At 64.2% G+C, this 228370-nt stretch carries 219 protein-coding genes and 1 tRNA gene (1 of these 220 cut by a window edge); 112 read left to right on the top strand and 108 right to left on the bottom strand.

All coding sequences use genetic code 11. The features are described from left to right. The 4 genes from IQ35_RS03795 to IQ35_RS03780 form a co-directional block, all read right to left on the bottom strand. Window positions 1–92 carry the start of a hypothetical protein gene (locus IQ35_RS03795; protein WP_145072013.1) on the bottom strand. 397 nt of this gene lie to the left of the window's left edge, so 92 of the gene's 489 nt are visible here — the first part of the coding sequence; the start codon lies at window positions 90–92; the stop codon falls past the left edge of the window. 157 nt (window positions 93–249) lie between these two features. Beyond that, window positions 250–672 carry a nucleoside-diphosphate kinase gene (ndk, locus tag IQ35_RS03790; protein ID WP_031291571.1) on the bottom strand — a complete coding sequence of 141 codons (423 nt, stop codon included), beginning with the start codon at window positions 670–672 and terminating at the stop codon, window positions 250–252. Window positions 673–748: 76 nt separating this feature from the next. Continuing rightward, on the bottom strand, window positions 749–1186 hold the full coding sequence (locus tag IQ35_RS03785) for a DNA polymerase III subunit chi (RefSeq protein ID WP_021245766.1): 438 nt from the start codon (window positions 1184–1186) through the stop codon (window positions 749–751). After that, the gene (locus tag IQ35_RS03780; protein WP_021245767.1) at window positions 1186–2631 is read right to left on the bottom strand and encodes a leucyl aminopeptidase; all 1446 of its coding nucleotides are present in this window, start codon (window positions 2629–2631) and stop codon (window positions 1186–1188) included. The genes IQ35_RS03785 and IQ35_RS03780 overlap by 1 nt, the downstream gene beginning before the upstream one ends. 251 nt (window positions 2632–2882) lie before the next feature. Here IQ35_RS03780 and IQ35_RS03775 point away from each other — a divergent pair, with 251 nt between their 5' ends. The 4 genes from IQ35_RS03775 to rsmA all read left to right on the top strand — a co-directional run bounded on the left by IQ35_RS03775 (window position 2883) and on the right by rsmA (window position 8408). Further along, a complete protein-coding gene (locus IQ35_RS03775) occupies window positions 2883–5093 on the top strand; it encodes an LPS-assembly protein LptD (protein WP_145072071.1) in 2211 nt (736 codons plus the stop codon). Between the two features lie 85 nt (window positions 5094–5178). Then, the gene (locus IQ35_RS03770) at window positions 5179–6567 is read left to right on the top strand and encodes a peptidylprolyl isomerase (protein ID WP_145072012.1); all 1389 of its coding nucleotides are present in this window, start codon (window positions 5179–5181) and stop codon (window positions 6565–6567) included. Continuing rightward, window positions 6545–7570, top strand: coding sequence for a 4-hydroxythreonine-4-phosphate dehydrogenase PdxA (pdxA, locus tag IQ35_RS03765; RefSeq protein ID WP_031291662.1), 1026 nt, complete (start codon window positions 6545–6547; stop codon window positions 7568–7570). The genes IQ35_RS03770 and pdxA overlap by 23 nt, the downstream gene beginning before the upstream one ends. After that, window positions 7560–8408 carry a 16S rRNA (adenine(1518)-N(6)/adenine(1519)-N(6))-dimethyltransferase RsmA gene (rsmA, locus tag IQ35_RS03760; protein ID WP_145072011.1) on the top strand — a complete coding sequence of 283 codons (849 nt, stop codon included), beginning with the start codon at window positions 7560–7562 and terminating at the stop codon, window positions 8406–8408. The genes pdxA and rsmA overlap by 11 nt, the downstream gene beginning before the upstream one ends. Window positions 8409–8423: 15 nt before the next feature. Here the strand turns inward: rsmA and IQ35_RS03755 are convergent, their stop codons facing one another. Genes IQ35_RS03755 through IQ35_RS03745 form a run of 3 tightly spaced genes read right to left on the bottom strand, consistent with a single transcriptional unit; the run spans window position 8424 to window position 12641 of the window. Then, a complete protein-coding gene (locus tag IQ35_RS03755) occupies window positions 8424–9953 on the bottom strand; it encodes a DHA2 family efflux MFS transporter permease subunit (protein ID WP_021245772.1) in 1530 nt (509 codons plus the stop codon). Window positions 9954–9964: 11 nt separating this feature from the next. Further along, window positions 9965–11122, bottom strand: a complete 1158-nt coding sequence (locus IQ35_RS03750) for an EmrA/EmrK family multidrug efflux transporter periplasmic adaptor subunit (protein WP_145072010.1) — start codon at window positions 11120–11122, stop codon at window positions 9965–9967. Beyond that, window positions 11115–12641 (bottom strand): efflux transporter outer membrane subunit, encoded by a 1527-nt coding sequence (locus IQ35_RS03745; RefSeq protein ID WP_145072009.1) that lies wholly within the window; start codon window positions 12639–12641, stop codon window positions 11115–11117. The genes IQ35_RS03750 and IQ35_RS03745 overlap by 8 nt, the downstream gene beginning before the upstream one ends. A gap of 88 nt (window positions 12642–12729) precedes the next feature. Here IQ35_RS03745 and IQ35_RS03740 point away from each other — a divergent pair, with 88 nt between their 5' ends. Beyond that, complete coding sequence (locus IQ35_RS03740) at window positions 12730–13371, top strand: TetR/AcrR family transcriptional regulator (RefSeq protein ID WP_021245775.1); 642 nt, start codon at window positions 12730–12732, stop codon at window positions 13369–13371. Between the two features lie 72 nt (window positions 13372–13443). Beyond that, window positions 13444–14067, top strand: coding sequence for a response regulator transcription factor (locus tag IQ35_RS03735; RefSeq protein ID WP_021245776.1), 624 nt, complete (start codon window positions 13444–13446; stop codon window positions 14065–14067). Window positions 14068–14165: 98 nt separating this feature from the next. Here the strand turns inward: IQ35_RS03735 and IQ35_RS03730 are convergent, their stop codons facing one another. Genes IQ35_RS03730 through argH form a run of 4 tightly spaced genes read right to left on the bottom strand, consistent with a single transcriptional unit; the run spans window position 14166 to window position 17851 of the window. Then, window positions 14166–14933 carry a precorrin-2 dehydrogenase/sirohydrochlorin ferrochelatase family protein gene (locus IQ35_RS03730; protein WP_145072008.1) on the bottom strand — a complete coding sequence of 256 codons (768 nt, stop codon included), beginning with the start codon at window positions 14931–14933 and terminating at the stop codon, window positions 14166–14168. Continuing rightward, window positions 14933–16198, bottom strand: coding sequence for a diaminopimelate decarboxylase (lysA, locus tag IQ35_RS03725; protein WP_021245778.1), 1266 nt, complete (start codon window positions 16196–16198; stop codon window positions 14933–14935). The genes IQ35_RS03730 and lysA overlap by 1 nt, the downstream gene beginning before the upstream one ends. Before the next feature lie 22 nt (window positions 16199–16220). Then, window positions 16221–16484 carry a hypothetical protein gene (locus IQ35_RS03720; RefSeq protein WP_031291574.1) on the bottom strand — a complete coding sequence of 88 codons (264 nt, stop codon included), beginning with the start codon at window positions 16482–16484 and terminating at the stop codon, window positions 16221–16223. Beyond that, window positions 16481–17851 carry an argininosuccinate lyase gene (argH, locus tag IQ35_RS03715; RefSeq protein WP_145072007.1) on the bottom strand — a complete coding sequence of 457 codons (1371 nt, stop codon included), beginning with the start codon at window positions 17849–17851 and terminating at the stop codon, window positions 16481–16483. Before argH ends, IQ35_RS03720 begins: the two co-directional genes overlap by 4 nt. 43 nt (window positions 17852–17894) lie before the next feature. Between argH and IQ35_RS03710 the strand changes: the two genes are divergently transcribed. After that, window positions 17895–18491: a TlpA family protein disulfide reductase gene (locus IQ35_RS03710; protein ID WP_021245781.1), complete on the top strand. Its 597-nt coding sequence runs from the start codon at window positions 17895–17897 to the stop codon at window positions 18489–18491. A gap of 82 nt (window positions 18492–18573) precedes the next feature. Here the strand turns inward: IQ35_RS03710 and IQ35_RS03705 are convergent, their stop codons facing one another. The 5 genes from IQ35_RS03705 to IQ35_RS03685 all read right to left on the bottom strand — a co-directional run bounded on the left by IQ35_RS03705 (window position 18574) and on the right by IQ35_RS03685 (window position 22337). Next, complete coding sequence (locus IQ35_RS03705; RefSeq protein ID WP_021245782.1) at window positions 18574–18750, bottom strand: Trm112 family protein; 177 nt, start codon at window positions 18748–18750, stop codon at window positions 18574–18576. A 10-nt stretch (window positions 18751–18760) separates the two neighbouring features. After that, a complete protein-coding gene (locus IQ35_RS03700) occupies window positions 18761–19375 on the bottom strand; it encodes an LON peptidase substrate-binding domain-containing protein (protein WP_145072006.1) in 615 nt (204 codons plus the stop codon). A gap of 11 nt (window positions 19376–19386) precedes the next feature. Then, window positions 19387–20298, bottom strand: a complete 912-nt coding sequence (locus IQ35_RS03695; RefSeq protein ID WP_021245784.1) for a tetratricopeptide repeat protein — start codon at window positions 20296–20298, stop codon at window positions 19387–19389. A 93-nt stretch (window positions 20299–20391) separates the two neighbouring features. Continuing rightward, a complete protein-coding gene (locus IQ35_RS03690) occupies window positions 20392–21237 on the bottom strand; it encodes a MipA/OmpV family protein (RefSeq protein ID WP_021245785.1) in 846 nt (281 codons plus the stop codon). A gap of 209 nt (window positions 21238–21446) precedes the next feature. Next, window positions 21447–22337 carry a prephenate dehydratase gene (locus IQ35_RS03685; protein ID WP_145072005.1) on the bottom strand — a complete coding sequence of 297 codons (891 nt, stop codon included), beginning with the start codon at window positions 22335–22337 and terminating at the stop codon, window positions 21447–21449. Window positions 22338–22525: 188 nt separating this feature from the next. On the opposite strand from IQ35_RS03685, the gene IQ35_RS03680 reads away from it, so the two are divergent. The 4 genes from IQ35_RS03680 to IQ35_RS03665 all read left to right on the top strand — a co-directional run bounded on the left by IQ35_RS03680 (window position 22526) and on the right by IQ35_RS03665 (window position 25142). Beyond that, window positions 22526–23152 carry a c-type cytochrome gene (locus IQ35_RS03680; RefSeq protein ID WP_021245787.1) on the top strand — a complete coding sequence of 209 codons (627 nt, stop codon included), beginning with the start codon at window positions 22526–22528 and terminating at the stop codon, window positions 23150–23152. Between the two features lie 246 nt (window positions 23153–23398). After that, window positions 23399–23725, top strand: a complete 327-nt coding sequence (locus IQ35_RS03675) for a HesB/IscA family protein (RefSeq protein WP_145072070.1) — start codon at window positions 23399–23401, stop codon at window positions 23723–23725. Between the two features lie 50 nt (window positions 23726–23775). Then, on the top strand, window positions 23776–24549 hold the full coding sequence (gene xth, locus IQ35_RS03670; RefSeq protein ID WP_145072004.1) for an exodeoxyribonuclease III: 774 nt from the start codon (window positions 23776–23778) through the stop codon (window positions 24547–24549). Window positions 24550–24620: 71 nt separating this feature from the next. Beyond that, complete coding sequence (locus IQ35_RS03665; RefSeq protein WP_021245790.1) at window positions 24621–25142, top strand: DUF2239 family protein; 522 nt, start codon at window positions 24621–24623, stop codon at window positions 25140–25142. Window positions 25143–25152: 10 nt separating this feature from the next. Here the strand turns inward: IQ35_RS03665 and IQ35_RS03660 are convergent, their stop codons facing one another. From IQ35_RS03660 to IQ35_RS03645, 5 genes are all read right to left on the bottom strand, one after another. Continuing rightward, entirely contained in the window at window positions 25153–25875 is a 723-nt protein-coding gene (locus tag IQ35_RS03660; protein WP_145072003.1) for an anti-sigma factor family protein, read from the bottom strand. Next, complete coding sequence (locus IQ35_RS03655; RefSeq protein WP_021245792.1) at window positions 25868–26392, bottom strand: sigma-70 family RNA polymerase sigma factor; 525 nt, start codon at window positions 26390–26392, stop codon at window positions 25868–25870. The genes IQ35_RS03660 and IQ35_RS03655 overlap by 8 nt, the downstream gene beginning before the upstream one ends. Window positions 26393–26415: 23 nt before the next feature. Beyond that, window positions 26416–26874, bottom strand: a complete 459-nt coding sequence (locus IQ35_RS21385) for a glycosyltransferase (protein ID WP_242003278.1) — start codon at window positions 26872–26874, stop codon at window positions 26416–26418. Beyond that, the gene (locus tag IQ35_RS21380) at window positions 26862–27659 is read right to left on the bottom strand and encodes a glycosyltransferase (RefSeq protein WP_242003277.1); all 798 of its coding nucleotides are present in this window, start codon (window positions 27657–27659) and stop codon (window positions 26862–26864) included. Before IQ35_RS21380 ends, IQ35_RS21385 begins: the two co-directional genes overlap by 13 nt. Before the next feature lie 77 nt (window positions 27660–27736). Then, the gene (locus IQ35_RS03645) at window positions 27737–28894 is read right to left on the bottom strand and encodes an N-acetyltransferase (protein ID WP_145072002.1); all 1158 of its coding nucleotides are present in this window, start codon (window positions 28892–28894) and stop codon (window positions 27737–27739) included. Between the two features lie 151 nt (window positions 28895–29045). On the opposite strand from IQ35_RS03645, the gene IQ35_RS03640 reads away from it, so the two are divergent. Next, window positions 29046–30128 carry a fatty acid desaturase family protein gene (locus tag IQ35_RS03640; RefSeq protein WP_031291582.1) on the top strand — a complete coding sequence of 361 codons (1083 nt, stop codon included), beginning with the start codon at window positions 29046–29048 and terminating at the stop codon, window positions 30126–30128. 77 nt (window positions 30129–30205) lie between these two features. On the opposite strand, the gene IQ35_RS03635 is transcribed toward IQ35_RS03640, so the two are convergent. The 10 genes from IQ35_RS03635 to IQ35_RS03590 form a co-directional block, all read right to left on the bottom strand. Next, window positions 30206–30823: a MarC family protein gene (locus IQ35_RS03635; protein ID WP_145072001.1), complete on the bottom strand. Its 618-nt coding sequence runs from the start codon at window positions 30821–30823 to the stop codon at window positions 30206–30208. Further along, entirely contained in the window at window positions 30820–31494 is a 675-nt protein-coding gene (locus tag IQ35_RS03630; protein ID WP_145072000.1) for a Cif family virulence factor, read from the bottom strand. Before IQ35_RS03630 ends, IQ35_RS03635 begins: the two co-directional genes overlap by 4 nt. Further along, window positions 31491–32384, bottom strand: a complete 894-nt coding sequence (gene folD, locus IQ35_RS03625; RefSeq protein WP_145071999.1) for a bifunctional methylenetetrahydrofolate dehydrogenase/methenyltetrahydrofolate cyclohydrolase FolD — start codon at window positions 32382–32384, stop codon at window positions 31491–31493. Before folD ends, IQ35_RS03630 begins: the two co-directional genes overlap by 4 nt. Further along, entirely contained in the window at window positions 32381–32707 is a 327-nt protein-coding gene (locus IQ35_RS03620; protein ID WP_145071998.1) for a DUF167 domain-containing protein, read from the bottom strand. The genes folD and IQ35_RS03620 overlap by 4 nt, the downstream gene beginning before the upstream one ends. Next, window positions 32704–32994, bottom strand: coding sequence for a YggT family protein (locus IQ35_RS03615; RefSeq protein ID WP_021245800.1), 291 nt, complete (start codon window positions 32992–32994; stop codon window positions 32704–32706). Before IQ35_RS03615 ends, IQ35_RS03620 begins: the two co-directional genes overlap by 4 nt. Before the next feature lie 111 nt (window positions 32995–33105). After that, window positions 33106–34023, bottom strand: coding sequence for an acetylglutamate kinase (argB, locus tag IQ35_RS03610; RefSeq protein ID WP_021245801.1), 918 nt, complete (start codon window positions 34021–34023; stop codon window positions 33106–33108). Window positions 34024–34245: 222 nt separating this feature from the next. Continuing rightward, on the bottom strand, window positions 34246–35760 hold the full coding sequence (locus IQ35_RS03605; protein ID WP_145071997.1) for a Ppx/GppA family phosphatase: 1515 nt from the start codon (window positions 35758–35760) through the stop codon (window positions 34246–34248). A gap of 5 nt (window positions 35761–35765) precedes the next feature. Continuing rightward, window positions 35766–37907 carry an RNA degradosome polyphosphate kinase gene (locus tag IQ35_RS03600; protein ID WP_145071996.1) on the bottom strand — a complete coding sequence of 714 codons (2142 nt, stop codon included), beginning with the start codon at window positions 37905–37907 and terminating at the stop codon, window positions 35766–35768. A gap of 17 nt (window positions 37908–37924) precedes the next feature. Next, window positions 37925–38551, bottom strand: coding sequence for a P-loop NTPase family protein (locus IQ35_RS03595; RefSeq protein WP_021245804.1), 627 nt, complete (start codon window positions 38549–38551; stop codon window positions 37925–37927). Next, on the bottom strand, window positions 38548–39882 hold the full coding sequence (locus IQ35_RS03590; protein ID WP_021245805.1) for a hypothetical protein: 1335 nt from the start codon (window positions 39880–39882) through the stop codon (window positions 38548–38550). Before IQ35_RS03590 ends, IQ35_RS03595 begins: the two co-directional genes overlap by 4 nt. A 42-nt stretch (window positions 39883–39924) precedes the next feature. On the opposite strand from IQ35_RS03590, the gene purM reads away from it, so the two are divergent. The 4 genes from purM (at window position 39925) to nadB (ending at window position 44738) form a co-directional block, all read left to right on the top strand. Beyond that, window positions 39925–41019, top strand: a complete 1095-nt coding sequence (purM, locus tag IQ35_RS03585) for a phosphoribosylformylglycinamidine cyclo-ligase (protein WP_145071995.1) — start codon at window positions 39925–39927, stop codon at window positions 41017–41019. A gap of 40 nt (window positions 41020–41059) precedes the next feature. Then, window positions 41060–42013: a phosphoribosylglycinamide formyltransferase gene (gene purN, locus IQ35_RS03580; RefSeq protein WP_145071994.1), complete on the top strand. Its 954-nt coding sequence runs from the start codon at window positions 41060–41062 to the stop codon at window positions 42011–42013. Window positions 42014–42055: 42 nt separating this feature from the next. Then, window positions 42056–42985 carry an ABC transporter ATP-binding protein gene (locus IQ35_RS03575; RefSeq protein WP_021245808.1) on the top strand — a complete coding sequence of 310 codons (930 nt, stop codon included), beginning with the start codon at window positions 42056–42058 and terminating at the stop codon, window positions 42983–42985. A gap of 148 nt (window positions 42986–43133) precedes the next feature. Further along, window positions 43134–44738 (top strand): L-aspartate oxidase, encoded by a 1605-nt coding sequence (gene nadB / locus IQ35_RS03570; RefSeq protein ID WP_145071993.1) that lies wholly within the window; start codon window positions 43134–43136, stop codon window positions 44736–44738. Between the two features lie 136 nt (window positions 44739–44874). Here the strand turns inward: nadB and IQ35_RS03565 are convergent, their stop codons facing one another. Further along, window positions 44875–45711 (bottom strand): alpha/beta fold hydrolase, encoded by an 837-nt coding sequence (locus IQ35_RS03565; RefSeq protein ID WP_145071992.1) that lies wholly within the window; start codon window positions 45709–45711, stop codon window positions 44875–44877. 170 nt (window positions 45712–45881) lie between these two features. Between IQ35_RS03565 and IQ35_RS03560 the strand changes: the two genes are divergently transcribed. Next, window positions 45882–47030, top strand: coding sequence for a serine hydrolase (locus IQ35_RS03560; protein ID WP_145071991.1), 1149 nt, complete (start codon window positions 45882–45884; stop codon window positions 47028–47030). A 9-nt stretch (window positions 47031–47039) separates the two neighbouring features. Here IQ35_RS03560 and IQ35_RS03555 read toward each other — a convergent pair whose 3' ends face one another. After that, window positions 47040–47858, bottom strand: a complete 819-nt coding sequence (locus tag IQ35_RS03555; protein ID WP_145071990.1) for a transporter — start codon at window positions 47856–47858, stop codon at window positions 47040–47042. Window positions 47859–47972: 114 nt separating this feature from the next. On the opposite strand from IQ35_RS03555, the gene polA reads away from it, so the two are divergent. Beyond that, entirely contained in the window at window positions 47973–50771 is a 2799-nt protein-coding gene (gene polA, locus IQ35_RS03550; RefSeq protein ID WP_145071989.1) for a DNA polymerase I, read from the top strand. A gap of 86 nt (window positions 50772–50857) precedes the next feature. Here the strand turns inward: polA and IQ35_RS03545 are convergent, their stop codons facing one another. After that, a complete protein-coding gene (locus IQ35_RS03545) occupies window positions 50858–51142 on the bottom strand; it encodes a TFIIB-type zinc ribbon-containing protein (protein WP_021245814.1) in 285 nt (94 codons plus the stop codon). A gap of 4 nt (window positions 51143–51146) precedes the next feature. Further along, window positions 51147–51839 (bottom strand): Bax inhibitor-1/YccA family protein, encoded by a 693-nt coding sequence (locus tag IQ35_RS03540; protein WP_021245815.1) that lies wholly within the window; start codon window positions 51837–51839, stop codon window positions 51147–51149. A gap of 404 nt (window positions 51840–52243) precedes the next feature. On the opposite strand from IQ35_RS03540, the gene IQ35_RS03535 reads away from it, so the two are divergent. From IQ35_RS03535 to IQ35_RS03495, 9 genes are all read left to right on the top strand, one after another. Then, entirely contained in the window at window positions 52244–53752 is a 1509-nt protein-coding gene (locus tag IQ35_RS03535) for a cysteine--tRNA ligase (protein WP_021245817.1), read from the top strand. Window positions 53753–53874: 122 nt separating this feature from the next. Further along, entirely contained in the window at window positions 53875–54231 is a 357-nt protein-coding gene (locus IQ35_RS03530; protein ID WP_031291586.1) for a Rap1a/Tai family immunity protein, read from the top strand. A gap of 185 nt (window positions 54232–54416) precedes the next feature. Beyond that, a complete protein-coding gene (locus IQ35_RS03525) occupies window positions 54417–55310 on the top strand; it encodes a DMT family transporter (RefSeq protein ID WP_145071988.1) in 894 nt (297 codons plus the stop codon). Window positions 55311–55342: 32 nt separating this feature from the next. Next, the gene (locus IQ35_RS03520; protein ID WP_021245820.1) at window positions 55343–56002 is read left to right on the top strand and encodes a COQ9 family protein; all 660 of its coding nucleotides are present in this window, start codon (window positions 55343–55345) and stop codon (window positions 56000–56002) included. 67 nt (window positions 56003–56069) lie between these two features. Next, window positions 56070–56327, top strand: a complete 258-nt coding sequence (locus IQ35_RS03515; protein WP_021245821.1) for a FeoA family protein — start codon at window positions 56070–56072, stop codon at window positions 56325–56327. Beyond that, complete coding sequence (feoB, locus tag IQ35_RS03510) at window positions 56324–58186, top strand: ferrous iron transporter B (RefSeq protein ID WP_021245822.1); 1863 nt, start codon at window positions 56324–56326, stop codon at window positions 58184–58186. Before IQ35_RS03515 ends, feoB begins: the two co-directional genes overlap by 4 nt. Window positions 58187–58247: 61 nt before the next feature. Then, window positions 58248–58814 carry a single-stranded DNA-binding protein gene (gene ssb / locus IQ35_RS03505; RefSeq protein WP_021245823.1) on the top strand — a complete coding sequence of 189 codons (567 nt, stop codon included), beginning with the start codon at window positions 58248–58250 and terminating at the stop codon, window positions 58812–58814. A gap of 579 nt (window positions 58815–59393) precedes the next feature. Then, a tRNA-Ser gene (locus tag IQ35_RS03500) sits at window positions 59394–59484 on the top strand. Between the two features lie 316 nt (window positions 59485–59800). Beyond that, window positions 59801–60424, top strand: a complete 624-nt coding sequence (locus IQ35_RS03495) for a plasmid pRiA4b ORF-3 family protein (RefSeq protein WP_145071987.1) — start codon at window positions 59801–59803, stop codon at window positions 60422–60424. On the opposite strand, the gene recD2 is transcribed toward IQ35_RS03495, so the two are convergent. The 13 genes from recD2 to IQ35_RS03430 all read right to left on the bottom strand — a co-directional run bounded on the left by recD2 (window position 60425) and on the right by IQ35_RS03430 (window position 72808). After that, on the bottom strand, window positions 60425–62626 hold the full coding sequence (gene recD2 / locus IQ35_RS03490) for an SF1B family DNA helicase RecD2 (protein ID WP_145071986.1): 2202 nt from the start codon (window positions 62624–62626) through the stop codon (window positions 60425–60427). Next, complete coding sequence (locus IQ35_RS03485; RefSeq protein ID WP_053554362.1) at window positions 62623–63060, bottom strand: hypothetical protein; 438 nt, start codon at window positions 63058–63060, stop codon at window positions 62623–62625. Before IQ35_RS03485 ends, recD2 begins: the two co-directional genes overlap by 4 nt. An 8-nt stretch (window positions 63061–63068) precedes the next feature. After that, on the bottom strand, window positions 63069–63713 hold the full coding sequence (locus IQ35_RS03480) for a hypothetical protein (protein ID WP_053554363.1): 645 nt from the start codon (window positions 63711–63713) through the stop codon (window positions 63069–63071). A 50-nt stretch (window positions 63714–63763) separates the two neighbouring features. After that, entirely contained in the window at window positions 63764–64150 is a 387-nt protein-coding gene (locus IQ35_RS03475; protein ID WP_145071985.1) for a hypothetical protein, read from the bottom strand. After that, on the bottom strand, window positions 64147–65466 hold the full coding sequence (locus IQ35_RS03470) for a recombinase family protein (protein WP_145071984.1): 1320 nt from the start codon (window positions 65464–65466) through the stop codon (window positions 64147–64149). The genes IQ35_RS03475 and IQ35_RS03470 overlap by 4 nt, the downstream gene beginning before the upstream one ends. After that, window positions 65463–65924: a DUF2924 domain-containing protein gene (locus tag IQ35_RS03465; protein WP_021245833.1), complete on the bottom strand. Its 462-nt coding sequence runs from the start codon at window positions 65922–65924 to the stop codon at window positions 65463–65465. The genes IQ35_RS03470 and IQ35_RS03465 overlap by 4 nt, the downstream gene beginning before the upstream one ends. 202 nt (window positions 65925–66126) lie before the next feature. After that, window positions 66127–67809 (bottom strand): DEAD/DEAH box helicase, encoded by a 1683-nt coding sequence (locus tag IQ35_RS03460; RefSeq protein WP_145071983.1) that lies wholly within the window; start codon window positions 67807–67809, stop codon window positions 66127–66129. A gap of 14 nt (window positions 67810–67823) precedes the next feature. Next, window positions 67824–68426, bottom strand: coding sequence for a hypothetical protein (locus tag IQ35_RS03455; RefSeq protein ID WP_145071982.1), 603 nt, complete (start codon window positions 68424–68426; stop codon window positions 67824–67826). A 4-nt stretch (window positions 68427–68430) separates the two neighbouring features. Continuing rightward, window positions 68431–69318 carry an ATP-binding protein gene (locus tag IQ35_RS03450; protein ID WP_242003276.1) on the bottom strand — a complete coding sequence of 296 codons (888 nt, stop codon included), beginning with the start codon at window positions 69316–69318 and terminating at the stop codon, window positions 68431–68433. Next, complete coding sequence (locus IQ35_RS03445; protein WP_021245837.1) at window positions 69315–69605, bottom strand: hypothetical protein; 291 nt, start codon at window positions 69603–69605, stop codon at window positions 69315–69317. Before IQ35_RS03445 ends, IQ35_RS03450 begins: the two co-directional genes overlap by 4 nt. 180 nt (window positions 69606–69785) lie before the next feature. After that, window positions 69786–70355, bottom strand: coding sequence for a sigma factor (locus IQ35_RS03440; RefSeq protein ID WP_242003279.1), 570 nt, complete (start codon window positions 70353–70355; stop codon window positions 69786–69788). Window positions 70356–70556: 201 nt separating this feature from the next. Next, window positions 70557–71663 carry a hypothetical protein gene (locus IQ35_RS03435; protein WP_021245839.1) on the bottom strand — a complete coding sequence of 369 codons (1107 nt, stop codon included), beginning with the start codon at window positions 71661–71663 and terminating at the stop codon, window positions 70557–70559. Further along, window positions 71660–72808, bottom strand: a complete 1149-nt coding sequence (locus tag IQ35_RS03430; RefSeq protein WP_145071980.1) for a hypothetical protein — start codon at window positions 72806–72808, stop codon at window positions 71660–71662. The genes IQ35_RS03435 and IQ35_RS03430 overlap by 4 nt, the downstream gene beginning before the upstream one ends. A 324-nt stretch (window positions 72809–73132) precedes the next feature. Between IQ35_RS03430 and IQ35_RS03425 the strand changes: the two genes are divergently transcribed. The 8 genes from IQ35_RS03425 to IQ35_RS03390 all read left to right on the top strand — a co-directional run bounded on the left by IQ35_RS03425 (window position 73133) and on the right by IQ35_RS03390 (window position 79677). Beyond that, window positions 73133–73327 carry a DUF6511 domain-containing protein gene (locus IQ35_RS03425; RefSeq protein ID WP_145071979.1) on the top strand — a complete coding sequence of 65 codons (195 nt, stop codon included), beginning with the start codon at window positions 73133–73135 and terminating at the stop codon, window positions 73325–73327. Then, entirely contained in the window at window positions 73327–74070 is a 744-nt protein-coding gene (locus tag IQ35_RS03420) for a YqaJ viral recombinase family protein (RefSeq protein ID WP_145071978.1), read from the top strand. Before IQ35_RS03425 ends, IQ35_RS03420 begins: the two co-directional genes overlap by 1 nt. Further along, entirely contained in the window at window positions 74067–76436 is a 2370-nt protein-coding gene (locus IQ35_RS03415) for a phage/plasmid primase, P4 family (RefSeq protein ID WP_199739909.1), read from the top strand. Before IQ35_RS03420 ends, IQ35_RS03415 begins: the two co-directional genes overlap by 4 nt. 3 nt (window positions 76437–76439) lie before the next feature. Further along, entirely contained in the window at window positions 76440–77030 is a 591-nt protein-coding gene (locus tag IQ35_RS03410; RefSeq protein ID WP_221442131.1) for a crossover junction endodeoxyribonuclease RuvC, read from the top strand. Continuing rightward, complete coding sequence (locus IQ35_RS03405) at window positions 77027–77296, top strand: DUF6378 domain-containing protein (protein WP_145071977.1); 270 nt, start codon at window positions 77027–77029, stop codon at window positions 77294–77296. Before IQ35_RS03410 ends, IQ35_RS03405 begins: the two co-directional genes overlap by 4 nt. Further along, the gene (locus tag IQ35_RS03400) at window positions 77280–77861 is read left to right on the top strand and encodes a hypothetical protein (RefSeq protein ID WP_145071976.1); all 582 of its coding nucleotides are present in this window, start codon (window positions 77280–77282) and stop codon (window positions 77859–77861) included. The genes IQ35_RS03405 and IQ35_RS03400 overlap by 17 nt, the downstream gene beginning before the upstream one ends. 166 nt (window positions 77862–78027) lie before the next feature. Further along, window positions 78028–78294 (top strand): HNH endonuclease, encoded by a 267-nt coding sequence (locus tag IQ35_RS03395; RefSeq protein ID WP_145071975.1) that lies wholly within the window; start codon window positions 78028–78030, stop codon window positions 78292–78294. Window positions 78295–78390: 96 nt separating this feature from the next. Further along, window positions 78391–79677, top strand: coding sequence for a site-specific DNA-methyltransferase (locus IQ35_RS03390; RefSeq protein ID WP_199739908.1), 1287 nt, complete (start codon window positions 78391–78393; stop codon window positions 79675–79677). Here IQ35_RS03390 and IQ35_RS21375 read toward each other — a convergent pair. Next, window positions 79622–80101, bottom strand: coding sequence for a thermonuclease family protein (locus IQ35_RS21375; RefSeq protein WP_242003275.1), 480 nt, complete (start codon window positions 80099–80101; stop codon window positions 79622–79624). The two genes, IQ35_RS03390 and IQ35_RS21375, sit on opposite strands and share 56 nt — an antisense overlap. Before the next feature lie 18 nt (window positions 80102–80119). On the opposite strand from IQ35_RS21375, the gene IQ35_RS03380 reads away from it, so the two are divergent. The 10 genes from IQ35_RS03380 (at window position 80120) to IQ35_RS03335 (ending at window position 87277) form a co-directional block, all read left to right on the top strand. Next, the gene (locus tag IQ35_RS03380) at window positions 80120–80602 is read left to right on the top strand and encodes a phage terminase small subunit P27 family (protein ID WP_145071974.1); all 483 of its coding nucleotides are present in this window, start codon (window positions 80120–80122) and stop codon (window positions 80600–80602) included. Then, window positions 80532–82385: a terminase large subunit gene (locus IQ35_RS03375; protein ID WP_199739907.1), complete on the top strand. Its 1854-nt coding sequence runs from the start codon at window positions 80532–80534 to the stop codon at window positions 82383–82385. Before IQ35_RS03380 ends, IQ35_RS03375 begins: the two co-directional genes overlap by 71 nt. Beyond that, window positions 82385–83611 (top strand): phage portal protein, encoded by a 1227-nt coding sequence (locus tag IQ35_RS03370; protein WP_145072062.1) that lies wholly within the window; start codon window positions 82385–82387, stop codon window positions 83609–83611. The genes IQ35_RS03375 and IQ35_RS03370 overlap by 1 nt, the downstream gene beginning before the upstream one ends. Next, entirely contained in the window at window positions 83608–84204 is a 597-nt protein-coding gene (locus tag IQ35_RS03365) for an HK97 family phage prohead protease (protein ID WP_145071973.1), read from the top strand. Before IQ35_RS03370 ends, IQ35_RS03365 begins: the two co-directional genes overlap by 4 nt. Before the next feature lie 69 nt (window positions 84205–84273). Further along, window positions 84274–85539 (top strand): phage major capsid protein, encoded by a 1266-nt coding sequence (locus tag IQ35_RS03360; protein ID WP_145071972.1) that lies wholly within the window; start codon window positions 84274–84276, stop codon window positions 85537–85539. Between the two features lie 86 nt (window positions 85540–85625). Next, window positions 85626–85796: a hypothetical protein gene (locus IQ35_RS03355; RefSeq protein WP_199739906.1), complete on the top strand. Its 171-nt coding sequence runs from the start codon at window positions 85626–85628 to the stop codon at window positions 85794–85796. Then, complete coding sequence (locus tag IQ35_RS03350; RefSeq protein ID WP_145071970.1) at window positions 85793–86353, top strand: head-tail connector protein; 561 nt, start codon at window positions 85793–85795, stop codon at window positions 86351–86353. Before IQ35_RS03355 ends, IQ35_RS03350 begins: the two co-directional genes overlap by 4 nt. Further along, entirely contained in the window at window positions 86347–86697 is a 351-nt protein-coding gene (locus tag IQ35_RS03345; RefSeq protein WP_145071969.1) for a phage head closure protein, read from the top strand. The genes IQ35_RS03350 and IQ35_RS03345 overlap by 7 nt, the downstream gene beginning before the upstream one ends. A 47-nt stretch (window positions 86698–86744) precedes the next feature. Further along, window positions 86745–87053, top strand: coding sequence for a hypothetical protein (locus IQ35_RS03340; RefSeq protein ID WP_145071968.1), 309 nt, complete (start codon window positions 86745–86747; stop codon window positions 87051–87053). After that, window positions 87053–87277, top strand: a complete 225-nt coding sequence (locus tag IQ35_RS03335; RefSeq protein ID WP_145071967.1) for a DUF5320 domain-containing protein — start codon at window positions 87053–87055, stop codon at window positions 87275–87277. Before IQ35_RS03340 ends, IQ35_RS03335 begins: the two co-directional genes overlap by 1 nt. A 6-nt stretch (window positions 87278–87283) precedes the next feature. On the opposite strand, the gene IQ35_RS03330 is transcribed toward IQ35_RS03335, so the two are convergent. Then, window positions 87284–88288 (bottom strand): NAD-dependent epimerase/dehydratase family protein, encoded by a 1005-nt coding sequence (locus IQ35_RS03330; RefSeq protein ID WP_158636578.1) that lies wholly within the window; start codon window positions 88286–88288, stop codon window positions 87284–87286. Between the two features lie 185 nt (window positions 88289–88473). Between IQ35_RS03330 and IQ35_RS03325 the strand changes: the two genes are divergently transcribed. After that, the gene (locus IQ35_RS03325; protein WP_145071965.1) at window positions 88474–89010 is read left to right on the top strand and encodes a TIGR02594 family protein; all 537 of its coding nucleotides are present in this window, start codon (window positions 88474–88476) and stop codon (window positions 89008–89010) included. Between the two features lie 65 nt (window positions 89011–89075). Then, entirely contained in the window at window positions 89076–89270 is a 195-nt protein-coding gene (locus IQ35_RS03320; protein ID WP_145071964.1) for a hypothetical protein, read from the top strand. A 78-nt stretch (window positions 89271–89348) separates the two neighbouring features. Here the strand turns inward: IQ35_RS03320 and IQ35_RS03315 are convergent, their stop codons facing one another. The 7 genes from IQ35_RS03315 to IQ35_RS03285 all read right to left on the bottom strand — a co-directional run bounded on the left by IQ35_RS03315 (window position 89349) and on the right by IQ35_RS03285 (window position 98385). Then, window positions 89349–89900 (bottom strand): hypothetical protein, encoded by a 552-nt coding sequence (locus IQ35_RS03315; RefSeq protein ID WP_184205011.1) that lies wholly within the window; start codon window positions 89898–89900, stop codon window positions 89349–89351. Further along, a complete protein-coding gene (locus tag IQ35_RS03310) occupies window positions 89897–90616 on the bottom strand; it encodes a DUF3800 domain-containing protein (protein WP_145071963.1) in 720 nt (239 codons plus the stop codon). The genes IQ35_RS03315 and IQ35_RS03310 overlap by 4 nt, the downstream gene beginning before the upstream one ends. After that, complete coding sequence (locus tag IQ35_RS03305) at window positions 90613–91803, bottom strand: GIY-YIG nuclease family protein (protein WP_145071962.1); 1191 nt, start codon at window positions 91801–91803, stop codon at window positions 90613–90615. The genes IQ35_RS03310 and IQ35_RS03305 overlap by 4 nt, the downstream gene beginning before the upstream one ends. Further along, entirely contained in the window at window positions 91796–93868 is a 2073-nt protein-coding gene (locus IQ35_RS03300) for a DEAD/DEAH box helicase (protein ID WP_145071961.1), read from the bottom strand. The genes IQ35_RS03305 and IQ35_RS03300 overlap by 8 nt, the downstream gene beginning before the upstream one ends. Further along, window positions 93865–96621: a class I SAM-dependent DNA methyltransferase gene (locus IQ35_RS03295; protein WP_145071960.1), complete on the bottom strand. Its 2757-nt coding sequence runs from the start codon at window positions 96619–96621 to the stop codon at window positions 93865–93867. The genes IQ35_RS03300 and IQ35_RS03295 overlap by 4 nt, the downstream gene beginning before the upstream one ends. Further along, a complete protein-coding gene (locus tag IQ35_RS03290; protein WP_145071959.1) occupies window positions 96618–96791 on the bottom strand; it encodes a type II toxin-antitoxin system Phd/YefM family antitoxin in 174 nt (57 codons plus the stop codon). The genes IQ35_RS03295 and IQ35_RS03290 overlap by 4 nt, the downstream gene beginning before the upstream one ends. A gap of 709 nt (window positions 96792–97500) precedes the next feature. Then, on the bottom strand, window positions 97501–98385 hold the full coding sequence (locus tag IQ35_RS03285; RefSeq protein WP_021245887.1) for a LysR family transcriptional regulator: 885 nt from the start codon (window positions 98383–98385) through the stop codon (window positions 97501–97503). Between the two features lie 80 nt (window positions 98386–98465). On the opposite strand from IQ35_RS03285, the gene IQ35_RS03280 reads away from it, so the two are divergent. Both IQ35_RS03280 and IQ35_RS03275 read left to right on the top strand, forming a co-directional pair. Further along, on the top strand, window positions 98466–99329 hold the full coding sequence (locus IQ35_RS03280; RefSeq protein ID WP_158636577.1) for a sterol desaturase family protein: 864 nt from the start codon (window positions 98466–98468) through the stop codon (window positions 99327–99329). 180 nt (window positions 99330–99509) lie between these two features. Continuing rightward, window positions 99510–99917: a carboxymuconolactone decarboxylase family protein gene (locus IQ35_RS03275; protein ID WP_021245889.1), complete on the top strand. Its 408-nt coding sequence runs from the start codon at window positions 99510–99512 to the stop codon at window positions 99915–99917. 337 nt (window positions 99918–100254) lie between these two features. Here the strand turns inward: IQ35_RS03275 and IQ35_RS03270 are convergent, their stop codons facing one another. Genes IQ35_RS03270 through hutI form a run of 5 tightly spaced genes read right to left on the bottom strand, consistent with a single transcriptional unit; the run spans window position 100255 to window position 105992 of the window. After that, window positions 100255–100794, bottom strand: a complete 540-nt coding sequence (locus IQ35_RS03270) for a HutD/Ves family protein (protein ID WP_021245890.1) — start codon at window positions 100792–100794, stop codon at window positions 100255–100257. Then, window positions 100791–102458: a urocanate hydratase gene (gene hutU, locus IQ35_RS03265; protein WP_021245891.1), complete on the bottom strand. Its 1668-nt coding sequence runs from the start codon at window positions 102456–102458 to the stop codon at window positions 100791–100793. Before hutU ends, IQ35_RS03270 begins: the two co-directional genes overlap by 4 nt. Further along, entirely contained in the window at window positions 102455–103270 is an 816-nt protein-coding gene (gene hutG, locus IQ35_RS03260) for an N-formylglutamate deformylase (protein ID WP_145071957.1), read from the bottom strand. The genes hutU and hutG overlap by 4 nt, the downstream gene beginning before the upstream one ends. Then, on the bottom strand, window positions 103267–104796 hold the full coding sequence (gene hutH / locus IQ35_RS03255) for a histidine ammonia-lyase (RefSeq protein WP_145071956.1): 1530 nt from the start codon (window positions 104794–104796) through the stop codon (window positions 103267–103269). Before hutH ends, hutG begins: the two co-directional genes overlap by 4 nt. Continuing rightward, the gene (gene hutI / locus IQ35_RS03250) at window positions 104793–105992 is read right to left on the bottom strand and encodes an imidazolonepropionase (protein ID WP_021245894.1); all 1200 of its coding nucleotides are present in this window, start codon (window positions 105990–105992) and stop codon (window positions 104793–104795) included. Before hutI ends, hutH begins: the two co-directional genes overlap by 4 nt. Window positions 105993–106079: 87 nt before the next feature. Between hutI and IQ35_RS03245 the strand changes: the two genes are divergently transcribed. Together IQ35_RS03245 and hutC are read left to right on the top strand one after the other, a co-directional pair. After that, window positions 106080–107459 (top strand): formimidoylglutamate deiminase, encoded by a 1380-nt coding sequence (locus tag IQ35_RS03245; protein ID WP_145071955.1) that lies wholly within the window; start codon window positions 106080–106082, stop codon window positions 107457–107459. 2 nt (window positions 107460–107461) lie between these two features. After that, the gene (gene hutC / locus IQ35_RS03240; protein WP_145072061.1) at window positions 107462–108169 is read left to right on the top strand and encodes a histidine utilization repressor; all 708 of its coding nucleotides are present in this window, start codon (window positions 107462–107464) and stop codon (window positions 108167–108169) included. Between the two features lie 55 nt (window positions 108170–108224). Here hutC and IQ35_RS03235 read toward each other — a convergent pair whose 3' ends face one another. The 3 genes from IQ35_RS03235 to IQ35_RS03225 all read right to left on the bottom strand — a co-directional run bounded on the left by IQ35_RS03235 (window position 108225) and on the right by IQ35_RS03225 (window position 115049). Then, window positions 108225–110846 (bottom strand): M14 family metallopeptidase, encoded by a 2622-nt coding sequence (locus IQ35_RS03235; RefSeq protein ID WP_242003274.1) that lies wholly within the window; start codon window positions 110844–110846, stop codon window positions 108225–108227. 22 nt (window positions 110847–110868) lie between these two features. Then, complete coding sequence (locus IQ35_RS03230) at window positions 110869–113172, bottom strand: TonB-dependent receptor (RefSeq protein WP_021245898.1); 2304 nt, start codon at window positions 113170–113172, stop codon at window positions 110869–110871. Window positions 113173–113885: 713 nt separating this feature from the next. After that, window positions 113886–115049 carry an IS110 family RNA-guided transposase gene (locus IQ35_RS03225; RefSeq protein ID WP_145071953.1) on the bottom strand — a complete coding sequence of 388 codons (1164 nt, stop codon included), beginning with the start codon at window positions 115047–115049 and terminating at the stop codon, window positions 113886–113888. A gap of 209 nt (window positions 115050–115258) precedes the next feature. Between IQ35_RS03225 and IQ35_RS03215 the strand changes: the two genes are divergently transcribed. The 8 genes from IQ35_RS03215 (at window position 115259) to IQ35_RS03180 (ending at window position 122201) form a co-directional block, all read left to right on the top strand. After that, on the top strand, window positions 115259–116173 hold the full coding sequence (locus IQ35_RS03215; RefSeq protein WP_145071951.1) for a GGDEF domain-containing protein: 915 nt from the start codon (window positions 115259–115261) through the stop codon (window positions 116171–116173). Then, window positions 116170–116358, top strand: coding sequence for a hypothetical protein (locus IQ35_RS03210; protein ID WP_145071950.1), 189 nt, complete (start codon window positions 116170–116172; stop codon window positions 116356–116358). The genes IQ35_RS03215 and IQ35_RS03210 overlap by 4 nt, the downstream gene beginning before the upstream one ends. 516 nt (window positions 116359–116874) lie before the next feature. Next, window positions 116875–117399 (top strand): nucleoside/nucleotide kinase family protein, encoded by a 525-nt coding sequence (locus IQ35_RS03205; protein WP_199739905.1) that lies wholly within the window; start codon window positions 116875–116877, stop codon window positions 117397–117399. Between the two features lie 107 nt (window positions 117400–117506). Beyond that, the gene (locus IQ35_RS03200) at window positions 117507–118292 is read left to right on the top strand and encodes a nucleoside/nucleotide kinase family protein (protein ID WP_145071948.1); all 786 of its coding nucleotides are present in this window, start codon (window positions 117507–117509) and stop codon (window positions 118290–118292) included. 168 nt (window positions 118293–118460) lie between these two features. After that, the gene (locus IQ35_RS03195) at window positions 118461–119117 is read left to right on the top strand and encodes a nucleoside/nucleotide kinase family protein (protein WP_236614788.1); all 657 of its coding nucleotides are present in this window, start codon (window positions 118461–118463) and stop codon (window positions 119115–119117) included. Then, window positions 119114–120448 carry a lipopolysaccharide biosynthesis protein gene (locus IQ35_RS03190; RefSeq protein ID WP_145071947.1) on the top strand — a complete coding sequence of 445 codons (1335 nt, stop codon included), beginning with the start codon at window positions 119114–119116 and terminating at the stop codon, window positions 120446–120448. Before IQ35_RS03195 ends, IQ35_RS03190 begins: the two co-directional genes overlap by 4 nt. Then, window positions 120445–121326: a hypothetical protein gene (locus IQ35_RS03185; protein ID WP_145071946.1), complete on the top strand. Its 882-nt coding sequence runs from the start codon at window positions 120445–120447 to the stop codon at window positions 121324–121326. The genes IQ35_RS03190 and IQ35_RS03185 overlap by 4 nt, the downstream gene beginning before the upstream one ends. Then, entirely contained in the window at window positions 121323–122201 is an 879-nt protein-coding gene (locus IQ35_RS03180; RefSeq protein ID WP_199739904.1) for a glucosamine inositolphosphorylceramide transferase family protein, read from the top strand. The genes IQ35_RS03185 and IQ35_RS03180 overlap by 4 nt, the downstream gene beginning before the upstream one ends. Here IQ35_RS03180 and IQ35_RS03175 read toward each other — a convergent pair. From IQ35_RS03175 to IQ35_RS03160, 4 genes are all read right to left on the bottom strand, one after another. Next, on the bottom strand, window positions 122198–123283 hold the full coding sequence (locus tag IQ35_RS03175; protein ID WP_145071945.1) for a glycosyltransferase: 1086 nt from the start codon (window positions 123281–123283) through the stop codon (window positions 122198–122200). The genes IQ35_RS03180 and IQ35_RS03175 overlap by 4 nt on opposite strands. 31 nt (window positions 123284–123314) lie before the next feature. Next, entirely contained in the window at window positions 123315–123986 is a 672-nt protein-coding gene (locus IQ35_RS03170; RefSeq protein WP_145071944.1) for a DedA family protein, read from the bottom strand. Further along, window positions 123983–124699 (bottom strand): anti-sigma factor family protein, encoded by a 717-nt coding sequence (locus tag IQ35_RS03165; RefSeq protein ID WP_145071943.1) that lies wholly within the window; start codon window positions 124697–124699, stop codon window positions 123983–123985. The genes IQ35_RS03170 and IQ35_RS03165 overlap by 4 nt, the downstream gene beginning before the upstream one ends. Window positions 124700–125028: 329 nt before the next feature. Then, window positions 125029–125688: a GntR family transcriptional regulator gene (locus tag IQ35_RS03160; protein ID WP_021245911.1), complete on the bottom strand. Its 660-nt coding sequence runs from the start codon at window positions 125686–125688 to the stop codon at window positions 125029–125031. Between the two features lie 65 nt (window positions 125689–125753). Here IQ35_RS03160 and IQ35_RS03155 point away from each other — a divergent pair, with 65 nt between their 5' ends. Genes IQ35_RS03155 through IQ35_RS03135 form a run of 5 tightly spaced genes read left to right on the top strand, consistent with a single transcriptional unit; the run spans window position 125754 to window position 130128 of the window. Beyond that, window positions 125754–126512, top strand: coding sequence for an SDR family NAD(P)-dependent oxidoreductase (locus tag IQ35_RS03155; protein WP_145071942.1), 759 nt, complete (start codon window positions 125754–125756; stop codon window positions 126510–126512). An 11-nt stretch (window positions 126513–126523) separates the two neighbouring features. Beyond that, window positions 126524–127231, top strand: coding sequence for a CoA transferase subunit A (locus IQ35_RS03150; protein ID WP_021245913.1), 708 nt, complete (start codon window positions 126524–126526; stop codon window positions 127229–127231). 1 nt (window position 127232) lies between these two features. After that, window positions 127233–127877 (top strand): 3-oxoacid CoA-transferase subunit B, encoded by a 645-nt coding sequence (locus IQ35_RS03145; protein ID WP_145071941.1) that lies wholly within the window; start codon window positions 127233–127235, stop codon window positions 127875–127877. Beyond that, window positions 127874–129055: an acyl-CoA dehydrogenase family protein gene (locus IQ35_RS03140; protein WP_021245915.1), complete on the top strand. Its 1182-nt coding sequence runs from the start codon at window positions 127874–127876 to the stop codon at window positions 129053–129055. The genes IQ35_RS03145 and IQ35_RS03140 overlap by 4 nt, the downstream gene beginning before the upstream one ends. Further along, window positions 129052–130128, top strand: coding sequence for a phosphotransferase (locus IQ35_RS03135; RefSeq protein ID WP_145071940.1), 1077 nt, complete (start codon window positions 129052–129054; stop codon window positions 130126–130128). The genes IQ35_RS03140 and IQ35_RS03135 overlap by 4 nt, the downstream gene beginning before the upstream one ends. Window positions 130129–130341: 213 nt before the next feature. Here the strand turns inward: IQ35_RS03135 and IQ35_RS03130 are convergent, their stop codons facing one another. Both IQ35_RS03130 and IQ35_RS03125 read right to left on the bottom strand, forming a co-directional pair. Further along, window positions 130342–131019 carry a TetR/AcrR family transcriptional regulator gene (locus tag IQ35_RS03130; protein WP_021245917.1) on the bottom strand — a complete coding sequence of 226 codons (678 nt, stop codon included), beginning with the start codon at window positions 131017–131019 and terminating at the stop codon, window positions 130342–130344. Window positions 131020–131343: 324 nt separating this feature from the next. Further along, a complete protein-coding gene (locus IQ35_RS03125; RefSeq protein ID WP_021245919.1) occupies window positions 131344–133683 on the bottom strand; it encodes a TonB-dependent receptor in 2340 nt (779 codons plus the stop codon). A 512-nt stretch (window positions 133684–134195) separates the two neighbouring features. On the opposite strand from IQ35_RS03125, the gene IQ35_RS03120 reads away from it, so the two are divergent. The 6 genes from IQ35_RS03120 (at window position 134196) to IQ35_RS03095 (ending at window position 141359) form a co-directional block, all read left to right on the top strand. After that, on the top strand, window positions 134196–136295 hold the full coding sequence (locus IQ35_RS03120) for a 3-hydroxyacyl-CoA dehydrogenase NAD-binding domain-containing protein (RefSeq protein ID WP_242003273.1): 2100 nt from the start codon (window positions 134196–134198) through the stop codon (window positions 136293–136295). Between the two features lie 12 nt (window positions 136296–136307). After that, window positions 136308–137237 (top strand): DMT family transporter, encoded by a 930-nt coding sequence (locus IQ35_RS03115; protein WP_021245979.1) that lies wholly within the window; start codon window positions 136308–136310, stop codon window positions 137235–137237. A 186-nt stretch (window positions 137238–137423) separates the two neighbouring features. Further along, complete coding sequence (locus IQ35_RS03110; protein WP_031291691.1) at window positions 137424–137837, top strand: Zn-ribbon domain-containing OB-fold protein; 414 nt, start codon at window positions 137424–137426, stop codon at window positions 137835–137837. Further along, window positions 137837–138913: an acyl-CoA dehydrogenase family protein gene (locus IQ35_RS03105; protein WP_021245981.1), complete on the top strand. Its 1077-nt coding sequence runs from the start codon at window positions 137837–137839 to the stop codon at window positions 138911–138913. The genes IQ35_RS03110 and IQ35_RS03105 overlap by 1 nt, the downstream gene beginning before the upstream one ends. After that, on the top strand, window positions 138913–140136 hold the full coding sequence (locus tag IQ35_RS03100) for an acyl-CoA dehydrogenase family protein (protein WP_145071938.1): 1224 nt from the start codon (window positions 138913–138915) through the stop codon (window positions 140134–140136). Before IQ35_RS03105 ends, IQ35_RS03100 begins: the two co-directional genes overlap by 1 nt. Window positions 140137–140192: 56 nt before the next feature. After that, window positions 140193–141359: a thiolase family protein gene (locus tag IQ35_RS03095; RefSeq protein ID WP_021245983.1), complete on the top strand. Its 1167-nt coding sequence runs from the start codon at window positions 140193–140195 to the stop codon at window positions 141357–141359. A 49-nt stretch (window positions 141360–141408) separates the two neighbouring features. Here the strand turns inward: IQ35_RS03095 and IQ35_RS03090 are convergent, their stop codons facing one another. The 7 genes from IQ35_RS03090 to IQ35_RS03060 all read right to left on the bottom strand — a co-directional run bounded on the left by IQ35_RS03090 (window position 141409) and on the right by IQ35_RS03060 (window position 149454). Further along, complete coding sequence (locus IQ35_RS03090) at window positions 141409–142506, bottom strand: phosphotransferase family protein (protein WP_145071937.1); 1098 nt, start codon at window positions 142504–142506, stop codon at window positions 141409–141411. Window positions 142507–142686: 180 nt separating this feature from the next. Next, window positions 142687–143859 (bottom strand): thiolase family protein, encoded by a 1173-nt coding sequence (locus IQ35_RS03085; RefSeq protein ID WP_021245985.1) that lies wholly within the window; start codon window positions 143857–143859, stop codon window positions 142687–142689. A 117-nt stretch (window positions 143860–143976) separates the two neighbouring features. Next, window positions 143977–144900, bottom strand: a complete 924-nt coding sequence (locus IQ35_RS03080) for an SDR family oxidoreductase (RefSeq protein ID WP_021245986.1) — start codon at window positions 144898–144900, stop codon at window positions 143977–143979. 17 nt (window positions 144901–144917) lie between these two features. Further along, window positions 144918–145937: an aldo/keto reductase gene (locus tag IQ35_RS03075; protein WP_145071936.1), complete on the bottom strand. Its 1020-nt coding sequence runs from the start codon at window positions 145935–145937 to the stop codon at window positions 144918–144920. A gap of 115 nt (window positions 145938–146052) precedes the next feature. After that, complete coding sequence (locus IQ35_RS03070) at window positions 146053–147000, bottom strand: NAD-dependent epimerase/dehydratase family protein (protein WP_021245988.1); 948 nt, start codon at window positions 146998–147000, stop codon at window positions 146053–146055. A 31-nt stretch (window positions 147001–147031) separates the two neighbouring features. After that, the gene (locus IQ35_RS03065) at window positions 147032–148555 is read right to left on the bottom strand and encodes an acyl-CoA synthetase (RefSeq protein WP_021245989.1); all 1524 of its coding nucleotides are present in this window, start codon (window positions 148553–148555) and stop codon (window positions 147032–147034) included. Between the two features lie 2 nt (window positions 148556–148557). Beyond that, entirely contained in the window at window positions 148558–149454 is an 897-nt protein-coding gene (locus IQ35_RS03060) for an acyl-CoA thioesterase (protein ID WP_021245990.1), read from the bottom strand. 340 nt (window positions 149455–149794) lie between these two features. Here IQ35_RS03060 and IQ35_RS03055 point away from each other — a divergent pair, with 340 nt between their 5' ends. After that, on the top strand, window positions 149795–150094 hold the full coding sequence (locus IQ35_RS03055) for a hypothetical protein (protein WP_236614804.1): 300 nt from the start codon (window positions 149795–149797) through the stop codon (window positions 150092–150094). 40 nt (window positions 150095–150134) lie between these two features. Beyond that, window positions 150135–151631 (top strand): class I adenylate-forming enzyme family protein, encoded by a 1497-nt coding sequence (locus IQ35_RS03050; RefSeq protein ID WP_021245992.1) that lies wholly within the window; start codon window positions 150135–150137, stop codon window positions 151629–151631. A gap of 105 nt (window positions 151632–151736) precedes the next feature. Here IQ35_RS03050 and IQ35_RS03045 read toward each other — a convergent pair whose 3' ends face one another. Together IQ35_RS03045 and IQ35_RS03040 are read right to left on the bottom strand one after the other, a co-directional pair. After that, window positions 151737–152960 (bottom strand): cytochrome P450, encoded by a 1224-nt coding sequence (locus IQ35_RS03045; RefSeq protein WP_021245993.1) that lies wholly within the window; start codon window positions 152958–152960, stop codon window positions 151737–151739. A 144-nt stretch (window positions 152961–153104) separates the two neighbouring features. Beyond that, window positions 153105–154097: an enoyl-CoA hydratase/isomerase family protein gene (locus IQ35_RS03040; protein WP_158636575.1), complete on the bottom strand. Its 993-nt coding sequence runs from the start codon at window positions 154095–154097 to the stop codon at window positions 153105–153107. A gap of 148 nt (window positions 154098–154245) precedes the next feature. Between IQ35_RS03040 and IQ35_RS03035 the strand changes: the two genes are divergently transcribed. From IQ35_RS03035 to IQ35_RS03025, 3 genes are all read left to right on the top strand, one after another. Then, window positions 154246–154914, top strand: a complete 669-nt coding sequence (locus IQ35_RS03035) for an SDR family NAD(P)-dependent oxidoreductase (protein WP_145071935.1) — start codon at window positions 154246–154248, stop codon at window positions 154912–154914. A gap of 15 nt (window positions 154915–154929) precedes the next feature. After that, window positions 154930–156180: an acetyl-CoA hydrolase/transferase family protein gene (locus IQ35_RS03030; RefSeq protein WP_021245996.1), complete on the top strand. Its 1251-nt coding sequence runs from the start codon at window positions 154930–154932 to the stop codon at window positions 156178–156180. A gap of 96 nt (window positions 156181–156276) precedes the next feature. Further along, entirely contained in the window at window positions 156277–157473 is a 1197-nt protein-coding gene (locus IQ35_RS03025) for an acetyl-CoA C-acetyltransferase (RefSeq protein WP_031291703.1), read from the top strand. Between the two features lie 29 nt (window positions 157474–157502). Here IQ35_RS03025 and IQ35_RS03020 read toward each other — a convergent pair whose 3' ends face one another. Then, a complete protein-coding gene (locus IQ35_RS03020) occupies window positions 157503–158342 on the bottom strand; it encodes a hypothetical protein (RefSeq protein WP_021245998.1) in 840 nt (279 codons plus the stop codon). Window positions 158343–158537: 195 nt separating this feature from the next. On the opposite strand from IQ35_RS03020, the gene IQ35_RS03015 reads away from it, so the two are divergent. Further along, window positions 158538–159206, top strand: coding sequence for a TetR/AcrR family transcriptional regulator (locus tag IQ35_RS03015; RefSeq protein ID WP_145071934.1), 669 nt, complete (start codon window positions 158538–158540; stop codon window positions 159204–159206). Between the two features lie 93 nt (window positions 159207–159299). Here IQ35_RS03015 and IQ35_RS03010 read toward each other — a convergent pair whose 3' ends face one another. Further along, window positions 159300–159527, bottom strand: coding sequence for a ferredoxin (locus IQ35_RS03010; protein WP_145071933.1), 228 nt, complete (start codon window positions 159525–159527; stop codon window positions 159300–159302). A 218-nt stretch (window positions 159528–159745) separates the two neighbouring features. Between IQ35_RS03010 and IQ35_RS03005 the strand changes: the two genes are divergently transcribed. After that, the gene (locus tag IQ35_RS03005) at window positions 159746–160816 is read left to right on the top strand and encodes a phosphotransferase family protein (RefSeq protein ID WP_199739903.1); all 1071 of its coding nucleotides are present in this window, start codon (window positions 159746–159748) and stop codon (window positions 160814–160816) included. A gap of 22 nt (window positions 160817–160838) precedes the next feature. After that, a complete protein-coding gene (locus tag IQ35_RS03000) occupies window positions 160839–162218 on the top strand; it encodes an acyl-CoA dehydrogenase family protein (RefSeq protein WP_021246002.1) in 1380 nt (459 codons plus the stop codon). Window positions 162219–162249: 31 nt separating this feature from the next. On the opposite strand, the gene IQ35_RS02995 is transcribed toward IQ35_RS03000, so the two are convergent. Beyond that, window positions 162250–163080: an amidohydrolase family protein gene (locus IQ35_RS02995; protein ID WP_145071932.1), complete on the bottom strand. Its 831-nt coding sequence runs from the start codon at window positions 163078–163080 to the stop codon at window positions 162250–162252. Next, window positions 163077–163991 (bottom strand): LysR family transcriptional regulator, encoded by a 915-nt coding sequence (locus IQ35_RS02990; protein WP_145071931.1) that lies wholly within the window; start codon window positions 163989–163991, stop codon window positions 163077–163079. The genes IQ35_RS02995 and IQ35_RS02990 overlap by 4 nt, the downstream gene beginning before the upstream one ends. A gap of 170 nt (window positions 163992–164161) precedes the next feature. Between IQ35_RS02990 and IQ35_RS02985 the strand changes: the two genes are divergently transcribed. From IQ35_RS02985 to IQ35_RS02975, 3 genes are all read left to right on the top strand, one after another. After that, window positions 164162–164755 carry a UGSC family (seleno)protein gene (locus tag IQ35_RS02985; RefSeq protein WP_059140338.1) on the top strand — a complete coding sequence of 198 codons (594 nt, stop codon included), beginning with the start codon at window positions 164162–164164 and terminating at the stop codon, window positions 164753–164755. After that, window positions 164752–165819 carry a hypothetical protein gene (locus IQ35_RS02980; RefSeq protein WP_199739902.1) on the top strand — a complete coding sequence of 356 codons (1068 nt, stop codon included), beginning with the start codon at window positions 164752–164754 and terminating at the stop codon, window positions 165817–165819. Before IQ35_RS02985 ends, IQ35_RS02980 begins: the two co-directional genes overlap by 4 nt. A gap of 91 nt (window positions 165820–165910) precedes the next feature. Further along, window positions 165911–167089, top strand: coding sequence for an acetyl-CoA C-acyltransferase (locus IQ35_RS02975; protein WP_145071930.1), 1179 nt, complete (start codon window positions 165911–165913; stop codon window positions 167087–167089). A 43-nt stretch (window positions 167090–167132) separates the two neighbouring features. On the opposite strand, the gene IQ35_RS02970 is transcribed toward IQ35_RS02975, so the two are convergent. Genes IQ35_RS02970 through IQ35_RS02960 form a run of 3 tightly spaced genes read right to left on the bottom strand, consistent with a single transcriptional unit; the run spans window position 167133 to window position 169834 of the window. Further along, on the bottom strand, window positions 167133–168419 hold the full coding sequence (locus IQ35_RS02970; RefSeq protein ID WP_021246008.1) for an acyl-CoA dehydrogenase family protein: 1287 nt from the start codon (window positions 168417–168419) through the stop codon (window positions 167133–167135). Between the two features lie 3 nt (window positions 168420–168422). After that, a complete protein-coding gene (locus IQ35_RS02965) occupies window positions 168423–168809 on the bottom strand; it encodes a DUF6285 domain-containing protein (protein ID WP_021246009.1) in 387 nt (128 codons plus the stop codon). Window positions 168810–168814: 5 nt separating this feature from the next. Beyond that, on the bottom strand, window positions 168815–169834 hold the full coding sequence (locus IQ35_RS02960) for a phosphotransferase family protein (RefSeq protein ID WP_199739901.1): 1020 nt from the start codon (window positions 169832–169834) through the stop codon (window positions 168815–168817). 138 nt (window positions 169835–169972) lie between these two features. On the opposite strand from IQ35_RS02960, the gene IQ35_RS02955 reads away from it, so the two are divergent. The 5 genes from IQ35_RS02955 (at window position 169973) to IQ35_RS02935 (ending at window position 176632) form a co-directional block, all read left to right on the top strand. Further along, window positions 169973–171559: a long-chain-fatty-acid--CoA ligase gene (locus tag IQ35_RS02955; RefSeq protein WP_145071929.1), complete on the top strand. Its 1587-nt coding sequence runs from the start codon at window positions 169973–169975 to the stop codon at window positions 171557–171559. A gap of 24 nt (window positions 171560–171583) precedes the next feature. Beyond that, window positions 171584–172378, top strand: coding sequence for an enoyl-CoA hydratase-related protein (locus IQ35_RS02950; protein WP_021246012.1), 795 nt, complete (start codon window positions 171584–171586; stop codon window positions 172376–172378). A gap of 11 nt (window positions 172379–172389) precedes the next feature. Continuing rightward, on the top strand, window positions 172390–173550 hold the full coding sequence (locus IQ35_RS02945) for an acyl-CoA dehydrogenase family protein (RefSeq protein WP_021246013.1): 1161 nt from the start codon (window positions 172390–172392) through the stop codon (window positions 173548–173550). A gap of 28 nt (window positions 173551–173578) precedes the next feature. After that, window positions 173579–174217 (top strand): TetR family transcriptional regulator, encoded by a 639-nt coding sequence (locus IQ35_RS02940; protein WP_021246014.1) that lies wholly within the window; start codon window positions 173579–173581, stop codon window positions 174215–174217. A 204-nt stretch (window positions 174218–174421) separates the two neighbouring features. Beyond that, complete coding sequence (locus IQ35_RS02935; RefSeq protein WP_158636574.1) at window positions 174422–176632, top strand: CoA transferase; 2211 nt, start codon at window positions 174422–174424, stop codon at window positions 176630–176632. Between the two features lie 252 nt (window positions 176633–176884). On the opposite strand, the gene IQ35_RS02930 is transcribed toward IQ35_RS02935, so the two are convergent. The 9 genes from IQ35_RS02930 to IQ35_RS02890 all read right to left on the bottom strand — a co-directional run bounded on the left by IQ35_RS02930 (window position 176885) and on the right by IQ35_RS02890 (window position 185644). Then, window positions 176885–177868, bottom strand: a complete 984-nt coding sequence (locus IQ35_RS02930; protein ID WP_145071926.1) for an NAD(P)-dependent oxidoreductase — start codon at window positions 177866–177868, stop codon at window positions 176885–176887. A 26-nt stretch (window positions 177869–177894) separates the two neighbouring features. Then, entirely contained in the window at window positions 177895–178653 is a 759-nt protein-coding gene (locus IQ35_RS02925) for a class II aldolase/adducin family protein (RefSeq protein WP_021246018.1), read from the bottom strand. Next, window positions 178653–179699, bottom strand: a complete 1047-nt coding sequence (locus tag IQ35_RS02920) for a TauD/TfdA family dioxygenase (RefSeq protein WP_158636573.1) — start codon at window positions 179697–179699, stop codon at window positions 178653–178655. The genes IQ35_RS02925 and IQ35_RS02920 overlap by 1 nt, the downstream gene beginning before the upstream one ends. A 46-nt stretch (window positions 179700–179745) precedes the next feature. Beyond that, window positions 179746–180414: an SDR family NAD(P)-dependent oxidoreductase gene (locus IQ35_RS02915; RefSeq protein ID WP_158636572.1), complete on the bottom strand. Its 669-nt coding sequence runs from the start codon at window positions 180412–180414 to the stop codon at window positions 179746–179748. A 147-nt stretch (window positions 180415–180561) separates the two neighbouring features. After that, window positions 180562–181416 (bottom strand): metal-dependent hydrolase, encoded by an 855-nt coding sequence (locus IQ35_RS02910; protein WP_081659773.1) that lies wholly within the window; start codon window positions 181414–181416, stop codon window positions 180562–180564. A 273-nt stretch (window positions 181417–181689) separates the two neighbouring features. Then, the gene (locus IQ35_RS02905) at window positions 181690–182460 is read right to left on the bottom strand and encodes an SDR family NAD(P)-dependent oxidoreductase (protein ID WP_021246022.1); all 771 of its coding nucleotides are present in this window, start codon (window positions 182458–182460) and stop codon (window positions 181690–181692) included. A gap of 169 nt (window positions 182461–182629) precedes the next feature. Further along, entirely contained in the window at window positions 182630–184288 is a 1659-nt protein-coding gene (locus IQ35_RS02900) for an aromatic ring-hydroxylating oxygenase subunit alpha (protein WP_021246023.1), read from the bottom strand. A 148-nt stretch (window positions 184289–184436) separates the two neighbouring features. Next, window positions 184437–184850 carry a nuclear transport factor 2 family protein gene (locus IQ35_RS02895; protein WP_021246024.1) on the bottom strand — a complete coding sequence of 138 codons (414 nt, stop codon included), beginning with the start codon at window positions 184848–184850 and terminating at the stop codon, window positions 184437–184439. Next, the gene (locus tag IQ35_RS02890) at window positions 184847–185644 is read right to left on the bottom strand and encodes an SDR family NAD(P)-dependent oxidoreductase (protein ID WP_021246025.1); all 798 of its coding nucleotides are present in this window, start codon (window positions 185642–185644) and stop codon (window positions 184847–184849) included. Before IQ35_RS02890 ends, IQ35_RS02895 begins: the two co-directional genes overlap by 4 nt. A 432-nt stretch (window positions 185645–186076) precedes the next feature. On the opposite strand from IQ35_RS02890, the gene IQ35_RS02885 reads away from it, so the two are divergent. After that, the gene (locus IQ35_RS02885; RefSeq protein WP_158636571.1) at window positions 186077–187567 is read left to right on the top strand and encodes a class I adenylate-forming enzyme family protein; all 1491 of its coding nucleotides are present in this window, start codon (window positions 186077–186079) and stop codon (window positions 187565–187567) included. A 140-nt stretch (window positions 187568–187707) separates the two neighbouring features. After that, on the top strand, window positions 187708–188436 hold the full coding sequence (locus tag IQ35_RS02880) for a dienelactone hydrolase family protein (RefSeq protein WP_158636570.1): 729 nt from the start codon (window positions 187708–187710) through the stop codon (window positions 188434–188436). A 65-nt stretch (window positions 188437–188501) separates the two neighbouring features. Here IQ35_RS02880 and IQ35_RS02875 read toward each other — a convergent pair whose 3' ends face one another. The 4 genes from IQ35_RS02875 to IQ35_RS02860 form a co-directional block, all read right to left on the bottom strand. Further along, window positions 188502–189113 carry a cysteine hydrolase family protein gene (locus IQ35_RS02875; protein WP_021246029.1) on the bottom strand — a complete coding sequence of 204 codons (612 nt, stop codon included), beginning with the start codon at window positions 189111–189113 and terminating at the stop codon, window positions 188502–188504. Window positions 189114–189215: 102 nt separating this feature from the next. Further along, window positions 189216–189707, bottom strand: coding sequence for a cupin domain-containing protein (locus IQ35_RS02870; protein WP_145071921.1), 492 nt, complete (start codon window positions 189705–189707; stop codon window positions 189216–189218). Window positions 189708–189735: 28 nt separating this feature from the next. Further along, a complete protein-coding gene (locus IQ35_RS02865; protein WP_021246031.1) occupies window positions 189736–190536 on the bottom strand; it encodes an SDR family NAD(P)-dependent oxidoreductase in 801 nt (266 codons plus the stop codon). 97 nt (window positions 190537–190633) lie between these two features. Beyond that, window positions 190634–191644: a Rieske 2Fe-2S domain-containing protein gene (locus IQ35_RS02860; RefSeq protein ID WP_199739900.1), complete on the bottom strand. Its 1011-nt coding sequence runs from the start codon at window positions 191642–191644 to the stop codon at window positions 190634–190636. Window positions 191645–191765: 121 nt separating this feature from the next. Between IQ35_RS02860 and IQ35_RS02855 the strand changes: the two genes are divergently transcribed. The 3 genes from IQ35_RS02855 (at window position 191766) to IQ35_RS02845 (ending at window position 195543) form a co-directional block, all read left to right on the top strand. Next, a complete protein-coding gene (locus IQ35_RS02855) occupies window positions 191766–192287 on the top strand; it encodes a MarR family winged helix-turn-helix transcriptional regulator (RefSeq protein ID WP_145071920.1) in 522 nt (173 codons plus the stop codon). A gap of 116 nt (window positions 192288–192403) precedes the next feature. Next, window positions 192404–194596, top strand: a complete 2193-nt coding sequence (locus tag IQ35_RS02850; RefSeq protein WP_145071919.1) for an acyl-CoA dehydrogenase family protein — start codon at window positions 192404–192406, stop codon at window positions 194594–194596. A 113-nt stretch (window positions 194597–194709) separates the two neighbouring features. Then, complete coding sequence (locus tag IQ35_RS02845) at window positions 194710–195543, top strand: metal-dependent hydrolase (RefSeq protein WP_145071918.1); 834 nt, start codon at window positions 194710–194712, stop codon at window positions 195541–195543. Window positions 195544–195615: 72 nt separating this feature from the next. Here IQ35_RS02845 and IQ35_RS02840 read toward each other — a convergent pair whose 3' ends face one another. From IQ35_RS02840 to IQ35_RS02830, 3 genes are all read right to left on the bottom strand, one after another. Next, on the bottom strand, window positions 195616–197628 hold the full coding sequence (locus IQ35_RS02840) for an oxidoreductase (protein WP_021246036.1): 2013 nt from the start codon (window positions 197626–197628) through the stop codon (window positions 195616–195618). Window positions 197629–197659: 31 nt separating this feature from the next. Beyond that, complete coding sequence (locus IQ35_RS02835) at window positions 197660–198469, bottom strand: SDR family NAD(P)-dependent oxidoreductase (RefSeq protein ID WP_021246037.1); 810 nt, start codon at window positions 198467–198469, stop codon at window positions 197660–197662. Window positions 198470–198582: 113 nt separating this feature from the next. Further along, window positions 198583–200721, bottom strand: coding sequence for an acetate--CoA ligase family protein (locus IQ35_RS02830; protein ID WP_021246039.1), 2139 nt, complete (start codon window positions 200719–200721; stop codon window positions 198583–198585). 167 nt (window positions 200722–200888) lie between these two features. Between IQ35_RS02830 and IQ35_RS02825 the strand changes: the two genes are divergently transcribed. The 9 genes from IQ35_RS02825 (at window position 200889) to IQ35_RS02785 (ending at window position 210301) form a co-directional block, all read left to right on the top strand. Continuing rightward, complete coding sequence (locus tag IQ35_RS02825) at window positions 200889–201725, top strand: enoyl-CoA hydratase/isomerase family protein (RefSeq protein WP_145071917.1); 837 nt, start codon at window positions 200889–200891, stop codon at window positions 201723–201725. A gap of 39 nt (window positions 201726–201764) precedes the next feature. Beyond that, a complete protein-coding gene (locus tag IQ35_RS02820) occupies window positions 201765–202946 on the top strand; it encodes an acyl-CoA dehydrogenase family protein (protein ID WP_021246041.1) in 1182 nt (393 codons plus the stop codon). A gap of 14 nt (window positions 202947–202960) precedes the next feature. Next, on the top strand, window positions 202961–204103 hold the full coding sequence (locus IQ35_RS02815) for an acyl-CoA dehydrogenase family protein (protein WP_021246042.1): 1143 nt from the start codon (window positions 202961–202963) through the stop codon (window positions 204101–204103). A 22-nt stretch (window positions 204104–204125) separates the two neighbouring features. Next, a complete protein-coding gene (locus tag IQ35_RS02810; RefSeq protein ID WP_021246043.1) occupies window positions 204126–204929 on the top strand; it encodes an enoyl-CoA hydratase/isomerase family protein in 804 nt (267 codons plus the stop codon). Next, entirely contained in the window at window positions 204926–205765 is an 840-nt protein-coding gene (locus IQ35_RS02805; RefSeq protein WP_145071916.1) for an alpha/beta fold hydrolase, read from the top strand. Before IQ35_RS02810 ends, IQ35_RS02805 begins: the two co-directional genes overlap by 4 nt. Window positions 205766–205899: 134 nt before the next feature. Beyond that, the gene (locus tag IQ35_RS02800) at window positions 205900–208014 is read left to right on the top strand and encodes an acetate--CoA ligase family protein (protein WP_145071915.1); all 2115 of its coding nucleotides are present in this window, start codon (window positions 205900–205902) and stop codon (window positions 208012–208014) included. A gap of 10 nt (window positions 208015–208024) precedes the next feature. Beyond that, window positions 208025–208408 carry a Zn-ribbon domain-containing OB-fold protein gene (locus IQ35_RS02795; protein WP_021246046.1) on the top strand — a complete coding sequence of 128 codons (384 nt, stop codon included), beginning with the start codon at window positions 208025–208027 and terminating at the stop codon, window positions 208406–208408. Next, window positions 208405–209559: a thiolase gene (locus tag IQ35_RS02790; protein WP_145071914.1), complete on the top strand. Its 1155-nt coding sequence runs from the start codon at window positions 208405–208407 to the stop codon at window positions 209557–209559. Before IQ35_RS02795 ends, IQ35_RS02790 begins: the two co-directional genes overlap by 4 nt. A 100-nt stretch (window positions 209560–209659) precedes the next feature. Beyond that, the gene (locus IQ35_RS02785) at window positions 209660–210301 is read left to right on the top strand and encodes a TetR/AcrR family transcriptional regulator (RefSeq protein ID WP_158636569.1); all 642 of its coding nucleotides are present in this window, start codon (window positions 209660–209662) and stop codon (window positions 210299–210301) included. Here the strand turns inward: IQ35_RS02785 and IQ35_RS02780 are convergent. From IQ35_RS02780 to IQ35_RS02770, 3 genes are read right to left on the bottom strand one after another with little or no spacing between them, the layout of a single operon-like run. Then, a complete protein-coding gene (locus tag IQ35_RS02780; RefSeq protein WP_021246049.1) occupies window positions 210276–210833 on the bottom strand; it encodes a nuclear transport factor 2 family protein in 558 nt (185 codons plus the stop codon). The two genes, IQ35_RS02785 and IQ35_RS02780, sit on opposite strands and share 26 nt — an antisense overlap. A 1-nt stretch (window position 210834) precedes the next feature. Further along, on the bottom strand, window positions 210835–211878 hold the full coding sequence (locus tag IQ35_RS02775) for an acyl-CoA dehydrogenase family protein (RefSeq protein WP_145071913.1): 1044 nt from the start codon (window positions 211876–211878) through the stop codon (window positions 210835–210837). Then, a complete protein-coding gene (locus IQ35_RS02770; RefSeq protein WP_021246051.1) occupies window positions 211875–213035 on the bottom strand; it encodes an acyl-CoA dehydrogenase family protein in 1161 nt (386 codons plus the stop codon). The genes IQ35_RS02775 and IQ35_RS02770 overlap by 4 nt, the downstream gene beginning before the upstream one ends. Window positions 213036–213525: 490 nt before the next feature. Here IQ35_RS02770 and IQ35_RS02765 point away from each other — a divergent pair, with 490 nt between their 5' ends. From IQ35_RS02765 to IQ35_RS02735, 7 genes are all read left to right on the top strand, one after another. Next, window positions 213526–214857 carry an amidohydrolase family protein gene (locus tag IQ35_RS02765; protein WP_021246052.1) on the top strand — a complete coding sequence of 444 codons (1332 nt, stop codon included), beginning with the start codon at window positions 213526–213528 and terminating at the stop codon, window positions 214855–214857. A gap of 198 nt (window positions 214858–215055) precedes the next feature. After that, window positions 215056–216279 (top strand): amidohydrolase family protein, encoded by a 1224-nt coding sequence (locus tag IQ35_RS02760; RefSeq protein WP_236614798.1) that lies wholly within the window; start codon window positions 215056–215058, stop codon window positions 216277–216279. Window positions 216280–216385: 106 nt separating this feature from the next. Beyond that, window positions 216386–217675, top strand: a complete 1290-nt coding sequence (locus IQ35_RS02755) for a spinster family MFS transporter (RefSeq protein WP_021246054.1) — start codon at window positions 216386–216388, stop codon at window positions 217673–217675. Window positions 217676–217928: 253 nt separating this feature from the next. Then, window positions 217929–218663 (top strand): alpha/beta fold hydrolase, encoded by a 735-nt coding sequence (locus IQ35_RS02750; RefSeq protein WP_242003272.1) that lies wholly within the window; start codon window positions 217929–217931, stop codon window positions 218661–218663. A 1-nt stretch (window position 218664) separates the two neighbouring features. Further along, window positions 218665–220032 (top strand): MFS transporter, encoded by a 1368-nt coding sequence (locus IQ35_RS02745; protein WP_145071911.1) that lies wholly within the window; start codon window positions 218665–218667, stop codon window positions 220030–220032. A gap of 56 nt (window positions 220033–220088) precedes the next feature. Continuing rightward, window positions 220089–220856, top strand: a complete 768-nt coding sequence (locus IQ35_RS02740; RefSeq protein WP_021246058.1) for an SDR family NAD(P)-dependent oxidoreductase — start codon at window positions 220089–220091, stop codon at window positions 220854–220856. Window positions 220857–221005: 149 nt separating this feature from the next. Then, window positions 221006–221251 carry a hypothetical protein gene (locus IQ35_RS02735; protein WP_145071910.1) on the top strand — a complete coding sequence of 82 codons (246 nt, stop codon included), beginning with the start codon at window positions 221006–221008 and terminating at the stop codon, window positions 221249–221251. Between the two features lie 4 nt (window positions 221252–221255). Here IQ35_RS02735 and IQ35_RS02730 read toward each other — a convergent pair whose 3' ends face one another. Further along, window positions 221256–221993, bottom strand: a complete 738-nt coding sequence (locus IQ35_RS02730) for an SDR family NAD(P)-dependent oxidoreductase (protein WP_021246060.1) — start codon at window positions 221991–221993, stop codon at window positions 221256–221258. A gap of 162 nt (window positions 221994–222155) precedes the next feature. On the opposite strand from IQ35_RS02730, the gene IQ35_RS02725 reads away from it, so the two are divergent. Together IQ35_RS02725 and IQ35_RS02720 are read left to right on the top strand one after the other, a co-directional pair. Further along, the gene (locus IQ35_RS02725) at window positions 222156–222920 is read left to right on the top strand and encodes an SDR family NAD(P)-dependent oxidoreductase (RefSeq protein WP_021246061.1); all 765 of its coding nucleotides are present in this window, start codon (window positions 222156–222158) and stop codon (window positions 222918–222920) included. A gap of 3 nt (window positions 222921–222923) precedes the next feature. Continuing rightward, window positions 222924–223763 carry an NAD(P)-dependent oxidoreductase gene (locus IQ35_RS02720; RefSeq protein WP_145071909.1) on the top strand — a complete coding sequence of 280 codons (840 nt, stop codon included), beginning with the start codon at window positions 222924–222926 and terminating at the stop codon, window positions 223761–223763. Window positions 223764–223773: 10 nt separating this feature from the next. Here the strand turns inward: IQ35_RS02720 and IQ35_RS02715 are convergent, their stop codons facing one another. After that, the gene (locus IQ35_RS02715) at window positions 223774–225405 is read right to left on the bottom strand and encodes an MFS transporter (RefSeq protein WP_051187218.1); all 1632 of its coding nucleotides are present in this window, start codon (window positions 225403–225405) and stop codon (window positions 223774–223776) included. Window positions 225406–225602: 197 nt separating this feature from the next. On the opposite strand from IQ35_RS02715, the gene IQ35_RS02710 reads away from it, so the two are divergent. The 3 genes from IQ35_RS02710 to IQ35_RS02700 are packed head-to-tail and all read left to right on the top strand — an operon-like array spanning window position 225603 to window position 228313. After that, window positions 225603–226229, top strand: a complete 627-nt coding sequence (locus IQ35_RS02710) for a TetR/AcrR family transcriptional regulator (RefSeq protein ID WP_021246064.1) — start codon at window positions 225603–225605, stop codon at window positions 226227–226229. Between the two features lie 18 nt (window positions 226230–226247). After that, window positions 226248–227453, top strand: coding sequence for an aromatic ring-hydroxylating oxygenase subunit alpha (locus IQ35_RS02705; RefSeq protein WP_145071908.1), 1206 nt, complete (start codon window positions 226248–226250; stop codon window positions 227451–227453). Next, window positions 227450–228313, top strand: a complete 864-nt coding sequence (locus IQ35_RS02700; RefSeq protein ID WP_145071907.1) for an SDR family NAD(P)-dependent oxidoreductase — start codon at window positions 227450–227452, stop codon at window positions 228311–228313. Before IQ35_RS02705 ends, IQ35_RS02700 begins: the two co-directional genes overlap by 4 nt. The last annotated feature ends 57 nt before the right edge of the window (window positions 228314–228370 follow it).

Raw genomic sequence — 228370 nt, 5'->3', positions numbered from 1 at the left:
CGTAACGCAGGATGGGCGGAAAAAGTCAGCAGCGGGCGATAAGTCTGAGCAGCGGTTTGGAGAGCTATCGCCATCAGAATCGCCGCCATCATCCGCTTACTCCTCCCCTTTGCCTGCACAAATGTGGACGATTATGCGACTGCATGGCAATAGCGCATCATCGCCAAGCCCGCCAACATCGCACCCGACGAAAAAGGGGCCGGGAAACTTCGCCCCCGGCCCCTTTTGGTCATTCATGCCAGCGCCCGATCAGCCGACGATGTCTTCCGGCTTGAAGAAATAGGCGATCTCGATCGCGGCATTTTCCTCACTGTCCGAACCGTGGACCGAATTGGCTTCGATCGATTCGGCATATTCCTTGCGGATGGTGCCTTCATCGGCATTGGCCGGGTTGGTGGCGCCCATGATGTCGCGGTTGCGCTTCACGGCGTCTTCGCCTTCCAGCACCTGCACGACGACCGGGCCGGAAATCATGAAGGCGACCAGATCGGCGAAGAAGGGCCGTTCCTTGTGCACGGCGTAGAAGCCTTCGGCCTGCTCGCGGCTCATGCGGATGCGGCGGGAGGCGACGACGCGCAGGCCGGCCTCTTCCAGCTTTTTCGTGACGGCGCCCGTCAGGTTGCGACGGGTCGCATCGGGCTTGATGATCGAAAAGGTGCGCGTGACGGCCATAAGACCCGGAAACTCCGAATTGTTGGGATAAGATCGCGCGCCCTTTAGACCGGGCGGCATGGGACCGCAAGAGGGCCTACGGTCCCTGCACCCATTTGCGCCCCTCCTGCCGCCAGAAGCGGGGCGTCACCCCCTCCCGCTTCGCCAGCGCGCGCCAGCTTGCCCGCGCGCCTTCGATGGTGTCCGCGTCGAAGAAGTAGAAGGCCCGCTCGAACCCCAGCGCTTCCTCACGCCACAGCCCGTCGGCCAGCGCCACATGCCGCGCGCCATTGTCCGCCGCGACAGCCTGGGACAGCAGGATCGGCTGGATATCCTCCTGCCCCTCCCCGGCACGGCCGTGGGCGAGGAAGCTTTCCGGCGGCCCGCCCCACAGCCCGGCGGAAATCCGATCCAGCCGCTGCGAGTCGCCCGCCACCACCAGCAGCCGCTCCCCCAGGCCCAGCACCCGCGCCGCGATGGCGGGCAGCACCTGGTCCACGGGGTCGCGGCTGAGCTGGTAGAAATCGACCTGCATCAGCTTTCGAACGTGTCCGCCACGAAGCGGTCGATCAGGCGCACGCCATAGCCGGTCGCGCCCTTGTCCCACACCGCGCCGGGCTTGTCCGCCCATACCATGCCGGCAATGTCGAGATGCGCCCATTTGACGCCGTCATTGACGAAGCGCTTGATGAACTGCGCCGCCGTGATCGACCCGGCGAAGCGCGGCCCGATATTCTTGATGTCGGCGATGGGGCTTTCGAGCAGCTTGTCATAGGCGTCGCCCAGCGGGAAGCGCCACAGCGGATCGCCCGCCGCCTTGCCCGCCGCGATCAGATCGTCGGCAAGGCCGTCGTCATTGGAGAAGACGCCCGCATATTCGCTGCCCAGCGACACGATCATCGCCCCGGTCAGCGTGGCGAGATCGACCAGTATTTCGGGATCATAGCTCTTCTGCGCCCATGTCAGTGCGTCGCACAGCACCAGACGCCCTTCCGCATCGGTATTGAGCACTTCGATGGTCTGCCCGGACATGGACGTCACGATATCCCCCGGCCGCTGCGCGCCGCCGTCCGGCATGTTCTCGACCAGGCCGCAGATGCCGACGACATGCGCCTTCGCCTTGCGCCCGGCCAGCGCCTTCATCGCGCCCGCGACCGCGCCCGCGCCGCCCATGTCCCACTTCATGTCCTCCATGCCGGGACCGGGTTTCAGCGAGATGCCGCCGGTGTCGAAGGTCACGCCCTTGCCGACGAAGACGACCGGCTTCTTCTGCGCGCCATCGGTGCCGTCCCACTCCAGCGCCAGCAGGCGCGGTTCGCGCATGGAACCCTGCGCCACGCCCAGCAGCGCACCCATGCCCAGTTCGGCCATCGCCGCCTTGTCCAGCACGGTGATCCTGACGCCCATTTCCCTGAGCGGCTGACAGCGTTCGACGAAGCTTTCAGGGTAGAGGATGTTGGCAGGCTCGGCCACCAGTTCGCGGGTGAAGGCCACGCCCGCCGCGACCGCCGACAGCCGGTCCCATTCCGCGCCCGCATCGGCGGAAACGACCGTGACGGTCTTGAGCGTCGGCTTCGCCTTTTCCGGCTGGCGCGTGCGATAGGTTTCGATCCGCCAGCCGCGCAGCAGCGCGCCGAAGGCCAGCCGCGCCGCATCCTTGCCCGCGCCGCCGGCGGGAAACTCGACCGCGGCATGGACCGCGCCGCTGGTCGCCAGCCTGGCCGTCAGCGCGCCGCCCGCCCGCTCCAGATCGGCATCGCCGCCGCCGCCGATGCCCAACAGCACCACGCGCAGCACCTTGCCGCCTTCCTCCACGAAACTTTCGAAGCTCGTCCCCGCCTCGCCCGCGAAGCGCGCGGCGGATGCGCCCGCCGTCAATGTGGGGGACGCCGACAGCGGCAATGTTTCGACTGCGCCCTTCGCTACGGCGAACACCAGCGTATCGGCGTCGGGGCGGGAGGGGCTGAATGCGATATCCATTCGGGAAACCTTTTCTTCTCTTATGCGGCCTGCACGGCCCTATATCTGTCAGATAGTGCGGCTTTCTTCGTCTGGCAAAGGCCGTTCGACCGATTTTCGGGCAAAAGAGCAGCCGCGACCGATTGCGGCGGGCGAAAAGCAATGCGATAGGCGGTTGCAAAGAACACGCCCTTTAAAAAGGCATCATTTTGCAGACGAACCGTTTTTCCCCGCTCCTCCGCAACGCCCTGCTGGCCGGCAGCACCCTGCCGATGCTTGGCTGGTCCGCCCAGGCGATGGCGCAGCAGCTCAACGAGCCGCAGGCGACGATCAGCACGCCCGACGCGCCGGTGCCGGAAAATGAGGATGAGATCGGCTTTGCCGCCGACGCGCTTATCTATGACAGCAACACGGAAATCGTGACAGCCAGCGGCAATGTGCAGCTTCTGCGCGAAGGCAACCGGCTGCGCGCGGAAAAGGTGGTGTGGAACCGCAATACGGGTCAGGTCGTGGCGCAGGGCAATGTCTCCGTCACCGATCCCGAAGGCAATATCGCCTATGGCGACCGCTTCGACGTGACGGATACGCTCAAGGACGGCGCGGTCGACAACATGCTGCTGGTGCTCCAGTCGGGCGGGCGGCTCGCGGCCAGAAGCGGGGAGCGGGTCAACGGCGTCTACACGATGCACAAGGCGGCCTATACCGGCTGTTCGGTGGAGGACAGCGAAGGCTGCCCGAAGAATCCGACCTGGCAGATCAATGCCGTCAAGGTGACGTATGATCCCAACAAGCAGCGCGTGACCTACAACCGCGCGACGGTGGAGATTTTCGGCCTGCCCCTCATCCCGCTGCCGGGCCTATCGCATCCGGTGGGCGAAGGCGGCGGCACCGGGCTGCTGGTGCCCAATATCCGTTATGACCGCACCAACGGCCTCGAAGTCGCGTTGCCCTATTATTTCAAGCTCGCGCCCAATCGCGACCTGACCGTCACGCCCCATGTCTACAGCGACACGCTGCCGATGGTGGAATCGACCTTCCGCCACCTGTGGGACCGGGGCGCCTATCAGATCACGGGCTATGTCACCCATGGGCGGCGCGTGGGGATCGGCGAAACCCTGCCGGGCGGGACGACGAGCACGGCGAATTCGGAAAAGGATCTGCGCGGCTATCTCGACGCCAGCGGCGGCTTGCAGCTCACCCCGGAATGGAGCGTCAGCGGATCGATCCGCGTGGCGACCGACCGCACCTTCCTGCGCCGCTACGACATCAGCCGCGACGACCGGCTGCGTTCGACCGTGGGCGTGCAGCGGATCGGGACCGACAGCTATTTCTCGCTCGCGGGCTGGGCGGTGCAGACGCTGCGCGCCGGCGATCCGCAGGGGCAGACGCCGATCGCGCTGCCGGTGATGGACTATCGGCTGCGGATGACCGACCCGGTGCTGGGCGGCCGCGTGCAGCTTCAGGCGAACACCCTGGCCATCACGCGCACCCACGGGCAGGACACGCAGCGCGCCTTCGCCGCCTTCGAATGGAATCTCCGCAAACTGACCGGCATGGGGCAGGAAGTCAGCTTCACCACCTATCTGCGCGGCGACGTCTATCACAGCACCGGCAATCTGCTGACCAGCGTCGAAAGCTATCGGGGCGATCCGGGCTGGAAGGCGCGGGGCATCGCGGCGGCGGCCATCGACGTGCGCTGGCCCTTCATCGGCGAGGCGTTCGGCGGCGTGCAGCGGATCACCCCGCGCATCCAGATCGTCGCCGCCCCCCATCTCGCCAATCTGTCGGTCCCCAATGAGGACGCCCGCGCCGTCGATCTGGAGGACAGCAACCTCTTCGCGCTCAATCGTTTCGCGGGCTATGACCGTTTCGAGGATTCGACCCGCATCACCTATGGCCTCGAATATGGCCTGACGCTGCCCGATTTCTCGCTGGAGAGCATCATCGGCCAGAGCTACCGCCTCGACAACCGGGAAAGCATCCTGCCCGACGGCACCGGCCTTTCCGACCGCATGTCCGACATCGTCGGCCGCACCACCGTCCGCTTCAAGGACTTCGTCAGCCTCACCCACCGCTTCCGGCTGGACAAGGACAATCTGGCCGTCCGCCGCAACGAGGTCGACGCAACCATCGGCAGCAGGAAAACCTATGTCATGGTCGGCTATCTGCGGCTCAACCGCGATATCGACCCCAGCCTGGAGGATCTGCGCGACCGCGAGGAATTGCGTCTGGGCGCCCGTATCCAGTTCGCCAGATTCTGGTCCGTGTTCGGATCGACCGTCGTCGACCTTACCGACGAGAAGGAAGATCCGCTCAGTTCGGCCGATGGATATGAGCCTGTCCGCAACCGTCTGGGCATCGCCTATGAGGACGACTGCCTGACGCTGGGGCTGACCTGGCGGCGCGATTATCAGACCACCGGCGACGCGCGAAAGGGCAACAGCTTCCAACTGCGGCTGGCTTTTCGCAATATTGGCATATAAGGATCGGCGTTCCCGCCCTCGCTCAGCACGGGTTAAGGCGGACCAGCGCATGACGCGCCGGACCGTATGGAGAGTTTTGTCGACGATGCAGCCTGTCGTTTCCCTGTCGAACCGCCTGTCGCGAACCGTTGGTTTTGGTGCGCGCGCCCTTTTGCTGTCCACCGTTTCGCTGGGATTGTCGCTGTCCGGCGCGACGGCCCAGTCGGTCGGCGACGACGATGATGCAGTCGCGTCCCAGCAGCTCAACCTGCCCAGGGACGTCACCGTCTTCGGCAAGAGCGATCCCAATGTCCGCAAGGCGACGGCCATCGTCAACGGCCGCATCATCACCGGAACGGACGTGGACCAGCGCCTCGCCCTCATCATCACGGCCAATGGCGGCAAGGTGTCGGACGAGGAGAAGGAAAGGCTGCGCGTCCAGGTGCTCCGCAACCTGATCGACGAAACGCTCCAGATCCAGGAAGCCGCCGCCAACGACATCCGCGTGCCGAAGGAGGAAATCGACCAGAGCTATGAGCGGGTCGCGGCCAATTTCCGCCAGTCGCCCGCCCAGTTCGACCAGTATCTGCGCGCGCAGGGCAGCGCCGCCGCCAGCATCCGCCGCCAGATCGAAGGCGAAATGGCGTGGAGCCGCCTGCTCCGCCGCAACATCCAGCCCTTCGTCAATGTGAGCGAGGAAGAAGTGAAGGCGGTGGTCGACCGCCTGAACGCCGCCAAGGGCAGCGACGAATTTCGCATCAGCGAAATCTACCTGTCCTCGACGCCGGAAAACATGGCGCAGATTCAGGCCAACGCCCGCAACATCGTCGAACAGATCAAGCAGGGCGGTAGCTTCCAGGCTTATGCCCGCCAGTTTTCAGAAGCCTCCACGGCGGCGGTCGGCGGCGATCTGGGCTGGGTCCGCCCCGGACAGCTCCCCGATGCGCTGGCGCAGGCCGCCAGCGAAATGCAGGTGGGCCAGCTCGCCGGTCCGATCGAGGTGCCGGGCGGCGTGTCGATCCTTTATGTGATGGACAAGCGCAAGGTGCTGACCGCCGATCCGCGCGATTCGCTGCTGTCGCTGAAACAGCTTTCGGTGTCCTTCCCCGCCGGCACGACGAAGGAGCAGGCGAGCCAGAAGGCCGCGACCTTCGCCGCCGCGATCAAGGACATCAAGGGCTGCGGCCAGGCCAATGAACTGGGCGCGAAGATCGGCGCGGACGTCATCGACAATGACAATGTGAAGGTGCGCGACCTGCCGCCGCAGTTGCAGGAAATCCTGCTCGGCCTCCAGATCGGCGAGGCGACGCCGCCCTTCGGCTCCATCAATGACGGCGTGCGCGTGCTGATCCTGTGCGGCCGCGACGATGCCGCCGCGGGCGGCGCGCCCAGCGCCGATCAGATCATGGCGCAGATGGAAGAGGAACGGGTCAACAAGCGCGCGCGCATCTACCTGCGCGACCTGCGACGCGATGCCATTATCGAATATAACTGATCCCGCCGACCTTCCGCCCTTCGCCGTTTCGCTCGGCGATCCGGCGGGGATCGGGCCGGAAATCGTCGCCAAGAGCTGGGTCATGCGCGAAGCGCGCGGCCTGCCGCCCTTCTTCGCGGTGGGCGACGCGGCGTCCCTGCGCGCGGTGTGGCTCGGACCCATCGCGATGATCGGCACGCCGCAGGAGGCAGCCGAAGCCTTTGGGTCCGCCCTTCCCTGCCTCCAGATCGCCGAAGCGGGCGAAATCGTGCCCGGCACGCCCGGCATCGATGGCGCGCGGACCGCTCTTCAGGCGTTGGAGGCCGCGGTCGGCCTCGCCCGCAGCGGCTCGGCGGCGGGTATCGTCACCGCGCCGGTGGGCAAGGAACAGCTATACGGCGTCGGCTTCGCGCATCCGGGTCAGACGGAATTCGTCGCCGAACGCTGCGGCGTCGCGCCGCATAACGCCGTCATGATGCTGGCCGGACCTTCCTTGAAGGTCGTGCCCATCACTATCCACATTCCCCTGGCGGAGGTGCCCGCCGCCCTCACCGTCGACCTGATCCGCGCCCGCGCGCTGACTACGGCCAAGGGGCTGCAACGCAATTTCGGCATCGCGCGCCCGCGCCTCGTCGTCGCGGGTCTCAACCCCCATGCCGGCGAGGGCGGCGCGCTGGGCCGGGAGGAGATCGAGATCATCGCGCCCGCCGTCGAATCGCTGCGGCAGGAAGGGCTGGACATTCGCGGCCCCTTCGCCGCCGACGGCCTGTTCCACGCCCGCGCGCGTGAAAGCTATGACGCGGCGCTCTGCATGTATCACGATCAGGCGCTGATCCCGCTCAAGACGCTGCATTTCGACGATGGGGTCAACATGACGCTGGGTCTGCCCATCGTCCGCACCTCGCCCGACCATGGCACCGCCTTCGGCATCGCGGGCACCGACAGCGCCAACCCCGGCGCGATGATGGCCGCGCTCAAGATGGCCGCCGAAGCCGCCCGCGCCCGCCTTGCCCATGACGGCTGACCTGCGCCCGTCCCTGCCGCCGCTGCGCGACGTGATCGCCGCGCACGGGCTTCAGGCCAGCAAGGCGCTGGGACAGAATTTCCTGCTGGACGAGCAGCTTCTGGACCGCATCGCGGCCATCCCCGGCCCGCTGGAAGGCCGACCGGCGTTCGAGGTCGGCCCCGGTCCCGGCGGGCTTACCCGCGCGATCCTGCGCGCGGGCGCACATCTTGTCGCGGTGGAGCGCGACGCCCGCTGCCTCCCCGCCCTTGCCGAACTGGAAGCCGCCTTCCCCGGCCGGCTCCGCGTGATTTCCGGCGACGCCATGGAAGTGGACGCCCGCGCCGAAGCGGGCGAGAACGCCCATGTCATCGCCAACCTGCCCTATAATGTCGGCACCGCGCTGCTGATCGGCTGGCTGTCCGCGGACTGGAGCCCGCTGCCCTGGTGGTCGTCCCTGACGCTCATGTTCCAGATGGAGGTGGCGGAGCGGATCGCCGCGAAGGCCGGCGACGATCATTACGGCCGACTTGCCGTCCTGTCCCAATGGCGTTCCGACGCGCGCATCGCGATGAAGGTGCACCGCAGCGCCTTCACCCCGCCGCCCAAGGTCATGTCGGCGGTCGTCCACATCACCCCGAAGCCCGCGCCGGAGGGCGTGTCGCTCAAGCATCTCGAACGGCTGACCGCCGCCGCCTTCGGCCAGCGCCGCAAGATGCTGCGCCAGAGCCTGAAAGGGCTTCCCGGCGCGCTGGACGCGCTGGCGGCGGTCGGCATCGATCCCCAACGCCGCGCCGAAACGATCGGCGTCGAGGAATTTGTCGAGGTCGCCCGTCATCTGGGCAGGACGGCCGCCTGATCCTTCGCCCGCCGGTCAGTGCGCGGCAGACGTGTCCACCTTGCCCGTGGGCTTGGGCGCCAGCCAGATTACGGCGGCCGCCAGGAACATCAGGATCATGGAGAAGAAGAACACATAGTTCATCGAAATGACGGCCGCTTCCTGATCGACCATGTTGGAGATCACCTGCCGCGCCTGCTCCATGGAAAAGCCGCTGGCGGAAAGCTGGGCCTGCGCGTCGCCGGCCTGGAGCACGGAGGCCATCTCGTTCCGCGACACGCGCTGCCCGTCGCCCCATACCGTCAGCACGACGGACGTGGAGATGGCTATGGCCATGGTCCGCAGGAAATTCTGCATGCCCGCCGCCGACGCCGTTTCCGACGGCAGCACCGAACTCAGCGACAGCGTCGTCAGCGGGATCATGAAGAAGGGCATGGCGAAGCCCTGGAATATCTGCGGATAGGACAGCGCCCAGAAATCCGCGCCGCTCGTCCAGTGCGCGCGCCAGAAGGCCATGATGCCCATCCAGATCAACGCGCTGGAAATCGATATCCGCACGTCCACCCGCGCTATCATCCGTCCCGAGATCGGGGCGGCGATCAGCGCCGTCATCGCGGTGAAGGCCGTGACGAAACCGGCCCATGTCGCGGTGTAGCCCATGGAAAGCTGGAGCCATTGCGGCACGACGACGATGCTGGCGAAATAGGCGCCGAAACACAGCGCCAGCGTAAAGACCCCCGATGTGAAGCCGACATGGCGGAACACGCGCAGATCGACGATCGGATGCTCCTCCGTCAGTTCCCAAATGATGAAGACGAGGAAACCGACGCCCGCCATTATCGCCAGGATGACGATCAGCGGATCGCCGAACCAGTCGCGGTCCCGCCCGATGTCCAGCATGATCTGGAGGCATCCGATCCAGAAGACCAGCAGCGCCAGCCCTGCGAAGTCGATCGGCAGTTTCCGCGTTTCGGTTTCCACCGGCTTCAACAATGCCGCCGCCGCCATGATGCACAGCGCCGCGATCGGCAGGTTGATGAAGAAGATCCAGTGCCAGCTCCAGTTGTCGCTGATATAGCCGCCGATGATCGGCCCCATGGCCGGCCCCAGCAGCGTGGTCATGGCCCACAGGCCCATCATCTTGGCGCGCTGCTCGGGCGGGAATATCCGCATCAGCAGCGTCTGCGACATCGGCATGATCGGCCCGCCGCACAGGCCCTGCCCGATCCGGCAGACCACGATCATGCCCAGCGTCACCGACAGGCCGCACAGCAGGGAAAAGAGGCCGAAGCCGGCCATGCTCATCATGAAGACGCGCACCACGCCGAACCGCTGCGCCAGCCATCCGGTCAGCGGTACGCAGATCGCCTCCGCCACCGCATAGGACGTGATGATCCACGTCCCCTGATCGGGCGTGATGCCCATATTGCCCGCGATATGGGGCACCGACACATTGGCGATGGTCAGGTCGAGCACGACCATGAAATTGCTCAGCGCCAGCACCAGCCCCGCCAGAAGACGACGGCGCGGCGACAGGAGCGAGAAGCTGTCGTCGGAGGCTGCCACGCGCGTTCCCCTCAGCGGCCCGAAATATCGACGTCGACGTCCATGGACAGGCCCACCCGCAGGGGATGTTCGGCCAGTTCCCTGGGGTCGAGCGCGATGCGGAGCGGCAGGCGCTGGACCACCTTGATCCAGTTGCCGGTCGCATTCTGGGCCGGGATCAGCGACATGGACGATCCGGTGCCGCCCGCAAAGCCCACGACCCGGCCGTGATAGACGACGCCCCCGCCATACAGGTCGGACGTCACCCTGGCGGGCATCCCCACCTTCACATGGCGAAGCTGCCGTTCCTTGAAATTGGCGTCGACATAGACCTGCGTGACCGGAACGATGGTCATGATCGGACTGCCCTGCGTCACGCGCTGTCCTACCTGCACCTGCCGCTTGCTCACCACTCCGTCGACAGGCGCGCGGATGATCGTGCGGTCGAGATCCAGCTTCGCGTTGTCGAGCTTCGCCTTGGCGGCGAGCACGGCGGGATCGGTCTCCTCCGTCGATCCCTTCACCAGCGCGTCATTGGCCGCAAGCTGTCCGGCGGCCGCCACGCGGGTCGCCTCCGCCTGCGCCACGCCCGCGCGGGCGAGGTCGAGCGCAGCCTTCGCCGCCGCATAGCCTTTGCGCGCGCTGGTCAGTTCATCGCCCGACACCGCGCCGTCGGGGGCCAGCGCCTCGCGCCGTCGCAGGTCTATCCGCGCCTTTTCAAAATCCGCCTGCGCCGTGGCGATCTGCGCCCTGGCCTGCGTGATGTCCGCGCCCCGCGCCGTCACCTGCGCGGACAAGGCGCCGCTGGTGGCCGACGTCTGCCGGAAACGGCGGCGCGCTTCGGCCAGATCCGCCTGCGCCTGATCCACCGCGATGCGCGCATTGGTGGCGTCCAGCTTCACCAATATGTCGCCTTTCTTCACGGCCTGCGTATCGGTGACGTTCACCTCGACCACCTGCGCGGAGATCAGCGGCGTCACCTGCGCGACTTCGGCGTTCACATAGGCATTGTCGGTGCCGACATGATTGCGCCCGACCAGAAGATACCACACGCCATAGACCGCCCCCAGCACCAGCACGACGATCAACAGCCTCAGCAGCCATTTCCGGCGCGTGGCCATCCGGTCTTCCTTGGCGGCGTCGGGCGTCTGATCCGTCCCGGTTTCGAATTCTGCGGCGGCGTCAGCCATTGGGTCGATCCTTGGCGGTGATGTCGCTGGCGGCGAAACCGCCGCCCAGCGCGCGAATGAGGGCGATATCGAGCGAAAAAGCACTGGCTTCCAGTTCCACGACGGACTGGCGCGCCGAAAGAAGCTGGTCCTCGACGTTCAGCACGTCGATATAGGCGGAAAGCCCGCCCTTGTAGCGCTTCTGCGCGATGGCATAGGCTTCCTCAGAAGCGGTGAGCGCGGCGCGGGCTTCGGTCAGCCGCTGGTCCAGCGCCCGGCGGCTGGTGACGGCGTCGGCGACCTGCTGGTAAGCGCCCAGCACCGTTTTGTCATAGCTCGCGACCGCTTCGTCATAGACCGCGCGCGCACCGCGATACTGCCCTTGCAGCGCACCACCGCGGAACAGCGGCAGGCTGATCGCCGGACCCGCATTGCCGAAGATCGAGCCCTTGTCGAACAGCGTGTCGGTGAAGGGTTTGGAACCGCCCGCAGGCACCAGCGCGCCAGTGGACGATTGCCCGAGGATCGTTTCATACCCCAGCGACTGCACGCCGATCAGCGCGCTCAGCCGAATCGCGGGGAAGAAGTCCGCGCGCGCCACCTTGATCCGCTTGGCGGCGGCTTCCGTACGGGCGAGCGCGGCGGCGATATCGGGGCGGCGCGCCACCAGATCGGTCGTGACGTCGGCGGGCAGGCCCAGCGGCTCCAGCCGTTCCACTTGCGGCCGGGTGATATCGAGGCCGCGATCCGGCCCCGCGCCGATCAGCGCCGCGATCTGGTGCTGGCGCAGCTCGATCGCCATTTTCGCGGCAGCCAGCCGCGCCCTTGCGGAGGACACGGTCGCGTCCGCCTGCCGCGCGCTGCCACGCGTCTCCAGGCCGTTGCGCAGCCTGTCCGCCACCAGCTTCCGGCTCGCCAGCCGGATGTCCAGCGCCCGCTGCTGAATATCCGCGTCGTCGTAGAGCCGGGCGAGATCGGCATAGGCGTCCGCAATCCCCGTGGTCAGCGCCAGACGGGCCTGCCGTGCGTCGATCTCCGCCGCCCGCGCTTCCGATGTCGCTGCCGCCAGCGCCGCGCGATTCTTGCCCCAAAGGTCCAGATCCCAGCCGAGATTCAGCGCGACCTGCCCCGTTCCCAGCCAACCCTTCGGCACGAAGTCGGAGGGCATTCCCATATTGTAGCTCTGTTTGGTGACGCCCGCCTGGGCATCCAGATCAACCGTCGGCAGCAGCGGCGCGCCCGCCTGCTGCGCCATGGCCCGCGCCTGCCGGAAACGCGCGCCCGCCGCCGCCATGTCCGGGGCGTTGCGCAACCCTTCCTCGATCAGCGCGGTCAGTTGCGGATCGCCATAAGCAGCCCACCATCCCTCGCCCGGCCAATCGCGCCGAGCCGCCGCCAGGCTGCGTTCCGTCGCGATGCTCTGCGCCGCGCGGACTTCCGGTTTCCTGCCGAGATCAGGCACCGCCGCGCAGGCCGACAGCGCGATCGCGCTCGCCGCCAGCAGGCCACGAACCGGAAAAGAACGACGACTCATGGGCATAACAACCGTACCACCTAGTATGAAAAGCGCCCTTGCCCCTGCCGCACGACCTTGTCAACGAAAATATCATACTATATGGTACGGTTATATGCCGGATCGTCTTTCCTCTTCCGTTCTCAGCCGCCGGGAGGCTCGCCGCCGCGATCGGCGCGATGCCATCCTGAACGTCGCCGCGCACTATTTTCTGGAAAACGGCTATGCCGGCACGACCATGTCGGGGATCGCCGCCACGCTGGGCGGATCGAAGGGAACGCTCTGGAATCACTTTCCTTCCAAGGAAGAACTCTTCGCCTCCGTGCTCGAACAGGTGACGGCGACCTATCGCGCGCATCTGTACGAAATCCTCGATCCGTGCGGCGATCTCGTCACCACGCTGCATCGCGTATGCGTCAGCCTGCTGCAAAAGGTGACGTCGCCCGAGGCGATTTCCCTGCACAGGCTGGTCATGTCCGAAGCTGGACGCTTCCCCGAAATGGGCAGGATCTTCTATGAACGCGCGCCGCGCCTGACTCGCGGCCTGATTGCCGATTTCCTTGCCGGGGCGATGGAGCGGGGACAACTGCGCAAAGACGACCCGCAGGCCGCCTCACGCGTCCTGACCGCGCTTGTAACCTCGGGATGCCACCAGCAAATGCTGGTAGGGCGGATCAGCGCCGCGACCCTGGACATGATCGCGGCCGAAGCGGATTTCGCGGTCGGCATCTTCATGCGCGCCTACGGTCCCGACTGAACGCTCTGCGCGGCGTTAACCTTTTCTTTGCGCGCCGTTCCTATTCTTCCCGCAGGCAGGAGACGGCACGCCATGCAGATTTTCAAACGCAGCCAGCGCAGCGGCGCACGGAAGCCGGCGAATGAAAGCGCCGGCCGTATGGAGCGGCGGCCGCGCATCCTCGTCATCGATGAAAATCCCACGGCGCGCACGGTCATCGCCCGCCGCCTTTCCCATTTGGGCTATGACGTGGCGCTGGCGGAAAACGGGTTCGCGGCGCTCGGCCTGCTGGTCGCGCGGCCTGTCGACATCGTCCTGCTCGACATGGGCCTGACGCTGCTCTCCGCCGTCGCCACAATGGAGAAGATACGCGCGTCGGGCCTTTCTCCCCATGCCTGTTTCGTGACCATAGCGGGCCGCCTCGAACGCCCCCTCGCCGTGGAAGCGCTGGCGGCGGGCGCGGACGATCATATCGCCAAGCCGCTCGATTTCGACCTTCTCGACGCGCGCCTGCGCCATTTGTGCGTCAGGGCCGAACAGATGGGCGCGCTCACCCGCCACAATGCGGAACTCGACGCGCGCATCGCCCGCCGCGCGGTGGAACTGGGCGAAACGCGCGAGGCCCTGAACGAATTGCAGGCCGACCGCGCCCGTCTGGTGTCCTCGATCCAGGCGCTGCACGACGAGATCGCAAGGCTGAACGCCGCGCGCGGCTAGAGCATTTTCAAGTCGGGCGGGATCACCCAACGACTCGGAAAATGCGGAAAACAAAGACAATATAGAGCATGATCCGATTCAATCTAATCGATCATGCTCTAACCTCGCTCCGCCATCTCCAGCCAGAGCGATAGCCCCGCGCCCGGCCGGTCCGGCTTATGGTCGGCCACGACCCGCGCCGCATCGGCCCGCGCGCGATCCAGTATCGCGCGCGGCACATCCCCGCGATGATAGATCCGGTCCGCCTCGCCCAACAGCCGCGCCGCCCGCAGCGTCAATTCGTCCGGATCGGCGGATGCCAGGCGGATCGCCGCCAGCCTGCCTCCGTCCAGCCCTGCCTCCTCTCCGGCCAGCCAGGACGGCACGGCATCGGCCGCATCCTCCCGCAACGGGTCCAGCACGCCGCCCGCGCCAAGCCCCGCATCGATGGCCCGCCGCCGCGCGCCCGCGTCCGGCCAGCGCGCCCGGATGGCGTCCCGCGCCCGATATAAAGCCGCCGCCAGAGCGCCCAGCCGCGCGGGCAGCATCGTCTCGATCCGCTGCCGCAGCGCCTTGGCCAGCCCCGCCGAAGCGCCGCCCGTCCCGATGGCGATCAATACCGGATCGCGATCCACGATGGCGGGCAGCGTGAAATCGCACAAATCCGCCCGGTCGGTCGCGTTCACCAATATGCCCCGCGCCCTGAGCCGCGCGGCCACGGCCTCATCCCCGTCCGCGACGATGGCGAGCGCAGCCTCCGCTTCCTCGCCGACGATGCGCGCGCCCGCCCGCTCCAGCAGCCGCCGCTTGGCCGCCGCCGCCTCGCCTTCACCGGTCAGGATCACGGCCCGCCCTTGCAATCGCAGGAAGACGGGCAGGCTGTGCATCAGTCCCTCACCCAGTCGGGAATGCTGTCCCCGGCGATCAGCGTCTCGATGGGCGGACGCGCGCGCACCACGGCCCATTTGCCGCCCGACACCAGCACTTCGGGCGTCAGCGCGCGGCTGTTATAGGTGCTCGCCATGGTCGCGCCATAAGCGCCCGCCGTCATGAAGGCGACCAGATCGTCCGCCTGCACCACATCCATGTCGCGATGCATGGCGAAGGTATCGCCCGTCTCGCACACCGGCCCCACCACATTGGCGGCGGCGCGCCCGCCCGCAGGCCGCACGGCGCGGATATCATGCCATGCGTCATAGAGGCTGGGCCGCAGCAGGTCGTTCATCGCCGCGTCGACGATGACGAAGGGCGCCTGCGCGCCCTGCTTCACCCGCACCACGCGCGACAGCAGAGCGCCCGCATTGCCGACGATCACCCGCCCCGGCTCGAACATCAGGCGGACATTCCACCCCTGCGCCACCCGTGTCACCATCGCGCCATAGTCGGCGGGGCTGGGCGGCACGGGCTTGGACGGATCATAGGGCACGCCAAGCCCGCCGCCCAGATCGGCGGTGCGGATGTCATGCCCCGCCTCCCGCAGCTTGCCGATCAGCGCGCCGACCTTGACGAAGGCCGCCTCCAGCGGCGCGAGATCGGTCAGTTGGCTGCCGATGTGCACCGCCACGCCCTGCACGTCCAAACCGGGCAGGGCGCGCGCCGCCGCATAGGATTCGAGCGCCCGGTCATAGGGGATGCCGAACTTGTTTTCCGACTTGCCGGTCGAAATCTTGGCATGGGTGCCCGCGTCCACATCGGGATTGATGCGATAGGCGACCGGCGCGCGCTTCCCCATGGAAAGCGCTACGTCGGAGAGCATCTCCGCTTCCGGCTCGCTTTCCAGATTGAACTGGAAAATGCCATGCTCCAGCGCCAGCCGCATTTCCTCCGCTGTCTTGCCGACGCCCGAAAAGACGATACGGCCGGCCGCAATCCCCGCCGCGATGGCCCGAAGCAGCTCGCCGCCCGACACCACATCCGCGCCCAGTCCCAATTTCCCCAGCGTCGCCAGCACCGCCGCATTGGGATTGGCCTTCACCGCAAAGGCGATCAGCGGATCGTCAAGCCGCGACAGCGCCTCGCGGAACACGCCGACATGGCGCGTCAGCGTCGCGGTCGAATAGACATAGACCGGCGTGCCCACGGCATCGGCAATCGCGGCCATCGGCACCTGCTCCACATGCATGGCGCCGTCTAGATAATCGAAATGGTCCAAGGCTTCTGTGTCCTGTCGGGTCTTATTGCGGGGCGCTTTCGGGCGGCAGATCGAACGGATCGTCGCCGCGTTGCTTCGATTGGGTCAGCAACTCGACATTGCGTTCGGGCCGCGCCTGCGTCGATGGGGTCGTCAAGTCCTGCGCGGTGGGCGCGGTCGCGGCTCCCACCGGCACGGCGGGCATCTTCTGCCCCTCGATGGGCTTCAATGGCTGGCGACCGCCGCAGGACGCCAACGCCACAGCCAGCGCCACCACAGCCAGCCCCTTGCTCCATCGCATCATCATGCTTCCTTCTCCCGCCGCGCCTGCGCGATCCGCTCGCGCACCTGATCGGGCGCGGTGCCGCCGTGGCTTTTCCGGCTGGCGACCGATGCGTCGACCGTCAGCACCGCATAGATGCGCTCATCGATGCGCGGATCAATGGCTTTGAGCGTGTCGATCGGCAGGTCCGCCAATGGCGTCCCGGTTTCCTCCGCCGCCGCCACCGCGCGCCCGGTGATATGATGCGCTTCCCGGAAAGGCACATCGGCTTCCCGCACCAGCCAGTCGGCAAGGTCGGTCGCCGTGGCGAAACCGCTCTCGGCCAGCGCCCGCATCCGGTCCGTGCGGAACGTCACCGTCTCGATCATCCCCGTCATCGCCGCAATGGACAGGCCCAGCAGGTCGTGCGCCTCGAACACCGGCGGCTTGTCATCCTGCATGTCCTTGGAATAGGCGAGCGGCAGGCCCTTCATCGTGACGCAGAGCGCGTTCATGCACCCCATGATCCGCCCCGCATGGCCGCGCACCAGTTCGGCCGCGTCCGGATTGCGCTTCTGCGGCATGATCGAGCTGCCGGTCGAATAGGCGTCGGGCAGCTTCACGAAGCCGAAGGGCTGGCTTGCCCAGATGATGAACTCCTCGGCCAGCCGCGACAGGTGCAGCGCCACTTGCGTCGCCGCCATCAGATAATCGAGCGCAAAGTCCCGATCCGACACGCTGTCGAGGCTGTTGTCGGTCGGCTTGGCGAAACCCAAAGCCGCCGCCGTCGCATGGCGGTCGATGGGAAAGCCCGTCCCGGCCAGCGCCGCCGCGCCCAGCGGACATTCGTTCATGCGGACGCGCGCATCGGCAAAGCGGCTGCGGTCGCGCCGGATCATTTCATGATAGGCCATCAGATGATGCCCCAGCGTCACCGGCTGCGCGGATTGCAGATGGGTGAAGCCCGGCATCACCGCATCCGCATGTTCCTCCGCCCGCTTGAGGAGCGCGTCCTGAAGCGCCGCCAGCCCCGCGTCCACCTCGTCCATCGCGTCGCGCACCCATAGGCGGAAATCGGTCGCCACCTGATCGTTGCGCGAGCGCGCCGTATGCAGCCGCCCCGCCGCCGGACCGATCAGGTCGGCCAGCCGCGACTCTGTGACCATGTGAATGTCTTCCAGGTCGAGGTCGACCGGCACGCCGTCCGCTTCATATTCCGTCGCGATCCGGCTCAGCCCCTCGGTGATCGCCTGCGCGTCCTCGCCATCGACGATGCCCTGTTTGGCCAGCATCGCGACATGCGCCTTGGACCCGGCGATATCCTGTTTCCACAATCGCTTGTCGAACGGGATGGAGGCATTTATCTCCCGCATGATCGAAGCCGGACCCGCCGCGAAGCGTCCGCCCCACATGCTGTTGGAGCCTTCCCCCGTGCGAACTTCCTTACGCTGCGTAATGACACTGCTCCTGCTGGCCGGCCTTGCCGCGTGCGATAGGCAATCGCCGCCTTCGGGGCAAGCGGCACCGAACGCGACTGCGCCCGCGCCGATCACCAGCGGCGAAGCCACCGCGCCGACGGCAAGCGGCAAGGGCGAGTTCAGCTATACACTGGATCGGTCCAAGGCCGGAACCCCCGCGCCCGATCTTAGCTTCCAGACTCTGGACGGCGAAGACACGACGCTCAAGGATTTCGCCGGAAAGCCGCTTCTGGTCAATCTCTGGGCGACATGGTGCGCGCCCTGCATTGCGGAAATGCCGACGCTTGACGCCCTCGCCGCCGCTTACGGACCAAAGGGGCTGAGCGTCCTTGCCGTCTCGCAGGACAGCCAGGGCGCGAAACTGGTGCAGCCTTTTTTCGCGAAACAGGGCCTCCAGCATCTGAAAAGCTGGATCGACCCGGAAAACCAGCTCGGTTTCCACTATGCGACCGGCATGTTGCCCACCACCGTCCTCTACGATGCGCAGGGGAAGGAAATCGCCCGCGTCATCGGCGCAATGGACTGGAACGGCAAGGAAGCCCGCGCATTGATCGCGGAAGCGATGCAGTCCTGATGGTCGGGAGATGTGCGGCATTTCGGCCATGAGCGGACATTCAATGCCCGTCCCACCCATAACGGCCCTCCTATGGCCCCTCCTAAATCCGCCGCGCTTCCCGCGCCAACAGCACCGGCACCCCATCCCGCACCGGATAGGCCAGCCCCGCCGCCTCCGACACCAGTTCGCCCCGCTCCGCGTCCCAGCGCAACGGTCCGCGCGTCACCGGACACACCAGCTTGGCGAGCAGCCATGGATCGACCGGCGGCGCGTTCATTGCCCGCTCCTTACTGCATCGTCGTGCCGCCGTCCCGTTCGGCCCGGCCCACGATCTGCATCAACTGGATGATAAGGTCCGCCCGCGCATTGAGCGTATCCGCCTCCAGCAGCGTCTGCTTGGCGGCGGGGTCGAAGGGCGCGATCTGCGCGATGCCGTTGACCAGCGACTGATCGTCCAACCGCGACACCGCCGTCCAATCCACCACATAGCCCAGCATTTTCGCGAAACGCTGCGATTCCTGCTCCAGCGCGGCACGTTCCACGGCGGACAGCACCTCGTCGGGGTCGGGCGCCTGCTCCACCTCCGCCTCGATCTGACGGAAGGCCGTCCCCACCTCCAGCTCCCGCACCACCCGGAACCGCGCCAGCCCTTTCAGGATGATATTGAACCGCCCGTCCTCCAGCGCCTCGATATGGCTGATATGCCCCAGGCATCCCATGTCGAACAAAGCGGGCTTCAACCCTCTCCCGCGCGGCTGGATCATGCCGATCCGCCGATCCCGCGCCATGGCGTCATGGATCAGCGCCCGATATCGCGGCTCGAAGATATGCAGCGGCAACTCCATGCCCGGCAGCAACAGCGCCCCGGAAAGCGGAAATATCGAGACGCGGGCTTTTGGCATCGGCCGCGCCGTCAGGCGAACAGGATCTGCGACAAGCGCCTGCGCTGCGCCGCGACCCACGGGTCTTCCAGCCCCACCGCCTCGAACAAGGTAAGGAGCTGCGTCCGCGCCGCGCCGTCATTCCATTCCCGGTCGCGCCGCACGATTTCCAGCAGCGCGTCCGCCGCCCCGTCCCGGTCGCCATTGCCCATCAGGCCCGTCGCCAGTTCGAAGCGCGCTTCATGATCGTCGGGATCGGCCGCGACCCGCGCCTCCACGCCGGACAGGTCCGCCACGGGCCGCGCATTGCGCGCGAGGGCGATGGCCGCCCGCGCCCGCTCGACATGCCCGTCCTTCGCGGCTTCGGGGGACAGCGCGTCCAGCACCGCCTCGGCCTCGTCCACCCGCTCCAGCGCCGCGAGCGCCCGCGCGCGGCCCGAAGCGACCTCCGCATTGTCCGCCGCCATCTGCGCGATCTGCTCGAACACGGAAAGGGCGCGCTCATTCTCGCCGCCGGTCAGCAGGTCCTCGCCCATGGCGATCAGCGGCGCGACCTCCTCCGCCTGCGCCTTTTCGTCCGAATCGATGGGAAGCTGGCCCAATATCTGGTCCAGATACTGCTTGAACTGCCCTTCTGTCCGCGCCTGGCTCAGGTCGGCGACGGGCTGGCCCTGGAACACGGCATAGACGGTGGGGATCGACTGCACCCGGAACTGGGCGGCGATGAACTTGTCCTCATCGACGTTGATCTTGACCAGCTTCACGCCCTTGGACGCATAGTCCGCGCAGACCTTCTCGATCACCGGCGCAAGCTGCTTGCACGGCCCGCACCATTCCGCCCAGAAGTCCACGATCACCAGTTGCGTGTGCGACGGCTCCACCACGTCCCGGCGAAACGCCTCTACCGACGCCTTATCGGTGTCGCTCAATCCCAGGGTTGCCACGCTGTCGTCTCCTGCCTCATGCGGTTTTCGCCGCCTCCATACAGCGCAATATGGGAAGCGTCACCCTCTCGCCAAGGGCGCGACGGCAGGATTTCAGAAAGTATAGCCCACGCCCAGCGCGCCGATCCACTGGTTCTTCGACCCCGCGACCGACACGACCGGCGAATCGGCGTAGCGACCCAGCATCCGCGAATATCCGCCCGCCGCGAATATGGCCCACCCCTTGCGGATGTCGCCTGACAGCGATTTGCCCGCGCTCAGGTTGACGCCGATCTTCTTAAACCCGGCCTTGTCGCCCGCGCGACCGTCGATCGGCAGTCCCGACGCGAGGGCGTTCGCGCCATCCACATCGTAATAATAGCGGCCATATCTCTTGCTCACATATTCCGCCGACACGCCCAGGCCGACGAAGGTCGTCATCGACAGCGGCGTCACATATTCGACGGCGGGCGTTATGACATAGCCCTTGTGCGCGCCCGCCACGTCCTTGGCGACTGCGACGCGCGCCGAAAGATTGTCATAGGCGCTGGTGAAGATGCCCGTCTTGCCGATGCCGACGAAGCCGCCCGCTTCCACCGCCACATCCCGCTTGCCCAGCGCGCGGACGGCATCGTCCTTCATCCCCTTGCGGCTGGTGCGGTCCAGCCGCACATTGACCATCGGCCCCAGTTCGAAATCCACTCCGTCGCTGTCGCGATTGGGGATCGCGTCGACATAGAGCGCCGGGCCGCGCGTCCAGAAGGCGAAATCGTGCACCTTGCCCCGCGCCTGCGCGATGGGGATGACGCGATAGTCGTCCGATCCCTCATAGCTAGGGATATAGGCTCCTCCGACCCCGATGGTCAGGCTGCTGTGATCCTCTTCCTGCGCGAAAGCCGGCGGCGCAAGGACAAGCGCTGCGGCCACTGACCCGGCAAAATAAATGGAGCGGCGAATCATAAGTGTGGATTTCCTTCCCTGGCCCCCTCCGTAGAATGTTTGGGGGGAGCCGCAGTTCCAAAGGCGCAAAATCAAGGGAGATTATGTGATGTGCAAACCTGTGTGCCAAATGGCGGTTATGGGTGGATTCCCGCCACTCCTCCGTCATCCCAGCGAAAGGCTGGGATGACGGGCATTAAATGGCGGAAAATGGCCCATAACGGCCCTCCTCAGGTGCGGGGCCGCGCCTGCCGGTAGCTGCCCAGCATCCGCACCCATTTGCTGTGGAACTCCAGTTCGGCGAGCGCCCGGTCGACGGCCGGATCGCCCGGCATCCCTTCGATATCGCAAAAGAACTCGGTCGCGGAAAAGCTCGCGCCGCGCTGATAGCTTTCCAGCTTCGTCATGTTGACGCCGTTGGTCGCAAAGCCCCCCATCGCCTTGTAGAGCGCGGCGGGGACGTTCTTCACCTCGAACAGGAATGTCGTCATGACCGGCCCGACGCCCGCTTGCGGCATGCTGGGTTCATGCGCCAGCACCAGGAAGCGCGTCATATTGTCGTCGCTGTCCTCGATATTCTCCGCCACCAGCCGCAAGCCGTACAGCTCCGCCGCCAGATAGGGCGCGATGGCCCCTTCGCCCGGCGTGCGCGTCTCCGCCACCAGCGCCGCCGCGCCCGCCGTATCGGCATAGGCGACCGGCTGGATGCCCCGCTCGCGCAGATAATGACGGCACTGGCCCAGCGCCTGCGGATGGCTGATCGCGCTTTTGACGGGCGCGGTGTCGGGCGCCATCAGGCAATGGCGGATGCGCAGGAAATATTCGTCGACGATGTGCAGCCCCGATTCGGGCAGCAGGAAATGCATGTCGGCGACGCGGCCGTGCAGGCTGTTTTCGATGGGGATGATCGCGCGCGCGGCCTGGCCGCTGCGCACCGCGTCGATCGCATCCTCGAACGCGAAGCAGGGCAGCGGCACGCAATCGGGCGCGTAGCCGAGCGCGGCCAGGTGCGAATTGGCGCCCGGCGCGCCTTGATAGGCGACGGCCTTCGCCGGATCGGCGGCGGCCTTCTCGCTGAGTTGGGCGACAAGCGCGCGGGCGGGAGCGGGATAGTTTTCCATTGGCGACAGCGCGCTTAAGGAGTTGCGGTCACGCGCGCAAGCATTGAGCGAACCGCCCCAGGGGCTGGAAACGGTCGCTTTTGCCTTCAACCATGCTTGCACGTTCGCGATTGCGCCATTATGGCAGCGCGCTAGAGGGGGCGCGGGTAGCCAGCCGCCAGAACAGAAATTCAAGGGATAGCGAGCGAATGGGCGATCGTTTCAACACCGTTGCAGGGTGGGCGTTGTTTGCGGGGATCATCGCATTGGGCGGTGCTATCGTCAGTTCCCATTATTTCCACAGCGAACGGCCCGAAAAGATGGGCTACGCGATCGAAGGCGTCGAAGCGGAAGGCGAAGGCGGCGGCGACAGCGGCCCCGGCCTCAACACGCTGCTGGCGCAGGCGGACATCGCGGCCGGTGAAAAGGTCTTCGCCAAATGCGCGGCCTGCCACACCGTCAACCAGGGCGGCGCGAACGGCATCGGCCCCAATCTTTTCGGCACGGTGGGCGAGGAAATCGGCCACGGCAAGGCGGGCTTCGCCTTCTCCGACGCGCTTAAGAGCAAGGGCGGCACCTGGACCTTCGAGGCGATGGATCACTGGCTGAAAAGCCCCCGCGAATTCGCGCCGGGCACCAAGATGACCTTTGCGGGCCTGGGCAAGCCGGCTGACCGCGCGAACTTGATCGCGTGGCTCAACACGCAGGGATCGAACCTGCCGCTTCCGGCGGCGGACGCGGCCCCCGCGGCAGCGGAAGGCGACAACGCCACCGCCCCGGCAGAAGGCGCAAACGCCGCCGAAGCCCCGGCCGCGAACGCGACCGCCACGCACTGATCCACGGAGCGGTCCGCCCGCACCGACATCTTAACGAGCGCGGCCGCAAACCGCGCTCGTTTGCTTTTGGGAGCGAGCGCCGGAAAGTCCGTTCAGCCTGCGTTCGCCAAAATCCTGCGCTTGCGACGCGAAGGCATCCAGGCAAATGTCCGCTTCCCACCCAAACCCGCTTTTTCGGGCGTCCCATGAACGCCCATGTCTCTCCTGCCGCTTGCCGGGACCATGGCTCGCCCCTATCTAACCTCCATGGCCGATATCGATCTCACTCCTTCCGCCGCCGCCCGCGTGGCCGCGATTGCCGCCAAGCAGGGCAAGCCCGCCATATTGCGGCTCGCCGTGGACGGCGGCGGCTGTTCCGGCTTCCAGTATCGCTTCGGCCTTGCCGATGGGGTGGAGGCGAATGACGTGACGGCCGAACGGGACGGCGTGACGCTGGTGGTGGACGATGTGAGCATCGATCTGGTCCGCGGGTCGGCGGTCGATTTCGTGTCGGACCTGGGCGGCGCGGCGTTCAAGGTGACGAATCCCAACGCCACCGCCGGTTGCGGCTGCGGCACCAGCTTTTCGATCTGATAGCCAAGGGCGTTTCTTCCCTTTAGGGAGGCTGGCGAGGAGTCACCGCCATGCGTATCGCCACGTTCAACATCAACGGGATCAAGGCGCGCCTGCCGCGCCTGCTGGAGTGGCTGGACGAAACGCGGCCCGACGTCGCCTGCCTTCAGGAGATCAAGACGTCCGACGAAACCTTTCCGGTCAAGGATATCGAGGATGCGGGCTATGGCGCGATCTGGCACGGGCAGAAGGGGTTCAACGGCGTCGCTATCCTGGCGCGCGGCGAAACGCCGGCGGAGGTCCGCCGGGGCCTCGACGGCGAGCCGGAGGACGAGCACAGCCGCTATATCGAAGCCGATGTGAAGGGCGTGCGGGTCGCCAGCATCTACCTGCCCAACGGCAACCCGCAGCCCGGCCCGAAATTCGATTACAAGCTGCGCTGGATGCAGCGATTGCGGACCCGCGCGGCGGAGATATGGGCAGAGGAAGTGCCCGCCATCCTCGCGGGCGACTACAATGTCATCCCGCGCGACCGCGACGTCTATTCCGTGAAGGCCATGGCCGGCGACGCGCTGATGCAGCCGGAAAGCCGCGCCGCCTATCGCCGCCTGCTGGGCGACGGATGGACCGACGCGATTCTCAGCCGCCATCCGGCAGGGGGCGTGTGGACGTTCTGGGATTATCAGATGAACGCCTGGCCGCGCGACGCGGGTTTCCGCATCGATCATCTGCTGCTCAGCCCCGCCGCCGCCGACCGCCTGGTCGACGCACAGGTGGACAAGGATTTCCGGGGCCGGGAAAAGGCCAGCGACCATGCGCCGACCTGGGTGGAGCTGCGGGGCTGATATTTTTACCCGGATTATAATTGACGGAATTAAACCCGGATAATAAATGGCGTGCCGAAGGAGATTTCGGCATGACGCGCACATTGACGGCCTTTGCGGGCGAAACATGGATCGCGACGGGCGACGAGGATGAAGTTCGGGCGGCGCTCAACGCCATGGGCGAGGACGCGCAGAATATCCTGCTGTTCGACGATGCGACCGGGCGGCAGACGGATATCGACCTGCGCGGCTCCGCGCCGGAAGCGCCGCGAGGGCGGGGGCGGCCCAGGCTGGGCGTGCAGCCGCGCGAAGTGACGCTGCTCCCCCGGCATTGGGATTGGCTGGCGGCGCAGCCCGGCGGGGCTTCGGCCACCTTGCGGCGATTGGTCGAAACGGCGCGCAAGGAGGGCGCGGACAAACCCTCTCCCCGCGCTGCGATGGATGCGGCCTATCATTTCCTCACCGTGATGGCGGGCGACCGGCCCGGCTATGAGGACGCGATGCGGGCGCTCTATGCGAAGGACAAGGACGCGTTCGAAGTGGCCTGCGCCTCATGGCCCCGCGCGATCCGCGACCATGGCGCGGCGCTGGCGGAGGGCGCTTTCCCGGCCTGATCCGGTTCCATCAGGACCAATGCCGGGCAAGCGCCTCGGCGGTGGCGTCGATCGCGCCAGGCTCTTCCTCCCCGGTCAGGGCATAGGACATCTCGCCGCGCCGCCAATAGGCCACCGATTGTTCGCCTTCGCGGATGGCATCGGGGCGTTCGGGCGCGTCGGTCTTCTCCCGCACGGCAAAGATCGACAGCTTCTGCCCTTCCTGCGTCTTCACCGCGACGAGCAGCCCCGGCCCCTTGGCGGTGGGGAAAAGCTGCACGTCCGTCACGGCCCAGTCCCGGGGGAATTTCGGCATCGCTATGCGGGTCCGCAGCGCGATTTCCTGCGAATCGAAATGCGGGGTTTCCTCCTGCGAAGCCATATGCGCCCGCATCATCGCGATGCGATGCGACGCGACGGCATAGTTCACATAGCCCGGCGGCCCCTCGGTCACGACGAAAAAGGCAAGCGCGGCGGCCGCCAGCCCGGCGGTCGATGCCCCCAGAGGCAGGGCGCGCCGCCACAATGGCCTGCGCCCGCGCAGATGCGCGGCCAGCACCTTCAAGCCGTGCGCGGCGGGCGCGGTGTCCCGCGTCAACAAGCCGAGCGCGCTGCGGATGCTGAGGTCGCCCATGACCCGCGCGGCCAGCACCGGATGACGCGACAGATGCGTTTCCACGGCAAAGCATCGCCCAGTGTCGAGTTCTCCGTCGATATAGGCGTGGATTTCCAGATCCGTCGGCTCTTCAGTCATCGCGTCCTCCAACCAGCCGCAGACCGGGCCGTTTTCCCTGTTGCTCTTCCGCGCCTTCCCGTAACGCCGCGCGGGCACGCCACAGCCGCGACATCACGGTGCCCAACGGGATGCCCAGCGCCTCCGCCGTCTCCTGATAGCTCAGCCCCTCCACCGCGACCAGATGCAGCACCATGCGATAACGGTCCGGCAAAGCGGCGAAATCGCGCGCGATTTCGGCGAGGCGCGCGCGTTCCTCTTGCTCCGGGCCGATGCGGTCCATCATCGTTTCGGCGAAGCGATCGTTGCGCCGCGCCTCGGCTGCCTCGCGCCGCTTGGCGGAAACGAAGACATTGTAAACGATGGCGAGCAGCCAGGGACGGCGGCGGCGTTCGGGCCTGTAGGTCGCGCTCCGTTCGATGGCGCGGACAAGCGCGTCCTGCACCACATCGTCCGCATCCTGATCGTCGCGGGTGAGCGAACGCGCATAGCGGCGCATGGCCAGCAGATCAGCGGCGATGTCGGATCGATCGTCCATGCGCGGCATCCTTCATGCACCCATCATGCCGCCTGCTCCACGGCCGGGGCAAGGGGGATGTGCAGGACATGGCAATATGCGGCGGCGACGTCCTCCAGCACATCGCTCCAGCGATGCCGTATGGCCGCCGCCGCCGCAGCGGCGCGCACCGTCCGGCGCCGCTTCTCGTCGGTCATCAGGCCGACGACCGCATCCACATAAGCCTCAGCCTGGCCGGCGGGGACCAGCAGGCCGGTTTTCCCGTCCGCGATCAGCGCCGACGCGCTGGCGATATCCGCCGACACCACGGCAAGGCCGGACGCCATCGCCTCCAGATTCACATTGCCGAACGCCTCCGTGACACTGGGGTTGATGAGGATATCGGCGCTCGCTACCGCCCGGCCCAACGCCGCGCCCGACAGGTGGCCCATGAAGGTGGCATTGGGCATCCGCTCCGCCAGCCAGCCGCGCGCGGGGCCTTCCCCGACGATCAGAGGCCGCACCTGATGGCCCTGCGCGCGGATCCGGGCAATGGCCTCGCAAAGATGCCCAGCCCCTTTTCCAGCACCAGCCGCCCGAAGAAGAGCGGCACGACTTCCTCCGGCATATATCCGTGGGCAGAGCGGATTCCTTCGTCGCGCAGGTGCGGGCCGAACAGGGCGGGATCGACGCCCCTGCCCCAGATCGACACCTTGTCCTCTCCGTGGCGTCCGACCATTTCCCGCGCGATGGGCGCTGTGGGGGCCAATATATGATCGCTCTCGCCATAGAAGCGGTCGAGATAGGCTTCGACCATCGGCCGCAGCAGGCCCACGCGATAATAGTCGAGATAGGTTTCGAAGCGCGTGTGCAGGCTTGCCACGACCGGGATACCGTGGCGGCGGGCATGTTTCTGCGCCTGCCGCCCCAGCAGGTCCGGCGCGGAAAGATGGACCACGTCCGGCGCGAAATCGTCGAAGTCGCGCGCGGCGGCGCTGGTGAAGCCCAGCGCCAGCCGGTATTCCGGCCGGCCGGGGATGCTGAGCGACCGGACGGAGCGGATGTCGCCGACCGAATCGAACGCCTTGCGCGGCGCGGTGGGCGAATAGATGCGAACCTGCGCGCCCACCCGGTCCATCAAATAGGCGACCAGCCGGTTCAGCGCCTGATTGGCGCCGTCGCGCACGCAGTCGTAATTGCCGGAGAACAGCGCCACGCGCAGCGGCCGTCCCATCGTGCGGCGAAGCGCGATGGCGCAGCCGGATCGGTGCGATGCGGCGGCGCGGATGTCGGCGAAATGACTCGTCATGACCTGCTTATGGCTGGCGCGCGGAATTTATTCCCGCGCGCACGCGCATCCATTGTGAATAAAGCCCGGAAAGGGCGTCAAAGCGCCTTTTCGTAGATCTGGTAGACCTTGTTCACCTTGCTCCCGATGGCGTCGGCGATGGCGTTCATGCCTTGATTGTCGTCCAGCACCCAGCCGATCTCGCCCCGGCTCGCGCCATAGCGGGCGACCGCGTTGCGGCGGATATATTCGATCATCATGAAGGCGAGTTGGCTGGCGAGGCGCGACGCCTGCAACCGCTGGACCACGCCCATCAGCGGCACGCGCATGGTCCGGACCTGGGGATTGCGCAGCCACCAGAGCAGCTTCGCCCAGCCGAAGGGGAAAAGCGAGCCGTTCAGCGGCCGGATCGCTTCATTGAGATCGGGCAGCGTGATCATGAAGGCCACCGGCTCCCCTTCCAGTTCGGCGACCATGATAAGGTCTTCGCGCACGATCGGCTTCAACTGCTTGCCGAAATGTTCGACCTCATGGTCAGTGATCGGCACGAAGCCCCAATTATTGCCCCATGCATCGTTGAGGATGCGCAGGATGACGGCGGCTTCCTCGTCGAATTTCGACTTGTCTACGGGCCGGATGCGGATGCGGGCATTCTTCTCGCCCGATGCGATGATGCGCTGGATCAGCGGCGGGAATTCCTGCGTGATGTCGAGTTCATAGGTCTTGAGCTGCTTGACCGGCCGATAGCCCGCGCCCTCGATCATCGCCCGATAGGCGGGGCTGTTGTGGCCCATCATCACCGTGGGCGCATGGTCGAACCCCTCGATCAGCAGCCCCGGCTCTTCCCAGATGGAAAGGGAGATCGGGCCGACCACGCGGGTCATGCCCTTGGTCCGCAGCCAGCCTTCCGCCGCGCGGATCAGCGCCGCGCCGATTTCCGCATCCCCCGCCTCGAACAGGCCGAAATTGCCGGCGCCCGGCCCCATGCCCTGCTCCGCCGGCATGGAATGCGCCAGGCGGTCGAAATGCGCGGAGATGCGCCCCACCACCTTCTGCCCGCGCCGGGCGAGGAAATATTGCGCCTCGGCATGATCGAAAAAGGGATTCCTGGCGGGGCTGATGATACCGTGGACCTCGCTCTTGAGCGGCGGCACCCAATGCGGGTCCTCGACGTAAAGCCGCCACGGCAGATCGACGAACGCCTTCAGTTCGCTCTTGGAAGAGACGGGGGAAATCACCAGATCATGAGACGCCACGGCTGACCGCTTTCGCTGAGAGGAAGCGGAGCAGTTCGACGCTTGGGCGTCGATTGTCAATCGGTTGTCACCGTCCGCCATGGCCGCAACGGGGCGAATATGTCACGTTGCTGCCACGATCTCAGCGCATTTGATCTTTAGGAAGGCCAGCATGACTGTGCATGACCCCGTTCTTGCCACCGGGCACCGGATGCCCGAAGCGCAGGCCCGCAAGCCGATACCCGACGACGCGGCGATGCTGCGCGCCGCCGCTGAATTGACGCGCACGCTGTCGACCGCCAATCCCGCGATCTACTGGCCCGATTTCCTTGCGTCCGCGCTGCTGGGCTATGCCGCGCTGGCGGGGGCGATGCTGTTCGGAAGCACGGCGCTGGCCGTGGCTTCGGGACTGGTGGCGATGCTGGCGCTCTATCGCGCGGCGAGCTTCATCCATGAGCTGACGCATATCCGCGCGGGCGCGCTTCCGGGCTTCCGCTTCGCATGGAATCTGCTGGTCGGCATCCCGCTGATGATCCCCTCCTTCCTCTATGAGGAGGTGCATACCCAGCATCATGCCCGCACCCGCTACGGCACGGGGCAGGACCCGGAATATCTGCCGCTCGCGCTGATGAAGCCCTGGTCGCTGCCGCTGTTCATCATCGTGGCGGCGCTGGCGCCTGTCGGCCTTATCCTGCGCTTTGGTGTGCTGACGCCGCTGTCGGTCCTCGTCCCGCCGCTGCGCCGCGTGGTGCAGGAGCAATATTCGGCGCTGTCGATCAACCCCGCCTATCGCCGCCGTCCGCCCGAAGGCGCGTTCGCGCGGCAATGGGCGTGGCAGGAAGCGGGCGCCTGCATCTTCGCGCTGGCGCTGGTGGGCAGCGTGTTCGTCTTCGGGTGGAAGCCGCTGCTGGTCTATATGGCCGTGCATTCGGGCATGACCGTCATCAACCAGCTCCGCACGCTGGTCGCCCATCTCTGGGAGAATGAGGGCGACGCGATGACGGTGACGGCGCAATATCTCGATTCGGTCAATGTGCCGCCCCCTTCGCCTCTGGCCGCGATCTGGGCGCCGGTGGGGCTGCGCTACCATGCGCTGCATCACCTGCTGCCGAGCGTGCCTTATCATGCGCTGGGCGAGGCGCACCGCCGCCTGATCGGCACGCTGGAGACCGATTCGCCCTATCATCGGGGGAACTACCGGGGAATGCTGCCGCTGGTCGGCAAGATCGCGCGGAGCACGATGACACGGCGCTGAGCGGCGGGAGCCTGGAGAAGAAAGGCGGTCTTGGCCGGCCCTTCTTTCAAACGGGAATGGCTGCTCGAACCCGCATTTCAAAGGCTCGATTTCAGCCCGTCGATCACGAACTGCGCCGCCAAAGCCGCCAGCAGCACGCCCAGCAAACGGGTAATCACCGCCTCGATCTTCTGCCCCAGCAGCGCCATGATCGGCCCCGCCGCCAGCAGCGATCCCAGCATCATCACCAGCGTCAGCCCCACCGCGCCCAGCACCACCAGCCTTTCGGTCATGCCTTCGGCGCGCGACATCATCAGCATCACCGTCGCGATGGAACCCGGCCCCGCGATCATCGGCATCGCCATGGGAAAGACGGAGACGTCCTCCACCTGCGGCGTCTCGGCGACCTTCTGTGCGCGATTCTCCCGCCGCTCGGTTCGCTTTTCGAACACCATGTCCATGGCGATCATGAACAGCATGATCCCGCCCGCGATGCGGAAGCTGTCCAGCTCGATGCCCAGGATATGGAGCAACTGCTTACCCCACAGGGCGAAGATCAACAGGATCGCCGCCGCGATGCCCACCGCGCGAATCGCCATGCTCCACCGCTGCGCCGCGCTCGCGCCAGTGGTGAGGCTCGCATAGATCGGCGCGCAGCCCGGCGGGTCGATCACCACGAACAGCGTCACGAAAGCGGAAAGGAAAAGCTCGCTCATGATGCCGGCGCTCCCACCCTGTCGTCGATCACCGTTTCATAATCCGCCCCGGTCCATATCCGCACGGTGACATGGCGGCTGCCGTCGCCCGCCACATCGGCGGACCAGGTCAGGCTTTCGTCCACGGGCACGGACGGCGGCGCATTGCCCTTGCGCCTCGGCGGCGAGACGTCAGGCGCCGCCTGCCCTTCGCCCGGCCCGCGCCGCTTGCAGGTTGCGACCTTGCCGGTCAGATATTCCGGCGCTTCCCGCGGACTGGCCAGCGTGTCGCCATGGTCCATGATCCACTTCCACGCGCCTTTCTTGTCGCGTCGCCAGACGGTCGTAAAATAGCCGATCGATCCGTCCGGCCGCTTCCAGTTGCCCGTGCTCGCCGCCAGCCGCCCGTCGCACGACACATAGACGATGGACGGCGACCATTGCACCGATGCAGGCGGATCGGCCTGTTTCCTGAGCCACTCCTTCGCCAACACGCGCTGCGGCACGAACATCACCGCATCCTCCGCTGAGGTTTCGCGAAAGGCGGTCCATTGCCCTTTCGCCTGCGCCAGCCGGTTGAAGGCGATCTCCGCCGCAATCACGGAACTGGGATCGGGCTGGAACCGCATCGGCGGGCGCGCGCCGACCAGCGCGAACGCACTGGCCAGCAGGAGCGCCGCGCGTGCCTTCACAAGCCCTCCGGCCTGGGCAACCCCGCCCGCGCATGGGCCGCGACCAGCGTGTTCCGCAGTAGCACCGCGATGGTCATCGGCCCGACGCCCCCCGGCACCGGCGTGATGGCGCGCACATGGGCCAGCGCTTCGGCGGTCGCGACGTCGCCCACGATCCGGCTCTTGCCGTCCTCGGTATCGACCACGCGGTTGATGCCAACGTCGATCACGGTCGCGCCGGGCTTGATCCATTCGCCCTTCACCATCTCCGCGCGCCCGACCGCCGCGACCACGATGTCGGCGCGATGCACCACGCTGGCGATGTCGCGGGTGCGGCTGTGCGCGATGGTGACGGTGCAGTTTTCCGCGAGCAGCAACTGCGCCATCGGCTTGCCCACGATATTGGAGCGCCCGACCACCACGGCTTCCAGTCCGCCAAGTTCGCCCAGCTCGTCCTTCAGCAGCATGATGCAGCCCAGTGGCGTGCAGGGCACCAGCGCCTCCTGCCCCGTCGCGAGCCGCCCCGCATTGACGACATGGAACCCGTCCACATCCTTGTCCGGGCTGATCGCGGCGATCACGGAAGCCTCGTCGATATGCTTCGGCAGCGGCAACTGGCACAATATGCCGTCGATCCGCTCGTCCGCGTTCAGTTCCTCGATCAGGTCGAGCAGTTCTTCCTCGCCGATGGTCGCGGGCAGCTTGAACTCGAAGCTTTCCATGCCCGCCGCGAGCGTCATCTTGCCCTTGTTGCGGACATAGACCGAGCTTGCCGGGTCCTCGCCCACCAGCACCACGGCCAGCCCCGGCTTGCGCCCGGTCTTTTCCGCGAAGGCCGCCACGCCTTCGGCCACCTGCGCCCGCAGCGCGGCCGCGAAGCCCTTGCCGTCGATGATCTTGCCGATGGTCATGCCTGTCCCTGCTCCTCGATCATGGCGGAAAGACGCTGGAGCGCCGCCGCTTCGCCGGCGCCCTTCATCCGCAGCCGCTTTAGCCGGTTGGTGTCGCCCGATTCCACTAAAATCGCGCTTTTGGGCCAATCCAGCCGCTTGCCCAGCAAAGCGACCAGCGCGGCATTGGCCTTGCCCTTTTCCGCCACGGCCCGCACGCGGGCACTCAGCCAAAGCGCGCCCTTCTCATCCGTCCAGACGCCGCCAATCTCTTCCCGCGCCGCGCCCGGCGTCAGCCTGACGCGCAGCAGCAGGTCGTCACCGTCGCGACTCCAGACGGTCACACCAGCCCGAACAGCGGCGGCAATATCGCCTGCCGGATGATGAGGATCGCCAGCAGCACCACCATCGGCGACAGGTCGAGCGCGCCCAGATCCGGCATAACCTTACGGATCGGATTGTATATCGGCGCGGTGATCCGGTCGAGCGCGATCATGATGGTGCGGACCACGTCGCTATGGGTGTTGATGACGTTGAAGGCGATCAGCCAGCTCATGATGGCCTGGATGATGATGACCCACCACAACACGTCGAGCAGGATGACGATGATCTGATAGAGCGCGTAGGCCATGAAGTCTCCGATATGCTGGATGTTTGCTCTAGCCGAGGCAGACGCCACGCGACAAGCCGCCAGCACCGCTTATTCCGCCAACGGCCGCTTGCTGTCGCCGGAAAGCCTGTCTCAGCGGCGGACCAGCGTGCCCGCGCCCCGATCCGTGAAGATTTCGAGCAGCATCGCATGGGGCACCCGCCCGTCCAGGATGACGGCGGCGTCCACCCCGCCTTCCACCGCCTTCACGCAGGTTTCCAGCTTCGGGATCATGCCGCCGCTGATCGTGCCGTCCTCCTGCAATCCCCTGATCGCCTGCGGGTCGAGATCGGTGAGGAGCTGCCCTTCCTTGTCCAGCACCCCCGCCACGTCGGTCAGCAGGAAAAAGCGCGACGCGCCCAACTCCGCCGCGATCGCGCCCGCCATGGTGTCGGCGTTGACATTATAGGTATGGCCGTCCGCGCCGATGCCCACGGGCGCGACCACCGGGATGATGCCGTCCCCCGACAGCGTGTCGAGGATGCGGCGGTCGACCTTCACCGGATCGCCGACGAAGCCCAGGTCCACATGCCGCTCGATCCCGCTATTGGGATCGGGCGCGCGGGAACCGCCCACTTTCTCGCACAGCACCAGCCCGCCGTCCTTGCCGGAAATGCCGACCGCGCGGCCGCCCGCGCCGGAAATCCAGCCGACGATTTCCTTGTTGATGGAACCTGCCAGCACCATTTCGGCGATATGCGCGGTTTCCGCGTCGGTCACGCGTAGGCCGTTGACGAAACGCGATTCGACGCCCAGCTTCTTGAGCATCGCGCCGATCTGCGGCCCGCCGCCATGGACGACGACGACGTTGATGCCAACCGCCTTCATGAGGACCACATCCTCCGCGAAGTCGCGCGCGGCTTCGGGATCGCCCATGGCATGACCGCCATATTTGACCACAAAGGTCTTGCCCGCATAGCGCTGCATATAGGGCAGCGCCTCGACAAGGGTTTCGGCCTTCGCGAGGAGCGCGGGATCGGGAGCGTGCTTATTGTCCATGCGCGCGCGCATAAGGATAAAGGACCGCCACCGCAAGTTTACGCGGCCCCTCCCCCCGCTTCATCGGCGCTTATGCAGTGCGCGAACCCCGATCCCGCGACGGATTGCTTCCGGCCGGAAGCAGGCATTTCCCCCGTCAGCCCAGCTTTCGCTGGGGTGATGGAAGAAAGAGGGCCTACGCAACGTCCATCCCTCCACCCAACCCCTTGTCCGCATCACCGGTCCGCGCAGCGGTCAGGGTGTCAGGCGATGCCGGATGCCCATGGCGTGCGCCAACTGGCGGAGCCGTCTTTCGACCGCTTCGCCCAGCAGGTCCCGGTCCTCGCCCCGCAAGATCAGTTCCAGCACGTCGCCCTTCCGATCCAGCCGGGACACGGCCAGCGGTCCTTCCATGCCGCCTGAAAGCCTCTGGCCCAGACGGATCGCCAGCCCCCACAGCATGGCGCGTTGCAATGCCTCGGGCGAAGCCAGGCGGTCCAGTCCGCCCGGAACCTGCGTCCCACCACCGAAATTGCTGTAAAGCGCCTGCGCCAGCATGGCCCGCTCCGGCACGGTGATGCCGGCCCAATTGCTGTGCAGGGCAATCTCCACGCCCCGCTCCGCCCGGAAATCCGGATTGGCGCGCCAGCCGACGTCCGCCAGCAGGCAGGCAGCGCGGCGGATTCGGCGGTCGTCCGCATCATCGTCGTGGAACAGCGGCGCGATCCAGCGTTCGATCATGTCGCCATGGCCGCGAAAGCGCGCCTGCGCCTCCCCTTCCGCCTCCGCCGCGACCAGCAGCGGATCATGCCCGCGCAGGGAAGCGGGCATATCCTCGAACAGCAATCCCTCCCGCAGGCCATAGGCCGAAACGACCAGTCTGCCCGCCTTCAGCCGGCGCACGACGACAGACAGCAGCGCCGCCGCGTCCGGCAGGGTCGGCACGCGCGATCCGGTGATGGCCGGAATTTCCTTCAGCCGCGCCTTGCCGACATGGGACACGATCCGCGTCAGTTGCGCGGCCCGTTCGGCCGGCATCTCATATTGATGCACCACCGGCAGCGGAAAGTGCGTCGCCTGCATGTCGAACCGCGCCAGCGCGCGCCATGACCCGCCCACCATGTAAAAGGGCAGGCCCGGCTCGGGTGTCCAGCCTGCCTTGTCCAGCATCTTCGCCAGCAGCCGCTCCAGCGCCTTCGGCCCCCTGGCCCGGATCTGCGGCAGGCGCAGCACGCCCAGCGGCAGCGACACCGTCTGATGCACCGCCCCGTCCCGCACCCGCGCCAGCTCCAGGCTGCCGCCGCCCAGATCGCCCACGATGCCGTCCGCGCCGGGAATGCCCGACAGCACGCCATAGGCCGCGCCGATCGCCTCGCGCCCGCCGGACAACAACTCGACGTCCAGGCCCAGCGCCTGCGCCCGCGCGATGAACTCCGGGCCGTTGGTCGCGTCGCGCACCGCCGCCGTCGCGACACAGCGTATGGTGGCGACCTTCATTTCGCGGCACAGATGGGCAAAACGCCCCACGGCCCGCAGCCCGCGCTCCATCGCCTCCGGTTCGATCCGCCCGGTCTTCGCCAGCGACGCGCCCAGTCCCGCCATCACCTTTTCATTGAACAGGGTGAAGGGGATGCGGCGCGGCCCGTCATAGACGACCAGGCGCACGCTGTTGGACCCGATGTCGATGATCGCCGTCCGCGCGGTGGCAGGTTCTGGAGAAGTCACCATGGTTTGGGCAACCTCCCTGACGCGGCTCAGCATGGAATTCATGGGGATCAGCCTGCCCGCGCGCGCAGCCGCAGCGTCGGCACCGCCTCGCTGTCCAGCGCCGCGCCGCGCCCAGACAGCGACGGATTGGTCATGAAATAACGGTGCAGGTTGAAGGGCCGGTCGCCCGCCTCGACCCGCCTATAGTGGCCGTCGCTCGACAATTCCCAGCTTTGCTCGGTGTCGATCAGATTGGCGACCATCACCTGATCAAGGATCTGGTCATGCACCGTCGGATTTTCGATGGGTGCAAGGAACTCGACCCGCCGGTCGAAATTGCGCGGCATCCAGTCCGCCGAACTGATGAAGATTTTCGCGCCGTTGTTGGGCAGCGCCTTGCCGTTGCCGAACACGGTGATGCGGCTGTGCTCCAGGAAGCGCCCCACCACCGACTTGACCCGGATATTCTCCGACATGCCCGGAACGCCGGGCCGCAGGCAGCATATGCCCCGCACGATCAGGTCGATCTCGACCCCGGCATTGCTGGCGGCATAGAGTTTTTCGATGATCGCCGGATCGACCAGGGAGTTCATCTTGGCCCAGATCGTGCCGGGCCGCCCGGCGCGGACATGCTCGATCTCCGCGTCGATCAGGTCGCACAGGCGGTTCCGCAGGTCGCGCGGCGACATCACCAGCTTTTCAAGGCTCTGCGGCTCTACATAGCCGGTGATGTAGTTGAACAGCGCCGCGGCGTCCCGGCCAAAAGCGGGATCGGCGGTGAAAAAGCTCAGATCCGTGTAGATGCGCGCCGTCACCGGATGATAATTGCCCGTGCCGAAATGGCAATAGGTGCGGAACTGCTCGCTCTCGCGCCGGACGACCATGGACACCTTGGCATGGGTTTTCCAGTCGATGAAGCCATAGACCACCTGCACGCCCGCGCGTTCCAGCGCGTCGGCCCACATCAGGTTCTGCTCCTCGTCGAAACGGGCCTTCAATTCCACCACCGCCGTCACCGACTTGCCCGCCTCCGCCGCGTCGATCAGCGCGCGGATGATCGCGGACTGCTTGCCCGCGCGGTAGAGCGTCTGCTTGATCGCCACCACATCGGGGTCGGATGCCGCTTGTTTCAGGAACGAAACGACCACGTCGAACGCTTCATAGGGATGGTGGACAAGGATATCCTTCGCCCGGATCGCGGCAAAGCAATCCCCGCCATATTCGCGGATGCGTTCCGGGAAGCGCGGCGCATAGGGTTCGAACTTCAAATCCGGCCGGTCCTCGTCGACGATGCCCGACAGGTCGCCGATGCCCACGAACCCCTCGACCTCCGCGATGAACGCCTCATGCCCCTGGAGCATGTCCTGCAACATCTCCTCGACCGGCTCGGGGATGCGTTCCTCTATCTCCATGCGGATCACGCGCCCGCGCCGCCGCCGCTTGATCGCGCTGCGGAAATAGCGGACCAGATCCTCCGCCTCTTCCTCGATCTCGATATCGCTGTCGCGGATGATGCGGAACACGCCGCTGTTGCGGACGCGATATCCGGGGAACAGGTCGGCGGAATAGCGCCGGATCACCGCCTCCAGCGCCATGTAGCGCGCCGGATCGCCGGGCAGGCGGACGAAGCGGGCGAGCGAGGAGGGGATCATCACCAGTTCGCGGATCGGCTGCTTGTCCGACAGGCGCTCCAGATCGAAGACGATCGACAGCCCCTGATTGGGGATGAAGGGAAAAGGATGCGCCGGGTCCAGCGCCTGCGGCGTCAGGATCGGGAAGATCTGCGTCAGGAAATGATGGCGCAGCCAGCTTTCGCAATGGGGGTCCAGCGGACAGGATGGGCCGATCACCTCTATTCCCACCTGCGTCAGTTCGCCATGCAGCGCCCCCCATACCTTCTGCTGCGCCGCCATCAGCCGCGCCGTTTCATCGGTGATCGCGGCCAGTTGCTGCGCCGGGGTCAGCCCGTCGGCGGAACGCATGTCCACGTCCTGCAACTGCTGCCCCTTGAGGCCCGCGACGCGCACGCTGAAGAACTCGTCCAGATTCGCGCCCGAAATCGACAGGAAGCGCAGCCGTTCCAGCAGCGGATGCGCCCGGTTCATCGCTTCTTCCAGCACCCGCTGGTTGAAGCCCAGCCAGCTCAGCTCCCGGTTGAAATAGCGGTCGCCGGGCAGGGTAAGGCTGGCGGAGGGATCAGCTTCGGCCACAAAAGTCTCGCATGGGATCAGTGGGAAGGGTCGGGCGGAAGTATAGGCAGAAAACCGGCCCCTTGCAGAGCCTCTTTCGCCATTGCGACGGAAATCTTACGCCCGGATGACAATGCCGCCCGATCCAGCAGGCGCGTGACCGCCGCGATTCCCGCATAGCTGCGCTCGATCCGCCGCAGCAGCCAGTCGGGCAGGTCGGCGGCGTAGCTCGCCCCCGCGCTCGCCAGCGACCGCTCGATCAGCGCGCGGGCAAGCGCCTCGTCCGGCTCCGCGATGGCGACATGCGGCGCGGCGGCAAGGCGGGATCGCAGGTCCGGCAGCGCCACCGGCCATTGCACGGGCGCCTCATGGCCGATCATCAGCAGGGGCCGCCGCTGCGTCTGTGCCTCGTTCCAGGCATGGAACAGCCTGTGTTCGTCCTGTCCCTGCGCGTCGTCGATCACCGTGCCGCCGCTCATCGCCGCGAACTGCCGTCCCAGCGTGGACCGGCCCGACAAGGGCGGCCCCGTCAGCACGCTGACCGACAGCGGCCATTCGCGCCAGCTTTCCAGATGGCGGACGGCGATGCGATTGGCGTCGCTGACCAGGAAATCCTCGCCCTTCCCCCGGCCCGCCCAATCGAACGGCAGGCTGATCTGGCTCATGGGGCGCTGGCGGCTCCGGCGGCGGGCACGGCGGCGCGGCGGATGCGGATCGTGTTGCCCGACGCCGCCACGGTATAGCCCCGCGCCTGCAAGGCCGCGCGCAACGCATCGGCGCCGCCCACGAAATTCACCTGCATCACCGACGTTCCGCCCAGCGCCAGACTGCTGGTAGAGGCGGAGCGCACGCCCGGAATGGCGCGCATCAGCGATTCGCCCTGCGCCACCGATCCGACATCGGGCGTGTCGAACTGCACCGCGAACGTGGCCATGCCGCTCTCCACCGGGGCATCGAGTGTCTCGATCGGCAGGTCGACCGCATTCTCGATCGCCAGCGCATCGGGATCGACCGGCTCCTCGATGATGAGCGACGGGTCGGGCCGCAGCCGGCCATCGTTCAGCGCCGCGGTATAGAGCGCATCGATCCGCCGCGCCGCTTCGTCCAGCATCCTGGGGATCGCGCTGTCATTGGACGCGCGCAGCGAGAAGCTGCCGATCAGGCTGTCGTCCGGGCCATAGCGCGCCGCGAAGCTGCCCAGCACCGGCCCGCCCGGCCATTGCCGTTCCAGCCGCGCGATGGGGATCACCACGTCCGCCGCGCCATATTGGTCCAGCAGCACGCGCCACCACAGCCGCCCGCGCCGCCCGGTCTGCCCGGCGTTCAGCAGGATGGGGTCGGCCACCGATCCCGCGACGCGCACATAGTCGATGGCGCTTTCCCCGGTGCGGTAGCGCGCCCATGCTTCCTGCCACGCATTGATCCGTTCATAGGACACGGCCGATCCGCCGTCCCACAGCACGGGGATCACCAACAGGGGCGGCGACCGCATCACATGGCCGCTGACCCCCAGCAACTGCCCGGTCCGCGCGCGGTCGAACAGTACGCCCAGCGTCGCGACATAGCGCGTCGGGCCGATCTGCTCATATTCGATCTCGATGCCGGAGATCATGCCCTCAAGCTGCGAATCGGACAGTCCCGGCGCGCCAGCGCCGCCATGGGTGCGCGCCCAGAGCATCTTCCACGCCTGCCGCTGCGCCAGCCGCCACCCGGCCTTGCGGGCGCTGTCGGCATCCTTGGCGGCGACGTCCACCTTGACGTCGCGCACCTCGAAATCGCCGCCGCTGGCGATGGGCGGAACGCCGCGTTCCCCCTCCATCTGCGCGAAAAGCGCCGCCGCCGCGAGGCCGAGCGCGATGGCTCCCACGATCTGCGCGGGGCGCGACAGGAACGAAAGCAGGCGTTGGGGCGATACAGTCCAACGACGAAGGGCAAGGGTAAGGCTCACGCGCGCCCTTTTGGCGGGATTTGCCCGATATGCCAAGCGGCAACCCATTTCCCGTTCCGTTTTCCCGCGCTTTGCTCTAGTCGCGCGGATATGAGCGACAACGAATCCTACAGCTACGCCGGGGCGGGCGTCGACATCGCGGCGGGCAATGCGCTGGTCCGCGCCATCGCCCCCCTCGCCAAGTCCACCCGCCGCCCCGGCGCGAACGCGGAGCTTGGCGGCTTCGGCGGTTTCTTCGACCTGAAAGCGGCGGGCTATGACGATCCCCTGCTGGTCGCGGCCAATGACGGCGTGGGCACGAAGCTCAAGCTCGCCATCGACCATGACCGGCATGACGGCGTCGGCATCGACCTGGTCGCCATGTGCGCCAACGACCTGATCGTGCAGGGGGCGGAGCCGCTTTTCTTCCTCGACTATTACGCCACCGGCAAGCTGGAGAGCGGCGTCGCCGAGCGCGTGATCGCGGGCATCGCGGAGGGCTGCCGTCAGGCGGGCTGCGCGCTGATCGGCGGCGAGACGGCCGAAATGCCCGGCATGTATGCGGACGGCGACTATGACCTCGCCGGTTTCTGCGTAGGCGCGGTGGAGCGGTCGAAGGCGCTGACCGGCAACAGGGTGAAGGCGGGCGACGTGCTGCTGGGCCTCGCTTCCTCGGGCGTGCACAGCAACGGCTATTCGCTGGTCCGCCGCCTCTCCGCCGACAAGGGCTGGAAGCTGAACCGCCCCGCTTTGTTCGACAATGAAGTGCTGCTGATCGACGCGCTGATGGCGCCGACGCGCATCTATGTGAAGTCGCTTCTTCCCCTCGTTCGTGAAGGCAGGATCAACGCCCTCGCCCACATCACCGGCGGCGGCCTCTTGGAAAACATCCCCCGCGTCCTGCCCGAAGGCACTCACGCGCTCGTCGACGCCGACGCCTGGGAACAGCCGCGCCTGATGGCCTTCCTCCAGGCGCAGGGGAATATCGAGCCGGGCGAAATGGCGCGCACCTTCAACTGCGGCGTCGGCATGGTGCTGGCCGTCGATGGAGGCGAAGCCGCCGCCGTCACCGCCGCCCTCGAAGCGGCGGGCGAAACCGTCTTGCGCATCGGCGCGGTCGAAGCAGGCGAGAAGGGCTGCACGGTCAAAGGCTCCACCGAAACATGGAGCGCCAAGGCCGACTGGAAAGCAACGCATCTGGGTTGAGCCATCAAGTCCCCCTCCCGCAAGCGAGAGGAGAGTCCTCATGCACAAGGCCAAAGTCGCAGTCCTCATTTCCGGGCACGGCTCGAACATGGCGGCGCTGCTCTATGCGGCCAAGCATCCGGCCTGCCCCTATGAGGTCGTGCTGGTCGCCTCCAACAACCCGCAAGCGCCCGGCCTCGCCCTCGCGGCGGCGGAGGGCGTCCCCATCTTCGCCCACAGCCACAAGGGCTTGAACCGCGCCGACTTCGACGCCCTCATCGACGGCGAACTCCGCAAGGCCGGGGCGGAATATGTCGCGCTCGCGGGCTATATGCGCCTGCTCTCCCCGGAGTTCGTCGCGGGCTGGGAAGGCCGGATGCTCAATGTCCACCCCAGCCTGCTCCCCCAATATAAGGGCCTCGACACCCACCAGCGCGCCATCGACGCGGGCGACCGCCATGGCGGCTGCTCCATCCACATCGTCACCGCCGACCTCGACGACGGCCCGGTCCTGGGCCAAACGCAGGTCGCGATCCTCCCCGGCGACACGGCGGAGAGCCTCGCCGCCCGCACCCTTTTCGCGGAGCATCAGCTTTACCCCCGCGTCCTCGCCGACTTCGTGACGCGCGAACGCTCCCCCGACTGGCTGCTCGATCAGGTCCGCCGGCGCGCCCTCGCCCTTCCCCGGTCGGACGAAGGCATGTCCCACGGAATGTCCAGCTTCGGCATCGAGAAGGGCAAGAAATTCGCCTATTTCACGCAGGATCATCATGGCGACGGCAACGTCGCCTTGCTGGTCAAGACCAGCGCGCCAGAAGAACAGGCGATGCTGATCGACAGCGATCCCGATCTCTATTACCGCCCCGCCTATCTCGGCCCGGCGGGCTGGGTCGGCATCCGCCTCGACCTTGGCGAGGTGGACTGGGATCTGGTGGAGAACCGCCTCCAGCGAAGCTGGCGCACCGTCGCCCCGAAGAAGCTCACCGCCCTGCTGGACGCCGCCGACCAGTTCTGAACCCCTTTGCGCCGCGCCGCCCGATCCCCCATATGGAGCGCCATGACCGACCTTTCCTCCCAGCCCGCCATCGAGATCACCAACCTCACCAAGGTCTATGCGGGCGGCAAGCGCGCACTCGACAATATCTCCCTCGCCATCCCGCGCGGACAAATCTACGGCCTGCTGGGGCCGAACGGCGCGGGCAAGTCGACCACGATCAACATCCTCGCGGGGCTGGTCAACAAGACCAGCGGCACCGCACGCATCTGGGGCTTCGACATCGACCAGAATCCCCGCAACGCCAAGAACAGCATCGGCATCGTGCCCCAGGAAATCGTCTTCGATCCCTTCTTCACGCCCTTTGAGACGCTGGAAAATCAGGCCGGCTATTATGGCGTGCCCAGGGACCGCCGCCGCTCCATGGAACTGCTGCGCGCCGTTCATCTGGAGGACAAGGCGAACGCCTATGCCCGCACCCTGTCGGGCGGCATGAAGCGCCGCCTGCTGGTCGCCAAGGCGATGGTGCATTCCCCGCCCATCCTCGTCCTCGACGAACCGACCGCGGGCGTCGACGTCCAGCTTCGCCAGCAGCTTTGGGCCTATGTCCGCGAATTGAACGCGCAGGGCGTGACCATCGTGCTCACCACCCACTATCTGGAGGAAGCCGAGGAGCTGTGCGACCGCATCGGCATTATCAACCACGGCCGCCTCATCACCGACAAGCCGACCCGCGAACTCATCGCCATGGCGCAGGAAAAGGTGGTGCAGGTGACGGTGGACCGCGATCTGGACGCCGCCCCCGACGCCGCCTGTTTCGAAAAGGTCGAACTGTCGGACCCGCGCACGCTCACCATCACCTATATGAAGAACCGCGCCAATGCGGGACAGGTGCTCTCCGCCGTCCAGGCGAGCGGCCTTTCCATCGTCGATGTAGTGACGCGCGACCCGGATCTGGAAGATGTGTTCCTCCACCTGACGGCGGCGGCGTAATTCCGCCTGGAGGGGTTTTCATTCCCGTTCATCCTGAGTAGCCACTGAGCTTGTCGAAGCGGCGTATCGAAGGATAGCCGCTTCGATACGGGACTTCGGCGCGCCGATCCTGCCCGGCACGAACGACCGATAGAAAAGAACCGAGAAGATGCCCATAACCACCCATGACGTCGTCATCATCGGCTCCGGCGCGGCGGGCCTGACCGCCGCGATCGATCTTGCGCAGGACCGCAAGGTCGTGGTGCTGGCGAAGGGCGCGCTCGACGGCGGCTCGACCAACTGGGCGCAGGGCGGCATCGCGGCGGTGCTCGACGCGGGCGACAGTTTCGACGCCCATGTCGAGGATACGATGATCGCGGGCGCGGGCCTCAACAATCGCGGGACGGTGGAGTTCGTCGTCTCCGAAGCCCCCGCCGCCATCGAGCGTCTCGCCGCGCTCGGCGTCCCCTTCAACGCCGGCGAGGATTTCGGCGAACGCTGGCACCTGACGCGCGAGGGCGGCCACAGCCACCGCCGCATCGTCCATGTCGACGACGCCACCGGCCATGCGGTGCAGGCCGCGCTGCTCAAGGCCGCCCGCGCCAATCCCAACATCACTCTGGTCGAGGACCTGATCGCCATCGACCTCATCACCTCGCGCCATGGCGAGAAATATTCGGGCGACGGCCATGTCTGGGGCGTCTACGCCCTCAACAAGAAGACCGGCCATGTCGACGCCCTGCTGGGCAAGGCGACGATCCTCGCCACCGGCGGCGCGGGGCGCACCTATCTCTTCTCCACCGCCCCGCGCGGCGCGACCGGGGACGGCATCGCCATGGCGTGGCGCGCGGGCTGCCGCGTCTCCAACATGGAGATGAACCAGTTCCACCCGACCTGCCTCTACAATCTGGAGGTCAAGAATTTCCTCATCACCGAAGCCGTGCGCGGCGAGGGCGGGCATTTGAAGCTCCCCCCCGGCGTCCCCGGCGGCGGCGAGCGCTTCATGCCCCGCTTCGACCCCCGCGCCGAACTCGCCCCCCGCGACATCGTGGCGCGGGCCATCGACCATGAGATCAAGCGCCTCGGCCTCGACTATGTCCATCTCGACATCAGCCACAAGCCGCCGGAATTCGTGAAGCACCACTTCCCGACCATCCATGCGCGCCTGCTGGACCTCGACATCGACATCACGAAGGAGCCGATCCCCGTCGTCCCTGCCCAGCATTACACCTGCGGCGGCGTGGTCATCGACCTTGACGGGCGCACCGACCTGCCCGGTCTCTATGCGGCGGGCGAAGTCACCGAAAGCGGCCTGCACGGCGCGAACCGCCTCGCCTCAAACTCCCTGCTGGAATGTTTCGTCTTCGGCGAGGCGGCGGCCAAGCACATCCGCGCCCATTGGGACGAACTCCCCGCCCCGCCGCCGATCCGCCCATGGGACGAAAGCCGCGTCACCAACAGCGACGAGGAAGTCATCGTCCAGCACAACTGGAAGGAAATCCGCCGCTTCATGTGGGACTATGTCGGCATCGTCCGCACCACGAAACGGCTGGAACGCGCCCAGCACCGCGTCGCCCTGCTGGCGCAGGAGGTGGACGACTATTACGGCAATTTCCGCGTGACGCCGGACCTGATCGAGCTTCGCAACCTGCTGGAAGTCGCCCGCCTCGTCGTCCGCTCCGCGCTCCACCGCAAGGAAAGCCGGGGGCTGCACTATACGCTCGACTATCCCGACATGCTGCCGCAGGCGGTCGACACCGTGCTGGCGCCGTGACGCGAACGGTTATGGTGGACCGCGCGATATCTGTTATTGGCCATTTCCGTCATGCCAGCGAAAGCTGGCATCTCTTTTCTTAGGCGCCCCCGCCTAAGTGAGATCCCGGCTTCGCCGGGATGGCCGAAACCTGCCCTCACCGCATCAGAAAGGCCCGAAGCGTCGCCTGGAAGCGCGCGGGCTGGTCCGCCATCACCACATGGCCGCTCGGCCCCATGGGCACCAGCCGCGCGTCCTTGCTCGGCGCATAGGCGGCGCGGAATCGCGCGCCGATCTCCTTGGCCTGCGCCGCGTCGCTCCCCACCGCATAGATCACTTCCAGCGGCCCCGGCAGGCGGGCCAGTTGCGGGCCAAGGTCGACATTGGCCAGATCGCGCAGGGCGCCCGCGATCACGCCCGGATCGCTCCCCTTCGCGCCCGGCGCCTGCGCCACGATCTGCGCCAGATAGGCCCGCCCGGCCTTCGTCCCGGTGAAATATTGCCCAAGCTGATCGGCCAGATAGCCCATGCCCCCCGCCGTGCCGCCGACCATCGCCGCGCCCGCGGGCAGCATGTCCACCACCATCACCCGGCCGCCGATGCCTTTGAGCGCCAGCATCATCGCCAGCGTGCCGCCCATGCTGTGCCCCACCAGCGCTGGCCGCTCCAGCCCCTGCGCGCGGACATAGCGCGCGATCTCGTCCGCCACCGGCTGCACCACCGCGCCGCTCGCATTGTCCTCCGCCGCCAGCCCCGCAAAGCCGCGCACATGGATGAGGTGCCAGCGATAGCCCGCCACACCGCTCACCACGCCGTTCCAGATGCCGGGTCCGCTCGCAAGGCCGGGGATCAGCAGCACGTCCCGTCCGCTGCCGCGAACGGTGACGGCGATCCGCCGCGAAGCGAAAGCCACCGCCGCCGCCGCGCCGCCGCCCGCGCCCAAACCGGCCAGCAGCGCGCCCCCGCCCAGCAACAATGTCCGTCTGTCGATCATGTTCCCATGTATCGCGGCCCCGGCCTGAACCGCAACTGAGCAGCGGCGCGCGGCAAAGGGTTCCCCGTTCAGGCTCCTTACATCGCAATTGTGGAATCATTCGTCGCATGATTCTTGCGGCCGATGGGATGGAGGGTGCCTAGATAATGCCCTGGATTGCGGGGACGTTCATGAATTTGAAGGATAAAAGGCCAGGCAGGCGGCCTGAAGGCGGCATCATTTCCGCAAAGCTGGTTCTGTTGATCGCGGCGCTGTCCGCTTGCGTGAGCGCGCCCCAGCCGCCCCCCGCCCAGGCCCGCGCCACCAGGCCCCAGCCCACGACAGCGACTTTCCCGATCCGTCCGGTCGCCAATCCGCCGCGCCCCTATCAGGACGTCGACCAGCGCGAAGCGCCGCCGCCCGCCCTCGTCAGCGTGATCCGCGATCTGGGGCAGAGCTTCAACGGCCATGTCGGCATCGCCGTCCGCCGCGTTGGCGCGGGCTGGACCGTCGCTCATAACGGCAACCAGCTTTTCCCGCAGCAGAGCGTGTCGAAGCTCTGGGTGTCCATGGCCTTTCTCGACGCGGTGGACCGGGGCAAGCTGCGCCTGACCGACACGGCCACGATCACCCGGCAGGACCTCACCCTCTTCCACCAGCCGAGCGCCGCCATGGTGGGCGCCACCGGCTGGACGACGACCTACGGCAACCTCATGAACCGCGCGATGACGCAGAGCGACAACACCTGCAACGACGCGCTGCTCCGCGCGGTCGGCGGGCCTGACGCGGTGCGCGGTTTCCTGGCCCGGCGCTTCATCGGCAATATCCGCTTCGGTCCCGGCGAACGGCTGCTGCAATCGGCGACGGCGGGCCTCGATTGGCGGCAGGATTATTCGATCGGCCGCAATTTCTATGCCGCCCGCGCGAAGCTGCCCATGGCGGTCCGCAAGAAGGCGCTCGACAATTATCTCGCCAATCCGCCGGACGGCGCGGCCCCCGCCTCCATCGTGCAGGCGCTGGCGAAGCTCAAGGAAGGGGACATGCTCTCCGCTTCCTCCACCGCCACGCTCCTTTCCATCATGGGCGAGGCGAAGACAGGCCCGCAACGGATCAAGGGCGGCGTTCCGCCGGGCTGGCATTATCTGCACAAGACCGGGACGGGACAGGATCTGGCGCCGCGCTCGACCGGCTTCAACGATATCGGCATCATGACCGCGCCGGACGGCACCAGCTATGCCGTGGCGGTGATGATCGGCAGCACGACCGAGCCGATCCCGGTCCGCTGGCAATTGATGCAGGCCGTGGCGAAGGCAGTCGCTGCGAACCACCAGAAGCGATGATATCCGCCGTCAGAACCGCCGCGAGATCCCCAGATAGACCTCGCTGTCGGGGCTGTCCCGGTTCAGCCCGGCATTAAGGCCGATGTCGATCTGCATGGCGTCGGACGGCTGCCACGTCAGCGACAGGCCCGCCAGCGCCTCCGTCGCATGGCCCGCCGGGTCCTCGTCCCGCAGCACCGACGCCTCGACCATCGCCGACACCGCTTCGCCAACATCGAAGCCCAGCCCCAGCACGCCGCCATAGGCCGGATGCCGCCCGTCCCGATCCTCGTCGACCGCGGCATCCATCTCTCCCATGACTTCGAGAGACAGGCCGCTCCCCAGATCGAAGGACATGGGCAGCAGCAGCCCCGCGCCCCAATCGCCCGCGCCGATGGCCGTTCCTCCGCCGGGCAGCGTCACATAGGGCATGACCGCCACCGAAAAGCCCGATCCATCCGGATTGCGCAGATTCTGCCGGATCGCCAGCGTCACGTCCCCGACGCCGCTGTCCTTCGTCACGGCGCCCGTGATGCGATCCTTCTCCCGCACATGGCCGAACGCCGTCCAGCCGATCTGCGCCTCCATGCTGCCGGTCACGCCCACGCGCACCAGCGCCTCGCCCAGTTCCACGCTGTCGGTCCGGGCTGCCGCGTCCTTTTCCCGCGTCCAGTCGCCCAGCCCCAGTTCCACCTGCACCCGGCCCGGCGCCATGGTGCAGGCGGGCGTCCCGATGCCCGGCCGGTCGGCGCAGAATTCCCGCTCCTCCTGCGCCCGCGCGCCGCTTCCGATCGCAAGCGCCGCCAGCAGGACCACCGATGCCAGACACAATCCGCCTAAGCCCCTCATATATCCCCCTCTTCCGGCAGCCATATAGGAAACAAAACAGAAATAAACGGCGCTTCTTCCGGTTCCCGCCGCCCGGCACTGGAGGGCGGAGGCATAACCCGCTATCTCCGCTCCATGTCCCAGAATCAAAGCGCCAATCATCTCTATCTGGTCGACGGCAGCGGCTATATCTTCCGCGCCTATCACCAGCTTCCGCCGCTCACCAACCAGCACGGCCAGCCGGTCGGCGCGGTCTATGGCTACACCACCATGCTCTGGAAGCTGGCGACGGAGCTGGGCAATGCGGACGGCCCCACGCATCTGGCCGTGGTGCTCGACAAGGGCAGCCACACCTTCCGCAACGACATGTACGACCTGTACAAGGCCAACCGCCCGCCCGCGCCGGAGGATCTGGTCCCCCAGTTCCCGATGATCCGCGACGCGACGCGCGCCTTCTCCCTCCCCTGCATCGAGGAGGACGGGTTCGAGGCGGACGACATCATCGCCACCTACACGAAGGCGGCCGTCGCCCAGGGTTGGAAAGTCACCATCGTCAGTTCCGACAAGGACCTGATGCAGCTCATCCAGCCCGGCGTCGACATGTACGACACGATGAAGAACGAGCGGCGCGGCGCGGACTATGTGATGGGGAAGTTCGGCGTCCGGCCCGAACAACTGGGCGATGTCCTCGCGCTGATGGGCGACAGCGTGGACAATGTGCCCGGCGTCCCCGGCATCGGTCCCAAGACGGCGGCGAAGCTCATCACCGAATATGGCTCGCTCGAAGCCGCGCTCGACGCCGCGCCGTCGATGAAGAAGTCGAAGATGCAGGAAAACCTCATCGCCCATGCGGATATGGCCCGCCTGTCGCGCAAGCTGGTGACGCTGCATGACGGGATGGACCTGCCCGAACCGCTCGACCACCTGACATTGAAGGGCATTCCGCCCGAACCCTTGCAGGCGTTTCTGTCGCACCACGGCTTCAAGTCCCTGCTCGCCCGCCTCGGCGCGCCGGCCGCCGCCGTGGCGGTCGCCGCGGCCGCAGCCGCCATCAGCGAAAACACGCTGCCCCCCGCCCCCAGGGCGGAGGAAGACCCGCCCATCGACCGCAGCCTCTACGAAACGGTCGTGACGCAGGACGCGCTCGACCGCTGGATCGCGGCGGCGCGGGCGGAGGGCGTGGTCGCGGTCGACACGGAAACCGACATGCTCGACTGCGTGTCCTGCGCGCTGGTCGGCGTCAGCCTCGCCACCGGCCCCAGCCGCGCCTGCTACATTCCCGTCGGCCATCAGGGGCAGGACATGTTCGCCGAACGGCCGGAGCAGTTGCCCAGGGACCTCGTCCTCGCCAGGCTCAAGCCCCTGCTGGAGGACGACAGCGTCCTCAAGGTCGGCCAGAACCTCAAATATGACATCACCGTCCTGCGCCGCCACGGCATAGAGATCGCGCCCTATGACGACACCATCGTCATGAGCTTCGACCTCGACGCGGGCCAGAGCCTCGCCGGGCATGGCATGGACGAAGCGGCGAAGGTCCACCTGGGTCACACCTGCATCAGCTTCAAGGACGTAGCCGGCACGGGCAAGAAGCAGATCAGCTTCGCCGAAGTGCCGCTCGACAAGGCAACCGAATATTCCGCCGAGGACGCGGACGTCACCCTGCGCCTCTGGAAACTCTTCAAGACCCGCATCGCGAACGAGGGCGCGACCCGCATCTACGAACTGGTCGACCGCCCGCTCGTCGCCGTCATCGCGAAGATGGAGCATGAAGGCATCAAGGTGGACCGCGAGGCGCTCTCCCGCCTGTCCGCCGAATTCACCGCCGGGATCGCGGCGCTGGAGGCGGAAATCCACGCGCTCGCGGGCCAGCCCTTCGCCATCGGCTCGACGCAGCAGCTTGGCGCGATCCTGTTCGACAAGCTGGGTTACAAGGGCGGGCGCAAGGGCAAGTCCGGCGCCTATTCCACCGACGTCACTATCCTCGAACAGCTCAAGGCGCAGGGCGCGGAAATCGCGGGCAAGGTGCTCGACTGGCGGCAGCTTTCCAAGCTCAAATCCACCTATACCGACGCGCTCCAGGCGCAGATCAACAAGGATTCCATCCGCGTCCACACCAGCTATTCGCTGTCGGGCGCGCAGACCGGCCGCCTGTCCTCGACCGATCCCAACCTCCAGAACATCCCGATCCGCACCGAAGTCGGCCGCCAGATCCGTCATGCCTTCGTCGCGGAACCGGGCAATCTCATCCTCGCGGCGGACTATAGCCAGATCGAACTGCGCCTCGCCGCGCATATGGCGGACGTGCCCGCGCTCAAGCAGGCTTTCGCGAACGGCGAGGACATCCACGCCGCCACCGCGCAGCAATTGTTCGGAGAGGTCAACCGCGACACCCGCGCCCGCGCCAAGACGATCAACTTCGCGATCCTCTACGGCATTTCCCGCTGGGGCCTCGCTTCCCGTCTGGAGATCACGGCGGACGAGGCGCAGGACATGATCGTCCGCTATTATGAACGCTTCCCCGGCATCAGCATCTATATCAACGAGACGATCGAGAAGGCGCGGGAACGCGGCTACACCGAAACCCTTTTCGGCCGGAAGACATGGTTCCCCCGCATCCGGGCGCCCATCCAGCACGAACGGCAAGGCGCGGAAAGGGCGGCGATCAACGCCCCGATCCAGGGCACCAGCGCCGACATCATCAAGCGCGCCATGGCCCGCATCGGCCCCGCCCTCGCCGCCGAGGGTCTGGATCAGGTGAAGATGCTGCTGCAAGTCCACGACGAACTGGTCTTCGAACTCCCCGAAACCGATGTGGAGCGCGCCAGCCCCATCATTCGCCGCGTCATGGAAACCGCCGCCGAACCGTTGGTGAAGCTCTCCGTCCCGCTGGGCGTCGAAATCGGCACGGGACCAAGCTGGGGCGCGGCGCATTGACGATGCGCTGGAAGAAGCAACTGTAACGGAAAAATCCAGGGCGCAGCGCAAAAGAAAAGGCCGGTCGTCACAACCGGCCTTCCCCATCAATCGAACAGCTCTTCCAGAAAGCTCTTCTTCCGCTTCTTCTGATAATATCGCCCGTCGTCCCGATAATCCCGGTCCGGGCGATAGCTCGGCTGGCTCAGCGCGGCGGGCGCGCCCGTCTCCCGCCCCGACCGCTCGATGATCTTGTCCAGTTCGCCCCGGTCCAGCCACACGCCCCGGCATTGCGGGCAATAGTCGATTTCCACCCCCTGCCGGTCCGTCATCGCCAATCCGACATGGCAGACCGGGCAGAGCATGGCCGACACGGCCTGTGCGTCGCGCATTCGCTTATTCCCGCTCGCCGGTCAGGTGGAGCAGCATCTGGAACAGGTTGACGAAGTTCAGGTAGAGCGACAGCGCGCCCATGACCTGCATCTTCTCGGCGACCTCATGTCCCGCATAATGGAAATATTCCGACTTGATGCGCTGCGTGTCCCAGGCGGTCAGGCCCGTGAAGATCACCACGCCCAGGATCGAAATCACCATCGCCATCGCCGACGACCCGATGAACAGGTTGATGAGGCTCGCGACCAGGATGCCGATCAGGCCCATGATGAGGAACGAGCCGACCTTCGTCAGGTCGCGCTGCGTCGTATAGCCCCACAGCGCCATGGCGAGGAACATCACGGCGGCGGAGAAGAAGGCTTGCGCGATGCTGCCGCCCGTGAAGATCAGGAAGACGCTGGCCAGCGACACGCCCATGACGGCGGAAAAGGCCCAGAACGCCATGCGCGCGCCTGCGGTCGTCATCCTGTCGATGCGGAAGCTGAAAAAGAACACGAACGCCAGCGGCGCGAAGATCGCCACCCATTTGAGCGGCGTGCCGAAGATCGCGGCGGCCAGCGCGGGCGTGTTGCCGACAAAGGCGGCGACGAGGCCGGTGACGACCAGCCCGATACCCATATTGCGGAAAACGCCCAGCATGTGCGCGCGCAGCCCGGCGTCGGTCTGCGCCGTCTGGCTGGCGCCATAGCCCGGCATACGAACGGGATTGTTCACGGCGTTAAAACTCCATCCTTCAGGTCTCTACAGGATCGAGCGGCCCGGCGCGCGGTCTTCGGTGGATTGGAGGGGGATCGCAATCCCCGAACCTGCACCGAGCACACTCGATGCGGTCCGACATCACGGCTGGACATGTCCAACCGCCAGAGGGGCCCGGCCCGCACAGGCCATATCGGGAACCGAAGCGGGAAGCGCAAGGGGCGCTCCAGCAAGCAACACTTTGTTACAAAGGAGGATGCCTGCCCGCCCGCTTCCGGCCATTTTTCGCCATCCCATATCCGTCATGCCAGAGGGGCCTCTGCAACGTCCGCCAGCCGCCCGAACGGCCGGCCTTGCCGATCCCCCGTTGACGCCCGCCGCGCTTGGCCGCATGGCTCTTCGCCATGTCCCAAGACCAGCATATCGCCGCGCCGCTGCGCCTGTTCAACAGCGTCACCCGCACGGTCGAGCCGTTCGCGCCGATCGAGCCGGGTCATGCCCGCGTCTATAGCTGCGGTCCCACGGTCTATAACTATGCCCATCTCGGCAACCTGCGCGCGTATGTCTTCACCGACACGCTGCGCCGCACGCTGCTGTGGAAGGGCCTTGCCGTCACGCACATCATCAACATCACCGATGTCGGCCACCTGACCAGCGACGCGGACGCAGGCGACGACAAGATGGAGGCCGCCGCCCGCGCGCAGGCAAAGAGCATATGGGACATCGCGGCCCATTATACCGACGCCTTCAAATCCAATATCGCCGCGCTCAACATCATGGAGCCGACCGAATGGACGGTCGCGACCGATTACGTCCCGCAGATGATAGCCTTCGCGCAGAAAATCGCCCCGCATCACTGCTACGAACTGGAAACCGGCCTCTATTTCGACAGCAGCACCGTCCCCGATTATGGCGCGCTGGCCGGCGGCCGCGATGACGCCGCCCACGCCCGCATCGATCCCGTCGCGGGCAAGCGCAACCCGTCCGACTTCGCCATCTGGCGCAAGTCCCCGCCCGGCGAGCAGCGCCAGATGGAATGGGACTCCCCCTGGGGCAGGGGCGCGCCGGGCTGGCACCTGGAATGCTCGGTCATGAGCCAGGCGCGGCTCGGCCAGCCATTCGACATCCACACCGGCGGCATCGACCATCGCGAAATCCACCACCCCAATGAGATCGCCCAGAATCAGGCGTTCCGTTCGGCCTGCTGCGGCGACGCCGTGACAGCGGGCTTCACCGGCGCCCGCTGGTGGATGCACAACAACTTCCTCGTCGACCGCCAGGGCAAGATGAGCAAGTCGAAGGGCGGCTTCACCACGCTCTTTTCCCTGATCGACGCGGGCGTGCATCCGCTCGCCTATCGCCTGCTCTGCCTTGGCGCGCATTACCGCAGCGAGCTGGAATTCAGCGCGGAGGGCGTCGGCGCGGCCCTCACGCGCTTGAAGCGCCTCATCATGGGCGTGGAGAGCCTGAAATCGCGCGCGGAGGGCGTCACATGGCAGTCCCCGCGCCTCGATTTCCTGCGCGCGAACCTGCATCCTCGGCTAATCCCCCTGCTCGAACAGTTCGACGCCGCGCTCAGCGACGACCTGATGACGCCCCGCGCCCTTCCCCTGCTGGAGGAAGCCATAGCGATGAAGAAGGTGCCGGCCGACGAAAAGCTCTGCCTGATCGCGGCCTTCGACGCCGCGCTCGGCCTCGACCTGCTCGGCCTGACCCGCGCCGACCTGCGCCTCCAGCCCAAGGCCGCACAGATCGCGCCCGGCCAGATCGAAGCGGACCTCGACCGCCGCCAGAGCGCCCGCCAGGACAAGGACTTCGCCCTGTCCGACCGGATCCGCGACGCCCTGATCGCGCGCGGCGTGGAGGTGATGGACGGCGATCCGCTCCGCTGGGACTGGCGCCTTTCCCTATAATCATTGTTTATCAGTCATTTACCAAGAATATTCCTGCGACGAACCGTTGCCGTCCATCGCCGATCCGGCTGGACAGCAACGCGTAAAAGTATAATGTTCGCCACATGTTCCGACAGTGGATGATGATCCCGGCCGCCCTGTGCGGCGCGGCGGCGATGCCTGCCTTCGCGGCGCCCGATGCCGCGCCCGGACAGGCGTTCATGTTCGAAACCGGCGCCACCCTGCTCGCCAAGTGCCGGAACAAGGCCCCCGAATATGCGCTGGCCTGCACCGCCTACATCGTCGGCGCGGTGGACGGCATCAAGAAGGACGTGTTCCTCGGCCGCGCCCGCCCCAATTGCTGGCCCGCCCAGATGAAGGGCGAAGAGGTGCGCCGCCTCGTCGTCACCTATCTGGAACGCTATCCCGACCAGCGCAAGGCCCCCGCCTCCGTCCTTGTCAGCGTCGCGCTCAACGAACGCTATTCTTGCGAAAAATGACGCCGCCGCCCGATTCGACTGGCGGTCATGAAGTTTGCACACCCAAATCCTGAGGCAGGGTTTGGCGGATTGCGCCATGACCGGTCGTCATGCTGCACTTGTTTCAGGGTGACGGTGGACGCAAATGTCAGAAAATGGCCGTTTCGAAACGGGACATGGGTGTGCAGGACGGTTAGGGAGCCGTCATGGCAAGTTCCATCCCTCCTCTCCAAAAGCCTATGCCCGCCTTCGCCTTTCCCGCGCTGGTCCTTGCAAATGTCTTTCTGGCGATGGGGCCGGTGCTGGTCCGGCTGAGCGATGTGGGGCCGGTCGCGGCCGCCTTCTGGCGGCTGGCGCTGGCCGTGCCTTTCCTCTTTCTGCTGGCCCTTCCCCGCCTGCGCGGCGCGGCGCTCGACGGGAGGCAGTGGAGCCTGATGATCGTGGCGGGCCTGTTCTTCGCCGCCGATCTTGCCGTCTGGCATCTGGGCATCCATTTTACGAAGGTGGCCAACGCCACGCTGTTCGGCAATGTGAGCGCGCTGGCGCTGCCCTTGTGGGGCCTGCTGGTGCTGCGGCTGCCGCTGCATCGGCCGCAACTCTTCGCCCTGCTGCTGGCGATAGCGGGCGGCGGCGTCCTGATGGGCGGCAGCTACGAGCTTTCGCCCCGCTATCTGCGGGGAGACCTGCTCTGCCTTTTGGCGGGGCTGCTTTATACAGGCTATCTGGTGAGCGTGCAGGATGGGCGGAAGCGGCTGGATAGCTGGTCCATCCTCGCCGTCTCCAGTCTCACGGGCGCGGGGGCGCTCCTGATCGCGGCGCTGGCGATGGGGGAACGGTTCATGCCGACGGACTGGACGCCGTTGATCGCCCTTGCCCTGTCGAGCCAGCTGATCGGCCAGGGGCTGCTCACCTATGCGATCGGCTGGTTCTCCCCACTGGTTCTGGGGCTGAGCCTCATGATCCAGCCGGCCGTGTCCGCGATTTTCGGAAAGCTGCTCTTCAACGAGGGGATGAGCGCGGCCGACATGCTGGCCATGACGGCGGTCGCCGTGGCGCTGATCCTCGTGCGGTTGCCCTGGGGCGCGAAACGGGCCGCCTAGCGGAAGACCCGCCAATGCTCTAATATGGCGGCATGACCACGCAAGACATGACCCTGGACGAAGTGCGCTGCGCGCTCGCCCCGTTGCTGCCGCGCCATGCGGCCTTCGACGGCTGGAAACCCGAAGCGGTCGCCATGGCCGCCGCCGAAAAGGGCGTGGATGCGGACATCGCCGGATTGGCCTTCGCCGATGGACCGATGGACATGATCGACGCATGGTTCGCCAGCATCGACGCGCGGATGATGGAGGCGCTGCCGTCCTCCTCGCTCGCCGCCATGTCGATTCGCGCGCGGATCACGGCTCTGGTGGAAACGCGCCTTGCCCTGCTGGCTCCCGATCGCGAGGCGCTGCGCCGCGCGGTCGCGATCATGGCGATGCCGCGGAACAGCCCCCGCGCCGCGAAGCTGGGCTGGCGCGCCGCCGACATGATGTGGCGCGCGGCGGGCGACGAAGCTGCCGACTTGAGCCATTACAGCAAGCGCATGACGCTGGCGGGAGTCTATGCCGCGACCCTGCTGGTGTTCCTTGACGACGAAAGCGACGGCCATGCGGAAAGCCGCGCCTTCCTGGCCCGGCGCATAGAGGATGTGATGCGCTTCGAACGCACCAAGGCCCGGTTCAAGGGCGTGGGCGGCGGCGAAAGGTTGAGCCTTTCGCGCTTCATCGGGCGGCTGCGTTATCCCGCGATCTGATTCGCGCTGGCCTTTTTCAATCGTAATTGATAGTCACTCGCAAAACCTTGTGACGAGTAGCTTTCCCTTGCGCCTGACCGACCTGCCGCTGCGACAGCCTGCCTATGTGGATGTGATTGACTGGAATGCCCTTTCAGCGGCAGAGGGACAGCGCCTGCGCGAATTCGGACTGTGCGAAGGCGCGAGCGTGGAAGCGCTGCACCGCGGCGGTCTGTTCGGGCGAGGACCCATCGCCTGCAAGGTCGGGCGCATGACCATCGCGATGCGCCGCAACCATGCCGAAGCCGTCACGGTCCGCACCGGCGCCGAAGGAGAGACGGCATGAGCATGCTGCCGCTGGTGGCGCTGGTCGGCAATCCCAATGCCGGGAAAAGCGCTCTGTTCAACGCCCTGACCGGGGCGCGGCAGAAGCTGGGCAACTATCCGGGCGTCACCGTGGAGCGCAAGGCCGGGCGGCTGTCGCTGTCCGACGGGCGGCCGGTGGAACTGGTCGACCTGCCCGGCACCTACAGCCTTTCCCCCGCCAGTCCCGACGAGCAGGTGACGCGCGACGTGGTGCTGGGCAAGCAGCGGAGCGAAAAGCGACCCGACGCGCTGGTCGTGGTGGTCGACGCCTCCAATCTCGACAATCATCTGCGGTTCGCGCTGGAACTGATTGCGCTGGGCCTGCCGACCGTGGTGGCGCTCAACATGGTGGACCTGGCGACGCGCGATGGGCTGGAGTTGGATGCGGAGGTGCTGTCGCGGGAACTGGGCGTGCCGGTCATCCCCACGGTCGCGGTGCGCAAGCGCGGGCTGGAGCCTCTACGGACCGCGCTGGAAGGGCTGATCGACGACGCGGCGCCGAAGGCGCGTCCCTCTCCGGCAGGGCGCGATTTCGACACGCTACGGAGCGAAGCGCGCCGGATCGCGCAGGCGGCCATCGTGCGGGAAACGCCGTCGCGGCGGCTGACGGCGGCGGTGGACCGGGTGGCGCTGCATCCCGTATTCGGGCTGCTGCTGCTGCTGGGCCTGCTCTTCGTCATGTTCCAGGCGGTCTATGCCTGGTCGGAAGCGCCCATCGCCATGATCGAGGGATGGGCGGAAGCCGCGAGCAATGCCGCGACCGACGCCTTGCCGGGCGGCATAGTCCGATCCTTCCTGGTGGATGGCGTCATCAACGGCGTCGGGTCGGTGGTGGTGTTCCTGCCGCAGATTCTGATCCTTTTCTTCTTCATCCTGATGCTGGAGGCGACGGGCTATATGGTCCGCGCCGCGTTCCTGATGGACGGGCTGATGGCGAAGGTCGGGTTGTCGGGGCGGGCCTTCATCCCGCTCCTCTCCTCCTTTGCCTGCGCGGTGCCCGGGATCATGGCGACGCGGACCATCTCCGATCCCAAGGACCGGCTGACGACCATCCTCATCGCGCCGCTGATGACCTGTTCCGCGCGGCTGCCGGTCTATGCCGTCATCATCGGCGCTTTCATTCCGGCGCGGGATGTGGGTCTGGGCATCGGCTTGCAGGGGTTGGTGCTGTTCCTGCTCTATGTCGCGGGGATCGTGGGGGCGATGCTGGTGGCGCTGGTGCTGCGCCGCACCGTCACCAAGGGGCAGAGCGGCGGATTCCTGATGGAGATGCCGAAATATCAGTGGCCGCGTCCGCGGGACATAGTGCTGGGCCTGTGGCAGCGCGCCGTCATCTTCCTGAAGCGCGCGGGGACGATCATTTTCGCCTCCACCGTCATCCTGTGGGTGCTGCTCAGCTTCCCCCGCGTGCCGGAGGACAGCCCCGCCAGCCAGGTGGATCACAGCATCGCCGGACGGATCGCGGGAGGCCTCAACGTCGTGCTGGAACCGGTAGGCTTCAACCGCGACATCAGCCTGGCGTTGATCCCGGCAATGGCGGCGCGGGAGGTGGCGGTATCCGCGCTGGCCACGGTCTATTCCATCGACGCAGGCGACGATGAAGCGAAACTGGAGCAGAGCCTGGGCGACCGGCTGAAGGATAAGTGGCCGCTGCCGACCGCGCTCGCCTTCCTGGCGTGGTTCATTTTCGCGCCGCAATGCATTTCGACCATAGCGGTGACGCGGCGGGAAACCAATGGATGGAAATGGCCGTTGTTCATGGTCGGATATCTGTTCGTGCTGGCCTATCTGGCGGCGGGGGCCACATATTGGACGGCAACGGCCATCGGGCTGTCATAGAGCGCTTTACCCCGCCGCGCCGCGCTCTATAAGGACGGGCTTTGGACGCTTTGGAGGGATCATGGCGGGCTCGGTGAACAAGGTCATTCTGGTCGGCAATCTGGGCGCGGACCCGGAAGTCCGCAGCTTCCAGAATGGCGGCAAGGTGTGCAACATCCGCATCGCCACGTCCGAAAGCTGGAAGGACCGCAATTCGGGCGAGCGCAAGGAGCGCACCGAATGGCATAATGTGGCGATCTTTTCGGAAGGGCTGGCAGGCGTGGCCGAACGCTACCTCCGCAAGGGATCGAAGATCTATGTCGAGGGACAGCTTCGCACCCGCAAATGGCAGGACCAATCGGGCAATGACCGCTACACCACGGAAGTCGTGTTGCAAGGCCCGGGTGCGGTGCTGACCATGCTGGACGGCGCACCGGGCGGTGGCGGCCAGGGCGGTGGCGGTGGCCGCTCGCAGGCCGGCGGCGACTGGTCGGGCGGGTCGAGCGGCTTTGGCGGCGGCGACTATGACGATTTCGGCGGCGGCGGAAACTTCGGCGGCGGCGCGGGGCGCTCGTCGCAGGGCAGCGGGCGCGGCAGCGCGGGCGGGCCGAATTTCGACAATGATCTGGACGATGAAGTGCCGTTCTGACCAGGGATAGACAAGTGTAACTTCCGCAGGCCGACCGCGCTTGCCCTGCTCGGGCACGGCGGACCGCCTGACTGATGCCTCTTAAGCATCGCACACTGATTTTATTCTATTGGATTATCGCTCCCGGCCCAGCGCCGCGATGCGCAGATCGCCGGGAGCAGCGGATGGCCGTCGACTATGACATCTTCCATGGCGGCAAGGTCATCGGCGGCACGGGGCTGCCGCGCAGGCGGTTAGATGTCCGCATTTTGAAATGACCGGGTTGTCCGCATGGCGAAGCTCGACCAAGCTAGCGCCTGCCGGTCATTACAAAATCGATGCCCGCGCCGCGACCTAAAAAACGCCGCGGTACTTCCTGGACCAGGCGGCGGAAATGGGCGTGCCGTTTTACTCCCTGCTGCCGACCCGCGGTCAGCTGAATATGGCTGTCATTTTCCGGTGGTTTCCGGTCACACTCGCGGGCATGCGCCTATCGCGCCGCCGTCCCTTTTTTTACCCAACGTCAGATTGGAATAAAGTCAGGCCGATGCCCTTGCCTCTTTTGACGCTCCGCGATAGGGAGCGCCTTTCAGCGCATGCGGAGCGGTGGCCGAGTGGTCGAAGGCGCTCGCCTGGAAAGTGAGTATACGTCAAAAGCGTATCGAGGGTTCGAATCCCTCCCGCTCCGCCATAATCTCAATGCGAATCAATGAGATGGGCCTCATGGGGCCAGAAAATCCCCAGCTTCCGCGCGGTTTTGCCGATCGCGACCGAACCTCAGAGACTGCCGAAAACGTCGAAATCGGTCTCCGATCGGCTTTTGTCTCTTTTCACCCGAACCCCTGCTGAAAAGGTTCGGTCTCCAGAAACGACGTAAATCCAAGGTTTTCTGGCTTTCGTTCAACCGAACCTTTTGCGCCCAATCTCGGCAGGCGAACGGGAATGCAACTGGTGGTATTTACCCGCAGCATGAGCCAAAAGCCGCGCGGTCTGCTATGGTTCCCATCATGACGACCCGCAGCGCCATCGACAGCTTCACCGAAATCACCACCCTGCGCATCGAACTCAGGGGGTCCGATCCGCTGATCTGGCGGGTAGTCGAGGTGCCCACGTCCATCACCCTCAAGGTGCTGCATGACATTGTTCAGGTCTCGATGGGCTGGTGCGATTATCACCTCTGGGAGATGGTGATCGACGGGAAGACCTACGGCCTGCCGATGGACGAGGACTTTGGCACCGCGCCCCGGAAGGTGGCAGATCGGGTTCGCTTGCGTGATGTGCTGACAGGCGACACCACCCGGATCGACTACATCTACGATTTCGGCGACAGCTGGGAGCACAGCCTCGTTGTCAGCGATGTCCGCGCAGGCGCGCCCGGAACTGGCTATCCCCGCTTCATTGCCGGCGAGCGCGACTGCCCGCCAGAGGACTGTGGCGGCATCCCCGGTTTCTACGAGATGCTTGAAGCACGGGTCGACCCCAAGCACCCAGACCATGCGGACGTCGTTGAATGGCTCGATGGCTATGACCCCGAAGAACTGGACGTGTTCCCGATCGAGGTTGCGCTTGGCCGTATTGCTGCCCGTCGCAACGCGGCTGCCAAGCGCATCATCAAGCCTGCGAATGATTGATCACGCGGAGCGCAGTATGACGTCCTCGGCCGCCTGAAGCCACTCATCGAGTTTTGACCACCGCCGCCGCCCGGACTCATTCTTGACCGCGATGGCGATAGCCTTGGATTGGCCGACCAGCACCACGAGCTTCTTTCCGCGAGTCACTCCGGTGTAGAGGAGATTCCGCTGCAGCATGGCGTAATGCTGGGTCATGACCGGGATCACGACGGCGGGGTATTCCGAGCCCTGGCTCTTGTGGATCGTCGCTGCATAGGCGGGGACCAGCGTGTCGAGTTCGCCGAACTGATAGCTGACCTCGCGGCCATCGAAGTCGACCAGCAGTTCGCCGTCGTCGGTGTCGACGGACTGGATGTAGCCAATGTCGCCGTTGAAGACGTCTTTGTCGTAGTCGTTCTCGATCTGCATGACCTTGTCACCGGGGGCGAAGGTCCAACCAAAGCGTTCCACCTTGGCCGTCGGATTGGGGTTCAGCGCGGCCTGCAGCTCGATGTTCAGCGACCGCGCGCCAACCCCGCCGCGGTTCATGGGGCATAGCACCTGGACTTCGCGCACAGGATCAAACCCGAACTTGCGTGGGATGTGCTTGCCGACGAGATCGATGATCCGCGGTACGGCCTGCTCCGGATCAGCGGCCGGCATGAAGTAGAAGTCGGTATCACCTTCAACTTTGCCCAAATCAGGGATGCGGCCGCGGTTGATCTGGTGCGCGGTGGTGATGATCCGGCTTTGGGCAGCCTGGCGGAAAACCTCGGTCAGTCGGACCACCGGGACAGCATGCGACTGGATGATATCGGCCAAGACCTGCCCAGGCCCGACCGATGGCAACTGGTCGATGTCGCCGACGATCAACAGTGCGGCGGTATCCGGCACAGCCTTCAGCAGCGACTGCATCAGCATGACATCGACCATCGAGCTTTCGTCGACGACCAGCAGGTCGCATTCGAGAGGGTTGTCTTCGCCGCGCTTGAACCCGAACGCCTTGGGGTCGAATTCCAGAAGGCGATGTATCGTCTTGGCCTCCATGCCCGTCGCCTCGGTCATACGCTTGGCGGCGCGCCCTGTGGGTGCGCACAGAAGAAGATTGACGGACTTGGCCGCCAGGATGCGCAGGATGGAATTGACGATGGTGGTCTTGCCGACACCGGGCCCGCCGGTGATCACTGTTACCTTGGATCGCAAGGCAAGTGACACGGCTTCCCTTTGACTGGGCGCAAGGGTCAGGCCCGTGCGCCCCTCAATCCACGGCAGGGCCTTATCCGTGTCGATGGCAGCCCACGGCAGCTGTCCATTGAGCAGCGATCTTAACCGGTCTGCTATGGCCTTTTCGGCGTGATACAGCCCGCCAAGGAAGATGCAGTCGATGTCGCCGACCGTGTCGGCCACTACCGTCCGTTCATCCAGTTCCAGCGCCAGCGCCGTCTCGATCAGCGCGCCATCAACCTCGAGCAGCTTGGCAGCCAGCTGTTTTAATTCGGTCACGGGCAGTCCGCAGTGCCCTTCGCCCATGGCCTCGGTGAGGGCGAAGGAGATGCCAGCGCGAATCCGTACCATGGCCGTCTTCTCGACGCCCAGCTTCTCCGCGATCGTGTCGGCTGTGCGAAAGCCGATCCCGCGGATATCTTTGGCCAGGCGATAAGGGTTATCGCTCATCACCTGAACGGCATCGGCGCCGTAGGTCTTGAAGATGCGCACGGCGCGCGCTGTTCCGACCCCATGGCTGTGCAGGAACACCATGATCTCGCGAATGACTTTCTGATCCGCCCAGGCCGCAGTGATCTTGGCAGCGCGCATGGGGCCAATGCCCTGGACCTCACGCAGCCGTTCGGGGGTGGCTTCGATGACATCGAATACGTCTTTGCCGAACATCTTCACGAGCCGCTTGGCGTAAACAGGGCCGATTCCGCGGATCATGCCGGAGCCGAGATACTTCTCGATGCCCTCGATCGAGGAGGGTTCCGAGGTTTTCAGAAACCGGGCCCGGAACTGCAGGCCATGGTTCCGATCATTGGTCCATTCGCCCGAAGCGGTGATCCATTCCCCGGCGGAAATCATCGCTGCATGCCCTACGGTCGTGACCAAGTCGCGGTGCCCGCGTGCCTTGACCCGCAGGACGCAAAAGCCACTTTCATCGCTATGGAACGTCACCCGTTCCACATGGCCCACGAGCACTTCAGACGTTGGGGCAGCCGGGTGGTTCATCGCAAGCGCCGAGGCTCCGCGACCTCATCCGCGTCTTGGGTTGCCTCGTGCACCTCCTCACGGATGATCTTCTCGGTGATTTCCAGAAGATGCGAGGTCAGCGCATCGCTCAGCTCCTCAAACTCGGGCCACAGGACCTGCTGCACAAAACTCGCGGGAGCGCGGATCAGAACGGTTTGGCGGTGCATACGCGGATAGCGGAACGGTCGGACGCCGTAGCGGCGGCACAGGGCGATGAAGAGCTGGCGCGACCAAGGATCTGGGATCGAAAACTTGAACTCCTCGGAGCTTTCGTTCCGGCTGGCCGATTCAAATTGTTTGCGGATGCGTTCAGCCGCAGCGCCGGCAGCGGCCTTTTCGCCGGCCGTGGAGGCACCAGCGTAAAGCGCCTCGATCTTGCGGAGTTTTTGTCGCAGGCGGTCTTCGGATTGCATGGCGACGATCAGTGCAAGGAAGACCGGGGCAGTTCGATGCCCGCCAGCATCTGCCGCCGCGCTCGCGCGCAAGACATCACGGCCTCATGGATCTCGGCCTCCATGATCTTTGTCAGTTCGCTTACGTGCCTGAATGTCGTCTCCAGCTGAGTTCGGTTTTCTGCTTGGATATCGCGAGCCACGAGATCTTCGATCCCAGCCATCATGGCGCGAAGTTCCCCAAGGTGCCCGAGCGCCCTGTGAGCGCGTTCCGGCAGGTCTACCCGGTCTTGGCCATTAAACAGGCCTTCGACAAAGCCCTCGAGTTCCTGCCGGCGGACCTGGGAGAGTCTGGCAAGATTCTGGGCTGATGGCTCCAGCGCAAGGCGTTGCAAGCGGAACGGGACAGAGCGGCTATTGTGCCTGGTCAGGCTGTTCCACAAGCCATTGACCAGCACATCGATCAGTTCGTTCAGGTCCTCAATTGAGTCGAAGGGCGGAAATTCGCCGCCCCAAAGCCCTTCTACAATCGGCAGCGGGGACGACTCTATGATCGGAGAGGCAATCCCACCCAGAAACCGCGTACGAACTTCGTGATAGGGAACTGGGCATGCATATCTGTCGAGCAGGTCGCATACGGTTTTCTCAGTCGGGGATTTGAACTTGGGCGGCATGGCATTGCCCTATACCACCGGACCACAATCTCGCCAGATTGCGCCGAGAGCTATTCCGCCGAGAATACGATTCCCTTTTGCACCACCCAAGGCTGTTCCGCGATCGCCGACATATCCTTCAGAGACACCGACGGTGACCTTCGCGCAATCAGGATCTGCTCCAGCACAGCCGGGGCCAGATAGGCCAGCTTCATCGTGCGCCTGATGAACGCGGGCGTGACGCCTTCGGCCTCGGCGATATCCGACAATGTGGAAACTGCCCCGCTTTCCAGCTTCCGCCGCCAGCTCCACGCTCTCGCGACCGCCTTCAGCACGTGCGGGTCGATCCCGCCGCCGGTGTCGGGCACCAAGTCGGCTGGCGGCACGATCTTCGGCCGTCCGTTGCGCTTGCGAATGGTGAGCGGGATGAACACCCGCATGGTGGTGGATGCGCTCATGCTGCTTGTCTCCGTTCGGGGGTGACCATTTCCCGGATCACCGACCCGAGACCTTCGGTGCGCAGATCGACCGCAAGGCCGTCGGCGCTGACCGTGACCCGCTCAATCAGCAGCCGGGCGATCCGGGCCTGCTCGGCCGGGAACAGCGATTCCCAGAGACTATCAAAGCCCGACAAGGCGGTGACCACGTCCTGCTCGTCGATGTCCGGATCGTTCCGGCGTGCTGCCTCCATCGCCCGCGCCGCGATTTCCGGCGTGCGCAGCAGCGACCGGATGTGTTGGACTACGGCTGCTTCCACCATGCCGGCATTCAATCGGACAAAGCTGTCGCGGCCCTCACACGCCCGGTTCCGAATGGCATCCATCGAGGTGTAGTAGCGGTAATGCCGACTACCCTTTTTTGTCACCGTCGGTGTCATGGCGATGCCGCGATCCGTGAAAATCAGTCCCTTGAGCAGCGCCGGGGTCTGGGTGCGGGTGTTGGCCGCCCGCTGGCGCGGACTTTCCTGCAGGATGGCATGGACCTGATCCCACAGCTCAGGCGTGATGATGGCCTGATGCTCGCCGGGATAGCTGGTGCCCTTGTGCACGGCCTCGCCGAGATAGAGTCGATTTCGGAACAGCTTGTACAGGAACCCCTTGTCGATAAGTTTGCCCCGCTTGTTCAGGGTGCCGCCCGCCACCAGTTCCCGGGTCAGCAGGGTCGCCGATCCCAGTTCGACAAAGCGCTGGAACATGTGCCGGATCGTGGCGGCTTCGGCCTCGTTGATGACCAGCTTCCGATCAACGACATCGTAACCCATCGGCACGAACCCGCCCATCCACATGCCTTTTGCACGGCTGGCAGCGAACTTGTCGCGGATCCGTTCGCCGGTGACCTCGCGCTCGAACTGGGCAAATGACAGCAGGATGTTCAGCGTCAGCCGACCCATGCTGGTCGTGGTGTTGAACGCCTGCGTCACCGATACAAACGTCACGTTGTTGCGGTCGAACGCCTCGACCAGCTTGGCAAAATCCATCAGCGAGCGTGACAGGCGGTCGATCTTGTAGACGACAATGACGTCGACGAGACCGGCCTCGACGTCTTCCAGCAGGGCCTTGAGACCGGGGCGTTCGAGCGACCCGCCGGAATACCCGCCGTCATCGTAGCGTTCGCGCATGCACGCCCAGCCTTCGGCACGCTGGCTGGCAATGTAGGCCTCGCAGGACTCGCGCTGGGCGTCGAGGCTGTTGAACTCCATATCGAGCCCCTCTTCGGAGCTCTTGCGGGTGTAGACGGCGCAGCGCAGGCGCCGCCGGGGTGCCGTATCGGTCATGCTGCGTCCTTCCGTTCCCGCAGGCCAAAGAAGCGGTAGCCGTTCCACTGGGTGCCGGTGATGTCCCGGGCGATCGCCGACAGCGATTTGTAACGGCGACCCTGCCAGTCGAACCCGTCCTTCAGCACGGTGATGACGTGCTCAGTCCCGTCCCATTCCCGCACCAGTCGGGTGCCGATCACCGGGTTGCGCGGGTCGGCGATGACCGACTTCCGCACCTTCTTGCCCTCGACCTCGTCGGCCAAGGCATCGAGCAGCTGGCGCACCGGCTTCGACAGGCCGCCGAAGGTCAGCTCCTGGATCCGGTAGGCCAGCCGTTGCTCGAGGAACGAGCGGCTGTTGTTGGGCGCTTCTGTCTCGAACAGCTTTGCCCATTCGGCCTTCAGCTGTTTGACCGACATCTCCTTCAGCGCCGCCAGCCGGGCCAGCACCTGCGCTTTGTCATCCTGTTTTTGCATTATCGTCCTCCGTTCCGGGCCTTTGCCCGGGGACGACTGACGCTCTTGGCCGGCGAGATTGCGAGTGAACTATCTCCACCGTGGGCAGATATAGAACTGGACTGTTCGCGCAGGCGCAGGACGCCGGCGGCAACGATGCGCCCCAACTCGGCGATGCGAGCCTCGGCGGTCATCGTGGACGGACAGATGCCGTTTCCTCTGCTCATGCCGCGACCCTCGGCTGTGCTCCGGATACCAGCCGAATGATGGCATCACGGTTCCAGTGGAACTTCAGCTGGCAGTTGGCGTCGTATTTGGAATAGCCGAAGTCCATCGGCGACACCTCGATCCCGGCCCGGCGCAGGCAGCCGAGCTGCTTTGCGGATGCCGGCTCCTTCAGCCAACGCCGGCTCTTGGCCGCTGCCAGGCTGCTTTCGGCCGAGCGCAGAAAATCATCCGCTTCCGCCAGCGCCTGGACACGAGTGCCGATCGCGATCTTGCGCGGCGCACCGGCCTTCGGTCCGCCGAGTGCGTGCCACAAGGTGCCATCGTGGAAAACACCGGCCCAGGCATCGAAGCCGCTCGCGATCAGCGACTCCCCATCACCCCGGATATCGCACCACTGGAACGGAGACTGGTTGAGCAGATCGATTTCGAGCAGATCGAAGTCGGTCAGAAGGCGCTTTTCGCCAACTTCGCGGGCGAAGGTGTGCCCGCAGAAAGGACATTCTCCTGCGCCCAGCGGGATTTCCGCCTGACAGTCAGGACAGGACTTGTAGGGCGCTTCTCCGGGCTGTCCGTCATCATCGTCGAGCGAGATTTCCTGTTCGAGGCAGCCATGACGGATCGCCGCGCCGGCAAAGTCGAGAATGACGCAGTCGGTCTTGATGATGCCGGGATAGCGCTGGGGGTCGACCTTGCGCAGCCCGCGCCCGATGGCCTGAATGAAGGTGCCCTTGTGCAGCATTGGCCGCAGGATGCCGATGCACCCGACTGGCTGGCTGTCGAACCCTTCGGTCAGCACCATGCAGTTCGTCAGGACCTGTACTTCGCCGCGATCAAAGCGGGCAATGAGATCGGCGCGGTCGGCGCCGGCCATGTCGCCCGAGATGGTCTCGGCAGTGATTCCCGCAGAGCGGAAGGCGGCGGCCACGGCGTCAGCATGATCGACAGTGGAGCAGAAGAAGATGCTGCGCCGGTCACCGGCCTTCTCGCGCCAGTGCTGCACCACTGCGTCATTGAGCACTGACCGGTTCAGCACCTTGTCGGCTTGGCGCATGTCGAAGTCACCAGCCATGGAATTGATCCCGGCGAGCTCGTCGTTCACGCCCAGATCCATGGTGTAGGTCCTGGGCGGGACAAGAATGCCGCGTGCAATCAGCGTGCCGATTTTCAGCTGATAGCCGATGTTGTCGAAGGTCTGGCGGAGCGACCGGCCATCACCGCGACTGGGCGTTGCCGACAGTCCGAGGATCTTCACGTCGGGATTGATCCGACGAATGTCCCTGACGATGTCGAGGTAGCCGGAAGCTGCGGCGCGGTGGCATTCGTCGATAATCAGGTGAGAGACATGCCCAAGATCGGCGCGGCGGCCAGCCCGCGCGAGGGTCTGGACGCTGCCGAAAATGAGCTGCCCGGACCAGTCGTTCTGGGAGGCTTTGACGATCGACGACCGCAGGCCCGTAATGCCCGTGATGGCGGCAAGGTTCTGCTGGACCAGCTCATCCGTATGCTGGAGCACCAGCACCCGGGCATTGCGTTCGGCTTCGACCTCTTCGCCGATATAGAACCCGGCCACGGCCGTCTTGCCGGCGCCGGTGGGCAGCATCAGGATGGTATTGCCATGGGCAGCCGTCCGCGACCGGGCGGCATCAACTGCCGCCCGCTGGTAGTCCCTGGGGATCATGGTGATTGCTCCCGTTACTGGGCCCAGAACGGCGCGTTGCCGTTCGGGGAAGTGTTGGGCGACGTGGCAGGAGCCGTTGCAGGCGCTGCGGCATAGGCGGCGGGCGCGGTGCCCATGAGGGCCGCGTATTCGGGATGCTGGGGGCCGATGGCGGCAACGATTACGTTGCGGCCCTGATCATTCGGATCGTTCTTGTCGCGCTCGATGCCAATCTTGGCGATGAACGTCAGCCCGCTCATGTCACCGAAGCTGCGGATGCTGCGCTTGGCGCGGGCCTGTTCGGAGGTGTCGTCAGAGCGGACACCATGCGCGGATTCGAGGATGCCGCGCAGCAACGCGCGCCCCCGGTTGGCATAGGTGTCTTCGGCACCCGTACCGGCATTGCGGCCGCGAAACCCGATGCGGGTGTAAATGCGGCGACGCGCATTCGGGCCATCAGCGATGACCGCCTCGCTGTTGAGATAAAGGGCGGAACTGCTGCGGCTCTGGGTCAGCCAGCCTTCGGGGCCTGCACCGCCGGGGCGGATGGTCAGGCAGACCTTGGCGAGTGTGTTGGCCGGAATGAGGGCGAAGGCCGAGTCCTGGGTGTCGGCGGTGTTGAAATCCATATCGGTCATGGTGTCAGGCTCCGGGCTGCGTGGTGTCAGGATTGGTGGGGAGTTCGAAATCGAGCCGGGCTGCCGGCGGGCCAGCGAGCGGGCCACGGATCTTGTCCATCAGGCGACCCAGGTGGGCCGGCTCGATCGCGGTCAGGCGGCCGGACCGGTCCTTGGCTGGAAAGCCGAACTCGTTGAGGGTCGTGCAGACGAAAGCCCGGTACGGTGCACCTTCGGCCGGACGGATGTCCGCCAGGGTCACGATCTCGTCGACGATGCCAGGCAGTTCCAGGCCGGTCTTGCTGCCCTCGATCTGCAGCGAGAAATACGGCCGGTTGAAATCATCCAGCCGCTTGTCGAGCAGACCGACGAGCCAGACATTCTTGTCCGGCGTGTGCTGGAGGTGGGTCAACCACCCGATCATCTCCTGACCGAGCAAGCCGTAGGCCCCGCGCATATCGGCCTTGCCGCTGCGATCGGACATGGCCTGCGGCTGCCCCTTTGCCCATTGCATGCAAAGGCGCGAGGCGACCGTGATGCTGTCGACGAAGATCGTGTCGTACTTGTCGAGGATGTTCGGCGGACCGAAGGCATTACACACCCGGGCATAGTCGGCCCGGCTGTAGGTCTGATCGTCGCGCATCGCGGGATTGGGGCCGCCGATCCAGCAGGCCAGATCCCGCGCGCGATTCCAGTCGCGGATCCGGATCTCATCGCCGGGCCAGCCCTGCACGGCCAGTTCACCCGCCTCGAGGTTGATGAACAGCGTGGTGTCCGGGTTGAGAGTCCAGAGCTGGGAGGTCTTGCCGATCCCGGAGATGCCGGTCAGCACGCCCTTGATCCCGCGGCGCTCGCGCATCCGTTCGTCGGCGGTGATGATCTGCAGCGGGGCGCTGCTGAAGGCGGCGCTCACTTGCCGCTCTCCAGATCACGCAGGGCGGCCGCGACCGCATTGTCGTAGCCATGGGCGCCCTGGCGCCGGGCACGTTTGACGATTTCCGCCAGCCCGTAAGCGATGCTGTTGAGAGCGCTGGCCTGACGGGAGATCGCCACTTCCGCGAAAGCCACTTCGTCGAGCGTGGCTTCCTCGGTAGGAATGTAGGCTGCGGGGTCATCACCCATCGCGGGCACGGTCAGGATTTCAGGGACATCGCGCAGCCAGAGGGACTTGCGCAGGCGCTTGAGAGGCGGAGTAAACATGTTGGTCACCTTGTTTCGTCAAAGGGACCAGGGTTCGTCAGGTAGTCATCTGCCGGGCCCGACGCCGCCCTGGAGCACGCGGTCGGGTTATTCCCCCGAGGGGGTGTTCTATTCGCCCGAAGGCCCGGCATGATCTTGCGAGGTGGCGACCGGCGCTTGCCGTCGTCCTCTGCTGGTCACCTACCGGCGGGCGGAATGAACTGTCGGGATGCCGCCCAGATATTCCTGCAAACCCGCGACCGCGGCGTCCGCGCGCAACTGGTGCATCCGCTCGTAGATGGTGGAACGGTGCAGACCGGCGTCACGGGCGGCGGCGCTGACATTGTCGGCGGCGAAAATACCGGCGTAGCGACGCAGCACCGGAGACAGGCTGCCCAGAAACCGGCCGACATCGCGCGCCAGGCCGATGCGGATTTCAGCAGGCAGGTACGGCTCGGCGTACAGTCCGTCGGCTTCTGGGATGCTGGCGCCCATCGTTTCGGCATCTTCGTCGCCGTCGGCCGACAGATGCACGTCGATGGAAATCATGATCCGCTCGGCGCGCAACCGTGCGGTGGGGGCCATCAGCGATGCGACACGGTGGTTGATGATGCGGTCTGCGAAGGTTTCGAATGACGCGCGCGCCGGGTCAAAATGGACCTGCCGCTGCAGGAGATCGAGCATCAGCTCCTGCTCGATGTCGGCCTGATCCATGCCTGGCAAACGGCCACTGCGGGCCAGCCTGCGGGCATGATGCCGGATATTTCGCACTACTCGTGATGGGACTCCATCGTAACGGTTCTGATACTCCACGGGGTTTCGCCTTGATCCAGCGGACCAGCTCGAAGGCTGGAATGCTGGTGACGGCGAAATTTCGTTGAGGCCCCAATTTCGGCTGCTTCAGACAAAGAAAAACCGCCGGAAAATGGCGGTTTCCGGCGGTTGGGTTGGCAAGAAAAAACTCGAAAAAAGTCAGTCGTCGTCAACGAAATTTCGTTGGTGTGCGCCTTGACGTCCCTGCTTCAGGCCATCGGCGTTCGTGACGTAAAGCGCGACGTAGGAACCGTCTCTGACCTCAATCGGGTCATCCTTGATGCCGAATGCTGCGATCAGCTTTTTGGAGAGCGCCTGCTTTTGTTTCTGCAGTTTTGCCTCGGAGGGAAAAGGGATTGTCCCGCGCCCGATCGCGATGGCCTTTAGCATCACCCATTGATTGGTGGGCTTGCCGCTATTGGCTTTCGTCATGCCCAGCTGGGCGGGTTCAAATCGTTTCGTATCGCCACCGTAGGTTATGTTGATCACTTCGTCAGACTGAAAAACGATCTTCATCTTGGGCCATGTAGCATCGGGGGGCAGCTGCCAGAGCAATTCAGAGGCAGGGCTTTGCAAAGACTGGCTGATGGCGTTCTCCATCTTGGCCAGCAGATCCGTTACAACGGCAGCCGCACAAACATTGTGGGCATCGTCCGCCAAGAGAGCATCATCGAGGGCCCGATACTCGGTGCCGATGCGGGCCAGATGTCGTTTCTGGTCCTCGGACAGGGTGTGCGCTGTCGGCACCAGAAGCAGCTGTGGTTGAGCCACTTCCTGCAGCAGATCGAATACCGCCAGCCCCCTTTCTGGCTGACTACCACCTTGGAAAAGGCCGAACACGGTGACGCTGCGGCCCGCCACGACGCCGCGGCTGCCGATCGCAAACAGCCCCCCTGGAAGCGGCTTTTGCTGCGCAGGCGTGAGGTTCAGCGTATCGCAGATCATCGCGGCAAATTTCGCGCGATCGACACGCTGCATTTGGATGTCCGCGAGCGTAACCTCAAGGGTATCGCAGACCGCCGGGATATCCTGGCATTCCGCGATCATCCGGCCACCGGACAATTCGATGACCTTGCGGGGGCAAAATTCTCCGGCACCGGACGGACAATCAACCGAGGCTGCACGTCGGCCTGTGTTGACCAGTAGCGGCCTTACAACCTCCCATTCGCCGGGATGACCACCACGCCAGCTGATGGCGGGCATGCCCATATCCGTCAGCATGTCGAGCGTTTCCCAGAAGTTGGTTAGTTTCCGCACCGTGATCATTCATCTCCTGCCGAGCAGAATCCACGAGCAGCAAGCCACTGTTCGATCAGATCGCTATCATCGTCCCGGTCGTAACGGGCAATGTTGGGCAACCGGATCGTGACCGACCTGTCCTTCGACGAATTGGCAAACCGTACCTTGAAACCGACGCTCGTGATCTTTCCGCTCCGCAGCCGTTCAGGCCATTTGTCGGCGAAAGCGGCAAAAATGTCATCAGCCTTGCGAATTTCCCGTTCGGCAAACCCGCCCCAATATTTCTGCACTTCGACCAGAACAACGCGATCGATCCCCTCGATATCGTCACAGGCAAGAGCATCGGGACCATGATTGAGGAGCGGGTCGAAGTTGTATTTGGCGCCTTTCCCGAAATGGTCCGGGTCGTTGAAGAGGACAAACCCCAGAGTATGCAGGTAAAGATCCGTCTCACCCTTGGTCGAAGTGTGGACCCCGATCTCACCACTATTTTCATCGTAGACCAGAACGTCATGCTGCTGGGGGCGATAGAGTTCGGTCGCGGTTTCGCCGCTATCCTGATGTTTGCCTTCCCGCCGCATAGGAAGACCGTGGCGGACGAGCATCCAGACCCGATGATCGCGGCGAAAGGTCAGGAACCGCGTGCCTCGCCCTTTGCGCTTGCTGGAGAACCATTCGTCGAAAGTGGCCTGGATTTCGAGAGTCTGGCCCTCTGACACCTCGGGGAACGGCTGCGGTTCTGCCGTGCGTCCGCTGAAATATTCGAACTTCTTCTGATTGAAGACAACGGCACGGTTATGGGAATCACGAAGCAGATCCGGACGCAGGAGCCAGATTTGCACAGCCACGTCGGCCGGTGTCGCGTCGTCGCTGTGCGCCAGATCGAGCCCGTTTGTCCGCGCCATATTGAGCAGGTCCTCGATCCGCAGATCGCTAGCGGATTCGTGGATGAAATAGAGCGCATCGACCAGTTCGGTCGGGGTTTCGTCGGTCGGCGTCATCAACACGCTGCTCAGCCGGTCGAACGGAAACTCATCCTCGTCGTCGATCAGTTCGACACCGCGCCCGGCTAGATACTCGGACCACGGACTGAATAGAGCCACAAGGTTGGCGGCCGAGATGTTCTTCAGGCGATCGGCTTTGGTGAATAGACGAGGATTGAATGTCGGCATGTAGGCTCCGGGCTGTTTGGGGGATGGCGTCACCAACAAATTTATCGCCCGTGATGCACTTGCCAAGGGGGTAAGTTCCTTTTCTGTTCTCCCGACAGTCCAAAGGGCGCGCCGGTAAGTGACAGGACCATCTGGAGTCCTGTCAAATGCACCGTTTTCTGAGGATTTTTAGCGGACTACGTGTCCGATCCCGGGTCGCCAGCTATCAACTGGCTATCCACATAAATCGCTCCACAGACCCGACCATTCTGGTGGTCGGAGCCGTCGCAGCAGCGAATCATTTGCCCACCCTAACGCTGGTGGTCCTGACCGGGATGGCCGGCCATGGATAATCCCGGCGATCGCGAACGCGCGGCCCTCATCGCCGCGATGAAAAGCATGGGCAGCGCAATGGCTGGGATCGGCTGGCACCGGCGCTTCAACGAACTGACCGACCAACAGGCGGCCGCCCTTGCCGAAGCAGCCGTCGACGGCTTCCAGCGGTCGATGTGGGAGAGCGCACCGGAGGTGCCGTTCTGATGGACCCGCTCGATTTCAACCACCGGGAGAAACCTCCCCAGTTCGTCGATGTGGTGAACGCCCGGATCGACACCGCGCTCACCTTGGAAAACAGCACGCGCGAACCGCGGGCATACCTTGGCGGCAGCAGGCTTGGCGAAAGCTGCGCCCGTAAGCTGCAGTATGAATATCTGAAGGTCCCGCGCGATCCCGAACGGGAGTTCAATGGCAAGACCCTGCGGATTTTCGCGGTGGGCCACGTGTTCGAGGACCTTGCTGTCGACTGGCTGACTAAGGCCGGATACGACCTGCGCACGCGCAATTCATCGGGCGACCAGTTCGGATTTGCCGTCGCGGACGGCCGGGTTCGGGGGCACATCGATGGCGTCATCGTGGCAGGTCCGGACGACCTGGCCGTCCCGGCGTTGTGGGAGTGCAAGTCCGCCAACGCGAAGAACTGGCGAGACATCGTGAAGCGCGGAGTGGCTGTCTCGAAGCCCGTCTACGCTGCGCAAATCGCGCTCTACCAAGCCTATCTCGGCCTCACGGACCATCCGGCCGTATTCACCGCGATCAACAAGGACACCTGCGAGCTCTGGCATGAGCTGGTGCCGTTCAACGGCGCGTTGGCGCAGGCCTGCAGCGATAAGGCCGTGCGGATCCTGCAGGCATGCGACGCCGGTGAATGGCTCCCACGCGTCGCGGCTGATCCCGATCATTTCGAATGCACGTGGTGTGACTGGAAGCAGCGGTGCTGGTCATGATGGCGGCTGACAACGAAGCGGTACAGCCGCCCGTCAAACCAGACGCCGCAATGATCGCGACCTTCACCGACATGGTGTTGGGCTATTGCGAGCATTTCGTCCCCGTCCGCGCGCTTGCCGAAAAAGGCGGCGGCGATCACATGCCTCACACCCCTTTCATGGAAAACGATGCCGAATTGGCGGGGAAGCTGGCGGTCCAGGCCAGCTGGGCGGCCGACAATGGCATGGCCCTGTTCGTGGTCCCGGGGACTGTGCTGGCGGCTGGTGAAGCCAAGGCCGAGCATATTGCCCAGACCCAGGTGGTGCTGGTCGATCTCGATCATGGCGACATCGGCGCCAAACGAGATCACCTGGCGCGGTATTTGGGTGAACCCAGTCTCGAGGTTGCATCGGGCGGCATCACGCCAGAGGGCCAGCGCAAGCTGCACCTCTACTGGCGACTGTCCGAACCGGCCGAGGGCGATGATATAACCACCGTCTGCCGTGCCCGGCACATGATTGCCTGCAAGGTTGGCGGTGACCCATCGTTCCGCTCGCCGCACCAGCCGATCCGGGTGGCAGGTTCTGTACACGCAAAATCCGGCACGCAGCGGCTGGTTGAAATCCTCCACTGCCGGACGCGGGATCATGATCTCGGCGACCTGGTCGAAGCTGTGATGGCCATGCCTCCGCTAGAGGGGGAAGTTCCGTCAGATCTCGATTTCAACAACGCTGGCGTGACTTCCGGAGCGGTGACTGAGCTGTTCAGCCATGTTGTCCGCGAAGGCGGCGTTGACGGCACCACCCGCTTCGAGGCCCTGTCGCGGATCATTGGTTACTGGATCCGTCGGTGCCGCGAAGGCCATGTTACCGCGGCCCAAGCGTGGGCTGAAATTGTCGATTACAACAGCGCCCGCATCGATCCGCCCTGGGAGGAATCGCGCCTTCGGCACGAGGCCGAGAAGATATGGAAGCTCGACAGCGCCAACTACGGCGAGGACTATCTTGATGCAGATCCCGGTAGCGGACCACCCCAAGGTGGCGGCCACAGCGGCGGGAGTTCGGCTCCAGTCCAGTTGACCGAAGATGCCTTGGCTGAGGCGTTCACCGACCAGCATGCGGAGGATTGGCGATACGTCGCGGCCTGGGGTCAGTGGCTGAACTGGTCGGGCACGGTCTGGCGGAAGGAGGACACGCTGCAGGCCTATGACCTGTCGCGGCAGATCTGCCGGGCAGCAGCCCGCAAGGCGGCGAGCGCCAAGCTGAAAGCCAAGCTGTCGTCGGCATCCACTATTGCAGCCGTCGAACGTATCGCTCGGGCGGATCGCCGCCATGCCGAGACCACCGAGGTCTGGGATCGCAACCCCTGGGCGCTGAACACGCCGGCAGGGATCGTCGATCTCCAATCCGGGCTTCTCGGCTCGCATGACCGCCCGGCCTACATGACCAAGATCACCAGCGCGTCACCGCAGGGAGATTGTCCGGTCTGGCTGGAGTTCCTTGATACCGTCACCGGCGGCGATGTCGAACTGCAGCGCTACCTTCAGCGCATGGCGGGCTACTGCTTGACCGGTGTCACGACCGAGCATGCCCTGTTTTTCCTCTATGGCACGGGCGCCAACGGCAAGTCGGTGTTCGCCAACACCCTGACTGCGATAACGGGTGATTACGCAACGGTCGCAGCGATGGACATGTTCATGGCGAGCCACGGCGATCGCCACCCGACTGATATGGCGGGCCTGCGGGGCGCGCGGGTCGTCTCCGCCATCGAAACTGAACAGGGCAGCCGCTGGGCCGAGAGCAAGCTGAAGGCATTAACCGGCGGCGACAAGATCACCGCCCGGTTCATGCGGCAGGATTTCTTCGAGTTCATGCCCCAGTTCAAGCTGCTGGTGGTCGGCAACCACAAGCCATCGATCCGCAATGTCGACGAGGCAATGCGGCGGCGCCTGCACATGATCCCGTTCACGGTGACTATTCCGGCCCACAAACGCGACAAGCGTCTGCCGGATCGGCTCCTGGCGGAACGCGACGGCATTCTCGCATGGGCGCTGCAGGGCTGTCTGGAATGGCAGCGGACAGGTCTGAAACCGCCCGCATCGGTCCTTGCCGCCACCGAGGAATATTTTGAGGCCGAGGATGCTCTGGGGCGGTGGCTCGAGGAGCGCTGCGACCAAGCTGCGCATCTGCAGGACACCTCCCAGCGGCTCTACGCTGACTGGAAGAGCTGGGCGGATGCGAACGGCGAATTCCCCGGATCGAACAAGCGGTTCTCCGAGACCCTCGCCAATCGCGGATTTGCGCGCGCCAACACCAGCAAAGCCCGAGGTTTCCGGGGGCTCGCACTGCGTCAGGCCCAACCCCAGACCAGCCCGATGGAGTTTTGAAAAATGCCAGCAAAATCAACATCGGTGACGGATGTGACGGATCGTCCCCTTATAAGCGTTACACGCGCACACGCGCGCGCCTCTGGAGGTGATAATAGGGAACCCGTCACATCCGTCACTATCCGTCACGGGGCTGTCCTTGCCCTCGATCTCGGCACCAGTACCGGCTGGGCCTTCCGGTCGCCCGACGGCCACATCAGCACCGGGACGGTGTCGCTGAAGCACACCCGCTACGACGGTGGCGGCATGCGCTATCTGCGCTTCCGTCGCTGGCTCGAGCAGCTGGATCTCGATGCCGGCCCCATCAAGGCGATCTACTTCGAGGAAGTGCGTCGCCACGTCGGCACCGATGCAGCCCATGTCTATGGCGGGCTGTTGGCCGTGCTGACCGCATGGTGCGAGGAACATCTGGTTGCGTATCAGGGCGTTCCTGTCGGCACGATCAAGCGGTTCATCGCCGGCAAGGGCAATGCCGACAAGGCGGCTGTCATCGCGGCCGTCCAGACACAGGGCTTTGCGCCTGCCGACGACAACGAGGCTGATGCCATCGCCATCCTGCTCTGGGCTATCGAGACCCGTGGAGGTGTCCGGTGAGCGCGGCCGGTTTGCTGAAGCGCGTGGCGCAGGTACTGGAAGATCGCGGCGCTGCCTACGGCGATCCCAAAACCCAGATGGAGGCCATCGCCCGGCGCTGGTCGATCACCCTGGGCACGCCCGTGACGGCGCAGCAGGTTGCGCTGTGCATGATCGACCTGAAGCTGGCACGGCTCGCCCACGACCCCAACTATGCTGACGGTCCGATCGACGTGATCGGCTATGCGGCGCTCATTCCGGAGATTATCCGTGGCTCGCGGTCGTAAGCGCAAGGCGGGCCGCCGCCATCCATCCGGTAAACTGGTCCAGCCCGGGAAAGCCGAAACCCAGCGCGAGGCGACCGCGACCGTGCTTGAGGCTCGTCAGCGCCATTACGGTGTGACGGCCAGGCAGGCCAAAGATGAGCGGCTGGGTACGGCGCTGGGACGGCTGGCGTTTGCAGGGGCCATCACAGCAGAGCAGTTGGCCGCAGGTGAATTGTACGGGGATCTCATGGCGCGCAACCGCGGGGTCATGGGGCTACCGCGGATCCACCCGCATTCCGCTGCTGGGTTGATGCTGGATGAAGGCATTTTCGGCCAGAACACGAACGTGCACGAACCCGAGTTTGTGGAAAAGGTCCGCCGGCGGGCAGCAGCAGCAATTCTGATGGTCAGGACCTCAGACAGCGATGCACCGGCGTCGTCGGGGCGCAAGCCGAGCATCCTCGTGCATGCGATTGCGTGCTACGAGACCGACGCCACAATGTGGGGACAGGCTGACCTGCGGAACCTCTGTCACGGCCTTGACGCCTTGTGCCGGTTGTTCCGCATCGGCAGTGACAGTTCGTGATCAGATTAACCCGCCCATCAAGTGAAGTAACAAACTGAATCTATTATAGTATTGTTGGATTTTCATTGACCAATCTTGGTCGTTGCTGTAGCTTCCGAAATATAGAGATGCGAATTGCGCCCGGGGCCTGACGGTTTCCGGGCGCTTCTCGTTGCAGGCGTTGTGCATGGCTGAACGGCAACGGGGACGTCGCGCAGTTGCGCAGCGTCTGCGACGATTACGTGCCGAACCGCTCTGCCGGGACTGCGCTGCCAGGGGCATCGTCCGCGAGGCCACCGTCCCCGACCACATCGTTCCGCTCACCAAGGGTGGCAGCGACGATGACAGCAACATCCGCTGCCTCTGCGCCGAGTGCCACCGCACCCGCACGGCCGAGCAGTTCGGGCTGCGTCGCACGGTCGGCACTGGGCTCGATGGCTGGCCGATCGGCTGATCCCCCCGGGGGGAAGTCGAAACTCTGGGGCCTTGGGAGGGGAAACCGCGCCTGGCCCAAACTTTTCACGACCGCGAGTTAGCGACCGGGGGTCACATGATGGATTGGCCGGCAGACAAGGTCGAGCGCAAGAGCGTCTCGGCACTGGTGCCCTATGCCCGCAATGCTCGGACCCACAGCGAGGAACAGGTGGCCCAGATCGCCGCCAGCATCCGCGAATGGGGCTGGACGGTGCCGGTGCTCGTCGATGAAGATGGCGGCCTGATCGCAGGCCACGGACGAGTGCTGGCGGCGCGCAAGCTGGGCTTGACCGAGATCCCGGTCATGGTCGCGGCAGGTTGGACCGAAGCCCGGAAGCGGGCCTATGTGCTGGCCGACAACAAACTGGCGCTGAACGCTGGCTGGGACGCGGAATTGCTTCGTGTCGAACTGACCGATTTGCAGGCCTTCGACTTCGATTTGGGGCTCACCGGCTTTTCCGATGACGAGCTGGCTGCGCTGACTGCGGTAAAAACCGAGGGCCAGACCGATCCCGACGAGGCTCCCAACCCTCCGGAAATTCCGGTGAGTTGCCCGGGCGACGTCTGGCTGCTGGGCAAGCACCGGCTGATGTGCGGCGACAGCACCAGTGTCGATGACATGGAAAAGCTGACCGCCGGTCAGATGGTCGACATGTGGCTCACCGATCCGCCGTACAATGTTGCCTATGAGGGCGGCACCAAGGACAAGCTGACCATCCAGAACGACAACATGGCTGACGACGAGTTTCGTCAGTTCCTGCGCGATGCCTATGTCACGGCCAGCACGGTGATGAAACCGGGCGCGGTGTTTTACATCTGGCACGCCGACAGCGAGGGCTACAATTTCCGGGGCGCGGCGATCGATGCCGGTTGGAAGATCCGCCAATGCCTGATCTGGGAGAAATCATCTCTGGCACTGGGCCGGCAGGATTATCACTGGCAGCACGAACCCTGCCTTTATGGCTGGAAGGACGGCGCCGGGCACCTGTGGGCCAGCGACCGCAAGCAGACGACCATCCTCAAGTTCGACAAGCCCTCGCGCAATGGCGAGCACCCGACCATGAAACCGGTCGCGCTGTTCGAATACCAGATGCTCAACAACACCAAGGGCGGCGATATCGTGCTCGACAGCTTCGGCGGGTCCGGCACCACGCTGATCGCCGCCGAGATGAACGGCCGCATCGCGCGGCTGATGGAACTGGATCCGCGCTACTGCGACGTGATCATCAAGCGCTGGCAGGACTTCACCGGACAGGCCGCAACGCTCGAAGCCGACGAACGGACCTTCAATGAAATCGCCGGGATAGTCAGCAGCGATGATTGCGCCAGTACCGATCCCACCGCAGAGCCCAGCCGCCCCTGACCATTGCGCAGGACAGATCACCGGACCGAGGTGAAACGCACCAGGCCGCCGTCCGCGCGCCGCCGCCGCTGCCTTCGGAACGGCAGGTCATCGCCGGACCCTGGACCAGAATATGCCCCTCGCGGGCCATCCCGACCGGACGCCCGATGAGATTGACCAGCGCATCGCGGGCTTCTTCGGCTGTGGCGCGCGGACACGGGTGTCCCGGCCGGCAGCTGCCATCCATCTCGCGCGCAGCAATGCCGGACAGGCGGATGCGCGGTCCTTCGGCGCACCAGATCGGCCCGTCGCCGTCCCAGACCCGGGTCGGCGTGCAAGTGAAAGACTGGCCCGAGGGCGCGGCGGCGGCGGCGGCAAAGAGCAGAAAACTGAAAATCGTCGTGGCCCCTGGTGTCGAAAATGGAGGGAATGGATCGCGACGCATAGTTGAAGGACATGCGCCATGAAACCCGGCACCAAACCCAAGCCGACATCGCTCAAGCTGATCGAGGGCAACCGCGGCAAGCGGGCAATGAACCAGAAGGAGCCGAAAACTACTCCGGCGCTCCCATCAGCCCCGCCGCATCTCACCGCTGATGCGCTGGAGGAATGGAACAGGGTGGCAGTCTGGCTGCACCGGATCGGCCTGCTGTCCGAAGTCGATCGCGCGGCGCTCGCCGCCTACGCGCAGGCCTATGGTCGCTGGGTCCAGGCCGAACGAGCCATCGCGAAGATGGCCGAAAAGGACCAGCTCACCGGCGGGCTGATGATCAAGACCAGCAACGGCAACGCCATCCAGAACCCGCTCGTCGGCACCGCCAACAAGGCCGCGGCGGACATGATGCGCTACGCTGCAGAATTCGGGATGACGCCCAGTGCCAGAACCCGCATCGCCGCCGAAACGCCAGCGGAAAGCGAAGATCCCGCCGATCGTTTCTTCGGCTGATCGCACCACCGCTTACGCTCGTGCCGTTATTGCCGGTGAGATTGTTGCCGGTCCGCACGTCCGCAATGCTTGCCGCCGGCACCTGGATGACCTGAAGCGCACGGACGGTATCCGCTTCGATGCCGCGGCAGCAGCTCACGCCTTCGGCTTCTTCGAGGACGTGCTGAAACTTTCCGAAGGCCAGTTCGAGGGCCAGCCTTTCCGGCTGGAAGGATCCCAGGCCTTCATCATCGGCTCGGTCTTCGGCTGGAAGCGCAAGGATGGCCGCAGACGTTTCCGCCGGGCCTATATCGAACAGGGCAAGGGAAACGGCAAAAGCCCGGTGGCGGGCGGCATCGGTCTTTACGGGATGACCGCCTGCGGGGAAGCCGGCGCGCAGATCTATGCCGCGGCGGCAAAGCGCGAGCAGGCGGGCATCCTATTCGCCGATGCGGTCAAGATGGTGCGGCAGTCACCGGCACTGGCAAAGCGCCTCGAATTCTCGGGTGGTGCGGGACGCGAGTTCAACATCGCCCATCACGAGTCCGGATCTTTCTTTCGTCCCGTGTCGCGGGACACCGGCAGGACCGGTTCGGGGCCGCGGCCCTATTTCGTTCTGGCCGACGAGATCCACGAACTGCCGGACCGCTCGATCATCGAGATGCTGGAGCGCGGCTTTAAGTTCCGCCGCGACCCGCTGCTGTTCATGATCACGAACTCCGGTTCCGACCGGAACAGTGTCGCCTGGGAGGAGCACGAGCATGCGATCAAGGTCGCGGCCGGCAATATCGATGCGGTGACCGACCCGACATACGTCGGCGAGATCATCGACGACACAACCTTCTCCTATGTCTGTGCGCTCGACGAAGGCGATGACCCGCTCACCGATCCGTCCTGCTGGATCAAGGCGAACCCGCTGCTGGGTATTACGATCACCAAGGAATATCTCGCCGAGACAGTGGCGCAGGCGAAAGCGATCCCGGGGCAGCTCAACGGGATCCTGCGCCTGCACTTCTGCGTGTGGACCGATGCCGAAACGGCCTGGATGACCCGGGCGACCGTGGAACCGGCGCTCGCCGATTTCGAGATTACCGATCATGCCGGTGCCCGGATATCGCTGGGGATCGACCTCTCACAAAACCGCGACATCACCGCGCTTGCGGCGGTGGTGCAAACGGGCGTGGTGGAGTCTGGCGAGCACGCCGGCAAACCGCTGTTCGATGGCTGGGTGGAGGCCTGGACGCCGGGCAGCACGCTTGCCGCGCGCGAGCTGCGTGACAAGGCGCCCTATGCAACATGGGTGCGAGACGGGTTCCTGCATGCCCCCAGAGGCGAGAACATCAGCCTGCGGCAGGTGGCCCAGGCGCTCGCCGACTATAACCGAATGTTCGAGATCAGTGCCGCCGCCTACGACCGCTATGCCTTCCGCCGGCTGGAGGAGGAGGTCGCGGAGCTGGGGCTCGCGATTTCCTTTGTTGAACACCCGCAGGGCGGCACCAAGCGCGGCAAGCCGGCAGACGGAATGAGCGAAGGGCTGTGGATGCCGGGCTCGGTGCGGCTGGTCGAGGAAGCGCTTCTCGAGCGGCGGCTTCGGCTGAGGCGAAGCCCGGTGCTGGTTTCTGCAATCATGTCGGCGGTTACCGATGAGGACCGCTGGGGCAATCACTGGCTGACGAAGGAACGCGCCGTGAACAAGATCGACTGCGCTGTGGCGCTCTGCATGGCTATGGGGGCTGCAATGGGCAGCTTTGTGCCCGTTCCGGTGTCGCCCTGGGACGATCCCGACTTCAGGCTGATGGCGTGATGGGCTGGCGCGACTGGCTCGGGTTGGAGCAGCGATCCTCGATCGAGAATCCGACTGTTCCGGTCAGCTCGGAGAACTTCCTGGCGCTTTTCGGCGTCCAGTCCGGCAATCTGCCGCACGTGACCATCGACAGCGCGCTCACGGTACCAGCGGTCTCGGCGGCCGTGACCTTCCTTTCCTCGAGCATGGCGAACCTGCCGCTCCATGCCTTCCGGGTGAAAGGGGAAGGCTCGGAGCGCATCCGCGGCGGCATCCAGCGTCTGCTCAATGAAGCGCCGAATCCGGAATGGACCAGCTTCGGCTGGCGCAAGTACATGTGGCAGCAGGTCTTTACCGGCGGACGCGGCGTATCGTGGATCGAGCGCAGCGGCACCAGTATCGTCGCGATCTGGCCGATGGATCCGGTGGCGACCGCCGTAAAACGGATCGGTGGCCGCAAGTTCTACGCCTTCGAGGGCAAGGCGGCAGCCTATCCGGCCGCCGACGTCATCGACGTCCCTTATCTTCTGAAGCGCGATCAGCTCGGTTCCTACAGCCCGATTGCAAACGGCGCCAAGGCGATCGCGTTGGCGCTGGCGATGGGCGACTATGCCGGTGACTTCTTTGCCGGAGGCGGGGTGCCCCCGCTCGCCCTCTCGGGTCCCCTGCCGCAGGGGCCCGAGGCAATGAAGCGGGCGATGGGCGATATCCACCGCGCCATCGAGGCTGCCAAGGCAAGCCGCAAGCCGGTGTTCCCGATGCCTCCGGGCCATGACCTGAAACAGGTCGGGTTCGATCCCGCCAAGGGGCAAATGACAGAAGCCCGGCGCTTCCAGATCGAGGAGATTGCCCGGGTCTATAATTTGCCGCCGGTATTTCTGCAGGACCTGACCCACGGGACCTATTCAAACTCCGAGCAGCAGGACCTGCACCTGGTCAAACATCTGATCGCGCAGTGGGCGAAAGCCTTTGAAGAGGAACTCAACCTCAAGCTGTTCGGGCCGCGAGCGACCAATCGGTATGTCGAGCACAATCTCGATGGCCTCATGCGGGGCGACTTTGCCGCGCGTATGGCGGGGCTCGCTCAGGGTATCCAGAACGCGATCCTGACCCCCGATGAAGCCCGGGCGCTCGAGAACCGGCCGCCGCGGCCGCAAGGGGATCAACTCTATATCCAGGGCGCGACCGTGCCGCTCGGCAGCAATGTCGCGGCCGCCGATACGGCATCGAACGGAGATACAGCATGATCATGGAACGACGCGCGCTGGTTCGGCCGCTCGATGTGCGTGAGCAGGCCGAGCAGCGCACCGTTGTCGGTTACGCGGCGGTATTCGGCAATCCCGCGGATATTGGCGGCCAGTTCCGCGAGATCATTGCGCCCGGTGCGTTCCGGGAGACCATCGGCGGCGATGTACGCGCGCTGATCGATCATGACAGCGGCAGGGTCATCGGGCGCACCACGGCAGGCACGCTGCGTCTCGTCGAGGACGATCTGGGCCTTGCGGTCGAAATCGACCTGCCTGAGACGCAGGACGGCCGCGACCTCGCGACGCTGATCGCCCGGGGGGACATATCGGGCATGTCGTTCGGGTTCATCGTCACCCGCCAGCAGTGGGACGAAACCGGCGATATGCCGGTCCGCACCATTCAATCTGTTGATCTGCGCGAAGTCAGTGCCGTGGCGTTCCCGGCTTATGACGGCACCTCGATCGCCTTGCGCGCTCTTGAATCCGCCCGGCGGGAAAAGCGCCAGCACAACTTCCGGGCCGCCGCCAATCGCGTGCTCGCCCGCAAGGTTTCCATCGACCTGCGTGCCCGCAGGCTGGTGAGTAAAGCTTGAGGCGAAAGCCTCGAGCCCAATTGAACGGCCCGCCATTTGCGCGGGCTTTTTTGTTGGAAGGAAGATTTGATGTCCCAACTGAAAGAGCTTCGCGGTCGCCAGGAGCAGATCGTTGCCGAAGCACGCGAGCGTCTCGACCAGATCAATGCCGCCACCGATGAGTCCCGGGCCGCCGAACTGGAAACCCAGCACGATGCGGCGATGGCCGAATACGACCGGCTCGAGAAGCAGATCACGCGCGAGGAGCATCTCATCCGCCTCGAGCAGCGCGCGGAGGAGTCGCGCGCGCGATTGCGCCCGATCCCCGACGACGCCGAAGCACGCAGCCAGGACGACGGGGCAAAGGTCGAATACCGCATGGCATTCGCGAAAGCGATCTGCGGCCCGCTGGAAGACCTGACTGCGGAAGAGCGGGCCATCCTGCACAACGGACGCGCCGAGTTTCGCGCGCAGACGGCGGGCACGACCACTGCGGGCGGTTTTACGGTCCCCACCGAGCTGTCGGGCCAGATCGTCAAGTCGATGCTGGCGTGGGGGCCGATGTACGACCCTGGCGTCACTACCGAGATGGTCACCGCCAGCGGCAATCCCATCAAGATCCCGACCGTTGATGACACCGCGGTGCCGGCGGTGAAGCACACCGAAGCCAACGCCCTGACCGACGACGGCGGCTCGGACGTGACCTTTGGGCAAAAGTCGCTCGATGCCTATGCATACGACACCGAGTTCATTCGCTGGAGCTGGGAGCTCGATCAGGACTCCATCTTCAGCATGGAAGCGCTGCTCGGTGAACTGCTCGGCGAGCGCCTTGGCCGTATCGCCAACCAGGAACTGACGATTGGCGATGGAAGCGGCGATCCGAACGGCATCGTCACCGCCTCCAGCCTTGGCGTCACCACCGCCTCAGCGACCGCGATCGCCGCAGACGAACTGATCGACCTCGTTCATTCGGTCGATCCAGCCTACCGCACCGGTCCGAAGGTCGGGTTTATGTTCAATGACGCCACCTTGAAGGCCATTCGCAAGCTGAAGGATGGCGAGGGCAATTATCTCTGGCAGATGGGCAACGTCCAGCAGGGGGTGCCCGGCAGCCTGTTGGGATATAACTACCACGTCAATCAGGCGATGGGCTCGATCCCTGCGTCCGCGGCGGCAACCCGCGTCGCGATCTTTGGCGATCTCGGAAAATACTACGTCCGCAAGGTCGGTTCGCCGGTGATCGGCGTGCTTCGCGAGCGGTTCTGGCCCGACATGGGCATCGCTGGTCTGATCCGTTTCGATGGCGAGCTGGGCGACACCGCCGCCGTGAAACACCTGATCACGAAGGCTTCGTAAGCCAGGACGGGCCGGCCGTCGTGCCCGCCCGATTTGTCACCGTCACCGACCCATTCCGACGAAGGAAATTCCTTATGAAACTGAAGATGCTGGTCAGCCTTTCTGGGCCGGCCATCTGCCTGTCGCCCGGCGATGAGCATGATTTTTCCCAGGACGAGGCTGCGGCGCTGATCGAAGCCGGCTATGCCGTGCCTGTCGTTCCGGACAAAATCGAGCGCGCGATCGCCAGAAAGCCGGCGGAGCAGCGCAGCGCATGACCTGGTATCCGCCGGTGGTCATCGTTGCGGCGGCTGATGAGCCGGTTTCTCTGGCAGAGGCCAAGGCTCACACCCGCGTCGATGGGAATGATGACGACACATCGCTGAACAATACGATCGCTGCAGCCCGCGCATATGTCGAAGCCTATTGCGGCACACCGCTGGTGAGCCGCACCGTGGCGGTGAAGTGCGACTACTTTCAAGACTTCGCTGTTCTTCCGCTGGCGCCGGTCTCGACCATCTCGTCGATCACCTATCTCGAAACGGCTGCCGGGACGCAGACGCTGTCAGATGATTTATATGAGCTGCGCTCCGATGGTCTTACCGCTTCGATCGTGCTCCAATATGGCCGGTCCTGGCCAACGATCCAGCCTGGCTCCCGGATCACGGTGACGGCGACGGTCGGCTATGCGACGCTCCCCGACGACATCAGGCACGCCATGCTTTTGCTGATCGGTCACTGGCACAAGTACCGCGAGGCCGGCGCTCGCGAGGTAGCGGACATACCCCATGGCGTAGAATCGCTTCTGGCAAATCACCGGATGTTTCCATGCTGAGCGCGGGCGACCTCAACCGGCGCGTCACATTCACGCACCGCACCGTGACGGAGACCGATCCGATCTACGGCACGCCGATCTATGGCTGGGCCGACTTCGCGACGGTCTGGGCAAACGTGCAGGACAAGCTCCCGAGCCGCGGTGAGCAGATCGCGGACGGGATCAGCATCTCGAGCCGACCCTGCCGGGTTCGTATCCGCTACCGCAGTGATCTCGACAGCAGCATGCGCCTCAAAATCGGGGAGCGAACCTTGCGCATTATCGCCGGTCCTGCCGAGCTGGGCTTCCGGGAAGGCGTCGAGTTCATGGCCGAAGAGCTGAGCACCGAAGGGCAAGAGCCCTGACGCGGTCGGATCGTCAGACTTGTGCTGCGGCATATACGACAGGGCTCATGACCCAGCGCTGGACGCCCGGATTCCATAATGTCGAGAACGGGGGCGGTTACCTGCCGGCTGGCGAGTTCACCCGGCGTTTCCACGAAGATTTCACGCTGTGCTGCGTCGTGCAGAAGTTCCGGCGGACGCCGTGCGTGCAGTACCACTTCGAGGTCCTGACCGGGACGTCCGAGCTCGCTCGCGAGGCGCTGTTTGCCCATTATGCGACCGGTGTGCGGCAGAAGCAGACGGATTTCGATCTGACGGCCGGGCATACCCTCGATGCGGCCCCGGGCGACATTACCATCGTAGGGAGGCTGCGCTGATGGCCCCCAATCCCCAACTTGATCCCGCCGTGGAGATTGCCCTGATCCGAGCGGATCTCGAGGCCATGCAGGAGGACCTGAAGGCCGTCCGCAAGGAGCTGAAGGACCTGCTCCAGGCCTGGAACACGGCGACCGGCATGGTCCGGTTCGTCAAATGGCTGTCGACCTTCGCGACCGCGCTCGCCGTCCTTTACGCAACCGTTAAAGGCCTGTCCGGCCGCTGACGCAGATCAGTGCTTGCCTTCCCGTTCTGAAAACCATGCGATCGCATCGCGCACTGTTTCGCGCAGGGGGCGCGGGTTCCAGCCAAGTTCGCGTCGGGCCTTGGCACTGTCGAGCTCGCCGAACACGTCCGACAGAAACACGGCGTCAGTGCTGACGAGGTAGTCCTTGCGGCGCAGCAGCTTCATCACGCCTTCGATGGCCCAGGCCAGTGCATAGGACAGCCGGTAGGGCAGGAACAGCGGCGGCTTCTTGCCGCACATCTCGGTTGCCATCGTAAAGAAGTCGCGGTTGCGAACATACTCGTTGGCGATGATGTAGCGCTCGCCCACCCGGCCATGGCGTTCCGCAAGCAGGGCCGCTTGAGCGGCGTCGCGTATGTCTACGGTGGGTTGGCCAACATCAAAGTTGATCGGCATCTTGCCGCTGGCAACTTCCCAGAGCGCATGGTTGTGTGGAGTCGGGCCGTAATCGTCGGGTCCGTAGGTGTTGGCAATACACATCGCCACACCCGGCAGCCCCTTGTCCCGGCAATAGGCGAGGAAGCGGTTCTCTGCCTCCAGGCGCGCACGGATATAGGGAGGAGCGCGGTCGAGCCAGTTGAACGGGATATCCTCCGTCACGGGACCGTCGGGGTTGATCCCCAGCGTCCCCATGGTGCTGGTGAATATGAAGCGCTGGATGCCGCATTCCAGCGCCACGTCCATGGCGTTGACCAAACCGTCGACGTTGTTGCGATAGATCGGTGTCGTGTCGGTAAGCCAGAAACGAGGATCGACCACGCTGTAGAAGACCGTGCCGCACCCCTTCGTCGCAACACGCAATGAATCAGGATCGAGAACGTCCCCATAGACGATCTCGACCGGCAATCCGCTGATCGCCTCCTGGTTGCTGGTCTTGCGCATCAGTACTCGAACCTTGCGACCCTGAGCCGCCAATTGCCGGACGATGTGGCTCCCGACAAAGCCGCTACCGCCGGTGACGAGCGTGGGCAGGTGGCTGGTGTCGGTCATGGTAATCCCCCGCTTGCGGCGCATCTCTGTGTAATGCGAGCCGCCAGTCATGCTCAGTTCCTGTTCCGCTAGAGCAGGGCGCGCGCTCCGCCAAGACCCGGCCTGACAAACGCGATGACCGCGCTCGCAGTTCTCTACGCCACCGTCAAAGGCCTGTCCGGCCGCTAATTTCCCGGGAGACATCCATGAAACCGCTGCCACCGGCCTATGGCTGGATCGATGACCTGTGCCCGCTGCCGAGGATGCTGGATGAGGCCCGCAAGCTCTACGGCACCTTCGAGGTGGCCGGGCCCGCCGACAATCCCGTGATCCTCGGATGGGCCAAGGAGACTGGCCTCGCCAGAGTCTACAACGACGATGCCATCCCCTGGTGCGGCCTGTTCATGGCAGTCGTTGCCAAGCGTGCGGGCAGGCCAGTGGTGGAAGGCCCGCTCTGGGCGCGCAACTGGGCGAAGTTCGGGAAGGCCGCCGACCGGGCCCAGCTGGGCGACGTTCTGGTATTCCGCCGCGCGCAGGGATCCGGCCATGTCGGGCTCTATGTTGGCGAGGACTACGGCGCGTTCCACGTGCTGGGCGGCAATCAGTCCGACGGTGTGACCATCACCCGGATCGCGCGGGACCGCTGCATTGCTATCCGTCGGCCGGCCTACCGCAAGGCACCTGCGAGCGCGAAGCCGGTTCAGCTGGCGGCCAGCGGCGTCCTGTCCACCAACGAGGCCTGACCGGCCACTACCATCAACAACCCGTCCGCCCGCGACTTTCGCGGGCTCTTTTGTGGAGAAATGACATGGAAGAACTGAAGCCCTGGTGGGCATCCAAGGCCATCTGGACCGGTGTAATCGGCAGCCTGTGGGGCGTGGCCGCTGCGCTCGGCATTCTGCCCGAAGGGCTGACCCAGGCCGACGTCCTGACCGTCGTGCTGGCGCTGACCGGCATCGGCAGCGTGGTATTTCGGAAGACGGCAAAGGCGCGGATTGGGTGATCTCAAACTGACCCTGCAACGGAGCCGATTTCGGATTTTCTTGACATCGGAGCCGAAAAGTTCGATCTAGCGGTTGTCTCACCTGCCATGCGTAGGAGGAGCATTCGAGGCCGCCCGGGCTAGCTTGGGCGGCTTCAGCCGTTTTAGAGCATACGGCAGATTGACCCGACGAAAGGCATCGCGCTCCTTTCGAAGCTGCCTGATCCGGCCGCTCTTCTCAGTGCAGTAGGCCGTAAGCAATAGCCAGTGATCCTGGCGCTGCGCCAAAACCACCAGATATTCCTCACGATACCATAGTAGCGTGTTGACCACGGTACCGCGAGTATTTTGCCATTCGTCGATTTCGTCGTGGCTCGGCGCATTTTCAATCATCCAGCGCACCCAGCGGATACGTTCGCAACGCCGAAGGTCCGGTGTGCGATCGTCCTCCACGCGTCCTTCTTGCACCAGGTGCCAGAAAGCGGCCCATCGCCCCGCAGTTTCTGGCGATCGACGGCAAGTAACCCGAGCATCCCGAAACGTGAGACCGCCGCGCGCGATCTCATTGATAAAGACGTTGTAGAGTTCGTTCTCATAGCGTGCCCAATCGCCGCCAAAAGCGGTGAACGGGATCAAATCGGGTGGCGTCATCCAGCCGTCTCCCGCGGACGCCAGTGCAGGATGTTGAACTTGGTGGCAGCGAAGGTGGATGTGCGAGTCAGAGCATCCGGCCCAAGGGCCTCCTGGAGTCGGGCAATAATCGCAGTTTTCGCTGGACTACTCGCAAGGCCACGGTTGGCATAGGTGAGCGCCCCGATCAGTAGGTCGGCCAGCTGTAGCAGTTCGCTTTCATGGCTGCGCACCTGCTGCACGCGTTCAATGGACTCCCGGCTGAAGTCGTAGAGGCTGTTGGCCAGCACATCGTGCAACTTGCGGGTCTTTGGCCCACCGCGCGTATCCTTCACGTCGAGATAAATGCGATACCGATGCGGCGCACAAAAAATCTTGCTGAGCATGGTGAAATACATTTTGTAATACCAGTCATCATGGGACTGGTCGAAGCGCGCATGATCCAATAGCCCCTTGTCAGGGACCACCAGACCACGAAATCGGAGTCGATCATCGGCAAGGAAAAGGTCGATGAGCGCCAGATAGAAGTCTTTCTTGGCGGGTGAGACCTTCGTCCATTTTGCCTCGAAGGACGAGGCCATGCCATAGGCAGACTTTAGTGCTCGGATGTTGTCGGTGACTGCGCGGATCGCATCTGTGGGGCAATAGACTGCACCCCAGGCCATCACAGGCACGCCGTCGTGTTCGAGATGACAGCTCTCGTCGCAGTAGACGTTGTAAATCCGCGCTTCGGTCATTCTGCCTCTCCGTGGCGAACCAGCGAGGCGCTTTGTGGATCGTATCGATATTCAAGAATCGACCTGTCCCGGATCCTTTTCACGGCATCGTCGATAACGTTCAGGGGCACGAGGAACCACTCACGCGGTTTGACCATGTGCCCGAACCGATCGGGAATCGACAGGTTGATCTGGGCCGCAGAAAACACCTTGTGCAGCAGGTTCTCCAGCTTCTGGCAGTTCACGCCGTAGACTTTGTAGGTCGCGGCCACTTCAACCCCTGCCAGCAGGTAGGTCGAGCTCTTCTCCGCGGCAGCAATGCGGGTTTCAACTGCGCCGCTCGTTACGCCGATCTTGTGCATGACCGCGCGGTGTTCGGCGACGACTGGATGATCGGACTTGCTGCGCAGGACATAGATCGTCCCGGTCTCGGTCTCCCCGTCTTCCGCCTTGTCCGCAAACAAGGGCCCTGGTGACGGGTCTGTAACCCTGCGGCCCGCATCATCTTCGTTGAGCTGGCGCTGGAGGGACCGCATCAGCATCCCGCTTTCGGTGCCATTGTCGAAGATCACCCGCAAACGCGCATCGGTCCGGCCTTGAGGGTTGGTGAAAATCTCGCCCATTTCGGCAACATAGCAAATTTGGCCGAAGACAATGAAGTAAGCGCCAGGGCGGATTTCGGCCTTCAGTTCGAATGGACGGGTTACGCGAGTGCCGTTCGCGAGTTCGTCCTTCACTTGCTTGAACAGTGGCTCGAACTTCGCGAAATCGACGCACTTGTCGCGCCGGGCGATCTCCTCCGCTGCCCGCTTTTCTTCGGCCGACCTGACATGGCGGAGATGGGTGATGTCATCGCCTTCGCCAAGACCAGCCAGTTCAGCCATCAGGTCATCGGGATCGAGCTCTTCTGCCTCGGGGCCAGCCGCTTCAACCCGATCGAGCAAGCCATGCTTGTCGAACGACGTCAGCAAGGTCCGGCATTCTTCCAGTTCGCGCAGCCGGTCCAGCCGCACGGCATAAAGCCGTTCGAAAATATCCCGATCCTCGCCATGCACGGGCAGACGCCCATGCTCTTCATAGAAGCGTTCGATATCCTCGAACCCGGCGATGATCCGCTCTTCGCGCGGGGTATAGGTGGCCTGCTTTTTCTTCGCCGGCGCGAAGTCCGCGAGTTCGCCAGCCAATTCATCAAGGTCGAGGTCACTCATAGCGGCCTTCCTCCTTGTAGCGCATGAACGCGGCAGCGCCTTCGGCCAGCCGCTGCTCCCAGGCATCGGTGGAGGTTATTGAAGGCAGGCGTCCCCGTTCTTTCTTGAAGCGAACCGCGCGCCCGGCCAGTTCCTTGGCCTCCTCGGGCGTGATCTTGGTCCGCTTGGCAGCAATCGCAGCCTGCACCTGTTTGAGGGTGTTTTCGTCCATGGCCTTGGCCAAAACGGTATAGGCGGCCTGCCATGGGTTGATGCTATCGATGAGGTCGATGTCGAGCTCGCGTACATCCATTGCGAACTGGCGCACCCCATCCAGTAAGGCCGTGTTGGCGCGGATTTCGCCATCCTCATCGGCAGCCGCCGCCATCACGAGCCCCTTGGCTTTCTGGGTGAGGTTCAGCGCTGCTATCGCGTGTTGGCGCACCGATTCCTGATCCTCGGCGGAAAGCTCGGGATACCGATCGCGGACGATCTTACCCATGGCCACTTGGGTCAGTTCTTGCGGCGGGGTTTCTTCGTCGAACATGCCGCGCTCGGCAACGGCCTTGGTCTGGACAAAGGCGGCAATCACCTCATTCAGGTCTTCCTGCACGATCCGGCTGGCCTCGGGGCTCTTGGGCTCGACTAGGCCGCCGATCTCGAAGTGGAGTTGCCCGGTTCCTTCCCGGACGCCGACGTTGGTCTTGCCTTCCTGATAGCCTTCCGGGCCATAGTCGAAGTCCGGCAGCGGCCCCTTGTTTTTGGGGGTAAAGGTGAAACGTGGTGCCAGCACCTGTTCCATCAGCAAGCTGGCGGCGATCGCCTTCAGCGTATCGTTGATTGCATCCGCCACTGCGGCTTCCGACGCATCTGGCTCGGCGATCAGGTTGGTGAAGGTGGCGACCTCCTTGCCCGGTGCATCGCGGGTGGCGCGGCCGATGATCTGGATGATCTCGGTCAGGCTGGAACGATAACCAACCGTCAGCGCATGTTCGCACCAGATCCAGTCGAACCCTTCCTTGGCCATCCCCAGCGCAATGATGATGTCGACATGATCGCGGTCGTTCTTGTGCGCCGGATCTTTCAGCGCCGCCAGCACGCGGGCACGGCGGGCTGGATCGCTGTCATCTACCAGGTCTGCGATTTTCAGCACCCGGCCATCGGGCTGCGCGACCAGCTCGAAACCTGTTACCGGATCAGCCCCGGTCCACTTGCCGAGATAGTGGAGGATCTCGTTGACCTCGGTCACCTTGTCCTTCGTGCTCTCGCGCGCATTGACCGACGGAATGTGAACGATCGTCTTGCGGCTGGGATCGAGGCAGTGCTCGATCGCCTCGAGATAGCGGCCGGTATAAAAGAAATAGCCGATGTTGAGCGCCTTCAGGTGATCGTACCCGTTGAGCTGCTCGTAATAGGTGTAGGTGACAGTCTCGAACTTGCCCTCGTCCTCTGGCGTTAGAACCGGAGCGGCATCACCCCGGAAGTAGCTACCGGTCATTGCGACGATGTGGGCCCTGTCGCGCGCGATAAATGCGGCGAGCTGCGCGCCCAGGCGGTTGTCCGGGCTGGCGGAAACGTGGTGAAATTCATCGACCGCGATCAGCCGGTCGTCGAAGGCCTCAACGCCCAGCGCATCGACGGCAAAGCGGAAGGTGGCATGGGTGCAAACGAGCACCTTGTCATCGCTGCCTAGGAACTGGCCCACGGCTTTGACTTTGGACGGGTCGACCCTTTCCTCGTCCAGCCCCGGCGCATTGCACAGGTTCCATTGCGGCTTCACCACCCAGTCTGCCCAGAAGCCGTATTGGCTGAGCGGTTCATCGGCAAAGCTGCCGCCGATCGACTTTTCCGGGACGACGATGATGGCCTGTTTCAGGCTCTGATTGGCCAGCTTGTCGAGCGCGATGAACATGAGCGCGCGGGATTTGCCCGAGGCCGGGGGCGACTTGATCAGCAGATACTGCTCGCCACGCTTGTTATAGGCGCGTTCCTGCATCGGGCGCATGCCGAGAGCGTTGGCTTTGGCGGAAACGCCGGTACGCGCCGTCTGGAAGCTGACGGCAGGAATGGGCTTGCTAGTTGTCATGCGGCTTTCCCCCTGCCACTCTTGGCCGTCATCTTGGTGTAGAGTTCGAACAGCTTTTCCAGCCGCTCGGTGTCGTTGCGGAACCGCCGGCCGATGTAGATGCGCTCCAGCACCTCGTCGTTGCGGTCATGCGCTGCGCGCAGGTCCTCTGGCATCTTCTCCGGATCGTAGAGGTCGGCGATCGTCGCAGGGAAATGCGCCTCGCGAGCGAGAAGGATATCTTCAGCACAGCGGGTGAGGTCTGCCTTGTTTTGGTCGGTCAGTGTGGGAATCGGGAAGGTGTTCCAGCCGAGGGTGTTCGAGTAGGAGAACCGCATTTCTAGACGCACACACACCGTGCCGACCCAGACCCAGTGTAAGCGTGAAGCTATCAGGGCCATCGTCCAAAGGGGCGCATCATAAAGCGCATAATTCTTATTGTTGATGGTCGTCCGGTTGTCGATCACTCCGCACGGGAGAAAAGGACGGTTCTCCGAAGATATGGCAGCCGCAACAATGGTGTGGTTCGTGCCAATGTTCATTTCACGCATCTGATGCGCGCGCTTGGCCATTTCGTTGGCCCCCTTATCGGGACTAGCCAGCCGCATGGTTCTGACAGCCTCAACCCGCCCTTTAATGGCTGGGTTTGAGAGTGCTTCTTCCAAGTCCACATCGTCAAGCCAGAGGCAGTAGCGTTCAATTCCCCGTATGAACTCCGCGCCGCCGTAGTTCTTCCTGATGAACCTTGCGCGCTGATCGTCCGAAAGTGAAAGGCGTTCCACCTCATCCAAGGTCAGCAAAAGATGCCCGCCATCATAGGGCATGTTGCCTCGAACCATCGAGGGCAACCCATTCAGAGGTGCCCGCGCTTGTTGCACTTCCGTGCGGGGCGCTGCGCAGAGGTAAGCGTTGATGCAGTCGACTTCGCGAGCGACCGTAGAGCCGTCGTCGGCCTCTTGGAACAGCACTGGCGCGGACGATCGCCTGCGTTGCAAGCCAACAATCACAACTGTCACACCAGCTTTGTTGCTGGCGAGATTGGCCCACTTGAAGCTGGTGTGAGCGAAGCCGATCTCGTGATCTGCCGAGAAGACCAGAGGCCAAAGGATGGGAACCTGTTGCCCCTGACAGATGGAGTTGGTTGACACGAAGGCCGCTACGGTCCGAGTTTGCAGCCCGTAATCCGCCGCCTTCATGAACCAACCAGCCACATAATCGAGCGACTTCCAACTCTTGGTACGGTGACCGAAAATGCGCTCAAGATCAGATTTTTGCTCGGCATCCTGCCACGTAGAGCCAAGATAAGGCGGGTTGCCACAGATGTACGTCTCGCCACCTTCGTTCTCGAAATCGATCTCGGCCTGATCCAGTGGCGTCTCGAACAGGTCGTTGGCCTGCACCTTCACCCCAGTCCCGGTCGGCGGGCAGATGCTCAGCCAGTCCAGCCGCAGCGCATTGCCGCAGGTGATCCAGTTCTGGCTGTCGAGCGGCAGGAACTCCGCCAGCGCCTCTTGTTGGCCGCGATAGAGCACGTCGCATTGGTATTCGGCGATGATTAATGCCAGCCGTGCAATTTCGGCCGGAAAATCCCGCAGTTCGATGCCGCGAAAGTTGGTGAGCGGAATGTCGCTGCGCCGATCAGGCTCGCCACGCCGCTTGTTTATCTCTGCCTCAATCGCCCGCATTTCCTTGTAGGCGATGACCAGGAAGTTGCCTGATCCGCAGGCCGGATCGAACACCCGGATCTTCGCCATCCGATTGCGAAGGTTCAGCAGCTTGCGGCCATTGTCCCCCGCCTCTTCCAGCTTTTCGCGCAGATCGTCCAGGAACAGCGGGTTCAGCACCTTCAGGATGTTGGGTACGGAGGTGTAGTGCATGCCGAGCGCGCCGCGCTCTTCATCGTCCGCCACGGCCTGGATCATCGAACCGAAGATGTCTGGGTTGATCTTTTTCCAGTTGAGGCTGCTGATGTGCAGCAGGTAGGACCGGGCGATCTTAGTGAAGCGCGGGCACTCCGTGCTGCCTGAAAACAGCTGCCCGTTCACATAGGGAAACTTTCGGGCATACGGCTTGATGCTAGCCGCCTCGCGGGTCTCGGGCTTGGTGTCCATCGCCCGAAATATCTCGGCCATCACTATGTGCGTGTCGGACGAATCCCGCGCGCTCATCTGCTCGATCGTTTTGCTGAACAGCCCTTCACCCAGGAAGATGTCGGTATCCTCGGCAAAGAAGCAAAAGATCAGCCGCGCCATGAAGTGGTTCATGTCTGCCGAGCGGCGGGCCCAGTCCGGGTTGTCCTTCAGCAGCTCGACATAGAGCTTGTTGAGCCGCCCAGTGGCTTTGATGTCGAACGAGCTTTCCCGGATCTGCTCGACCGTGGTGATCCCGGCGAGCGGCAGGAAGAAGCCGAAGTGGTCGGGAAACTCGGAATAGGCGCAGGCCACGGTGCCGCCGCCGTTCATGTCCTCGGCCTGGAAGGCCTCGCCATCAGTGGCAAGGATGAACTTGGCCTTCTGCGATGTGGTCTTGGGGCTTTCGCGCAGAGCCTTCAGAGTTTCGTCCACCCTGCCGGGATCGCAGGCGGCGATATGGATGTTCCCACGCTGGAGAATTGCTCCCGGCACATCGGACTGGTTGGTGTTACCCGCCCGCAGCCTCGTCAGCGCGGTATCCTTTTGTCCGAAGGCCCGCAGGAACTGGAAAGGAAACTCGGCCTGGTCAAAGGGCTCGAGCGCAAGGTTGGATACGGCTTCTTCGATCTCTACGGGATTCATTTGGAGCTCCGGGGGGCACTGTCGAGAGCCTGCAACCGCTCGAATTCCTCGAACGCCATGACGACCAACACAGGCCGATCGTACTTGGTAATGGCGACCGGCGCGGATCGCGCCTGATCAACCATTTCACCGAATTTGTTCTTTGCCTCTGCAGCCGTAAAGGTGCGCATACGAATCTCCCGCCCTTCGGAGAGATTTAGCTAATTTAGCCATCGATGCAACGACTGGAAACGAAGGCTTGCTCAGGGCTTCGACGAGAGAGTTCGTCCGCAAGCTCTCTCCCACCGCCATTATCTTCTAAGTAATTGATATAAAAGGAAAATATCTCGGAAAGTGGCGCAGTTCCGCGCCGTTTGTGGAAATGGTCCGGTCTGCAGAGAGCGTATCTGGAGCAACATTTGGCCGCTCCGACGGCCTTTTCTCTGTCGCCCATTTTGACGGTAGGGAGTGACATGGCAGCACGGCCGCTTTTTATTGGCCCTGCAACGCAAAGCGACACCGAAGCGCCGCTGGTATCGTGACGGGCTGAGATCGATCACATCCCTAACACGGCGATTTGCTCGTTCCAGCGGTGCGTAAGACGCGGCGCTGATGGAGGCGGGCTGGGTGCCGCCAAGGACCGCCCCGGTGTCTCATCGCGATTAACGCCGTTGCGATATCCCGAGAAGTATAGGTTGCTCGGTTCAGCTTAACGCAATGGCGTCTGTTTGCATCAGCCGTTGGTGTCGATGTGCGGGGGCATCTTTCCGTCGACAATCCGCGCTGGCGATGGCGGGATCGAGAAAGACGAGCCGGACGACGCGAGTGACCTCACGAGGGCGTGCACGCGCCGGCCCCTTCACCGCTGCGGGATATGAACCGGAATGATCGGATACTGCTCTAGGATGCTTGATCGCGCAGAGCAACGATGCGAGACTGGAACATCGCTTTGAGTGTCGCGGCCATGCGTGAAAGGCTGCGCCGTTCCATGGAATAGAACATGATGCGCGAGCTGACGCCGCTCTGCCAATCGAGCCGCGTCAGAGTGCCGGATCGCAACTCCTTTGCGACTGTGTAGGCCGAGGTTTGCAGTATGGCATCGCTCTCCAAGGTCAGTTCGACAAGCACGTTGAAGTCGTCGATGACGTGGGGACGCCCGACATCCATTCGCGCCATCTCCGCGGCCAGCGCAAGACCCGTCCTGCTCGACATGAGCAATGGATAGGGACCCGGCTTTGCATCCGGTCGCGTCAATGGGTGGCCCGCCCGGACGATCAGGTCCACCGGAAACTCACCGAGGGGCCGGCTGGACAGATGTGGGGCCGACTCTATCTGTCCTTCGGCGGCGATGAAGAACTCGATCCGACCGCTCGTCAGAAGCTGCACCAGCCGGTCGACATTGCCGACCGCAACCTCGTTCCGCACCTCCGGATAGGCCCTCATCCGCTCGGCGAGCACGTCGGCAAGCAGGGCTCGCGCAGGCATCGGCGCGATCCCGAAACGGACGATCCCCGCTACACCTGAAGCGATGCTCGCCCATTGCTGCTCAAGATTTTCGGCGTGTGCGATCAGCCCGGCCGCTCCTTCGATCAGATTGCGCCCCTCGGCCGTCACCGATGCGCCATTACGGCCCCGGTCGAACAGGCGGACACCATAATGCCGCTCCAACTGCTGCACCGCCCGGGTCAGCGATGGCTGCGAAATCCGCAGTTCCTCAGCCGCCTCAGCATAGGTGTTGCAGCGGGCGAGCGTCACGACATAGCGGAGCACGGAAATATCTATCATAGTCATCTGCTATCAATAAACCGGTTACGATGTATTGGAAATATGATTCCAGCCGGCGGATAGCAGTCGGGGAGGTATATATGGGTAATCTGATCCACTGGGTATTCGCCGTGACCGGCGTCATCTTCATCGCAGAGCTTGTCGTGGGCCGCCATCGGGGGATTTACAGCCGTAACGACTGGTTCGTTAACACCATCTGCATCCTTTTCGGTCTGCTGTTGAGGCCGCTCAGCGCTGCAGCGATCGCGTCCGTGCTCGCGGCGTTGCTGCCGCAATGGAAAGGCGCGCTGGCCGGTGCGCCATTCCTGCCGTCGTTGATAGCGATCGTGCTGCTCGGCGAGTTCGCCAACTACTGGGTTCATCGCCTGTCCCACCAGTTCAAGGGCGCGCGCCATATGGATTGGCTTTGGCGGATGCACCGCACGCATCACACCGGCAAATATGTGAATGTGCTGCTGAACTTCCGCACCAGCTTGTTCTGGACTTTGGTCGGGGGGCTTTCGTGGGTCCTCGCGCTGTCGCTCTATCTGGGGCTGGCCCTGCCCGCCGGCTTCGCCGTGACCCTGTTCATGTTGTGGGGCATCATAACCCATGCCGACTTCCGCTGGGATGACGCCATTCGCGCGCATCCGCGTGTCGGAACGGCGTTTCGCGCGATGGAACATGTGCTGATATCGCCCGGCGTGCATCACAGCCATCATGGCTATGGGCGTGACGGTGGTAATTTCCGGAATTATGGCATCATGCTGGCCATCTACGACTGGATGTTCGGAACGCTCTATATCCCCAAGGGCCGACCGTTCCGCTACGGGATTCCCGGGGAATCGCCGCATTGGGCCGACGACGCCTTCGCGCCGATGAAGCCTGCCGAATGGACACATGGCCTGCGGAACGGGAGCCGCTCGCACATGCAAGCGGAAGGCGCCATCGACCGCCAGGATTGAGTATACCTCCCCCAGTCGGGTCATGTGTCGATGCTCCGATTTGTCAGGGCACATCCGTCGACGAATGCGGCACCGGCCGGGCAGTGACGCCCTTGTGTATTCAATGTTGAACCATTAACCGATCATCCCATAGGAACGGCGCTATGCACGACGTCGTTCGGCAACAAGCGGGGATGTCTGATGCATGAGCCGAATGCCAAAATCACCGATGAGCAGCGCGAAGCGGCACTTGCGCTGCTCAGGAGCTTTGATTCGCAGGTCATGCGCGAAGCGGCGGAAGGCGGCGCCAAAACCGGGTTCGCCCAGGAAATCGGCCCCATCGCCTTTGAGAATGTCTTCGCGCGTTTGTGGACCCGGCCCGGGCTGGACAAGCGGGCGCGGAGTCTCCTCACTCTCGGCATTCTGATCGGCCTTCGGTCCGAGGATGAACTGCAAATCCACATGATGATCGCGCTCGCCAATGGCCTGACGATGCAGGAACTGGAAGAAGTGATCTATCATGCCTCCGGCTATGCCGGCTTCCCCGCAGCCAACTCGGCACGGCGGGCTGCGGTCACGGCGTTTCGCAAGGAAGGCTTGATCGACTGAGGGAAGCGGGAGGCGCTACAGAGCCGCATTCAGAAAATCCGGCCTGATTGAGGCATCGCCGGACGCGCCTTGCAGGGGCTGTCATGAAGAATATGAATCTTCCCGGCGGATCGCAGATGCGAAATGGCCTCGGATTATAGGGCCATAACAGCCAATGTCGCGGGGGGACTGCGCTACACCCGCAGCGCCTTTGTCCGGCACATCAAGCGGCGCTGGATGATCTTGAATATGGGCTGCAACTGGAAGCCATGGCGGCCACAGCCGCCGTGCAAGGGGCGTCAAGCTGAAGTCGGATTACGCCGACGGTCCATGCGGCTCTCCAGCGAGGGCGGAGGCTTCAAACGCCCTGGACGAATTGGACCAGAATGGATGGCCCCATGACATGCAGGGGGCCATCCATGCGGGCGCAGTCCCATCGCTCAAGCATGGAATTTCCCAACTGTTGAGCTTCGAGCGCGACAAGGAAGCCTGCTCCCCGAGAGGGCGCAACGTCGCCGGCGCGGAGACGCTGCATCACGATGTGGCACGCGCCGCGCCGTCCCATGGCGTTAAGGTCCAGCACCGGGCCGTCCACCGGCTCTCCCGTCACGGCCGCAGATCCATCAAAGGCGTAGGGCGCGCTGGCGCCGCCCAGCCGAACGTCGAGTGCCGGACCGGACAGATGCAATACACCGTCCAGCACTGCCAGGACCCGATCGATGCCCGCAAAGGTGGAAAAGGCGCCCGCCCTTTCCACCCGCGCCATGCTGAGCCGCCAGAGGAAATCGTCCATGCTCGCGCCAGGCGGAAAGACGGCGATTTCCCGCGTCGTGCCCCCGCCATTCTTCCAGGCGACCTCCGGACAGTCGCCCGCCCGGATGATCTGCGTGACGCTCACCCCAATATGCCGGGCAGGTCGAGGCCCTTTTCGCGCGCGCAGTCCCGCGCGATGTCATAGCCCGCATCGGCATGACGCATGACGCCGGTGGCGGGATCATTCCACAGTACGCGTTCCAGCCGCCTGGCCGCTTGCGCCGTGCCGTCGGCGACGATCACCATGCCGCTATGCTGGGAAAAGCCCATACCCACGCCCCCGCCATGGTGGAGCGATACCCATGTCGCACCCGACGCCGTGTTGAGCAGCGCGTTGAGCAATGGCCAGTCGGAAACGGCGTCGCTGCCGTCCTTCATCGCTTCCGTCTCGCGATTGGGGGACGCGACCGATCCGCTGTCCAGATGGTCGCGGCCGATGACGACCGGGGCCTTCAATTCCCCCTTCGCCACCATCTCGTTAAAGGCAAGGCCCAGCCGGTGCCGGTCGCCCAGCCCCACCCAGCAGATGCGCGCGGGCAACCCCTGGAACTGGATCTTCTCCCGCGCCATGTCGAGCCAGTTGTGGAGATGCGCATTGTCGGGCAACAACTCCTTCACCTTGGCGTCGGTGCGATAGATGTCTTCCGGGTCGCCCGATAGCGCGACCCAGCGGAACGGCCCGATGCCCCGGCAGAACAGCGGGCGGATATAGGCGGGGACGAAGCCGGGGAAGTCGAAGGCATTCTCCACGCCCTCATCCTTCGCCACCTGGCGGATATTATTGCCATAGTCGGTGGTCGGCACGCCCGCCGCCTGGAAATCCAGCATCGCGCGGACATGGACGGCCATGGAGGCTTTCGCCGCCTTCGCCACGGCTTCGGGTTCCCGTTCGCGCCGCTCGATCCACTCCGCCACGGTCCAGCCGATGGGGAGATATCCGTTCACCGGATCATGCGCGCTGGTCTGGTCGGTGAGCAGGTCGGGCCGGATGCCGCGCCGATAAAGCTCCGGCAAAATCTCCGCCGCATTGCCCAGCAAGCCGACCGACACGGGCTTCCTGTCGGCGCAGCTTTTGTCGATGATCGCCATCGCCTCCTCGATGGTGGAGACGGCGACATCCAGATAGCCCGTCCGCAGCCGCATCTCGATCCGGCTCGGCTGACATTCGATGGCGAGGCAGGACGCGCCCGCCATCACGCTGGCCAGCGGCTGCGCCCCGCCCATGCCGCCAAGACCCGCTGTCAGCAGCCATTTGCCGCCAAGATCGCCGTCATAATGCTGGCGTCCCATTTCCACGAAGGTTTCATAGGTGCCCTGCACGATGCCCTGCGTGCCGATATAGATCCACGATCCGGCGGTCATCTGGCCATACATGGCGAGGCCGCGCCTATCGAGTTCGTTGAAATGCTCCCAATTCGCCCAATGCGGCACGAGGTTGGAGTTGGCGATGAGGACGCGGGGCGCATCTTCATGGGTGCGGAACACGCCCACGGGCTTGCCCGACTGGACCAGCAGCGTTTCATCCGCCTCCAGCCGTTTCAGCGTCTCGACCATCCGGTCATAGCTTTCCCAGTCGCGCGCCGCCCGGCCGATGCCGCCATAGACGACCAGTTCCTCCGGCCGTTCCGCCACGTCGGGATGGAGATTGTTCATCAGCATCCGCAGCGGCGCTTCGGTGAGCCAGCTTTTGGCGGACAGTTCCGGCCCTGTCGGGGCCTTGATGATGCGGCTGTTGTCGATACGGGTCATGGCTTGGCTTCCTGCTCGACGAAGGCGACGCAGGCCTTCAGGATTTGAATGAGGGTCGGCGTAACGGGGGCACGCGCCGGGTCGCAGGCGGTCGGCCAATTGGCTTCGTCGAGCACATCCGGCTCGTCCATATAGCCCCGCATGGCCAGTTCCATCTGGATCGCGTGCACGCCTTTTTCAGGGCGGCCATAATGGCGCGTCGTCCAGCCGCCCCGGAAACGTCCGTTCAGCACATGGCTCATTCCGCTATTCGCGCAGATGTCCGTCACCGCCCTCTCCAGCGCCGGATCGCAGGTGACGCCGCCATTGGTGCCGATGTTGAACTGCGGCAATTCGCCGTCGAACAGGCGCGGCACATGGCTGCGGATCGAATGAGCGTCATAGAGGACAATGCGCGGATGCCGTGCGCGCAGCCGGGCGATCTCTTCTTCCAGCGCTGCATGATAGGGCGCGAACCACGCCTCCCGCCGCCGTGTGATTTCCGCTTCGTCAGGCGTTGCGCCGACATAAAGCGGATCGCCGTCAAAGGTGGTGGTGGGACATAATTCCGTCGTCGCCTGCCCCGGATAGAGCGAAGCCCCCGAAGGATCGCGATTAAGGTCAATGACGCTGCGCGAAATGCGGCTGCGAACCATCGTCGCGCCCAATTCCCGCGCAAAGCCGTAAAGCCGGTCCATCCACCAGTCGGCATCCCGCCGCGCCAGCCAAGGGGAACGGAATGCGCTCTCCACATCGGCAAGCTCCGTGCCGCCATGGGGAAAGGAGACGATCAGCGGCGCGTCGCCCCGGATGATTTCCAGCCAATCCTTCATGCGACCTCCGGCAGCAGATCGCCCGCGCCCGCCACCAGCGCGCCCGATCGGACCAGCGCAGTGGCCCGCTCCATATCGGGGTGGAAATGGCGGTCGTCGGCCAACGTCGGCACCTTGCGGCGCAGGCAGGTGCGGGCGACCTCCAGCGGCTCGCTCGACGCCAGCGGCGCATGGAAATCGACGCCCTGCGCCGCGGCGAGCCATTCGATGCCGATCACCGCCGTCGCATTCTCCGCCATCTCCAGCAGGCGGCGTGCGCCATGGGCGGCCATGGACACATGATCCTCCTGATTGGCCGACGTCGGAATGGAATCGACGCTGGCGGGATAGGCGCGCTGCTTGTTCTCGCTCACCAGCGCGGCCGCCGTCACCTGCGGGATCATGAAGCCGGAGTTGAGGCCGGGCTTTGGCGTGAGGAAAGCAGGCAGGCCCGACAGCGCCGGATCGACCAGCATGGCGATGCGGCGCTCCGCGATGGAACCGATCTCGCAAATGGCAAGCGCGATCATGTCGGCGGCGAAGGCGACCGGCTCGGCATGGAAATTGCCGCCCGACAGTGCCTCGTCGGTGTCCGGAAAGATCAGAGGATTGTCCGAAACGCCGTTCGCCTCGATCTCCAGCGTCGCCGCCGCCTGCCGCAGCACGTCCAGCGCCGCGCCCATCACTTGCGGCTGGCAGCGCAGGCAATAGGGGTCCTGCACCCGCGCGTCGCCCTCCAGATGGCTGGCGCGGATCGGCGATCCGGTCATCAGCGCGCGCAGGGCGGCGGCGACCTCGATCTGCCCCTTGTGACGGCGCAGGGCATGGATGCGCGGATCGAAGGGCGTGTCGGAACCCTTGGCGGCTTCGGTCGAGAGCGCGCCCGTCACCAGCGCCGACTGGAACAGCAATTCCGCCTCGAACAATCCGGCCAACGCATTGGCGGCCGAGAATTGCGTGCCGTTGAGCAGCGCCAGCCCTTCCTTCGGCCCCAGTTCGACCGGCAACAGGTCCGCCTGCTTCAAAGCCTCCGCTGCGGGCAGCCGCGCGTCCCCGATGAAAATCTCGCCCACGCCGATCATCGTCGCGGCCATATGCGCCAGCGGGGCAAGGTCGCCGCTCGCCCCTACCGAACCCTGCGCGGGGATGACCGGCGTCAACCCCTTCGCCAGCATCGCCTCCAGCAGAGCGATCGTTTCGGGCCGCACGCCCGAAGCGCCCTGCGCCAGGCTGGCGAGCTTGAGCGCCATCATCAGCCGCACCACCGGCACCGGCGAAGGTGCGCCCACGCCCGCCGCATGGCTCAGCACGATATTGCGCTGGAGCCTCGCCAGATCGTCGTCGCCGATGCGGACGCTGGCGAGCTTTCCAAAGCCGGTGTTGATGCCGTAGACCGGCGCACCCTTCGCCAAAATGCGCGCGACCGCCGCCGCGCTTTCAGCCACGCGCTTCGCGCACTCCGGATTGAGGCGCACCGCCGCGCCGCGATACACCGCGCGCCATTGGGCGAGCGTCACGTCGCCGGGGCAAAGCATGACTTCGTTCATTGACCACTCCAGATACGGGCATGGAGCGGGTTGAACCCCATGCGATAGACAAGTTCGGCGGGACTTTCGATGTCCCAGATGGCAAGATCGCAGCTCTTGCCGGCCTCGATGGTTCCGATCCGTTCGCCAAGACCCAGCGCCCGCGCGGCGTTGCGCGTCACGCCCGCCAGGCATTCCGCAACGGTCAGCCGGAACAGCGTCGCCCCCATGTTCATCACCAGCAGCAGCGAGGTGAGCGGCGACGTGCCTGGATTGCAGTCGGTCGCCAGTGCGATCGGCACACCCGCGCGTCGTAGCCCCTCGATCGGCGGCAGCTTCGTCTCGCGCACGAAATAATAAGCGCCCGGCAGCAGCGTGGCGACCGTCCCGGCCCGCCCCATCGCTGCGATCCCGCTTTCATCCAGATATTCCAGATGATCGGCGGACAGTGCGCCAAATTCCGCCGCCAGCGCCGCGCCGTGCAGGTTGGACAATTGTTCGGCATGAAGTTTCACCGGCAGGCCATGACGCGCGGCCGCCTCGAACAGCCGCCGCGTCTGCTCCGATGTGAAGCCGATGCCCTCGCAAAAAGCATCCACCGCATCGGCCAGCCCGCTCGCGGCCACCTGCGGCATCAGTTCGTCGCAAAGCATGGCGATATAGCCGTCCGCATCGCCCGCAAATTCGGGCGGCAGGGCATGGGCGCCCAGGAAGCTCGTCTCGATCCGCACCGGCCGTTCCGCGCCCAGCCGCCGCGCCGCGCGCAGCATCCGCATCTCCGACGCTACATCGAGACCATAGCCCGACTTCACCTCCACCGTCGTCACGCCCTCGGCGATCAACGCGTCCAGCCGGGGAAGAGCGGATGCGATCAGTTCCGCCTCGCCCGCCGCGCGCGTCGCCTTCATGGTGGAGAGGATGCCGCCGCCCGCCCGCGCGATTGCCTCATAGGACGCGCCTTCCAGCCGCATCTCGAACTCGCGCGCGCGATTGCCGCCGTGGACCAGATGCGTGTGGCAGTCGATCAGCCCCGGCGTGATCCAGCGGCCCTCGCAGCGGACGGTCCGCGCCGCGTCGAAGGCGGGCGCGCCGGATTTGGGGCCAGCATAGAGGATGATGCCGTCGCGCGCGGCGATCAGACCATGATCGATAATCCCCAGATCGTCGCCCGCCATGGTGGCAAGGCGCGCATCTTTCCAGACTGTGTCGCATTGCATGGATATAAGACCCTTCACCTGTCGCTCATGGTGATTGCACCATTCGGATTTAATGTATAGACAAAAAACAACCCAAGGAGCAGATTTATGAGTAGCGGGTCCGGCAAAAACGCCAAATCGTTGTTTTTCGACCATCTGCTGCTGCCCGAAGGCTGGGCGCGCGATGTGCGCGTGACGATCCGCGACGGCCGGATCACGGCGCTGGAAATAGACGTCGAGGCGCGTCCCAAGGATGAGCGCCATGGCTGCGGCCTGCCCGGCATGCCCAACCTTCACAGCCATGCCTTTCAGCGCGGCATGGCGGGCCTGACGGAGCGGCGGGGGCCGAGCGACGACAGCTTCTGGACCTGGCGCGACATCATGTACCGTTTCGTCGACCGGATGACGCCGGACGATGTGCGCGCCATCGCCGCGCTTGCCTATGCGGAGATGCTGGAGAGCGGCTTCACCCGTGTGGGCGAGTTCCACTATCTCCATCATGACCGGAATGGCGCGCATTTCGCCGACCTCGCGGAAATGAGCGGGGCCATCGCCGCCGCCGCCGCCGAGAGCGGGATCGGCCTCACCCTGCTGCCCGTGCTCTATAGCCATTCCGGTTTCGGCGCGCAGCCGCCGCGCGATGGGCAGTCGCGCTTCATCCTCTCGGTCGAGGATTATGCCCGGCTGCTCGAAGGAGCGGGCCGTCATGTGGCGAGTTTGCCCGATGCGGTGGTCGGCGTGGCGCCGCACAGCCTGCGCGCCGTATCGCCGGACCAGTTGAGGCTGCTGGAACCGCTGGCGGCCGGACGACCCGTCCATATCCACATTGCCGAGCAGGTGAAGGAGGTCGAGGACTGCCTCGCCTGGAGCGGGCGGCGGCCGGTCGAATGGCTGCTGGATCATGCCGATGTCGACGGGCGCTGGTGCCTGGTCCATGCCACCCACATGACGGATGCCGAAACGGCCGCGATGGCGCGCAGCGGCGCGATCGCCGGGCTGTGCCCCATTACCGAGGCGAATCTGGGCGACGGCGTCTTTCCGGCGGAGGCTTTTCTGGCGGCGGGGGGGCGTTATGGCATCGGCAGCGATTCCAACATACTGATCGACTGCGCGGAGGAGTTGCGGCTGCTGGAATATGGCCAGCGGCTGACCCGCCGGGGGCGCAACATGCTGGCGCGGGGGGCGGGGCAGTCCACCGGCGCCGCGCTCCATGCTGCGGCGCTGGCGGGAGGAGCGGCGGCGCTGGGCGTCCGGAGCGGCCTTGCCGTTGGATTGCCCGCCGATATCGTCAGCCTCGATCCCGATCATCCCGCCCTCCTGCATCGGCAGGGCGATGCGATCACGGACAGCTTCCTTTTCGCCGCTGGACGGTCGGCCATTGACTGTGTCTGGCACTACGGGGAAAAGCTGGTGCATCAGGGACGGCACCGGGCGCGCAGCCGCATCCTTCGTGATTATCATGCTGCGCTGGAGACACTGATCGCGTGAAGATGCCGCTGCATGAACGGATTCGTTCCGATTTCGAGGGCCGGATCCTGGGCGGGGAACTGGCGCCGGGCGACCGCCTGCCGATCGAGCAAGAATTGATGCAGGAATATGGCTGTTCCCGCATGACGGTGAACAAGGCGCTGTCGGTGCTGGCGGCGGCGGGCCTGATCGTCCGGCGCAAGCGCGCGGGCACCTTCGTCGCGCGTCCCCGAGTGCATTCGATGGTGCTCGACGTGCCCGACATCGCCGCCCAGGTGCGCGAGCGGGGGCAGGATTATGCCTATCGCCCGATCCGCCGCGTGCTGCGCGGGGCGGGTGAGGATCAGGAGGAGGCACTGCTGGCCGGCTGCGGCGCGCTGATGCAGATCGACGGCGTGCATATGGTGGACGGCGCGCCATTGGGCGTTGAATTCCGCCTGGTGAGCGCGACGGCGGTGCCGGAGATCGTAAGGGCCGATCTGGACAGCGTGCCGCCTGGCAGCTGGCTGTTGCAGCATGTCCCCTGGACGGAGGCGGAGACGCGGATTTCCGCCGTGGCCGCATTGGGGGACGAGGCGCGCTGGCTGGGCGTGCCTGCCGGATCGCCTTGCCTCTGCGTCGAGCGCCGCACCTGGCGCGGGGCGGAGCGCGTCACCTATGTGCGGCAGCTTTTCCTGGGCGATGCCTATGACATGGTGGCGCGCTTCGGGCCGGGGGCTTCCGCGCGATAGAGTCTGTCCCGGTGTGTTTCGTCAAAAAGGGCGCCGCGAACGGCGCCCTTTTCGCTTACCTCTTCCCGCCTTCGGGATAGAGGGTGTTGAACAGCAGCTTATAGGCTCCATGCGACTGGCCGCGCCATTGCGGGCGGAAGCCGTAGAGGTAGATTTTCCCCTTGCCATATTCCACCTCCAGCGCGGCGGCCTTGCCCTGGATCGCTTCGGGATGGAGCAGCACGCCGCTGCGCAGCGGATTGCCGGTGGGGGCGTAGGATGCCAGCACCTCGCCCTTGAAGCCGGGCTTGGGCGCGAAGGCGGGACCGCGCTCGAACATCACGATCGGATCGGCGGGCATCCCCGCGCTGACGCGGGTGCCGGGCTTGAGGTCGATCTGCAACAGCGCGCCGGAGCAGAAGAACTGCTCGCTCTTTGCATCCTTGAGGATGTTGGTCACCGGCAGGCCGAACAGATCGATGATCGCGTCCGACGCATTGTTGAGCGCGACCAGCGTGCCGCCACTGCTGACGAAGCTCTTCAGCTTTTCCGCGCCGTCGGCGCCGATGCCGCCATAATAGGGCGCGGGCATCTGGCTCGGGCTGAACCCGTCCATCAGCGATGCGAGCGGGCCTTTATATTGGGACTCGAAATTGGCCGGCGGCGTGGTGTCGCTGGGACGCGATTTCGACGGCGCGGTCAGGTCGGGAATGACGATCGTGTCATATTTGCCCGAAAGCCCGGCCTTGACGTCCGCATTATAGAGGCTCTTGGGCGCGAAACTATATTGCTCCAGCAGCCAGCGGGTCCAGCCTTCGTCGATGTTCGACCCCCAGGGGCGATAGAGGCCAACGCGGCCCTTATGCACTGCTTCGCCCACTGGCTTGTCGGCCGATGCGGTGACCGCGACGCTGTGGTCCGACGCGATCTTGCCCATGGCGGCCGCCGACAGGCCGGTGATGGCGATGGCGTCCTGCGGCGCGGTGCCGGGATACAGCGCCGCGTTGGTCCACACCGCCTTGCCCCCGGCGGCGAGCGCCGCATTCAGCACGCGGTAGCTGTTGTTGACGCGGCGATCGACGAGATAGGTGCTGCCCGACCCGTTGATCCCGCCGGCGGGCGGGGTAGCGGCCGCGACCTTCTGCATGGCGGCGCGCGCCGCGCCGTCGATCGGCTGGTCGATCCGGTCCACATGCACGCCCATCTGCATCGGCAGCGTCCACCCGGTCACGTCATAGGGCAGGTCGGCGGGCTGGCCGTCGCCGTTCAGGACCGCGTCGGGATATTTCTGCTTCTCGAACAATTCCCGGGCGAGGCCCGCGAAGGGCTGGTCCATCGGGATCACCCAGCTTCCGGCCGCATAATTCCGGCCCCCGATGCTGGTCGGCTGGTCGATCCGCATCACGTCCAGCCCATGGGCGATCATGAGCTGCGCCAGCGATGCGGCTTCGGGCAGGTCGGCCTGGCTCGCGGGGATGACATAGGCGGCCGGGCCGTCCTTCGCCGCCGCGGCGATCATGTCGCGGCCCGCCTGATAGCGGTTGTAGAGCAATGTCTCGCGATATTTCTGCGCCGTCTCCAGCACCGACATGGACGCCGTCATCATATAGTCGACGGAATCCTTCAGGCGCCATTCCCCGCCCCGCCAGGGGTTGGGATACATGATCTGCGCCTTCAGGTCCTGCATCGGCTTGGGAAAGTCCTCGACCTTGTAGGTCTTGGGCGTCGCGCTGTCATGCGCGGTCTCGGTGAAGAAGGAGATCGTGTTGCGGAAGACATGGATATAGTCGAGGAAACCCGCATACCAATTGTCGAAGCGCGCCTGCGCGATGGCGCCCGGCTTCTGTTCGGTTTCCATCCGCGCCATGATGTTGGTGCCGATGGTGTTGGTCCATATCCGCATATAGGGGCTGATATTGGACGACACCGGATCGGCGAAAGGCGGCACCCAGATGCGCGCGGGGAAGGGCGCGACCTGATGCTGGCTATACCAGATGACCGGGGCATAATCCTGCTCGGTCGCGTTGACGACCTGGCTTTCCTTCATGTTCAGCATATAGCCGTCACGATTATTGTCGTGGCCGACATATTCCTGGTAGAGCCAGGGCGTGCGGCTGGTTTCCCACCGGGTGCCGCGCTGCTTGCGATACCAGTCGACGACCATGTCCTGCCCGTCGGGATTCAACGTCGGCCAGAGGACGAGGATGACGTTCTTGAGGATCGCGTCGACCTCGTCGTCATTCTTCGCCGACAGCAGCTTATGGGCAAGGGCCAGCGGCAGTTGATGGTCGGACACTTCGCTGGCGTGCATGCCGCCGTCGATATGGACGATGACCGGGCTGTCCTTGGCCAGCTTGCGCGCTTCCTCGTCGGTAAGGCCGCGGGCGTCGCCCAGCCGCTTCGAGATCGCCTTATATTTATCGAAATTGGCGATGTTCTGCGGCGTGGAGATCACCGCATAGACCATCGTCCGGCCATGGGTGGTCTTGCCCGTCTCGAACAGCTTGATCCGGTTCGACGCCTTGGCCAGAGCCTGGAAATAGCGGATCGAATCCTCATAATTGGCGAGATAATAATCCTCGCCCACATCATGGCCCAGCACCGCCTTGGGCGTGGGAACATCGGCCAGCGCCGGGGCGGCAAGGCCCATCGCCGACGCGGCCAGCAGGATGCTTGTCACTTTTCTCATGGTGGTCATGTCGCTGTTTCTCCGGAGGCGATCAGAAGTGGCGGCGCAGGTTGACGCCCACGGTCCGCGGCGCGGCCGACGTTGCCGAATAGCTGTTCGGGGTGGAAGACATCGACGCGCGGTTGATCGCGACGCTGTCGAAGATGTTGTTCACGAACAGATAGACGCCCGTGTCGCTTTCCGGCAACTCGAAACCGACGCGCACATTGGCGAGCGCATAATCTTCCATCTTCACGCGATAGATGTTGGTCGCCCGGAATTCGGAATAGGAGGCGCCGACATAGTTGACGTCCCCGCGCGCGAAGAAGTCGACCGAACTGCTGACCGGCATGCGATATTCCACGCCGAAGGACCCGCTGAAATGCGGGATAAAGGGAATGCGGTCTCCCGCGCGCCCGGCAGCCACGACGGAATCGTTGACCTGATCCTCGGTCAGCTTGGCATCCAGATAATTGCCCGCCAGGTTCAGCGTCAGCCCCTCGGCCGGACGGAGGAAGGCTTCGGCCTCCAGCCCCCGGATGCGCGCGGCGCCCGCGTTGGACAGGAAGGAGAAGGCGCCGTTGGTGGTGCGGCCGCTCACCTGCATATTGTCCCAATCGATCTGGAAGGCGGCGAGGTTCAGCGTCAGCTTGCGGCCCAGCAGGCTGAGCTTGGTGCCAACCTCATAATTCCACAGCTTGTCCGATTCATAAGGGGTCAGGTCCGCCGACAGGCCGATCACCTGGTTCGCGCCGCCCGGACGGAAACCTTGCGATGCCGTCGCATAGAACAGCATGTCGGCATTGGCCTGCCAGGATGCGTTGAACTTGAGCAGCGTGCCGTTCTCGGAGGAATCGACGGTGTTGAGCGGCCGCACCGGCGCGCCGATCAGCGTCCAGCCGATATCGGTGAAGCCCGACACGGTCTTGCTATAGTCGAAATAGCGGATGCCCGCGGTCAGGCTGAGCGCCGGGGTAACATGATAGGTGCCCTCACCGAAGACCGCGACCTGTTTCAGCTTGTCGAAGATTTCGCGGCGGTAGAAGATTTCGACCGGCATGATGATCTCGCCGCTTGCCTTGTCGGCACGGGCGTCCTCGGACGTCACGTCATTCTTGCGGTTCTGGTAGAAGCCGCCGATCGTCCAGTCGAAAGCCGACTCGCCGCTGGAACTCAGGCGCACTTCCTGCGTGAAGTCCTTGGTCGAACCGGGATAGTAGATCGCCGCCGGGCTGAGGCTGTCGATATAGCCATAATAGCCGGTCAGTTGGCCCGACGAACAGGGGCTGTTCGCATCGCCGTTCACATAGGCGGCGCAACGCGCCTCCGTCCGGTAGGTGCCGATATAATAGCTGTCGTCGGCGGCATAGGCGGACTTGCGGTGCTGATAGCTGGAGATGGAGGTCAGCGTGGCGCCGCCCATGTCCCAGGCGGCGGTCAGGCTGTAGAGTTGCGACTTGTCGGTATAGGGCAGGACGATCTGCGCGGCGGACTTGTAATCGCCCACGAGCGGGTTCCAGCTTGCCGACACCGCATCGGTGTTTTCAAAGGCGGCGGTCGCGTCGAGCGTGAAATTGGGGGCCGGGGTGAAGCGCAGCATCAGTCTGCCGCCGGTCGCGGTATAGTCGTTCACATTCTTGCGGCCAAGGAAGCTGTTGTCGACATAGCCGTTGCTGTCGCGGCGATAGAGTATGGCGCGGGCGGCCAGCAGGTCCGGCACCAGCGGGACATTGACCATGCCGTTGACGAAATAGCCGAAGCCGCCGCCCTTGGTGGTCTGCATCTGGCCTTCGACCTTGCCTTCATAATCCTGGCTCGGCTTGTTGAAGATGACGCGGATCGCGCCGCCCATGGAACTGGCGCCGTAAAGCGTGCCCTGCGGCCCGCGCAGCACCTCGATCCGGTTGACGTCGAATAGGGTGAAATCGGCCGTGCGGCCCGCCGCGTCGCTCGAAACGCCGACCGATCCGGTGACGGGCGTGTCGTCATAATAGACGCCCACGGTCGCTTCGCCCGACGCCTGCACGCCGCGCAGGCTGACGCGGCGCTGGCCTGGGCCGTTGTCCTGGATGCGCAGCGCGGGCACGAACTTGGCGTAGTCGGCGATGTTGGTGACGCCCGCATTGGTCAGTGTCTCGCCGGTCAGCGCCGTGATCGCCATCGGTGTCGTCTGGAGCGTGGTGTCCCGCCGCAATGCCGTGACGACAATGTCGGACCCGCCATCGGCAGGGGCAGCGGCAGGCGGCTGGGAAGTCTGGGCATGGGCCGGCATGGCGGCGCCGGCGGTAAGCAGGAAAAAGGTGGAGGCGATTTCGCAGCGCAAACGGGTGCGGCGAAGCAGTCGGCTGTTGTACATGAATTTCCCCTTTTTTGCTATTTGCAGAGGCGGCTTCTAGCGGCCGTTCCCAACAGTTGCGAATCGCATGATGCACCGCAATTAATGTCTATACAAGAAATTTTATTGCCCATTTATTGTGCATTGCGAAATTAGCAGTGCCTAATTTTTAGGCGGACCTTTGGACAACTGCTTGCAGGGGCGCAGCGGTCAATGGACGAGGCTGATCTCCCCTTTTGATCCTTCCGTTACGGCAGATTCGTGGCGCGCCGCTCCGGCCGGGGGGCGCTTCGAGTGAGTCTCCGTCATATTGCCGTCGCGAACGTCGCGTAAACGATCCAGGATTCCGCCGTCACTGAGACGGACTTTGCCGCCGCCAACTTTTGTTGGTTTTCTTAAAGGTTTCGCGCTAGCGTCATCCCTGCCTGCGGAGACGCGGGTGGAGGCGTCGAAACCTCCTGCAAAGAGAGCCGGTCGAGCTTATCGACCGGGTGGCGGACGCGCATGTCCAAGGCCACCCGGCCCAAAGTCTCTTCGCGGTCGGGCGTTTGTCGTGGCCGTTGGGCCGATCGCCTGCCGCAGTATGGGCATTCACTAGCAAAGGGTGGAGCTTCAACAAGCGTCACGAGGTTGTCACCACCTCACCTTTAGACCCGAAGTCTCCGATCCCTCCGCCTCCCGGGAGGACTGTTTCGCCGCCATTGTGCGAGCGAACCTGGTGTGAACCTGCGCGCTCAGGCCGGCAGCCGGCTCTGCATCAGCGCCCGGTGCGCCGGCACGTCGGCCGCCTTGGCCATGAAGTGGGTGCCGTCACGCCACAGACTGAACATGATGATCGCCAGCTTCCGTGCCAGCGCGACCTTCGCCTTGTTGAAGCCGATCCGCTTGCTGAGCTTGAGGCCCCAGTCCTTGAGCGTGCTGAACGACCGGGTGTTCGACAGCATGACGGTCGCGGCGCCGACCAGATGCGTGCGGGTGAGCTGGTTGCCCATCTTGCTGATGCCGCCATGCGTCAGGCTCTCGCCCGACTGGTAGACGCGCGGGGTCAGGCCCAGATAGGCGGCCACATCGTCGACATGCCGGAAGCGCGTCGGGTCCTCGATCGCGCTGTAGAACGATACGGCGGTGATCGTGCCGACGCCGGGGATCTCCATGAACCGCCTGCAGACCGGGTTCGACGCGGCCAGCAGTTCCAGCTCGCGCTCGATGCGGTTGGCCTCGACGTAGAAGCCTTCGCACAGATCGAGCAGCGGCAGGACCCGTGGTCGCAGATCGACGCCTTCAGTGTCGGCGATGAGGCACATCTGGTCGATGGCGCGGCTGCGATAGCTCGCCGCGGTTTCGGTCCCACCCTCGATCCGTCCGCCGTAGACCCGCACCAGGCCGCGGATCATCGCCTCGGTCTCGCGTCGCTGTTTTACGAGGCGGTCGCGCATGGTGAGATAGGCCCTGATCTCGAAGCACAGGTTCGATTTGACATAGACCTCGGTCAGATATTCCCGGCCCGTCCGCGTGATCTCGGCGATGCCGCGTGCGTCGTTCGTGTCGGTCTTGTTCCGCTTGACCGACAACACGCGATGCACCTGGCGCGCATCGAGCACTACAACCTGGACGCCCTGCGCACGCAGCTTGGTCGTCAGATGCGGCGTCAGCCCGCCGCTCTCAATGCCGATCAGCGTCACATGCGATTTGAAGTTCTTGCGCAGATAACGTCCGATCTCGGTGGCGCTGCTCTTCATCGAGACCTGGTGAACAATCGCGCCGTCACAATCGAGAACGCAGACCGCCGTATTCTTGTAGCCGACATCCAGGCCAACCCAAAAGCGCGCCGCCGAAGGATCGGCCTCCGCTCGATCCATCGCCGCCAAATAGGACGGCACCACGATCTTCTTCGACATGACCGACTCCTTTCTTGCCAACATCTGGTCAACAAAGGATACCCTCGCGTCGAAGGCCGGGCAGCAGCTAAGCCACAAGCGTTCGCGCCTGACGATCATCAGGTTTTCTACACCCGGTTCAGTGGCCGGTACGCCTCCTGAAATGGAGACGTGCCGCCGGCTGTCCGGCGCGTGCGGACTGGGGACGTACGGGATCGAGTAGGACGCGCGTGAATAGCCATCTGCCTGTCGGCCGGCTTGCCGGTCATCTGGAATCGCTGACAAGAGAACGGGCCTGGCTCGCGGTCCTCGTCGTGGCATCCGCACTGGCGATTGCGGACAATCATCTTCGCGAAATCGCACTCGCGCCGCTCTACATCCCGATCATATGCGCGGCTTGCTGGACGCTCGGCGAGCGTGCCGGCTATCTCGTGGCATTGCTCACCGCGATCCTCGCCGTTGCGCCGCATTGGGATGATAACATGCGGCATTCCCTGGCGGTGTTGGGCATGCGGACCGGCGTGCATGTCGCCACTTACCTGTTCGTGGCGGCGACCGTCGCCAGTTTCCGGCGGTCGTTCGACAGAGAGCGTTATCTGGCACTGCGCGACCGGACGACCGGGGCGCTCAACAAGGAAGTTTTCCACCATCGCGCCAGGGCCGCGCTCGACGCCGCCGCGCGCGGCGGGCGCACGCTGCTGATCGCGATGCTCGACCTCGACGATTTCAGGAGCATCAACAATGTCCACGGCCATGCCGCCGGCGACGCGGTGTTGTGCGCCTTCGCGCAAGGGGCGGCCGATATCATCCGTCGCGACGACGATTTCGGCCGTATCGGCGGCGATGAGTTCGCTTTCCTGATTTCGGTCCATTCGGCCGAAGACGGCCGCCTGCTCGCCGCAACGCTCCATGCCCGATTGTCGGCGGTGTTGGCCGAAACGCCGTATCCTGTGACGTGCAGCATGGGCGCGCTGGTGATCCCCCCCGACGTCCCGCGCGACGAGGCGATGATGATGCATGGCGCCGACCAGCTCATGTACGCCGTGAAACGCGCCGGCAAGGACGCGGTCGAGATCGGCGAGGCGGGTGCGCCGTCTTCCCTCGCCGCCATTTCATCCACGCCGCTCCGCGAGCGGACCGCATGATGGACGCCGGCTCCATGCGGGACCGCGCGGTCATGTTGATGCGCGAGGCGCTGGAACTGCTGGATGCGGCCGGCGAGAGCGATGCGGCGCTTCACCTTCAATGGGCGCACGATATCGCCGCGCGCGTGCCGGTGTTGCAGCCGGACGACGAAATCGACTTGAAACGATTTCTGGATGAACCCTGACGCTTTCCATCCTCTGTGCGAGCGGCTTCCCGATCACGTCCAGGTTCCAGAGGCGCGCTTCCAGCCATCTTTGCACGGCGACGCGCTTCCCGGCCCACAGTCGGCATTGCTCTGAACGCTCTAACAAGGCGGCTCGCCCACAAATCCCGGCCGGCCGCACGATCCGAAAGGCGAGGGAATAATCCAGAATCCTAAAGCGTATATTCGCTTATGGTTGAGAATTACCCCCATGCATCTCCTATCGTGAACGCCCGAGAGACGTTCCTTGGGAACCACGAAAACGCCCCCCCGGCTACTCAGGCGGTGCCCTGCAAGCGCGAGGCAATTCCACTTGACAGGGTTATCGCCGTCGTCGGTTGCGACGGCGCCGGCAAATCCACGCTGACCGCCGATTTACATGCCCATTTGCAAGATCAATGCCCGACGCAATTCCTGTATCTGGGCCAGGATTCCGGAAATATTCTGCGGAGTATCCTGGGCCTGCCGCTGATCGGCCCGGCAATCGGGCGCTCTCTGGTGCGCAGGAGTCAGCGTGCCCATGGCGATAAGGACAAATCGGCCGCACCCGATGCAATCACCGCCCTCGCCATCCACCTCCTGTCCCGATGGCGGCGCCATAAATTCCGACGAATGCTGGCCCTGAACCGCCGGGGCGTCGTCGTGATCGCCGACCGCTATCCCCAAGCCGAAGCGCCGGGCTTCTATTTCGACGGTCCCGGCCTTGCGGCGAGCGATGCCGGGACGGCGTTTGTCCGATGGCTCGCCGCGCGGGAGCGGCGTCTTTACGAGGATATGGCGCGCTATGTGCCGGCATTGCTCATCCGGCTCAATGTCGACGCCGGGACGGCCCACGCGCGCAAACCCGACCACAAATTTGCGATGTTGCGGGACAAGGTGAGAGTCATTCCCACGCTCGCCTTCAATGGCGCGCGGATTGTCGATCTGGATGGCAATGCGCCCTACGCCGAGGTTTTGCGGGCGGCATTGGCTGCGGTGCGCGAAATCCAAAGGCCGAGCGCCGACTTTGCCGCTCCCGGCTGACGCAAAGGTCCTCAACCCGTTCGAAGGCGACCGCATGGCAGTCAGGCTCCTCATGCGATCGCCGCATTCAACCCGATTTGGCGCACCTCAGCCGTGCGCGGAGACGTATGATGTGGATCAACCAACCGAATGCGACATTCGAGCGCATCGAGCCGAATCCTCCGGATGCCTTCACCCCGGCGCAGAGCGCGGCCGGCCAATCGATCCACCTTCCCGGCATAGTGGCCGTCGTGGGCTGCGATGGTTCCGGCAAGACGCGGCTCGTGAAGGATCTGGTCGCCGCCTTGCGACAGGAGCGGCCGGCCGAACGCCGTTATATGGGTTTGATCTCCGGTGAGACAGGCGACAAGATCAAGCGACTGCCGTTCATCGGAGTGGCCCTCGAACATTATCTCGCGGCCAAGGTCCGGCGGGCGCAGGATATGAAGAAGAAAATTCCCGGCCCCTTCACGGCAACCATAATGTATCTGTTTTCCCTATGGCGCGTCCGGCAGTTGCGCCGCCTGAGAAGGCGGGCCCAAAGCGGTGTGCTGATCATCGCCGAACGCTATCCCCAGGCGGAAATAGCCGGTTTCCATTATGACGGGCCGGGAATCGCCGTCGAGCGCAGCAACAACCGGCTCGTGCGCAAGCTCGCGCAGCGCGAGCAGAAGATATACGATCGCATGGCGGAGCACAGGCCCGCCCTGATCATCCGTTTGGCGATAGACGCGGACACGGCCTACAGCCGCAAATCGGATCATCCCATCGCCGAACTGCGTGACAAGACGGAGAATATGCCGCGGATAAAATATAACGGTTCCAGAATATTCGAGATAGACGCAACGCTTCCTTACGATGCGGTTCTGGCAACGGCATTGAACGCGGTCGGCAGGGTGGCCAGAGCGATTTGACCATTGGGTCGCACCGGCAACGTCCGTCGCTCTTTTCCTATCCCAGGAGGCGTTCATCAGGAGCGCCCCAAGGATTTTCGATCAACAATTTTAGGTCCATCAATGCATCCTTCCCCGTTTCCTCCCATGATCGCCATTGTCGGCTGCGACGGATCGGGGAAGTCCACCATGACGCAAGTGCTGCATGACTGGCTGGCGGAATTCCAGCCGACCGTCATTTGCCACCTTGGCAAGCAAAGCGGCAATATCGGCCGGGCGCTCGCCCGGATGCCGCTTTTCGGCGCCCGGCTGGAGCGCTCGATCTACAGGAAAGCGAAGGCTGCCCAGACCGAGCGGGGGCCGGGCCTTGCAACGGCCATCGGGATCTATGCCTTCACCGTGCGGCGGGAGCGCCGGTTTCGGCGCATGATGAAGCTGCGACGGGCGGGTAATCTGATCATCGCGGACCGCTTTCCCCAGATCGAGGTGCCAGGCCCGATGGATGGGGTGGGACTCGGCAATGCCCGGCCGACCGGGCTGATCGGCTGGCTGGCCCGCAGGGAAAGGCGCAAGTTCGACGTCATGGTGGCCCATCGGCCCGATCTGGTGATCCGCCTCAATGTCAGTCTGCCGGTGGCCCAGGCGCGCAAACCCGATCATCGTCCCACCTCGCTCGCCCGCAAGATCGACGATCTTTCCCGCCTGGCCTTTCAGGGCGCGCCGATCGTCGAACTCGACGCGGACGAACCGCTCCAGAAGGTTGAGGCCAAGGCAAAAGCGGTGATCGCGAAACTGCTGGAGAGCCAATATGGCAGGACAGTCCCTGTAGATTCCCCATCCCGATGAAACACTGGTTTTCCGACGGCGCCTTCCGCGCCATTCTCCGCAATGCCGCCTATCTGGGATCGGGCAAGCTTGGCGGCGCCCTGCTGAGCCTGGTCGCGCTGGCTTGCGCCGGGCACGCGCTTTCCCCGGCCCTGTTCGGAACATTGGCGGTGGTGCAGGCCTATGCCAGCGGCGTCAGCGCGCTGGTCAAGTTCCAGACGTGGCAGTTCATCGTCCGCTTCGGCGCGCCGGCCCTTGTCCGCAACGATGTCGATCGGTTCCGCGACGCCACGCGCTTTTCCTTCGGCCTCGATCTGGCGAGTGGCGCGGTCGGTCTGGTCGCCGGCATGGCGTTGCTACCGTTCCTCGCCCAATGGGTCGGGATAGACGACGGGGATCTCACTCTGGCGCTGCTCTATTGCACGCTCATTCCGATCATGACCGCGGCGACGCCGACAGGCATTTTGCGCACGCTCGACAGGTTCGACCATATTGCCGTTCAGCAGCTCGTCACCCCATTGCTGACTGCCATGGGAAGCATCATTTCCTATGTCGGCGGTCTGGGGTTCGCAGGCTTCGTGATCACCTGGTATGTCGCCGAACTCGTGGGCGACCTGCTGCTCTGGTTCTTCGCGGCCCGGGAACTGAAGCGCCGGGAGATACCACATGCGCTCCGCCCGGGCCTCCTTGCCCCCGCGCGGCGGATCAAGGGCGCATGGGACTTTGTCTGGACGACGAACATCGCCCATTCGATCTGGTCGGCCTGGGGTCCGCTCAGCAATGTCGTCGTCGGGGGGATGCTGGGGCCGGCCGCTGCCGGGCTGTTCAGGATCGCGTCGACCTTCTTCGAATCCGCCGGCAAGCCAGCGAATTTCCTCGAAAAGAGCTTCTATCCGGAGATCATGCGGCTCGATCCGGCCAGCAAACAACCCTGGCAGCTCGCCATTCGCTCCGGATTGCTCGCCGGCGGCATGGGTCTTTTGATGTGCCTGGTGGTGATGATCGGAGGCGAGCCGCTGATTTCGCTGGTCTTTGGCAAACGCTATCTGGGCGCCTTCGACCTGTTGCAGATCATGGCGGTATCGCTGGTGGTTTCCACGGCGAGCTTCCCGCTGGAATCCCTGCTCTATATGGCGGGCCGACAGCGCGCAGCGCTGGTCGCGGAAGGTCTTGCCGCGCTGGGCTATGGGATCATCCTTGTCGCCCTGATCCATGGACTGGGACTGGCGGGGGCGGGCATCGCCTATGTCGGCGGCATGTGCATGAAAGCCCTGTTCACGCTGATCCCGACGCTGACGGTCTATCGGAGGCGGGCGTCGCTCTCCCACCATGGCGAGGCGGCGGCGGCATGACGGCCCCGAGCAATCCCGCATGGGAGACATTCCCGCCCGAGACGCTCCATGCCCTTTTCGAAGCCGTGGAAATCGACGATGTGGTCGATCCCGATGTCGGCCTGCCCGATCCGATCGACCTGCATTGTTCGCGGGAGGAGATGGGGCGCTGCTTCGCGCTGTGCCTGGACTTCTGGAGCGAAGGCGTCCGCAGGAACGATCTGTTGCGATTGGTGAGCACGCTCCTGCGCAAAGGCGATCTCTCCCCTGCCGAGCGCCTGCAATACAAGCATATTCGCGCGAAATATAAACATCTCCGTTTCGCGCTGGTGCTTTACGACGCGCGCCATCGGGTGCCCCCGCTGTTCAGCCTTGCCGTTGCGATCATGGGCCACTTGCAGGATGCGTTCCGCAATGGCCGCCGCGGCGCGGTGACAGGCTATGCCCTGCTGTTGCGCGCGCTGCTCGCAAGGCCCTTCTGGGCCATGGTCAAACGCAGAGCGCGCGCCATCCGCCTCGACACCGCCGATGGCTTCCTGGCTTATCGCAAGACGGAAATTCGCCGCCTGGCAAAGGCGCTGGAGCAGGAAAGGCTGACGGGCCATGAATTTCACACGATGCGAAAGATCGTGAGCCGCCATGTATCCTTCTACGACACGCTTCGTTCGCTTCGGCCCAGCGAGCACCATTATAAAATGTCTCGCTATCTGAGCGCCATCAACGGCCTGATGGGAAGCCGGCATGACGACATGATCGAACAGGCGGTATCGGGACAGCGGGCCTATCGAACGGCGGCCCCGCTGGACGCGGACATATGGCGGAGAGTGGAAGGGCTGGTCGCCCGCTATCCGCTGGGAACGCCGCAATCCCTTCCATCATCGAAAAGCGACGGCCGGTGATCCGGACGGACCTATGGCGCGTGGGCGTCGTCAAGGCGCCGATGGCCGCCATCATCGCCGCCGGGTCGCTGGACGGTTTCGAGATGCTATGGCTGCCGGCGGAAGGGCCGCTCCGGTTCATGGCCGATCCCTTCGGTCTGTGGAAGGATGGCCTGCTCCATATATTTGTCGAAACCTACGATTACCGTACCCGCCACGGCGCGATCGATGTCCTGATCCTCGACGAAAAGCTGAATCTTCTCGCGCGGGAGCCTGCATTGCGGGAACCTTGGCACCTGTCCTATCCGTTCGTCTTCGAAGCGGACGGAGCCATATGGTTGCTCCCCGAAGCCTATAAATCGGGCCGCCTGACGCTTTATCGCGCCACCGAATTTCCCTGGCGCTGGGAAGCGGAGGAGCGGTTCGTCTTCCCGGAGGCGGCGATAGACGCAACGCCCGTCCGCACCGCGAGCGGTTGGCGGATATTCTACACGCCGCCCGGCCCCAAGCCGTGGCGGACAAGCGCGTTGAAACTCGCTCGGGCAGACTGTTTGTTCGGGCCTTGGAAAGTATCGGAAGAAGCCCCGATCCTGCTCGATCGAGGCGGCGCACGGATGGGAGGGACGCCGCTCTGGCAGGATGACAGGCTGCTTCTGCCGACACAGGATTGCCGCAAGACCTATGGCGGGGCGATCGCGATCCGCGAGATGCGCGACGCTGGCGATCCGGCGCCCCAGATCGCGGCTGGTCCCCATATCGCTGCGCCTTGCGCTTTCCATCCCTATGTCGACGGCTTGCACACAATGTCGGCGGCGGGTCCGGTCACGCTGGTGGACGCCAAGCGGACGGTTCGTTCCTTTCGCCATCTCGGGATCAAGATCGCCCGAGCTTTCTAACCGGCCGCGACGATTTCCTCGACCCGGCGAATGACCGCCAGACCCGCCTGCTCGAAAGCGGCCTTGCCATAGGTCCGCCCGATATAGCGTTTCCCCGCCTCGCCCATGCCGGCGAGCCGTTCGGGATCGCCCATCAGCGCTTCGATGGCGGCGGCGCAGGATGGCACCACATCGCCCTCCAGCAACAGGCCGCCCCCGCTGGCGCGAACGCTCTCCCGCAATTCTCCCACGGGCGTGACGAGTACCGGCAATCCGGCCGACATGGCCTCATGCGCGGCCAGGCACATGCCTTCATAGCGCGACGGCTGCACATATAGGTGCCAGGATTGGAGCCAGGGGCGCACGTCGGAAGCCGCGCCGGGCAGGTCCACCATCGGCCGAAGGTCATGGCGGGCGACCAGCCCTTCCAGCCTGGTGCGCTCCGGGCCCTCGCCCACGATCGTCAGGTGGACGCGGTTCGAGAGATCGGGGCGCGACTGCCGCAAGCGCGCCATCGCCTCGACAAGCAGGTCGTAATTCTTCACCGGATGGAGACGGCCGATGCTCCCGATCCGCAGGACTTCCCGTCCATCCCATGGTTCCGGCGGCTGTTCGAACGTCAGTTGCTCGAACAACGGCCATGTCATGACCTTATCGTCCGCCATGCCGAGCTTGCCGGTGAGGAAATCGGCCACGGACGGGGAGTCCGCCACCCATAAGCGGCTCAGGCGCCGCGTAAGGCGCGTATGCAGGCGGATGCTGGCGCTATGTTTCCAGCCGACCACCGGTATGCCCAGCATCGCGCCTGTGACCATTCCGACCAGCCCCGCCGCGCTCAGCGACGTCCAGATCACATCGGAACGCGCGTGTCGGATGAGACGAGTGAAAGCCCGGATCGTCGCCGTTTTGCTCCGGCGCCTGTCGAACAGCAAACGATACGGAATCCCTGCTTCATCCAGCAGCCGGGCGGCCGCCATGTCGCGCGGCTCACATGCCGTCACCTCAACCTCGTGACCGGCCTTGCGCATGACCGCGACGATGCGGGGAACCGCCGCCTCGGCGCCGCCGCTTTCAAGGCTGGTAATCAGATAATGAATCTTCATTCTGCGGGCCCGATGGGATTATCGAACATGATCAGCCCGAAGATTGGCTGCTGAATTTCGGCCTTCTGCCGCTTCCTTGTCGCGGCGACAGGATCAGGCGCGCGGCAACAGCGGCGATCAGAAACGGGACGACGAAAAGCGCGGCGCCCACTGCCAGCATCCGCCATCCGCTCAACATTTCGAGAGGAAGGCTGGCGCCTGCAAGATAGCCGGGCGCGAGCATCGCCGGAATCCACAGGACCGCCGAGAATATATTGGCCATCTGAAAGCAGCGCTGGTCCATCTGCATGACGCCGGCGACCAGCGGGATTGTCGCTCGCACGGGGCCGAAGAAACGGCCGAGGAACACCGAAATGAAGCCGTAGCGCCGAAAGAACAGGCGCGCGCGGGCAATCGAGTGACGATGATTGCGCAGCGGCCAACGCCGGTAGATCGAGGGACCGATCCAGCGGCCCACCAGATAGGAAACCCAATCGCCCAGCGCCGCACCGGCGATTGCCCAGAGCAGCACCGGCGCGGGATCGAGCACGCCCGTCGCGATCAGACCGCCGACTGCGATCATCAGCGCCACGGCAGGCACGAACATACCGATGACGATCAGCGACTCCATAAAGGCCAGCAGTCCGATGACAGGGGCCGCGATTCCGGCATTCGTCGTGATCAGCGCGAGAAGATGTGCCGTCATCGCATCGATGGAGGTCATGTTCTCCAGGAGTCCGCGAGCGCATCGGCCGTAGCGTCGATCTGCTCGGGCTCCCCCTCCCCTGTCAATGCATAGGAAAAGTCGCCCCTGCGCCAATAGGCGACCGATTGCTTGCCGGCGCGCACCGCATCGGGCGCGCGGGGCGCTGAAGAACGCTCACGGATGGCAAGAATGGAAAGGTGGAGGCCTTCCGTCGTCTGCACCGCAATCAACATCGCCGGTCCTGCCGCGGCATCGAGCAGCTCCACATCGGTCACCTGCCAATCCGACGGCAATCGCGGCACAGCGATGCGCGACGCCAGAAACAAGGCGTGGGCCCGGTCGGAAATGGGCTGGTTCGCTGCGATGTTGACACGATCGACAAGCGTTCGATGCGATTGGGCGGCCAGACTGACATAGGCCGGGGGCGCGCTATCGGGTCCAAGCATTGTCACGGTCGTCAGCGCCATGACGATCACCGCGGCAAGACCCAGAGCCGGGCGACGCCAGAAGGGGCGGCTTTCCTTCCGGATCTTCTCAAGGGCATCCGCGAGCGAGCGGGAAGGAGCGACATCTGATCCCATCAGCAACCGCAAGGCGCTGCGGTTACGGAAATCGGCCATCACTTTCGCGGCCAAGTCTGGATTGCGCGAAAGATGATCTTCCACGGCCAGACGACGCGCCAGATCAAGCTCGCCGTCGATATAGGCTTCCATCTCCATATCATCGACCATGTCAGCCGCCATCCTGCCCTCCCACGATTTTCAACCTGTCTGGATCGCGCGCGTCCGAGCGCGTATAACGCCGCATGGACGCCATTTCTTCCACTATATCGGTCGGCTGGAGGTAAGGCATATTTCGTACTTACGCCTCGGAGGGGATTGTTATTCCCTTATCGAACCGGACACACCTCTTTTGAGGCATTTGTCATGGGCTTCCCGATCGACCCGGAAGGTGTAGGTATCATCGGTCATCGCCCCGCCTCATCTGCGGCTGTTCCGTTATCGGCTGTAACGCATCGACTCACATTGGCCACAAGTGCGGGCTTCGATCACCAAGCGCGTTAGAAGCTTTCCATGATGATCGACCGGACATTGGCCACATGGTCGCGGGCAGCGGCCTCCGCCGCTTCCGCATATCCTGCGTTCACCGCTTCAAAAATGGCGCGATAATCGGAAAGGCGGACTTCGCGCAATTTGCGAGTTTGGTGCTGAGAATAGATGATGTGCATCCCGATAGCTGGAAAGAGGCGCTGAAGCTCACGATTCTGCGCGATCGCGAGCAGAGCACGATAGAAATGGCGGCGCGCACGGCTGAAAGCGATCACGTCATGGCTGTTGTGCGCATCTTCCAGTCCGGTCATTGCGATTGCCAGTTCAGGGGCTTGCACGGCGCCCGGCATATGTCGGGCGGCGTATCGAGCAAGAAGGCCCGTCATGACGTCAGCCACATCCAGCACCTCCAGGGTTTCGGCAAGATCAAGCTTCCGCACCATGCTAGACCGGTTGGGCGTAAGCTCTACCACCCCCCTTCCCGCCAGCTGCTGCATGGCTTCGCGCACCGCATTGCGCCCAACACCGAACTGGATCGCCAGATCGGTTTCAACAAGGCGCTGTCCGGGGACGATCCGGCCCTGTTCAAGATCTGCCATCAAACCGAGATAGACTTTCCGCCTGGCGCCGAGCGCGCCCTCAGAAAACTGCTTTTCCACTTCGCCGGTCATTTCAGCTGCCTTGATTGTTCTACAATAATGTACCATGCTATTACTCTACTGTCAGGAGAGCAAACATGGCAACAGACGCTTGGAGGCTGGAAGGGAAACGCGCCCTAGTTACCGGCGCGTCTGGCGGGCTAGGCGCGCATTTCGCGGCCATCCTGGGTTATGCGGGCGCGAGCGTTCTCATTGCAGCCCGTCGCGAGGAGGCTCTGGAGACGCTCGCAAACGACCTTCGCACCGACGGGGTGAAGGTCCAGACGCTCCCCCTGGACATTACCGATAGCGCCCGGGTGATCGAAGCGATAGGCGCGGTCGACCCGATCGACATACTTGTCAACAATGCGGGCATCGTTCGCTCCAACCCTGCGCTGTCGCAGACGGAGGAAGATTGGGACGCCGTCATCGACACCAATTTGAAGGGGATGTTCATCACCGCGCAGGCAGCCGCCAACCGCATGAAAACCAGCGGCAAGGGCGGCTCCATCATCAATGTCGCGTCGATCCTGGGGCTGAGGCAGGCAGGTGGTGTCCTGCCCTACGCCGTGTCGAAGGCAGGCGTGATCCAGATGACCAAGTCCCTTGCGCTGGAAGTCGCGCGTCATGGCATCCGGGTCAACGCTCTCGCGCCGGGTTATCTGGCGACCGATCTCAACCGGGAATTTTTCGAATCGCCCCCCGGGCAGGCAATGATCGGTCGAATCCCCATGCGTCGACTTGGCAATCTGGAGGATCTCGACGGCCCATTGCTGCTGCTCGCCTCCGAAGCATCACGCTATATGAATGGCTCAACCATCGTCGTGGATGGCGGCCATCTCGTCAGCACACTTTAGGAGCCAATCCGATGGTCCAGAAAATCTATGACAATGCACCGCTGGCGCTCGATGGCCTGCTCTTTGACGGCATGGTTATCGCTGCGGGCGGCTTTGGTCTGTGCGGTATTCCGGAAACGCTGATCGACGCCATCGTCGAGAGCGGCGTGACAGGGATCACCGCTATTTCCAACAATGCTGGCGTGGACGATTTTGGCCTGGGCAAGCTACTGAAAACCAGGCAAATTCGTAAGATGATCTCTAGCTATGTCGGCGAGAACAAGGAATTTGAGCGGCAATATCTGTCGGGAGAACTGGAGATCGAATTCTGCCCGCAGGGGACGCTAGCCGAACGGATGCGCGCCGGCGGAGCAGGCATAGCAGGCTTCTACACCCGCACTGGGGTCGGCACGATGATCGCGGAAGGTAAGGAGACCAAATTATTTAATGGCGAAACCTACGTGCTGGAGACTGGTCTGGTCGCTGACCTCGCCATCGTCAAGGCCTGGAAAGGCGACCCCTATGGCAACCTCATCTTCCGCAAATCGGCACGCAACTTCAACCCAATGGCGGCGACATGCGGCAAGGTCACGGTTGCAGAGGTGGAGACGATCGTCGAGCCTGGGGCTTTCGATCCTGACCATGTGCATAGTCCGGGCGTGTTCGTCCAACGGCTGCTCCTCGCCACCCATAATGAAAAGCGCATCGAGCAGCGCACAATAAGGCAGGAGGCCGCCTGAAATGCCCTGGACTCGTGACGATATGGCGGCGCTTGCCGCACAGGAATTGCTGGACGGCTTCTACGTCAATCTGGGTATCGGCATTCCGACATTGGTCGCCAACCATATCGCGCCCGGTGTGGACGTGACACTCCAGTCGGAAAACGGAATGCTGGGCCTTGGTCCCTTCCCCACCGAAGCAGACATCGACGCAGACATCATCAACGCGGGCAAGCAAACGATCACCGAACTCGATCGCACTAGCTACGTATCGTCGGCGGACAGTTTCGGTATGATCCGGGGCGGGCATATTCAGCTATCGGTGCTGGGTGCCATGGAAGTCGCCGAAAACGGTGATCTGGCCAACTGGATGGTGCCCGGCAAGATGGTGAAAGGTCCGGGCGGCGCGATGGACCTCGTCGCCGGGGTGGGTCGGATCATCGTGCTGATGGATCATGTCGACAAAGCGGGGACCGCGAAGTTTCGAAAAAGCTGCACTCTGCCCCTCACTGGCGCCAATGTGGTCGATATGATCATCACGAATCTTGCCATATTCCAGCGGCCTGATCGCCGTTCGCCATTCTTCCTGAAGGCAATTGCGCCAAATGTGCTCCCCGACGAGGTCCGGGCAAAAACCGAAGCTCATTATCTGGAAATGCCGGCATGAGCGGCATTGGCAGCGAACCTGCGGCGGAAATCGCAGCCAAGGTCGAGGCGTTCGTGCGCGACGTCGTGATCCCTTATGAGAAGGATCCCCGGATCCAAATCCATGGCCACGGCCCGCCCGAGGATCTGGTTGTCGAACTCAGAGCCAAGGCACGCGCGGCCGGCGTCCTGACTCCGCATATCCTGCCCGATGGCAGTCACCTTACACAGCGCGAAACCGCAATGGTGCTCAAGCCGTCCGGACTCTCGCCGCTTGGGCCGGTGGCGGTCAATACAATGGCCCCCGACGAGGGCAATATGTATCTGATCGGCAAGGTCGGTTCGCGGGAATTGAAGGAAAGATTCCTCCGGCCTCTGGTGGCGGGCGAGGCGCGCTCCGCTTTCTTCATGACCGAGCCGGCCGCCGACGGCGGCGCGGGTTCTGACCCATCCATGATGCAGACGAGTTGCGTACCTGACGGCGATCACTGGGTCATCAACGGACGCAAGGCATTCATCACCGGAGCGCAAGGCGCCAAGGTTGGCATCGTCATGGCGAAATCCGATGCGGGAGCGTGCATGTTCCTGGTCGATCTGCCCGATCCTGCTATCCGCATCGAACGCGTGCTCGACACGATCGACAGTTCCATGCCTGGCGGCCATTCGATAATCGCGATCGACAATCTGCGCGTGCCCCGCCACCAGATGCTTGGAGCATCCGGCGAAGGTTTCAAATATGCGCAGATCCGCCTTAGCCCCGCGAGGCTCTCGCATTGCATGCGCTGGCATGGTTCGGCAACGCGGGCGCATGAGATTGCTACCGCCTATGCCTGCAAGCGAACGGCTTTCGGCAAATTGCTCATCGATCATGAAGGGGTCGGCTTCATGCTGTCGGAGAATATGATCGAACTCAAACAGGCCGAATTGATGATCGACTGGTGCGCCGACATACTGGACAATGGGTCGCTGGGCACGGTGGAAAGCTCCATGGCCAAAGTCGCGGTCAGCGAGGCGCTGATGCGGGTCGCCGATCGCTGCGTGCAAATAATGGGCGGCACCGGCGTGTCAGGCGACACAATCGTCGAGCAGGTGTTCCGCGAGATCCGCGCATTCCGCATCTACGACGGCCCGACCGAGGTTCATAAATGGAGCCTCGCCAAGAAGATCAAGCGGGACTTTCTGAAAGCGCAGCCGTCATGAGCGCAACGCCGGACGAGAATCTCGGCACCACATCAGTGCGCGAAGGCTATGCGTTTGACGAGGCGGCGCTTGCGGATTGGATGCGGGTCAATGTTCCAGGCTACGCAGACCCATTGACGGTCGAGCAGTTCAAGGGCGGCCAATCTAACCCGACGTACAAGCTGGTGACGCCCACTAAGGCCTATGTCCTTCGCCGCAAGCCACCGGGTCGATTGCTCAAGGGCGCTCATGCGGTCGAGCGCGAGGCGAAGGTCCTGATCGCTTTGGAGAAGGCGGGCTTCCCCGTAGCGCATGTCCATGGCCTGTGTGTCGACGAAAGCGTCATCGGCACCTGGTTCTACGTAATGGATATGGTGGAAGGCCGCATCTTTTGGGATGCGACCGTGCCGGGCGTTTCCAAGACGGAACGCGCCGCCATATTCGATGCGATGAACGCGTCCATAGCGCAACTCCATTTAGTCGATTACGAAGCAGTCGGCCTTGGCGATTATGGCCGGCCCGGCAATTATTTCGAAAGGCAGATCAGGCGCTGGTCGCAACAATATCTGGAGGATGCCGACGCTGGGCGCGATCCCAATATGGATCGGCTGATCGAATGGCTGCCGGGCAACATACCGGCGGATGACGATGACACGAGCATTATCCATGGCGATTTTCGCATCGATAATATGATCTTCCACCCGACCGAACCCAAGGTGCTGGCGGTGCTGGACTGGGAGCTGTCGACATTGGGGCATCCGGGCGCGGACTTTGCTTATAATGCGATGATGTATCGGATGCCGCCCCATATCGTGGCGGGCCTGGGCGATGCTGATATTGCCAATCTCGGCATTTGTAGCGAAGAAGACTATGTCGCTGCCTATTGCGCCCGCACCGGTCGCGCATCACTGCCCGGATACGAATTCTACCTTGCATTCAACTTCTTTCGCCTTGCTGCCATTTTCCATGGCATCAAAGGCCGCGTCAACCGCGGCACCGCCTCTTCTGCCCAAGCGCGGGAGCGGGTAAGGGCATTGCCGGAACTTATGGCATTGGCTTGGCGGCAAGCACAAAAGGCCGACAAATCAAAGTGACTCGGAACGTAACGCCAAACCTTCATCTCATCGCCCAAGAACATGCCGACTTCAGACCCGGTGCGCAAAAACCACGGACGTGGTGACGGCGAGCGCTGCGTTCGCGAGAATGATCGATCTGCACCGGATCGTGGAAACATAGTGTACGGCTGCTCGGCCGGCCGTATCGGGATCAACCCGATTTGAAATGATCCCGATAAGATGGATGCGGTCTTAGCGCCTTTGCCGCTTTGGCGATGGTTTTATCGGCTCATCCACTGTTGGATCTGGCGAACTTTCCAAGAACGACTGTCGCATGACATGTTCAAAAGTGATCGCGAACCGCCGTCCGAGTTGTCGGCGCGACCGTTGGGAATCGCCAGCGAAAACGGCAAGAGCCGCGGCAAACCACATGCCGATGATGACATGGGACACGTGATCAACCTCGATTCCCTTAAACAGCTTTCCCGATTCAGCAAGATCGGCCTGATACTTCAGCCCCGCCCGTAATAGCGGATCGTCGTCATGCTGCCGGTCAAGCAGGCTTCTCAGATAGAAGCGGACCAGTTCCGGGCTGTCTGCAGCAAAGCGTGCGAACGCTTCATAGGGATTCCCGCTATAGAGTTCGCCATTGGCGAAGAGTTCTGCGAAGGCGTCGTCCAGATGATCGCGTACCGCATCGAGAAGCGCATCCCGGTTGGCGAAATGATGGTACATCGTGCCGCGGGTGCGCCCTGCCCGTGACGCAACAGCGTTCATGGAGACAGCATTGACTCCGCTTTCGCTCCAGATCGCGACGGCGGCGTTGATCAAATCACGAAATGTTGCATCGCCCCTCTTGCGACGCTGACGCACGGCAGGTTTCTGCTGCACTTTCCTGTATTCCGAATCCTGATGGTCCTTCAAAACCATTCACACCTAACCATCGCCTCAATGCTGGCAAACATGCTGCACATGCAGCGCAAGCCAGTCATAAGCTGCAAGCATTTCGCTAGCAGTGCGCGACTTGCCTTCCGTTGCCGTCATGGCATACAATCTGTATAATATCAAAGGTCTGCGGAATAATGAGCGCGCGCCTGCGTCCATAGAACATGATGAAGCCGCATACGGAATCGACACCGCACCGGAAGAGTTGAGGCAACGCTGAGAGCAGGTGCTCCCTCCCGCTATGCTCTGGAAGAAGCACAACAAAAAGGGGTAGCTCTTGCCACCCCTTCTTTTCGAACCTTTCGGTGCTCAGAAATGATAGCCTATCTGAATGCCATAGGTTCGCGGATCGCCATAGTGACCGGCAAACCAGTCGAGCGAGCGTCCGGTCAGGTTACCGCCCTGCACATATTTTTCGTTGCCCAGATTTCGCCCGTAAACGGCGATATCGAACCCGGTCTGGGCAATATTCTTCAGATCGATCCGCGCATTGACGATACCATAAGGTCTGGCGACCAGTTGCTGAAAACTTACCGCGCTGGAATGGTAATAATCGACGTTAAGCACCAGTTGCCCCACATTCCCCAGATCCGACGCATAACGGGCATTTCCCGTCCAGGTCCATTTGGGTGTGTTCTGGAAGGTTGCTTCATTGCCGCCGACGCTGGGATCGTCGAACAAAGGAGGCAAGGACGTGTCCGTATATTTCGGATCGGTATAAGCCATTCCGCCCGTAAATTGCAGCCCGCGCGCCGGGGAAATCATCAAAGTCGCATCGATACCCTGGATTCGTGCCGCGCCGCGATTGATCGTGAGCGCGGTATTGGTGGGATCGTTGGCCGAATTGCCGTCGCCGTCGAAGCCGACAGGCACAACGATGATCGCCTGGATGTTCTTGAAGATACCGCGGTAGGCCGATAGGTTGAACCGTCCGGAAACCGATCCAACGTCCCAGCTAGTTTTCAAACCGATCTCCCAGTCATTAATGAATTCGGGATCATAGGTCTGATGAGCAGTCAGCGTTCCGCCGAGCAACGGCGAATTGATACCGCCACCGCGATAGCCACGACGCTTGGTCAGGTAGAGGAACACATCCTTGTTCACACGCCAGTCGAGCCCAAACGTATAGGTCGGTTCTTTAGACTCAACCGAACTGCTAAAGCTGGTTGCATCTGATTGACACGCGCTTTTGCTTACCGGGACCAGCGCATCATTGGCGGTCGTCGGCGAAGTGGAGGAACATAGTTCCTGCTTATCGACCGTGTACCGCGCACCCATGTTGAACTTCAGCCCTTGAACCCATTGGGCCAGATCGATGGACAATGTGCCGAATACGGCCTTGCTGGTATCCGAATAATAATTATGCTGATCGAAATATCCCGGCGAAAACCCCGTGAAGGGGTTTTCATAGGCTGTCTGAATGACACCGAAATTACCGTCCGGATCCGATTTCAGATAGAAACCGCCGATGCGCCAGTCCAGCCGATCCTCGAACAGCGTGCCATAGACCTGGAGTTCTTCCGTGATCTGTCGCTTGGGTGCGAATTGGCGGACGGTGATCAGGCCCATTTCAGTGCCGTCGACATCCAAATAAACGTCAATCTTGCTATGGCGATAGCCGAAGATATTTTTAATCGTAGCCCCGCCAAGTTCGAGCGTGGTCGTGTTCGAGATACCCCAGTTCGTGACGCGTTCGAACGGGTCTTTAAGATCGGTATACTGGCGCCGCGGCCCAAGCTGCTTAGCGCGCTCCACAGCCAGATCGGCATCGCAACTCGGCGAGGTGCCGCAATTATAATAGGTGGCCAAGAACGGCGTGGTGGTGCCTGGCGCCGGTGACACCCGGTCGGTGGGCGTGGAGCTTGCACCGACATTGTCGGTCTTCACATAATCATACACTGTCAGGTTGGTCAGCCATTCGGTCGGCTCAAGCAGCAGGCTGGCGCGGAACGCGTCACTATGCTGATTGTCGAAGTCGGGACCGCCGCTCATATTCTTGGTATAGCCATCATGCCGCAACAATTGGCCGGCAAGGCGCAGAGCGACCTTGTCCTGAACGATAGGGACGTTCACCGCACCCTCCAGACGCCTGTCATCGTAGTTGCCGTAGGAGGCCGTAACATAGCCGCCAAATTCGTAGGTAGGCGACTGCGAATAGGTCAGGACGAGGCCACCCGTCGTGTTCCGTCCGAAAAAGGTTCCTTGGGGCCCTTTGAGAACCTGGGCGGAGCTCAGATCGAACGTAGGAATGTTGCTGCCGTCATTAGGCAGCGGCACCTCGTTGAAATAGGTAAGCACGGCCGGCAGGCCTGCGCCCGTCACTGCACGGGTCTGGCCGCGAATGGTCAAGTTGACGTTATAGGACGCACCGGACGACGTAAAGGTGACGCCGGGCGTCGCAAATGTGAGGTCGCGCGTATTAAGAATCGTCTTTTCGGCGATCGCCGCGCCCGAGAAAGCGGTAACGGACACTGGAACCGACTGAATATTTTCTTCGGAGCGTCGGGCGGTGACAACGATGTCCTGAAGTCCATCCGAATCCGACGCCCTCTCTCCCCTCGCACCGGCTGACGTCGGATTTGCCGCCTGTGCGTAAAGCGGCATGGGCACCAGCGCGATCGCGGTTGCGCAAAAAAGATGAAGCCTCATTGTACGTTGCATTTCGCCCTCTCCTCCCATGGCTGAGTTGAAATACCGCAGCCTTAGCCAGCCTTTCTCGACCGCAATTCTTATACAGCCATGTATACATTAATCTTAGCAACCCAAAAGTGAGCTGTTAAGAAATCATGCTTATGATCGAAGCCGGCTTGCGGACCGTCATGCGTCGATATTGCAACCCTGCAATGCTCAGAGCCACAACCCTTCATGCGTCCGATGTCGCAAAATCACGCTGCTCCTGTCCGGCACCCGGTATGATTGCGCTCCGGAAGTGAGCCCTTGGTCCGGGACATGGCACCTGCGTTCACTAAGTCAGTTGTCAGAAAAAAATAGAAACTCGGGCCATCCTGTTATTGAACAATATCGTATAATATTTTCCTTGGATTCGCCATATATCGCGACCATGATTTTCTCGCCCGCTCCCTTCGCTTTAGGGCGGAGAAGGTGCAGGTCTTTTCGACACGCGGGTGCGATCAACGCCCTACAAGATTTGGAGACCAGACGTGACGATCAAGCCGGAGGATGCGGTCCGTTATGAAGTGCGCGACGGTGTCGCGGTTCTCACCATCGACTTTCCGCCGGTGAACGCGCTGGGCGCGCCGATGCGGGAGGGCATGATGGCGCGTCTGGATCAGGCGCTGGCCGATCCGACTGCCGAAGCCATCGTCGTGGTGGGTGCGAACGACAAGTTCATCGCGGGCGCGGATATCCGCGAATTCGGCAAGCCCAAGGTCGGCCCTGAACTATTCACCATTCAGGAAAAGATGGAGCAGTCCCCAAAGCCCATCGTCGCGGCGATTGACGGCCATGCGCTGGGCGGCGGCCTGGAATTCGCGCTCGCGGCCCCGTTCCGCGTGGCCGCGAGCCGGGCCAAGGTCGGTCTCGTGGAAGTCAATCTGGGCCTGCTGCCGGGCGGCGGCGGCACGCAGCGCCTCACGCGCCTTGTCGGACCGGAAGTGGCGCTCGACATGATCCTCAACGCCAGGCATGTGCCCGCGCCCAAGGCGAAGGAACTGGGCATTGTCGATGCCGTGACGGACGGCGACGTGACCGAGGCGGCGATCGCCTTCGCCAGGCAGAAGGCGAAGGAAGGCGGGCCGTGGCCGGTGGCGATCGAACGCACCGACAAGGTGCAGAATGTCGATCCCAAGATCTTCGAGGATATCCGCACCAAGAATGCGGGCAAGTGGAAGGGCACGGTCGCGCCGTTCCAGATCGTCAACTGCGTCGAGGCGGCGACGAAACTGGCGCCGCGTGAGGGGCTGGCCTTCGAGCGCGAAGCCTTCAAGATCTGCAACGATGCGCCCAGCCGCCCCGCGCAGATCCACCTCTTCTTCGCGGAGCGTCAGGCCGCCAAGGTCGACGGCACCGAAGGCATCAAGCCCAAGGCGATCAGGAGCGTGGGCATCATCGGCGCCGGAACGATGGGCGGCGGCATCGCGATGAGCATCGTCAATGCCGGCCTCTCCGTGAAGCTTCTCGACACCACGCAGGAAGCGCTCGACGCGGGCATGGCGCGCGTGACCAAGAATTATCAGACGTCCGTTTCGCGCGGGTCGACCACGCAGGAAAAGGTCGACGCGGCGCTCGCGCGGATCGAAACCGTGCTCGATTATTCGGCCTTCTCGGACGTCGATATGGTGATCGAGGCGGTGTTCGAGAATCTGGAGGTCAAGCATCAGGTCTTCCGCAAGCTCGACAAGGTGTGCAAGCCCGGCGCGATCCTCGCCTCCAACACATCGGCGCTCAACATCGATCGCATCGCAGAGGCCGTATCGCGTCCGGGCGACGTCATCGGCCTGCACTTCTTCTCGCCCGCCAACGTCATGAAGCTGATCGAAGTGGTGCGCGGCGACCTGGCTTCCAAGGAAACCATCGTCACGGCGATGAACTTCGCCAAGACCATCGGCAAGGTGCCGGTGCTGGCCGGAAGCTGCGTGGGCTTCATCGGCAACCGCATCCTGCATCGCTATGGCGCGGAAGGTGATCTGATGCAGCTCGAAGGGGCGACGCCATGGCAGATCGACAACGCGCTCAAGGACTTCGGCTTTCCCATGGGCATCTATCTGATGCGCGACATGGCGGGTCTGGACGTGGGTTGGCTGGTCCGCAAAAACCGGATGAAGGATGGAACGATCGATCCCAATGCAGCGGACTATAACCCGCTGATGGACCGCTTGTGCGAGAAGGGGCGATACGGCCAGAAGACAGGTGCGGGCCTTTACAAATATGACGGCCGCAACGCTGCTCCCGATGCCGAAGTGGAGGCGATGCTCATACAAATTTCCGCAGAAAAGGGTATTACGCGCCGCGCAATCAGTGATGAGGAAATTGTCTGGCGCGTCCTCGCCGCGATGGTGAATGAAGGCGCGAAGATCGTGGAAGAAGGCTATGCCCAGCGCGCGTCCGACATCGATGTCACCTATGCCTTCGGCTACGGCTTTCCCAAATATCGCGGCGGCCCCATGTTCTGGGCCGAGCAGCAGGGCCTCGACAAGGTCTATGCCAAGATCAAGGAATATGAAGTCCAATATCCCCAGCGCTGGAAGCCCGCAAACCTGCTCAAGGATCGGGCCGAAGCCGGCAAAGGGTGGAAGGACTGATTATTGCCGGTGATGGACGGCAGTAAGAGCGCCCGCGCACAGACGTTGCCCCAAAGCAATTTGCGCGGCGCCCTGTGGGTATTGCTGTCCGCGCTCGCCTTTTCAGTGTCGATGGCGCTGGTGAAGTTCATGGGCGAAGGCTATCCACCGCCGATGCAGGTCTTCATCCGCCAGTTGATCGGCCTGCTGGTGCTCGTGCCCTTCATCCTGCGCGATCCGGTGCAGGCCTTCGCCACCAACAGACTGGGACTGTTCGTGGTGCGCGCCATTGCGACCAGCCTGTCGATGATGCTGGCCTTCGCGTCTTATCAGCAGCTTCCTCTGGCGGAGGCGAATGCCCTGTCCTTTACCCGCACGCTCTGGATGGTGCCGTTGGCGATCCTCATGCTGGGCGAACGGGTCGGAATGCTCCGCTTCCTCGCGACGCTGGCGGGGTTCGGCGGCGTCCTGCTCGTCATACAACCGAAGGGGAGCGAGGGCGTGGCGCTGCTTCCTGCGTTGTACGGGCTGGCCGCGGCGATGCTGCTCGCCTTCTCCGTCACCGGCATCAAGGCGCTGAGCCGGTCGCACGGGCAGTTGCAGCTGCTGTCGTGGGCCGGCGTGTTCGGCGTGTTGTTCGCCCTGCCCGCCGCGATACCCGTCTGGCGGCTGCCATCGGTCCATGACGGCCTGCTGCTGCTCGCCATGGGCGTAACGGGCGCGATCGCGCAATTCTGCTATATCAGGGGGCTGTCGATGGGCGATGCCACGGTGCTGGCGCCGGTGGACTACAGCCGCATCATCATGACCTCGCTGCTTGGCCTCGTCATCTTCCATGAACTGCCGCCATCCACGACATGGCTTGGCGTGGCGATCATCGTCGGCGGGGCGGTGTTGATCACCTGGCATTCGCAGCGCTATAGGGAGCGCGTGGCTGACGCGGCGCTCGATCGGGAAATCTGATGACGGCTGGTTTCCGGCCGCATATGGCCATCATAGGCATCCCGCTATATCCGGCCCTCGTGCCGCGGTGTCTCCGACATCATCGCGCTCATGATATATGGCGTGCGGCGGACGCTTTGATGCTGGCATTGGAGCGCCAGTCATGATGAGGACAACTGACAACATGACATTGATGATGGCTTTTCCATGGCAACACGCCCGCGTCCCCGTTTGACCCCTTTGAACCGCTTCTACTGGGAAGCGGGCAGAGAGGGTGTGCTCAAGATCATGCAGTGCCGGGAGTGCGGCACCTGGATTCATCCGGCGGCGCCGATCTGCCCATCGTGCCTGAGCGAGAATGTCGCTCCACAGCCGGTCGAGGGGACAGGCGGCATATACAGTATCACCGTCAATTATCAGGCCTGGGCGCCCGGTCTGGACGTGCCCTACGCCATCGCGCGGGTAGCGTTGGACGGCGTGGACGGCGTATTGCTGACAACCAATATCGTGGGCGACGGAGCCGTGGAGGCGGCGATCGGCGACCGGGTGCAAGTATGTTTCGAGGAGCAGGACGGGATCTGGTTCCCGCTGTTCACCCGCGCGCAAGAGGATAAGCGGTGATGGAAAATGAAATTCTCACGATGCTCCTCGATCAGGCGGTGCGCCTGCTCGATGCCGAAGCGTCTCAGACTCGCCTCAAAGCGTTGCTGGAGGAACCCGGCTCCTTCGATGCCGCCCTGTGGGGGAAGGCCGTCGAACTGGGCTGGCCCGCCATCGCCATTGCCGAAGAAAGCGGCGGCCTTGGGCTGGGTATCGGCTCGCTGGCGCCGTTGTTGCAGGAACTGGGGCAGCGCACTGTCTCGCTTCCGCTGGCATCCGGCTATGTGACCGCAGCGGCCCTGCTGGAGGGCGGGGTCGCCGCCGACGTGGCGGCGCAGCTCGCATCCGGCCAGGCCATCGCGACGCTCGCGCTGGGCGAAGCAGGCGAGTGCGGCCTGTCGCCCGCTGTCGTCTTTTCCGGTGGAACGCTGAAGGGCGCCAAGGCTCCGGCGAGTTTTGCCGCGGTTGCGACCCATGCGTTGGTCAGTGCCCGGGACGGCGATACGCCGGGTCTTTATCTCGTCGATCTGACCGCCGCCGGCGTTACGCGGGACGTCGTGCCCACCATCGACAATGCGCGCGCCGCAGCCGCCCTGCGGTTCGACGATACGCCAGCCACGCTGGTCGTTGCCGGTTGGAACGCGCTCCTTCGTCATGCAGGCGTCGCCGCCACGCTGGTGGCGTTCGAACAGATCGGCGGGGCCGAGCGCTGTCTGCGCATTTCGGTCGACTATGCCAAGGAGCGCAAGGTCTTCGGTCAAGCCATCGGCGCGTTCCAGGCGATCAAGCACAAGCTGGCCGACATGTATCAGGAACTGGAGATCGGCCGGGGCTGTGCCATCGATGCGCTGGAGTCGCTGGAGGAAGGACGCGGCGATTTCCTCATGCTGGCCTGCACCGCGCGGCTGGGCGCCGGCATGGCCTATGACTTCGCCGCGCGCGAATGCATCCAGACGCATGGCGGCATCGGCGTGACCTGGGAGGCCGAGCCGCATCACCACTATCGGCGCGCGCGATCCCTGGCGCTTGAAATCGGCGGGGCGCCCTTCTGGCGCGACCTGCTTGTCGACGGCCAGCAGATACTGGAGACGGTGTGATGAACGACATGTCCACGCAAGCTAATGAGAGCCTTGGCGACTATGTCGCGCGTGCCCGTGCCTGGCTCGACGCCATGGAGCCGCGCTTCGGCCATGAAGCGCGCAAGGGCTTGACCGTTGATCAGGATCTGGCGTTGGCCCGCGAATATCAACGCCTGAAATCGGAGGCCGGCTATGCCTGCATCACGCTGCCGCGCGCGCTGGGCGGCGGCGGAGGCTCCGAGATCCAGAAGATCCTGTTCGGCCAGGAAGAGTTCAAGCACGATTTTCCGACCACCTATTTCACCGTCAGCCAGGGCATGCCAATACCCATGCTCCTGCGTTATGCCGACAAGGAAATCGGCCAGCGCCTGGCGCCGCCCGCCATCCGGGGCGAAACAATCTGGTGCCAGCTCTTTTCCGAGCCTTCCGCCGGCTCCGATCTTGCCGCGGTGCGGACGCGGGCCACGCGCGATGGCGATGGCTGGCGGATAGACGGACAGAAGCTCTGGACCACCTGGGCGCAATATGCGGACTATGCCATCGCGGTCGTGCGCACCGATCCGACCGTGCCCAAGCATGCCGGCCTCACCTTCTTCTGGCTCGACATGAAATCGCCAGGGATCACCGTGAAGCCCGTGCGCAAGCTGGCGGGCGAGAGCGAGATCAACGAAGTCTTCTTCGACAATGTCTATGTGCCGGACAGCCAGCGCATGGGCGATGTCGGGGCAGGCTTCCGTGTCGCCATCGAAACGCTGATGATCGAACGCTATTCGGTCGCGGACGACGCCTGCGGCGGACCGACGCTGAACGAATTCGCCAAGTTGGCCGCGAATAGCCGGATCAACGGTCGTGCCGCCATCGATGACGGCCAGGTGCGCCGGGCGCTGGCGGAAGCTATCGTCGAGCGGCAGGGCCTGCGTTCGATCCACCGCCGCGCGCTGTCGGCCATTGCCGAGGGCAAGGAACCCGGCCCGGAAGGGTCGATCCGCAAGCTGCGACTGGCCCGCCGTCGTCAGGCGATGGGCGAACTGGCGATGGACCTTATGGGTGCGGAGGGCATGCTCCTGGAGCCCGAGGGCACCTCCACGCTCGATCATGTCTGGTCGTGGATGGACGTGCCCGGCGCCCGCATCGCGGGCGGTACGGACGAAATATTGCGGAACACCATCGCCGAAAAGGTGCTGGGCCTGCCGCAGGACTATCGCCCGGACAAGAAGGTGCCGTTCAACCAGATCGGTTGAACCGCGAGGATTGCAGGACAAGCGCGGCGGGTTTCTGCGGCGGACGAGGATAGGGAATGTCGAATAAATCGGATCCGGTCATATCCGGTGTGGGCCAGTCGGCCGTCGGCAAGTTCGTCGACCGGTCGCCGCTGCTGCTGACCATCGATGCGATCAAGGAAGCGTTGGACGATGCGGGCCTGACGCTGGCGGACATCGACGGCGTGTCCACCTGGCCCGGCCGGGTCGAAACCATGCTGGAGATGGCGCCGGTTGGCTGCGACGACGTGATCGAGGCCCTTCGGCTCAATGTCACCTGGTATAACGGCGCCTACGAAACCGCGGCGCAATATAGCGCGATCGGCGATGCGGTGGCGGCGGTGCGGGCAGGCTGGGCGCGCCACGTCATCGCCTTCCGCACCATTTCCCAAGGGTCGGCGCGCAAGAAGCCCGAAGAATTTCCGTCGGTCCACCCGAAGGGTATTGCCGGCGTCATGGCAAATACGCTGCCTTATCATGCCTATTCCGCCGCGAACTGGGTCGCGCAATATGCGTCGCGCCACTTTCACGATTACGGCACGACCCGTGAGCAGCTCGGCCAGATCGCGATCAACGCCCGGCGCAACGGGGCGCTCAATCCAAAGGCGATCTTTCGCGAACCGATCACCATGGACGATTATCTGGCGGCCCGGATGATCTCGTCGCCGCTCTGCCTGTATGATTGCGACACGCTGTCGGACGCATCCACCGTCGTCATCGTCTCGGCGGCCGACACTGCCAGGGACCTCAGGAACATTCCGATCCGGATCGATGCCGTAGCGCAGGCCCTGCCGGGCCGCTACACGTGGGACCAGCCGGTCGAACCGGCCTGCTATCCCACGGCGCGGCGACTCTGGGAACTGAGCGACTACAGCATAAAGGACGTCGATATCGGCCAGCTTTATGACGGATTCAGTTTTCTGACGTTGCAGTGGATCGAGGCGCTCGGCCTTTGTCCCATCGGCGAAGGGGGACGTTATCTGGAGGGCGGGCATCGCATTGCGCGGGACGGCGAATTCCCGATCAACACCAATGGCGGGCAGATCGCGGCGGGTCGCACCCATGCCTTCGGTTATGTGCGCGAAGCGGTGCGTCAGCTGCGCGGGCAGGCGGGCGAAACCCAGGTGGACCGGGACATGAAGGTTTGCGTTACCGGCGCCGGCGGCGGTCCCCTCTCCATGGCCATGCTGCTGGCCCGCGATTAGAGCCGGTTCGGGATCGACCGACCGTCCAGTCAGTAGTGGGCGCAAGCGCCTACATGCTCGCGAGGAGCTTTGCCGTTTCCAGATCCTCGAAGGCGGTCATTACGCGCAGATGCGCCATCACGCCGATTTCCCAGCCATAATTGACTACCGGCGTGGTCAGCCAGCCGATATAGACATTCCATACCGCCGCGCGCCGATATTCCGTCCAGATATCCTCGCGCGAAGGTGCATCGGCCACACCGTGCGCCTTCAGCCGGTCGAGATAATGATCGAGCAGTTCGCGTTCGTGACGACGGCGATCCTCGATCGACAGGCCCGTGGCGATCAGATAGCCGACGTCATGCATGCAATATCCACGCACGAACAGTTGCCAGTCGAGCAGCCCGCCGCGCCCGTCCGGCAGCAAATAGGTGTTGCCGATATGGGTGTCGCCGTGAAGGATCGTCTGCGGCAGGCGCGCCTGATGAGCCTGCACGGCGCGGAAACCATCGTAGAGCAGTTCTACGGTCAGCCCAAGCCTTTGCACCATTTCGCGCTTGAACTGTTCGGTGCGGACCTGTTCGGCGATCATGGCGGGAACCATGTCGGGCTTGTGGAACATGTCGTGCAGCGGCCCCGCCATATGGCTCTGCACCCAGCTCAGATCGCCCGACAGGCGGGCGCTTTGCCAATAGCGCGCATGAAGGCGCGCCAGCGTATCGATAAGGTCGCCTATGCTGTCCAGCGCAACCGGCACGGTGACGTTGGGGAAACGGATGCCGCGAACCCGCAAATCCTCCATGACGAGCGCCAGAGTGCCGCTTTCCGAATCGAACGCGCTCGCGAACACCTGGGGCGCTTCTATATCCAGCTCGGGTCGCAGGCGCTCATAAAAAGCCACCTCATTGTCATAGAGGGGCTGGGCGGCGAGCACCGTCTGCGCAATCTTGACAACGACGCGCCGTGGAAGATCGGAAGGAGCGGCATAGCCGAGATCGAAGGTGATCCGTCCGGCTGTCGAGACCATGCCCTCGCCATAATAATTGCCTTCGACGACCGTGACCGTTTCCACTTGCGCGCCCGGCCGCTGCTTCTGAAGCAGCTCGGTCAGCAAGCGCGGTGTCCACCCTTCCGCGGTCAGCGGATATTTGACTGCATCCGTCGTCATTCGGCTCCCTCCCGGTAATTATGTCAATGTGCGCCTGTCTGACGTCTTGTACGCCGTTTCTTCAAAGAAGCCATGGTGCTTGCGAAACGCTTTGGCAGAGCCTCCAGGGGACAGGGCCTCAAACGGAAAACGGGGCGGTGTTCCACCCGCCCCGCCTTGCCGGTCGCGCTGTCGCCGCGATCAGACTTCGATGAGAACCGCGCCGCCCTGGCCGCCGCCCGCGCACATCGCGGCGACGCCAAGGCCGCCGCCCCGACGCTTGAGGTCGTTGATGAGCGTGGCCAGCATACGCCCGCCGGAAGCGGAAATCGGGTGGCCGATCGAGCAGCCGCTGCCCGAGATGTTGACGGCATCCTCGCTGATGCCCAGCATACGGCAGGCCGCGAGCGGGACCGAGGCGAAGGCTTCGTTGATTTCCCACAGCGCAATGTCGTCGGCGGAGCGGCCGGTACGCTCCAGCAGCTTGCGGATCGTGTCGATAGCGGCGATGCCCGTATTCTTCGGATTCGCGCCCTTGGCGGTGAAGCCAAGAATCTTCGCGACCGGCGTGATGCCCTCGCCCCTGGCGAAGTCGCCGCTGGTGACCATCAGGGCGGAGGCGGCGTCGTTCACGCCGCTCGAATTGCCCGCCGTGATCGAGAAGCCTTCAATCTCCGGATGCAGAACCTTGAGGCTGGCGAGCTTCTCGGCCGAACTGTCGCGGCGCGGATGCTCGTCGACATCGAAGGTAATGGTGGAGCCGTCCATCTGCAATGCTTCGACGGGCACGATTTCGTCCTTGAAATTGCCCGCATCGATGGCGGCGATGGCGCGCTGGTGCGAACGGAGCGCCCAGGCGTCCATCTCCTCGCGAGTCAGGTTCGCCGCCTGCGCGGTGTTCCAGCCGACCGTGATCGACATGTCCATATTGGGCGCTTCCGGGGTGTCCGGATGCGTCGGCGGCATCCAGAAGTCCTGGATCTCTTCCGTGCCCGGAATGCGCCGGCGCATCATCGGGCCGGTCGAAACGGACATGACGCCGCCCGCGACGATCGCGCGCTCCATGCCAGAGAGGATCGCGCCGGCCGCAACGCCGACCGCGCTCAAGCTGCCCGCGCAATGGCGGTTCACGGCCATGCCGCCCGCCTGGAAGATGCCAAGCTCCACCGCCGCATGGCGCGCCAGAACCCCGCCGCCGTAACCGGACTCCGCGAAGATCACATCGTCGATCAGTTCGGGCGCGACGCCGGAGCGCGCGATGGCCGCCTGGAGGATGGTGGCGGCAAGTTTCTCACCGCTGGTATTGGCCAGGGTTCCCTTGCGCGCGGTAGCGACCGCGGTACGGACGGCGCTGACGATGACAGCTGATGACATAAAACCTCTCTATGTGATGAGATTACAACATGAATGTTCGTCAATTTTCGATATGGCGCTTGCACGCGCCGAAGCAAGCTGTCCAGCGCAATATCGCATATGCTTTGGCACGCGATGTCAACCTCGTTTCCGCGCGCCTGCATCCACCGACCGCGCGGCCTTGTCGGCGGCGTCGGTGCGCCTGATCCGGTCCCGCGCGGCTTGCCAGTCCTCATCCGTCCAGCGGGTGAGGCTGGCGAAGTTCGCGCCATTTTCCTGCCATCCCGCGGCATCCACCGCGATGGTTTGACCGTTCACGAAACTGGAACCTGGCGAGAGGAGGAAGGCGGCGACGTTGGCCAGTTCGTCCGGCCGACCGTTGCGGCGCATGGGATTGGCGACGTCGTTGGAATAGCCCTGTTCCCTGGTGAGAAGGCGAGCGGCCATGCCCTCCGTCGGGAAGGCGCCGGGGCACAGCGCGTTGAGGCGGATGCCGCGTCCGCCCCATTCGACCGCCAACGACTGGGTCATGGCGTTCACGCCGGCCTTCGCCATGGCCGCGGGAACCGCGAAGGGGCCGCCGCTCCAGACCCATGTCGTCAGGATGGAGACGATCGCGCCTTCATCGCCGGCGGCCAGCCAGCGGCGGCCGACCTCCTGCGTCATCAGCCAGCTTCCCCGGAATACCGTATCCGCGATGGCGTCGAACCCGCGCGGGGAAATGTCCTCCGAACGCGAGACGAAATTGGCGGCGGCATTGTTGATGAGGCCGGTCAGCGCTCCGCCGTCGGCCCATATGGTGTCGGCTAACGCGGTGAGGGATTCGGCCGAGCGGATATCGCATATGATGCCGCGCACGCTTTCCCGTCCGACAAGCGCGTTGATCGCGTCCGCCGTTTCCTCCAGCAGCGTGCCGCGTCGGCCGCAGATATAGACGCGCGCGCCCAGATGGGCGCAACCCTCCGCCATGATGCGGCCCAGCCCGCTGCCGCCCCCGGTGATGAGGATGCGCGCTTCTTTCAGCGCATCGGGGCGCAGCACCAACTTGCTCGCGTCTATCATAAGGCCGTTCCTCCGCCTTATCGGACCGCGACGACCGCGGGATCCTTTGCGAACCGCGAGAGGAAGGATTGGGGATAGGGCAGTTCGACCGACGCTGCGGCATCGAGCCGGGCGCGCTCATCTTCGGTCAGTATGAGGTCGGATGCCTCAAGATTCTGCCGCATCTGGGTTTCGTCGGCGAAACCGATGATGACAGTCGACACCGAAGGGCGATCGGCGAGCCAGGACAGGGCGATCGCCGCGACCGACGTTCCGCGTCCCCCGGCTATTTCGCGCAGGACATCGACGATGTCGAACCCGCGTTCCCGATCGAAGGGCACGATGTCGAGTGTGGCGATGCGCCCGCCGCCGCCGGTGGGATTGTCGCGCGTATATTTGCCCGACAGGAAACCGCCCGCCAGCGGACTCCACACCATCGTGCCCACGCCCGCGTCGAGGGCGAAAGGCACATAGTCATGTTCGATGTCGCGGCCGACGAGCGAATAATACATCTGCCCGGTCACGAAAGGCGCCCAGTCATTGGCCTTTTGCAGCGCGACGGCCTTTGCCGCCTCCCATGCGGGCCAGTTGGAAAAGCCGAGATAGCGCACCTTGCCTTCCTGGACCACGCGATCCAGCGCGGCCAGCGTTTCCTCCAGCGGCGTGGTGGGATCGTTGCGGTGGCACAGCAGCACGTCGACATGATCCGTGCCCAGCCGTTCCAGGCTGGCATTAAGCGACTGGTTGATGTTCCGCGCGGACAGGCCGCTGTCGTCCAGCCGATTGCTCATGCGCATGCCGACCTTGGTTGCGATCACGGCATCGTTGCGGCGCGCGCCCAGCGCCGCGCCCAATATCCGCTCCGACTCGCCGGCATGATAGACATTGGCCGTGTCGAAGAAGTTCACGCCTGCGTCCAACGCCTGACCGATCAGGCGATCGGACTCGCTCGATCCCAGCCGGGCCAGCGCCGGGCTCATGCCCGAACCCATGGTCATGGTCCCGAAGGCCATGCGCGATACTACAAGGCCGCTATTTCCCAGACGTGCGTAGCGCATAGAACCCTCCTCGACATCATCAAATATCTTCGCTCTTCCTGCCACGAGCGGAAAGGCCGCGTCCATCAAGGACGGCGATCCATCCTTAGTGCGATGAATGGCCGGACGGCCGGAATCAAGCCCCCGGCCTGGCGGAGGCCGATGGCGCCGACCGGCCGGCGCTCATCCGCTCCTTGAAGACGGGGTTGACCACTTCCTGCAATATGTCGAGCTTATCGGGATGCGGCGCCCAGCCCAGTTCCCGCCGGGCGCGCGGGGAACGCGAGCGGCTGCATACGCTGAACGTAATCAGGGCGGTGAACTTGTCCCAGATTTCGGCGGCTTCGGCGAAAGAGACGCTACGCGCCGGCACGCCCAGATGCCGGGCGATCGTCTCGGCCATGGTGCGGTAATTCTGCTCGCCGGAAACGCAATGATAGAGCGCGCCGCTCACGCCCTTTTCGAGCGCCAGCATGAAGGCGTGCGCCATGTCCTCGACATGGACGTTGGAATAGAGGTTAAGCCCCGCGCCGAGATAGCAGACCGCGCCCGTCTTTGCGGCGGAGGCATAGAAATCCTCGATCACCTTGTTCTGGCCGTTGCCCCACATCAGCGGCGGGCGCATGACCATGGCGCGCAGGCCGCGGTCCTTGAAAGCGCGCACCATATTCTCCGTGTCGAGCCGCGCGCCGATATATTTGGAGGGCACGAAGGGATCGTCCTCGGCAAAGCTGTCCTCGCTCCAGTTGCCGTCGGTCTTCTGGGAAATGAGGCCGGTGCCCGACGTGAAGATGAAGGTTTTGCCGCTGCCTTCCAGATGCTCGAGCATCGCCTTGGCGGCGGCATATTCCTCGTCCAGCATCAACTGCGCGATGGAGATCACGGCCTCTACCCGGTCGAGATGCGGCAGGACGGACGCGATGTCCTTGAGATCGCCCCTCACCGGTTCGATGCCGGCGCCCCGCAGCTTGTCCGCGCTCGCCTCGCTCCGCGCCAGCCCCAGCACCTGATGCCCGCAGGCCAGCGCCTCCTTCGCGATATGCGTGCCGAGATAGCCTGTCGCGCCGCAAATAAGCAGTTTCATGGGCCTGGTCCTCTCCATTGCCGTTCGTCGTTCAACCGTCGTAGCGGGCCTTGAGTTCGCGCTTGAGCAGCTTGCCATTTTCATGCCGGGGCAGCCTGTCCACGAAATCGACGCTGCGCGGGCATTTGAAACCGGCCAGCCTGTCGCGGCAGAAAGCGATCAAATCCCGCGCCATCGCATCATCCGGCGATCCGGCGGCTTCCGGACGAAGCTCCACAACCGCCTTCACTTCCTCGCCATATTCGGGATTGGGAACGCCGATCACGGCCACGTCGGCGACGGCAGGATGGTTGATCAACTGGTTTTCCACTTCCTGCGGATAAATATTGACCCCGCCGGAAATGATCATGTTGCTCTTGCGGTCGGCCAGGAACAGATAGCCGTCCTCATCCACCCAGCCGATATCGCCGTTGCAGCCCCAGCCGTCCGCGTCGAAGAAGCCTTCGGTCTTTTCCGCGTCATTATGGTAGACGAAACGGGGGGTCGCCTCGAAATAGAGAAGGCCCGGCTCACCCGGAGGAAGCAGGCGGCCATCCTCGCCTGCCACGCGGACGCGGCCGCTGAGGGGGCGGCCGACGGTGCCCGGTTTGCGCAGCCATTCTTCCGACGTGACGGTGCAGAAGCCGGCGGCCTCGCTCGCGGAATAGAATTCTTCGACGACCGGTCCCAGCCATTCGATCATGGCGCGCTTGACGTCGGGCGGGCAGGGGGCGGCCGCATGGACCACATGCCTCAGGCTCGACAGGTCGTAGCGGTTGCGCACCTCCTCGGGCAGCCGAAGCAGGCGGATAAGGTGGATGGGCACGCAATTGATATGCGTGACGCGGTATTTTTCCACCGCCGCGAGCAGAGCTTCGGGATCGAATCGCTCCATGACGACGACCGTGCCGTCCAGTCCCTGCGCCGCCTGCGACCAGCCCATGGGCGCCGCGTGGTAAAGCGGGGCGGGAATGAGCAGCACGGTATCCGCATCGATGGAGAAGATAGTGCCGAGCAGCTCTTCCCCCGCCGTGGACGAGGCGAAGGGGGCATTGCCCAGCGCGCGCAATATCCCCTTCGGCCGGCCGGTCGTTCCCGACGAATAGAACATGGGATTGCCGTCCGGGCCATCGGGCAGGGGTGTGGCAGGGGCCGATGCGATTGCCTCCTCCACGGCCACGAACCCGTCGATCGCGCCCCCGATGGACAGCCGGAGAACGAGCGCGTCATCGTCCGCGGCAATCGCCTTCGCCACATCGCCCAACGATGCCGATGCAACAAGCGCCCGTGCGTCGCTGTTGCGGACGATATAGCCTGCTTCGTCCAGGGTAAGATGCCAGTTGACCGGCACGAAGTGAAGGCCGGCCCGGCGTGCCGCCCATGCGGCGACCAGATAGCCGGGTTCGTTCGCGCAGATCATGGCGATACGATCGCCCGCGCGCAATTCGGTCAGCAGGACGCGCGCCAGTTGTTCGGCCTGTGCGAGCAACTGCGCATAGGTAGTGACGTCGCCCGAACCGGCCATGATCGTTGCCGGTTTGTCGGGATGGTCCCGGGCTGTGGTGATGATCGACATTTTCAGACGGCTCCTCGGGCTTTTCGGATCAGCGCTTCCTGCATCACGGTCGCGACCAGAACGCCCGACCTGTCGTACAGCGAACCCCTCGAAAGACCTCTCCCGCTGGACGCCGAAGGGCTTTCCGTATCGTAAAGAAGCCATTCGTCAGCCTTGGCGGGGCGGTGAAACCACAAGGCGTGGTCCAGGCTCGATATATAGAAGCGCCCGGGCACCGCGACCGCATGGATATTCATCGCCACCCCGCTCAGCCAGAAATCGGAAAGATAGGTCAGTATCTGCTGATGAACGGCGGGATCGTCGCTGCCCGCGGCGGCGGGCGCACGAAGCCATATGCGCCGCACGGGCTCGTCGAGCCGTTCGACTAGCTGGCGCCAGTCAACCAGCTTGAAATCGATGGGGCCGGACTTTTCGGAACAGTAACGCGCATAGGCCCCCAGCCGTTCGGGTTCGGCCGCGATCAGTTCGTTCATGGTCGGAAGATCTTCGGGCTGCGGAACCGCGGGGGCCGTGAGTTGGTGCTCGAACCCCTCTTCGCCCGTATGGAAGGAACATTCCATGTGCAGTATCGGCACGCCGTTCTGCAACGCCGTCACGCGGCGGGTCGAAAAGCTTCTCCCGTCGCGCGTCTTATCCACCTGATAGATGACCGGGCGGTCGCAGTCGCCGCCCCGCAGGAAATAGCCGTGCAGCGAATGGCAGCGCAGCTCCGGCCCGACGGTCGCGCCGGCCGCCGCCTGCGCCTGTGCAATGACCTGTCCCCCATAGAGGACGCCGTTGGTGTTTCTCTGATTGACGAGATTGCGGAACAGCAGCGTATCCAACTGCTCCAGAGTTACAAGAGCCAGTACGTCGATGTCGTTCCACGGGTCGACATCGGGCAAATGTTGCGCTGACATGTCTGGATCATTATCCTTGAAGGCGGCAATCATATGGGGCGGAGCGGTGCGGCGTGGCATACCGGCCGCGATGGAATCCCGGTTCCATGATAATGGCAGGAGAGGTCGGTCATGCTCGTCCTTCTTCGGATGTCTCGCCCATCATGTCACAGCGCCCCCCCCGCCTGCCACCCCATTGCCATGCGTATCACATAGATGATTATGCCATGACGATAGCGCGGCGCTGTAACCTCTTTTGCGGCACGGCACAGGCCGTGAGCCTCTTGCCACGCTGGCATCAGGCGATATGAGAGGATGACGAATCAACCAGGCGGCAAGGCCGCAAGGGAAAGTGAGCAAGATGCAATTGAAGGCGGGCACCAAGCTGCACAGCAGCGTGTGTGATACCGATGTGATGGTCATCAAGGGCAGCGGCGATGTGGCGCTGACCTGCGGCGGTGCGGAAATGGTCACCGCCCGTACCGGCGCGCCCGGTCAGATCGACCCTGGCTTCGCGAGCGGCACCGCGATGGGCAAGCGTTACCAGACGGATGACGGATCGGTCGAGCTGTTGTGCATAAAGCCCGGAAAGGGCACGCTCGCGGTTAACGGGGTCGCGCTGGAAATCAAGGCCGCCAAGGCCCTTCCATCTTCGGACTGATCAGGACTTTTCCTCCGACCTTAGGAGCGCGCGACGCAGCATGAATATCTCTCTCGTCCTGCAAATGGCGGCCGACACCTTCCCGGATCGGATCGCGCTGACGCATAATGGCGTGCATTACAGCTATGGCCGCCTCTATGCGTCGGCGCAGGCGGCGGCCGCCCGCATTGTCGAGAGCGGCGCGGCCTATGTATCCTATCTGGGCGAGAGCAGCCCCGCGACCGTCGTCGCGCTGTTCGGCGCGGCCATGGCGGGCAAGCCGTTCGCGCCGCTCAACTACCGTCTGACGGTGCCGGAAACGAACCGGCTGATCGAGCGGCTGTTTCCCGTTTTCCTCATCACCGATCTCGACAAGGCCGCAAGCGTTCCCGATGGCGCGGCGCGGGTGCTGATGACGGGGCCGGAATTCCTGGCGGCGACCGCATCGGAGGAGCCGGGCGAATGGGATGCGCCGCAAGACGAGGAGGGCGTTGCCGTTCAGCTCTTTACGAGCGGCACCACCGGCGAGCCGAAAGCGGCATTGCTGCGGCATCAGAATCTGCTCGGCTATGTGCTGGGCACGATCGATTTCGCTTCCGCCGAAGAGGATGAGGCGACGCTGGTTTCCGTGCCGCCCTATCACATCGCGGGCATTTCGGCGATTCTCAGCTCCATCTACGCGATGCGCCGGATCGTCCAGCTGCCGCAGTTCACGCCCGCCGAGTGGCTGAAGCAATGCTGTGATCAATCCGTGACGAACGCCTTCGTCGTGCCCACCATGTTGACGCGCATCATTGCGCACATCGACGAGACGAATGAGCAACCCAATCTCCAGGCGTTGCGCGCCCTGGCATTCGGTGGGGGCAAGATGCCGCTTCCGGTGGTGGAGCGGGCGTTGACGCTGTTTCCTGAGGTCGCCTTCGCCAATGCCTATGGCCTTACCGAAACAAGCTCGACCATCGCGCTGCTGGGACCGGAGGATCATCGTGAAGCGCATAATCATCCCGATCCGCTCGTTGCCCGCCGTCTGGATTCGGTCGGCAAGCCGCTCCCGACCGTCGAGGTCGAGATTCGCGGTGAGGATGGCAGCGTCCTTGGCCCCAATGAACTGGGCGAGGTATTCGTTCGCGGACCGCAGGTGTCGGGCGAATATCAGGGCCGCAAGCTCACCGACGATGATGGCTGGTTTCCAACCCGCGATTCCGGCTTTATCGACGATCACGGGTTCCTGTTCCTGGCCGGCCGCATTGACGATGTCATCGTGCGGGGCGGCGAAAATATCTCGCCCGGTGAAGTCGAGAAGGTGTTGCGAAGCCATGATGGCGTCGAGGACGTCGCCGTAGTGGGCGTGCCGTCGGTCGAATGGGGCGAAACGCTGGCGGCGGCTGTCGTTCTGAAGCCGGCTGTTACCGTCACGGAGCAAGAGTTGCAGGATCTGGTACGCAAGCAGCTCCGCTCCTCGCGCGTGCCGGAGCATATCCGCTTCGTCGATGCGTTGCCCTATAATGAGATGGGCAAGCTGCTGCGTCGCAACGTCAAGGCTATCTTCGCCGATTGATCCGGCCGATGCCGGGATCGCCCGCCGCCCTTTTGGGGCGGCGGACAAAATATCGATGGAAGAGGCACGGCCCGTCCTTTTTCGGATCGTGACGATCCCGGCGGTTCAGGCCGGGTCCCACGCCAGCGGCAGACGCGCGACGCCCCAAACGCCTTCTGTATGCCATTCGGCGGTCTCACCCTCGGGAATGTGGATGTTCCTGAAGCGCGACAGCCACTCCTCCATAACGATCTTCAACTCGCGCTTGGCGAGGTGGATGCCCAGGCAATTGTGAACGCCTGTGGCAAGCGTGACGTGGCGCGCCTTGCGGCTGGGATCGATGCGGTGCGGATCGGCATATTCCCGCGGATCGCGGCTGGCGAGATAGGTGGGCAGGACGACGATCTCGCCCGTCTTGAACCCGACTCCGTGAAATTCGAAATCCTCCGTCACATGGCGGATCGTGTATGTCACGCCGAACGCCCGAAGAAATTCATCCACTGCGCCGGGAATATCCTCTGGATGGTCGCGGAGGCGGGTTTGCAGGGCCTGGTCCTGGGCAAGGTGGCGGAAATGCCAGCCAAGGCTGCTCGCCACCGTATCCAGCCCGCCGAGGTAGAGCACCATCAGCATGCCCATCGCCTCGCCATGGTCAAGCTGACGGCCCTGGATTTCGGCATTCGCGATCAAACTGCCCAGATCGCCTGCCGGCATATGCCGGCGTTTTTCGAGGAAATCCTCCATATATGCCCGGATCGAGCGGATGCCCACAACCCGCGTGGGGATGTCGCCGCCACGGAAAAAGGCGTGCTCCCATTCCAGGAATTGGTCGAGATTCTCGTGGGGCAAACCCATCAGCGACAGGAAAACCAGGGACGGGAACTGGGTGGCGAATTCCTCGACGAATTCGCAGGACTGCCTGCCTTCAAATCGGTCCAGAATCGACCGGCAGGTGTCTCGTACCATCGCGTCCATCTTGTTGACGGCGCTGGGCTGGAACCAGGGCTGCAGAACCTGCCGATATTTGGTGTGCGCGGGCGGGTCGATCTCCAGCGGGTTGAGGCACCAATCCACGCCCAGCAGATCGGCGGCGCCGCTGTTGCTGGCGCTGGAAAGATGGCCGTGATCCATGAACGCGTCCCGGACAAGCGCATAACGGGTCAGGATCCAACCCGGACTGCCGCGATACGCATGGGGCGACCAGATGATATCCGGTCCGTCATGAAGCCGTGCGGCCGCAAGATAAGGATCGTTCATGTCCCGCACGAAGCGATCCATGTCACCGTTCCACACCAGATCCGGCGGCACATGGTCGGGAATTCGCACCGTATCGATGGAAATATCTGTCATAATCCTCCCCAGTTCTGCTTTTGCGGCCAATATATCAGCGGCCGGCGACCGATGTAATGGGATAAATCGGCCTTTGAGAAGTTGTCATATATGTGCGCCGGTCGAGAGCCTGGCGCGCGCGCATCGTCGGCATGGCGCGCGCCGCTAATTCTCGATCGCGTCGATCAGCCCCCATTTTAGCGCCGTCCGCGCGCTGATGCGCTGGCCGGTCATCATCAGCCACGCGGCGCCCTGCCGCCCGATCCTCTTGGTCACGCTCACACATCCGCCCGCGCCGGGAATGAGGCCCATGGAGACTTCGGGCAGGCGCAGGAAAGCGGTCGGCGTGGCCGTCACATGGCCGCCGAAAGCCGCGATTTCCACGCCCGCGCCGACGCAGGCGCCATGCAGGTGGAAATGATATTTGTGGCCGTGATCGGCGAGCATACGCGCGGGCAGGCGCTCGGAACGGATGAAATGGCCGGCCGCTCCGCTGCCGACCCGTCCGAAATCGCTCAACGCCCCGCCGATGCTGAAACTGTCGCCGGCCCCCCGTACATGGACGCGTTTCACATCGTCGTCCATCGCCGCCAGCGAAAATGCCTCGAACAGGGCGTCGCGCATCTCGACGTTGATCTCGTTGCGTCCTTCCGGGCGATTGAGGAGGATATCGAGCATGTCATCCCGCCGCTCCAGGATCAGCGGCGGACTGTCGGCGGGCTTCGATAGAGGCGTTTGCGCCTGTTCCGGCAGCGCGGCCAGCCAGCAGCGAAATTCCTCACCCTGCTGAAGCGTGGCGAAGGCGAGGGACTCGACCACAAGCCCGGCCTGCATCGGCAGTTGTTCGATCAGGCGCAATGTTTGAACCAGCACCGTCGAAGCGACGGGGTTGGCCGCAACCACGGCCTCGAGCCGCTCCACCTCGCCAGGGGTCGGAAGGGAAAGATCGAACCCCTTGAGCCGGACCCGTTCCGTCGTCAGCGCGATCGATGGGCAAGGCAGGCGGTTGAGCCAGGCTTCGGCATGGGCCGCGACCCCCGCGGGATCGCCGTCGAACGCCGTGAAATCCACGATGACGCAGCCGCCCGGCGCGATACCGAGCGACAGCGGATCATAATGTGTGAGACCGGTTGCCAATCCTTCCGCTTCGACTCGCACGCATCCTCCCGCACCGCTGTTGCAAGGGCCGTCATAGCATTTCCGGCGCAAACCATCGCCATCTTGATGCCGGATGCCTCTTTGCGGCGTCTGCTTGGCGCTTTGGTGAAGCGCTGCTATTTCGCGCATTGGACATGCAGGCGAAGGAATGGCAATGGCGAATGTGATCGTGGCGGGTGGTCTGGGTATCCTGGGCCGAGGCGTTGTCGCGGAGCTTGCCGCGCGCGGGCACAAAGTGGCCGTGGTCGACTTCGCCAACGGCGCGATTGAAGGCGCCGAGGTGATCGGCGGCTGCGACCTGGCCGACGAAGCCGCGGTGTCGGCCGCCTATGCGAAGGCGGACAAAGCGCTCGGCGGCATCGATGGCCTGGTCAATGTAGCGGGCGGTTTCGTCTGGGAACTGGTCGACGGCGGCTCGCTGGACAGCTGGGACCGGATGTATCGGATGAACGTGCGCACCGCGATAGCCTCCTCGCGCGCCGTGCTTCCCTATCTTAAGGCCGGCAGCGCCATCGTGAATGTCGGCGCGGCTGCGGTTGCCGCCCCGGGCGCGGGCATGGCGCCCTATACCGCATCCAAGGCAGGCGTGGCCGCCCTGACCGAGAGCCTTGCCGAGGAGCTGAGGGAAAAGGGCATCCGCGTCAATGCGGTGCTGCCCACGATCATCGACACGCCCGTCAACCGGGCCGACATGCCGGACGCCGACACGTCCAGTTGGGTGAAGCCGTCGTCCGCGGCGAAGGTTATCGCCTTCCTGCTCTCCCAAGAGGCGGCCAGCATCACGGGCGTCGGTATCAAGCTGTCGCTGGCCGGCTGACCCGCGCGGATAGCCATGGCAAACGCACTCGATACGATATGGCGGGAGTTTCAGCCCGGCAGGACCATTTATCTCCCGGGCGCGACCGGAGAATCGCTTGCCCTTGCATCGGCGCTGGGGGGCGATCCCGAACGCGCAGCCGGCGTGCACCTGCTCAGCTGCCTCGTTCCGGGCATGAACGAGGCGCTGGATTATGGCGGTCTCGCGGCTGACGGCACCGCCACGACCTTCCTCCTGCCCGGCTGCATGCGGGAAAGTTTCAAGCGCGGGCAGGTGTCGCTGATCCCGCGTACCTATTGGGGCATCGCGCAGCAGTTCCAGGCGACGCGCTGCGATGTTGCCATCGCCCATGTGGCCCCCCCCGACGCCAACGGCCTCTGTTCGCTTGGTATTGCCAGCGACTTCGCGCCCTTGATCTGGCCGCAGGCAGCGGTGAAGATATTGCTCGTCAATCCTTCCATGCCGCGCCTGCCCCGCGCCCTGTCGCTCCCGCTGGCGGACGCGGACGTCGTCGTCACGCTGGACGGCCCGTTGGTGGAGGCGGCGCCGGCGGCATCCAATGAGGAAGTGGAGGCAATCGCCGCCAAGGTCGCGGCGCTTGTCCCCGATGGTGCGCATATCCAGACGGGTATCGGTGGCGCGCCCGGTGCGATCTGGAAATATTTGCGCGGTCATCGCGGTCTGGTGCTGCGATCGGGAATGGTGAATGATTGGCTGCTCGATCTGCGTGACGCCGGCGCACTTGCGGAGGATGCCCGCCATCTCGCCGGAATCGCCTATGGCACGCGGGCCTTGTACGACGATCTGGCCGGGTCGGATCTTGTCGGCTTTGCCACCACCTTCGAGACGCACGGGCTTCCCGCGCTGGTCGCGTTGCCGCGCCTCACCAGCGTCAATGGAGCGCTGGAAGTCGACCTGTTCGGACAGATCAATGTCGAGTGGCAGGGCGCCGCCTTGTCGAGCGGTGTAGGCGGCGGGCCGGATTTCATGCGCGCGGCCACCTTCTCGCCCGGGGGCCGTTCCATCATCGCGCTGCCCGCCACCGCGAAACGCGGGACATTGTCGCGTATCGTCGCGCGGCTGGACAAACCCAGCGTGGGCATCGCCCGGTCGGACATCGATACCGTCGTGACGGAGCATGGGGTAGCGGAATTGCGCGACAAGGGCATGGATCAGCGTGCCGAGGCCCTGATCGCCATCGCCGCTCCCGAATTTCAGGCGGAATTGGCGGAGGGATGGCGTAACTTGCGAGCGACCTTTCGATAATCATCTCATCTTTGCTGGATGAGCGGCGGTTTCGGCTGTAGCTGCTCCCTATATCGGCTTTCGTGACGCAGCCCGACCCAACAGGAGACAAGACCCGTGAGACGTGCAGCAATCGTATCCCCCCTCAGGACCGCCGTGGGCGCCTTCGGTGGCGCGCTGAGGCCGCTGAAGATGGAAGACCTGGGCACCATCGTCATCAAGGCGCTGGTGGAGCGGACGGGCATCGATCCGGAGCGGATCGAGGATGTCGTCTTCGGCCATGCCTATGGCAGCGGGGAAGCGCCCGCGCTGGGCCGCTGGTGCGCGCTGAACGCGGGGCTGCCGATCAGCGTGGCGGGCATGGAGATGGAGCGCCGCTGCGGCAGCGGCCTGATGGCGATCTCCACCGCCGCGATGATGGTGCAGACGGGCGCGGCCGATGTGGTGATAGCGGGCGGCGCCGAATCGATGAGCAATTGCGAATTCTATTCGACCACGCAGCGCTGGGGCTCGCGGGCCGGCAGCGTGACGCTCTATGATCGACTGGAACGCGGCCGCGTCCGCTCGCAGCCCGAATGGCGCTTCGGGGTTATCCGGAGCATGATGGAAACCGCCGACAATCTGGCAAAGGATTATGGCATCACCCGCGAGGAGGCGGACGAATATGCCGTGCGCAGCCAGCAGCGGGCCGCCGCCGCCTGGGCCGAGGGCAAGTTCGCCAACGAACTGGTCCCGGTTCCCGTGCCGCAGCGCAAGGGCGATCCCATCATCTTCGACCGGGACGAGGGCATTCGCGGCGACAGCAGCATGGAGGCGCTCGCCAAGCTGCGTGTGGTCCATGAAGGCGGCGTCACCACCGCGGGCAACAGCAGCCAGCAGAATGACGCAGCTTCGGCCTGCCTCGTCGTGGCGGAGGATCTGCTGGACGAGCTGAAACTCGAACCCATGGCTTTTTTCGTGAACTGGGCGCTCGCCGGCTGCGAGCCGTCGCGCATGGGCATCGGTCCCGTGCCCGCGACGGAAAAGCTGCTCAGGAAAACCGGGCTGTCGCTTGACCAGATGGACCTGGTCGAACTGAACGAAGCGTTCGCGGCGCAGGTGCTGGCGGTGCTCAAGGGATGGAACTGGCACGATCCCGACAAGTTCAACGTCAACGGCTCCGGTATTTCGCTGGGGCACCCCATCGGCGCCACCGGCGGCCGTATCCTTGCGACGATGCTCAACGAACTGGAGCGGCGCAAGGGACGCTACGCGCTGGAAACGATGTGCATCGGCGGCGGACAAGGCATTGCGGCGATCTTCGAGCGCGCCTGACGAAATCGGGAAAGGACGAAGGGCGCGGCCTATATAATCGGCCCGAACGCCGCCGATCCGGATGCGACCAGCCGTCCGTCGCGCCCTTCGTCGATCAGCGACAATTCCGCCGCGCCGACCCGGCCCGAGGAGGAAAACGGAGTCACGTCGACGCGGAATGGACCTGTCGTCCCCGCGGACACGAACATCACCTCCCAATCGACGACCCGCTGGCCTGATTCGCGGGCGAGGTCGTCAGCCGCCGCGTCGAACAGGACATGGATGGGGCCAAGGTGCAGCGACCCGCTGGTCGAACGGCTGCCGGCGGTCAGGGCGGGCAGGCGCCACGAGCCTCTATCGTCCTGCCAGCCGCCGAACACCTTTACCAGCGGCGGAAGATCGCGATCCTCCATGTCATCGGGCAGAGGGAAGGGCTTGCCGCCCTCCGCCGGCGCTTCGCCCAGCTTGATGCCGATGCCGCGCGTCAGCGCAATGATCCGGTGGGGATTGTCCTGGTCGGCGACGACGGTGCGGCTGAAGCCCAGGTTCCGGCCAAGGCGCAGCGTCCGCTGCTGCATTGTCACCGTCTTCACGTCGATGCCTGGATCGACGATGCTGAGGCCCGCCGAAACCGGAGCGGGGACCGCGTTGAAGTCGCTGAACCCCGTCTCCGCCGTGGCAATGGCGAGCGCGGCGGGACGGATGCCGCCGTGCCAGTCGCGCATGTCGGACCGTATCTTCATGGTGCCGATGGGCAGGTCGTGCATGTCCTGCGACTTGCGGCCCAGATAGCGGTAGGTGAGGAGTCCGTCCTCCCCCATCGCCTCATTGAGGCGGTCCCAGAAATCGTCGTTGGTCGCCTCGCGAAGATCACCGCTGCCGCCGTTCATCCGGCCTCTCCTTTGTCACCATTTGGATATCGCGGCGAATAGGCCCTCTCACCCGTGCCGGAGTCAAGGGTGCGCCGGAACCATGATATCCTATTCCGCCCAGATTCGCTTGCGGATCGTGTCGGAAGACCGATCGGGTTTGTCCCGGCATTTCATCCTTGATCGACGACATGTTTGGCCGATAGGCGGAATGGCATGTCCATCGGATTCAAGCAGCGGCGGAGCGGGCGCGGTGAAGCGACTCGTATCGCGATCATCGAGGCGGCGGAAATATTGTTCGCCGAACATGGCGTCAACGGTGCTTCGCTCCGCCAGATCGGCACCGCCTCCGGCTCGGCCAACACCAATGCGGTCGGCTATCATTTCGGCAATAAGGAGGCGCTGGTCGCGGCGGTCATAAGCCACCGCCTGCCCGACATAGAAGCCGTCCGGACGCGCATGTTGCGGGGATGGGAAGAGAGCGGCGAACCCGCTTCCCTGCGCGACCTGCTGTTCATCATGTTCCATCCCGTCGTCCAGCAGCGCAACTCTGACGGACAGCGCAGCTATGCGGCATTCATAGGCGGTATTTTCCGGTCCGGTTCGGCCTGGCAGAGATACAGTCTGGGCGACGAATATCCGACAACCAGACGGATCATTCGCATGATCCGCGATTGCCTGGCCATCGACCCGCAGCTGTTTAAGGCGCGCATGAAAATCTGCACGAACATGATCGTTTCGTCACTGGACCTGCTGGAAAAGGAGGGCATTGTCAGTGAGGAGAGCGAGGGGCAGCAGTTTCTGGATGCGATCGTCATGGCGGAGGCGGCGCTTCGTGCGCCGAACATTCCGGAAACCGGTTTCGCGCATATGGCGGATTGGTGATGTCAGCAGTCGCGCTGCGCCGATCGGTCGCTCGCCATGCTGTTCTGCCCCCGTATATGCCGCGCGCATCGGCGGAGCGGCGGGCGGGCCGGGCTACGCCTTTTCCGGCGGCCACACCTTGCCGCTGGGATCGTCGATCGTGCGGATGATTCGTTCCGGGCAGGCCTTGGCGCCGTTGCGCGCCGGACCTTCCATGCCCACGGGCACATCGAACCCGTCGGTGTCGATATAGCCCACCTCGTCAAGGGCATAGAGTTCCGGCGCTACAGCCTGGCAGCGGGCATGGCCAACGCAGCCCTGGCGGTCGATCACTATCTTCATGGCCCTGTTCTCCTCTCCGCCATTACTGAACGATTGAGTTTAGTTATGCCACAAGAGGCATGCCGTCAATTTCAGCCTGGGTTGCGCACGGCGATTGGGTGAGCGGGAGCGCCGACCGGCACGCCCGGACGTCCTGCGTGATCGCTCACATGATGGATTGCATATTTGGATAGACATATGTCCAGCGTAATGCTCCTTGTCTTCCCGAGGAGACAAGCATGAGCGCACCATTTCAACCCGAAGAGCGTGAGCGCCTGGATGCCTGGTTGCAGGCCAATATTCCTGCGCTGGGCGAAGGCGTGCTGAAAACCGAATCGGTCAGCGGCGGCACGAGCAATATCGTGGTCCGGCTGGCCCGCGAAAACGGCCTGCGCCCGCTCATCCTGCGTAAGGCGCCCGACCGCGCGCCGCCGGCGAGCGAGAAGGCGATCCAGCGCGAGGCGACGGTGCTGAAGGCATTGACGGGATCGCGCGTGCCGCATCCCGGTTTCCATGGGTTCTGCGATGACAACGCCATACTTGGCGGTCCCTTCTACGTCATGGATCAGGTGGACGGCTGGGCCGCGGACCTCAGTCCGATCACGGATCAGATGAGCTACAAGCCGGACTTCACCGGGCCGGACCTTCACTATCTCGGCTATGCGATGATCGACGGCATCGTTGAGATGGCGAACCTGGACTATCTGGCCGCGGGACTGGAAACCTTCGGCAAGCCGGACCGATTCCTTGAGCGCCAGGTCGAACGATGGCGCGGCCAGCTCGACAGCTATCCCCAGCGTTATCCGGGTTACGAGAAGCGCGACCTGCCGGGGCTGGCATATGTGTCCGATTGGCTGAACGCCAACATACCCGGCACGGGCCGCCCCGGCCTGATGCATGGCGACTATGCGATGAACAACGTCATGTTCGCCAATCGCCCGCCGGCGCGCCTTGCCGCTATCATCGACTGGGAGACGGCAACGATCGGCGACCCGATGCTTGATCTTGCCGCCTATGCCGGCCAGTTGCGCCGCCGCGACGGCGTGCAGCCCGCGCGGCCGTATCTGGACACCGCGTTATTCCCTTATTTCGAGGATGCGGTGGATTATTTCGGGGAAAAGACCGGGCGCGACGTGTCGGCGATCGACTATTATCTCGTGCTTCAGAAATTCCGCATGGCCTGCATCATAGAATATAAGGTTGCCGAGGCGGCGGTGGGCATCGCCCCGCCCGAAAAGGGCAAGCGGTTCGATAACTTCGTTCGCGTCCTGCTCGGCGAGGCGGAAGCGCTCGCTCGCGCAGCCGCTTGAAATCTGCATTGGGAGAAGCAGGATGGATTTCACCGTAGAACCGGAATTTCAGAAGAAGCTCGACTGGATGAAGGACTTTGTCGAGAACAAGGTTCGTCCCCTCGAATTCATCTACGATTATGACAAGGACGCGGCCTATGACATCAAGAACAAGCCGCTGCGCAAGATCATCAAGCGCCTCCAGCAGGAGGTGAAGGAGCAGGGCCTGTGGGCCGCGCATCTGCCCCCGCATCTGGGCGGCAAAGGCTTCGGCGCGGTCAAGCTCACCTATATCAACGAGATGTTCGGCACATCGGCTTTCGGGCCGGTGATATTCGGCTGCCAGGGACCGGACACCGGCAATATGGAAATCCTCGCCATGTTCGGGACCGAGGAGCAGAAGGCCAGATATCTCCAGCCCGTGCTCGACGGCGATATGTTCTCCACCTTCGCGATGACCGAGCCGCAGGGCGGATCGGACCCGACCAACTTGCGCTGCGTCGCGCGCCGCGATGGTGACGACTGGGTGATCACCGGCGACAAATGGTTCGCGTCCAACGCCAACCACGCCGAATTCATGATCGTGATGACCGCGACCGATCCCGACGCGCCGCCGCACAGCCGCGCCACGATGTTCATCGTCCCGACCGACGCGCCGGGCTTCGAGATCGTGCGCAATATCGGCTTCTGGACGGACAGCCCCAATTCGGGCGGGCATCCCTGGATCCGCTTCAATGATGTCCGCGTGCCCGACAGCGCGCGGCTCGGCCCGGTGGGAGAGGGGTTCAAGGTCGCGCAGTCGCGTCTGGGCGGCGGGCGGCTGCATCATGCCCAACGCACCATCGGCCTCGTCAAGCATCTTATCGACATGATGGCGGAGCGCGCGGTCAGCCGCTTCTCGGGCGGGAAACCCATCGCGGAGAAGCAGGCGGTCCAGACGATGATCGCGGAAAGCTATATCGAATATATGCAGTTCCGGCTGCTCGTCCTCTACACCGCCTGGATGTTCGACCAGCAGGAGGAGCATGGCGCGCAGGGCCGCAAGATGATCAGCGCGATCAAGGCGGCGATGGCCAAGATCGCGCAGGACGTGACGGTGCGCGCGGTGCATCTGCACGGGTCGCACGGCCTGTCGAACATCATGCATTTCGGCGAGCTTATGGCCGTGGCGCTGCATGAGGGCGCGGCCGATGGCGTGACCGAATTGCATCTCGCCAATGTGTCCAAGCTGCTGCTGCGGGAATATACGCCGCGTCTCGACAGCAATCTTCCGAGCGAAACCACTTTCATCAAGAAGGTCTGGGCTGAAAAACAGCTCAAACCCATTCTCGACGAGCTTGGCCTCACATTCGAGGAAGGCCATGCCGATACCGAGAAGAACCCGCCCGTCGAGAAATATAATCTGAAGCCCGTGTCGCTCTGATGTCGGTGGGCCTGCCGTTGGACAGGTAGGGTTATCGCCAGTCCAGCCAGGCCCGTATGCCGCCGCCCATCACAAGATCCCTGTCCCGTCCCCTGAGCCAGGAGAATCCGCTGCGAAAGGTTTCGACCAGGAGCGGGTAGGGGCAGGGCAGGCGGCTGAGGTCCGATCCCCAGAACAGCCGCTCCGCTCCGAAGCGCTGGAACAGGCGCTCGACATAGGGCGCAACATCGGCCCATGGGTGTTGCAGGGCACTGTAATCCGGCAGGCAGGTCGCCTTCACCGCGACATTGGCAAGGTTGCCGAGCGCCAGAACATCTTCGATCTGCGCGAAGGCTTCCCCGCCCTTCCTGTGCACCCGTGCGCCCATATGGTCGACGATGATCGGCAGGGCCGGGTGGTTCCGCGCGATTGCCGTCAGCAGCGGCATCTTGCCTGACGGCGCCAGCATGAGGGGGAGGCGGACCGCCGCCGCCGCATGCCAGAAAGGGTGATCCGGTCCTTCGGCCACGCGGGGATCGCCATCGCTCAGGATCAGCCGCGCACCCAACATTCCGGGTTGCTGCCGCCATGTCGGCAACTTGTCGAGCAACGCCGGTCCGGGTGCGATCCGGCCCATCACCGCGAAGCGTTCAGGGTAATCCGCCGCTGCCTGGAGCGCGACATCGTTGCGGTCGCCTTCCCACGAGGGCGGAACGATGATCGCCCGCTCCACGCCCGCCGCGTCCATCTCGCCCAGCGCTTCGGCGGCGGACAGGGGGATTGCGCGCTGGGGAACGGCGGTACGGCCCTCGGCGCCCGCTGCCGGCCAGCGCCGGTCCGGGCGATCGGCCTCCCAGATGTGGATTTGCGCATCGACAATCATCGTTCCAGCCCGCCCGGCGCCATCTTTGCCGCCCTGTCGACCAGGGCGAGGAATTTGTCGCGTGGAGCGGAGCGTTTCGCGGCATCCCAGGCAAGGACGAACTGCTTGGCCATCGCCAGACCCTCGATCGGGCGCAGCGCCAGCCCCTCCCAGCCGCCGCGCCGCTGCGCTCCCATGACGATAGCTAGGCCAAGGCCCGCCGAAACCAGGCTCAGCATGGCCGCGTCGCTGGACGCCTCCACCAATATCCGTGGGCGTATGCGGTGCGTCGCGAACGCCTGCACGATGCCGTCATGCGTATCGGCATTGATCTCGCGCCGCAGCCTGACCATGGGCTGATTCGCCAGATCCTCCAGGGATATGGCCGCCTTACGCGCAAGAGCGTGCCCTTCGGGCATGACCAGCATGAAGGCAGCCTCGTCGAGTATGCGATATGCAAGCCCCGTCGCTGGACCGGGCACGCGATAATGGAAGCCGATGTCGACCGCTCCGCTCAGCAGAGCATCCTCCTGAGCGGCCATACCCATTTCCGACAGTTGGACGGCGACATTGGGAAAGGCGGCGCGGAACAGGCCAAGGCACTGGCCGACGAGCGGCTGCTGGCCCGCTATCTCGTTAAAGGCGATGGTCAAATCGCCGCTCTCCCCACGGTCGGCAAGCCTGGCGCTGGACAGCGCCAGTTCGACTTCGCGCAATATCTTGCGCGCGCCGCGCTGGAACACCTCGCCCGCGGGGGTCAGCGCGACACCCCGGCTCGACCGCTCGAACAAGGGGGCGCCGATATCGTCCTCCAGCGCCTTTATCCGCTGTGACAGAGCCGGTTGGGAAACGGCGATGCGCTCGGCGGCGCGTCGGAAGTTCAACGTGTCCGCCACCGCCAGGAAGTAACGTATCTGCCGCAGGTCCATCATGATCTCAACTGACGCGATAAGGTAACGTTATCACAAGATCAAAACACGCTATTGGTCAAGACGGATTCCGTCTGTCATCTTGCAGAGAGTTCAAAGCCCATGGCTGCGGGCGATAGTCAGCCCCGGGAGAGATGCCTGTGCCACACGACCAGAGCGACGGCGGCTTTTTGATGAGTCCCCTTGGTGTCCGCTTGGCGGAGCGCGCGCCGATCGCGCTCCGCCTGAAGACATTGCGGGGCGCGCGGATCGGCCTGCTCGACAACACGAAGAAGAATGCCGATCGCCTGCTTGCCGCCGTGGGCGCGATATTGATCCGCGATCATGGAGTGGCGGAACTGATCTCCCGCCGGAAGATCAGCTCCTCTCCTGCGGCGCCTGACGAGATGATCGACGACCTTGCCAGATGCGATGCCGTCATTAACGCTTATGGCGATTGCGGCTCGTGCACATCCTGGTGCGTCCATGACGGCGTGACGCTGGAAAAGCGCGGCGTGCCGACCGCAACGGTCAATAGCGACGCCTTCGTCGTGCTGGGGCAGCAGGAAGCGGTCGCGCTGGGCGTGCCGGGGCTTCCCATCGTCACGGTTCCCCATCCCATGGGCGACGTTTCGGCGGAAGAGGTTGAAAGGCGCGCGGCAGCGATGGCGGCTCAGGTGGTCCATGTGCTTACCGGCGATGCCGACACCCTCGAAACGGAGTATACCGACCGCTTCATCGATGAAAGCGACAAGTTCACCCGTTCGGAAATGATGTGCGCCATATGACGACGATGACTCCCGACAGCGCGGAGCGCTTTCTCACCATTCCCGCAACGCTCGATTTCGAGGAAGCGAACGAAGAACTCTATCGGCTGGGCGTGACGGACGGGCTTCCCGTCGTCCCGCCGACTCCGGATCGCGTGGCTCGAATGCTGGACGGCCTGCGCCGCGACCCGGCCGAATCCCTGGGCGCGCTCGGCCCGGCTTATGGGCAGGCGACAATCGAGAAGATCGCCGTCAACGCGGTGATGGCGGGTTGCCGGCCCGAATATCTGCCCGTTCTGGCCGCCGCCGTGGAAGCGATGGTGGAATATGAGTTCAATCTCTACGGCATCAATGCCACGACCCATCCGGTCACGCCCATGCTGGTGATAAACGGCCCGGCGGCGGAGCGGCTGCGCGTCAATTCAGGCTATAACTGCATGGGACAGGGCTGGCGCGCCAACGCCACCATCGGCCGCGCCATCCGGCTGATCCTCGTCAACATCGCCGGAGGCACGCCGGGCAAGGGCGACCGCGCCACACATGGCACGCCCGCCAAATTCAGCTTCTGCCTTGCCGAGAATGAACTGGCCTCGCCCTGGCTGCCGCTGCATGTCCGCCGCGGCTTCGCGCCCGACATGTCGACCGTGACGGTTCATGGCAGCGAATCCCCGCATGAGATCAACAATCACACCAGCGAAGACGGCGAGGGCATCCTGCGCACCTTCGCCGACACCATTTCGACGATTGGCCATAACAACAGCTATCTGGGACGTGGCGAGGTTGCGATCTGCATTGGCCCCGAACATGCGCAGACCATTGCCCGCGACGGTCCGGGCATCCAGGACATCCAGGACTATCTGTTCCGCAACGCAGGCAACCGCCGTTCGGAACTGCTGGCCATCGCGCGCGATAATTTCGACGCCATGGCGCCATTCGACAGATCGGAAGAAGATCCTTTCGTGCCCCTGGTCGAGAAGCCCGAGGATTATCTGTTGTTCGTGGCCGGCGGCGTCGGCAAGCACAGCATGGCCATGCCGAGCTTCGGGCTTACCCGTTCGGTGACCAAGGCGATCGATCTGGGATAGTCCTCAGCCAAAGCGCCCTTCCATTATACCGTTTGGTATGTAAGAAAGGCAGACAGGCACAAGCAGTAGCCGCTGAAATCAGGAACCTGTCATGACCGCAGCGCTCATCGTCTCGGCCGCCCGGACGCCTATCGGGCGGGCTTTTCGGGGTGCGTTCAATGCCACCACGCCGCAAGCGCTGTCGGGCCATGCGATCGCCCACGCCGTTGCTCGCGCGGGCCTTGCGCCCGGAGAGGTGGAGGACTGCATCTGGGGCGCCGCGCTCCAGCAGGGAATGCAGGCGCGCAACATTGCGCGGCAGGCGGCGCTGCGAGCGGGGCTGCCGGTCGGTGTTGCGGGCATGTCGATCGACCGGCAATGCGCGTCCGGTCTGATGGCAATAGGCGTGGCGGCCAATCAGGTGGCAAATGACGGCATGGGCATCTGCGTTGCGGGCGGGGTCGAGTCGGTATCGCTGGTCCAGACCGGTGAAATGCGCGTCGGTTCCGATGACGATCTGGTGGCGATGCAGCCTGACATCTACATGCCCATGCTGCAAACCGCCGAGGTGGTGGCTGCGCGCTATGGCATCGGCCGGGACGCACAGGACGCCTATGCGCTGCGTTCCCAGCAGCGCACGGCCGCCGCGCAGGCGGCAGGGCGCTTCGATGCGGAAATCGTACCCTTCACGGCGGGCATGGCCGTCACGGATAAGGCGACGGGCGAGATCAGCCGGCGCGAGATCACGCTTGCCGCCGATGAGGGCAACCGGCCCGACACAACGGCGGAGGGCCTCGCAAGCCTGAAGCCGGTCGTATCGGCGGACGGTTGCATCACCGCGGGCAATGCCAGCCAGATGTCGGACGGCGCGGCGGCGGTGGTGGTGATGGACGAGGCGCTGGTGGCGAAGAAGGGGCTGACGCCGCTCGGCCGCTATGTCGGTATCGCCGTGGCAGGCACGCGGCCCGACGAGATGGGGATCGGCCCGGTCTTCGCGGTGCCCAAACTGCTGGAACGCAACGGCCTGACCATGGCGGACATCGGCTTGTGGGAACTGAACGAGGCGTTCGCGGTGCAAGTGCTCTACTGCCGCGACAGGCTGGGCATTCCGGACGAGCTGCTCAATGTGGACGGCGGCGCCATTTCCATCGGCCATCCCTATGGGATGAGCGGCGCGCGCATGACGATGCACGCGCTGATCGAAGGCAAGCGCCGGAGCGCCCGCTATGTCGTAGTGACGATGTGCGTCGGCGGCGGCATGGGCGCGGCGGGGTTGTTCGAGGTGATGTAGGGCCGTCTCCGAACCGGCCGGAACATTGTCCCAACGGTCCGTCCTAGACGAACATGGCTTTCCGCGGCCCCCGATAGCCGAACATGAATGCCGCGATCTTGCGCATCTGGATTTCCTCCGACCCTTCGGTGATGCGATAACGGCGGTGATGGCGGAAGATATGCTCGAACGGCTTGTGCCGCGAATAGCCGATCGCGCCATGGACCTGCATCGCCCGGTCGGCGGCCTCCGTGCACAGGCGGTTGCCCCAGTAATTGCACATCGACACCTTGTCGGAGATGGTCCGTTCCACCTCGTCCAGGGTCATCTTGTCCATCTCCGCCCCGGTCTTGTAGATGAGGAGGCGCAGCATCTCCGCCTGCGTCGCCAGTTCGACCAGCGGAAACTGGATCGCCTGGTTGTCGGACAGCGGTTTGCCGAAGGGCTTGCGCCGCCGCGCGTGCTTGACGCTTTCCTCGATGCAATAGGACGCCGCGCCCAGGGAGGCGGCCGCCTGCCGCAGCCGGTTCTGATTGACGAAGGATTGCGCGACCATCAGGCCGTTGTCGACCTCTCCCAGCACGGCGCTCTCGGGCACCCAGCAGTCCTTGAAATAGACATAGGGATGGTCGGTCGGCATGTTGAAGGTCCAGAGATATTCGCCGATCTCCAGGCCGGGATTGGGGAGGGGCACCAGGAAGCAGGTGATGCCCCTCGCCGTGCCGTCCGTGCCGCCGGTGCGCGCGAAGGTCGCGCAGTGGCTGCCGACATGGATGCCGGTCGTCCACATCTTCGTGCCGTTGATGACCCAACCGGGCACGCCGTCGCGGGTCTCGCGCGTTGCCGTGCTCTCCATGAAGGTGGCGTCGGAACCGTGATCCGGTTCGCTCAGGCCGAAGCAGATGCGGCGGCTGCCGTCGATCATGCCGGGGATCAGATCCTCCTGCTGTTCGGGCGTACCGTATTGCATCAGCATCGCGACATAGGGAAAGTTGCCGACGATCGAATGTTCGTTCTGGATATCGTTGTGAAGGCCAAGACCCATGGCGGCGAAGCGGTCGCGGATCACCGCCATCCAGAGCTGCGACCCTTCCTTGCCGCCATATTGCCGGGGCAAGGTGAAGCGCAGGTGCCCGGCGGCATCGGCGCGCCGCTTCGCCTCGCGCAGCAATTCCTCCCACTCATGGCGCGGCAGGCCGCCCCGGTCGAAATCGGTGCGCGCCCATTCGCGGCGATGGTCGAAGAAGCGGATATTGTCGTCGGCCTCCTCCAGCGGCTTGATCTCCGCCGCGATAAAACGGTCCAGATCGTCGAGATAGGCCAGAAGGTCCGGCGGCAGATTGAAATCCATGACTTACTCCTGAAGTCCCGCAGCGCCGGTTTCGGCGCGGTAAGAGGCATAATTGGGCTGGTCGACGGCCAGTTTCGCGAGCGTTGTCGTCCAAAGATGATCGATGAGGGCCGGGTCGGTGAGCGCGATGGCACCCTCTTCGATCCGGCGCGCCAGATCGGCGGCGAGTTCCTCCTCGCTGCCCTCCCGGCCGAGCAGACCGGCCAGCCGAGCATGGGTGCCGTCCGCCGCCGCGCCGTCCGCAGCCGTCTGCCGCGCCACCAGGTCGAGCGCATTGGCGAGAATGCGGGTCTTGAAGGACAGTTCGGGCGGCAGGGCAGGGATCAGCTCGCGGCGCAGGAAAGCGGCTGCGGCCGTGAGGATTTCGCATGGATCGGGCCTGTCGTGCATGGGTGTCATCTCCTCGGCGCGATGAGGCGCAGCAGGTCGAGTTCGGTTTCCGACGCGCGGCGCGCGATCATCGCGCGCTCGACCGACGGATCGGCGCCGCCGCGAAACTCATCGACGCTGCGCGCGCACACGACGCCCCAGTAAAGCGAGCCATAGGCTTCCCAGAAACGCAGGCGGTCGGGGGAGGGGATGCAGCCGCCTGCCGCGCCATAGCCCGCGAGCAGGTCCTCCCGCGTTCCGAAGCCGCCTGCGGGCTTGTCGAGATTGCCGAAGCGCCAGGAGGGCACGCAGAACCAGCCGAGATCCTCCGCCGGGTCGCCCAGATGCGCATTCTCCCAATCGAGCACGGCGCTGATCCCGTCCGGCGCGATCATCAGATTGCCGTTGCGGAAATCGCCATGAACCAGCGCGGGCTTTTCCGGCGCATCCGGCGCATGGGCGCGCAGCCAGGCGAAGGCATAGGCGAAGACCGGGCTGACCTGCTCCGTCGCACGATAATGAGCGTGCAGCCATTCGACCCGGCTCAGCGGGGTAAAGCGTTCAAGGCGGTCGAGGCCGTCCGTCGGCACCGCATGGATCGCCGCGAGCGCTTTTCCGCAGTCGCCCGCCAGGCGCGGCCGGATCGCGCTGAAGGCGTCCCCTTGCAGGATCTTGCGCGGGATCGTCTCGCCCGCCATCCGGCGCATGACGAAGCCCTTGCCCAGTCCATCGCCGGCGGAAAGAACGTGAAGGACTTCCGGGGCCGGCACGCCATTGCCATATGCGGTCCGAATCACCAGCGCCTCCGCATCGAGGCCGATGCCGGTCGAGCGTTGCAGCGTTCCGCCGCGCGCGCGCCGCAATATCAACGGCACGGCGCCCGCCTCCGTCTCCGCGTCCAGCGCCCATGTCTCCTGATTGGCGCCGCCCGTCAGCCGCCGCGCGTTATGCACGGCGGTGCAGCCGGGGACCGCCGCACGCGCGAGTGGCAGCAGCAGGAGCCGCGGATCGCCTTTCGCCAGCAGGTCGGTTGGTTCGTCGTTCACCGAAGCGCCGTCCTCTCTTCACTTGTGCCGTCTGGCGTTCGAACGGCCATTGCCAGATAGAGCAGTAGTTCGCTATGGCAAGAAAAATACCAATCGGTATGTTGAAGTCCAGTGATCGCGAAGCCGCAAGGAGCGTCGATGCCATCAATGCCGGAGAAGAGAGAGGATGGCGCACTGCCCCCGGCGGTCGCCGGCAGCTTGGGCGAAACGCTGCGGCTGAACGCGCGGCATTTCGGCCGGTCGCTCGGCGTATCGGCCCCCGAACGGACGTTGAGCCATGCCGATCTCTACCGGCGCGGGCACCGTATCGCCGCGGGACTCGCCGCGCTGGGGGTGGACCGGGGGCAGCGGATCGCCATGCTGGCCATGAACTGCGTCGAGATGCTGGAGATCTACGCGGCGGCGGAGATTTCGGGCATCGCCATCGTTCCGCTCAATTTCCGCCTGTCGCCCGCTGAACATGCGGTTATCCTGCGCGATTGCCGCCCGGTCCTCTTGTTCTTCGAGGATCAATATGCCGAAATGATCGCGGGTTTGCGCGGCGCCATCGACACGCTAGCCCATTGCATCGCCATCGGATCGGCGCCGCATTGGGCAATCCCGTTCGAGGATTTCGTGGCGGGCGCGGCGGAAGCGGTGGACTGGCCGCCTTTCGGCGATGATGCGCTGGCCTGCATCCTCTATACCAGCGGGACGACGGGGGCGCCCAAGGGCTGCATGCATAGCCATCGCGGCTTTCGCGCGCTGGGGGCGCTGATGACCGCAAAGATGGGCCTGACCGCCAGCGACCGGGGTCTGGTGACGATGCCGCTGTTTCATATGGGCGGCAAGGCGGTACAGCTCGGCCTGCACTGGTCGGGCGGGGAGATGTTCATCCAGCGCGGCTTCGATCCGCTGGCCGTGCTGGAGACGATCGCGCGCGAACGGATTACCGTCGCGCACATGGCCCCGACGATGATCCAGACTTTGCTGGAGCATCCCGATTTCGACGCCTTCGATCTTTCCAGCCTGCGCGTCATCTTCTATTCGGCCGCGCCCATGCCCGAGCCTGTGTTGCGCCGGGGGCTGGAAAAGCTGGGGCCGGTGTTCATCCAGAGCTATGGCCAGACCGAGATCACAGGCACGGTGCTGCCCGCGCGCTGCCACCGGCTGGACGGCGCGGAAGCGGACCGGCGGCACCTGACATCGGTTGGCGTCCCCCCGCGCGGCGTCGAGGTCAGGATCGATGGCGCGGAGCGCGCGGGCGCGCCGGGCGAGGTGCTGATGCGCAGCCCGGCGGCGATGACCGGCTACTGGAACAATCCGGCCGCTACGCGCGACACGATGCGGGACGGCTGGGTCCGCACCGGCGATATCGGCCTGCTGGACGAGGAGGGCTTTCTCTTCCTGGTGGACCGCAAGAAGGACGTCATCATCTCGGGCGGCGAAAATATCTATTCGCGCGAGGTGGAGAACGCCCTTTACGCGCACCCGGAGGTCAGCGAGGCCGCGGTCATCGGCGTGGCCGACGCGCAGTGGGGCGAAGCGGTATGCGCGATCATCGTGCGTGAGCCGGGAAGCAGCCTGGACGCCGCCGCCGTCATCGACCACTGCCGCACGCTGATCGCCGGCTACAAACGCCCCCGCCGCGTCGAGTTCGCGGACGCGCTTCCCAAGCTTCCCAGCGGCAAGATCGACAAGAAGGCGCTGCGCCGGATGCGCGCCGCCGCCGGACCATCACACTAAAATTCCACGCCGAAAGGATCGCTCGTGCTCAACTCCACCTATGACTATTTCTCTTTCCGCAGGGATGCCAACATCCTCTACGTCACCATCGACAATGCGGATCGGCACAACCGCGTAGACGCGGCCATGCACAAGGAATTGTCGCGCCTCTTCTACGAAATCGGCGAAGACCCCGAAAGCGACGTCGTGGTGCTGTCGGCGGCCGGCCGCTTCTTCGGCGTCGGCGGCGACCTCGACTATATGCGCGATCAGATCGAGGACCCGAACCTGTTCCACCGTTCCGTGCGGGAAGCCAAGCGGATCATCTATGGCATACTCGAATGCGACAAGCCCATCGTCGCGCGCGTCCATGGCGACGCCATCGGCCTGGCGGCGACCATGGCGCTGGCCTGCGACATCGTAATCGCGGACGAGGAGGCGACGATCGTCGACCCGCATGTGCGCGTCGGACTGGTGGCGGGCGATGGCGGGGCGCTGCTATGGCCGCAGATGATCGGCTATGCCCGCGCCAAATATCATCTCCTCACCGGCCGTCCGCTGAAAGGACGCGAGGCGGCCGGGATCGGGCTGATCGCCAGGGCCGTGCCGACCGCCGAGCTGGACGGCGCGGTCGAGGAGATCGCCCGCGAGCTGGCGAGCGGCGCGACCAAGGCGATCCGCTGGACCAAATCCACCGTCAATTCCGAACTCCAGCGCATGGCCCACAGCATCATGGATATCGGCATGGCCTATGAGGCGGTGTCGGGCCGCACGCATGATCATGACGAGGCGATCAAGGCATTTCGCGAGAAGCGCTCGCCCGAGTTCAAGCAGGTCTGATCGATACGGTCATGGGCATCAGCGCCGAAGAATTCGCCATGATCCAGGACAGCGTGGATCGGCTGCTGGACGACATCGCGCCAGTCGGCGAAGTGGAGCGATGGGACCGGGAGGACAGCCTGCCGCGCGCGCTCGTCGAACGCATGGCGGGCGTCGGATTGTGCGGCATCGCGATCCCCGCCGAATTTGGCGGCCTGGGACTTGGCGATCGCGAAACGCTGGCGGTGATCCGCCGGATTGCGCGCCGCTCCACCGCGCTCGCCAGCCTCTACATCGCAAGCGTCAGCTATGCGGGCGCCAATATTCTGCATCTGGGCAGCGCGGCGCAGAAGGCCGCCTTGCTGCCGCTGGTGGCGGAGGGCAAGCTGCTGTTCGCGCTGGGCTTGTCGGAACCCAATGTCGGCGCCGATCTCGCCAGCGTGGAGACGCGCGCGGAGCTGGACGGCGAGGAGATCGTCATCAACGGCGCCAAGCGCTGGTGCACGGGCGCCGACTATTCCGACTATATCTATGCGCTCGTGCGCTCCGGCGGCGTCGAAAACCGCCGCCGCAACCTGTCCTTCGTGCTGGTGCCGACCGACAGTCCCGGCATTTCCATGACGAAGGTGGAGACGATGGGGATGCGCGGTCCCTCCACCAACGACGTGCGGTTCGACGATGTGCGTGTGCCGCGCGACAATGTGATGGGCGGCTTCGCAATGTGGAACCGCGCCTGGGAGCAGCTGGCGGGGCCGACACTGGAGATCGAGAAGCTCCAGCCCGTTGCTATGGCGATCGGGATAGGCGAGGCCGCGGTCGAGGAAGCATGGGCTTATAGCCAGGAGCGCGTCCAGTTCGGCACCCGCATTTGCGGCCATCAGTCGGTGCGGCACATGCTGGCTGAAGTGCAGACCGGTCTGCAGGCATGCAAGCTGATGCTCGACCACTCGCTCGATCTGATAGACCGGGGCGAAGCGAGCAGCGTACAGACCTCCATGACCAAGCTGTTCGTGGCCGACGGCGTGGTGGAGATCGTGCTGAAATGCCAGCGCATCCTGGGGGCCTATGGCTATGCCCAGGGCTTTGCCATGGAACGGCTGGTGCGCGACGCGCTGGTGCTGCCGATCTTCGGCGGATCGTCGGCGATTCAGAAAGGCAATATCGCCAATCTGCTCAAACTGCCCAAAGGATGATGGTGGACCAGAGAAAGGAGCGCGCACCGTGAAGGCCGGGACGCAGGACACACCCTCCATGCGCCGCGACGATGTGCTGCGCGCGGCCGCCGAAGTCTTCATGGACAAGGGCTATGGTGCGACATCGATCAACCAGATCGCCGAGCATATGGGCTCGACCAAGGGGAAGCTCTATTATTACTATTCAAGCAAATACGAGCTTTATCTCGATATTCATGTGACGGCGTTGCGCCTCGCGACGGACCGCTGCCTTGCGGCACGGGCGCGGGAAACGGCGCCGGACAGGCAACTCTGGTCGATCGTGCACGAACAGGCGCTGATAAATCTGGAAGGTTCACCGATAAACCGTGTCGCGATCCAGGGGCTGGAGCGCTATATGCTGCGGCTTGACGAAAATCCGATGGGCAAGCTCACGCGCCGTCTTCTCGGGTTACGGACCGATTTCGAGCGTATCTATATCGATGTCATCGAACGCGGCGTGCGCGAGGGAGTGTTCCCCGCCGATACCGACGCCGGCCTCAGCGCCAAATGGGTGCTGGGCGTCGTCAACTGGATAGTCATCTGGGCGTCGCCCAGGAAGAAGCCGAAGCGCGCGCGCGCGGAGGTCGCCCGTGACGCCGCTGACTTCGCCCTCGCGGGCGTGGCGCGTTCGCGCGTCCCGCTCTGAACGGGGCCAGGCCAACGAGGATGCTTGCTTACAGTATGGATAGGCTGCCATCCTGTATCCAGAAGCATCGCGGATCAATGCAGTCCGACTCGCTGGCAATTTGCGTTTCCAGCCAGGCGTGCGGCAGCATTCCTATTCGCCGGCATCTCAAAACCGCTTCGCAAAACAAGCAGCTCCGACCGAGCGAATCAGGGAGAGATAAAATTGGCGTCCAACCTACCACTTGCAGGCTATCATGTTCTCGACCTTGGCAGAACGCGCGCGGTGGCGCAGGGCACGCACTTTCTGGCGTTGCTGGGCGCGCGCGTAACCCGGATCGATATTGAAGGATCGTGCCTGTCGGACGTGCACGATGTCTTGTGGAACCGCGACAAGGAGCGCTTGGCGGCGGCGCACGACCCCGCGGACCGCGCCCGGCAGCTTGTGAGCCATCTTTCGGCCGTCGACATCGTCATGCATGATTTCCTGCCTTCGGAAGCCCGGGCGCTGGGCCTTGATCCGGACAGCCTGTCCGCCGCCTATCCGGCGCTTGTGCATGTGGCGGTCGGCGCCTGGCCGGCTGGACATCCCCATCAGGACATGCCTGTCGATGATGCGCTTGCGCTCGGCAGCGCCGGCCTGTTCGACGAACAGCAGCCGGTCGCGCGCGACGGGCCGTTGTGGCTTCGCTTCCCCTTCAGCAGCGCGCTGGCCGCCTATGTGGCCGCAAGCGGCGCGCTCGCCCGCCTCTATGCGCGCAACCGGTCAGGCAAGGGCGGGCCGGTGTCCACCAGCCTGGTGCAAGCCGGGCTGCTGCCCATGATGATGCACTGGACCCGCGCGGAAAACCCCACGCCATCCGTCCAGTTCGGCATGCCCAAGGATTCCGGCGCAACGCTGTTCGAATGCGCTGACGGGCAATGGATCCACATCATGGGCGCGGCGGAAAAATCACCCGCGATCGCCAAGGCCCTGGCGGAGATGCCCCGTGAAGTGCGGGATCGCCACAATGAAAAATATGCGGGGGCCGTCATCCCCTATCTGGACGGCGAGCGCGGGGCGGTCGAGGCCATCCTCATGACGCGCCCGTCCCGCGAATGGCTCACCGAATTCTGGGCGTCCGACGTACCCGCGCAGCCGGTGCAGCCGATGGGCGCGCTGTTCAAGGACGAGCAGGCGCTGGCGGCAGGCTATGTCGTCCAGCGGGAACTGCCCGGTGTCGGTAAGATACGCGTGGCGGGCGCGCCGTTTCACCTGTTGACGGATACGATCGGCCCGGACGGCGCTGTGCCGCCTGTGGCCGATGTCGCTCAGGGCGCGCCGAAACTGCCGTTGGAAGGCGTCAAGGTTCTGGATCTCGGCGCCTTTCTCGCCGGCCCGTTGGTGCCGATGCTGCTGGGCGATCTTGGCGCCGACGTCATCAAGCTGGAACCGCTGGCGGGCGATCCGATGCGGCCGGGGGAGTGGGCGTTCAACGGATGCCAGCGCAGCAAGCGCTCGATCAGCGTCCAGCTCAAGGACCCGCGCGGGCGCGAAGTGATGGAAAGGCTGGTCGGCTGGGCAGACATCGTCCATCACAATCAGCGGATGCCTGCCGCCGACAAGCTCGGTTTCGGGTGGGACCGGGTGCGCGCGATCAATCCTTCCGCCATTTATTCCCATGTCAGCTCCTACGGCCCCGCAGGCCCGCGCAAGGACTGGCCGGGCTATGACCAGTTGTTCCAGGCATCGGCCGGATGGGAACAGGAGGGCGGGGGCGAAGGCAATCCGCCGATGTGGCACCGCTTTGGCGTGGTCGACCATCTGGCTGCGTTGGCGTCCCTGCTGGTCACGCTCGCGGCCCTGGTGCGCCGCGACCTTACGGGCAAGGGGGAATGGGTCGCGGCGTCGCTGCTGGGCGCCAGCATGGCCGCATGGGACAGCTATATGGACGAGCAGGATCGCCTTGCGCCCGCGCCCCGGCTCGATTCGATGCAGATGGGCGAGGGTCCGGCCAAGCGGATCGCAAGGACGTCGGACGGATGGATCGTGATGAGTTCCGACGATCCCGAAGCCCCGCACAGGCTCGCGCGTCTGGCGGGGGATCGGCCGGTCGATGACTGGATGGCCGGACAACCCGCCGATGCCCTGCTGGCGATGCTGAAGGCCGGCGGCATTCCCGCGACCCGGCTCACGCTGGACAATCGCGACGCCTTTCTTTCGGACCCCGCCAATCGCGCGCTTTCGCTCTCGATCAGCGCGCAGCATCCCGTCTACGGTGCGTTCGAGACCATCGGCGGCGCATGGAATTTCGGACCCGATCTGCGCCTGTCGCTCGACCTGCCCCCTCCGCTGCTGGGCCAGCACACGCGGATGATCCTGTCCGAACTGGGCCTAGCGGAGCACGCCCAGCAATTGCTGTTCGACGAACAGATCATCCGGGAGACTCGCGCATAGGAGACGATTCCCGGCCGCGCATCGGTCACGACGCCGTTCTCCACCGCCAGCCGGCCGTTCACGATCACATGATCGGTGATTCCCATCGTCTCGGCGGGAACCTGCGTCAGTTGGCGCACGACCTGCTCGATGGGCATGAAGCCATATTCGCGCGCCTTTTTTCACGCGGAAACGCGGAGTGTCCGCAAGCCGCCGATGCGGACATGGATTGATTCACGCCAAGCGCCGGGGTCGGCGGTCGTCATGGCATGGTCAGACGCGTTCCGGGGGAGTTGCGTGAACGGCCGGTTCCCGCTCCGCCAGTCCAATCAGGCCGTCGCCTCGCAATAGGCGTGCAATATTGTCCGCCGCGCGCTGATAGACCGTATCGAGAAAGCTCTGCCCGGCGGCGGCGACGTGCGGGCTGAGGAAAACCCGTGGATGGCTATATAGCGGATGTCCTGCCGGCAGCGGCTCGGGTTCGGTCACGTCCAGCGTGACGCGGGAGAGCGTGCCGGCGTCCAAAGCGGGGATCAGCGCCGCATGGTCGACCAGGCTGCCACGCGCGACATTGACAAGGTGAAGCCCCGGCTTGGCGGCGGCCAAAGCAGTCGCATCGATGACATGCCGGGTCGCGTCCGTGCCCGGAGCAGCCAGCACCAGATGATCGCAGTTTCCAATCAGGGCCGGCATGTCGGCCGCCTGCTCCACCCCATCCATGCCGAGGGGCGCGTCCGAACCCCGGACGGCGGTCACGCGCATGCCGAGCGCCAGTGCCTGCTCCGCCAGCGTGCGGCCGATGCTGCCGAAGCCATATATGCCAAGTCGACTGCCTCTGATCGAGGGCGCCATGCGGCGATGCCATTGATCGGGTCCTTTCATCCACATGGCCGGCATGTCCCGCGTCGCCGCGAATATCGCCGCCAGGCAATATTCGCTGATCGGCGGCCCTGAGAGACCGATGGCGGAGGTGACGGGCGGGCCGGCAAACAGCCAGTCCGGATAAAAGTCCGTCCCCGTGGAAATGAGCTGGATCAGCCGCAGGCGGCCCGGCCAGCCGGGCGGCGGCCGATCCTGCCATCGCGCGCCCGAGCGCGTGTCGGGATAGTGAAGAAAGACATCCGCCTCCATTATGGCGCTATGATCATAGCCGGGCGGCACTTTGCGGACGTCCGCTCCCCCCAGCATCGCCGCGACGATATTGTCGGCCCTGTCGCCGAATTGACTGGCGATCATGAATGTGCGGTCCGCCGTCATTCGCGAAGCTTTCCCGTGTCGCAGGCTCAGGTGTCGAAACCGGGGCTGAGCCGCTGCGCCCTGCGCAAGGCGGCGGGCCAGGCAATCGCGGCATAGCGCGCGGCATCGCGTCCCATTTCGCCCGTGCGCGCGATCACCTCCGGATCGGCATCGTGCAGCGGCCGGTTCATGCCCAGCGTCCGCACCTGCGCGGTGCAGGCGCGCTCCAGCGTATATATCCGGATAAAGGCTTCGGCGACGCTCGCCCCCAGCGCGAGCGTGCCGTGATTGCGCAGCACCATCATGTTATGGCTGCCGAGATCGCGCTGTAGCCGCCCGCGCTCGTCGAGGTCGAGCGCTACGCCTTCATAATCGTGGAAGCTTATGTCGGCTCCCGCCAGCATCGCGGTCTGGTTGAGCGGCAGCAGCCCTTCTTCCAGCGCGGAAACCGCCATCCCGTCCAGCGTGTGCAGGTGAATGACGCAGCCGGCGTCCTCCCGCGCCTGATGCACGGCGCTGTGGATGGTGAAGCCGGCCGGATTCACCGGTGCATCCGATCCATCGGTCACGCGCCCGTCGGCATCGATGCGCACGAGATTGGACGCCGTGATCTCCTCGAAGGTCAGGCCGAGCCGGTTGATGAGGAACGTGTCATGCGTGCCGGGCACGCGCGCGGAGATGTGGGTCGCGATAAAATCGTCCCAGCCGTTGAGCGCGACCAGCCGGTAGCAGGCGGCCAGGTCGACACGGACCTGCCATTCGGCGTCGGTCATCTCGCGGCCCCGGGCCAGCGATGCGGTTGCCATCATTGTTCTCCTTCCTCGAGCAGGGCGACCTGGACATTGCGCTCGCCCTCAAAGGGATTGCGGCCATGGAAGGTCACGATGTTGTCGATGAGCAGCAGGTCGCCCGCCGCCCAGCGAAAGCCGCCCGCCATCTTGTCGAGCAGGCCGAAGATATGGCGCACATCGTCGAGCGGTATTTCGCCGCCGTCGCCAAATCGCACTTCATATCCCTTGGGCCGTCCATCGGCATACCATGCGTCATAGGCTTCCCAGCGCGCAGGCTCGCTTTCGGGCATCATGGTCTGGCTGTGGATATGGTTGAACCATAGCGTCTCCCCCGTCAGCGGATGGGTGACGAGGCCGGGCGCCGAATATTCGGCGCTGAGACTGCCGTCGTCGAGCCATCTCCAGGAAAGGCCCATGCGCGTGCAGGCGGCCTCCGCCTCGGCTGGATCGTCCGTGTAGAAGGCTTCCTGCCAACTGCGGTGGGCGGAGGCGAGGACGGCGGGAATTTCGCCCGGCCCCCGGAAGTTACGGATATAGCGCACACCCCGATCGCGCACCGCGTCGCGCAGGCGGGCGGGCACCAGCCGGTCGAAGCTGCGGACGTCCGCCGTGATCGTCTCGCCGCCGGTGCGGGAGGGCCGGGCGCAATAGAACAGGATCTTGCGAGGCCAGCGCGGCAGATAGGCCATCTCCTGATGGACGATCAGCCGGTGCTCGGGCGGCGAGCGCGTCGCCTCGAACACGCGCTCGGCCAACTGGCTGCGGGGGGTCGCGCCGCCGACATAGCCTTCGCGCGGCGCGTCATAGAGGCAGGCGAGGGCGCTGAAATCCTGAGTGCAGGTCACGGCAAACCCATGCATGCGGACGGGGCCTTCGCGGGCGATCAATTGTTCGAGCGCAGGCCGATGGGCGTCGAACCAGCCGAGAAAGGCGGCGGGATCCCGCGCGAGTTCGGGCGCGCGGGGTTCCAGCGTGACCACAGCGCCGGCAGCGGCGGACTTACGGATGCTGACGTCATCCAAAGGGAGCGCGCCGCGGTCGAGGGTCAGGCTGTCCATCATGTCTTTCCTCCGCGTCCCTTGGGCCGCTGATTGTAAGCAGACCGGCTTAGTCCGGCCGCTTGAAATGCATCTCGCGCTCAAATGCCGATGCCGGCTGCTGGCGATGCAGCGTCCAAAAGGCATCCGCAATCCGATCCGGCGCGTAGAAGGGATCGGTCTGGATGCCGCCGTGAATCGCCACGCTGGCGACATGGATGCCGTCGCCGCGCAATTCCTGGTCAAGCACCAGCGCCATGTTCCGCAGCGCGGCCTTGCCGATGGCGGTGACGCCCCAGCCGAGGATGGGTTCAAACGCCAGCACGCCTCCCGAAAAGAGGATGGACCCGCGCCGATTGCGGCGCATCGCCGGGATCACCTGCTGCGCGCACAACAGTGCGCCGCCCGCATTCGCGCCGAAACAGCGCATGACATAGTCGAAATCGGCGTCGCTCAGGGTCGCGGGTTCAACGATCGCCGCATTATAAAGAAGGATTTCAGGATCGCCCAAGCGGCCGCGAATGGCGGCGAAGCAGGCGGCCACGCTTTCAGGATCGGCGGCGTCGGCCGGAAAGGCGGTTGCCTCCAGGCCGGCGGCCCGCAGCTCGGCTTCCAGTGCGGCGAGCGCATCGCGGTCGCGCGAGACCAGCGCCATGCGGCAACCCTCCCGCGCGAATTTCCAGGCAAGGCCGGCGCCCAGGGACGGTCCTGCTCCCACCAGCACGCAGACTTCCGCCAAGGCTTGTCCTTTCCTCTTCCCGGTCGGCCGCGTTGGCCCTCGGGATTGTGTCGGTGCGGGGATCTTCCCTCGCGCGCTTATTTATCCACTAAAGCATCAATAACGCAACATCATGCGCTCGCCGCCATGCGGGCCGGCCCGAAGCGCTCAACCTTCGGCGAGAGCGGGGGCCTGTTGCGGCTTCATCCAGTTCGCCTCGATATCGCTGCGCGTCGCATCCCAACCCTTGGGCTCCGGGATGGCGCGCGGCGTATAGCGGGGGTGCAATATCTTCGCCATGCCGCCGATTATCGGCGTGAAGAAGCCGATCACCGACCGGCGCGCGCCCGTCTTCGAGCGCTTGATCTCTTCCGATGTCATCGTCTGCCGATCGACGCTGAGCAGATAGCGATACACGCGGCCCACCATTCGTTCCATGGAGACGAACTGGTAGAAGAAGCCGTAAAACCGCAGCCAATAGCCCCCGTGGATCGCCTCGAACGCATCGTGGCAGACCGTGCGGTGCTCAAATTCCTCCATGATATGCCAGCGCCACATATTGGCCGGATTGGGGTCCGCATTTTTCATGATCGGGTCCATCGATCCATCGAACCAGCCGGACGCGACCGGCGGCGTCAGCGACTCGAATCCTTCGCAATAGGCGATCAGGAAAGGCAGCGATTTGGTGGCCAGCAGTCGGTCGTAATGGGCCACGATGTCCTTTTCCAACTCGGGCAGCCGGTCGTATCCGTTGCGCAGCATCATCTCGTTGAAGGCGCCGTGCACCGTATAATGGCAGGATTCCTGCTTGATGAAGGTCGAAATGTCGGCACGAATGCGCGCCTTCTCCGGATCGTCGCCCTTCAACTCCGCCCGAGCGCGCGCCATCACGCGGTTAAGGAAGCGTTCCAGATGCGGTATCACGATGGAATTGGCATTCAGCAACTGCGCCATTTCCGGCGCACGAGGCATCCAGCGACCGATGGAGTCGGAAAAATCGAAGCTGGGCATGCGTACACGCATAGCGAATTCCTCTCATTCGTCTCCACGGAATATCAGGCTTGAGAAGACGGAAATGGGTATCGGCAGCATATCATCGCGTTCGTCGCGCATCCATGCCATTCTACAAAAATGCCGCCAGCGTCGGGGAATTTCGGTCGAGGCGCGTTCCCGCCGCAACCGGCGCGAACCGCTTATCGCACGGCAGCGAGCCATGCCTGGGTCGATCCCGGTGAGCGGCGAATGGACCCGGCTGCCCCGACTGTTCGCCGGCGCCTGCCCATTCGCCAGATCGCCTTACTTCAAGCCGAAACGCTGCGCCCCGTCGATGCGGATCGTCTCGCCGTTCAGGAAGTCGTTGTCCACGATATGCGCGGCAAGCCGGGCATATTCGTCGGGGTCGCCCATGCGCTTCGGATTGGGAACATTCGGGCCCCAGATTTTCTGCGCCTCTTCCGCCGGCATGCCATAGGCGGGTGTCAGGAATGTGCCGGGCGCGATGCAAATGACGCGGATGCCGAGCGGCGCGAGGTCGCGCGCGGCAGTGAGTGTCAGGCCGATCACGCCGCCCTTCGCCGCGGAATAATCAGTCTGGCCGACCTGGCCCTCAAAGCCCGCGATCGAGGCGGTTGTGATGATGACGCCGCGCTGGTTGTCGGCCAGCGGCTCATTGGCGGCCATGGCTTCTGCCGCCTGTGACATCACATGGAAGGTGCCGTTCAGGAAGATGTCGACGGTGCGCTGGAACGTCGCAAGCGGATAACGCTTGCCCTCGCGGTTGATGAGGCGCGCCCCGGCGGCCGGACCGCCATGCACCACGACCGCCGCGCGCAGCGGCCCCTTGGCCGTCGCCGCCGCGATTGCCGCGGCAACCGAATCCTCGTTCAATACGTCGGTCTTGAGGAACTGTGCCGAACCGCCCAGTTCCTGCGCCAGCGCTGCACCCTTTTCCTCGGCCATGTCGGCGATCACGACATGCGCGCCGGCCTCTGCCAGTCGGCGGGTCGTCGCCGCTCCGAAACCACCGGCGCCGCCAACGATCAGCGCCGAGCCACCTTTGATGTCCATAAATGATCCTTTACCTTGCGTTCCAACCTGACCGGCTGTTGCCGCACCAGGCGGGAAAGGTCCAGCCTTTGAGCGTCTGCCATGGAGAATATCCGCAGCATGTTGCTTGAGATGCCGATCACCGCCGCGTTGCGGCGCCAATGACCAGGACGGCTGCGCCCTAACGAGATCAGCCGTCCTCTTCGCTCTCGATCCCCATATGGCGGTCATAAATGCTGTGGAAGTGACGGATCTTGCCTTCCTGATATGCCGAATTCCAGACATAGGGCGGCTGCTTCGCCTTCAGCCCCTGCTGCACGAACGGCAGGTTCATGCAGTCCTGATCGATGATCTTGGCAAGGGAGCCGAGCTCCGGCGCGTTGGTCCAGGCTTCGTCGGCGGCCAGGAGCTTCATCTTTGCCGCCGGTGGCTTGGGCTGGCCTTCCGCCCAGGGCGCGAGGAGCATGACGTCCATCAGGCATTCGTCCGGATTGCTGCCGTTAGGGAGAAAGCGGAAAACGATGCGGGCCCAGCCGCCCCAGGGATGGCAGTTGGGAAACAGGTTGTTGAACGTGCCGTCATTCAGTTCGGCATCGGAATATTGGTCCACCTCGTCCCCGATGATGCCGCGCAGAAATTCGGCGTTCATGTCCGCGATCATGCGGTGTTCGGCAAGCTGCTCCTCCTTGGTTCTCCAGATGTCGCGCTGCGGGCTGATCGATGAGCTCGAAAGGTGTCCGGCGCGGCCCCAATTGCCGAACACGTCATAGCGCGTATTGGCGCTGTCGCCGCCCGCAAGCATGAGCTGGGGATGGGTGGCGATCACATGATAGGCCTCCATGAAGGCCTCCATCGTGACCTTCCAGTTGGCCTTGATCACGCGCCGGACATGCGCCTGCTTGTAGCGGTTCTGCAGCTTGAACTTGCGATAGTGCTCCATCATCACCGGGCCGAGAAAGTCCTCGAGCGGCTCGGCTTCCGGATCGGGGTTGATGAAGATGAAGCCGGCCCAGGTGCCGACCTTGGCGCCGGGAAGCTGGGACGTGTCCTTGCGCACGCCCGGGAAATCCCATTCGCACGTGATTTCTTTCAGCGAACCGTCAAGTTTCCAGCTCCACCCATGATAGGGGCAGCGGAATTCGATTGCGGCCTTGCCATCATTGTCCCGCAACGGCCGTCCGCGATGCAGGCAGACATTCTGGTGCGCCTGGAAGCTATCCTCCGCGGTGCGGACGACGATGTAGGACAAATGAGCGATGCGATAGACGATATAGTCGCCGACATTGGGGATATCGTCTTCACGGCAGGCCATTTGCCAGGTGCGCTTCCAGATCCGCTCGACCTCCCGATCGTGGTAGCTCTGTTCGAAATACCGGGCGGTTCCGACCTTCTGCGGGCCGCCGGACATCGGCGATTCCAGTCGATAAACCTCCGGCACGAGTTCAGGCTTGCGGTCGTTGTCCAGAAGGAAATCGATGTCGACATGTCCCGCCGAGCGTCGGCCATGTTCGGTTTCCAGGCCCGGATCGCCTTTGTACATTGCGATGATGCGCGGAATCTCCTGCCCCGCGGCGAGCATCGAGCCGGCTGCGGCGACATCGGCCAGCGCCTCGCCTTCCGGTTCGTAGGGCGGCGTCATTGCCCAATAGCGGTCCTTGCCGGCGGGCAGATCCTGGCCCCCGATATAGACGAGCATGTGCGGATCAGCGTAGGTTACGTCACCTTCCACCCAGGTGCCGTCCCAGGTGAAGATGCCGTGTCCTCCGGTCTTCGGGTTCTCGACCCGGACGAGACCGTTGCCCAGATCCTCGTAGATTCCGCCGGTGATCGGGTGAGGCTCCCGCCGCATGTTACTCTCCTTGCCTTGTCGGTGCGTGGCACCTGTCGAACGCAATATTCTCCCGCTCGAACCGTTTGGCAAGTCTTAGGTAAGCACTTGTGTGATACTAAGTGAAATAAATAGGGTCTTCGGGACCCCCGTTCTTCCCTGGCGCCCGTCAGCGCGCGATGTCGTAGAGCATCTTGACCCGGCGATGGGCGATCAGCCAGCGGCCGTCGATCCTGCGGTAGCGGTCGATATAGGTGCCTTCCTGAATCACCGCGCCCTGCCGCATGACGAAGAAATAGGTCCAGCCCTGCGCGGCGTCGTCACCGTCGAACTCGATGCGGGAGGTGGTGAGGTGATGGCGGGAGCCGGCAAGCTTCGCCGTCGTCGCCCCGGCCGCCACATTGTTGATGAACGCCTTGATCGCCTCCGGCCCCGTGAAGGCTTCGCTCTCGATATCGAGCACGCCGTCGGGGGCGAAGGCAGTGATCATGTCGTCCACCTTGCCCCGGTCGCCGGCGCTGTTGTAGATGGACTGGGTGTGGCGGATGGCCGCGCGGGCGATGTTTTCTTCGTCGTAGGTCATGATGCGATCTGCCACTGACGGCTGGTGTCGAGGTGCCAGCCTGCTGCTGCCGTTATCCCGCCGTCAACCGGGATGGTGACGCCCGTCACCCAGGAGGATGCGGGCGAAGCGAGGAAGGCCACGACGCTGCCCGCCTCCGCGATGGAGGCCATGCGGCCGAGCGGCACGTTCCGGTTGCGCCGGTCTATGCCCGCAGGATCGGTCGCCATGTGAGGGGCCAGGCCGGGCGTGTCGATCAGGTCCGGCGCGATGCAGTTCACGCGGATGCCGCGCGGGGCCAGCTCCAGCGCCATCGTCTTGGTGAATTGCGCCATCGCGGCCTTGCACGCGGAATAGATGCTGAAGCCGGGCGCGGCGCGCAGCGCTTCCGTGCTGGCCACGTTCACGATCGCGCCATGGTCGCGCATGACCTGGGCCGCCTCATGCGTGGCGCCCAACATGCTCATCAGATTGAGGTCGATGACCCGCTTCCAATTGCCTTCATTCTGATCCTTGAACGGGCGGGGGCGCACGCCGCCCGCATTGTTGACCAGTATGTCGATGCCGCCCAGCTTTTCGACCGCCGCGCGAACGAGGGTGCGGGCATCCTCCACCTTCATCATGTCGGCGGGCACATATTCGGCGCGCCGGCCGAGCGCGCGGATACGCTCGCGGACCCGCTCGCCATTAACGGCATCGATATCGCCGATGACGATGTCGGCGCCCAGTTCGGCCAGCGCGAAGGCGCTGCCTTCGCCAATGCCGTTAGCCCCTGCGGTGACGACTGCCACCTTGCCTTCCAGCCTGTGGTTCATGCACCACTCTCCTTTGCGTCTCGCGTCCACGCGCTTCTCCGCGCCGCTATCCCGACATTGTGCCTCAGGGGTAATGGCGGCGCCCCAGGATGCGCAATGGCGCAGCGCGAAGAACGGGCACTGAGCGCGCCTGTGATGGATTGTAGGGATGGGTTGAGGCGGAAAGAAGGAATGGCGAGGAGAGGGGGACGTGCCTCGTCGATTCATCCGCCGGCTCTTGCACGGAAGGCGTGGCTCACTTCTTATCAGATAGAGGATGGATCGACGAAAGGTCTGCAAAGGTAGCCATATGTGCTAACATAAACAGACATGCATCTTGTTGCGAATGATAATTCGAATTATCGAACATGTCCTAACGACGGAAGATATGTGCGCCTCGCTCGGTGGAAGAGATGCGATCAGGCGCGCCGAGAATCAATCAGAGAGGACCCGATGACCTTCAGCCAGCAGCTTTCCGCCATCCTTCACCGCGATCCAGCTATGCCGATCGTCGAGTATAAGGGCCGGGTGTTCACCAAGGGGGAATATGCCGCGCTTGCCGACCGGACCATAGCGCTTCTGGACGAGGCGGGCGTGGGCCAGCGGATGTCGGTCGGGATCATTGTGCGCAACCGGCCGCTTCATGCGACGGCGATGCTGGGCCTGATCGCCCAGGAGCGCTGGCTCACCTCCATCTATGCGATCCAGTCGCCTGACGCGATCGCCCAGGAGATGCTGGAAAGCCGGTTTGCGGCGGTCATCGCCGATGTGGAGGATTGGTCGGAGCCGGTGCTGGAAGCGGCGCGGGCCAGCGGCACGCTGGCCATCAAGCTCGACCATGGCCTCCTTGACCAGCCCGGTGCGGAGCCTCTCGACCTCATCCCGGGACTCGAACGGAAGGGCGAAGGCCCATTCCGCGAAGTGGAAGGCGAACCGGGCCTTGAGATTCTGTCGAGCGGCACGACCGGCAAGCCCAAGCGGATCGTCTTTCCCACCCGGATGCTGGTGCGCGCGGTGGACAGCGTGCTGGCGGGCCGTGACGGGCCGGTCGAGCCGGATATCCTGTGCTGGCCCTATGGCGGGATCGGCGGCATGTGCGGGCTGGTCGCGAGCGCGATGCTCGACCGGTACACCTGCGTGCTGGAAAAGTTCAATGTGGCCGAATGGGCCGATGCGGTCGAACGGCTGAAGCCGAAGCTGGTCAGCGGCGTGCCGGCCATGGCGCGCATGATTCTGGACGCCAAGGTGCCCAAGGAGAAGATCGCCTCCATCCAGTATTTCTACGGCGGTAGCGCGCCGATGACGCCGGAGTTGCAGGCCGAGTTCGAGGCGACATACGGCATCGACGTGATCTGGGCCTATGGCGCGACCGAATTTTGCGGCACGGTGATCAGCTGGTCGCCGGCGCTCTACAAGGAATATCGCCAGAGCAAGCTGGGATCGATGGGCAAGGCGCTGCCGGGCATCACCCTGCGTGTTGCCGACATGGAGACGGGCGCCGAACTGCCGGTGGGCGCCGAGGGTTTTCTCGAAGTGCTCGTGCCTCAGATCAGCGACCAGTGGATCAGGACGACGGACATCGTCACGATCGACGAGGACGGCTTCGTCTTCCACAAGGGCCGCGGTGACGGCGCCATCCTGCGCGGCGGGTACAAGGTGCTGCCGGAAAAGGTGGTGGAAGCGCTCCGTTCTCATCCCGCGGTGCTCGACGCGGCGGTCATAGGCTTGCCGGATGACAGGCTGGGCGCCGTCCCCGTTGCTGCCGTCGAGTTGAAATCGGGCATCGAAGCCCCCTCGCCAGAGGATCTGCGCGACCACGCCCGGCTCAGCCTGACGACGCCGCAGGTGCCCGCGAAGGTCCTGGTCCTGCCGACGCTTCCGCGCACGACATCCATGAAGGTGGACCTCAAGGCAGTAACCCAGATGTTTCTGCAGGACGCCTGAACTGCGAGCGGGGAGGGGAGAAAGATGGCGATATTGTCGGGCGTTCAATCCGCCGCCGCTATCCGCGCCGTCGCGATGCCCCACTTCTGCGTCGAGCATGGATGGGACGATGCCGGAAAAGGCGCAGAGGAGATGGATGGATGAGCCTGGAGCCCTATGAATATCGACATGGCGGCGTTCGCCTGATCGGTCAGCTTGCCGTCCCCGAAGGAACGGGCCCGCATCCCGGCGTGCTGGTGATGAACGATGCGCGCGGGCAGGGCGCGCTGGTGCGTGAACGGGCGCAGCGGCTGGCGCGGCAGGGTTATATGGCGTTGGCGACCGATATGTATGGCGATGGCGCGCTGTATGAAAATGCGCTGGAGGGCGGCGCCGTGATGCAGGCGCTCCATGCCGAACCTGACAGGCTGCGCGAGCGCGTGCTTGTCAATTTCGAGGCGCTGCGCTCGCTGGAGGACGTGGATGGTGCGCGCATCGGGGCGATCGGCTTCTGCTTCGGCGGCGAATGCGTGCTCGATCTCGCGCGGGCCGGCGCGGACGTGCGCGCGGTGGTGAGCTATCATGGCCTCCTGACCACCGAGCGGCCGGCGCGCAAGGATGGCGTCAAGGCGCACGTCGCCATCTATGCCGGCGGCAACGATCCCTATGCCCCGCCGGAGCATATCGAGGGATTTCGCGAGGAGATGGAGGCGGCAGCTGCGGTCTGCGACGTCACTGTCTTCGGGGAAGCCTTCCATTCCTTCACCGATCCCAGCGCGGGCACGATGACGAACATCCCCGGCGTCAAATATGATCCGGTGGCCGACCGGGTGTCCTGGCTGGGCACGGTCGGCCTGCTTGAGGAGAAGTTGAAGATCGCCGTATCTTGAAGCCTGGGTCTGATGATCGGCGCGCTGGCGCTCTCCCTGCCGGGAGCACGCCAGCGCACGGCCCGTCAGGCGGCGCTGCCCTGGGATAGCGCGGTAAGCACATCGTCCGAGGACACGATCCGCGCCACCATGCGCAACTGGTTGTTCACGATGGTTTGATGCGTGTCCGGGTCCGAACCGGCTATGCAGTCCTCCGCGATGACGACATGATAGCCCAGTTCGCTTGCGACGATGCTGTTGCCCGCCATGGCGACATTGGTGGACACGCCGGTCAGCACGATGGTCGATATGTCCATGCGACGCAAAATGGCGTCGAGCTGCGTTGCGCACATGGCGATGAGGCCTGAGGTCCGCACGACCTCGAAATCGCCCTCGACCGGCTGGAGCGCATCGACATAGCCGACTTCGACACTTCCCTCCGCCATGGACCGCTTCTTGAGGCTGAGCGCGTTGATGAGCGAATTTGCCTTGAGATCCTGCATATCGGGGCGGTGGATGACGGGTGTGTGAAAGACCGGCAGGCCCGCCCGGCGGAAAGCGTCGGCCAGATGCGCGATCTTTGGAACGATGCCGCGCTCCTGCACTTGATTGGCGAGATCGCGGAAGTTGCTGTAAGCAGGGTCGATCACGCCCAGCTGCATTTCATTGACGATCAGTGCGGTCTTACCGGTCAGCATTGTCTTCTCCTCTTTATTTCATAGCATGGGTTTGGCGGCAAACGGGCCGCATCTTAAAGCCATTCTCGTCCAAGCGGGTCCGCTTCCAGGCGAGCTTTTCGATTAATTGTCCAGCACGCGGCTCGGCAGAGGATTGCCTTTGGCGCGGAAGGGGGGACGCTCCGCGAGCGGCGGGACAGCCGCCATGCGCGCGCCGGCCTCCGTCAGCATCGTCTGATAGTCGGCCATGTCCTGATCCGACCAGAAGGCGGAGCCGTCGCCGGCTATGATGCCCAGCAACTCGCATCCTTCCGGTCCGGCGATCCATGGACCGAAGCGGTCGCCATGCATCAGGAATATATGACTGCCCTTGCGGCACTGTACGCCGCCGACCATCACCTCTCCGTCCAGCACGAAGACGATATGGTCGCCCTGATGCCCATGCTTGAGCGAGATCATGCCGGGATCCCAGCGATTCCAGAAGGAGAACATCCGCGGCGTATCGAGCAGGAAACGCTCGTGGATCGAAGTGTGGCGGCCATCGTCATATTCGACCCGCACCACTTCCTGCTCGTGAACATCGTCGACATGGACGATAATCGGTCCGCCCATCATTGGCATCCTCCGTTGAAATGCGTGTCGTTCAGAATTGGGTGCCGCCGTCGCAATTGATCAGGGCGCCGGTCAGATAGCCTGCGCGTGAGGATAGCAGGAAACCGATAAGCTCGCCCAGTTCCTCGCTGCGTCCGACGCGATCGAGTGCGACCGTCATCTTGAATTCTTCGCGCATCGCCTTGTTAAGCGCCTCTATCGGCGGAAGGCCGTATTTTTGCGACAATTGCCGCGCCATTTCGTCGGCGGCGTCGGTCGCGACGAAACCGGGGCATACCGTGTTCGCGCGGATGCCCGCCCCGCCATAGGTCGTCGCGATATTCTTGGTGAGGCTCGCGATCGCCGCCTTCATGGCGGTGTAAGCCACGAACGCGGGTTTTTGCGAATGGATCGAATAGGCCGAGATATTGACGATTGTGCCGCCGCCCGCCGCCTCCAGCATCGGAATGGCGGCGCGGCAGGCGCGCACGGTCGTCATCACCTGCACATCGAAATAAGCCCGCCATGCCTCATCGCTCAAATCGGCAATCGGCTGCAACTCCAGCATCGGGCCGGCGGTCACGGCGAGACCGTTGAGCTGCCCCTTCCAGCCCGCCGCCGCATTCAGTGCCTGCTCGACGCTGCCGGGCTGGCTGCCGTCGCCCGCGAACATCCGGACGTCGGCTCCCGTTTCGGCAGCGAGCGTTTCAGCCCTCTTTTCCCCCGCTTCCCGATTCCGCCCGATGAGGGCGATGGACGCGCCGTCCGCCGCCAGCACGCGGGCCGTGGCATAGCCCATGCCCGATGTTCCGCCGACGATTGCGAAAATTTTGCCTTTGACGCCCAGATCCACTGCGATCCTCCCTTGTTGCTCAGCGACGAATTACGGTTTGCGGACCGATTGGAGCGGCGTGGAAGTCCTGCGGCCTCCCCGCGTTCCGGATTTCGGTTCAGAGTGCTTCGACAGCGCGCATCGGCGTTGGACCCTCGGCCGCCTCGTAGAAGCGTTCGCTCCACTTGCGCATGGCGGTGTAGCCCGCAATATCCTGCTTGGCGAAAACCGGACGCTGCACGAAGATCTGGTGTCGCCACATGCGGGCATCCTCCTCGAACAACTCGACCGTCTGCCGTGCGAAGGCGCGCAGGCTTTCCGGCATGACGTCCGGCGACGCCGGATCGCGCGGGAAGAAATAATTGACGCGGAAGTCCGATGTCTCCTCATCGACGGGCGTGGCCGTCAGGATCAGGCGATATTTGACCGACTGGCCGTTGAAGATGGTGAAGGACAGGCTGATGCAGGGCGCCAACGTGTAGAGGCTGAGCGCGACCTCCTTGGTCTTGGGCGATTTGAAGCCCATTTCCGACCGCCACGACCCGTCGCTGGTGTCGAACCAGAGCAGTTCAGGACATTCCGGCGTGCCGTGGGTGAAATGGAAGTGCGTCGTGTCGGGCGCGTTTTCTACCACCATCTGCGGATGTATCCGTTCGCCTGGCTTATCGACGACGGCATGGGGGTAGCAGGGATAAAAATCCTCCTCGCGCGCCGGCACCTGAGGAACGCCCGTGAAGAGGTCGGGCAGTTCCCAGCCCTCGCGCGGCGCGCCGCCGGCCGGATCGTGCCACATGAAGATGATGCCGTGCCGTTCGATGATGTGCCGGGTGCGCAGTTTCGCGCCGGTCGGCTTGTCCTGGTAGGGCACATGAATATTGGCGCCCTGGCTGTTCCATTCCCAGCCATGATAGGGGCAGGCAATGCAATCCCCCTTCACCTTGCCGCCATAGGCAAGATGGGCGCCCAGATGCTTGCAATGGGCGTCCATCACCACGAGCTTGCCGTCCTCGGTGCGGAAGGCGACCATATCCTCGCCGAAATATTTCATCGCTTTGGTCGCGCCAGGCGCGATTTCCGCGCTCCAGCCGATCTGGAACCAGCCCGTGGGCTTCATGCTGAGCTTGAGCACTGCGCGTTTCTCCAGGAATTTGTTTCGAATTTCGAAATATCTTGCGCCGGGCGCCTTTGCAAGACTATCGATCTATCACCATCCATGTGATGGCTGCGCGTGACGCAGGAAAGGAAAGGCCATGATCGGCAAGGAAAGCCAGGACGTGATTCACGCGCTGAATGGGCGCCACGCGCGCCTGCCGTCCGGCCCGGTCGGCAGGCTGCTTGCCTCGGTCGGCAATCTTTCCGGCGCCTTCAATGTCATCCACAGCCGCTATGCCCAGAGCCATGGGCTTGGAATACGCGGCATCTGGACGCTGAGCGCCATATCCGAGGGACATGCCAGCCCCGGAGAGATCGCGCGGCTGATGATGCTCCCGCCAAGTGTCGTGTCCGGCGACCTCAATCGTCTGATCGACGCCGGGCTGATCGAGCGGCGGCGCGACGACAGCGACGGACGGCGACTCGTCTATACCTTGACTGAGGCAGGCCGCGTCCTGCTGTCGGACGCGCACGCGGTTTATGTCGATGTCCTGGGCGAAAAGATCGGCAGCTACCCGCCGGGCGAGATCGAGCGGCTGCTGCGTATGCTGTATGAAATCAGCCTGCATGTGCGCGCCTGTATCGGGGAACCGGTCAGCAAAGCCGTCGCGGCGGATTGATCGCATGTCTGGGCTTTGGCTTGCCGGACTTGCTGCCGGAGGGGTTTCGGCCATAGCGGAAAAACAATGCGGCTCCGGCTGTTCGAACGCAGCGGCGCGTATGCAAGGAGGATTGAATGCAGCTGAAATTTTCTGAGAGCCAGACGATGTTGCAGGACACCGTCGCGCGCCTGTTCGCCGACGAGGTGACGTCCGCCCGCCTGCGGGAGGCGGAGGCATCGGGCCTCGACAAGGCGCTGTGGGACCAGCTCGTCGCGCTCGGGATTGTCGGCATGCGGGCGCTTGCGCCGGAAGACGGCGGCATGTCGCTGATGGATGCAGCCATCGTGGCGGAGCAGATGGGACGCCATGTCGCCCCGGTTCCGCTGGTGGAGGCGATCGTCGCGACCGCGCTGCTGCACCGGGCGAAGGCGCCGCGGGCGCTGCTCGACGCGGTGGAGGGAGGGGCGGTCGCGACGATCGCGCTCAGTCCGGCGACGACGGGGCGGCCCTTGCCCGTTCTGGGCGGATCGGTGGCGCATGTCATCGTGGCGCTGGTCGGCGGCGATCTGGTTGCGCTGGTGGGCGCGGCGGGCGAGCGGGCGCGCAACATTGCCGATGCGACGGTCGCGATGATCGATGTCGCCGTGGCAGAAGAACACCATGTCCTGGCGAGCGGTTCGGAAGCCGAAGCGCTCTACAATGCCGCTCTGGAGGAATGGCGCGTCCTGACGGCGGCGGCGCTGGCGGGTCTGGGACGCCGCGCGCTGGAGCTGGCGGCGGCCTATTCGGGCGAACGGATCGCCTATGGCGTCCCCATCGGCAGCTTTCAGGGCATCGCGCATCCCATGGCGGATGCGGCGATCAACATGGATGGCGCGAAGCTGCTGACATGGCGTGCCATTTCCTCGATCGCGGCGGGGCAGGAGCGAGCGGGCGCACGTGCCGCAATGGCCTATTGGTGGGCCGCCCATTCGGTGGACCAGGCGGTCAAGCACGCCGTGCGCACCTTTGGCGGCTATGGCGTCAGCCTTGAATATGACGTGCAGATCTATTTCCGCCGCGCCAAGCTCCATGCACTGATCGCGGGCGATCCCAACGAACAGCTGGATCGGATCGCGGCGCGTCTGTGGGACGGGGAAGCGGCAGCGCTGCCGTCCGCCGGGGATGTCGGCATCGACTTCGAATGGGGCGAGCGGGCGGAAGCCTATGCCGCCGAGGTGCGCGCCTTCGTCGAGGCGAACATCACCGACGATGTGCGCGCGAAAATGCATCATTCGACATCCGGCTTCCATGCCGGTTTCCACAAGAAGATGGCGGAGGCGGGGTTCGCCTATCCCGACATGGCGCTGGACGGCAAGCCCAGGCTCAGCCGTTATGAGGTGATGGCGGCCGCGCCCATGTGGGAGGATATGGGCTGGACCCGCACGCCGTCGTCCGTGACGGAATTCGTCGCAGGCATGGCGCAGCTCTGGGCGCAGCCTGACGTGAAGCAGGAAATAGTCGGCGCCGTTCTGGCGGGCGACGCGCTGGGCGCTCTCGGCTTTTCCGAGCCGCAGTCGGGATCGGACATCTTCGGCGCGAAATTCAGTGCCGTGCGCGATGGCGACGAGTGGGTGCTGAACGGTCAGAAAATGTTCACCACCAATGGCCATCAGGCCCATTATATCCTGATGCTGACCCGTACCGACAACAGCGGCAAGAAGCACCAGGGACTGACCATGTTCATCGTGCCGATGAACCTGCCGGGCATTGAGCTGCACCCCGTTTACACGTTGCAGGACGAAAAGACGAACATCACCTATTTCACCGATGTGCGCGTGCCCGACCGCTATCGCATCGGCGAGGTGAATGACGGCGCGCGCGTGATGACATCGGGCCTCAGCTTCGAACATGGCGGATCGGGCTATCATGCCGCGCAAAAGGCGATGGTCCGACGCGCGGTCGACTGGGCGCGCAAGATGGGCCCCGATGGATCGCGACCGATCGAGGACGCGAATATGCGGCGCATACTTGCCCGCGCGGCGGTGCGCGACGAAGTGGCGGATGTGCTGTGCCGGCGTCAGGAATGGGCGGGCGTGGAGGGCGTACACGAGATCGCCTGGGGTCCGATGGCGAAGCTCTTCACGACCGAGATGCTCTATGTCGATGGCTCCGCCATCATAGAGGCTGCCGCGCCTTACTCGTTGGTGCGGGGACTCGACCGGGATCTCGATATCGTCGAGGTTTCCATGCGGCGCGGCATTGCGATGACGATTTATGGCGGGACCAGCGAGGTTCATCGCAGTCTGATCGCGGAAAAATCGCTTGGAATGCCCAAGTCGCGCTGATCGTTCGCGGACAAGGGTAGGAGCGGGCCGACCGGTTTTGACAGGGCAACCATCTGTCCTGTATAAATAGATATAGATTTGTAGACTTTCGGTCCCAAGGTATGGAGGATACCGTGAAAGCCCGCTTCCCCAAATTCGATTTCTCACAGATCAAGGCGCATTGGGCCCCCAATGCGGAGTTCGCTCAGGGATTCAACGCCGCGTCGCTGATTCCTGCCTATGTGGAGCCGTACCTGCTGAAGGTGATGAAGATCGCCCAGGGCAAGATCGACCCCGGGAAAACCAAGCTGCTCGAAGATCTCGACATCTTCTGCAAGCAGGAGATGCAGCATTGCAAGAACCACCTCGTTTTCAACAAGGTGCTGCGTGATCAGGGCTATGAAGGGCTCAAGCCATTCGAGGACAAGATACGGGGCGATTATGACCGGTTCCTCAAGACCAGGTCGCTGCGCTTCAACCTCGCCTATTGCGAGGGGTTCGAATCGATGAGCGCGAGCGCATGCGAAGCGTGGTTCGAGGATTATGACGATATGCTGGAGGGCGCCGATCCGGCTGCCGCCGACCTGTGGCGCTGGCACCTGGCCGAGGAGTTCGAGCATCGCACCGTCTGTTCGGACGTCTATCACGAACTGAGCGGCCTTAACCCTGTGTCCGAATATTTCTACCGCATCTACGGCTATTTCTATGCCCTCATCCATCTCGGCAAGTTCACCAAGGCGGCGACCGCCTATCTGATGGAGAAGGATCGCGAAGGTATGTCGGCCGCGGAGCTTCAGGCATCGATCGATCGGCAGAAAATGATCAAGAAGCGGATCCTCAAGCGCATGTTGCCGATGATGAGGCAGATATTGTCGCCCTTTTACGATCCCGCCAAGCGTCGGGAGCCGAAGGGATATCGTGAATATCTCACGGCCTTCGAAGAGCGCAGGCAGGCTCTGGCCGCCTGATACACGGATATTTGAAGGGCGGATAAGGGCCGGTGCAGTCTGTGGTGCAGCGGCCCTTTCGCTTGCAGTCCTTCAGCAGCCGGCGGGTTGGACCGGCGCGAACTGGGCCTTGAGGGCGAGCACCGATCGATAGGCCATGTGGACGGCGTCGCCGATGCGGCCGACCTTCTTGCTGTCGCCCGCCATCGATACGGCTATGCCCGCCTTCTCCAGTTCGTCGACCAGCGCATTGGACGGCTGGCGTCCCTGGGCCAGCAGGAGGCGGTCGGCGGCCAATAGCTGCGTTTCCGATCCGTCGGAGCCATTGATCTCGATCAGCACGCCCTCGTCCGAGACGGAACGGACATGGCTGTTGTCGAGAATGGTGACGAGCGGATTGGCATGGAGCCGCCGCAGCAGGCCGCCGCGATAGACGAAGTCCGCCGAGCGCGCCAGCTTGTCGGCGGGCGACCGGCTGACCAGCGTTACCCTTATGCCATGTTCGGCGCAGAATTCGGCCGTCTCGCAGCCGGTCTCGCCGCCGCCATAAACGACGACATGGCCGCCCTCCCCCACGCCGACTTCGCGCTCGCCCATGAGAAGGTCATAGGCGTCCATCACCTTGGGATGGTCCACACCTTCGATGGGCAGGTCGATGCGGCGCGTGCCCGCCGCGATGATCGCGACATCGGGCGAGAGGGCGAGGATGTCGGACAGTTCGGCCCGCTTGCCCATATGGATGGCGACGTCGCTCTCCTTCAGGCGGCTTGCCAGATAGTCCGAATACCAGAACAGCTTGTCCTTGCCCGGAGGCGTGGCCGAAGCGATGATCCCGCCGCCGGTGAAGCCCCGCTCCTCGAACAGATGCGTCTCGAAACCGCTTTGGCCGAGCAGCAGCGCGGCGGCGGCGCCCCCCGGCCCCGCGCCGACCACGACCGCGCGGCGTCCGGCGCCGATGTCGGGCGACAGGGGCGAATCCAACTCCGTGCCCGTGCGCGGGTTTTCGGCGCAGCCGACCTGATGGCGGCCCTCATGCGGGCTGATGCACCAGTTGCAGGATGTGCAGGGGCGGATCAGGTCGCGGCGTCCGGCCTTCGCCTTGTTGGCCCAGAAGGGATCGGCGAGCATGGGGCGGCCGAGCGCCACCAGATCCGCCTGATCGTTGGCGATCGCGGCTTCGGCGGTTTCGGGCCAGCGGATCTGCCCGACCGTGATGACCGGCACGCCCGTCGCCTTGCGGATGCGCGCGGCATAGGGGATGCGCCAGCCTTCGGGCGTCGACATCGGTTCGATCACCTTTTCGAACGCATCGCCCACGCCCCGGCCGGCCGAACAATGCAGCGCATCGGCGCCCGCCTCGACCAGGCGGGGCGAGATGATCTCCATATCCTCTATGGTGAGACCGCCGGCGGAGAACTCGTCGACGGAGATGCGATAGACCAGCGGGCGGTCGCCCAGCCCCTCCCGCACCGCGCGGATCACCGCGAGCGGGAAGGCCATGCGGCGCTCGAAATCGCCGCCCCATTCGTCGTCGCGCTTGTTGGTGAGCGGCGAGAGGAATTGCGTGAGCAGATAGCCGTGCGCGCCGTGCAGCTCCACGCCGTCATAGCCGGCCTCGACCGCCAGCCGCGCCGTCTCGCCGAACGACGCCGCCAGCCGCGCCACTTCTGCCGATGTCAGGCCGCGGCAGGTCAGGCGTGTCGGGTCCTTCTTGGAAAAGATGTCGCTCGGCCCCACCGGCATGCCGCCCGGCAGCACGGCGCGGTTGGCATATTGGCCGCTGTGCTGGATCTGCATGAAAACCTTGGTTCCGGCCTCGTGCACGGCACGGACCAGGCGGCGGTGCCCGTCGAGATTGCGCCGCGATTCCAGCGTGAGCTGATATTCATGCGCACGGCCGGTATCAGGATCGACGCAGGTATATTCAACGATGATGAGCCCCATGCCGCCAAGCGCCCGTTCCCGATAAAAGGCGATCATGTCCGGCGTGACTTCCCCGTCCCGTCCGCCAAGCTCGGTCGACATGGGCGCCATCACCGCCCGGTTGGGAAGCGTGACGCCCCGCAACGTAAAAGGGGAAAAGAGATACGGATAAGACGCCGTCATGGGCTGGGCTCTCCTGAAGGTTATATCTGTTCTAATGCATGGACGGCGAGGTGCCGCCATCCACATGAAGATTGGTGCCGTTCATGAAATCGGCGCGCGGGCTGGCCAGGAAGGCGACGGCATAGGCTATGTCCTCGACTTCGCCGACTCTTTTGGAAGTCTGGCCGTTGGCATTCACGATATACTCCTCCGCGCGGGCGATGTCGTCACCCCAGCCGCGCTTTTCCGCGAAGCTGGCGAGGAAGCGGGTCAGTCCTTCGGTACGCACCATGCCCGGCGATACGGCGTTGCAGGTGACGCCGCTCTGCTTCAGCGCCTTGGACAGGCCGAGCGTCATGTTGAGCATCGCTGCCTTGGCGGTGCCATATTCGGCCTGGGCGGAGGTGGGCGTATGCGCCGCTGCCGTGCTGATGTTGATGATGCGGCCCCAGCCGCGTTCCTTCATGGCCGGCACGACCGCGTGAATCAGGCGGACGGCGGCCAGGAGATTACGGTCATAGCTTTGCCGAAAATCGTCCAGCGTCGCCTTGAACCAGCTCCTGTCCTTGCCTTCGACCGCGCCGCCGGCATTGTTGACGAGAATGTCGATGCCGCCAAAGGCCGACGCCGCGGCCTGTGCCACTGCCGCGGCGCCGTCGTCGGTGGACAGGTCGCCGCAGACGGCAACCGTTTTCCCGCCTCGCTGCGCTATCTGCCGGGCGACGGCTTCGGTGCGTTCGACATTGCGTCCGTGCACGATGACGCTGGCCCCTTCAGCGGCGAGCATATCTGCTATTGCGACGCCGATGCCCGAACTGCTGCCCGTCACCAGCACGCGCTTGTCTTCAAGACCAAGATCCATGACGCCCTGCCTCCTGTTATCGGTTCATGAGCCGCAGGCGGTGACGCCTTGCGGCCGCAATCATTCTGCCGACCCTGACAATGCCGCCGGTCATGGCCGATCCCAGGGTCATGTCATTCAACCGGCCGGGTTTCGATGACCGCGTCGAGCGCGACAACGCCGCCGGCGCCCGGCCGGACGACCAGCGGATTGACCTCTATGGTCGTGATGGTGCCGGCATGCTGAGCGGCGAGCACCGAAATGCCCGAGATGGCCCGAGCCAGCGCCTCGATATCATGGCGCGGGCCGCCCCGATAACCGGTGAGAAGCGGCGCGGTGCGGACCTTGCCGATCATCTCCAGCGCCCGCGCCTCGCTGACGGGGGCCAGTGCGCAGACCGTGTCCTTGAGGAGTTCGACCAGCGTACCGCCAAGGCCGAAGGTCACGACGGGACCGAAAGCCTCGTCTTGGCTGATGCCCAGAATGCATTCGACGCCGCCCTTGACCATTTCCGAGACGAGATAGCCGTCGATACGCGCATCGGGCAAGTGGGCCGGGATGGTTTCCGCCATGCGCGCGACGGCCGCCTCGACAGCCTCCGCGCTGGCGAGGCCGAGCGCGACCCCGCCCACTTCGGTTTTATGCAGGATGTCGGGAGATACGACCTTGACCGCGACCGGGAATCCGATGTCGACTGCCATGCGCGCGGCCTCGGCGGCATCGCGGGCCAGGTTTTCGCGCGGCGAGGGGATGCCGTGAGCGGCGAGCAGCGCCTTGGCGGTCGCCTCGTTGAGCTTGCCGTCCTCGGGCAGGGGCAGCGCCTCCGCCGGCGGCAGCGCGACGGGCGCGGGCATGTCGGCCGAGAAGGTTTCCCGAAACTGCCAGAGCGCCGACAGGGCGTTGACGGCCCGCGAGGGGTCCTCGAACGCCAGCAAGCCCTTGGCGTCATATTCGCGCATCATTTCCGGCGGGCAGGTGACGGACACGAACACGAGCTGGTCGGGCGCGCGGGCATGGGCATTCGCGATCGCCTGTTGCAGCGGCCGGGCCATGGACGGCGCGGCGCCGGTGATGCCGAGGAAGATCAAGGTCGCGTCGAACGCGTTCGCCTCGAACACGGCGTCCAGCGTCTTTTCCATGATGTCATGGTTGGTCGTGACCAGCCCGGTCATGTCGATGGGATTGCGCGGGCTGCAATGCGGAACGAGGGCGCGCAGCTTGTCCTGCGTTTCCAGCGGCACGCTGCCCATGGTGAGACCCGCGTCGCTCACGAAGTCGGCGATCTGCACGCCGACACCGCCCGAGATGCTGATAACGCCGACGCGCGGTCCCTTGGGCAAGGTGCGCCTGGACAGCGCATAGCTGATGTCGAGCAGTTCGTCGGTGGTGCGGGCGCGATGGACGCCATATTCCTCGAACAGGGCGTCATAGACATTGTCCTGCCCGGTAAGGGAGGCGGTATGGGATGCGGCTGCGGCGCTGCCTTCGGCGGTGCGGCCGACCTTCATCACGACGACAGGCTTGCGATTCTCCCGTGCCCGCTTCAGCGCGGCGATGAGGCTGTCCCTGGACCGCAGGCCTTCGATATACGCGATCAGGACGTCATTATCCTCCTGACCCGCCATCCAGTGCAGCGCCTCGCCGACATCGATGTCCGCCTCATTGCCTGTCGTGACCCATTGGGAGACGCCCAGGCCGCGCAGGAAGAGATGGCGCAGCAGATAGCCGCCATAGCCGCCCGACTGGCTGGCGATCGCAATGCGGCCCGCGGGCGGCACGCCATCCTCCAGCGCCGAGGCGAAGGTGCCGTAGAATTTGGTCTGCGCATTGAGGGCGCCCATGCAATTGGGACCGAGCAGGCGAAGACCGCCGGCGCGGGCGGTCTCCAGCAGCTTCGCCTGCCGCGCTTCGCCTTCGCCGCCGACCTCGGCAAAGCCCGCGCCATAGCAGATCGCCGCCTTGACTCCACGTGCGATGCAATCTTCCACCGTCTGCTGCGTGACATCCGCTCCTACGGCGAGGAGCGCGCAGTCCACGGGGCCGGGAACCTCCAGGATCGATGGATAGGCTTTCAGCCCCTGTATCTCGGCGCGTGCCGGGTTGACCGGATAGATGGGGCCGTCGAAACCCGCCTCAAGCAGATACTGGATGGGCCGCCCGCCAAAACGTCGCTGGTCGGAAGAGGCGCCGATGATCGCAACCGAGCGCGGGGCAAAAAGCGCATCGAGGCCGGGCCGGCCTTCGGTCTGGAGCGAGGTGGTCGGGGCGTTCATGGGCGTCGGCGGTCCTGTTTTGGAATCTGGAGGATCGCGGCAGCACTGGCCTCAAGCGCTTGCCAAGTCCAACTGCCCGGGCGAAAGGAACACATACATGTTAAGCCTGTTAGTGACGATATACTACGGCCCATGGCAACAATAGATGCGACCTTCTGGGCGCGTTAATGGACGCGCCGACAATTTGGCGGCATGGTGACCGGGTGAACGACGCAACTGTAAAACAATCAATTGAAGATGCCGTCCTTCAGGAGAAGGTGGGTGACGCGGTCGTCTTGACGCTGCATGCGCCGGCATTCCGAAATGCCTGCTCGACGGAGATGCGCGAAGCTCTGTTGGCGCATCTGCAGGACGCGGCATCGGATGAGTCCTGCCGCTTCATCGTGCTGACGGGGGCCGATGGTCATTTCTGCTCCGGTGGGCGGCTCCCCCCCGACATGAAGCCGGATCCGGAAAGGACCCGGCGCAACGTGGCCGTGCTGCACGACATCGTGCGCATCCTGTACCGGGGGCCCAAGCCGACGATCAGCGCGGTGGAGGGTTTTGCCTTTGGCGCGGGCATGTCCCTCGCGCTAGCCTGCGACTATCTGGTGGCCGGCGACGGCGTGCGCTTCTGCGCCTCCTTCGGCAGGGTGGGGCTGATGGCGGATGCGGGTCTTGCCTGGACGCTGCCGCAGCGGATCGGCGCCGCACGAGCGCGCGACCTGCTTTTGTCCGGTCGCGAAATGCGGGGTGAAGAGGCGCGAGCCGTCGGACTTGTCGACGAACTGGTGCCAGCGGGGGAGGCGCTCGAAAGGGCGCTGGCCTCCGGCCAACGCTATGCCCAGACGGCTCCGCTCTCGCTCGCGGCGACGAAGCGGGTGCTGGGGGGCGGCCATAACTCGCTGGACGCCGTGCTGGCGGCAGAATCCGAGGAACAGCCGCGACTCACCTTGTCGCAAGATTATGCGGAAGGGCGTGCCGCGTTTCGTGAGAAGAGAGCGCCGGTCTTTCGCGGGCTTTGAGCAACGCGCGAGCCGAATAGGGAGTGACGACGAGTGGACTTGTCCATCGATGATAAGGTGCAGGCGCTGCGCCAGGAAATTCGGGCATTCTTCGCGAAGAACCTGCCGCCCGAATTTGCCCGCAAGACGCTGGCGGGCGACAAGCTGACCAAGGAAGAGCACAAGCAGTGGCATGCGCTGCTGCGCGAGAAGGGCTGGCATGTCCCGCTCTGGCCCAAGGAGCATGGCGGTCCCGGCTGGGGACCGATGGAGCGGTTCATCTGGGAAGAGGAATCGGGCATGGCGGGCGCACCGCGCCTGAACCATGTGTCGCAGGATCTTTTGGGCCCGGTGTTGATCGAGTTCGGCACGCCGGAGCAGAAGGCGGAACTTCTGCCCCGCATCCTGTCCAGCGAGGACTGGTGGTGCCAGGGCTTTTCCGAGCCGCAGGCGGGGTCCGACCTCGCGAACCTCCAGATGCGGGCGGTACGCGACGGGGACGATTATATCGTGACCGGGACCAAGCTGTGGACCAGCTATGCCCATGTCGCCAACAAGATTTTCTGTCTCGTCCGCACGTCCACCGACGGGCCGAAGCAGGCGGGCATCTCCTTCCTCCTGATCGATATGGAACAGCCGGGCGTCACGGTGAGTCCGATCTACACGCTGGGCGGCATGTTATCGGTCAACGAAGTGCAGATCGACGAAGTGCGCGTTCCCGTGACCAACCTGGTCGGCCGCGAGGGCGGAGCATGGGACATCACCAAGTTCCTGCTGGGCAATGAGCGGCTGATGGGCGCGTGGATCGGCGTGAACATGGCCTTTGCGCGGCAGGTGCGCGAACGTCTGGAGCAGGTCGGCCCCGACGGCCGCAAGCGCAGCGAGAATGCCGTGCTGGCGCAGCGCGTGGCGGAGGTCGAGACCGATCTTGTCGCGCTTCGCTACACCACCTATCGCGTGTTGGCGGACGAACTGTCGGGCAAGGCGCCCGGACCGGAAGTCTCCGTCATCAAGGTGCGCGGCGGCGAGATCATGCAGAATCTGACCGAACTGCTGATGGAAATGGCGGAAGCGGAAGGCATGGTCCATCCGCTGACCATGCCGCATGACGGCTTGCCGGTCGTGCCGTTCGAGCTGGAGCATATGGCGCAGCAGTTTTTCGACAAGCGCAAGCTGACGATCTATGGTGGCAGTTCGGAAATCCAGCGCAATATCATCGCGCGGCGCCTGCTGAACGTCTGACAGGAACGCAAGCAATGGACTTCAATTACGACGATAACCAGCGGATGCTGTTCGACATGGTCGACCGCTTCCTCACCGACAAGCATGATCTGGTGAAGCGCGAGGCGCTGCTGAAGGACCCGGCGGCCGAGGCGGCGCTGTGGCGGGAAATGGCCGAGCTGGGCCTTATGGGCGCGGCCTTTCCGGAAGAGGTCGGCGGCTTCGCGGGCTCGTCCGCCGATAGCTTTGTGGTGATGGAGCGGTTCGGGCGGCATCTCGTGACCCAGCCTTATCTCTACACCGCCGTGATCGGGGGCCGCCTGCTGATCGAGGGCCTGTCGGGCGATGCCCGGCAGGATGCGATCGGACCGGTGATCGCGGGCGAGCGCCAACTGGCGCTTGCCGCGGGCAGCACGCACATGCTCCGCAGCGCGGAGGACACCAGCTTCACGGCTGCGGCCGATGGTGCGGGCTGGACCATTTCAGGCCGGATGCCTGTGGTGCTGAACGGCGACCGCGCCGACCGGCTGATCGTCGCGGCGCGCACGTCCGGCAGCACGGGCGAGCGGGAGGGCGTGACGCTGTTCCTGGTCGATGCCGATGCGCAGGGCGTTTCGCGCCGCAGCTTCCGCATGATCGACGCCTTCGGAGCGGCGGAAGTGGTGCTGGAGAATGTCGCCGTGGGCGGCGAGAATGTGCTCGGTCCGGTCGATGGCGGTGTGGCGCTGGTCGAATTGGCGCTCGATCACGGTGTCGCGGCTGTCTGTGCGGAGGCGATCGGCGCGATGGAATATCTCATCCCCGCGACCGCCGAATATACCCGGACCCGCATCCAATATGGCGCGCCGCTGGCCAAGTTTCAGGTGCTTCAGCACCGCATGGCCGACATGTACATCCAGACGCAGACCGCCAAATCCATGGCGCTGGTCGCGGCGATGTCGCTGGACGGCGACGCGGTCGAGCGCCAGCGCATGATTTCGGCGGCGAAGGTGCAGGTGGCGCGCTCGGGCAAATATGTGGGCTATCAGGCGGTTCAACTGCACGGCGGCATGGGCGTGTCGGAAGAACTGGATATCGGCCATCACTATATCCGCCTGAACGTCATCAATCAGTTGTTCGGCGACTCTTCCTTCCATCTCGCACGCTTCGGCGCGCTGGCCCGGCCCGTCGCGGCCTGAACCGATCTTGCGGAGACATTTAATGGCATTTGATTATTCGCGCTTCGACCTCATCAAGGTAGAGCTGGACGGCGCTGCGCTGCGCATCAAGCTCAACAATCCCGAAAAGCGCAACATCATCACCGATCCGGTGAACGAGCAGCTTGCAGACGCCTTCCAGGCGGCGAGCTTCGACAATCGCGTCCGCGTGGTCGTGCTGTCCGGCGAGGGCAAGTCCTTCTGCGGCGGCGGCGATTTCGCCCAGATGAAGCGCAAGGTCGACGATCCGGGCCTGTTCTTCAAGGGCCTCTGGGGATCGCGCCGGATCGTCAATGCGGTGCTCGACTGCCCCAAGCCGACCGTTGCCAAGCTGCACGGCCATGCGATGGGTCTGGGCGCGACGCTGCCGCTGCTGTGCGACCTCGTCATCGCGGTGGACGATACGAAGATCGCCGATCCCCACGTCAATATCGGCCTTGTCGCAGGCGATGGCGGCTCGCTGATCTGGCCGCAGCAGATGGGCTATGCCAAGGCGCGCAAGTTCCTGCTGCTGGGCGAACCGATTCTCGGCAAGGAAGCCTCCGATCTCGGCCTGATCGCCGAATCCGCGCCGACTTTCGAGGCGATGGAGGAAATCGCCGAGCGCTGGGTCGCCAAGCTCGCGAACGGCGCCAGCAACGCGATCTACGGCACCAAGACCGCGATCAACATGCCGCTGCGCCAACTGGCCCAGCCGATGATGGACCTGGGTATGGCCTATGAGGGGCTGTCGAACATCAGCAAGGACCATGCAGAGGCGATCGACGCGATCTTGGAAAAGCGCGCGCCGACGTTCACCGGCGAATGACGCACTGGTTCACGGGCGGCGACGGCCAGAGATTGGCCGCCGACCTCTATGGTCCGGAGGACGGAACCCCCGTGCTGCTGATCGGCGGCATGGGGCAGACACGCCATAGCTGGCGTCGTGTCGCGCTGCGTCTGGCCGACAGCGGACGGCGCGCCATCACTCTGGATTTTCGCGGTCATGGCGAAAGCGATCGCGCGCCGGACGGGGATTACGGCTATCCGCGGCAGGTCGCCGACATAGCGGCGGTAGCGGGCGCGGTCGGCCGGCCCATGGTGCTGGTCGGCAATTCGCTGGGCGGGAAGATCAGCCTGGCGGCGGCCGGCAGCGCCGGGCCGGAGGTGGCGCTCGCGGTCGCGCTGGTCGATGCCGTCCCGCGTTCGCGTCCCGATGGGATCGCCACCGTCGCCCAGTCTACGCAAATCTCCTCCGATGGCTTTGCTTCCCCGGACGAAGCCGCGGCCCAGCTCGCGGCGGCGCGTGGCCAGACGGTCGCGCCGGGCGCGGGCGAACGTCTGCGCCGGAACATGCGGCAGAGCGAGGATGGCCGCTGGCACTGGCATTGGGATTCTGGCTATCGCGATCCGCGGCACCGGATCGGGCTTGGCGCGGGCAGCGCCTATCTCGAAACGGTGGCGCCCAAGGTGACGGTGCCCGCGCTGCTCGCCTGGTGCGAGTTGAGCGAGGTCGTCGATGCCGATGGGGTCGAAGCGTTGCGCGCGCTGATCCCCCAACTGGAGGTCGAAGTGATTCCGGGCGCGCGCCACATGCTCGTCGGCGATGAAAACGACATATTCGCCGACGCGCTGATGCGGTTTCTCGATCGCATCGGCGCATGATCATCGCCGCCAACATATAACTGAACGCGTCAGGCGGGCCGGGCAATCCGTATGTGATCGATTGGGTCACGCACTTGTCAGGCTCCGCCGCTGCTGAAAGCAGGGCGCAACTGCCATTCAGATGGGAAAATACCGTGCTTGACAGCTTCTTCACACCCCAGAGCATCGCCGTTGTCGGAGCTGCGGACGATCCGTCGAAGATGCGCGGCAAGCTGCTCAAGATCGCGCTGAACAGCGGCCACAAGGGGCCGATCTACCCGGTACATCCCAAAGGCGGCATCATTCAGGGCAAGCAAGGCTATACCAGCCTGACGGAGATACCCGGCGGGGTCGAGCTGGTGCTGATCGCCACGCCCGGCGCGACCGTGCCGGGCGTGATCCGTGAAGCCGTGGCGGCGGGTGCCAAGGCGGCGGTGATCTTGTCTTCCGGGGTGGACATGCTCGAACTGGCCGATGCCATTGGCGATAGCGGGCTGCGCTACATGGGGCCGAATTGCGAAGGCTATGTCTCGCTCGACGGCGCGGCGGCGACATTCGCGGCGGTGGCGGACACGGCGCTGTCGGAGGAGCGCCCCGCGCTGCGCCCCGGCCGCAAGGTGTCGATCGTCTCGCAGAGCGGGGGCTTGGGTTTCGCGCTGTTCGGACGCGGCATCAAGGAAAATCTCGATTTCCATGCAATCGTGACGACGGGCAATGAAGGCGATCTCGAAAGTCTCGACTTCGTCGACCATCTGCTCGACGAGGGCGAGAGCGGCGTCATCGTGATGTTCATCGAGGGGCTCAAGACCCCCGCCCGCTTTGCCGAAGTGGCGGGCAAGGCGGCGGACAAGGGCGTGCCGATCGTCATCATGAAGGTCGGCCGGTCGGAAGCGGGGCAGCGCGCCGCCGTATCCCATACCGCGCACCTGACCGGCGCCGACACAGCCTATGACGCGATGTTCGAGCGTTATGGCATCATCCGCGTGTTTGACCAGGAGCAGATGCTGTCCGTCGCAGCGGCCTTGGCGCGTTTCCCGCATGTGCCGGTGAAGAAGGTGGGCGTTATCTCCACGTCCGGCGGCGCGGGCGCCTGGGCGGCGGACCTGTGCGGAACCGCCGGGCTTGACGTGCCGGTGCTGAGCGCGCCGCTGCAAAAGGACTTGTCCGAATGGATTCCCGATTTCGGGTCCACCGCCAATCCGGTGGACGTGACCGCCAATGCCGTGGAGTCCGGCGGCGGGCCGCTCGTCAGCGTGCTGGAGCGTTTGCAGCAAAGCGAGGAGGTGGATGCGTTCATCGTCAATATCGGCCTGCATTCGCCAGGCCGCATCCAAAAGCTGGGCGAACGGCTGGGGCCGGTCTTCGCCAACGCGACCAAGCCGATTCTGTTTACCTCGCACATCCTGCCGAGCGACGAAAATATGGCCGCGCTGGCCAGCCTGGGGGGACAAGGCTTCCACAGCTACACCGCCTGCGCCTCGGCGCTGGACGCCATCGGCCGCTATGCGGCGTTCCAGAGCAAGTGGAAGGCGCGCCCGCCCGTTGCGCCCGCCGATGCGCCCAAGCTGCGCGATCTGAAGCCCGGCGTGCTGGACGAGGCGGACACCCGCGCGCTGATCGACGCCTATGCCATTCCCGTTCCACCGACCGCACTGGCAAGCGACCGCGACAGCGCGGCGCGCGACGCGGCGGCGATGGGTTTTCCCGTGGTGCTGAAGATCCAGTCGCCCGACATCTCCCACAAGACCGAGGCGGGCGGCGTGAAGCTGGGCGTGGGCGCGGGTGAGGTGGAAGCGGCGTTTGACGAGATCATCGCCAACGCCAAGGCTTATGATCCGGCTGCACGGATCGAAGGCGTGCTGATCCAGAAGATGATGCCCAAGGGTCATGAACTGGTCATCGGCGTCATCCGCGACGCCGATTTCGGTCCGCTGGTCATGCTGGGATCGGGCGGCATTTATCTGGAGGTGTTGAAGGATGTGGTGTTCGCGCCGCCGCCGATCTCGCCGGAAGAAGCCAAGCAGCTGATCCTCGGCCTCAAGACCGCGCCGATCCTCGCCGGCGTGCGGGGGCAGAAGCCCGCGGATATCGATGCGCTTGCCGCGCTCGTCTCCCGTGTGGCGGAACTGGCCCGCACCGAAACCGGCATCGAGCAGATCGATTTCAACCCCGTGTTCGTCTATCCCGAGGGCGAGGGCGTGGTCGCGGTAGACGCGCTGGCCGTGGCGGTCGATCCCAATGGCATGGCGGCAGGCCACGGGCATCATTAAGGACGATCCGATGGTAAAGACCGTGCATCCCGAGGCGGAATATGCCGCCTATCTGGCGGAAGGCCGTTTCATGGTGCAGCGGTCGGCATCGACGGGCGCCTACGTCTTCTTCCCGCGAATCGCGCAGCCCGGCACAGGCCTCGCGGATCTCGAATGGGTGGAAGCGTCGGGCGAGGGCACGGTCTATTCCTTCACCGTCATCCGCAACAAGCCGCCGACGCCCGATTATGTGATCGCGCTCATCGACCTGGCGGAAGGCGTTCGCATGATGAGCCGGCTGGTCGATTGCGATCCCGCCACGATCGCTATCGGCATGGCGGTCAAGGCACGGGTCGGCGAGGTGGACGGCGCGCCCGCCGTGCTGTTCGCGCCTGTCGAGGGAGGCGCGGCATGAGCGGTTTTCCAAGGGGGCGCACCGCTATCGTCGGCACCGCGGTCCTGGGCATCGATTCCAGGCCGGGTTTCTCCGCCATGGAGCTGCTGGCCAAGGCATCGTTGGCCGCCATTGCCGACGCCGGTCTGACGCCGGCCGACATCGACGGGGTGTTTTCGACCCTTTCCGAAGATCCGTTCAGCGCAATGAGCGTGCCCGAATATCTCGGCATTCGCCCCAAAATGGTCGAGACGACCCGCACGGGCGGCTCGGCGTTCCAGATTCAGGCCATGTGGGCGGCGCTGGCGCTGGACGCCGGGCTCTGCGACGCGGTCCTGATCTGCTATGGGAGCAACCAGCGGTCGGGCGCGGGCGGTCTGGTCCGCAGCGGGGGCACGCCCTTTCCCTATGAGGCGCCCTATAAACCGCGCAACCCGACGACGGCCTATGCGCTCGCGGCGCAGCGCCACATGCACCAATATGGCACCACCCGCGAGCAGTTGGCCGAGGTGGCCGTGGCGGCGCGCAAATGGGCGAACCTCAATCCCGACGCCTTCATGAAGGGCGATCTGTCGATCGACGATGTGCTCGGCGCGCGCATGGTGTCCGATCCGCTGACGGTGCGCGACTGCTGCCTCGTCACGGATGGCGCCGCCGCCGTGGTGATGACCCGCGCCGACCGGGCGCGCGACCTGCCGCAGAAGCCTGCCTATCTGCTGGGCGCGGCCAACGCCACCTGGCACCGCAACATCTCCGCGCTCGCTGACCTCACAGTGACGGCCGCGACCGAGGCGGCCCCGCGCGCTTATGCCCAGGCGGGGGTCGCGCCGGCCGACATCGATGTCGTCGAACTATACGACGCCTTCACGATCAACACGATCCTGTTCCTGGAAGATCTGGGCTTCTGCCCCAAGGGCGAGGGCGGGCGCTTCGTGGCGGACGGAGCCATCGCGCCGGGCGGAAGATTGCCGGTGAACACCAATGGCGGCGGTCTGTCCTGCGCCCATCCCGGCATGTACGGCCTGTTCACCATGGTCGAGGCGGTGACGCAATTGCGCGGGCTGGCGGGCGGGCGTCAGGTGTCGGGCGCGAAGCTGGCGCTGTCGCACGGCAATGGCGGTGTGCTGTCAAGCCAGGCGGTGACGATCTTCGGGACCGATGAGGTGCTTTGAGCGGCCCGGACGGATCGGCGCGCCTCTGGCTCATTGATATTTGAACATTGACTTGGCATCTGAGGTCGTCTTTTTTGCGGCCCTTCAAAGGGGCGGCGGCGTGAAACGGATCAATAAGCAGGGGCAGGCGCTCGGGCGCAAGGGTGAAGAAAGCAGGCGGCGGTTGCTCGACGCCACGCTTTCCCTGATCGCGGTCGAATCAGTGCATAAGCTGAGCGCGAGCAAGATCGCGCGCGCGGCCGGGATGGCCTCGCAAAGCTTCTATCTCTATTTCAAGGATATAGACGAAGTCCTGCTCATTCTCGCGCAGGAGGCGGCCGAAGAGTTGGCGGAGGTGGCGGCGGTGCTCCGCGATGCCGCTCCCGGCACACCGCCGGAAATATTGAGCAGGACATTCATCGAAAGCTATACCGCCTATTGGGAGCGGCACCGGCCGATCCTGAACGCGCGGAACTACATCGCCGACAGCGGTAATATCGATTTCCTCAAGGTCCGGCACGAAGCGACAATGCCGATCATCCACGCAATTGCCGACCGGATCAAGGCTGCTCAGCCCGGCGGGAGGCTGACGAAGGCATCGGCCCAGTCGCGCGCGGTGATCATCTATGTGTCGATGGAGCGGATGGCCGCCCGTTCCCGTGCCGTACAATATAATGTCGAAGATGCCGGCAATGAAGACTTGCTGCGCGCGGAGGTCGACATTCTCGCGCTGCTGTTCACACCGGTGGCAGACCGAGGCTGACGCGCATCCGCACGATGGCATCGTCGGCGTCGCGGCGTCCTTCGATGCGGGCGGCGGCCGGCGGGTCCAGCGCGGGATCGGCGGCTGCGCTCAGCACATGGTCGATGACGAAGGTTCGCGTGGCGATCCGCCAGCGCCGGTCGCCGCGCCGTTCGAAACGGTCGCCGTAGCGGACACGGTAAACCCGATCGACAGTCCGCCCGTCCGCCCCGGCGGGCGGATGACGCTCCAACGCGATGCACCAGCTTTCGACAAAGGCGGTGTCCGTATCCACGAAGTCGATGAGAATGTTGGTGACCATGTGGGACGCGTTGGGCACCCCCGGATGGCGCGCGGCGACGTTCGCCACAAATTCCGCCACCGGATAGGGGGTTCCGGTCTTGTCTATCAGCGCGTCGGCATGAAAGACGCGGTCCATCAGCGCGTCGGGCTGGATGCGGTCGATCGCGCCGCAATAGCGGTAGAGGACGTCGCTGATCTGCAAACGATCTGCGATCCGCTCGGCAGACCAGTCGTCCCCTGATGCGCTCATCTCAAGCGGCTCCCGGCAGTCCGGCGTCGGAAACAGCGGGCCAGAAGGTTTCGCGCGTCAGTCCCGCGAAATTGCCTGCCAGCGCCCGGCGCCAGTGCAGCACGCTGCCATAATCGTCGCGCCAAGCCATGAGGCGGCGGGTGCGTGAATTCAGCGCATATTCGAGGCTGAAGCCCATAGCGCCGTGGACCTGATGCGTGATGAGGATCGCCGCATCGGCGGCATCGCCAAGACGCGAGCGGGCGGCGGCGGCCAGGCTGGCGTTCAGCCCTTCGGCCGCGGCTTCGGTAATACCCGCGGAGGCCAGCACATGATCGGCCAGTTCGGCGAGCATCTGCTGGACCGCCTGGAACTTGCTGATCTCCCGCCCGAACTGCTTGCGCTCGCCGGCATATTCCACGCTGCGGCGGAATGACCATTCGATGGCGCCCAATATCTGCGCACCGCGTAGAATGGAGGCGGTGCGCAGCAGCGCGTCATAGTCCCCCAGCGTTGCGGAAACGACCGGGATGGACGCTGCGGTCAGCGTGTCGCGCGGCTCGCCCGCCGCATCGGAAACGGGCGTTACAGTCCATCCGTCTGCCTGGGTGAGGAGGAGGCGCGCGCCGCTGTCGGAGCGCGCGACCACAAGGACATGGCTGACCGCTTCAGACCAGGGCACGTCGTGAATCGCCGCGTCTCGCCACTCGGTTTCGCCCTCGGCCGGAATGGCGGAATCGTCGACGAACACCAGGCTTAGCAGGCCGTCGGTCAGGTCGATGCCGGCATCGGCCAGCAGCCGTTGACCGAGCATGGTTTCCAGCAGGGGCCCCGGCGCGGCGGCTTCACCGGCGGCGCGCAGGATGACGGCGGCGTCGCCTACGCTCGCGCCTATGCCTCCCTTGTCTTCCGGCACCAGCATCAGGGTGATGCCATTTTCCACGAGCGCGTCGTAGAGGGAAGAAGGCAGGCGCCGCTCCTCGGCGGCGTCGATCGCCGCCTTGTCCAGCGTGTCGGCCAGGATGCGCTCAACGGTTTCCCGGAAAAAGGTACGATTTTCGCTCATCTCAGACCGATCCCCCTGGCGATGATGCCGCGCAGGATTTCATTGGTGCCGCCACGGATCGTGAAGGCAGGGGCATATTGCTGGGCGTGGATCAGGAGCGCCTTGAGGCGTTCCGCCCGTCCGTTCGAGATCAGATCCTCGGCGCTGACGATGTTACGCACTACCCGGACGGCTTCCTGCTCGAACTTGGTGCCCAGATCCTTGACGATCGACGCCTCGACATTGGGCGACTGGCCCTGCTGGATCATGCTTGCGACCGACATGGAAAGCTGGCGCAGCGAAAGGAGATGCGAGATCAGGCGGCCCAGCTCCTCCAGGCTCGCGGCCCGCGCGTCGGGGCCGAGCACGTCCACCAGCTCGCTGATCAGGCGGAAACTCGACAGCCACCGCTCCGGGCCCGACCGTTCATAGGCAAGCTCGGCCGACACCTGGTTCCAGCCATTGCCTTCCTTGCCGATCAGCGCGTCGTCGGGGACGACGACATCCTCCAGCAGTACTTCGTTGAAGTCGTGCTCGCCCGCCATCGAGATGATGGGGCTGATCGTGACGCCGGGCGCGGCAAGGTCCACGATGAGCTGGCTCAGCCCCGCATGACGCGATCCTTCCACCGTGGAAGTGCGCACCAGCACGATCATATATTGGGCGCGATGCGCGTTGGTCGTCCAGATCTTGCGGCCGTTGATGCGCCACCCGCCATCGACCTTCTCGGCGCGGGCCTTGAGCGAGGCGAGGTCGGAGCCCGATTCGGGTTCGCTCATGCCGATGCTGAAGGTCAGATCGCCCGCGGCGATCTTCGGCAGGTAGAACCGGCGCTGCTCGTCCGTGCCGAATTTGAGGAGCACGGGACCGGACTGACGATCGGCGACCCAATGCGCGCCGACCGGCACGGCGGCGGCCAGCAGCTCCTCGTTCATCACATAGCGTTCGAGCGCCGAGCGTTCCTGTCCGCCATATTGCCTGGGCCAGGTAAGGCCGATCCAGCCCTTCGCGGCGATGCGCTTCGTCATCTCCCGGTCGAAGCCGAGGCCGATGCGGTGGGGCGGGGGAAGGCGGCCGCTCGAGCGTTCCTCCGCGATGAAGGCGCGGACTTCCTGCCGCAGCGTCTCCGCTTCCGGTGTAAGCGTGGGAAGTTCGAGGTGCAGGCTCGTTGCCGTCATGTCCGCCTCCGGCGATTGGCGGCGGCAATGGGATCGATCATCATCGTTCCTTGAAAATCACGAATGTGCGCGGGCGTTATGGCGGGTGATCGAGGCAGTGCAACGCCGCGGCCCTATTCATCACGTCTCTGTTGGGATCATCCTCCTGTCATGGACCGGCCGTCATGGGGCGAGTCTCTCATCAAGGTTCGCGAACTGCTGGCGGTGATTCGCGAAAAAGGCTATGCTTTACTTGCGGCATGGTGACTCGGGGGAGGCGCATGCGCGAAGTGATGCGATAGGGGGAAGAGGAACTTGCCGCGGCATCATTGAACCAGCTCAAAGGCCGTACTGGACCTGGGGTTCATATAAGGCAGGGGGCGATCCGCTGCCCCTCGCGATCATGCGGGCGCGCCCTGAGGCAGCATAAGATGATTTTGGGCTTTACTTGATGCCGCGATTGGCGTAAAAAAATGACACAGTGTATGTTATTGTCCGAGGAGAGAATGCCATGAAGCTCGAAGATATGATCATCGTGAGCGTGGACGACCACATCGTCGAGCCCCCCACGATGTACGACCAGCACCTCAGTGTTCAGCATCAGTCGATCAAGCCGGAACTGCGCAAGGACAAGAATGGCGCGGATTACTGGCTATACGAGGGCAAGCGCACCGGATCGATCGGCCTGAACGCGGTTGTCGGCCGCATGAAGGAGGAATATGGTTGCGAACCCGTTTCCTTCGAGCAGATGCGCAAGGGCGCGTGGGACATCAATGCCCGCATCGACGACATGGATGCCAACGGCATTCTCTCCTCGCTTAACTTCCCCAGCGTCGTCACGTTTGACGGCGGCCTTTTCCACGAGTTCGAGAACAAGGCGAACGCGCTCACGCTGCTGCGCGCCTATAATGACTGGCATATCGACGAATGGTGCGGCAGCCATCCGGGTCGCAACATTCCGTTGGCGCTCGTGCCCTATTGGGACATCAAGGCGACCGTGGAGGAACTGCATCGCGTGTCGAAGAAGGGTTGCCACGCCATCACCTTCAGCGACAATCCGTCGCTCAAGGGCCAGCCCAGCATCCATAACGAGCATTGGGATCCGCTCTGGAAGGCCTGCGCCGACCTCGACATCGTCATCAACATCCACATCGGTTCGGGCGCGCAGGCGCCGCACGCCTCCATGGAATCGCCGATCGATGCCTGGATCACGACGATGCCGATCTCCATCGTCAATTCGGCGGCGGACTGGCTGCACCTCAAGGCGTTGCAGCAATATCCGTTGAAGGTCTCGCTGTCGGAAGGCGGCATTGGCTGGATTCCGTATTTCCTGGAACGTGCCGACTTCGTGCATGAGCATCACAAGGCGTGGACCCATGCCGATTTCGGCAAGAAGAAGCCGAGCGACGTGTTCCGCGAACATTTCCTCACCTGCTTCATCGATGATGCCTTCGGCCTTGAGAATCTGGACAAGATTGGCGAGGACAATGTCGCCTATGAATGCGACTATCCGCATTCCGACACGGTATGGCCGGAATCGGGCGACCGGCTTTTCGAAACGCTCGGGGGGCTCACCGACGTGCAGATCGACAAGATCAGCCACGGCAATGCGCTGCGCCTGTTCAATTTCGATGCGTTCGGCATGATGGGCGGGCGCGACAAGTGCACCGTCGGCGCGCTGCGCGCGGCAGCGGCGGCGAAGAAGGTCGATACCAGCCTCCAGTCCTTCGGCGGCCCCGCGCCGCTGGCGCCGGGCGAAAAGCCGCGGCCTGTGACTTCGGGCGACATTACGCGCATGTTCACTGAAGTCGCCAAGGAAGACGGCGTGCAGCAGGCTGCCTGATACGGCGGCACGCACGTAAAGCCGCCCGCTGCATGCATGTGATGTTTCCCTCGGTGGGGCAGCGTTTAATGCGGCGGGCGGTATAGAGCGTGATCGGATTTGGCGTGCGGCTGCCGACACGCGGCGATCTGTGCGAAAATATTTTGCAAAGCTTGGCCTTCGAACGCAGGCAAGCGAATTGCTCAAGAGGAGAATATCATGGCGGTTCAGACTGTTATGGAGAGAACCAAGGAAACGAGAGACCTTGGTTATCCGGTATACGATGCCGATGGGCATTATTATGAAACAATGGACACGTTCCGGCGCCACTTGCCCAAGAAGTTTCATAAGGACTTCCAATATGTGCAGGTCGACGGCCGGACCAAACTGGCCATCAACGGCCATATCAGCGAATATATTCCCAACCCGACCTTTGACGTGGTCGCCGCGCCCGGCACCCATGAAATCTGGTATCGTGGTGAAAACTGGGAAGGCAAGACGCTGCGCGAGCTGACCGGCGACGCGCTTGCCTATCAGTCGGAATTCTCGAACCCCGAGACCCGCCTGAAGCTGCTCGACGAGCAAGGCGTCCACGCGCAACTGATCTTCCCGACGCTGGCGTCGGTGATCGAAGGTCATATGGGCAATAATATCGAGCTGATGGCGGCATGTGTCCACTCGCTCAACGCCTGGGTCGCGGATGATTGGACCTTTGCCTATAAGGACCGTCTGTTCCCCTGCGCCTATATCTCGCTGGCCGATGTCGACCTGGCGTGCGAAGAGCTGGACTGGGCGCTTCAGCATGGCGCGCGTCATGTCCTGATCCGTCCCGCGCCGGTGCCGGGCCTGTTCGGCCCCCGCTCGCCGGGCCTGCCGGAATTCGACAAGTTCTGGGCCAAGGTCAACGAAGCCAATATCTTCGTCGTCCTCCATGTGTCCGATTCCGGCTATGACCAGATTTATCGCTGGTGGGGCAGCGGCGCGAAGGAAATGCTTGCCTTTGACCGTTCCGATCCGCTCAAGGCGTGCATCGACAGCCAGGGCCGCGCGATTGCCGACATGATCTCGGCGCTGATCGCCCATGGCGTGATGAGCCGCTTCCCCAACATCCGCTGGGTGTCGGCGGAAAATGGTTCGATCTGGGTTCCGCACCTGATGAAGATGCTGCACCGCGCCTATGGCCAGATGCCCCACAGCTTCGAGAAGGATCCGGTCGAGATTTTCCAGCAGTGCGTCTATGTCGCGCCCTATTATGAGGAAAATCTCAACGAACTGAAGGTCCACGTCCCGGCCGAACGCATGTTGTTCGGCAGCGACTGGCCGCACCCGGAAGGCCTGAAGCTTCCGCTCGACTTCCTGAACGAGGTCAAGGACTTCAACCCTGCCGAGCAGCAGATGTTCATGAGTTCCAACCTCAAGGGCCTGCTTGAGGGCAAGCGTTGAGCGTAACGGCGCTTCAGCACAGTTAAAGCATGGCGGCCGGACTGATGTCCGGCCGCTTTCGATTCGATGCGACGCCGGAAAAGCCGGCGCAAGGGGGGAGCGTGCCATGTCCAAGCCGATCGGAGAGCGCGGGGCGCGCGCCTTTTTCCAGCGGCCCTATCCGGTGCTCGCGCTGCTGTTCCTGATCTACATGTGCAATACCATGGACCGGAACATCGTGGCCTTCCTGGCGGAACCGATCCGCCGCGACCTCAATCTGAACGATACGCAGCTGGGGCTGTTGACAGGTCTGGCCTTCGCCTTCTTCTACACCATATTCGGCGTGCCGGTCGGTTGGCTGGCGGACAGGGTGGGCCGCGTGCTGACCATTTCCGTCGCCTGCGTCGTCTGGTCGGTCTGCTCCATGATCGGCGCTGTTTCGGCCAGCTTTTCGCATCTCGCTATCGCGCGGGTCGGCGTGGCGATCGGCGAGGCGGGCGGCACCGCGCCTTCCTATGCCCTTATTGCCAGCAAATTCCCGCCCGAACGGCGCGGCAGCGCGCTTGGTCTTTTCCATGTGGCGTCGCCCGTGTCGGCCTTTATCGGCGTCGCTCTTTCGGCCTGGGTTGCCGCCAACTTCGGATGGCGCATGGCGCTGATCGCGGTGAGCCTGCCCGGCCTGTTGGCGGCCGCCGCGCTGTTTCTGCTGGTGCGGGAGCCGAAGCGGCCGGAAATCGTCGAACATGCCGGGCCGCCGCCGTCGCTGCTGGCGTCCTTCGGCGATTTTCTCCGCCATCCCGTGTTGCGCCTGTGTTTCATCTTCGCAGGACTCACCTCCTGCACCAGCCACGCGCTGATCTCCTGGCTGCCCTCCTTCATGATGCGCGTCAAAGGCATGACGCTGCTGGAGATGAGCGCATGGTATTCGGTCTGCAACGCGGTTGCTTTCGGACTTGGCCTCTGGCTGGGCGGCGTCATGGGCGACCGGCTGTCCCGCTACACGCCCCTTGCCTATGCCTTCGTGCCGGCGGTCAGCCTCGCCATCGCCATGCCGTTCGTCCTATTGGCGGTCCATGCGGAAAGCTGGACGGCGTCGCTGCTGCTCTGGATGGTGCCCCTGTGCATGTCCGGAACGTTCCTGGCGCCGGCGATCGCGATCGTCCAGGCCTATGCCCGGCCGGAGCAGGCCACCGTCTTCGGATCGATCTACCTGCTGGCGAACAATCTTGTCGGCGCCGGGCTGGGACCCCTTTACGTCGGCACCGTCAGCGATGTCTTCAAGCAGAGCCATGGAATGGAAGCGCTCGCTTTCGGGATGCTCGCGCTGCTTCCGGTGATGGCCATCGCCATCGCCGGCCAGTTGCTCATCGCGCGCGCGATCGGCCGCAACAGGGCGGCTTTCGCCAAGTCCGCCTGAAATACCGGATGCCCGGCCGCGCCCTGCTGAAGGAAGATGGTCCTTGCAAGGGCCATTTCCCGATCGATCATATTCCGCCTCTACGCGAAAAGGCTGTGGCGATAGGGGTGGGCACGGCGATGTGGACGCGGAGGCTTTCCGCCTGGCGATGCCGGTGCCCAGGCACGGACTTGCCCTTCCGCTCTCCCGGTCATGCATGGCCGAGGGAGGGGGGCGCGCGTCGTTGACGCCGGACCGGAAGAGGAGAATATTGATGGACTTCGCATTTCTGCATGGCGGCGAGCAGGGAAGCTGGATCTGGGACGGCCTTATAGCCGCGATGGACCGGCAATCGTCGCCGGGCGAGCATCGCTTTTATCCGCTGGACGTGCCGGGGTGCGGTACGAAACGCGGCCGCGACACGGACGCCATCGCCTTTCCCGATATTGCGCCCGAGCTTGTCGCCGATCTCGACGCGGCGGGCCTGCGCGATGTCGTGCTGGTAGGCCATTCCCAGGCCGGCAACGTCATCCCGGCCATGCTGGCGCTCAGGCCCGGACTGTTCCGCCGCGCGATCTATGTCAGCTGCTCCGCGCCCGATCCGGGCAGGACCGTGGTCGAATCGACCTTCGCTATCCATGCGGGGCAAGACAGCGCCGTCGGCCGCTCCTTCGGCAACGATGCCGTTCCCCCCAAGGAACTCCATCGGCACATGTTCTGCAACGACATGAGCGCGGAGGAGGGGGATGCGTTCCTGGCGCTCCTGGGCAATGACCACTGGCCTGCCGACGCCTATGCCTGGAGGAACTGGAGCTACGACGACACGCTCCCGGTGGAGGCAAGCTATGTCGTCTGTCTGCAAGACGCGATTCTCCCGCCGGAATGGCAATATCGTTTTGCGGAACGTTTTCACGCGGCTAGAACGCCCCGGATCGATGCCGGACATCAGGCGATGACGACAAGGCCCCATATGCTGGCCGAAATAGTGCTGCACGAGGTCACGGACTGAAATGAACGGCAACATATCGACCATGCAGACTTCCCCTTCGCTGTCGCGTGCTATTATGGCGATATTGGCCGCGCCCAGCATCGTTCTGTCGGCTTTCACCCTGCCGCTGGCCGTCTATCTGCCGAGCTATTATTCCGGCTATCTCGGTCTTGACCTTGCCGCGGTGGGCACTGCCTTCATGGTGGTCCGCCTGCTCGATATCGGGGTCGATCCGGTCCTCGGCTTCCTGATGGACCGCACGCGCACCCCCATCGGGCGTTATCGTCCCTGGCTATTGCTGGGCGGGCCGCTCATCATGCTGTCCATCGGGATGCTGTTCATGGCGGATCGGGGTGTCGGCATTGCCCATCTGGTGATCTGGCTGCTGTTCGCTTATGGCGGCTGGTCCATTTTGGGGCTGGCGCAGCTGTCGCTCGCGGCCAACGTCACCTCGGACTATCATGAGCGTTCGCGGATGTTCGGTTGGTGGCAGGTCGCTTTCATGATCGGGATGCTGTTCGCGTTGCTGCTGCCCAAGCTCGTCTCCCTGATGGGCATGAACTCGGCCGCCGACGGCATGAGCGCAATGGCGTGGTTCGTCATCGCCGTGACGCCCATCGCGGTACTCCCCGCGGTGATATTCGTGCGCGAGCGCAAGCGGGTGGATCAGCAGCATTCGGCCGGGTGGCGCGCCTATGCCGCACTGATGCGGATCGGGCTGGTGCGGCGCGTCCTCGCCATCGAAGCGATGCTGGGTCTGGCGGCCGGCGGCACGGCGACGCTGATGCTGTTCTTCTTCACGAACGTGAAGGGCTTGCAACTGGCGGACGCGGGCATCCTGCTTATCGGCAACGCCATCGCCGGGCTGGTCGTGACCCCCTTGTGGGCTTATCTCGCCAAGCGGGTCGGCAAGCATCGCTCGCTCGCTATATCGGCCTGCTACTTCGCCCTGGCGCATAGCCTTCTTTATATTGCTCCGGGCGGCAATGTGTGGGTTCTGGCCGGCGTCATGATGCTTGGCGGGGCGGTCTATGGCGCAACCAGCATGTTGCCGCGATCCATGCTGGCGGACGTGGGCGACCATATCATGCTGGAAACGGGGCGTGATCAGACCGGCCTGCTTTATGCCCTGCTGACGGGCATCTGGAAGATCGGACAGGCGCTGGCGGTCGGCCTGATGTTCTGGGCATTGGACAAGGTCGGCTTCAACCCTTCGCCGGGCGTTGCCAATCCGCCCGGCGCCATAGTGGGCCTGGAGCTGCTTTTCCTGGGCTTCCCCGCGCTGTTGAGCCTGCTCGCCGTACCGGTAATTCTGCGTTATTCGTTGACCAGCGAGCGGCACCGGGAAATCCGGTCGGCGCTGGACGCCCGGCAAGCCGCCGCCGAATGAGGCGAGGCACGCAATCCGGGCCGATGGCGCGACTTTGACGTGAAGGAGAACAGGCCGTGAGTGTTACTGGCAAGCGTTTCATCGTCACCGGTTGCGCGACCGGGATGGGCAGGGCCACGGTTTCCGCCTTTGTGCGGGACGGAGCCCATGTCGTCGGCTTCTATCGCAGCAGCGGCGTCGAGGATGTCGAGCGCGAGATAGAGGGGATGCCCGGCAGGGCCAGCTTCATTCGCTGCGACGTGGCGGATGAAGGCCAGGTCAAGGATGCGACCGGGGAGGCCGTGCGGCGCCTCGGCGGGCTCGACGGGCTGGTTCATGCCGCCGCCATCGCACCGACGGTCCCGGCGGAGGATATCAGCTTTGCGCAGCTCAATGACGTCCTGCGCGTCAATATGGGCGGCACCATGCTGATCAACCAGGCGGTCTTTCCGCATCTCAAGGAAAAAGGTGGGCGTATCCTGAACTTCGCGTCCTCGACGGGCGCCACCGGCGCGGCGATGAAGGCCGATTATGCCGCGTCCAAGGGTGCGGTGCTGGCCTGGACGCGTTCGATCGCAGTCGCTTGGGCCAAATACGGGATCACCGTCAACGCGATCTGTCCTGTCATCATGACCGAGATGTACCGCGCCACCCGCGCGGCCCTGAGTCCGGCCCAACTGGCGGCGCATGACGATCAGATGGCCAGCGCAATCCCCCTTGGGGGCGCCTTTGGCGACCCGGATCGGGATTTCGCGCCGTTCGTCGTCTTCTATGCGGGCGACGGCGCGCGCTTCGTGACCGGGCAGACGCTTTCGGTCGATGGCGGGGCCTTCATGGTCCGGTAAGTGAAAGCCCGAAAGGACGATCGATGCTCTTGGCCGAAGTGCGAGTCGCTTATGATTCCGATGCCGCTATTGTTCGCTGTTCTCTGAAGGGTTTGCTGACCCCGGAGGTTGTTGAGAAGTATGAACGGTCCTTGCAACAGGAGGTGGCCTTGGCGCGCCAGAAATCGCCTCGGGTTCGGATGCTGTTCGACAGCGGCGAAGGGCTTGTCCAGCCTGCCGAAATCGTCAAGCGGCTGCGCGAGGTCGGCGACCGGGTTCGTCGGCCGGGCGATCGGCTCGCGGTCGTGGCCGGTTCCGCTCTGTTGAAGATGCAGGCGGAACGGACCACCGACGCCCAAAATGACGAGCAGGTCTTCCGCAGCGTTGCGGATGCGGAAGCCTGGCTCAAATCCTGATGCTCTAATAACCGCCGTCGGCCTGGTAGAAAGCGCCGGTGACGTAGCTGGAATGGGGACTCGCCAACGCCAGCGCGGCCGTCACAATTTCTTCCGGCTTGCCGGGGCGGCCAAGCAGGTTGGTGCTCTTTTCGCGCATTTCGGGCGTCCATGCCTTCGCGATGTCGGTCAGGAAGGGACCGGCCGACAGGACGTTGACGCGGACCGTGGGGGCGAATTCGGCGGCAAGCGAGCGGCTCATCGCATTGAGCGCCGCCTTCGCGGCGCCATAAGGCACCACTCCCGGCAGCGGCATGACCGCGCCGGAGGAGGAGACGTTAATGATGACGCCGCCTTCGCCTTCCTTCATGCGCTGGGCGATCTTCGCCGCTATGCGGAACGGTCCCTTGAAGTTCAGGCCCACGACCTTGTCGAAGAGATCCTCGGTATAGTCGGCGCTGGGCATGGCCGGTCCCATGCCTGCATTGTTGATTGCGATGTCGATCCGGCCGAATTCCGCGTAGGCGCGTTCCAGCATATGATCGATCTCGTCCCATTTCCCGGCATGGGCGCCGATCGCGAGCGCGCGGCGGCCGAGGGCGCGGACCTCCTTTGCCACCTCCTCGCATGCGTCCTCCTTGCGGCTGGTGATGATGAGGTCGGCGCCGCGTGCGGCGAAGGCGCGGACCATTTCCAGGCCCAGGCCGCGGCTCCCGCCGGTGACGAGCACGATCTTGCCGGTGAAATCGAAAAGAGGATCCATCTCCTGCTCCCTATATTTCGTCGATTGCAATGATGATCACATCAATCGAAAATGCGATGATGAGCCGGCTTAACGGTTTCGATGGACATTTGTCTATCGATTCGTGAATCATCGCATAAGTGAAATGGCGGCCTGCGGTGCCGCCATATGGAGAGGAGGCATATGACAAGCGCAACCCCCTATGCAGGCAGGATCGCCTTCGTCACCGGCGCGGCCCGCGGCTTTGGCAAAGCCTTTTCGGAAGCGTTGAGCGGAAGCGGCGCCCATGTCGTGATGACCGACCGGGACGCAGACGCGCTCCAGGCGGCGGCGGCTGAAATTCGCGCAAGGGGCGGCAGAGTGAGCGCGCTGACTTGCGACGTTTCCGATGAGGGCGATGTGGCGGCCGCCATGGAGGCGGTGCGGCGCGATCATGGCGGCCTCGACATCCTCATCAACAATGCCGGGCTGCATTCGGAGGAATATAACACCACCATGGCGAATACCGGCATCGCCGGACTGCGCCGCCTGTTCGACGTCAATGTGATGGGCGTCATCATCTGTACGCTGGCTGCCGCGCCGCTGATGGCGGGGCGGGAGGGCGCGTCGATCGTCAATATCTCCTCCACTGCCGCCTATCCGGTGCCGACTGCCTATGGCGTGTCCAAGCTCGCGGTTCGGGGACTGACCACGGCGTTTGCGCGGGAACTGGGCGGGAGCGGAGTGCGGGTGAACGCCATTGCGCCGGGCCTCATCATGACCGATACGATCCGGGCCGAACTCAGTCCGCAGACCGTGGCCTATGTGCAGGCGCAGCAGGTTCTGGGGCGGGAGGGTGTACCGCAGGACATCGTCAATGCGATGCTCTATCTCACCTCGCCCGCCGCGTCCTTCGTGACCGGCGAGACGTTGAAGGTCGGCGGCGGCTTCACGCTGGGAATGGGGTAGGCCATGGCTGACAGGATGAAGATCGGCTTTATCGGGGTGGGCGACCAGGGCGGGCCGATCGCCCGGCGGATCGTCGAAAGCGGCTTCGACCTGACACTATGGGCGCGGCGTGCGGAATCGCTCCAGCCCTATGCCGATACGGCCGCGACCTGCGCGCCGTCGATAGCCGCTCTGGGCGAGGCCTGCGACATTGTGGGCGTGTGCGTCTATGCCGATGCCGATGTCGAGCAGGTCGTCGGCCCGTTGCTGGCGGCGATGCGGCGCGGCGGCATCATCCTGATTCATTCCACCGCCAGCCCGGGCCTGTGCAAGGCTCTGACGACAAAGGGCCGGGTGCGGGGCGTCGCGGTGCTCGACGCGCCGGTCAGCGGCGGCCGCGCGCGTGCGGCGGCGGGCGAGATGACGGTGATGGTCGGTGGGGACCGCGATGCTTATGAGCGCGCCCTGCCGGTGCTCGAGACGTTCGCAAAGAAGATCGCCTGGCTCGGCGAGGCCGGTTCGGGGCAGATCTGCAAGCTCATCAACAATGCGGTCGCGACGGTGCATTTCGCGACGGCGCTAGCCTTTTTCGAGGCGGGTGAAAGGATGGGGCTGGACCGGGCGGCATTGGCGGGAATGCTGGCGAGCGGGTCGGCGCGGTCCTACGGGATCGAAGCGATGGCGGCCCCGACGCCGGAGAGTCTGGCTTTCGGTCTTTCCCGGCTGGAGAAGGATGTCGGCCTGATGCTCGATGTGCTGGACGAGAGCGGCCTTCACGAGTCGCGCGCCGCGGCACAATCGCGCCGGGGGGTTCAGGATTTCGCGGCTGCGGCGGCGGAAGCGGGGCAGCGTCCCGGCGTGTGAAGGCGCCGTTTCAGTTGTCGGGCGCGTCCTCTTTCCAGCGCACGGAACCGAAGGGACGTTCCAGCAGGCGCCGCACGCTCATTTCATGTCCGTCTTTGAGGAAGCTGTGCGCGTCCAGATGGACTTGCATCTCCTCCGGTGTATTGCGATCGCGCTGGCGCAGATAATCGTGCCAGGTCGGGCAGTGGAAGCGCTCCACCCAGATTTCCGGATCCTGGATATCCCGCGCGATGGACCAGTCGAACGCGCCGTTCCGGCAACGCACGGAACGAACCGCCAGCATGCGTCCATAAAATTCCCGCGCCGCGTTGGCAGGCACCCGATAGTCCAACTCCACCACTATTGGCCCGCTACGTCCCGTCAGCGCGAGATTGACTTCCGGATCGGTCAGCTTGACGGGCTCCCGGTCGGTTTCGGGGATTTTCGCGATGCGCAGCCGAAGGGCGAGAAGCAGCGTCGCCGTCAGCAGCCCCGCGGACCCGAACAGCGCATGTTTGACGTCGAACTCTTCGGCAATATAACCCCAAAACCAGCTCCCCAGCGCGATGCCGCCCGCGCTGGCGGCATTATAGGTGGCCAGCAGCCGGCCCGAGGCCCATCGCGGCGCCGATGTCTGGATCACCACGTTGAGCAAGGTCAGCGCGATCATCCATCCTGTCCCGGCGACGATCAGCGCAAGGCAGGTGAGCGGCGCATAGCCGCTCATGGCGATCGTGGCGATGGAGGCCGACACCACAATGGCTGCGAGCGATACCGTCGCTTCCTCGGAGAAGCTGCGCCGTATCCGGTTCAGGCTGATCGCGCCGAGTACCGCGCCGATGCCAAAGCAGCCGAGCAGGAGGCCGAAGATTTCCGCCGTCCCGTGCAGCAGGTTGCGTGCGACGAGCGGCAGCAGCGCGGCGACCGAACCGCCCGCGAAACAGAAGGTGAAGGTACGGATCAGTACAACCCGGATCGGCGGCGAATGGAAGACATAGCGTATGCCGGCGCTTACGGCCCGATCGATGCGCTCGGGCGGCAGACGTGACGGCACAGGCTCGCGCTTCCACAGGAACATGACCAGGAGCAGCGGCAAATATCCCATTGCCGTCGAGGCAAATGCCGTAACCGCGCCCGCCACCGCGACGACGATGCCGCCGATGGCAGGGCCGAAGCTGCGCGCGATGTTGAAACTGATGACGTTGAGCGCGACCGCCTGCGGCAGCGTCTCGCGCGGCACCTGTTCGCCCACCGATGCCTGCCAGGCCGGGGCGAACAGCGCCATGCCGGTGCCGATGAGGAAGCAGAAGCCGAGGATCACCCACGGGGTTACCAGCCCAAACAGGGTCGATGTCGCCAGCGCCGTCGCCGACAGAAGCGACAGGCAGAGCGACACCAGCCCGATTTTGCGCCGGTCGTACATGTCCGCCAGCGCGCCCGCCGGGATCGACAGCAGCATCATGGGAGACATGAGCGCGGTCTGCACCAGCGCCACCATATCCGCCTGAGGCGTCAGCAGCGTCATCTGCCACGCCGCGGCCACGGCCAGGAACATGAAACCCAGATTCGACAGCAGGCTTGCAAGCCAAATTCTTCGGAACAGCGGGGTACGCAACGGCGCTATCATGCTGCCTTTCGCGCCGACGCGTTCCGTGACCGACATTTCCATTCTGCCTGAACCTTCCCCCGCCGCGGCGCATGCCCGGCCCGTCCGCCCCTACTATGCAGCTTGCCTCAACGTAACCCCCCAATAGCACCGAAATATCGGGTCCTGTCGGACAATCTCCACGCAGGCGCCAAACGCGCTTGACTCGATACACAAATAGATCCAAATACAAACTTGTATCCGAAGGAGACATCATGGCCGCTGCGCGTCTATCACGGAAGGAAAGCCAGGAAGTCACTCGTGCCCGGCTCCGCAGTTCGGCGATCCAGGCGTTCGCGCGGCACGGCATAGCGGGCTCCCGGATCGAAACGATCGCGGAAGGAGCGGGCTATTCGCGCGGCGCCTTCTATTCCAACTATCGCACGAAGCTGGACCTTCTGGTCGATCTGCTCCGCGAAAAGCAGATCAGGGAAATTCAGCTCTGGCGCGAGGTATTGTCGCACACGGTCGATCTGGAATCGGACATGGCGCAGCTCGCGGCGCGCTATGACGGCCTGACGAACGTGCGCGAACGCGCGATGCTCAACAGCGAGCTTCAACTGGAGGCGGATCGCAACGAGGCGTTCCGGCCCATTTTCCAGGCCTATCTGGATGCGGTCTATGCCGAGACCCGGACCTTGTTCGAACTTATGCTTGAACGGCACGGCAAACGCGCTCCCGCCAATCTCGACGCCATTCTCGTGACCATTCGCCTGCTGGGGCTTGGTCTGGGGTCGCCGAGCATATTGGGAACGGAAATTGTCGGCCGGACCAGTCCGGGAACGATCATGCTCCAATTTTTAAGCAGCGTCATGGCGTCCGCGCCAGCCGCGAATTCATAAAGGCAGAGCTGGAGAGAGATGATGATGAAGGACATTGAGAATCGCGAAGCGATCAACGACATGGCGCGGGAACTGCTGCGGCTGATGGCGGCCGGAACGACCCATATGGTCGACGACGTCCGCCGCGTTCCCGCCGGCGATTATCTCGACGAGGAGCGGTTCCAGACGGAGCGCACGAAGCTGTTCCGCGAGACGCCGCTGGTCGTCGCATTCACCGCCGAACTGCGTGAACCGGGCAGCTTCAAGCTGCATGAGGAAACCGGCGTTTCGGTGCTGGTCGTCCGTAACGAACAGGGCCAGGCGAAGGCGTTCGTCAATGCCTGCCGCCATCGCGGCGCCAAGCTGACGGAAGAACCCTGCGGCAAGCAGAAGCGTTTCACCTGCCCCTATCATGCCTGGTCGTTCGACCTGAACGGCGCGCTGGCGTCGCTCCCGGCCAACAATCTGTTCGGCGATGTCGACAAGGCGACGCTGGGTCTGGTCGAGCTGCCGTGCGAAGAGCGGCATGGCATGATCTTCGCGGTACTGACGCCCGGCGCAGCCATGGATCTCGACAGCTTCCTGTCGGGCGGCGAAGATCTGCTGCGCGGCTGGCATCTGGAGCGCAATACGTTGGTCGGGCGGCGCGATCTCGAAACCCGCGCCAACTGGAAGCTGGCGCTCGACAGCTATTGCGAGAATTATCACTTCCACGTGCTGCATTCCGCCGATTTCAGCTACAAGGTGAAGAACTGCGCCCATCATGTCCGCTTCGGCGACAAGGGCCAGCATTGGTATCTCGCCTGGCCCAGCAAGTCGCTGGAGGAACTCCGCAACGTGCCCGAATCCGAGTGGCAGGACGTGCACAGCCATTTCAGCATCCTGCACTTCATCTATCCCAATACGATCATGGCGCTCTATCCGGAAACTCTATCGGTCAAACAGCTTTATCCGGGCGCAAGCGTGGCGGAGCAGAATACGAAGATGGCCTTCTTCAGCCGCGAGGCCGATCCTTCAGAGGAGGTGAAGCAACTCATTCAGAACCGCTTCGATGTCTTTTACAAAGTTCTCCAGCAGGAAGATTACTGGGTTTGCGGCGGCGCATATAAGAACCTGGAATCGGGTATGTTGCCCGAAATCCTGTTCGGCCGGAACGAGCCTGCGCTCACCTGGCTGCATGACGCGCTGGACGAGGGGGTCGGCGTCAAACCGGCTGAAAAGGTGCGCGAAATCATCGCGGCGTGACGGTTGCGACAGGGGTGGGGCGGCTTGCCGGCAAGGTCGTGCTCGTCACGGGCGCCGGCCGCGGCCTCGGCCGGGCGACCGCGCTCCATCTCGCATCGGCAGGCGCGCGCGTTGCTGTCAATGATCTCGACCCCGTTCTGGTGGCCGAGCGTGTGGAGGAGATCGCCGCAGCCGGGGGCAGGGCGCTGGCCGTCCCCGGTTCCGTCGCCGATTGGGACATGGCGGAACGCATGGTCGGCGATACCGCTGCGCATTTCGGGCGCTTCGATGGCCTCGTGAACAATGCCGGGCTGCACTATCGCGCCATGCCCTGGGAGGAAAATCCCGTACGCGTCCGCACGGCCGTGGAGGTCAATGTCCTCGGCTCGCTCTACTGCGCCATTCACGCGGCGACCTATTTCCGCGCACAGGGATCGGGGGCCGTGGTCAACATCGCATCGGCCGGGGCGCTGGGCGCGCCGCAACGGGCGGTCTATGGCGCGTCCAAGGGCGCAATCCTGTCCTTTACCTATGGACTTGCCCGCGATGTGGCGCCTTATGGCATCCGCGTGAATGCGCTGGCGCCGCTCGCCGCGACGCGGATGACCGATCCGACGCTGGACGGCGAGGGCGAGGGCAACGATCATGGGGCGCAGGCGGGCGAGTTCGCCGCAATGCCCGACCCGTCGGAGATCGCGCCGGCCATCGCCTGGCTGCTCTCCGACTCCGCCTCTTCCGTGACCGGGCAGGTGGTCCGCTTCAATGGCCGAACGCTTTCCCTTATCGATCCGCCGGCGCTATCCGACAGGCGTTATGAGCAGGATCGCTGGACAAGCGACGATATCGGCGAAGCGCTCGCCCGCCTCACCGCAACGTCCTGAAAGCCGCCGGCATCGCCGTCCCCGTGCGGGCGATGACGAGCATCGCCGCGCGCCCAG

Source organism: Sphingobium wenxiniae, assembly GCF_007830065.1.
GTDB classification, from domain to species: Bacteria; Pseudomonadota; Alphaproteobacteria; order Sphingomonadales; family Sphingomonadaceae; genus Sphingobium; species Sphingobium wenxiniae.
This window is presented reverse-complemented; position numbering and strand designations above follow the sequence as displayed.

Coding starts and splice junctions, on each gene's coding strand:
- ndk (WP_031291571.1), bottom strand. CDS start 672: ATGGCCGTCACGCGCACCTTTTCGATCATCAAGCCCGATGCGACCCGT.
- IQ35_RS03785 (WP_021245766.1), bottom strand. CDS start 1,186: ATGCAGGTCGATTTCTACCAGCTCAGCCGCGACCCCGTGGACCAGGTG.
- IQ35_RS03780 (WP_021245767.1), bottom strand. CDS start 2,631: ATGGATATCGCATTCAGCCCCTCCCGCCCCGACGCCGATACGCTGGTG.
- IQ35_RS03775 (WP_145072071.1), top strand. CDS start 2,883: ATGCTTGGCTGGTCCGCCCAGGCGATGGCGCAGCAGCTCAACGAGCCG.
- IQ35_RS03770 (WP_145072012.1), top strand. CDS start 5,179: ATGCAGCCTGTCGTTTCCCTGTCGAACCGCCTGTCGCGAACCGTTGGT.
- pdxA (WP_031291662.1), top strand. CDS start 6,545: ATGCCATTATCGAATATAACTGATCCCGCCGACCTTCCGCCCTTCGCC.
- rsmA (WP_145072011.1), top strand. CDS start 7,560: ATGACGGCTGACCTGCGCCCGTCCCTGCCGCCGCTGCGCGACGTGATC.
- IQ35_RS03750 (WP_145072010.1), bottom strand. CDS start 11,122: ATGGCTGACGCCGCCGCAGAATTCGAAACCGGGACGGATCAGACGCCC.
- IQ35_RS03745 (WP_145072009.1), bottom strand. CDS start 12,641: ATGCCCATGAGTCGTCGTTCTTTTCCGGTTCGTGGCCTGCTGGCGGCG.
- IQ35_RS03740 (WP_021245775.1), top strand. CDS start 12,730: ATGCCGGATCGTCTTTCCTCTTCCGTTCTCAGCCGCCGGGAGGCTCGC.
- IQ35_RS03735 (WP_021245776.1), top strand. CDS start 13,444: ATGCAGATTTTCAAACGCAGCCAGCGCAGCGGCGCACGGAAGCCGGCG.
- IQ35_RS03730 (WP_145072008.1), bottom strand. CDS start 14,933: ATGCACAGCCTGCCCGTCTTCCTGCGATTGCAAGGGCGGGCCGTGATC.
- IQ35_RS03720 (WP_031291574.1), bottom strand. CDS start 16,484: ATGATGATGCGATGGAGCAAGGGGCTGGCTGTGGTGGCGCTGGCTGTG.
- argH (WP_145072007.1), bottom strand. CDS start 17,851: ATGTGGGGCGGACGCTTCGCGGCGGGTCCGGCTTCGATCATGCGGGAG.
- IQ35_RS03710 (WP_021245781.1), top strand. CDS start 17,895: ATGACACTGCTCCTGCTGGCCGGCCTTGCCGCGTGCGATAGGCAATCG.
- IQ35_RS03705 (WP_021245782.1), bottom strand. CDS start 18,750: ATGAACGCGCCGCCGGTCGATCCATGGCTGCTCGCCAAGCTGGTGTGT.
- IQ35_RS03700 (WP_145072006.1), bottom strand. CDS start 19,375: ATGCCAAAAGCCCGCGTCTCGATATTTCCGCTTTCCGGGGCGCTGTTG.
- IQ35_RS03690 (WP_021245785.1), bottom strand. CDS start 21,237: ATGATTCGCCGCTCCATTTATTTTGCCGGGTCAGTGGCCGCAGCGCTT.
- IQ35_RS03685 (WP_145072005.1), bottom strand. CDS start 22,337: ATGGAAAACTATCCCGCTCCCGCCCGCGCGCTTGTCGCCCAACTCAGC.
- IQ35_RS03680 (WP_021245787.1), top strand. CDS start 22,526: ATGGGCGATCGTTTCAACACCGTTGCAGGGTGGGCGTTGTTTGCGGGG.
- IQ35_RS03675 (WP_145072070.1), top strand. CDS start 23,399: ATGGCCGATATCGATCTCACTCCTTCCGCCGCCGCCCGCGTGGCCGCG.
- xth (WP_145072004.1), top strand. CDS start 23,776: ATGCGTATCGCCACGTTCAACATCAACGGGATCAAGGCGCGCCTGCCG.
- IQ35_RS03665 (WP_021245790.1), top strand. CDS start 24,621: ATGACGCGCACATTGACGGCCTTTGCGGGCGAAACATGGATCGCGACG.
- IQ35_RS03660 (WP_145072003.1), bottom strand. CDS start 25,875: ATGACTGAAGAGCCGACGGATCTGGAAATCCACGCCTATATCGACGGA.
- IQ35_RS03655 (WP_021245792.1), bottom strand. CDS start 26,392: ATGGACGATCGATCCGACATCGCCGCTGATCTGCTGGCCATGCGCCGC.
- IQ35_RS21380 (WP_242003277.1), bottom strand. CDS start 27,659: ATGACGAGTCATTTCGCCGACATCCGCGCCGCCGCATCGCACCGATCC.
- IQ35_RS03640 (WP_031291582.1), top strand. CDS start 29,046: ATGACTGTGCATGACCCCGTTCTTGCCACCGGGCACCGGATGCCCGAA.
- IQ35_RS03635 (WP_145072001.1), bottom strand. CDS start 30,823: ATGAGCGAGCTTTTCCTTTCCGCTTTCGTGACGCTGTTCGTGGTGATC.
- folD (WP_145071999.1), bottom strand. CDS start 32,384: ATGACCATCGGCAAGATCATCGACGGCAAGGGCTTCGCGGCCGCGCTG.
- IQ35_RS03615 (WP_021245800.1), bottom strand. CDS start 32,994: ATGGCCTACGCGCTCTATCAGATCATCGTCATCCTGCTCGACGTGTTG.
- argB (WP_021245801.1), bottom strand. CDS start 34,023: ATGCGCGCGCGCATGGACAATAAGCACGCTCCCGATCCCGCGCTCCTC.
- IQ35_RS03605 (WP_145071997.1), bottom strand. CDS start 35,760: ATGAATTCCATGCTGAGCCGCGTCAGGGAGGTTGCCCAAACCATGGTG.
- IQ35_RS03595 (WP_021245804.1), bottom strand. CDS start 38,551: ATGAGCCAGATCAGCCTGCCGTTCGATTGGGCGGGCCGGGGGAAGGGC.
- IQ35_RS03590 (WP_021245805.1), bottom strand. CDS start 39,882: ATGGGTTGCCGCTTGGCATATCGGGCAAATCCCGCCAAAAGGGCGCGC.
- purM (WP_145071995.1), top strand. CDS start 39,925: ATGAGCGACAACGAATCCTACAGCTACGCCGGGGCGGGCGTCGACATC.
- purN (WP_145071994.1), top strand. CDS start 41,060: ATGCACAAGGCCAAAGTCGCAGTCCTCATTTCCGGGCACGGCTCGAAC.
- IQ35_RS03575 (WP_021245808.1), top strand. CDS start 42,056: ATGACCGACCTTTCCTCCCAGCCCGCCATCGAGATCACCAACCTCACC.
- nadB (WP_145071993.1), top strand. CDS start 43,134: ATGCCCATAACCACCCATGACGTCGTCATCATCGGCTCCGGCGCGGCG.
- IQ35_RS03565 (WP_145071992.1), bottom strand. CDS start 45,711: ATGATCGACAGACGGACATTGTTGCTGGGCGGGGGCGCGCTGCTGGCC.
- IQ35_RS03560 (WP_145071991.1), top strand. CDS start 45,882: ATGAATTTGAAGGATAAAAGGCCAGGCAGGCGGCCTGAAGGCGGCATC.
- IQ35_RS03555 (WP_145071990.1), bottom strand. CDS start 47,858: ATGAGGGGCTTAGGCGGATTGTGTCTGGCATCGGTGGTCCTGCTGGCG.
- polA (WP_145071989.1), top strand. CDS start 47,973: ATGTCCCAGAATCAAAGCGCCAATCATCTCTATCTGGTCGACGGCAGC.
- IQ35_RS03545 (WP_021245814.1), bottom strand. CDS start 51,142: ATGCGCGACGCACAGGCCGTGTCGGCCATGCTCTGCCCGGTCTGCCAT.
- IQ35_RS03540 (WP_021245815.1), bottom strand. CDS start 51,839: ATGCCGGGCTATGGCGCCAGCCAGACGGCGCAGACCGACGCCGGGCTG.
- IQ35_RS03535 (WP_021245817.1), top strand. CDS start 52,244: ATGTCCCAAGACCAGCATATCGCCGCGCCGCTGCGCCTGTTCAACAGC.
- IQ35_RS03530 (WP_031291586.1), top strand. CDS start 53,875: ATGATCCCGGCCGCCCTGTGCGGCGCGGCGGCGATGCCTGCCTTCGCG.
- IQ35_RS03525 (WP_145071988.1), top strand. CDS start 54,417: ATGGCAAGTTCCATCCCTCCTCTCCAAAAGCCTATGCCCGCCTTCGCC.
- IQ35_RS03520 (WP_021245820.1), top strand. CDS start 55,343: ATGACCACGCAAGACATGACCCTGGACGAAGTGCGCTGCGCGCTCGCC.
- feoB (WP_021245822.1), top strand. CDS start 56,324: ATGAGCATGCTGCCGCTGGTGGCGCTGGTCGGCAATCCCAATGCCGGG.
- ssb (WP_021245823.1), top strand. CDS start 58,248: ATGGCGGGCTCGGTGAACAAGGTCATTCTGGTCGGCAATCTGGGCGCG.
- IQ35_RS03495 (WP_145071987.1), top strand. CDS start 59,801: ATGACGACCCGCAGCGCCATCGACAGCTTCACCGAAATCACCACCCTG.
- recD2 (WP_145071986.1), bottom strand. CDS start 62,626: ATGAACCACCCGGCTGCCCCAACGTCTGAAGTGCTCGTGGGCCATGTG.
- IQ35_RS03485 (WP_053554362.1), bottom strand. CDS start 63,060: ATGCAATCCGAAGACCGCCTGCGACAAAAACTCCGCAAGATCGAGGCG.
- IQ35_RS03480 (WP_053554363.1), bottom strand. CDS start 63,713: ATGCCGCCCAAGTTCAAATCCCCGACTGAGAAAACCGTATGCGACCTG.
- IQ35_RS03475 (WP_145071985.1), bottom strand. CDS start 64,150: ATGAGCGCATCCACCACCATGCGGGTGTTCATCCCGCTCACCATTCGC.
- IQ35_RS03470 (WP_145071984.1), bottom strand. CDS start 65,466: ATGACCGATACGGCACCCCGGCGGCGCCTGCGCTGCGCCGTCTACACC.
- IQ35_RS03465 (WP_021245833.1), bottom strand. CDS start 65,924: ATGCAAAAACAGGATGACAAAGCGCAGGTGCTGGCCCGGCTGGCGGCG.
- IQ35_RS03460 (WP_145071983.1), bottom strand. CDS start 67,809: ATGATCCCCAGGGACTACCAGCGGGCGGCAGTTGATGCCGCCCGGTCG.
- IQ35_RS03455 (WP_145071982.1), bottom strand. CDS start 68,426: ATGACCGATATGGATTTCAACACCGCCGACACCCAGGACTCGGCCTTC.
- IQ35_RS03445 (WP_021245837.1), bottom strand. CDS start 69,605: ATGTTTACTCCGCCTCTCAAGCGCCTGCGCAAGTCCCTCTGGCTGCGC.
- IQ35_RS03435 (WP_021245839.1), bottom strand. CDS start 71,663: ATGATCACGGTGCGGAAACTAACCAACTTCTGGGAAACGCTCGACATG.
- IQ35_RS03430 (WP_145071980.1), bottom strand. CDS start 72,808: ATGCCGACATTCAATCCTCGTCTATTCACCAAAGCCGATCGCCTGAAG.
- IQ35_RS03425 (WP_145071979.1), top strand. CDS start 73,133: ATGGATAATCCCGGCGATCGCGAACGCGCGGCCCTCATCGCCGCGATG.
- IQ35_RS03420 (WP_145071978.1), top strand. CDS start 73,327: ATGGACCCGCTCGATTTCAACCACCGGGAGAAACCTCCCCAGTTCGTC.
- IQ35_RS03415 (WP_199739909.1), top strand. CDS start 74,067: ATGATGGCGGCTGACAACGAAGCGGTACAGCCGCCCGTCAAACCAGAC.
- IQ35_RS03410 (WP_221442131.1), top strand. CDS start 76,440: ATGCCAGCAAAATCAACATCGGTGACGGATGTGACGGATCGTCCCCTT.
- IQ35_RS03395 (WP_145071975.1), top strand. CDS start 78,028: ATGGCTGAACGGCAACGGGGACGTCGCGCAGTTGCGCAGCGTCTGCGA.
- IQ35_RS03390 (WP_199739908.1), top strand. CDS start 78,391: ATGATGGATTGGCCGGCAGACAAGGTCGAGCGCAAGAGCGTCTCGGCA.
- IQ35_RS21375 (WP_242003275.1), bottom strand. CDS start 80,101: ATGCGTCGCGATCCATTCCCTCCATTTTCGACACCAGGGGCCACGACG.
- IQ35_RS03380 (WP_145071974.1), top strand. CDS start 80,120: ATGAAACCCGGCACCAAACCCAAGCCGACATCGCTCAAGCTGATCGAG.
- IQ35_RS03370 (WP_145072062.1), top strand. CDS start 82,385: ATGGGCTGGCGCGACTGGCTCGGGTTGGAGCAGCGATCCTCGATCGAG.
- IQ35_RS03365 (WP_145071973.1), top strand. CDS start 83,608: ATGATCATGGAACGACGCGCGCTGGTTCGGCCGCTCGATGTGCGTGAG.
- IQ35_RS03360 (WP_145071972.1), top strand. CDS start 84,274: ATGTCCCAACTGAAAGAGCTTCGCGGTCGCCAGGAGCAGATCGTTGCC.
- IQ35_RS03355 (WP_199739906.1), top strand. CDS start 85,626: ATGCTGGTCAGCCTTTCTGGGCCGGCCATCTGCCTGTCGCCCGGCGAT.
- IQ35_RS03350 (WP_145071970.1), top strand. CDS start 85,793: ATGACCTGGTATCCGCCGGTGGTCATCGTTGCGGCGGCTGATGAGCCG.
- IQ35_RS03345 (WP_145071969.1), top strand. CDS start 86,347: ATGCTGAGCGCGGGCGACCTCAACCGGCGCGTCACATTCACGCACCGC.
- IQ35_RS03340 (WP_145071968.1), top strand. CDS start 86,745: ATGACCCAGCGCTGGACGCCCGGATTCCATAATGTCGAGAACGGGGGC.
- IQ35_RS03335 (WP_145071967.1), top strand. CDS start 87,053: ATGGCCCCCAATCCCCAACTTGATCCCGCCGTGGAGATTGCCCTGATC.
- IQ35_RS03330 (WP_158636578.1), bottom strand. CDS start 88,288: ATGACCGACACCAGCCACCTGCCCACGCTCGTCACCGGCGGTAGCGGC.
- IQ35_RS03325 (WP_145071965.1), top strand. CDS start 88,474: ATGAAACCGCTGCCACCGGCCTATGGCTGGATCGATGACCTGTGCCCG.
- IQ35_RS03320 (WP_145071964.1), top strand. CDS start 89,076: ATGGAAGAACTGAAGCCCTGGTGGGCATCCAAGGCCATCTGGACCGGT.
- IQ35_RS03315 (WP_184205011.1), bottom strand. CDS start 89,900: ATGACGCCACCCGATTTGATCCCGTTCACCGCTTTTGGCGGCGATTGG.
- IQ35_RS03310 (WP_145071963.1), bottom strand. CDS start 90,616: ATGACCGAAGCGCGGATTTACAACGTCTACTGCGACGAGAGCTGTCAT.
- IQ35_RS03305 (WP_145071962.1), bottom strand. CDS start 91,803: ATGAGTGACCTCGACCTTGATGAATTGGCTGGCGAACTCGCGGACTTC.
- IQ35_RS03300 (WP_145071961.1), bottom strand. CDS start 93,868: ATGACAACTAGCAAGCCCATTCCTGCCGTCAGCTTCCAGACGGCGCGT.
- IQ35_RS03295 (WP_145071960.1), bottom strand. CDS start 96,621: ATGAATCCCGTAGAGATCGAAGAAGCCGTATCCAACCTTGCGCTCGAG.
- IQ35_RS03290 (WP_145071959.1), bottom strand. CDS start 96,791: ATGCGCACCTTTACGGCTGCAGAGGCAAAGAACAAATTCGGTGAAATG.
- IQ35_RS03285 (WP_021245887.1), bottom strand. CDS start 98,385: ATGATAGATATTTCCGTGCTCCGCTATGTCGTGACGCTCGCCCGCTGC.
- IQ35_RS03280 (WP_158636577.1), top strand. CDS start 98,466: ATGGGTAATCTGATCCACTGGGTATTCGCCGTGACCGGCGTCATCTTC.
- IQ35_RS03275 (WP_021245889.1), top strand. CDS start 99,510: ATGCATGAGCCGAATGCCAAAATCACCGATGAGCAGCGCGAAGCGGCA.
- hutU (WP_021245891.1), bottom strand. CDS start 102,458: ATGACCCGTATCGACAACAGCCGCATCATCAAGGCCCCGACAGGGCCG.
- hutG (WP_145071957.1), bottom strand. CDS start 103,270: ATGAAGGATTGGCTGGAAATCATCCGGGGCGACGCGCCGCTGATCGTC.
- hutH (WP_145071956.1), bottom strand. CDS start 104,796: ATGAACGAAGTCATGCTTTGCCCCGGCGACGTGACGCTCGCCCAATGG.
- hutI (WP_021245894.1), bottom strand. CDS start 105,992: ATGCAATGCGACACAGTCTGGAAAGATGCGCGCCTTGCCACCATGGCG.
- IQ35_RS03245 (WP_145071955.1), top strand. CDS start 106,080: ATGAGTAGCGGGTCCGGCAAAAACGCCAAATCGTTGTTTTTCGACCAT.
- hutC (WP_145072061.1), top strand. CDS start 107,462: ATGCCGCTGCATGAACGGATTCGTTCCGATTTCGAGGGCCGGATCCTG.
- IQ35_RS03235 (WP_242003274.1), bottom strand. CDS start 110,846: ATGACCACCATGAGAAAAGTGACAAGCATCCTGCTGGCCGCGTCGGCG.
- IQ35_RS03230 (WP_021245898.1), bottom strand. CDS start 113,172: ATGTACAACAGCCGACTGCTTCGCCGCACCCGTTTGCGCTGCGAAATC.
- IQ35_RS03225 (WP_145071953.1), bottom strand. CDS start 115,049: ATGTCGAAGAAGATCGTGGTGCCGTCCTATTTGGCGGCGATGGATCGA.
- IQ35_RS03210 (WP_145071950.1), top strand. CDS start 116,170: ATGATGGACGCCGGCTCCATGCGGGACCGCGCGGTCATGTTGATGCGC.
- IQ35_RS03200 (WP_145071948.1), top strand. CDS start 117,507: ATGATGTGGATCAACCAACCGAATGCGACATTCGAGCGCATCGAGCCG.
- IQ35_RS03195 (WP_236614788.1), top strand. CDS start 118,461: ATGACGCAAGTGCTGCATGACTGGCTGGCGGAATTCCAGCCGACCGTC.
- IQ35_RS03190 (WP_145071947.1), top strand. CDS start 119,114: ATGAAACACTGGTTTTCCGACGGCGCCTTCCGCGCCATTCTCCGCAAT.
- IQ35_RS03185 (WP_145071946.1), top strand. CDS start 120,445: ATGACGGCCCCGAGCAATCCCGCATGGGAGACATTCCCGCCCGAGACG.
- IQ35_RS03175 (WP_145071945.1), bottom strand. CDS start 123,283: ATGAAGATTCATTATCTGATTACCAGCCTTGAAAGCGGCGGCGCCGAG.
- IQ35_RS03170 (WP_145071944.1), bottom strand. CDS start 123,986: ATGACCTCCATCGATGCGATGACGGCACATCTTCTCGCGCTGATCACG.
- IQ35_RS03165 (WP_145071943.1), bottom strand. CDS start 124,699: ATGGTCGATGATATGGAGATGGAAGCCTATATCGACGGCGAGCTTGAT.
- IQ35_RS03160 (WP_021245911.1), bottom strand. CDS start 125,688: ATGACCGGCGAAGTGGAAAAGCAGTTTTCTGAGGGCGCGCTCGGCGCC.
- IQ35_RS03155 (WP_145071942.1), top strand. CDS start 125,754: ATGGCAACAGACGCTTGGAGGCTGGAAGGGAAACGCGCCCTAGTTACC.
- IQ35_RS03150 (WP_021245913.1), top strand. CDS start 126,524: ATGGTCCAGAAAATCTATGACAATGCACCGCTGGCGCTCGATGGCCTG.
- IQ35_RS03145 (WP_145071941.1), top strand. CDS start 127,233: ATGCCCTGGACTCGTGACGATATGGCGGCGCTTGCCGCACAGGAATTG.
- IQ35_RS03140 (WP_021245915.1), top strand. CDS start 127,874: ATGAGCGGCATTGGCAGCGAACCTGCGGCGGAAATCGCAGCCAAGGTC.
- IQ35_RS03135 (WP_145071940.1), top strand. CDS start 129,052: ATGAGCGCAACGCCGGACGAGAATCTCGGCACCACATCAGTGCGCGAA.
- IQ35_RS03130 (WP_021245917.1), bottom strand. CDS start 131,019: ATGGTTTTGAAGGACCATCAGGATTCGGAATACAGGAAAGTGCAGCAG.
- IQ35_RS03125 (WP_021245919.1), bottom strand. CDS start 133,683: ATGAGGCTTCATCTTTTTTGCGCAACCGCGATCGCGCTGGTGCCCATG.
- IQ35_RS03115 (WP_021245979.1), top strand. CDS start 136,308: ATGGACGGCAGTAAGAGCGCCCGCGCACAGACGTTGCCCCAAAGCAAT.
- IQ35_RS03110 (WP_031291691.1), top strand. CDS start 137,424: ATGGCAACACGCCCGCGTCCCCGTTTGACCCCTTTGAACCGCTTCTAC.
- IQ35_RS03105 (WP_021245981.1), top strand. CDS start 137,837: ATGGAAAATGAAATTCTCACGATGCTCCTCGATCAGGCGGTGCGCCTG.
- IQ35_RS03100 (WP_145071938.1), top strand. CDS start 138,913: ATGAACGACATGTCCACGCAAGCTAATGAGAGCCTTGGCGACTATGTC.
- IQ35_RS03095 (WP_021245983.1), top strand. CDS start 140,193: ATGTCGAATAAATCGGATCCGGTCATATCCGGTGTGGGCCAGTCGGCC.
- IQ35_RS03090 (WP_145071937.1), bottom strand. CDS start 142,506: ATGACGACGGATGCAGTCAAATATCCGCTGACCGCGGAAGGGTGGACA.
- IQ35_RS03085 (WP_021245985.1), bottom strand. CDS start 143,859: ATGTCATCAGCTGTCATCGTCAGCGCCGTCCGTACCGCGGTCGCTACC.
- IQ35_RS03080 (WP_021245986.1), bottom strand. CDS start 144,900: ATGATAGACGCGAGCAAGTTGGTGCTGCGCCCCGATGCGCTGAAAGAA.
- IQ35_RS03075 (WP_145071936.1), bottom strand. CDS start 145,937: ATGCGCTACGCACGTCTGGGAAATAGCGGCCTTGTAGTATCGCGCATG.
- IQ35_RS03070 (WP_021245988.1), bottom strand. CDS start 147,000: ATGAAACTGCTTATTTGCGGCGCGACAGGCTATCTCGGCACGCATATC.
- IQ35_RS03065 (WP_021245989.1), bottom strand. CDS start 148,555: ATGTCGATCATCACCACAGCCCGGGACCATCCCGACAAACCGGCAACG.
- IQ35_RS03060 (WP_021245990.1), bottom strand. CDS start 149,454: ATGTCAGCGCAACATTTGCCCGATGTCGACCCGTGGAACGACATCGAC.
- IQ35_RS03055 (WP_236614804.1), top strand. CDS start 149,795: ATGCAATTGAAGGCGGGCACCAAGCTGCACAGCAGCGTGTGTGATACC.
- IQ35_RS03050 (WP_021245992.1), top strand. CDS start 150,135: ATGAATATCTCTCTCGTCCTGCAAATGGCGGCCGACACCTTCCCGGAT.
- IQ35_RS03045 (WP_021245993.1), bottom strand. CDS start 152,960: ATGACAGATATTTCCATCGATACGGTGCGAATTCCCGACCATGTGCCG.
- IQ35_RS03035 (WP_145071935.1), top strand. CDS start 154,246: ATGGCAATGGCGAATGTGATCGTGGCGGGTGGTCTGGGTATCCTGGGC.
- IQ35_RS03030 (WP_021245996.1), top strand. CDS start 154,930: ATGGCAAACGCACTCGATACGATATGGCGGGAGTTTCAGCCCGGCAGG.
- IQ35_RS03020 (WP_021245998.1), bottom strand. CDS start 158,342: ATGAACGGCGGCAGCGGTGATCTTCGCGAGGCGACCAACGACGATTTC.
- IQ35_RS03015 (WP_145071934.1), top strand. CDS start 158,538: ATGTCCATCGGATTCAAGCAGCGGCGGAGCGGGCGCGGTGAAGCGACT.
- IQ35_RS03010 (WP_145071933.1), bottom strand. CDS start 159,527: ATGAAGATAGTGATCGACCGCCAGGGCTGCGTTGGCCATGCCCGCTGC.
- IQ35_RS03005 (WP_199739903.1), top strand. CDS start 159,746: ATGAGCGCACCATTTCAACCCGAAGAGCGTGAGCGCCTGGATGCCTGG.
- IQ35_RS03000 (WP_021246002.1), top strand. CDS start 160,839: ATGGATTTCACCGTAGAACCGGAATTTCAGAAGAAGCTCGACTGGATG.
- IQ35_RS02995 (WP_145071932.1), bottom strand. CDS start 163,080: ATGATTGTCGATGCGCAAATCCACATCTGGGAGGCCGATCGCCCGGAC.
- IQ35_RS02990 (WP_145071931.1), bottom strand. CDS start 163,991: ATGATGGACCTGCGGCAGATACGTTACTTCCTGGCGGTGGCGGACACG.
- IQ35_RS02985 (WP_059140338.1), top strand. CDS start 164,162: ATGAGTCCCCTTGGTGTCCGCTTGGCGGAGCGCGCGCCGATCGCGCTC.
- IQ35_RS02980 (WP_199739902.1), top strand. CDS start 164,752: ATGACGACGATGACTCCCGACAGCGCGGAGCGCTTTCTCACCATTCCC.
- IQ35_RS02975 (WP_145071930.1), top strand. CDS start 165,911: ATGACCGCAGCGCTCATCGTCTCGGCCGCCCGGACGCCTATCGGGCGG.
- IQ35_RS02970 (WP_021246008.1), bottom strand. CDS start 168,419: ATGGATTTCAATCTGCCGCCGGACCTTCTGGCCTATCTCGACGATCTG.
- IQ35_RS02965 (WP_021246009.1), bottom strand. CDS start 168,809: ATGCACGACAGGCCCGATCCATGCGAAATCCTCACGGCCGCAGCCGCT.
- IQ35_RS02955 (WP_145071929.1), top strand. CDS start 169,973: ATGCCATCAATGCCGGAGAAGAGAGAGGATGGCGCACTGCCCCCGGCG.
- IQ35_RS02945 (WP_021246013.1), top strand. CDS start 172,390: ATGGGCATCAGCGCCGAAGAATTCGCCATGATCCAGGACAGCGTGGAT.
- IQ35_RS02930 (WP_145071926.1), bottom strand. CDS start 177,868: ATGACGGCGGACCGCACATTCATGATCGCCAGTCAATTCGGCGACAGG.
- IQ35_RS02925 (WP_021246018.1), bottom strand. CDS start 178,653: ATGGCAACCGCATCGCTGGCCCGGGGCCGCGAGATGACCGACGCCGAA.
- IQ35_RS02920 (WP_158636573.1), bottom strand. CDS start 179,699: ATGATGGACAGCCTGACCCTCGACCGCGGCGCGCTCCCTTTGGATGAC.
- IQ35_RS02910 (WP_081659773.1), bottom strand. CDS start 181,416: ATGCGTGTACGCATGCCCAGCTTCGATTTTTCCGACTCCATCGGTCGC.
- IQ35_RS02905 (WP_021246022.1), bottom strand. CDS start 182,460: ATGGACATCAAAGGTGGCTCGGCGCTGATCGTTGGCGGCGCCGGTGGT.
- IQ35_RS02900 (WP_021246023.1), bottom strand. CDS start 184,288: ATGCGGCGGGAGCCTCACCCGATCACCGGCGGAATCTACGAGGATCTG.
- IQ35_RS02895 (WP_021246024.1), bottom strand. CDS start 184,850: ATGACCTACGACGAAGAAAACATCGCCCGCGCGGCCATCCGCCACACC.
- IQ35_RS02890 (WP_021246025.1), bottom strand. CDS start 185,644: ATGAACCACAGGCTGGAAGGCAAGGTGGCAGTCGTCACCGCAGGGGCT.
- IQ35_RS02885 (WP_158636571.1), top strand. CDS start 186,077: ATGACCTTCAGCCAGCAGCTTTCCGCCATCCTTCACCGCGATCCAGCT.
- IQ35_RS02880 (WP_158636570.1), top strand. CDS start 187,708: ATGAGCCTGGAGCCCTATGAATATCGACATGGCGGCGTTCGCCTGATC.
- IQ35_RS02875 (WP_021246029.1), bottom strand. CDS start 189,113: ATGCTGACCGGTAAGACCGCACTGATCGTCAATGAAATGCAGCTGGGC.
- IQ35_RS02870 (WP_145071921.1), bottom strand. CDS start 189,707: ATGATGGGCGGACCGATTATCGTCCATGTCGACGATGTTCACGAGCAG.
- IQ35_RS02855 (WP_145071920.1), top strand. CDS start 191,766: ATGATCGGCAAGGAAAGCCAGGACGTGATTCACGCGCTGAATGGGCGC.
- IQ35_RS02850 (WP_145071919.1), top strand. CDS start 192,404: ATGCAGCTGAAATTTTCTGAGAGCCAGACGATGTTGCAGGACACCGTC.
- IQ35_RS02840 (WP_021246036.1), bottom strand. CDS start 197,628: ATGACGGCGTCTTATCCGTATCTCTTTTCCCCTTTTACGTTGCGGGGC.
- IQ35_RS02835 (WP_021246037.1), bottom strand. CDS start 198,469: ATGGATCTTGGTCTTGAAGACAAGCGCGTGCTGGTGACGGGCAGCAGT.
- IQ35_RS02830 (WP_021246039.1), bottom strand. CDS start 200,721: ATGAACGCCCCGACCACCTCGCTCCAGACCGAAGGCCGGCCCGGCCTC.
- IQ35_RS02825 (WP_145071917.1), top strand. CDS start 200,889: ATGGACGCGCCGACAATTTGGCGGCATGGTGACCGGGTGAACGACGCA.
- IQ35_RS02815 (WP_021246042.1), top strand. CDS start 202,961: ATGGACTTCAATTACGACGATAACCAGCGGATGCTGTTCGACATGGTC.
- IQ35_RS02810 (WP_021246043.1), top strand. CDS start 204,126: ATGGCATTTGATTATTCGCGCTTCGACCTCATCAAGGTAGAGCTGGAC.
- IQ35_RS02805 (WP_145071916.1), top strand. CDS start 204,926: ATGACGCACTGGTTCACGGGCGGCGACGGCCAGAGATTGGCCGCCGAC.
- IQ35_RS02795 (WP_021246046.1), top strand. CDS start 208,025: ATGGTAAAGACCGTGCATCCCGAGGCGGAATATGCCGCCTATCTGGCG.
- IQ35_RS02790 (WP_145071914.1), top strand. CDS start 208,405: ATGAGCGGTTTTCCAAGGGGGCGCACCGCTATCGTCGGCACCGCGGTC.
- IQ35_RS02780 (WP_021246049.1), bottom strand. CDS start 210,833: ATGAGCGCATCAGGGGACGACTGGTCTGCCGAGCGGATCGCAGATCGT.
- IQ35_RS02775 (WP_145071913.1), bottom strand. CDS start 211,878: ATGAGCGAAAATCGTACCTTTTTCCGGGAAACCGTTGAGCGCATCCTG.
- IQ35_RS02770 (WP_021246051.1), bottom strand. CDS start 213,035: ATGACGGCAACGAGCCTGCACCTCGAACTTCCCACGCTTACACCGGAA.
- IQ35_RS02765 (WP_021246052.1), top strand. CDS start 213,526: ATGAAGCTCGAAGATATGATCATCGTGAGCGTGGACGACCACATCGTC.
- IQ35_RS02760 (WP_236614798.1), top strand. CDS start 215,056: ATGGCGGTTCAGACTGTTATGGAGAGAACCAAGGAAACGAGAGACCTT.
- IQ35_RS02755 (WP_021246054.1), top strand. CDS start 216,386: ATGTCCAAGCCGATCGGAGAGCGCGGGGCGCGCGCCTTTTTCCAGCGG.
- IQ35_RS02750 (WP_242003272.1), top strand. CDS start 217,929: ATGGACTTCGCATTTCTGCATGGCGGCGAGCAGGGAAGCTGGATCTGG.
- IQ35_RS02745 (WP_145071911.1), top strand. CDS start 218,665: ATGAACGGCAACATATCGACCATGCAGACTTCCCCTTCGCTGTCGCGT.
- IQ35_RS02730 (WP_021246060.1), bottom strand. CDS start 221,993: ATGGATCCTCTTTTCGATTTCACCGGCAAGATCGTGCTCGTCACCGGC.
- IQ35_RS02725 (WP_021246061.1), top strand. CDS start 222,156: ATGACAAGCGCAACCCCCTATGCAGGCAGGATCGCCTTCGTCACCGGC.
- IQ35_RS02720 (WP_145071909.1), top strand. CDS start 222,924: ATGGCTGACAGGATGAAGATCGGCTTTATCGGGGTGGGCGACCAGGGC.
- IQ35_RS02715 (WP_051187218.1), bottom strand. CDS start 225,405: ATGTCGGTCACGGAACGCGTCGGCGCGAAAGGCAGCATGATAGCGCCG.
- IQ35_RS02710 (WP_021246064.1), top strand. CDS start 225,603: ATGGCCGCTGCGCGTCTATCACGGAAGGAAAGCCAGGAAGTCACTCGT.
- IQ35_RS02705 (WP_145071908.1), top strand. CDS start 226,248: ATGATGATGAAGGACATTGAGAATCGCGAAGCGATCAACGACATGGCG.